188 protein-coding genes, 1 tRNA gene and 2 pseudogenes are annotated in these 230,686 nt (G+C 71.4%); 90 read left to right on the top strand and 101 right to left on the bottom strand.

Translation table 11 applies throughout. The features are described 5' to 3' along the window. Positions 1-395 precede the first annotated feature (395 nt). From AHOG_RS05930 to AHOG_RS05915, 4 genes are all read left to right on the top strand, one after another. Positions 396-974 carry an isochorismatase family protein gene (locus AHOG_RS05930; protein ID WP_093944196.1) on the top strand — a complete coding sequence of 193 codons (579 nt, stop codon included), beginning with the start codon at positions 396-398 and terminating at the stop codon, positions 972-974. Between the two features lie 414 nt (positions 975-1,388). Beyond that, entirely contained in the window at positions 1,389-1,925 is a 537-nt protein-coding gene (locus AHOG_RS05925; RefSeq protein WP_245856581.1) for a biotin transporter BioY, read from the top strand. A gap of 640 nt (positions 1,926-2,565) precedes the next feature. After that, complete coding sequence (locus AHOG_RS05920; RefSeq protein WP_093940452.1) at positions 2,566-3,345, top strand: hypothetical protein; 780 nt, start codon at positions 2,566-2,568, stop codon at positions 3,343-3,345. Between the two features lie 170 nt (positions 3,346-3,515). Further along, positions 3,516-5,564: an ATP-dependent DNA helicase gene (locus AHOG_RS05915; RefSeq protein WP_376700033.1), complete on the top strand. Its 2,049-nt coding sequence runs from the start codon at positions 3,516-3,518 to the stop codon at positions 5,562-5,564. 210 nt (positions 5,565-5,774) lie between these two features. Here the strand turns inward: AHOG_RS05915 and serB are convergent, their stop codons facing one another. Together serB and ctaD are read right to left on the bottom strand one after the other, a co-directional pair. Then, positions 5,775-6,980, bottom strand: coding sequence for a phosphoserine phosphatase SerB (gene serB, locus AHOG_RS05910; RefSeq protein WP_245856849.1), 1,206 nt, complete (start codon positions 6,978-6,980; stop codon positions 5,775-5,777). Between the two features lie 163 nt (positions 6,981-7,143). Beyond that, complete coding sequence (ctaD, locus tag AHOG_RS05905) at positions 7,144-8,928, bottom strand: aa3-type cytochrome oxidase subunit I (protein WP_093940450.1); 1,785 nt, start codon at positions 8,926-8,928, stop codon at positions 7,144-7,146. 528 nt (positions 8,929-9,456) lie between these two features. Between ctaD and AHOG_RS05900 the strand changes: the two genes are divergently transcribed. Together AHOG_RS05900 and AHOG_RS05895 are read left to right on the top strand one after the other, a co-directional pair. Beyond that, entirely contained in the window at positions 9,457-10,266 is an 810-nt protein-coding gene (locus AHOG_RS05900; RefSeq protein WP_093940449.1) for an SAM-dependent methyltransferase, read from the top strand. A 77-nt stretch (positions 10,267-10,343) separates the two neighbouring features. Next, a complete protein-coding gene (locus AHOG_RS05895) occupies positions 10,344-12,473 on the top strand; it encodes a putative bifunctional diguanylate cyclase/phosphodiesterase (RefSeq protein ID WP_157736667.1) in 2,130 nt (709 codons plus the stop codon). A 1,022-nt stretch (positions 12,474-13,495) separates the two neighbouring features. On the opposite strand, the gene AHOG_RS05885 is transcribed toward AHOG_RS05895, so the two are convergent. Next, a tRNA-Met gene (locus tag AHOG_RS05885) sits at positions 13,496-13,572 on the bottom strand. A gap of 321 nt (positions 13,573-13,893) precedes the next feature. On the opposite strand from AHOG_RS05885, the gene AHOG_RS05880 reads away from it, so the two are divergent. Next, a complete protein-coding gene (locus tag AHOG_RS05880; protein WP_093940446.1) occupies positions 13,894-14,289 on the top strand; it encodes a hypothetical protein in 396 nt (131 codons plus the stop codon). A 647-nt stretch (positions 14,290-14,936) separates the two neighbouring features. Here the strand turns inward: AHOG_RS05880 and lpdA are convergent. Beyond that, positions 14,937-16,337, bottom strand: a complete 1,401-nt coding sequence (lpdA, locus tag AHOG_RS05875; protein ID WP_093940445.1) for a dihydrolipoyl dehydrogenase — start codon at positions 16,335-16,337, stop codon at positions 14,937-14,939. Positions 16,338-16,920: 583 nt separating this feature from the next. On the opposite strand from lpdA, the gene AHOG_RS05870 reads away from it, so the two are divergent. Beyond that, a complete protein-coding gene (locus AHOG_RS05870; RefSeq protein ID WP_169725816.1) occupies positions 16,921-18,942 on the top strand; it encodes a CocE/NonD family hydrolase in 2,022 nt (673 codons plus the stop codon). Positions 18,943-19,146: 204 nt separating this feature from the next. Here the strand turns inward: AHOG_RS05870 and AHOG_RS05865 are convergent, their stop codons facing one another. From AHOG_RS05865 to AHOG_RS05830, 7 genes are all read right to left on the bottom strand, one after another. Beyond that, positions 19,147-20,007 (bottom strand): esterase-like activity of phytase family protein, encoded by an 861-nt coding sequence (locus tag AHOG_RS05865; protein WP_093944194.1) that lies wholly within the window; start codon positions 20,005-20,007, stop codon positions 19,147-19,149. An 89-nt stretch (positions 20,008-20,096) separates the two neighbouring features. Beyond that, complete coding sequence (locus AHOG_RS05860; RefSeq protein ID WP_093940443.1) at positions 20,097-20,606, bottom strand: winged helix-turn-helix transcriptional regulator; 510 nt, start codon at positions 20,604-20,606, stop codon at positions 20,097-20,099. Positions 20,607-21,285: 679 nt separating this feature from the next. Further along, the gene (locus AHOG_RS05850; protein WP_093940441.1) at positions 21,286-21,690 is read right to left on the bottom strand and encodes a hypothetical protein; all 405 of its coding nucleotides are present in this window, start codon (positions 21,688-21,690) and stop codon (positions 21,286-21,288) included. 52 nt (positions 21,691-21,742) lie between these two features. Continuing rightward, positions 21,743-24,259 carry an ABC transporter permease gene (locus AHOG_RS05845; protein WP_093940440.1) on the bottom strand — a complete coding sequence of 839 codons (2,517 nt, stop codon included), beginning with the start codon at positions 24,257-24,259 and terminating at the stop codon, positions 21,743-21,745. A gap of 5 nt (positions 24,260-24,264) precedes the next feature. Next, a complete protein-coding gene (locus tag AHOG_RS05840; protein ID WP_169725815.1) occupies positions 24,265-25,011 on the bottom strand; it encodes an ABC transporter ATP-binding protein in 747 nt (248 codons plus the stop codon). A 58-nt stretch (positions 25,012-25,069) separates the two neighbouring features. Further along, positions 25,070-25,375, bottom strand: coding sequence for a hypothetical protein (locus tag AHOG_RS05835; RefSeq protein ID WP_093940439.1), 306 nt, complete (start codon positions 25,373-25,375; stop codon positions 25,070-25,072). A 378-nt stretch (positions 25,376-25,753) separates the two neighbouring features. Beyond that, positions 25,754-26,161 (bottom strand): hypothetical protein, encoded by a 408-nt coding sequence (locus AHOG_RS05830; protein ID WP_093940438.1) that lies wholly within the window; start codon positions 26,159-26,161, stop codon positions 25,754-25,756. Between the two features lie 362 nt (positions 26,162-26,523). Here AHOG_RS05830 and AHOG_RS05825 point away from each other — a divergent pair, with 362 nt between their 5' ends. Continuing rightward, positions 26,524-27,684, top strand: a complete 1,161-nt coding sequence (locus tag AHOG_RS05825) for a sensor histidine kinase (protein WP_093940437.1) — start codon at positions 26,524-26,526, stop codon at positions 27,682-27,684. Beyond that, the gene (locus tag AHOG_RS05820; protein WP_093940436.1) at positions 27,681-28,331 is read left to right on the top strand and encodes a response regulator; all 651 of its coding nucleotides are present in this window, start codon (positions 27,681-27,683) and stop codon (positions 28,329-28,331) included. The genes AHOG_RS05825 and AHOG_RS05820 overlap by 4 nt, the downstream gene beginning before the upstream one ends. A gap of 551 nt (positions 28,332-28,882) precedes the next feature. Here AHOG_RS05820 and AHOG_RS05815 read toward each other — a convergent pair. Beyond that, entirely contained in the window at positions 28,883-30,064 is a 1,182-nt protein-coding gene (locus AHOG_RS05815; RefSeq protein ID WP_311770136.1) for a J domain-containing protein, read from the bottom strand. Positions 30,065-30,333: 269 nt separating this feature from the next. Here AHOG_RS05815 and AHOG_RS05810 point away from each other — a divergent pair, with 269 nt between their 5' ends. Beyond that, positions 30,334-30,852, top strand: a complete 519-nt coding sequence (locus AHOG_RS05810) for a type II toxin-antitoxin system Phd/YefM family antitoxin (protein ID WP_093940434.1) — start codon at positions 30,334-30,336, stop codon at positions 30,850-30,852. Then, the gene (locus tag AHOG_RS05805) at positions 30,849-31,250 is read left to right on the top strand and encodes a PIN domain-containing protein (RefSeq protein WP_093940433.1); all 402 of its coding nucleotides are present in this window, start codon (positions 30,849-30,851) and stop codon (positions 31,248-31,250) included. Before AHOG_RS05810 ends, AHOG_RS05805 begins: the two co-directional genes overlap by 4 nt. A gap of 177 nt (positions 31,251-31,427) precedes the next feature. Here the strand turns inward: AHOG_RS05805 and add are convergent, their stop codons facing one another. Next, positions 31,428-32,465, bottom strand: a complete 1,038-nt coding sequence (add, locus tag AHOG_RS05800) for an adenosine deaminase (RefSeq protein WP_245856580.1) — start codon at positions 32,463-32,465, stop codon at positions 31,428-31,430. Between the two features lie 423 nt (positions 32,466-32,888). On the opposite strand from add, the gene AHOG_RS05795 reads away from it, so the two are divergent. From AHOG_RS05795 to AHOG_RS05765, 7 genes are all read left to right on the top strand, one after another. Next, the gene (locus AHOG_RS05795) at positions 32,889-33,293 is read left to right on the top strand and encodes a helix-turn-helix transcriptional regulator (RefSeq protein WP_093940432.1); all 405 of its coding nucleotides are present in this window, start codon (positions 32,889-32,891) and stop codon (positions 33,291-33,293) included. Between the two features lie 73 nt (positions 33,294-33,366). After that, positions 33,367-33,795, top strand: coding sequence for a VOC family protein (locus AHOG_RS05790; RefSeq protein WP_093940431.1), 429 nt, complete (start codon positions 33,367-33,369; stop codon positions 33,793-33,795). A 119-nt stretch (positions 33,796-33,914) separates the two neighbouring features. Next, positions 33,915-35,003, top strand: a complete 1,089-nt coding sequence (locus tag AHOG_RS05785) for a hypothetical protein (RefSeq protein ID WP_093940430.1) — start codon at positions 33,915-33,917, stop codon at positions 35,001-35,003. 1 nt (position 35,004) lies between these two features. Then, positions 35,005-36,177 (top strand): toxic anion resistance protein, encoded by a 1,173-nt coding sequence (locus AHOG_RS05780; RefSeq protein WP_093940429.1) that lies wholly within the window; start codon positions 35,005-35,007, stop codon positions 36,175-36,177. Then, on the top strand, positions 36,174-37,790 hold the full coding sequence (locus tag AHOG_RS05775; RefSeq protein ID WP_093940428.1) for a vWA domain-containing protein: 1,617 nt from the start codon (positions 36,174-36,176) through the stop codon (positions 37,788-37,790). The genes AHOG_RS05780 and AHOG_RS05775 overlap by 4 nt, the downstream gene beginning before the upstream one ends. Further along, positions 37,787-38,416, top strand: coding sequence for a hypothetical protein (locus AHOG_RS05770; protein ID WP_245856579.1), 630 nt, complete (start codon positions 37,787-37,789; stop codon positions 38,414-38,416). The genes AHOG_RS05775 and AHOG_RS05770 overlap by 4 nt, the downstream gene beginning before the upstream one ends. Before the next feature lie 88 nt (positions 38,417-38,504). After that, positions 38,505-39,518 carry a DUF5753 domain-containing protein gene (locus AHOG_RS05765; protein ID WP_093940427.1) on the top strand — a complete coding sequence of 338 codons (1,014 nt, stop codon included), beginning with the start codon at positions 38,505-38,507 and terminating at the stop codon, positions 39,516-39,518. Between the two features lie 75 nt (positions 39,519-39,593). Here the strand turns inward: AHOG_RS05765 and AHOG_RS28340 are convergent, their stop codons facing one another. Further along, complete coding sequence (locus AHOG_RS28340; RefSeq protein ID WP_157736666.1) at positions 39,594-40,484, bottom strand: CPBP family intramembrane glutamic endopeptidase; 891 nt, start codon at positions 40,482-40,484, stop codon at positions 39,594-39,596. Between the two features lie 745 nt (positions 40,485-41,229). Between AHOG_RS28340 and AHOG_RS05755 the strand changes: the two genes are divergently transcribed. Next, positions 41,230-42,294, top strand: coding sequence for a lytic polysaccharide monooxygenase auxiliary activity family 9 protein (locus AHOG_RS05755; RefSeq protein WP_157736665.1), 1,065 nt, complete (start codon positions 41,230-41,232; stop codon positions 42,292-42,294). Positions 42,295-42,919: 625 nt separating this feature from the next. Here AHOG_RS05755 and AHOG_RS05750 read toward each other — a convergent pair. Then, entirely contained in the window at positions 42,920-43,672 is a 753-nt protein-coding gene (locus AHOG_RS05750) for an ABC transporter permease (RefSeq protein ID WP_093940425.1), read from the bottom strand. Further along, complete coding sequence (locus AHOG_RS05745) at positions 43,669-44,670, bottom strand: ABC transporter ATP-binding protein (RefSeq protein ID WP_093944190.1); 1,002 nt, start codon at positions 44,668-44,670, stop codon at positions 43,669-43,671. Before AHOG_RS05745 ends, AHOG_RS05750 begins: the two co-directional genes overlap by 4 nt. 445 nt (positions 44,671-45,115) lie before the next feature. Here AHOG_RS05745 and AHOG_RS05735 point away from each other — a divergent pair, with 445 nt between their 5' ends. Then, entirely contained in the window at positions 45,116-46,057 is a 942-nt protein-coding gene (locus tag AHOG_RS05735) for a phosphotransferase (protein ID WP_093940423.1), read from the top strand. A gap of 218 nt (positions 46,058-46,275) precedes the next feature. Next, the gene (locus tag AHOG_RS05730; protein WP_211290536.1) at positions 46,276-47,067 is read left to right on the top strand and encodes a class I SAM-dependent methyltransferase; all 792 of its coding nucleotides are present in this window, start codon (positions 46,276-46,278) and stop codon (positions 47,065-47,067) included. Positions 47,068-47,863: 796 nt separating this feature from the next. Here AHOG_RS05730 and AHOG_RS05725 read toward each other — a convergent pair. Continuing rightward, entirely contained in the window at positions 47,864-48,364 is a 501-nt protein-coding gene (locus tag AHOG_RS05725; RefSeq protein ID WP_093944188.1) for an FBP domain-containing protein, read from the bottom strand. A 300-nt stretch (positions 48,365-48,664) separates the two neighbouring features. Further along, complete coding sequence (locus AHOG_RS28335) at positions 48,665-48,808, bottom strand: hypothetical protein (RefSeq protein WP_157736664.1); 144 nt, start codon at positions 48,806-48,808, stop codon at positions 48,665-48,667. Between the two features lie 566 nt (positions 48,809-49,374). On the opposite strand from AHOG_RS28335, the gene AHOG_RS05720 reads away from it, so the two are divergent. Continuing rightward, positions 49,375-50,553, top strand: a complete 1,179-nt coding sequence (locus tag AHOG_RS05720) for a glycoside hydrolase family 64 protein (RefSeq protein ID WP_093940422.1) — start codon at positions 49,375-49,377, stop codon at positions 50,551-50,553. A 199-nt stretch (positions 50,554-50,752) separates the two neighbouring features. Here the strand turns inward: AHOG_RS05720 and AHOG_RS28330 are convergent, their stop codons facing one another. The 4 genes and pseudogenes from AHOG_RS28330 to AHOG_RS30445 all read right to left on the bottom strand — a co-directional run. After that, positions 50,753-50,926, bottom strand: coding sequence for a hypothetical protein (locus AHOG_RS28330; protein ID WP_157736663.1), 174 nt, complete (start codon positions 50,924-50,926; stop codon positions 50,753-50,755). Positions 50,927-51,332: 406 nt separating this feature from the next. After that, on the bottom strand, positions 51,333-51,770 hold the full coding sequence (locus tag AHOG_RS28325) for a hypothetical protein (protein WP_157736662.1): 438 nt from the start codon (positions 51,768-51,770) through the stop codon (positions 51,333-51,335). 38 nt (positions 51,771-51,808) lie between these two features. Continuing rightward, entirely contained in the window at positions 51,809-52,786 is a 978-nt protein-coding gene (locus AHOG_RS29790) for a polymorphic toxin-type HINT domain-containing protein (RefSeq protein WP_245856578.1), read from the bottom strand. A 549-nt stretch (positions 52,787-53,335) separates the two neighbouring features. Further along, positions 53,336-53,566: pseudogene (locus AHOG_RS30445) on the bottom strand (RHS repeat-associated core domain-containing protein); the annotation flags it as partial. A 151-nt stretch (positions 53,567-53,717) separates the two neighbouring features. Between AHOG_RS30445 and AHOG_RS05710 the strand changes: the two are divergent. From AHOG_RS05710 to AHOG_RS05690, 4 genes are all read left to right on the top strand, one after another. Continuing rightward, on the top strand, positions 53,718-55,121 hold the full coding sequence (locus AHOG_RS05710) for an aminopeptidase P family protein (protein ID WP_093940420.1): 1,404 nt from the start codon (positions 53,718-53,720) through the stop codon (positions 55,119-55,121). Positions 55,122-55,973: 852 nt separating this feature from the next. Further along, the gene (locus AHOG_RS05705; RefSeq protein WP_093940419.1) at positions 55,974-57,965 is read left to right on the top strand and encodes a LamG-like jellyroll fold domain-containing protein; all 1,992 of its coding nucleotides are present in this window, start codon (positions 55,974-55,976) and stop codon (positions 57,963-57,965) included. A 210-nt stretch (positions 57,966-58,175) separates the two neighbouring features. After that, entirely contained in the window at positions 58,176-58,745 is a 570-nt protein-coding gene (locus AHOG_RS05695; protein WP_093940417.1) for a sugar O-acetyltransferase, read from the top strand. A gap of 674 nt (positions 58,746-59,419) precedes the next feature. After that, the gene (locus AHOG_RS05690) at positions 59,420-61,345 is read left to right on the top strand and encodes a M48 family metallopeptidase (RefSeq protein WP_157736661.1); all 1,926 of its coding nucleotides are present in this window, start codon (positions 59,420-59,422) and stop codon (positions 61,343-61,345) included. Positions 61,346-61,439: 94 nt separating this feature from the next. On the opposite strand, the gene AHOG_RS05685 is transcribed toward AHOG_RS05690, so the two are convergent. The 6 genes from AHOG_RS05685 to AHOG_RS05655 form a co-directional block, all read right to left on the bottom strand. Beyond that, the gene (locus AHOG_RS05685; protein WP_157736660.1) at positions 61,440-62,024 is read right to left on the bottom strand and encodes a hypothetical protein; all 585 of its coding nucleotides are present in this window, start codon (positions 62,022-62,024) and stop codon (positions 61,440-61,442) included. 347 nt (positions 62,025-62,371) lie between these two features. Beyond that, positions 62,372-64,564, bottom strand: a complete 2,193-nt coding sequence (locus AHOG_RS05680; RefSeq protein WP_093940414.1) for a heavy metal translocating P-type ATPase — start codon at positions 64,562-64,564, stop codon at positions 62,372-62,374. A 778-nt stretch (positions 64,565-65,342) separates the two neighbouring features. Then, a complete protein-coding gene (locus tag AHOG_RS05670) occupies positions 65,343-65,624 on the bottom strand; it encodes a metal-sensitive transcriptional regulator (protein ID WP_093944187.1) in 282 nt (93 codons plus the stop codon). Positions 65,625-65,771: 147 nt separating this feature from the next. After that, complete coding sequence (locus tag AHOG_RS05665; RefSeq protein ID WP_093940412.1) at positions 65,772-66,368, bottom strand: TetR/AcrR family transcriptional regulator; 597 nt, start codon at positions 66,366-66,368, stop codon at positions 65,772-65,774. Positions 66,369-66,674: 306 nt separating this feature from the next. Further along, positions 66,675-67,874: a cytochrome P450 gene (locus AHOG_RS05660; RefSeq protein ID WP_211290535.1), complete on the bottom strand. Its 1,200-nt coding sequence runs from the start codon at positions 67,872-67,874 to the stop codon at positions 66,675-66,677. A gap of 144 nt (positions 67,875-68,018) precedes the next feature. Continuing rightward, on the bottom strand, positions 68,019-68,882 hold the full coding sequence (locus tag AHOG_RS05655; RefSeq protein WP_093940410.1) for an NAD(P)H-binding protein: 864 nt from the start codon (positions 68,880-68,882) through the stop codon (positions 68,019-68,021). Between the two features lie 103 nt (positions 68,883-68,985). Here AHOG_RS05655 and AHOG_RS28320 point away from each other — a divergent pair, with 103 nt between their 5' ends. Continuing rightward, positions 68,986-70,053, top strand: coding sequence for a helix-turn-helix domain-containing protein (locus tag AHOG_RS28320; RefSeq protein WP_211290534.1), 1,068 nt, complete (start codon positions 68,986-68,988; stop codon positions 70,051-70,053). A gap of 385 nt (positions 70,054-70,438) precedes the next feature. On the opposite strand, the gene AHOG_RS05645 is transcribed toward AHOG_RS28320, so the two are convergent. The 4 genes from AHOG_RS05645 to AHOG_RS05630 all read right to left on the bottom strand — a co-directional run bounded on the left by AHOG_RS05645 (position 70,439) and on the right by AHOG_RS05630 (position 74,534). Further along, a complete protein-coding gene (locus AHOG_RS05645) occupies positions 70,439-71,431 on the bottom strand; it encodes a LacI family DNA-binding transcriptional regulator (RefSeq protein WP_093940408.1) in 993 nt (330 codons plus the stop codon). A 355-nt stretch (positions 71,432-71,786) separates the two neighbouring features. Next, a complete protein-coding gene (locus AHOG_RS05640; RefSeq protein ID WP_093940407.1) occupies positions 71,787-72,752 on the bottom strand; it encodes an ABC transporter permease in 966 nt (321 codons plus the stop codon). Continuing rightward, a complete protein-coding gene (locus tag AHOG_RS05635) occupies positions 72,745-73,524 on the bottom strand; it encodes an ABC transporter permease (protein WP_093940406.1) in 780 nt (259 codons plus the stop codon). Before AHOG_RS05635 ends, AHOG_RS05640 begins: the two co-directional genes overlap by 8 nt. After that, on the bottom strand, positions 73,524-74,534 hold the full coding sequence (locus AHOG_RS05630) for an ABC transporter ATP-binding protein (RefSeq protein WP_211290533.1): 1,011 nt from the start codon (positions 74,532-74,534) through the stop codon (positions 73,524-73,526). The genes AHOG_RS05635 and AHOG_RS05630 overlap by 1 nt, the downstream gene beginning before the upstream one ends. Before the next feature lie 73 nt (positions 74,535-74,607). Between AHOG_RS05630 and AHOG_RS05625 the strand changes: the two genes are divergently transcribed. Next, a complete protein-coding gene (locus AHOG_RS05625; RefSeq protein ID WP_093940405.1) occupies positions 74,608-76,140 on the top strand; it encodes a LuxR C-terminal-related transcriptional regulator in 1,533 nt (510 codons plus the stop codon). A gap of 1,037 nt (positions 76,141-77,177) precedes the next feature. On the opposite strand, the gene AHOG_RS05615 is transcribed toward AHOG_RS05625, so the two are convergent. Both AHOG_RS05615 and AHOG_RS05610 read right to left on the bottom strand, forming a co-directional pair. Continuing rightward, a complete protein-coding gene (locus tag AHOG_RS05615) occupies positions 77,178-78,830 on the bottom strand; it encodes an FAD-dependent monooxygenase (protein ID WP_093940403.1) in 1,653 nt (550 codons plus the stop codon). 168 nt (positions 78,831-78,998) lie between these two features. Continuing rightward, on the bottom strand, positions 78,999-79,622 hold the full coding sequence (locus AHOG_RS05610; protein ID WP_093940402.1) for a TetR/AcrR family transcriptional regulator: 624 nt from the start codon (positions 79,620-79,622) through the stop codon (positions 78,999-79,001). 585 nt (positions 79,623-80,207) lie between these two features. On the opposite strand from AHOG_RS05610, the gene AHOG_RS05605 reads away from it, so the two are divergent. Next, on the top strand, positions 80,208-80,414 hold the full coding sequence (locus AHOG_RS05605) for a hypothetical protein (RefSeq protein WP_093940401.1): 207 nt from the start codon (positions 80,208-80,210) through the stop codon (positions 80,412-80,414). Positions 80,415-80,603: 189 nt separating this feature from the next. Here the strand turns inward: AHOG_RS05605 and AHOG_RS29785 are convergent, their stop codons facing one another. The 3 genes from AHOG_RS29785 to AHOG_RS05595 all read right to left on the bottom strand — a co-directional run bounded on the left by AHOG_RS29785 (position 80,604) and on the right by AHOG_RS05595 (position 82,296). Further along, entirely contained in the window at positions 80,604-80,972 is a 369-nt protein-coding gene (locus AHOG_RS29785; protein ID WP_093944185.1) for a ComF family protein, read from the bottom strand. 98 nt (positions 80,973-81,070) lie between these two features. Next, positions 81,071-81,349, bottom strand: a complete 279-nt coding sequence (locus AHOG_RS29780) for a hypothetical protein (RefSeq protein WP_157736657.1) — start codon at positions 81,347-81,349, stop codon at positions 81,071-81,073. A gap of 2 nt (positions 81,350-81,351) precedes the next feature. Further along, the gene (locus tag AHOG_RS05595) at positions 81,352-82,296 is read right to left on the bottom strand and encodes a DNA-processing protein DprA (protein WP_093940400.1); all 945 of its coding nucleotides are present in this window, start codon (positions 82,294-82,296) and stop codon (positions 81,352-81,354) included. A gap of 240 nt (positions 82,297-82,536) precedes the next feature. Between AHOG_RS05595 and AHOG_RS05590 the strand changes: the two genes are divergently transcribed. Beyond that, the gene (locus tag AHOG_RS05590; RefSeq protein WP_157736656.1) at positions 82,537-83,685 is read left to right on the top strand and encodes a DUF371 domain-containing protein; all 1,149 of its coding nucleotides are present in this window, start codon (positions 82,537-82,539) and stop codon (positions 83,683-83,685) included. On the opposite strand, the gene kamB is transcribed toward AHOG_RS05590, so the two are convergent. Beyond that, a complete protein-coding gene (gene kamB / locus AHOG_RS05585; protein WP_093940398.1) occupies positions 83,663-84,325 on the bottom strand; it encodes a 16S rRNA (adenine(1408)-N(1))-methyltransferase KamB in 663 nt (220 codons plus the stop codon). The genes AHOG_RS05590 and kamB overlap by 23 nt on opposite strands. Positions 84,326-85,371: 1,046 nt before the next feature. Between kamB and AHOG_RS05580 the strand changes: the two genes are divergently transcribed. The 3 genes from AHOG_RS05580 (at position 85,372) to AHOG_RS05570 (ending at position 90,644) form a co-directional block, all read left to right on the top strand. Next, a complete protein-coding gene (locus AHOG_RS05580) occupies positions 85,372-88,119 on the top strand; it encodes a helix-turn-helix transcriptional regulator (protein ID WP_093940397.1) in 2,748 nt (915 codons plus the stop codon). A 226-nt stretch (positions 88,120-88,345) separates the two neighbouring features. After that, positions 88,346-89,572 (top strand): class I SAM-dependent methyltransferase, encoded by a 1,227-nt coding sequence (locus AHOG_RS05575; RefSeq protein ID WP_093940396.1) that lies wholly within the window; start codon positions 88,346-88,348, stop codon positions 89,570-89,572. Positions 89,573-89,579: 7 nt separating this feature from the next. After that, positions 89,580-90,644: an NAD-dependent epimerase/dehydratase family protein gene (locus AHOG_RS05570; RefSeq protein ID WP_093940395.1), complete on the top strand. Its 1,065-nt coding sequence runs from the start codon at positions 89,580-89,582 to the stop codon at positions 90,642-90,644. Positions 90,645-91,095: 451 nt separating this feature from the next. On the opposite strand, the gene AHOG_RS05565 is transcribed toward AHOG_RS05570, so the two are convergent. The 17 genes from AHOG_RS05565 to fabG are packed head-to-tail and all read right to left on the bottom strand — an operon-like array spanning position 91,096 to position 107,091. Beyond that, positions 91,096-92,241, bottom strand: a complete 1,146-nt coding sequence (locus tag AHOG_RS05565; protein ID WP_093940394.1) for an ABC transporter permease — start codon at positions 92,239-92,241, stop codon at positions 91,096-91,098. Next, positions 92,238-93,416, bottom strand: coding sequence for an ABC transporter permease (locus tag AHOG_RS05560; protein ID WP_093940393.1), 1,179 nt, complete (start codon positions 93,414-93,416; stop codon positions 92,238-92,240). The genes AHOG_RS05565 and AHOG_RS05560 overlap by 4 nt, the downstream gene beginning before the upstream one ends. Before the next feature lie 2 nt (positions 93,417-93,418). Next, positions 93,419-94,357 carry an ABC transporter ATP-binding protein gene (locus AHOG_RS05555; RefSeq protein ID WP_093940392.1) on the bottom strand — a complete coding sequence of 313 codons (939 nt, stop codon included), beginning with the start codon at positions 94,355-94,357 and terminating at the stop codon, positions 93,419-93,421. Beyond that, the gene (locus AHOG_RS05550) at positions 94,354-95,397 is read right to left on the bottom strand and encodes a right-handed parallel beta-helix repeat-containing protein (RefSeq protein WP_093940391.1); all 1,044 of its coding nucleotides are present in this window, start codon (positions 95,395-95,397) and stop codon (positions 94,354-94,356) included. The genes AHOG_RS05555 and AHOG_RS05550 overlap by 4 nt, the downstream gene beginning before the upstream one ends. Further along, on the bottom strand, positions 95,388-95,879 hold the full coding sequence (locus AHOG_RS05545; protein WP_245856577.1) for a holo-ACP synthase: 492 nt from the start codon (positions 95,877-95,879) through the stop codon (positions 95,388-95,390). Before AHOG_RS05545 ends, AHOG_RS05550 begins: the two co-directional genes overlap by 10 nt. Positions 95,880-95,935: 56 nt before the next feature. Then, entirely contained in the window at positions 95,936-96,718 is a 783-nt protein-coding gene (locus AHOG_RS05540) for an alpha/beta fold hydrolase (RefSeq protein WP_093940389.1), read from the bottom strand. A 12-nt stretch (positions 96,719-96,730) separates the two neighbouring features. Continuing rightward, entirely contained in the window at positions 96,731-97,597 is an 867-nt protein-coding gene (locus AHOG_RS05535) for an ester cyclase (RefSeq protein WP_245856576.1), read from the bottom strand. Next, the gene (locus AHOG_RS05530; protein ID WP_093940388.1) at positions 97,594-98,289 is read right to left on the bottom strand and encodes a holo-ACP synthase; all 696 of its coding nucleotides are present in this window, start codon (positions 98,287-98,289) and stop codon (positions 97,594-97,596) included. The genes AHOG_RS05535 and AHOG_RS05530 overlap by 4 nt, the downstream gene beginning before the upstream one ends. Next, a complete protein-coding gene (locus tag AHOG_RS05525) occupies positions 98,286-99,188 on the bottom strand; it encodes an ACP S-malonyltransferase (RefSeq protein WP_093940387.1) in 903 nt (300 codons plus the stop codon). The genes AHOG_RS05530 and AHOG_RS05525 overlap by 4 nt, the downstream gene beginning before the upstream one ends. 13 nt (positions 99,189-99,201) lie before the next feature. Further along, complete coding sequence (locus tag AHOG_RS05520; RefSeq protein WP_093940386.1) at positions 99,202-100,065, bottom strand: alpha/beta fold hydrolase; 864 nt, start codon at positions 100,063-100,065, stop codon at positions 99,202-99,204. Then, the gene (locus tag AHOG_RS05515) at positions 100,062-101,303 is read right to left on the bottom strand and encodes an NAD(P)/FAD-dependent oxidoreductase (protein WP_093940385.1); all 1,242 of its coding nucleotides are present in this window, start codon (positions 101,301-101,303) and stop codon (positions 100,062-100,064) included. Before AHOG_RS05515 ends, AHOG_RS05520 begins: the two co-directional genes overlap by 4 nt. After that, a complete protein-coding gene (locus tag AHOG_RS05510; protein WP_093940384.1) occupies positions 101,300-102,028 on the bottom strand; it encodes a nitroreductase family protein in 729 nt (242 codons plus the stop codon). Before AHOG_RS05510 ends, AHOG_RS05515 begins: the two co-directional genes overlap by 4 nt. Then, positions 102,025-104,364 carry a beta-ketoacyl-[acyl-carrier-protein] synthase family protein gene (locus AHOG_RS05505; protein WP_093940383.1) on the bottom strand — a complete coding sequence of 780 codons (2,340 nt, stop codon included), beginning with the start codon at positions 104,362-104,364 and terminating at the stop codon, positions 102,025-102,027. Before AHOG_RS05505 ends, AHOG_RS05510 begins: the two co-directional genes overlap by 4 nt. A 27-nt stretch (positions 104,365-104,391) precedes the next feature. Beyond that, positions 104,392-105,456, bottom strand: a complete 1,065-nt coding sequence (locus AHOG_RS05500) for an aminomethyl transferase family protein (protein WP_093940382.1) — start codon at positions 105,454-105,456, stop codon at positions 104,392-104,394. Between the two features lie 3 nt (positions 105,457-105,459). Then, positions 105,460-106,008 carry a 3-hydroxyacyl-ACP dehydratase FabZ gene (gene fabZ / locus AHOG_RS05495; RefSeq protein ID WP_093940381.1) on the bottom strand — a complete coding sequence of 183 codons (549 nt, stop codon included), beginning with the start codon at positions 106,006-106,008 and terminating at the stop codon, positions 105,460-105,462. Beyond that, a complete protein-coding gene (locus AHOG_RS05490; protein WP_093940380.1) occupies positions 106,005-106,307 on the bottom strand; it encodes an acyl carrier protein in 303 nt (100 codons plus the stop codon). Before AHOG_RS05490 ends, fabZ begins: the two co-directional genes overlap by 4 nt. A 34-nt stretch (positions 106,308-106,341) precedes the next feature. Beyond that, positions 106,342-107,091, bottom strand: a complete 750-nt coding sequence (gene fabG, locus AHOG_RS05485) for a 3-oxoacyl-ACP reductase FabG (protein WP_093944183.1) — start codon at positions 107,089-107,091, stop codon at positions 106,342-106,344. A 304-nt stretch (positions 107,092-107,395) separates the two neighbouring features. On the opposite strand from fabG, the gene AHOG_RS05480 reads away from it, so the two are divergent. Beyond that, positions 107,396-109,009: an FAD-dependent monooxygenase gene (locus tag AHOG_RS05480; protein ID WP_093944182.1), complete on the top strand. Its 1,614-nt coding sequence runs from the start codon at positions 107,396-107,398 to the stop codon at positions 109,007-109,009. 24 nt (positions 109,010-109,033) lie between these two features. On the opposite strand, the gene AHOG_RS05475 is transcribed toward AHOG_RS05480, so the two are convergent. The 3 genes from AHOG_RS05475 to AHOG_RS05465 all read right to left on the bottom strand — a co-directional run bounded on the left by AHOG_RS05475 (position 109,034) and on the right by AHOG_RS05465 (position 112,902). Beyond that, a complete protein-coding gene (locus AHOG_RS05475; RefSeq protein ID WP_093940379.1) occupies positions 109,034-109,909 on the bottom strand; it encodes an HD domain-containing protein in 876 nt (291 codons plus the stop codon). A gap of 216 nt (positions 109,910-110,125) precedes the next feature. Continuing rightward, positions 110,126-111,709: an AfsR/SARP family transcriptional regulator gene (locus tag AHOG_RS05470; protein WP_093940378.1), complete on the bottom strand. Its 1,584-nt coding sequence runs from the start codon at positions 111,707-111,709 to the stop codon at positions 110,126-110,128. After that, entirely contained in the window at positions 111,706-112,902 is a 1,197-nt protein-coding gene (locus tag AHOG_RS05465; RefSeq protein ID WP_093944181.1) for a macrolide family glycosyltransferase, read from the bottom strand. The genes AHOG_RS05470 and AHOG_RS05465 overlap by 4 nt, the downstream gene beginning before the upstream one ends. A 539-nt stretch (positions 112,903-113,441) precedes the next feature. Here AHOG_RS05465 and AHOG_RS05460 point away from each other — a divergent pair. After that, positions 113,442-114,551, top strand: a complete 1,110-nt coding sequence (locus AHOG_RS05460) for a DegT/DnrJ/EryC1/StrS family aminotransferase (RefSeq protein WP_093940377.1) — start codon at positions 113,442-113,444, stop codon at positions 114,549-114,551. On the opposite strand, the gene AHOG_RS05455 is transcribed toward AHOG_RS05460, so the two are convergent. The 5 genes from AHOG_RS05455 to AHOG_RS05435 form a co-directional block, all read right to left on the bottom strand. Next, positions 114,517-115,995 (bottom strand): NDP-hexose 2,3-dehydratase family protein, encoded by a 1,479-nt coding sequence (locus tag AHOG_RS05455; protein ID WP_093940376.1) that lies wholly within the window; start codon positions 115,993-115,995, stop codon positions 114,517-114,519. The two genes, AHOG_RS05460 and AHOG_RS05455, sit on opposite strands and share 35 nt — an antisense overlap. Positions 115,996-116,194: 199 nt before the next feature. Next, entirely contained in the window at positions 116,195-116,800 is a 606-nt protein-coding gene (locus tag AHOG_RS05450) for a dTDP-4-dehydrorhamnose 3,5-epimerase family protein (protein WP_093940375.1), read from the bottom strand. 416 nt (positions 116,801-117,216) lie between these two features. Further along, entirely contained in the window at positions 117,217-118,263 is a 1,047-nt protein-coding gene (locus AHOG_RS05445; protein WP_093940374.1) for a radical SAM protein, read from the bottom strand. A 512-nt stretch (positions 118,264-118,775) separates the two neighbouring features. Next, on the bottom strand, positions 118,776-120,050 hold the full coding sequence (locus AHOG_RS05440; protein ID WP_093940373.1) for a DegT/DnrJ/EryC1/StrS family aminotransferase: 1,275 nt from the start codon (positions 120,048-120,050) through the stop codon (positions 118,776-118,778). Positions 120,051-120,119: 69 nt separating this feature from the next. After that, the gene (locus AHOG_RS05435) at positions 120,120-120,968 is read right to left on the bottom strand and encodes a class I SAM-dependent methyltransferase (protein ID WP_211290532.1); all 849 of its coding nucleotides are present in this window, start codon (positions 120,966-120,968) and stop codon (positions 120,120-120,122) included. An 824-nt stretch (positions 120,969-121,792) separates the two neighbouring features. Between AHOG_RS05435 and AHOG_RS05430 the strand changes: the two genes are divergently transcribed. Further along, on the top strand, positions 121,793-123,061 hold the full coding sequence (locus AHOG_RS05430; RefSeq protein ID WP_093940371.1) for a glycosyltransferase family 4 protein: 1,269 nt from the start codon (positions 121,793-121,795) through the stop codon (positions 123,059-123,061). 116 nt (positions 123,062-123,177) lie between these two features. Here the strand turns inward: AHOG_RS05430 and AHOG_RS05425 are convergent, their stop codons facing one another. The 3 genes from AHOG_RS05425 to AHOG_RS05415 are packed head-to-tail and all read right to left on the bottom strand — an operon-like array spanning position 123,178 to position 126,058. Beyond that, positions 123,178-124,179 carry a zinc-dependent alcohol dehydrogenase gene (locus AHOG_RS05425; protein ID WP_093940370.1) on the bottom strand — a complete coding sequence of 334 codons (1,002 nt, stop codon included), beginning with the start codon at positions 124,177-124,179 and terminating at the stop codon, positions 123,178-123,180. Beyond that, complete coding sequence (locus AHOG_RS05420) at positions 124,176-124,931, bottom strand: TylF/MycF/NovP-related O-methyltransferase (protein ID WP_093940369.1); 756 nt, start codon at positions 124,929-124,931, stop codon at positions 124,176-124,178. Before AHOG_RS05420 ends, AHOG_RS05425 begins: the two co-directional genes overlap by 4 nt. Continuing rightward, positions 124,928-126,058, bottom strand: a complete 1,131-nt coding sequence (locus AHOG_RS05415; RefSeq protein WP_093940368.1) for a radical SAM protein — start codon at positions 126,056-126,058, stop codon at positions 124,928-124,930. Before AHOG_RS05415 ends, AHOG_RS05420 begins: the two co-directional genes overlap by 4 nt. 816 nt (positions 126,059-126,874) lie before the next feature. On the opposite strand from AHOG_RS05415, the gene AHOG_RS05410 reads away from it, so the two are divergent. Together AHOG_RS05410 and AHOG_RS05405 are read left to right on the top strand one after the other, a co-directional pair. Beyond that, positions 126,875-128,089 (top strand): 2-deoxy-scyllo-inosose synthase, encoded by a 1,215-nt coding sequence (locus tag AHOG_RS05410; protein WP_093940367.1) that lies wholly within the window; start codon positions 126,875-126,877, stop codon positions 128,087-128,089. Then, positions 128,086-129,756: an FAD-dependent oxidoreductase gene (locus tag AHOG_RS05405; protein ID WP_093940366.1), complete on the top strand. Its 1,671-nt coding sequence runs from the start codon at positions 128,086-128,088 to the stop codon at positions 129,754-129,756. The genes AHOG_RS05410 and AHOG_RS05405 overlap by 4 nt, the downstream gene beginning before the upstream one ends. Positions 129,757-129,785: 29 nt before the next feature. On the opposite strand, the gene AHOG_RS05400 is transcribed toward AHOG_RS05405, so the two are convergent. Continuing rightward, complete coding sequence (locus tag AHOG_RS05400; RefSeq protein WP_157736654.1) at positions 129,786-130,691, bottom strand: hypothetical protein; 906 nt, start codon at positions 130,689-130,691, stop codon at positions 129,786-129,788. A 1,494-nt stretch (positions 130,692-132,185) separates the two neighbouring features. Between AHOG_RS05400 and AHOG_RS05395 the strand changes: the two genes are divergently transcribed. The 6 genes from AHOG_RS05395 (at position 132,186) to AHOG_RS05370 (ending at position 138,787) form a co-directional block, all read left to right on the top strand. Further along, complete coding sequence (locus AHOG_RS05395) at positions 132,186-133,532, top strand: aminotransferase class III-fold pyridoxal phosphate-dependent enzyme (protein ID WP_093940364.1); 1,347 nt, start codon at positions 132,186-132,188, stop codon at positions 133,530-133,532. Position 133,533: 1 nt separating this feature from the next. Continuing rightward, positions 133,534-134,352 carry an APH(3') family aminoglycoside O-phosphotransferase gene (locus AHOG_RS05390; RefSeq protein WP_093940363.1) on the top strand — a complete coding sequence of 273 codons (819 nt, stop codon included), beginning with the start codon at positions 133,534-133,536 and terminating at the stop codon, positions 134,350-134,352. Between the two features lie 17 nt (positions 134,353-134,369). Further along, positions 134,370-135,356: a PIG-L family deacetylase gene (locus AHOG_RS05385; protein ID WP_093940362.1), complete on the top strand. Its 987-nt coding sequence runs from the start codon at positions 134,370-134,372 to the stop codon at positions 135,354-135,356. Then, positions 135,353-136,567, top strand: a complete 1,215-nt coding sequence (locus AHOG_RS05380) for an epoxide hydrolase family protein (protein ID WP_093940361.1) — start codon at positions 135,353-135,355, stop codon at positions 136,565-136,567. The genes AHOG_RS05385 and AHOG_RS05380 overlap by 4 nt, the downstream gene beginning before the upstream one ends. A gap of 128 nt (positions 136,568-136,695) precedes the next feature. Further along, positions 136,696-138,147 (top strand): NAD(P)/FAD-dependent oxidoreductase, encoded by a 1,452-nt coding sequence (locus AHOG_RS05375; RefSeq protein WP_093940360.1) that lies wholly within the window; start codon positions 136,696-136,698, stop codon positions 138,145-138,147. A gap of 121 nt (positions 138,148-138,268) precedes the next feature. Beyond that, positions 138,269-138,787, top strand: coding sequence for a mycothiol transferase (locus tag AHOG_RS05370; RefSeq protein ID WP_093940359.1), 519 nt, complete (start codon positions 138,269-138,271; stop codon positions 138,785-138,787). A gap of 136 nt (positions 138,788-138,923) precedes the next feature. Here the strand turns inward: AHOG_RS05370 and AHOG_RS05365 are convergent, their stop codons facing one another. Both AHOG_RS05365 and AHOG_RS05360 read right to left on the bottom strand, forming a co-directional pair. Further along, positions 138,924-142,433, bottom strand: coding sequence for an MFS transporter (locus tag AHOG_RS05365; RefSeq protein WP_211290531.1), 3,510 nt, complete (start codon positions 142,431-142,433; stop codon positions 138,924-138,926). Further along, entirely contained in the window at positions 142,430-144,358 is a 1,929-nt protein-coding gene (locus tag AHOG_RS05360; protein ID WP_184450895.1) for an FHA domain-containing protein, read from the bottom strand. Before AHOG_RS05360 ends, AHOG_RS05365 begins: the two co-directional genes overlap by 4 nt. 711 nt (positions 144,359-145,069) lie before the next feature. Here AHOG_RS05360 and AHOG_RS05355 point away from each other — a divergent pair. Next, a complete protein-coding gene (locus tag AHOG_RS05355; protein ID WP_093940358.1) occupies positions 145,070-146,644 on the top strand; it encodes a hypothetical protein in 1,575 nt (524 codons plus the stop codon). Beyond that, a complete protein-coding gene (locus AHOG_RS05350) occupies positions 146,626-147,828 on the top strand; it encodes a diaminopimelate decarboxylase family protein (RefSeq protein WP_093940357.1) in 1,203 nt (400 codons plus the stop codon). The genes AHOG_RS05355 and AHOG_RS05350 overlap by 19 nt, the downstream gene beginning before the upstream one ends. Before the next feature lie 411 nt (positions 147,829-148,239). Here the strand turns inward: AHOG_RS05350 and AHOG_RS05345 are convergent, their stop codons facing one another. After that, positions 148,240-148,587, bottom strand: coding sequence for a hypothetical protein (locus AHOG_RS05345; RefSeq protein ID WP_093940356.1), 348 nt, complete (start codon positions 148,585-148,587; stop codon positions 148,240-148,242). 388 nt (positions 148,588-148,975) lie between these two features. Beyond that, on the bottom strand, positions 148,976-149,551 hold the full coding sequence (locus AHOG_RS05340; RefSeq protein ID WP_157736653.1) for a TetR/AcrR family transcriptional regulator: 576 nt from the start codon (positions 149,549-149,551) through the stop codon (positions 148,976-148,978). Positions 149,552-149,756: 205 nt separating this feature from the next. Here AHOG_RS05340 and AHOG_RS05335 point away from each other — a divergent pair, with 205 nt between their 5' ends. After that, positions 149,757-151,226: a hypothetical protein gene (locus tag AHOG_RS05335; RefSeq protein WP_093940354.1), complete on the top strand. Its 1,470-nt coding sequence runs from the start codon at positions 149,757-149,759 to the stop codon at positions 151,224-151,226. Between the two features lie 136 nt (positions 151,227-151,362). Here AHOG_RS05335 and AHOG_RS05330 read toward each other — a convergent pair whose 3' ends face one another. The 6 genes from AHOG_RS05330 to AHOG_RS05300 all read right to left on the bottom strand — a co-directional run bounded on the left by AHOG_RS05330 (position 151,363) and on the right by AHOG_RS05300 (position 156,530). Further along, the gene (locus tag AHOG_RS05330; protein ID WP_157736652.1) at positions 151,363-152,460 is read right to left on the bottom strand and encodes a WXG100 family type VII secretion target; all 1,098 of its coding nucleotides are present in this window, start codon (positions 152,458-152,460) and stop codon (positions 151,363-151,365) included. A gap of 16 nt (positions 152,461-152,476) precedes the next feature. Further along, the gene (locus tag AHOG_RS05325; protein WP_157736651.1) at positions 152,477-152,806 is read right to left on the bottom strand and encodes a WXG100 family type VII secretion target; all 330 of its coding nucleotides are present in this window, start codon (positions 152,804-152,806) and stop codon (positions 152,477-152,479) included. Next, positions 152,803-153,513, bottom strand: a complete 711-nt coding sequence (locus AHOG_RS05320; protein ID WP_157736650.1) for a YbaB/EbfC family nucleoid-associated protein — start codon at positions 153,511-153,513, stop codon at positions 152,803-152,805. The genes AHOG_RS05325 and AHOG_RS05320 overlap by 4 nt, the downstream gene beginning before the upstream one ends. Before the next feature lie 612 nt (positions 153,514-154,125). Then, on the bottom strand, positions 154,126-155,037 hold the full coding sequence (locus AHOG_RS05310; RefSeq protein WP_245856575.1) for an NAD(P)-dependent oxidoreductase: 912 nt from the start codon (positions 155,035-155,037) through the stop codon (positions 154,126-154,128). After that, a complete protein-coding gene (locus AHOG_RS05305) occupies positions 155,030-155,620 on the bottom strand; it encodes an RraA family protein (RefSeq protein WP_245856574.1) in 591 nt (196 codons plus the stop codon). The genes AHOG_RS05310 and AHOG_RS05305 overlap by 8 nt, the downstream gene beginning before the upstream one ends. A 103-nt stretch (positions 155,621-155,723) precedes the next feature. After that, a complete protein-coding gene (locus AHOG_RS05300) occupies positions 155,724-156,530 on the bottom strand; it encodes an IclR family transcriptional regulator (protein ID WP_093940349.1) in 807 nt (268 codons plus the stop codon). Between the two features lie 130 nt (positions 156,531-156,660). Between AHOG_RS05300 and AHOG_RS05295 the strand changes: the two genes are divergently transcribed. From AHOG_RS05295 to AHOG_RS05265, 6 genes are all read left to right on the top strand, one after another. Next, complete coding sequence (locus tag AHOG_RS05295) at positions 156,661-157,647, top strand: Bug family tripartite tricarboxylate transporter substrate binding protein (protein ID WP_093944177.1); 987 nt, start codon at positions 156,661-156,663, stop codon at positions 157,645-157,647. After that, positions 157,644-158,222 carry a tripartite tricarboxylate transporter TctB family protein gene (locus AHOG_RS05290; RefSeq protein ID WP_093940348.1) on the top strand — a complete coding sequence of 193 codons (579 nt, stop codon included), beginning with the start codon at positions 157,644-157,646 and terminating at the stop codon, positions 158,220-158,222. The genes AHOG_RS05295 and AHOG_RS05290 overlap by 4 nt, the downstream gene beginning before the upstream one ends. After that, positions 158,222-159,733 (top strand): tripartite tricarboxylate transporter permease, encoded by a 1,512-nt coding sequence (locus AHOG_RS05285; RefSeq protein WP_093940347.1) that lies wholly within the window; start codon positions 158,222-158,224, stop codon positions 159,731-159,733. The genes AHOG_RS05290 and AHOG_RS05285 overlap by 1 nt, the downstream gene beginning before the upstream one ends. Then, positions 159,730-161,010, top strand: a complete 1,281-nt coding sequence (locus AHOG_RS05280; protein WP_093940346.1) for a CaiB/BaiF CoA transferase family protein — start codon at positions 159,730-159,732, stop codon at positions 161,008-161,010. The genes AHOG_RS05285 and AHOG_RS05280 overlap by 4 nt, the downstream gene beginning before the upstream one ends. Then, complete coding sequence (locus AHOG_RS05275) at positions 161,007-161,912, top strand: citryl-CoA lyase (protein ID WP_093940345.1); 906 nt, start codon at positions 161,007-161,009, stop codon at positions 161,910-161,912. The genes AHOG_RS05280 and AHOG_RS05275 overlap by 4 nt, the downstream gene beginning before the upstream one ends. 802 nt (positions 161,913-162,714) lie before the next feature. Then, entirely contained in the window at positions 162,715-163,515 is an 801-nt protein-coding gene (locus tag AHOG_RS05265; protein WP_093940343.1) for a S1 family peptidase, read from the top strand. Here AHOG_RS05265 and AHOG_RS30440 read toward each other — a convergent pair. After that, positions 163,493-164,077 (bottom strand): tripartite tricarboxylate transporter permease, encoded by a 585-nt coding sequence (locus AHOG_RS30440; protein WP_376700045.1) that lies wholly within the window; start codon positions 164,075-164,077, stop codon positions 163,493-163,495. The two genes, AHOG_RS05265 and AHOG_RS30440, sit on opposite strands and share 23 nt — an antisense overlap. Here AHOG_RS30440 and AHOG_RS05255 point away from each other — a divergent pair. Both AHOG_RS05255 and AHOG_RS05250 read left to right on the top strand, forming a co-directional pair. After that, positions 163,965-164,393: a hypothetical protein gene (locus tag AHOG_RS05255; protein ID WP_245856572.1), complete on the top strand. Its 429-nt coding sequence runs from the start codon at positions 163,965-163,967 to the stop codon at positions 164,391-164,393. The genes AHOG_RS30440 and AHOG_RS05255 overlap by 113 nt on opposite strands. Continuing rightward, positions 164,327-164,821 (top strand): FAD-binding oxidoreductase, encoded by a 495-nt coding sequence (locus AHOG_RS05250; RefSeq protein ID WP_093940341.1) that lies wholly within the window; start codon positions 164,327-164,329, stop codon positions 164,819-164,821. The genes AHOG_RS05255 and AHOG_RS05250 overlap by 67 nt, the downstream gene beginning before the upstream one ends. Before the next feature lie 91 nt (positions 164,822-164,912). On the opposite strand, the pseudogene AHOG_RS05245 reads toward AHOG_RS05250, so the two are convergent. The 4 genes and pseudogenes from AHOG_RS05245 to AHOG_RS05230 all read right to left on the bottom strand — a co-directional run. Beyond that, positions 164,913-165,068, bottom strand: a pseudogene (locus AHOG_RS05245) (DUF397 domain-containing protein); the annotation flags it as partial. 210 nt (positions 165,069-165,278) lie between these two features. Beyond that, on the bottom strand, positions 165,279-165,467 hold the full coding sequence (locus tag AHOG_RS05240; RefSeq protein ID WP_093944175.1) for a DUF397 domain-containing protein: 189 nt from the start codon (positions 165,465-165,467) through the stop codon (positions 165,279-165,281). 178 nt (positions 165,468-165,645) lie between these two features. Continuing rightward, positions 165,646-165,840 carry a DUF397 domain-containing protein gene (locus AHOG_RS05235; protein WP_093940340.1) on the bottom strand — a complete coding sequence of 65 codons (195 nt, stop codon included), beginning with the start codon at positions 165,838-165,840 and terminating at the stop codon, positions 165,646-165,648. After that, positions 165,840-166,727 (bottom strand): helix-turn-helix domain-containing protein, encoded by an 888-nt coding sequence (locus tag AHOG_RS05230; RefSeq protein WP_157736649.1) that lies wholly within the window; start codon positions 166,725-166,727, stop codon positions 165,840-165,842. Before AHOG_RS05230 ends, AHOG_RS05235 begins: the two co-directional genes overlap by 1 nt. 630 nt (positions 166,728-167,357) lie before the next feature. Here AHOG_RS05230 and AHOG_RS05225 point away from each other — a divergent pair. From AHOG_RS05225 to AHOG_RS05170, 12 genes are all read left to right on the top strand, one after another. Next, the gene (locus tag AHOG_RS05225; protein WP_093940338.1) at positions 167,358-167,618 is read left to right on the top strand and encodes a hypothetical protein; all 261 of its coding nucleotides are present in this window, start codon (positions 167,358-167,360) and stop codon (positions 167,616-167,618) included. A 32-nt stretch (positions 167,619-167,650) separates the two neighbouring features. Next, positions 167,651-167,845, top strand: coding sequence for a hypothetical protein (locus AHOG_RS05220; protein ID WP_157736647.1), 195 nt, complete (start codon positions 167,651-167,653; stop codon positions 167,843-167,845). 184 nt (positions 167,846-168,029) lie between these two features. Then, positions 168,030-168,398, top strand: a complete 369-nt coding sequence (locus tag AHOG_RS05215; protein WP_093940336.1) for a hypothetical protein — start codon at positions 168,030-168,032, stop codon at positions 168,396-168,398. Positions 168,399-168,493: 95 nt separating this feature from the next. Then, the gene (locus AHOG_RS05210) at positions 168,494-169,039 is read left to right on the top strand and encodes a hypothetical protein (protein ID WP_093940335.1); all 546 of its coding nucleotides are present in this window, start codon (positions 168,494-168,496) and stop codon (positions 169,037-169,039) included. Between the two features lie 219 nt (positions 169,040-169,258). After that, positions 169,259-169,714 carry a hypothetical protein gene (locus tag AHOG_RS05205; protein ID WP_093940334.1) on the top strand — a complete coding sequence of 152 codons (456 nt, stop codon included), beginning with the start codon at positions 169,259-169,261 and terminating at the stop codon, positions 169,712-169,714. Between the two features lie 428 nt (positions 169,715-170,142). Further along, positions 170,143-170,358: a hypothetical protein gene (locus AHOG_RS05200; RefSeq protein ID WP_093940333.1), complete on the top strand. Its 216-nt coding sequence runs from the start codon at positions 170,143-170,145 to the stop codon at positions 170,356-170,358. 14 nt (positions 170,359-170,372) lie between these two features. After that, positions 170,373-171,341, top strand: coding sequence for an ATP-grasp ribosomal peptide maturase (tgmB, locus tag AHOG_RS05195; RefSeq protein ID WP_157736646.1), 969 nt, complete (start codon positions 170,373-170,375; stop codon positions 171,339-171,341). Further along, positions 171,338-172,426 (top strand): methyltransferase domain-containing protein, encoded by a 1,089-nt coding sequence (locus tag AHOG_RS05190; RefSeq protein ID WP_169725811.1) that lies wholly within the window; start codon positions 171,338-171,340, stop codon positions 172,424-172,426. The genes tgmB and AHOG_RS05190 overlap by 4 nt, the downstream gene beginning before the upstream one ends. Before the next feature lie 264 nt (positions 172,427-172,690). Then, positions 172,691-173,524: a hypothetical protein gene (locus AHOG_RS05185; RefSeq protein WP_093940330.1), complete on the top strand. Its 834-nt coding sequence runs from the start codon at positions 172,691-172,693 to the stop codon at positions 173,522-173,524. A gap of 89 nt (positions 173,525-173,613) precedes the next feature. Beyond that, a complete protein-coding gene (locus AHOG_RS05180) occupies positions 173,614-174,387 on the top strand; it encodes a hypothetical protein (RefSeq protein WP_093940329.1) in 774 nt (257 codons plus the stop codon). 6 nt (positions 174,388-174,393) lie between these two features. Continuing rightward, positions 174,394-174,738, top strand: a complete 345-nt coding sequence (locus AHOG_RS05175; RefSeq protein WP_093940328.1) for a hypothetical protein — start codon at positions 174,394-174,396, stop codon at positions 174,736-174,738. 59 nt (positions 174,739-174,797) lie between these two features. Continuing rightward, positions 174,798-175,142 (top strand): hypothetical protein, encoded by a 345-nt coding sequence (locus AHOG_RS05170; RefSeq protein WP_157736645.1) that lies wholly within the window; start codon positions 174,798-174,800, stop codon positions 175,140-175,142. 91 nt (positions 175,143-175,233) lie between these two features. Here AHOG_RS05170 and AHOG_RS05165 read toward each other — a convergent pair whose 3' ends face one another. Beyond that, positions 175,234-176,391: a LysR family transcriptional regulator gene (locus AHOG_RS05165; protein WP_157737093.1), complete on the bottom strand. Its 1,158-nt coding sequence runs from the start codon at positions 176,389-176,391 to the stop codon at positions 175,234-175,236. A gap of 91 nt (positions 176,392-176,482) precedes the next feature. On the opposite strand from AHOG_RS05165, the gene AHOG_RS05160 reads away from it, so the two are divergent. Continuing rightward, positions 176,483-178,174, top strand: a complete 1,692-nt coding sequence (locus tag AHOG_RS05160; RefSeq protein WP_245856570.1) for an MFS transporter — start codon at positions 176,483-176,485, stop codon at positions 178,172-178,174. 126 nt (positions 178,175-178,300) lie between these two features. Further along, on the top strand, positions 178,301-178,471 hold the full coding sequence (locus AHOG_RS28305; RefSeq protein WP_157736644.1) for a hypothetical protein: 171 nt from the start codon (positions 178,301-178,303) through the stop codon (positions 178,469-178,471). Between the two features lie 214 nt (positions 178,472-178,685). Here AHOG_RS28305 and AHOG_RS05150 read toward each other — a convergent pair whose 3' ends face one another. Both AHOG_RS05150 and AHOG_RS05145 read right to left on the bottom strand, forming a co-directional pair. Further along, positions 178,686-180,428 (bottom strand): WXG100 family type VII secretion target, encoded by a 1,743-nt coding sequence (locus AHOG_RS05150; protein ID WP_157736643.1) that lies wholly within the window; start codon positions 180,426-180,428, stop codon positions 178,686-178,688. A 46-nt stretch (positions 180,429-180,474) separates the two neighbouring features. Further along, positions 180,475-181,059 carry a type VII secretion system-associated protein gene (locus tag AHOG_RS05145; protein WP_093940324.1) on the bottom strand — a complete coding sequence of 195 codons (585 nt, stop codon included), beginning with the start codon at positions 181,057-181,059 and terminating at the stop codon, positions 180,475-180,477. Positions 181,060-181,919: 860 nt separating this feature from the next. Between AHOG_RS05145 and AHOG_RS05140 the strand changes: the two genes are divergently transcribed. From AHOG_RS05140 to AHOG_RS05120, 4 genes are all read left to right on the top strand, one after another. Further along, positions 181,920-182,507, top strand: coding sequence for a GNAT family N-acetyltransferase (locus tag AHOG_RS05140; protein WP_093940323.1), 588 nt, complete (start codon positions 181,920-181,922; stop codon positions 182,505-182,507). Between the two features lie 111 nt (positions 182,508-182,618). Next, positions 182,619-183,389, top strand: a complete 771-nt coding sequence (locus tag AHOG_RS05135; RefSeq protein ID WP_093940322.1) for an SDR family NAD(P)-dependent oxidoreductase — start codon at positions 182,619-182,621, stop codon at positions 183,387-183,389. 604 nt (positions 183,390-183,993) lie between these two features. Continuing rightward, the gene (locus AHOG_RS05125) at positions 183,994-185,208 is read left to right on the top strand and encodes a sensor histidine kinase (protein ID WP_211290528.1); all 1,215 of its coding nucleotides are present in this window, start codon (positions 183,994-183,996) and stop codon (positions 185,206-185,208) included. 11 nt (positions 185,209-185,219) lie between these two features. Then, the gene (locus AHOG_RS05120) at positions 185,220-185,840 is read left to right on the top strand and encodes a response regulator (RefSeq protein ID WP_245856569.1); all 621 of its coding nucleotides are present in this window, start codon (positions 185,220-185,222) and stop codon (positions 185,838-185,840) included. A gap of 244 nt (positions 185,841-186,084) precedes the next feature. Here the strand turns inward: AHOG_RS05120 and AHOG_RS05115 are convergent, their stop codons facing one another. Continuing rightward, a complete protein-coding gene (locus AHOG_RS05115) occupies positions 186,085-187,020 on the bottom strand; it encodes a LysR family transcriptional regulator (protein WP_211290527.1) in 936 nt (311 codons plus the stop codon). Between the two features lie 85 nt (positions 187,021-187,105). On the opposite strand from AHOG_RS05115, the gene AHOG_RS05110 reads away from it, so the two are divergent. After that, the gene (locus AHOG_RS05110; protein ID WP_093940318.1) at positions 187,106-188,419 is read left to right on the top strand and encodes an aspartate aminotransferase family protein; all 1,314 of its coding nucleotides are present in this window, start codon (positions 187,106-187,108) and stop codon (positions 188,417-188,419) included. Between the two features lie 109 nt (positions 188,420-188,528). Here AHOG_RS05110 and AHOG_RS05105 read toward each other — a convergent pair whose 3' ends face one another. The 5 genes from AHOG_RS05105 to AHOG_RS05085 all read right to left on the bottom strand — a co-directional run bounded on the left by AHOG_RS05105 (position 188,529) and on the right by AHOG_RS05085 (position 193,309). Beyond that, a complete protein-coding gene (locus AHOG_RS05105; protein WP_093940317.1) occupies positions 188,529-190,283 on the bottom strand; it encodes a WXG100-like domain-containing protein in 1,755 nt (584 codons plus the stop codon). Further along, positions 190,280-190,603, bottom strand: a complete 324-nt coding sequence (locus tag AHOG_RS05100; RefSeq protein WP_093940316.1) for a type VII secretion target — start codon at positions 190,601-190,603, stop codon at positions 190,280-190,282. The genes AHOG_RS05105 and AHOG_RS05100 overlap by 4 nt, the downstream gene beginning before the upstream one ends. After that, positions 190,603-191,154: a YbaB/EbfC family nucleoid-associated protein gene (locus AHOG_RS05095; protein ID WP_093940315.1), complete on the bottom strand. Its 552-nt coding sequence runs from the start codon at positions 191,152-191,154 to the stop codon at positions 190,603-190,605. The genes AHOG_RS05100 and AHOG_RS05095 overlap by 1 nt, the downstream gene beginning before the upstream one ends. 537 nt (positions 191,155-191,691) lie before the next feature. Beyond that, positions 191,692-192,396, bottom strand: a complete 705-nt coding sequence (locus AHOG_RS05090; protein ID WP_245856568.1) for an MBL fold metallo-hydrolase — start codon at positions 192,394-192,396, stop codon at positions 191,692-191,694. Between the two features lie 148 nt (positions 192,397-192,544). After that, positions 192,545-193,309: a TetR/AcrR family transcriptional regulator gene (locus AHOG_RS05085; protein ID WP_093940313.1), complete on the bottom strand. Its 765-nt coding sequence runs from the start codon at positions 193,307-193,309 to the stop codon at positions 192,545-192,547. A gap of 235 nt (positions 193,310-193,544) precedes the next feature. Between AHOG_RS05085 and AHOG_RS05080 the strand changes: the two genes are divergently transcribed. After that, entirely contained in the window at positions 193,545-195,104 is a 1,560-nt protein-coding gene (locus AHOG_RS05080; RefSeq protein ID WP_093940312.1) for an MFS transporter, read from the top strand. A 364-nt stretch (positions 195,105-195,468) separates the two neighbouring features. Here AHOG_RS05080 and AHOG_RS05075 read toward each other — a convergent pair whose 3' ends face one another. Together AHOG_RS05075 and AHOG_RS05070 are read right to left on the bottom strand one after the other, a co-directional pair. Next, a complete protein-coding gene (locus AHOG_RS05075) occupies positions 195,469-196,071 on the bottom strand; it encodes a response regulator transcription factor (RefSeq protein WP_093940311.1) in 603 nt (200 codons plus the stop codon). Beyond that, a complete protein-coding gene (locus AHOG_RS05070; protein WP_093940310.1) occupies positions 196,068-197,276 on the bottom strand; it encodes a sensor histidine kinase in 1,209 nt (402 codons plus the stop codon). Before AHOG_RS05070 ends, AHOG_RS05075 begins: the two co-directional genes overlap by 4 nt. Positions 197,277-197,665: 389 nt before the next feature. Here AHOG_RS05070 and AHOG_RS05065 point away from each other — a divergent pair, with 389 nt between their 5' ends. Both AHOG_RS05065 and AHOG_RS05060 read left to right on the top strand, forming a co-directional pair. Then, entirely contained in the window at positions 197,666-198,556 is an 891-nt protein-coding gene (locus tag AHOG_RS05065) for an ABC transporter ATP-binding protein (protein ID WP_093940309.1), read from the top strand. 45 nt (positions 198,557-198,601) lie between these two features. Continuing rightward, positions 198,602-199,324 carry an ABC transporter permease gene (locus AHOG_RS05060; RefSeq protein ID WP_093940308.1) on the top strand — a complete coding sequence of 241 codons (723 nt, stop codon included), beginning with the start codon at positions 198,602-198,604 and terminating at the stop codon, positions 199,322-199,324. Positions 199,325-199,545: 221 nt separating this feature from the next. On the opposite strand, the gene AHOG_RS05055 is transcribed toward AHOG_RS05060, so the two are convergent. Further along, positions 199,546-202,512, bottom strand: a complete 2,967-nt coding sequence (locus tag AHOG_RS05055; protein ID WP_093940307.1) for a 3-keto-alpha-glucoside-1,2-lyase-like domain-containing protein — start codon at positions 202,510-202,512, stop codon at positions 199,546-199,548. A gap of 647 nt (positions 202,513-203,159) precedes the next feature. Between AHOG_RS05055 and AHOG_RS05050 the strand changes: the two genes are divergently transcribed. The 4 genes from AHOG_RS05050 (at position 203,160) to AHOG_RS05025 (ending at position 210,350) form a co-directional block, all read left to right on the top strand. Beyond that, on the top strand, positions 203,160-204,050 hold the full coding sequence (locus AHOG_RS05050) for an NmrA/HSCARG family protein (protein ID WP_093940306.1): 891 nt from the start codon (positions 203,160-203,162) through the stop codon (positions 204,048-204,050). Between the two features lie 1,122 nt (positions 204,051-205,172). Beyond that, on the top strand, positions 205,173-206,717 hold the full coding sequence (locus tag AHOG_RS05040) for a GMC family oxidoreductase (RefSeq protein WP_169725810.1): 1,545 nt from the start codon (positions 205,173-205,175) through the stop codon (positions 206,715-206,717). Further along, positions 206,714-208,144: an aldehyde dehydrogenase family protein gene (locus tag AHOG_RS05035; protein WP_093940303.1), complete on the top strand. Its 1,431-nt coding sequence runs from the start codon at positions 206,714-206,716 to the stop codon at positions 208,142-208,144. The genes AHOG_RS05040 and AHOG_RS05035 overlap by 4 nt, the downstream gene beginning before the upstream one ends. An 811-nt stretch (positions 208,145-208,955) precedes the next feature. Then, the gene (locus AHOG_RS05025) at positions 208,956-210,350 is read left to right on the top strand and encodes a glycoside hydrolase family 10 protein (protein ID WP_281258075.1); all 1,395 of its coding nucleotides are present in this window, start codon (positions 208,956-208,958) and stop codon (positions 210,348-210,350) included. Positions 210,351-210,722: 372 nt separating this feature from the next. Here AHOG_RS05025 and AHOG_RS05020 read toward each other — a convergent pair whose 3' ends face one another. The 3 genes from AHOG_RS05020 to AHOG_RS05010 all read right to left on the bottom strand — a co-directional run bounded on the left by AHOG_RS05020 (position 210,723) and on the right by AHOG_RS05010 (position 215,082). Next, complete coding sequence (locus AHOG_RS05020) at positions 210,723-213,317, bottom strand: excinuclease ABC subunit UvrA (RefSeq protein ID WP_093940300.1); 2,595 nt, start codon at positions 213,315-213,317, stop codon at positions 210,723-210,725. Further along, entirely contained in the window at positions 213,314-213,850 is a 537-nt protein-coding gene (locus AHOG_RS05015; RefSeq protein ID WP_093940299.1) for a pyridoxamine 5'-phosphate oxidase family protein, read from the bottom strand. Before AHOG_RS05015 ends, AHOG_RS05020 begins: the two co-directional genes overlap by 4 nt. A 290-nt stretch (positions 213,851-214,140) precedes the next feature. After that, the gene (locus AHOG_RS05010; RefSeq protein ID WP_093940298.1) at positions 214,141-215,082 is read right to left on the bottom strand and encodes a LysR family transcriptional regulator; all 942 of its coding nucleotides are present in this window, start codon (positions 215,080-215,082) and stop codon (positions 214,141-214,143) included. Positions 215,083-215,198: 116 nt separating this feature from the next. Between AHOG_RS05010 and AHOG_RS05005 the strand changes: the two genes are divergently transcribed. Continuing rightward, on the top strand, positions 215,199-215,645 hold the full coding sequence (locus AHOG_RS05005) for an ester cyclase (protein ID WP_093940297.1): 447 nt from the start codon (positions 215,199-215,201) through the stop codon (positions 215,643-215,645). Positions 215,646-216,051: 406 nt separating this feature from the next. Here the strand turns inward: AHOG_RS05005 and AHOG_RS05000 are convergent, their stop codons facing one another. Together AHOG_RS05000 and AHOG_RS04995 are read right to left on the bottom strand one after the other, a co-directional pair. Beyond that, a complete protein-coding gene (locus AHOG_RS05000) occupies positions 216,052-216,729 on the bottom strand; it encodes a response regulator transcription factor (RefSeq protein ID WP_093940296.1) in 678 nt (225 codons plus the stop codon). Then, on the bottom strand, positions 216,683-217,912 hold the full coding sequence (locus AHOG_RS04995) for a sensor histidine kinase (protein WP_093940295.1): 1,230 nt from the start codon (positions 217,910-217,912) through the stop codon (positions 216,683-216,685). The genes AHOG_RS05000 and AHOG_RS04995 overlap by 47 nt, the downstream gene beginning before the upstream one ends. A 294-nt stretch (positions 217,913-218,206) precedes the next feature. Here AHOG_RS04995 and AHOG_RS04990 point away from each other — a divergent pair, with 294 nt between their 5' ends. The 3 genes from AHOG_RS04990 to AHOG_RS04980 all read left to right on the top strand — a co-directional run bounded on the left by AHOG_RS04990 (position 218,207) and on the right by AHOG_RS04980 (position 223,547). After that, positions 218,207-219,733 carry an alpha/beta hydrolase gene (locus tag AHOG_RS04990; protein ID WP_245856567.1) on the top strand — a complete coding sequence of 509 codons (1,527 nt, stop codon included), beginning with the start codon at positions 218,207-218,209 and terminating at the stop codon, positions 219,731-219,733. 827 nt (positions 219,734-220,560) lie between these two features. Beyond that, positions 220,561-221,517 carry an alpha/beta hydrolase gene (locus AHOG_RS28300; RefSeq protein ID WP_157736642.1) on the top strand — a complete coding sequence of 319 codons (957 nt, stop codon included), beginning with the start codon at positions 220,561-220,563 and terminating at the stop codon, positions 221,515-221,517. A gap of 596 nt (positions 221,518-222,113) precedes the next feature. Further along, complete coding sequence (locus tag AHOG_RS04980) at positions 222,114-223,547, top strand: collagen-binding domain-containing protein (protein WP_169725809.1); 1,434 nt, start codon at positions 222,114-222,116, stop codon at positions 223,545-223,547. A 224-nt stretch (positions 223,548-223,771) separates the two neighbouring features. Here AHOG_RS04980 and AHOG_RS04975 read toward each other — a convergent pair whose 3' ends face one another. Next, positions 223,772-224,749, bottom strand: a complete 978-nt coding sequence (locus AHOG_RS04975) for a helix-turn-helix transcriptional regulator (protein WP_093940292.1) — start codon at positions 224,747-224,749, stop codon at positions 223,772-223,774. A gap of 80 nt (positions 224,750-224,829) precedes the next feature. On the opposite strand from AHOG_RS04975, the gene AHOG_RS04970 reads away from it, so the two are divergent. Next, positions 224,830-225,231: a RidA family protein gene (locus tag AHOG_RS04970; protein WP_093940291.1), complete on the top strand. Its 402-nt coding sequence runs from the start codon at positions 224,830-224,832 to the stop codon at positions 225,229-225,231. A gap of 370 nt (positions 225,232-225,601) precedes the next feature. Here AHOG_RS04970 and AHOG_RS04965 read toward each other — a convergent pair whose 3' ends face one another. Then, the gene (locus AHOG_RS04965; RefSeq protein ID WP_157737092.1) at positions 225,602-226,441 is read right to left on the bottom strand and encodes an aldo/keto reductase family oxidoreductase; all 840 of its coding nucleotides are present in this window, start codon (positions 226,439-226,441) and stop codon (positions 225,602-225,604) included. Between the two features lie 165 nt (positions 226,442-226,606). Between AHOG_RS04965 and AHOG_RS04960 the strand changes: the two genes are divergently transcribed. The 3 genes from AHOG_RS04960 (at position 226,607) to AHOG_RS04950 (ending at position 230,425) form a co-directional block, all read left to right on the top strand. Then, positions 226,607-227,032 (top strand): winged helix-turn-helix transcriptional regulator, encoded by a 426-nt coding sequence (locus AHOG_RS04960; RefSeq protein ID WP_093940289.1) that lies wholly within the window; start codon positions 226,607-226,609, stop codon positions 227,030-227,032. A 293-nt stretch (positions 227,033-227,325) separates the two neighbouring features. Then, on the top strand, positions 227,326-229,248 hold the full coding sequence (locus tag AHOG_RS04955; RefSeq protein ID WP_093940288.1) for a S9 family peptidase: 1,923 nt from the start codon (positions 227,326-227,328) through the stop codon (positions 229,246-229,248). A gap of 265 nt (positions 229,249-229,513) precedes the next feature. After that, a complete protein-coding gene (locus AHOG_RS04950; RefSeq protein ID WP_093940287.1) occupies positions 229,514-230,425 on the top strand; it encodes an alpha/beta fold hydrolase in 912 nt (303 codons plus the stop codon). Positions 230,426-230,686: the final 261 nt, after the last annotated feature.

Here is a 230,686-nt window from a genome sequence, read left to right as displayed (position 1 = left end):
GCGGGCAGGGCCGCCGAGGCTCGGACCTCACGAGGCGCGGGCGGGACGGCTCCCGCCGGGGTCTCCCACACCTCGGTGCTCGCCGCCGATCGGACCGGCTCGGAGTCGCCGCGGTCCACCCCGTCGTGTGCGGCGGCAGGCCCGGCGGCCTCCCGTGACCGACCGTCGAGGTGATGCGCCGCCACAGGTCGGGGCGACGCGAGACGGGGCGTCGCTCGCCCGACAAGCCGTGTCGTGCTCGCGGACGGAGGCAGCGGCGGGCGGCGCCCATCCGGGTGGCAGGGCATCCCCTACTCCCGTGACAGCTCTCGGACGGAGGGCTGAATGGATACAGGAGACGACCCGGACCCTCGATGGTGCGACTACTCTGCTGACGTATCGACTCGGGGGTGGACATGACCAGAGCACTGATCGTGGTGGACGTGCAGAACGACTTCTGCGAGGGAGGATCGCTCGGCGTACCCGGCGGGGCCGCGGTGGCGGCGGCCATCTCCCGGCACATCGCGGGTTCGGAGTACGACCACGTGATCGCCACGCGGGACTATCACGTCGACCCCGGCGACCACTTCTCCGACGAGCCGGACTTCGTCGACTCCTGGCCGGTGCACTGCGTCGCGGGCACTCCCGGCGCCTCCTTCCATCCCTCGCTCGACATCGCCGCCGTGGAGGCCGTGTTCTCCAAGGGCGCCCATGCGGCGGCGTACTCCGGCTTCGAGGGCTTCGACCCCGACGGCCGGACACTGGCGGCCTGGCTGCGAGAACGCTCGGTGGACACCGTCGAGGTGGTGGGGCTGGCCACCGACCACTGCGTTCGGGCCACCGCGTTGGACGCCCACGACGAGGGTCTGCACACCACGGTCCTGCTCGACCTCACGGCCGGGGTCTCCTCGACGAGCGTGCAGCGTGCCGTCGAACAGCTGCGCGGCGCGGGAGTCGGCCTCGTCGGCACGCCCGCGGGTCCGGCGGCGTCCTGACCGTCGGACGCCCGGCAGGCCGCGGCCTCGCCGTCGGCGACCGCGGCGGCTCCGGCGACCCGCCGTTCTGCTGACCGGTTGACGAGCTGATCGGCTGACGATCGACCCGAGGTCGAGTCCGGCCGCGCCCCAGCGGACCGCCCCGTGTTCGACGGTCGGTCGACCGCATCCGATCGTCTGGTCGCGACGATCACCAGCGAAGATCGAAACGGCCGCCGACGCGCTCGAAGGTCGGTCGAGTCGGCACGTGTCCCCGAACACAGGGCTATGGCGTGAAAGGCCTGCCCGATTAGGGTCGGCAGTCGATCTGTCCAATGCCTGGTCAGTCGTCGGGAGGTCCACGTGTCCGCTGTCGCTACGTCCGCTGTCGCCACGTCCGCATCGATCGCTCGGCCGCGAGTACTCGCTGATCTGGTGCCCGGTGCACTGGTCCGCGATCTCGCCCTCGTCGCCGCGGGTGCCGCGCTGATCGGGCTCAGCGCGCAGGTGGTGCTGCCGATTCCGGGCACTCCGGTTCCGTTCACCGGCCAGACCTTCGGCGCGCTGCTGGTGGGCTCGGCGCTCGGCTGGCAGCGCGGCGCCGTGACGATGCTGCTGTACCTGGTGGTCGGCGCGATGGGCGTCCCGTGGTTCGAGGGCGGCTCGTCCGGGCTCAGCGGCGTGACGGTGGGCTACCTGTTCGGCATGCTGCTGGCCGCGACGGTCGTCGGCGCGCTGGCCGGACGGGGCGGCGACCGCACGGTGCTGCGGACGGCCGGGACGATGGCGCTGGGCAATCTCCTCATCTACGCCGTCGGCGTGCCGGGATTGATGATCATCGCGGGCATGAGTCTGCCCGCCGCTCTGGCCGCGGGCGTGGTGCCCTTCCTGATCGGCGACGCGATCAAGATCGCCTTGGCCGCGGGTGTGCTGCCCGCGAGCTGGGCCCTGGTGAAGCGCTTCCAGCGCTGAGCAGACCCCGACCACGGGTCTCGGAACCCGTCCCGCTGCCGGGAGTCGCCGCCGCGCTCTCGGCACGCCGCGGGGCGGGCCCGAGTCGTCCGTCGGCCGAGCCGCCGGGTCGGCCGACGACCATCGCTGCCGCCCGGACGTCAAGGAGCCGTGGTGGTGCCGAGGAAGAAGCGGTTCGGGTTGGGAACCGGCACGATGCGGATCGGCGGACCGCGCCGCGTGCGGGACAGTCGATCGGCTCGACCGCCGGGCGCCGCCGAGGGCAGAGCGAGGTCGCAGCGTCATCTGAGTCCGTAGGCGGCGACGAAGGCCGCCGTGCGCCCGACTAACCGCGCAGCCATGCCACCGCGCGCCGACCGGATCGCGGCATCGGTCCGTCCCCGGGCACCGCGCTGCGTGTGGGGCGGTGCGATCGCCGCGGCGGCTGCGACCGACGGCGCCCCGGACGACGCGGCCGGCTCCCGTCACGGCGGCCCCGATAGGGACGCCACCCCACCGTGCTCCGCAGGTCGGCCCGCGCCGTCACGCGACGACGCCGTGTATCGCCTCCCGGCGCCGTCGGCGGCGGATCCACACCATTGAGGACAATGTGCCGGGCGCCTTCGCGAGTTCATGATCACGGCGAGTACCTTCCGGTGACATGTCCACCCTGTCGCCGGACGACCGGTCGATTGTCACCACCGCCCATGAAGCGGCCCTCGCCCACCTCGCCCGTCTCGACGCCGCCGACGGCCTCCTGGTGGCCGCCCACGTGACCGGTTCCGCCGTCCTCGCCGACTACTTCCCCGGCCGGTCCGATCTCGATCTCCTCGTCGAGGTGTCCCGCACGCCCACCGAGGCCGACCTCGACGTCATCAACGCCGCGCACCAGGGTCTCGGCCAGTCCGTGCAGGCCGCCTACCTGCCCGCGGGCGGACTGAACGGCACGCCCGACGCTGCGGGCGACGGTCCGTGGGCCGCCGAGGGCGAACTGCACACCGACGAACGAAGTCGCGCTCTCAACCCCGTGACCTGGCTCGAACTCGCCCGCTACAGCGTCACCGTGCACGGCGAGGCACCGACGCCGACCGCCGACGTCCCCGCCGCCGCCGAGTTCTGCCGGACGAACCTCCGGGAGTACTGGGCTCCGCTGCTGGACCAGGCCGAGGCGCTGATCGAAGGCCGGGAGCCCGGTGAGCCTGCCGTGCCGGAGGCCGTCATCTGGCTCGCCTTCGGACCACCCCGGCTGCTGCACACCATCCGCACCGGTGAGGTGATCAGCAAGACCGAGGCGGGCACCACGGCCGCCGCCGAGTGGCCGGACCTCGCCGAACCACTGCTCGAACTGGTCGCCGCCCGGGCCGGAACGCCCATCGCGGTCGCCGTGGCGCACGGCCGAGCGGTCGTCGAGTCCGGCAGGCGAGTGCTCGCCGAGATCTGATCCCGACGTCCGACCACGATCACCGGCGGTCCGCCCCGGCGCTCCTGGACCGGCACCGACCCGACGCGGCGCGACCGTGCGACGGACCCGGCGGAGGTCCGCGACGATCACGGCGGACAACCCTCACCTGCGCCCGGCCGCACCGGTGCCGCCGGGTACCGTCCTGATCCGTGCCAGACGCCGCGACCACCACCGCACTCCCCGATGTCGCCACCCTCTTGGCCGAGGCCGTCGGCTCGCTCGGCGGCAGCGAACGCCCAGGTCAGGTACGGATGGCCGAGGCGGTCGCGGAGAGCATCCGCGGCGGTGCGCACCTGGCGGTGCAGGCGGGCACCGGCACCGGGAAGTCACTGGCCTACCTGGTCCCCGCGATCAGGCACGCCATCGAGAACGAGTCGACGGTGGTGATCTCCACCGCGACGATCGCCCTGCAACGGCAGCTCGTGGACCGCGACCTGCCCCGGCTGGCGAAGGTCCTGACGCCGCTGGTCGGTCGCGAGCCGAGCTTCGCGATCCTCAAGGGACGCCGCAACTACCTGTGTCTGCATCGCGTCCACACCGGTGCGCCCGAGGACCCGCAGGACACCGCCCTCTTCGACCCCTTCGAGGTCTCCGCGATGGGCAGGCAGGTCAAGCGCCTGCACGAGTGGTCGTCGGACACCGAGACCGGCGACCGGGACGAACTGGTGCCCGGCGTCACCGATCAGGCCTGGCGGCAGGTCTCGGTGACGGCCAGGGAGTGTCTCGGGATGTCCCGCTGCCCGGTCGGCGTCGACTGCTTCGCCGAACGGGCCAGGGCGCAGGCGGGCCGGGCGGACGTCGTGGTCACCAATCACGCGTTGCTGGCCATCGACGCCATGGGCGACGCGCCGGTGCTGCCGGAACACGAGGTCGTGATCGTCGACGAGGCGCACGACCTGGTAGACCGGGTGACCTCCGCGGCCACCGCCGAGATCACCTCCGCCTCGGTGGCCGCCGCCGCCCGCCGCTGCGGCAGGCAGGTCGACCAGCAGGTCGTCGATCGACTCGTCGAGGCGGGCGAAGGTCTCGCGCTGGTGTTCGAGGACTCGCGGCACGGACGTCTGGAGGAGCTGCCGCCCGCGCTCGGCGCCGCGCTGCGCACCGTGCGGGACTCGGCACACGGGTGCATCACCGCGCTGGGCACCGAACGCCGCGAGGACGTCGACGGCGCCACCGAACGCCGCCTTGCCATGGCCCTGCTCGACGACGTCCACGACACCGCGGAGCGCCTGCTGGAGGCCTTCGACGGCGACGAGGCCGAACGCCGCGACGTCGTCTGGCTCACCGGGATGCCACGCGATCCGCACGACGCGCCGCCCACCGCCGTCCGGGTGGCGCCGCTCGGCGTCGGCGGGCTGCTGCGCGAACGGCTCTTCGGCCCGCGCACCGTGGTGCTGACCTCGGCGACCCTCGCCCTGGGCGGCTCCTTCGACACCCTGGCGCGGCAGTGGGGCCTGCCGCCCGCCGCGCCGCAGGCGGGCCGCGCCGCAGGTACGGCGACGTCGAGCCCGCCGCCGTCGGACGGTGCCGAGGTCGCCTGGCAGGGCATGGACGTCGGTTCGCCGTTCCAGCACTCCAAGAGCGGCATCCTCTACATCGCGCGGCATCTGCCGCCGCCGGGACGGACCGGCCTCCACGAGGACTACCTGACCGAGCTCGCCGAACTGGTGGAGGCCGCGGGCGGCCGCACCCTCGGGCTGTTCTCCTCGATGCGCGCAGCCAAGCAGGCCACCGAGGCTCTCCGGGAACGGCTCGACGTGCCGCTGCTGTGCCAGGGCGACGACAGCACCTCGTTGCTCGTGTCGAAGTTCGCCGAGGACCCGAGCACCTGCCTCTTCGGCACGCTCTCACTCTGGCAGGGCGTCGACGTGCCCGGCTCGGCTCTCCAGTTGGTCGTGATGGACCGGATTCCCTTTCCCCGGCCGGACGATCCACTGGCCTCGGCCCGCCAGCGCGCCGTCGCGGCGAGCGGCGGCAACGGCTTCATCACCGTCGCGGGCACCCACGCGGCCCTGCTGCTCGCCCAGGGCGCGGGCAGGCTGCTGCGTTCGGCGAACGACCGAGGAGTGATCGCGATCCTGGACCCTCGGCTGATGACGGCCCGCTACGGCGGCTTCCTGCGGGCCTCCCTGCCGCCGTTCTGGACGACCACCGACCCCGAGATCGCCCGCGCCGCCCTGCGCCGCATCGACGTGTGACGCGGTCCCGGAGACGATCGTGACGACGAGCGGACGGGGGCTCGTCGCGATGAGACTCCCGTCCGCCCGTCAGGACCGGAACGACCAGGGCCCGCATCGACCACGACCGGAGGAACGGACCGCCGGACGACAGGGGCTCGGACGACGAGCGCGGCTCGATGGGTCGCGGGCGGCTCGGTGTTCAGGGCGCCGCTCGGTGTTCAGGGCGGCTCAGTCGTCGAGCGGGACCCGCCGCAGCATGCCCTCGGCCGCGTCGGCCTCCTCGACCTCCGCCCTCGTGACGCCGAGGACGAACAGCACGGCGTCCAGGAACGGCGCGGACAGTGCCGTGTCGGCCACCGCCCGCAGCGCGGGCTTGGCGTTGAACGCGATACCGAGCCCGGCAGCGGTGAGCATGTCGATGTCGTTGGCCCCGTCGCCGACGGCGACGCACTGCGCCAGCGGGATCCCGAAGGAATCGGAGAACCGGCGCAGCGCCGTCTCCTTCCCCGCCCGATCCACCACGTCGCCCAGCACCCGACCGGTGAGCCGCCCGTCGACGATCTCCAGTTCGTTGGCGGCATGGAAGTCGAGTCCGAGATCGTCGACGAGGTACCGCACCACCTGGGAGAAGCCGCCCGAGACCACGCCGCAGCGGTAGCCCAGCCGCTTGAGGGTGCGCACGGTGGTGCGCGCGCCGGGCGTCAGCTCCAAGAGCTCGGCCACCTCGGCGAGCACCGTGGCAGGCAGCCCCTCGAGCGCGGCGACCCGACGATGCAGCGACTCGGTGAAGTCGACCTCGCCGCGCATGGCCGCCTCGGTGACCGCGCGGACCTCGGCCTCACGACCCGCCTTGGCCGCGAGCATCTCGATGACCTCGCCCTGGATCAGCGTCGAGTCGACGTCGAAGACCACCAGCCGCTTGGCCCGTCGAGCCAGGCCCGCGCGCTCCACGGCGATGTCCACGCCCGCCTTCGTCGCGACCCCGGTCATCGCCGAGACCAGCCGGGCGTCGGACTGCGTGTCGCCGCCGTCCGCGGAGACGAGCAGTTCCAGGCCGGTGACCGGGTAGTCGGCGACGCGGCGGATCGAGTCGATGTTGACGCCCTCCGCGGCCAGTCCGCGCGCCACCATGGTGAACGCACGGGCGCTCAGCGGGCTGCCCAGGACGACGAGGGCGTGGGTGGGCGCCTGCCGGGCGTGCTCGGCCTGTGTGTTGCCGATCACCACCTCGACCTGCATCCCGACGCTCGCCATCGCCTGCTCGACGGACTCCTGAAGCCCTTCCGGATCGTGCTGGGTGTCCACCAGCACGCCCAGCACCAGCCTGCCCCGGATGACGACCTGGTCGACGTCCAGGACGTCCACGCCGTGCCGGGTCAACGCGGCGAAGAGCACCGAGGTGACCCCCGGCTTGTCCAGGCCGGTCACCGTCATCAGCACCGAGGTCGATCCTGTCGCTGTCACTGTCGTTCCCGCTCCTTCCGGCCGACCTGAACCGGCCGCTGACATCGGTCGAGCCCCGTATCCGGCGGGAAGGCCGGACACGGGGCTCGACGATGAGACTGCTCGACGCGGATCGCGAGAGCCGCCGGGACTACTACTTGTCCCGGGGATCCTCGGTCTTCTGCTCGTCCGGCTCCAGAGCGTGCGTGAGCCGTTCGGAAGGCGCGGGCGGACCGTCGATCTCCCCGGAGGAGCCGTGCTTGCCGCCGGTGTGCGCCTCGATGCGCATCCGCTCCACCATATGCGGATAGTGCAGTTCGAAGGCAGGCCGTTCGGAACGGATCCTCGGCAGCTCGGTGAAGTTGTGCCGAGGCGGCGGGCAGCTCGTCGCCCACTCCAGCGAGTTGCCGTAACCCCAGGGGTCGTCGACGGTGACGATCTCGCCGTAGCGGTAGCTCTTGAAGACGTTCCACAGGAACGGCAGGGTCGAGGCGCCCAGGACGAACGCGGCCACCGTCGAGATGATGTTCAGCGTGGTGAAGCCGTCCTCGGGCAGGTAGTCGCCGTACCGGCGGACCATGCCCTCGTTGCCCAGCCAGTGCTGCACGAGGAACGTGCCGTGGAAGCCGATGAAGGTCAGCCAGAAGTGCAGCTTGCCCAGCGGCTCGTCCATCATCCGGCCCACCATCTTCGGGAACCAGAAGTAGATGCCCGCGAAGACGGCGAACACGATCGTGCCGTAGAGGACGTAGTGGAAGTGGGCCACCACGAAGTAGGTGTCCGAGACGTGGAAGTCGATCGGCGGGGAGGCGAGCAGCACGCCGGAGAGACCGCCGAAGAGGAACGTCACCAGGAAGCCGATGCTGAACAGCATCGGGGTCTCGAAGGTGAGCTGGCCTCGCCACATCGTGCCGATCCAGTTGAAGAACTTCACGCCGGTCGGCACCGCGATCAGGAACGTGGTGAACGCGAAGAACGGCAGCAGCACCGCGCCGGTGGCGTACATGTGGTGCGCCCACACCGTCACCGACAGGGCGGCGATGGCCAGCGTCGCGAAGACCAGGCTCTTGTAGCCGAACAGCGGCTTACGGCTGAACACCGGGAAGATCTCGGAGACGATGCCGAAGAAGGGCAGCGCCACGATGTAGACCTCTGGATGGCCGAAGAACCAGAAGAGGTGCTGCCACAGGATCACACCGCCGTTGGCGGGATCGAACACGTGGGAGCCCAGATGCCGGTCCGCCATCAGCCCCAGCAGAGCCGCGGTCAGGATCGGGAAGGCCATCAGGATCAGCAGGCTCGTGATCAGGATGTTCCACGTGAAGATGGACATCCGGAACATCGTCATGCCGGGCGCACGCAGACAGACGATCGTGGTGATCATGTTGACCGCGCCGAGGATGGTGCCCAGACCGCTCACCAGCAGGCCGGCGATCCACAGGTCGGCGCCGAGGCCGGGCGAGTGGATGGCGCTGGACAGCGGCGTGTAGGCGAACCAGCCGAAGTCGGCGGCGCCGCCGGGGGTCAGGAACCCGCCGATCACGATCAATCCGCCGAACAGGTACAGCCAGTACGAGAAGGCGTTGAGTCGGGGGAACGCCACGTCCGGCGAACCGATCTGCAGCGGCAGGATGAAGTTCGCGAAACCGAAGAGGATCGGAGTGGCGAACAGCAGCAGCATGATCGTGCCGTGCATGGTGAACAGCTGGTTGTACTGCTCCAACGAGAGGAACTGCATACCGGGTACCGCAAGCTCGGTACGCATCAACATCGCCATCGCGCCGCCGATCATGAAGAAGGCGAACGAGGTGACGAGATAGTAGATGCCGATCTGCTTGTGGTCGGTGGTACGCAACGACCTCAGCAGGAAGGAGCCCTTGGGCGCCTTGCGCGCCGGATACGGGCGTGTCGCAATCGGCTGGGGAGCGACGGCCGTCACGGTGCCTCCTGCACTGGCCTGGTAGACCTGTCTTCACCTGCGTCAGCGGACCGGACGGACCGCACACGCTCGTGTCGGATCGTAAACCGCCGCCTCACGGCGGGCGCACTCGGGCCGTAGCCGGCCTAGTCATCGTCGCCCGTTCCCGCCCGGATCACCCGTCGCGCCCCGCGTGCGCACGGCCGCCGCCCGGTGTCGATCGTGCAGGCCCCGACCCGTGCGACACGGCCTCGGCCGGCGGCGGCGCGTCCAACGAGCCGGGGCCTTCGCGCGGTGCGCGACGCCCGCGGGCGGCCGGCGCCGCGAGACTCGGCACCGGTCGAACGACCGACTCCGGCTCGGCGCGGCGGATGCGCCGCAGCCGGTCGACAGCGAGAACCGAGGACTCCGGGTACGCGTCGAACAGCGGCCGAATGCCGGCACAATACCGACGAACGGGTGATTCAGCCCCCATAGTGCGGACCCTCGACACGACGTTCACGATCGGTATGCTGATCAATCGCATTTCATCGAGAATCGGGGTGTTCGATGACTTCCTTACCTGCCGAGCTGTCGAAAGTCGTGGATGTGGAGAAGCCCAGCGCGGCCCGGGTCTATGACTACTACCTGGGCGGAAACTGCAATTTCGCGGCCGACCGCGAGCTGGCCAAGAAGGTCGCCGTCGCGCTGCCCGGCGTCAACGAGGTGGCCAGAATCAACCGGGCGTTCCTGGGCCGCGCCGTGCGGTACTGCGTCAAGGCGGGCATCCGCCAGTTCCTCGACATCGGCTCCGGGGTGCCGACGGTCGGCAACGTCCACGAGGTCGCACAGCAGCTGGAGCCGAGCAGCCGGGTCGTCTACGTCGACAACGAGCCGGTCGCGGTCGCCCACAGCGAGTTGATCCTGGAGGACAACGACCTCGCCGAGGTGGTGCACGCCGACCTCCGCGATCCGCGCAGCGTGCTGGAGTCACCGCACACGCGGGCGCTCATCGACTTCGATCAGCCGGTGGCGGTGCTGATGGTCGCGCTGCTGCACTTCATCCCCGACTCGGACCGGCCGCTGGACGTCATCGCGACGTATCGAGACCGGCTGGCCCCCGGCAGCATGCTCGCGATCTCGCATGTCACGGACGAGTCACTCACCGAGGGAATGCACCGCCTGGTCGAATACTATGCGAGCAGTGCGAATCCGGTCACGATGCGAAAGCGACCCGAGGTGGAATCGCTGTTCTCGGGCTTGGATCTCGTGGAGCCGGGCGTCGTCTGGGCTCCGGAGTGGCAGCCGGAAGCCCCTGAATCCGTCGGCCCCGCCCCGGAGAACTCCGGTATATACGCTGGTGTCGGATTGAAGTCCTGACGCACGGCGACGACAGCATCCCCTCGGTCGCCGACGAGTCGGCATCACACACGAGTTCACGGTGGAGAAGCAACCAGGTGGATTCCCCACAGGATCTTGACTTCGTGCAGCGGTGGGCGTCCGCCATGACGCGGACGACCTATGTCCCCTTGGAGCGCCCGGACATCGAGCACAGGCTGCACGAGTTCGTGCGGCGACTCGTCGCGGCGCTGGTCGAAGAGCCTGTCCGCCTGACCGTGGCGACCGAGGTGGGCCGCCTCCTGGTGGAGGGGCACTTCACCGGTCCGGACAGTCTCGGGAGCACCACCGCGTTGCTCGGGCCGCATCTGCTCGAACATCCGGAGGTCCGCGGGATCGACAGTCCCGCGCACAAGGTGGTGGCGGTGCTCGGCGAGCTCGCCGCCGGTTACTCCGTCGCCATGCGCGAGCAGGTGCTCGACCGGCAGGAGCAGCTCAACCGCGCACTGCTCAGCGCGAAGAACAAGGCCGAGCGTGATCTGCGGGCCAGCGAGGCACGGCTGCGCGAGATCTTCGCGGGCTCGGCCCTGGGGATCGTCATCACCGATGTGCGCAACGAGATCGAGGAGGTCAACGAGGCCTTCGCGACCATGCTCGGTGCTCCGCCCGAGGAGCTGACCGCACTGAACCTCCTCGACCTGGTCCATCCGGAGGAGACCGACACGCTCCGTGAGTGCTATGCGCGGCTGCTCGCGGGCGAGATTCCGCGAATCCAGGAGTACGCCCGGTTCGTCGACCTCACGGGCGAGCCGGTGTGGGGCCGTATCTCGGCGTCGCTCCTGGACCTCCAGGGCGGGCCGCGCAGCCTGGTGACGATGGTCGAGGACGTGACCGACCAGAACCTCCTCCAGGAGGAGTTCAGTCGTCAGACGCTGCATGATGTGCTGACCGCGCTGCCCAACCGTCAGTTCCTGATCAGCCACCTGGAACGGGTCCTGGCGCGGGCCGAGCCCGACGCGCTGATCACGTTGTGCCATGTCGGGCTGGACGGGCTCACGGTGATCAACCACGGCCTCGGGCACACGGCAGGCGACTTTCTGCTCCGGGAGGTCGGCAGGCGCCTGACGGCGGCGGTCGACGGCGAACGCGCGATGGTGGCCCGGCTGGGCGGGGACGAGTTCGCGATACTGATCGAGAACGGCGACGAGACGCCGGACCCGGGCGCGCTCAGCACGGCGATCTCCGCCGAACTGACCGAACCCGCCTACTACCGCGAGAACGGCCTGGCCGTGTCGGCGTGCATCGGCATCGTTCAGCGGATCGCCAGACACATCGTCGTCACGGAGCTGCTGCGGGACGCTGACATCACCCTGCACCGCACCAAGTCCACCGGCAACGGGCAGTGGAGTCTGTTCGACTCCCGACAGGACGAGGTGCATCGCGAGCACTACCGGCTCGCCGCGTCGATGCCGGGCGCGTTGGAGATGGGCGAGATCCGCGTCGAGTATCAGCCGATGGCGCGGGTCGCCGACGGCGAGGTGGTCGGCGTCGAGGCCCTGCTCACCTGGGAGCATCCCGAGGTGGGCGCGCTGGACCACGCCCAATGCCTGAGTCTGGCCAACGAGACGGGGTTGATCGGCCAGCTCGGCGGCTGGCTGCTCGACGAGGCCTGTCGCCAGGCGCTGCTCTGGCAGGAGGAGTTCGAGGACGCACCGCCGCTGGTGATCAACCTCACCACCGATCAGGCCTGCGATCCCGACCTGCCGCGTCGGGTTCGTCGGCTGCTCGACGAGACGCGGTACGACCCGAGGAAGCTCTGGATCGGCTTCCCGGCGGGCGCGCTCGTACGGAGCGACCGGGAGGGCGGCGAGAACGCCGCGCTGCTGCGCGAACTGGGCATCGTGATCCTGATCAGCGACTTCGGCGCGAGCTATCTCGACCTGCACTGTCTGAGACTGCTGCCCGACGCTCCGGTTCGGATCTCCAACCGGCTGCTCGCCGAGCTGACCGCCGTTCCGTGTGACGACACCGTGACCAGTGAGGCCGTCACCGGCGTGGTCAAGCTGGTGCATCGCGCAGGCCGCACGGCCATGGTCGGCGAGATCCGCACCGCGGAGCAGGCCGAGTGGATCGTCGAACTCAAGGCGGACGTCGTACAGGGCCCGTACCTGGTGCCCTGCACCGACGCCCAGGCGATCACGAAGGCCCTGCGCGACCAGCGACGCGGCCGAGCAGGCGAAAGCGACTGACGAGATCACCGGCCCCGTCCACCGCGGTCGCCGAGGTGCGCCGCCGATCCGGCGTCGCGGCCGCGTCCCGACGCGGGATCATGGTCGGGCCGCCATTCCGCGGGGTGGCCGACTCCCTTCGGAGCGACCCGCCATGCTCGAAGAGGTGACCTCCTTGTCCGAGGCGATCTGGCAGCGCTCCTACGCCGACACCGTCCGGCGTCTGGGCCGCGTGCTTCGGGCGCGGGGCAGGGCCCGGTGGTCGCCTACTCGGGGGATCCGGAGTGGGCGGCGGCGGTCGAGGCGGAGCGGCCTTCCTCGCCGCGACGACTCGTCGAGGACTGCCACGCTCCGCGCGAGCGGCTGCCCTTTCCGACCGGCCCCCGGCAGCGATTGGTCCTCGCCCTCGGCTGCACGCCGTGGAGACCCTCGCGCGATGCCTCGGCGGCGAACGGCTCGGCTTCTCCGACGTCGCCCGACACTGTCCGGGGGTCGGCGGCGCCCGCACCGAGGAAGCGTGGTTCGAGGCGGCGCACGCCGGCAGGACGACACGCTGCCCGGCAGCGGTGGACCCTCCGAGCGGTTGCACGCCTGGCAGACCGCCCACGCCCTGCCGGTCGGGCGGCTCGACAGACTGCCTGAGCCGGCGGCCCTGGCGCAGGCGGAGATCCGCGACCGGGTCCGGCCCGGGGTCCCGTTCCCGTCGAGGCGACGATCGACGTCGTGCTCGCGCCGGGATCGCATCGAGGCCACCATCACTCGGGGCCGACGGGAACCGTCTTCCTCGACGACACCATGCCGTCCACGCTCGCCGATCTCATCGACGTCGTCGCGCACGAGGCCGTTCGTCGATGCTCGAGGAGCGGCGTCTGGCGGCGGAACAGGGCATGGCACCGGGCACCGTGATGCCCGTCGTCGAACGGCCTCGGGGACCCGACACGTGCGACACCCGCGCCACCAGACGGCGGCACCGGTCCGGCCGTCGGCCCATACACGCAGACGACGCAGGCCCCCAGGAAGATCTCCTGAGGGCCTGCGTTCCGTGGTAGCGGGGACAGGATTCGAACCTGCGACCTCTGGGTTATGAGCCCAGCGAGCTACCGAGCTGCTCCACCCCGCGCCGTGTCGGCTCCGGTTTCGATTTCTCGACCCCGTCTTGCTGACAGGAGATAAGTTAGCACGCCGGGAGATCACCGAGATCAGGGGGTCCCCAATTCAATCCTCGCGACCACGATGATGTCCTGACCTGCGACGATCCCGTGTCAGCGCCGCAGACACCGGGTGCGCCGCCCGGCGGAGATCCGCGCCGAGGACGCAGGGCGGGGCGGCACGCGGCTGCGGTGATCGGCCTCCCTGCCGCCATCCTCCAGTCCGGCACGTCGTAGCGTGCGAGTGACCGAGTCCGCGGGAACGCGGATCAATCACGAGCCGGAGGCCACAGATGCCCGCATCCCACCTCGATCGACTGACGACCGGCGTCGGCGTGATCACGCTGGCACTCGGCACGGCGCTCACCGTCGCTCCGGAGCGGGCCGCCACCGCCCTGCGACTCGGCGGCGACCGCACGGCGGCACGCACCATCGGCGTAGCCGACCTGGTGATCGGGATCGGCCTGCTGCGTGGGAGGCGCACCGCGGCGTGGATGACGGCCCGGACCGCGCTCAACCTCGTGCTCGCGTCCCGTTACCGCGCCGAGGCGCGACGGCCGGACGGCCTCGCCGGGGCCCGGCTCGGCGCCGCGGCGATGATCGGGCTCACCGTGGTCGACGGCACGCTGGCCGCCCTGACGGCGGCACGACGGACGGCACCGGAGCGCGGGATGTCCGCCACGTCCTGAGCGGGTGGTCGGACGGACAGACCGGTCGGAGGAGCCGACGTTCGAGCCGCGGCAGGCGCCGGGTTTCGAGGAGCTCTCGTGGGCCGGAGCAGTCGGCGACGGCTCGGGCGCGGCGGCTCGGGCGCGGCGGTGCGGACGCCTGCGGGCGCGTGGGCCGTCGGGGCGCCGTGTGATCGTGCGGGCGGGCGCCGAAGCGGGCGGCCGGGTCCGCCTCACATCGGGGGCGGGCGCCGTCAGATTCGGCGCGCGGTGAAGTCGGAACCGCCGTTCGGCGACGGCGCAGGCCCATGCTGAGTCGCGGCCCGTCGAGCGAAGCGGGCGTGTCGGCCGGAGTCGACGTGGGACGCGGAGCGACATCGACCTGGACGGCGTCGACGGCGCCGAGCCGAGCGACTACCGGGTGGAGCGGTGACCGGGTGGAGCGGCGCCGGGGCGGCATCCAGCGAAGCGGCGCCGAGCGGACACACCGGATCCGACGAGATCGGGCAGGACGTGGCGGGAACAGGACGTCGGCGAGGCAGGACGACGCCCTGCGGGCGATCCGCCCAAGCCGGCATGCCACGCGACGGACGGCACGGTCGGCGACCGGCCGTCACCGGTGCCACGGGGCGACGACGGAGGTCCGCCGCCCCGTGGCACCGGAGCGATCACATGTTGATCATGTGTCCTGCCAGGCCGTGGACGGCCTCCTTGACCGCCTCGCCGAGCGTCGGGTGCGCGTGCACGTTCCGGGAGATCTCGTGCACGGTGAGGTCCCACTGCTGGGCCAGGGTCAGCTCCGGCAGCAGTTCGGTGGCCTCCGGGCCGATGATGTGCGCGCCCAGCAGCTCGCCGTGGGTCGCGTCGCTGAGGATCTTGACGAAGCCCGCTGTCTCACCGAGGCCGTGGGACTTGCCGTTGGCGGTGAAGGGGAACTTCGCCACCTGCACGTCGAAGCCCTTCTCCCGGGCCTGTGCCTCGGTCCAGCCGAAGCTGGCGATCTGCGGCTGGCAGTAGGTGGCCCTCGGAATCATGACGAAGTCGAGTTCCATCGTCTCGGCACCGCCGATGGTCTCCGCCGCGATGACGCCCATCGACTCGGCGGCGTGCGCCAGCATCAGCTTCGCGGTGACGTCGCCGATGGCGAAGATGTGCCCGACGTTGGTTCGGCCCCGGCCGTCGATGTCGATGGCACCGCGCTCCGTCAGCGCCACACCGGTGTTCTCCAGGCCGTAGCCGGTCACCCTCGGCTGGAACCCGATGGCCTGCATGACCTTGTCGGCCTCCAGGGTGCGCTGCTCCCCGTTGGTGGACACGACCACCTTGACCGAGTCGCCGGAGTCGTCGATCGACTCCACCCGCGTGGAGGTCAGCACCTCGATGCCGAGCCGCTTGTAGCGCTTGCCCAGCTCGGTGGAGACCTCGACGTCCTCCAGCGGGACCACTCGGTCGAGGAACTCGACGATCGTGACCTTGACGCCGTAGTTGTGCAGCACATACGCGAACTCGACGCCGATGGCGCCCGCGCCCGCGATGATGATGCTCTCCGGCAGCGTGTCGCTGAGGATCTGCTCCTCGTAGGTCACGACCCGCTCGCTCAGCGAGGTGCCGGGCAGCAGTCGGGTGGTGGCGCCCGCCGCGATGATGCAGTTGTCGAAGGTCACCGTCTCGGAGCCGCCGTCGGTCAGGGCGACCTCGATGGTGTTCGCGTCGGTGAAGCTTCCCCGCCCCTTGAACTGGGTGATCGAGTTCTTCTTCATCAGGAAGTGGACGCCCTTGACGCGGCCGTCCGCGACCTTGCGGCTGCGGGTGAAGGCGGCGCCGTAGTCGAAGTCGACCTCGCCGGTCGTGCTGATGCCGAAGGTCTTGGCCTCGTGCTTGAAGATGTGCGCGAGCTCCGCGTTGCGCAGCAGGGCCTTCGACGGGATGCAGCCGACGTTGAGGCAGACGCCGCCCCAGTAGCGCTCCTCGATGATCGCCGTCTTGAGTCCCAGCTGAGCGGCCCGGATCGCGGCGACGTAACCACCTGGCCCCGCGCCCAGGACCACAACGTCAAAGTGCGTGCTCATGCCTACGACCCTCTCCTGTTCACCGATTCGCCGGCTGCTCTGGCACCCTCGTCGACTCCTTCGACGCTCGGCTCAGCCGGAGACGACGGGTCACGACGGCCTCGGACTTCTCCTCGCACCCCGCGCCCTCTCGTCTTCTTATCCCTACCGCCGAGTCGGCCGAAGTGGAGTCCCCGGCCGTCCTTCCGGCTGAGTCCACCCTATGAAGCCGCCGTCGGGCACGCCGGGCCGGGTGGACTCACGATCGGCGGCCCGGCCGAACTCGCGGCCGCGCCTCGGTCCGTGCCGAGCCGTTGCCTGCTCAACGCACACGGGGCCCGCCGTCATCCCCGGCGACGCGGGCCGTCCCGGGATCTCGGCGACGTCGTGGGGCGCTCGACGCGGCCTGCCCGCACGCCGTTCGACGCCAGGGCCGGACGCGGGCGGGTGCGGCGGCCGGTCCGACGTGGGCGCACGCCGACTCCGCAGGCCCCTCATCAGGTGCGACGCGAATCGATCGACCGTCAGGCCACGATGCGCACGGCATCGATCGTCCACCCGAATGGACGTAGGAGCGCCCGGCGCCGCCGTCGATACTGACTCGATGAAGAGACCGAAGACACAATCCGGGCGCAGACTCCCGGCGGCGGTGCTCGCCGCGGCCATCGCGACCTCCGCCGCCCTGAGTTCGACCCTGTTCGGCCCCGAGGCGCTCGCCGCCGACTCGGCGGATCCGGTGCGGACGTCGGAGCCGTCCCACTCCCTCGGACTCGACGACGCGCCGACCCGCACGGCTGTCGCCGCCGACTCGGCGGGTCTGCCGGGAGCGGGACCGCATCTCGACCCCGTGCTGATCGACGGGGTCACGGCCCCGGTGTACTCCTACGCCGAGGCGATCCGCGAGACCGTCTGGGTGGACTTCGGGACGGACCTCGATCGCGACGGCGTGCGCGACCGGGTCGCCGCCGACGTCATCCGCCCCGCCGAGCCCGCCGCTCTCGGCGAGCAGATCCCGGCGATCGTCAACGTCAGCCCGTACTTCGCCTGTTGCGGCCGGGGCAACGAGGCACAGCTCAAGACCTACGACGCCGACGGCGTGCCCACCGGCTTCCCGCTCTACTACGACAACTACTTCGTGCCGCGCGGCTACGCCGTCGTGCTGGTCGACGACGTGGGCAGCAATCGCTCCACCGGCTGCCCGGACACCGGCGGGCCCGCCTCGATCTCGGCGGGCGCGTCCGTCGTCGACTGGTTGAACGGCCGGGCGGCGGGCTTCACGACGCCCTTCGGCGGCGCCGAGGTCGTCGCGGACTGGTCCGGCGGCGCGGTGGGGATGATCGGCAAGTCCGCCGACGGGGCGGCCGCCAACGGCGCGGCCACGACCGGAGTCGACGGACTGCGCACCGTCGTGCCGATCGGCGGGGTCAGCTCGTACTACCCGATCTGGAACTCCCACGGCATCTGGTCCGGCTATCCGCAGTCCAGCGGCCCGCCGGACCGGCTCAACGCTCGTGCCCAGGTGTTGTGCGCACCGCTGACCGAGCGGCTCGAGGAGCTCGGCGGCACCGACGGCGACTGGAACGACTTCTGGGCACAGCGTGACTACACGCTCGCCGCCGACCAGGTGCGGGCCAGCGTGTTCGCGGTGCACGGCTTCCACGACGTCAACGTGGCACCCAGCCAGTTCGGCCGCTGGTGGGACGCGCTCGCCGAGGCGGGCGTCGAGCGGAAGGCCTGGCTCAACCAGGCGGGGCACGTCGACGCGTTCGATCTGGATCGCGCCGAGTTCGTGGCGACCCTGCACCGCTGGTTCGACCACTACCTGTTCGACGTGGACAACGGCATCGACGCCGAGCCGAGGATCCGGATCGAGCACGCCCCCGACGAGTGGGTGGACGAGGCCGACTGGCCGCCCGCGAGCACGCGGCAGCACACGCTGTGGCCCGCGCCCGGCGACGGCGGCGGCGCCGACTCGCTGGTGTCCACCGGGCCGGCCGAGGCGACGCGGACCTTCGTCGACGACCCCGACCGCAGCAGGCACGATCGCGCGCTCGACCCCGAGGAGCCCGCGTCCGACCGGCTGGTGTTCCTCGGCGAGCCGCTGGACGAGGAGGTCCGGCTGTCCGGGCAGGCCTCGGTGACGGTCTCCGTGCGCTCGTCCACGCCGCTGGCCAGGGTGAGCGCCGCGCTGGTCGACTACGGACCCGCGACGATCCGGGATCACGCGGGCCCGGGCCAGGGCGTCCGCGATCTGGAGACCCGGTCGTGCTGGGGCGAGAGCACCGAGGCCGACAGCGCCTGCTACCTCGACACCGAGACCACGACGACGCAGGTCGATCATCAGATCATCGCGTCGGCCGCCGCCGACGTCGGCCGCTTCGCGAGCCCCCGCTACCGCGTGCCGCTGCGTCCGGATCGGTTCTACTCACGCACCGTCGAGCTGTCCACCACCGATCACGTGATTCCGGCGGGCCATCGCCTCGCGCTGATCATCGCGGGCACCGATGCCGCCGACACGATCCTGCCCGGCGAACGGCCGGAGACGACGCTGAAGCTGTCGGGCACGTCGGTGTCGATTCCCGTGGTCGAGGACTGGCGATCCGAGGAGGCCGACCCCGCGCGGTGACGGCCACGACGTCGAGCTCCGACGCACCGGAGGCGGCGTTCGCTCGCGGCGCTCCGCGACGGCGGCGCGCAACCGCCGCGCGCGACGCCCTGATGCGGCATGCCTGATGTGTCGGGCGTGACGTCGGCGCCCCGAATGCACCGACGTCACGCCCGACGTGCCGCCCGGGTTCGTCCGTCGAACCCGTTCGCAGGTGATCGACGATCAGCCGACCGCCAGGGCGGTGATACGGGTGGACTGTGCGGAGGAGAAGTCGTCGCCGCCTACCAGCAGCAGCGTCCGCTCCCCCGACGGCAGGGCAGGCCCCCAGGTGATCCCCTCGATGTCGTCGATCGTCGCTCCCGGTTCGCCGAGGTCGACCAGCGGACGTTTCGACACGGGTCGGAAGTCGCCGTCGGCGAGGGAGTGTCGATCCAGCACGTCGGCGGCCCGGGACGTGGAGACCTCGACGATGCGGATGCTGGTGCCCGCGTCGCCGACGTAGTCGCGCTCCAGCACCAGGAACGGGGTGGTGTCGGCGGTGGACGGCCGGATCGTCGGATCGAGCAGTACCGGCTCCGCATCGGCGGGCGAGCCGCCGGACAGCACGTTGCGCTGTCCCTCCGAGGTCCAGGCGAGGTCGCCGGTCAACGGGTCGATGCGCAGCTCCTCCGGGTCGACGGTGCCGAAGGCGTTGCGGACGCCCTCGGGGTACCCGTGCTGCTCGACGCGCCAGTCCTGGATCGTCGGGTAGGTCTGACCGTCGGGGCGGCGCAGCAGCGTGACGTCGGTCAGTGCGACGTCGTGCAGGCCGTCGGCGTCCAGCTCGATCGCGGCGGTGTAGTAGCGCGCCGGGCTGTAGTCCGACCAGTCGTCGCTGAGCAGGGCGTACCGCCCGGTCTCGGGATCATGGTCGATGGAGGAGAGCCCGCCGACGACGGTGTCCTGGAAGTTCGTTCGGTGGGGGATCGTCTGCTCACCGAGCAGCCGGACCGTCGGCACCTGGGCGACCGCGGCGGGCTGCGGAACGAGCATGCTCGCCGCGACGATCGCCGCGAGGATCGCGGCCGACACACGAGAGGACATGGCGAGCATAGGACTCGATCACCGTTGACCTCGTCCAGTCCCGCAGCCGATCTTGACCCGTTCGAGGGACGCCTATCGCCCGATCGATGCTATTCGGCGGGCGAGGCCCGGCGAGCCAGGAAGTCGCCGACGAGCCGGGTTCCCGGCCCGACGTGGGCACCGTCGCCGGGGAGCGGATCGACGTCCTCCGCCGTGATCGCCCCGTCGCACTCCGAGCACGAGACGGTGGGGACGAAGTCGTGGCCGCAGGTGCGGTGGCGGAAGGTGATCGGCGGGTCCGGCAGTCCCGCCCACCGATCGCCCCAGGCGGTCAGCGCCAGCAGGATCGGCACCAGGTCCCGGCCCGCCTCGGTGAGGCTGTAGCCGTGTCGCACCGGACGCTGCTGGTACGGCGTGCGCTCGACGACGCCCGCGGCCATGAGCGTGGCCAGCCGGGTGGTCAGCAGGTTGCGTGAGATCCCGAGATCCCGGACCAGCTCGTCGAAGCGACGGGCGCCCAGGTAGAGATCACGCAGGATCAGCGGCGACCACCAGTCGCCGACGAGATCCAGTGACCGGGCCAGTGAACAGTGCATCTCGGCGAAGCTCGTCTGCCGCATCCTCGACATCCTCGTGAGTCGTTCCATCGAACCTGCGTGTCTGCTGTGGACCCTCCGTGGAGGCAGGGCCGAGGGCGGCCTGCCGTGCCCAGGGCCTCGCCGCGCGTCGCGGACGCGACCTCCCGGCCCGCGGCGGCGTCGACCGACGGCGGACGACGTTCGCCGACGACGGTCCGCTTCATCCCGCCGCCACGGCGACCGCGCCGTCGGTGGGCGTCATCGACCCGCCCGCCGACGACGGTCGACCGGTTCGGGCGCCCCGAGCGGAGGAGGCCCCGGCCGGCCGCGCTCTCACCTCGGCCTCGCGTCCCTGCGGTGCCCGCCGTCCCGGCCGACGATCACGCGGTGGGAACCCCGTCGACTCGCCGGCCCCGGCGTCGGTACCGCCGCACCGAGGTCCCGGCCCGCGAAAGGGCGACTTCCCCTGAGCCCATGCCCGGCCGGCCGCCGACTGTCCCCGTCGAAGGACGCTCGACGCCGGCCGACCTTCGACCGCCGCGGGCCGTGCACCGGAGCGGTCGAGGGCCTCCGCACGAGCCCTCACCCGCCCGAGCCGCGCGGTGGGCGGGACGGATCGGAAGCCGCATGGCATCGACCGGCTACTCCCGCCGTCCATGACGGCGTCACGCCCGATCCCTGCCCCCGACTCGGCCTCCGATCCGTGTCTCCCCCCGTCCCCTCACCGCCGGACGGCGTGTCCGCCCGGTGTTCGTGCCCCCTGCTCGGTGCCGACCGTCCGCACCGACTCGTCGTCGGCCGCCTCCATCGCCAGCACGATGAGCACGGCGTCGAGGAGCACCACCACCTCGTCGCCGACCCGGCGGCCCCGTTCCTCCACCGCCAGGCCGATCAGCGCCAGCGTCCCCGCCCGATGGCGCTGCCGCCGCTGCTCACGGTCCTCGTCGCCCAGCGGACCCTCGTGCCGGTCGAGCGACCGCCAGGCCGCGACCGCCCGATCCGCCGAGTGACGCGGCAGTCGGACCTCGATTCTGGGCAGTGCGGTTCCGACCAGGCCCGCCCCGAGCTCGGCGAGAGCGAGCGACTCCCGGCGATACCGCCTACGACGTGGTGTGTCGTCCTCCACCGTCGTCTCCCTTCTCGTCCGCCGGGCCCGACGCGGGCCCGATCCGTCTCGGTCAGTCGTCGGCGAGGGCCTGCATGGGCGAGCTCTTCGCCGCCTTCGACGCCGGGATCAGTGCCGACAGCAGCGCCATCGCGAGCATGGCCACCAGCACGAGCCCGAGCTGGTCGAACGGGATGCTCGGCGTGGCACCGAGCTGCGGGTCGGAGAGCGTGATCAGCATCGCGTAGCCGGTGCCGAGCAGGATGCCCAGGACGGTGGCGTAGCCGCCGAGGATCGCGGCCTCCCAGCTGAGCATCGACCGCAGGCCGCCGCCTCGGAGGCCGAGCGCGCGAAGCAGTCCGTGCTCCTGGGTTCGTTCCACCACGGACAACGACAGCGTGGTGGCGACGCCGACCATCGCGACCAGGACCGTGATGCCCACCAGGCCCAGCGCGACCATCCGCAGCGTGTCGATCATCTCCTGGAACAACGCCCGCTCGTCGCCGGGGAAGGAGACGTCGATCAGCGGACTTATCGGGACCAGGGAGTCGACGGCGTCCCGGAAGGCGTCCTGATCGATCCCGGGCGCCGGGTTCGCCAACAGCATCTCCAGATGGGCGCCCTGATCGATCGCGGCGATGTCGTCGGGGTGCAGCACGGTGGTGCCCATGGTGCCCGTGTTCTCGTAGAGCGCGACCACCTCGACGGTGACCTCTCCGGAGCCGGCGGCGACGGTCATGCTGTCCCCGACGGCGAGCCCGAGATCCGCGGCCGTCTCCGTGTAGAGACCTGCCTGGCCGGGGCCCCAGCCGTCGAAGCCGCCCTCGGCGGGATCACGGGTCACGTCGTGCAGGCCCGACAGGTCCACGCCGCGAATCCACAGGTCCGGCGTCGTCGTGCCCCCGACCGTGACGTCGCCTTCCGTGTGGGTGACCTCGGCGAGGTCGCCGACCGCCGGATCGGCGCGCAAGGACTCGACCACCTCGGGTGTCAGGGCGGACGGCTCCTCGTAGGAGGTGTAGCTGGAGATGGTCACGTCGGCCGGGCGTGCCGCCGCCAGGCTGTCCTCCGCGCCCGTCTGCAGGTTCGACAGCGAGACGAGGACCGCGGTGACGAGCGTGACGCCCAGGGCGAACACCGCCGCCGTGGTCGCCGAGCGGCGCGGGGCCCGCAGCGTGTTGCGCACCGCCAGCCGACCCGAGATGCCGCCGATCCTGGTCAGCGGCTTCTCCAGCAGGCCGACCACACCGCGCAGCACCACCGGACCGCAGGCGAGGAAGCCCACGAACAGGATGCAGCCGGACCCGGCCGCCGCGAGGATGCCCACCTGCCCGGAGTCGGGCATCACGATGGGCACGGCCGCCAGCACGGCGGCACCGAGGACGGCCAGGACGGCGAAGACCGCGCGAAGCCTGCCGATGCCGCTGCCGCTGTCACTGAGCGCGGCCACGTTCATCGCCGCGACCGGCGAGATGCGGGAACCGCGCACCGCGGGCACCGCGGCGGCCACGACCGCGACCGCGACGGCCAGCACCACGCACCACACCAGGCCGACCGGCGAGACCGCCAGCGAGATGTCGCTGTCGGTGAGCGCACCCGCGACGGCCAGGCCGCCGTATCCGAGTCCGACCGCGGCCAGGACGCCGAGGACCCCCGCCAGCAGGCCGGACAGCGCGGCCTCCACCAACAGGGCCCGCAGGATGTGACCGGGCTGCGCGCCGACGCAGCGCAACAACGCGGTGCGGCGTCTGTTGCGGACCAGCAGGATGCGGAACGTCGACGCGACGATGATCGCCGCGGCGAACAAGGCGATGAACAGGAACACCGACAGCAGCAGGAACACCTGGTCGGCACCCGCGTCGGCCGCCGCCAGGTCGTTCGCGCGACGCTCCTCACCGGTCTCGACGATGGCGTCCGTTCCGAGCACCTCGCTCATCGCCGCCGCGGTGGTCTCCGGATCCACGCCGACGACGCGGATCCCGTTCCAGTACTCCGACCAGAGCCATTCGCGCACCGACTCCGGCTCGCCGACCACGACGGAGGTGACCGAGTTGGCGTGTTCGGTGATGCCGCTGACACGCAGGGTCCGCTCTTCGACGGACTCGTTGCCGTCGAGGGTCTGCAGGCTGAAGGTCAGCGTGACCTCGTCGCCGACCCCGGCCGCCATCGACTCCGCGCCCGTCGACGACAGGACGACCTCGCCGGGCCCCTCGGGAGCCGCTCCCTCCAGCAGCTCGGTGTCGGCGAGCGGACCGTCGAACGTGCCGCCGGTCACGATGACCATCTCGCGGTTCGCGTCTATGGCGATCCCGGAGATCTCCGGTACGGCCTCGGTGACCTCGGACAGGGCTTGGACCTGCTGAAGATGGTCGTTCGTCAGTCCGTCCACGTACTGGAAGTCGGGTTCGGCGATCGCGTCGACGTCCTCGGACACCGAGGTGAATCCCGCGGTGAACTCGGTGCGCAGCGTGTCGGTGAACAACACGGTCCCGGCGGTGAACAGCGTCGCCACGCCGATCGCGACCCCGGTGAGCAGGATGCGCGAGGGCCGATGGCGGATCTGGGCGACGGAGGCCTTGATCAGTCCCATCCCCCTCACCTGCTCACGTCGTCGAGAGCGGCGAGGACCTGCTGGCGGTTGGGCTCACGCAGCTCGCCCGCGATCCGGCCGTCGGCGAGCAGCACGACGCGATCGGCCTCGGCGGCGGCGGCCGGGTCGTGTGTGACCATCACCACGGTCTGACCGAAGTCCCTGGTGGAGCGGCGCAGGAAGGCCAGCACCTCGCGCCCGGTGGAGGTGTCCAGGTTGCCCGTCGGCTCGTCGGCGAAGACGACGTCGGGGCGGTTGGCCAGCGCGCGGGCGATCGCCACGCGCTGCTGCTGGCCGCCGGACAGCTCGGAGGGATGGTGGCGCAGCCGGTCCTGGATGCCCAGGACCTCGATCACCGTGTTGACCCAGTCCCGGTCGGGTCTGCGACCGGCGATGCTCAGGGGCAGCAGGATGTTGTCGTGCGCCGACAGCTCGCTGAGCAGGTTGAACTTCTGGAACACGAATCCGATGCGATCGCGGCGAAGGTCGGTGAGCTGACGCTCGGACAGGGCGGTGATGTCGGTGCCGCCGAGGACGATCGTGCCCGAGGTGGGCCGGTCGAGACCCGCCATGCAGTGCATGAGGGTCGACTTGCCCGAACCGGACGGCCCCATCACAGCGGTGAACTCGCCCTGGTTGATGCCGGTGTTGACCGCGCGCAGCGCATGCACCTGGTTGTCCTGGGTGCCGTAGACCTTGCTGACGGCATGGGTCGTCACGATGGTCGATGTCGCGGTCGTCGTGGTCGACATGTCGGTGTGCCTGTGTCCTCTCTCGTTCCGGGTGCGGATCACGTGGTGGTCCATGGCGTCAGTCGCCCTGGTCGTCCGCGAGGCGTCGACGCTGCCGTCGTCGCCCGCGGTCTGCTGATCGATCAGCTCGTCGCCGACGAGGATCCGGCAGCCGACGGACTCCGTCGCGGACCAGAGAGGTCCTCCGTCCGAGGGCTGCGAGATCGTCGCCGCCCGCGAAGCCATGGCTGATCAGCGCCGTGCCGGAGCCGTCGACCTCCATTCGGACGTCGTAGGTCTCGCCGAACAGCCCGCGGCTCGCGGGCAGCAGCCCGGTCGAGGCGAGCGCGGCGCCCGACGCGTCCGTGGTGAGGCGACTCCGCACGTGTGCTCCTTGCTCAGACGTGATCCGGCTGTGAAAGAGCATGCGGTGCGGGCCCCGGTACGGTGATCGGCCGAACGGCCGGGATACGGCCCTCGACTCAGCCGAAAGTCCTAGCCGATCGGCCGGACGGGTGCCCGACGACGGCCGGTGGAGGGACGGCGACAACGACGATGCGGCCTGGCGTGGCGATGAAGTCGCAGGTCGTCACGAATACCGCCGGGGCGGGGCCGTCGGGCCGACGGCGGTGATCCGGCCGACGGCGGCCGCGGTCGCTCGGTCGCGAGGTTCGGACGACATCCGTCCGCCTGGGCTCACCGCGGCCGCGTGGGCCGGGCGTCCCGGTCCGCCTGCCCGTCGAGGCCGAGCCGGGTTCAACGGTCAGTCCCGGCTCTGGGCGTTGGCCGAGCACCAGAGCTCCTCGTCCCCGCCGGCGGCCACGATCCTCTCGTACTCGACGCCGTCCACCGAGATCGTGCACGTCGTGCCCTCGGCGGGCTCGACCACCCGTACGTCGCTCTGACCGAAGCCGACGTTGCCCGCCTTCCGCCACGGAAGGGCCGGACGGTAGTCGTAGGCCGTCTCGGTGCCCGCGAAGTGGTAGGAGATCGACTTCGGGCCGGCGGGTCCGTCCACGCGCATCTCGATGGTGAAGACCGGTCCGGAGAGTCCGCAGCCGCTCGACAACCCGAGAGCGATCGCCGCTACTCCCAGCGCGACGCGCGCCGACGGCGTCGACGCGGACCGCGGACCGTCGCGGCGGTCGACGCGCGGGGAGGGTGCGGGCATGGCGCTCCAGGGTTCGATCGCGGACGACGGACGGTCACGATGCCGGCAGCCCGCGGGCCCGGACAAGCCCGGTGCCTCGGCGGCACACAGGCACACAGGCACACAGGCACACAGGCACACAGGCACACAGGCACACAGGCACACAGGCACACAGGCACACAGGCACACAGGCACACAGGCACACAGGCACACACCGATCAGGGTCGACGTCCTTCGCTCGCCGCCGCCCCGGCCCCGCCACCACGCCGAACCCACGGCCGCACCACGTCTCCCGAGCCGCCGTCGGCCCGGAGAGACGAGGCGCGTCGCCTCGGCCGAAGGTCTGATCCCGCGGAGCCGATCCGGCGTTAGGGTCGGCGCCCATGAGGCTCCCACGCCCACAGGGCAGGTGGTGGCGCCGCCGCACGATCGCGGTGTCAGTGTTCGCCGCCGCGGCTTACGCGATCGAGATCTCCCTGCTGGCCCCGGATCTGTCCAGCGTGGTGCTGGCCGGGATGCCGGTGGCGCTGCTCGGCCTGATCGTCGTCGCGGTGCGCACCGGACGGCACCCGCAGGCGGCCCTCGTCGGCACGGCCCTGTCGCTGGCGGCCACCGCGTTGATCCACTCAACGATCCTGCAACGCACCTTCGGAGCCGTGGAGCTGCTCCTGCTGCTCGTCCTCGTCGTCGGCGCGGCCCGCCACGGTCCGCGGCGCTGGGCGACCGCGGTGACGTTCGCGGCCGCCGTCGCCGCCGCCGTACTGCTGCTCAGATCGGTGGCGATGTGGTGGAACACCCCCGAACTCGGCCTGCTGCTCATCCTGACGACGGTGGCCGCGTTGTTCCTCGGCCTGCATCTGCGGGAGGAGGACCTGCGACGAGCGGCCGCCGCCGAGCAGGTCCGCCGCGCGGAACGACTCGACCTCGCCGGTGACCTGCACGATCACGTCGCGCACTACGTGACCGCGATGGTGGTGCAGGCGCAGGCGGGTCACGAGATCGTGACAGGCGACCCGGCGACCGGCAGACGACTCTTCGCCAACATCGAGTCCATCGGGCAGGAGGGGCTGGCCGCGATGAGCCGGATGGTGGGCCTGCTACGCGAGGGCACGGCGGCCGGCGAGGCCCGCACGGTGCCGCGCGGCCTGACCGCGGTGCAGGAACTCGCCGCCCGGAACTCGGCCACCGGTCCGCGGACGAGCGTGGACGTCCGCCCCGGCGTCGACCCGGAGAACTGGTCCACGGAGCTGAGCCGCTCGGTGCACCGGCTGGTCCAGGAGGGCCTGACCAACGTCCGCAAGCACGCGCAGCAGGCCACCTCCGTCCGGGTGGTCATCGACGCGGAGGGAGACCACGTCGTCGTCCGCGTACGCGACGACGGGACGAAGTCCGGCCGCGCGCGATTTCGACCGAGCGGCTTCGGGCTGATCGGACTCGAGGAACGGGTCTCGATGCTCGGCGGGACGCTGTCCAGCGCGGCCCGACCAGAAGGCGGCTGGGAACTGCGAGCGACCCTGCCCCTGACATCCGAGGCGGTCCGATGAGCATCCGGGTGGTGATCGCCGACGACCAGGCCATGATCCGCACCGGCTTCCGGCTCATCATGGAGGCGCAGCCGGACATCACGGTGGTCGGGGAGGCCGCCGACGGGGTGGCGGCGCTGAATCTGGTCGGCGAGCTGCGGCCCGACGTGTGTCTGATGGACGTGCGCATGCCCGGCGTCGACGGCATCGAGGCGACTCGGCGCATCGCCGCCCGAGCGGACACGTCGGACACGAAGGTCGTCGTGGTGACGACCTTCGACCTGGACGAATACGTGTACGGGGCGCTGCGGGCGGGCGCCGTGGGATTCGTGCTGAAGAAGTCCGGGCCTCGGGTCCTGGTGGACGCGGTGCGCGCGGCGGTGGACGGCGGGGCGCTGCTCTCCCCCGCGGTGACGGTGCGACTGCTGGACGCCTTCGCGCGGACGGTGCCCGCGCGGCCGCCGGAGCTGGTCGAGCCGCTGACGCCTCGGGAGCGGGAAGTGGTGCTGCTGGTGGCGCGCGGCGCGACCAACACCGAGATCGCCGAGGGACTGTACGTCTCGATGGGGACGGTGAAGAGCCACCTGACGCGCATTCAGCAGAAGCTGCCCGCCCGGAATCGGGTGGAGGTCGCGGCGTGGGCCTGGGAGCACGGTCTGGTGTCGTGAGGTGGCGGCAGCCGCCGGATCAACGTCGCAGTGGTGGTGGCAGCCGCCGGGCCAGGGTCGCAGCGGCAGCCGCGGCTCCCCGGCCCGGACCACAACGACGGCAGCACCCGGACCGAGGCCACAGCCGCGGCGGCCCGAACCGAGGAAGAGACAGCGGCGGCGGCCCGCAGCGGAACCGCGGAGGCGGTGCACCCGAACCAAGGCCACCGCGTCGGCGGGCGACGACGAGCCGGGCGCGACGACGACTGCCCTGGGGCGCCCAGGACAGCAGCCGAGCCATCCGGGCACCGGGACACCGGGACGAGGTCGGCCGCCCATCGGACGTCGACGCCACCGATCATGAGGGACCACACCGGATCGGCGCGGCGGCGCGGGCGCGGCCGTCTACGGGCAGCCGCGGCGGCGCGGGCGGCGATCCGCTCGCCGTGGACGGCGCCGTTGCCGCCGCGGCCGGGGATGTTCACCGGGCGGCAGCGCTCACCGGGCACGCCCCGATCAACCCGGAAGGGGCGCCCCGACCATCCCCCGTCGCGGTCGCGCGGGCGGGCGTCTCAGGCCGCGCCGGACGCGCCGCCCGCGCCGACGACCTGAGCCAGGATGGTGCGGAACAGCTCGCGGTCCACCGTCGCGCCGTCCTCGGCGAGCCAGCCGCCGATCTCTTCCAGGAACCACTCGGGATTCATCGGCGCGGCGGTGTCGTCCAGCGGCTCGTCGGTGGTGATGCGGCCGGACCGGCTGGGGTACAGCAGCAGCGCCCCGCGCACCTCGACGTCGGAGAGCATCGTGCGGTACGCCGCCACCGCATCGGGTAACCGGATCGAGCCGCCCCGGAAGACGTGGCCGTTGCGCCACAACGTGCCGTCCTCATCCGCCTCGTAGTGGCCGGGCAGCCACTTCTTCGACTCGATGAGCACCAGCCTGCGTCCGCAGAGGACGGCGTGGTCGACGTCGGCGAACACCGAGCCCGGCCAGGCGAGGCCGTGGAAGATCCGGACGCCGGGCAGGCGGGTCAGGTAGCGGTCGAGCAGGTCCGCGGTGAGCTGCCTGGCGATGTCGTCGCGGTCGTCGCCCGTCGTGCCGAACACGCGCTCGGCCCCGAACTCCGCCACGAAGTCCTCGTCGACGCGGCCCGCGGCGACCTGCCTGCGCACCGCGCGGATCGTCATGGTCACCGCTCCCGACACCAGCAGCAGCCACGCCACCAGCGTCACCGGGGCGCCGAGCAGCAGCGGGGCCACCGCCACCAGGGCCAGCACGCAGGAGAGCGGCAGCAGCAGCGGCGCGTGGCCGAGCCCGGTGGACGGCAGGTACCGCACGGCTCGGCGGACGTCGAGCGTGTCCCACCAGGGGATGCCGCGCGGGTCGATCCTCGGCGACGGCGGCACGTAGTCGGGGTCCTCGCCCAGATCCCATCGCCGGGTGCTGCGATTGCGGCCCAGCCACGGGGTCCGCCGCAGCGGTGCGGCCTGTTCCATGGTCCTGTCGACGGCGGGCGACCGACGCAGCGTGAAGGTCCGGTCGTACTCGGCGCGCAGCACGGGATCGTGCAGGGTCTCGTAGGCCTCGGTCAGCAGCCGAAAGGCCCCGGAGGTGCCGCCCGCGTCGGGATGCATGGTCTTGGCCAGCTGCCGATACGCCGCCTTGATGTCCGCAGTCGACGCGCTGCGGCGCACGCCGAGCAGCTCGTAGTGGTCGACCATGTACCCGACTCCGATCGCCGTCGATACCCGCACGAACGCACCCCGCGCCGCGGACCCCCGCCGAGGATGCCGCCGACGAGACGCCGAGGGCCGTCCGTGCCCCGATGATGATCACATCATCGCCGCCGGGACGACGAGCGCGGTGCGCGCGGTTCGGCGCGGATCCGCCGTCGGCAAGGCCGCGTCGGGCCGCCCGGCCCGACCGCAGTCAAGCGAACGCTGCGTGACGATCCAGGTACCGATTCTCCCGTACCGGGGAGGAATTCTGTCACTTTCGCGACTGCCCCGACTACGGTAGGCGCATGAGTCAGCGGATCGGTTCGCGCGAGCTGCGCCGAGACGAGGCCGAGGTCGTCCGTCGCGTCGAAGCGGGCGAGCGCTTCACCGTCACCCGGGCGGGCAGGCCGGTGGCCGATCTCGTCCCGCATCGTCCCGGCGACCCGCCCTCGGCAGCCGACCGGACGCTGGGCGCGGTGCAGGCCGAGTTCCGCGGTCTGCCCTCGGTGGACGCGGCCCGCTGGGAACGGGATCGACGCCGCGCCGACTCCCGATTCGGGCCGGACGATCCGTCGGAGAACCCCTGGAACCGGGGGACACGACACGGGTCCGCCGTCGCGGGCCACCCCGACTCGGGCCCCGTCGCCTCGAACCCCCTCAGCTCGCGCTTCATCGCCTCCGAGGACGAGCCGACCGACCCGCGCCCGGCGGCACGAGCCGATGCCGCACCGCCCGCCGCCGTCATGGCCGAGCAGGCACCGCCGTATCCGCCGACGAGCCGGGGCGGCCGACCCGATCGACCGGGCGGCCCGCCGACCCGATGACGACGCCCACACGAGTGCTGCTCGACACCTCGGTGATCATCGAGCTGGACCGGCTCGACCTCGGCGAGCTGGCCTCGGCACGCCCGCTGGTCAGTTCGGTCAGCGTCGCGGAGCTGGCCTACGCGCTGGGGACCACCGACTTGGTGGAACGGCACGCCCGGATGGAGCGCTATCACGCCGCGCTGCGACGGATCGACGTCCTGCCCTTCGACACCGCCGCCGCGAAGCTGTACGGGGTGCTGGCCGCGCTGGTGCGGGAGACCGGCCGCCGATCCGTCCCCCGTCGGGTCGACCTCCAGATCGCGGCGACCGCGGCGGCCCGGTCGCTGCCGCTGCTCACCCGCAATCCGAAGGACCTCGCGGCGGTGCAGCGACTGGTCCAGGTCATCCCGATCTGACCGACCCGGTTCGTCGCGCCCTCCGGAGCGGGCCGCAGTCGTGCGAGCGTGCGGCCCTGGGCGAGACGCCGTTGGGCGGCGGGGCCGGACAGACGGTCGCCCGGTGGGAACCTCAGCCCCGCACACGTCGGCCCCGCACCCGCCACACCGGCCCACGCCGCCGGAGGCGGCCCGCGCTCAGCTCGCCGGAACGGCCTGCCACGCGTCGATCTCCCGATGCAGGCGGGCTTTCGTCGCCGCCGGCGCGAAGGAGGCGTCCACCCCCGCCCGCGCGAACTCGGCCATCGTCGCGTCGTCGTAGTCGAACGTGTCCCGCACCCGGCGGTACTCCCCGGCCAGGTCCGCCCCGGTGACGTCGGGGATGTCGGTGTTCAGGGTGACGACCAGGCCCGCGTCCCGCAGCAGCGGCAGCGGATGCGCGGCGAGGGAGTCGACGAGGCCGAGCGTCACGTTCGACGAGGGACACACCTCCAACGGCAGGCCGCGATCGCGAACCTCGGCGAGGAGGTCGGCGTCCTCCGCCACCCGGAAGCCGTGGCCGAGGCGTTCCGTGCGGCCGGGGTCGATCGCCTCGCGGATGCTCGCCGCGCCGCAGCACTCCCCGGCGTGGTGCACCACGTGCAGGCCTGCCTCGACCGCCGCGTCGACGATCGACACGAAAGGCGTCAACGAATACGTCTCGTCCCCCGCCATGCCGATGCCGATCACACCGGCCGAGGCGTGTCGCACCGCCAGCTCCAGGGTGTGCCGCGCCCGCTCGACGGATCGGCGGCGGGAGTGGTCGAGGAGCACCCGACACTCGACGCCGTAGCTCTGCCGTCCCTCCGCCAGTCCGTCCAGCACCGCGGCCAGCGGCATCCCCAGGTCGCCGAGTCGCTCGCCGTGCGAGGCGGCCGTGAAGGTCACCTCGACGTAGCGGGTGCCCGCGGCGGCCTCGTCGGCGCAGAACTCGACGGCGATGCGGCGGAAGTCCGCCGGGCGGCGCAGGCAGTCCCGCACCAGCGCGTTCCGATCGGCGAACTCGCGGAATCCCGCGAACGCGGCGCCGCAGGACCGCACCGCCGCGGCAGGCACGGCGACGCCGTCGGCCGCGCCGAACTCCCGCAACGTGTCGGGCCGGACCGTGCTCTCCAGATGGACGTGCAGGTGGGCCTTGGGCAACGCGGTCAGCCTGTCGGCGGCACCGGAGCCCGGCTTGTCGTGGGGGTCGCGCACCGCGTCGAGGCTAGGTCGCCCTCGGCCCGCCCGGCAACGGATTTCCCCGGCGCCGACGACCCGCGGCGACCCGGCCCGCCCCGACGTTTCCGGCGGGCGCACAGCGGCCGCCGCCGTGAGCCCGTCGGGATGGCACACAGCAGGTACGGGGCCCGCGCCGCCGCACGACCACGGAGATCGGGCGGCACACGGCGAGGCGCGTGGACCTCGTCCCGATCCTCCGGCGGCCCGGTACGCACGGCCCCGCCCGAGCACCGCGATCCCCCGCGCGGCGCGACGACCGACCGTGTGTCCCGCCGCGGGCCGACCACGACGCCGCACCGATCGCCTGTGGCCCGACGTCGAGATCAGCCCTGCTCCCCCGGCTGCCGGACGCGCGACGGACCGGCGAAGCGACCGATTCGTCGTTCCTACACTGGGCCGATGACGGCGTGGGAGACGACAAGGGCGGTGCGGCGGGCCAAGGACGTCATCGACCGGGACTTCGCCGCGCCGCTGGACCTGAATCGGCTCGCGGCGGTGGCAGGCTACTCCCGACACCACCTCTCCCGTCGGTTCCGGGCGATCTTCGGGGAGACGCCGATCGCCTATCTGACACGCAGGCGCATCGAGCGCGCCGCGTACCTGCTGCGGGCGGCGAACCTGACCGTCACCGAGGTGTGCTTCCACGTCGGATTCGCGAGCCTCGGCTCGTTCAGCACCCGCTTCCACCAGCTCATGGGCCGATCGCCGAGCGAGTACCAGCGGCATCACCGGGCTCGATCGACGGACGTGATCATCCCCGGCTGTTTCGTCCTGGCCTGGTCGCGCCCCGGCCCGACGGGCTGATCACTCTGGGAGAAGCACGCCGAAGCCGTGCCCTCCTACGGTGAGGCGACATCGACCGACCCAAGGAGCGACCATGCCGCGACGTCTCACCCACACCTGTGTCTACGTGCTCGATCAGGAGTCCGCGAAGGACTTCTACACCCGGCGGCTCGGCTTCGAGGTGCGTTCTGACGTCATGATGGGAGGCGAGTTCGAGGGCGCGGGGCGGGGCTTCCGGTGGCTGACCGTCGGACCGGCCGACCAGCCCGACGTCGAACTCATCCTGGCCGACGTCGCCATGGGCCACGACGCGCGGACCAGCGATCAGCTGCGCGACCTCATCGCCAAGGGCACGTTCTCGGCGGGCTCGCTGGCGACCGACGACTGCCGAGGTGACTTCGAGCGGCTCCGTGCCGACGGCGTCGAGTTCCTCCAGGAGCCGATGGAACGCCCCTACGGCATCGAGGCGGTGTTCCGCGACGACTCCGGAAACTGGTTCAGCCTCAACCAGATGTACGGCTGAGTCCACCCCCCGGCATTCACCCAGTGTTCACCGGATCACACCCGTGCCGCGAGTAAGCCGAGTCCGCGGCGGTCGAGGATCGTCCTCAGGCGACACGTGGACATCTGGGGGGCGACGGGGTGAAGCGGAGCCTGTCCATCGCGCTGGCGGTGGTCCTGCTCGTGGCGGTGGGCGTGGCGATCGTGCTGGGCCGGAGCGATGACGAAGCGGATCGTGAGCTGACCACGGTTCGCGGCGTCATCGGCTCCGAGAAGCTCGCCTTCTTCCACGATTCTCGCGTTCAGGAGGCCTTCGCCCGGCATGGCCTGGCCGTGGAGGTCGACGCGGCGGGCTCCCGACAGATCGCCACCACCGTCGCACTGGACGACTACGGGTTCGCCTTCCCGTCCAGCACGCCCGCCGCCGAGCGCATCCAGCGGGACCGGCAGGTCGACAGGGTGTACGAGCCGTTCGAGTCCCCGATGGCCGTGGCGACGTTCACGCCGATCGTCGACCTGCTCGCCGCCGAGGGCGTCATCCGCTCCGAAGGCGACGACGGACACCAGGTGCTCGACATCGCCGCGTACCTGGAACTCACCCGCCACGACGTCCGCTGGGACGAGCTGCCCGACAACACGACCTTCCCGGCTCGCAAGAACGTGCTGATCACCACGACGGATCCGCGCGAGTCGAACTCGGCGGCGATGTATCTGTCCATCGTGTCCTTCGTGGCCAACGACGACGCCGTGGTGTCCTCGACCGAGGACGAGGCGGAGGTGGTCGCCGAGGTCGGCGAGCTGTTCCTCGATCAGGGCTACACCCAGAACACCACCGAGGGGCCGTTCGAGGACTATCTGGGCTCGGGCGGCATGGGGCGCACGCCGTTGACGCTGATCTACGAGTCGCAGTTCCTCGACCGACAGATCCGCGACGACGGGTCGATCACCGACGACATGCGGCTGGTCTACACCGCGCCCACGGTGTTCTCCACCCACACCCTGGTCCCGTTGACCCCCGACGGCGATCGCGTCGGCGAGCTGCTCGGCAGCGACGCGGAACTGACCAGGCTCGCGGCGACCTTCGGCTTCCGCACCGGCAGCCCGGCTCAGCTCGCCGAGGTCGTCGCCGAGCACGACGTCCCGGAGCCGCCCGCGTTGATCGACGTCGTCGAGCCGCCGTCCTTCGAGACGCTGGAGCGGCTGCTCGACGAGATCGCCGAGCAGTACTGACATGGCGGCGGAGCACGATCACGTCCTGAGCCCGCCCGACGCGGTCGGGGCGGTTCCACCGGAACGGGTCGCGGGCCTGATCCCCGTCGACGAGGAGGCTCGCGGCGACGCGGCCCGCCGCGCCGAGGAGCTGGCCGAGCGGCTGACCGGGCTCGACGTGCACTCCCCCGACTTCGCCGCCGAGCTGGAGTCGCTGCTGACGGTCGGGGAGGCGGACATGCGGGTCGCCGCCGCCGTGGCCGGGGCGCTGCTGGACCGCACGACGCGGGCGGCGTCCTCGGGCGCCGAGTCCACCACCTCGGCCCTGCTCACCGCCGACCTGGCGACGCTCCGACGCACCGTCGGCGAGTTGACGCCGACCGAGTCGGTGCGGCCTCGACGCGGACTGTTCGGGCTGTTCGCCGCAGGCCGGGGCGCCCGCGACCTGCTGGAGCGTTATCGCGCGGCGAACGAGCCGGTGAACGCGCTCGTCCTCGCCTTACGTGAGCGGCAGGACGTCCTGCGGCGGGACACGGCGTCGATCCAGGGCGAGCGACTGCGGCTGTGGGCGGCCATGGAGCGGCTGTCGGCGTCCGCCGTGTTCGCCGAGGCGGTGGACGAGGCGGTCGCCCGGCAGGCCTCGATCCTCGACCTGGTCGACCCGGAACGGGCCACCGCGCTGCGCTCCGACGTGCTGCATCCCATCCGCCAGCGGCGCCAGGACATCCTCACCCAGTTGGCCGTGTTCGCCCAGGGCTACCTCGCGTTGGACCTCCTTCGCCGCACCAACGACGAGCTGATCCGCGGCGTGGATCGCGCGGTCACCACGACCGTCGCCGCGCTGCGCATCGCGCTGGTGGTCAGCGCGGCGTTGGCGAATCAGCGCGAAGTGCTCGACGAGGTCGCCTCGCTGACCTCGGTCACCGACGACCTGGTCCGTGCCAACGGCGAACTGCTGGCCCGGCACGCGGGCGAGGTCCGACGGGCGAGCGACGATCCGGCGGTCGGCGTGGCGGCGATCCGCGAGTCCTTCGACCGGATTCACGCGGCCATCGACGCCGTGGACGGCTTCCGCGCCGCCGCGGTGGACGCCATGGCGAGCACCGCGGAATCGCTGTCGACGGAGATCCGGCGGTCCGAGCGGTATCTGCGCCGTGCCCGCGACACCGAGAGAGCGGACGAGGAGAGCCGATGAGGACGTCGAGAGCCGTCGCCGTCGCACTGGTGGCGGCCACCGCCCTGACCGGCTGTGTCGGGACGCCCGGCGGCACCGCGCCCGACGGCACCACGCTTCGGGTGCTCGCGGGCAGCGAGCTGGGCGACATGCGACCGATCCTCGACGCGGCGGCGGACGCCACCGGGGTCACGGTGGAGTTCGACTTCACCGGCACCCTGGAGGGCGCGCAGGCCTTGGCCGACGGGGAGATCGACGGCCGCTACGACGCGATCTGGTTCTCCTCGAACCGGTATCTCCGGGCCATGCCGGACGCCGCGAGCAGACTCGGCGAATCCGTGCGGATCATGAGCTCCCCGGTGCTGCTGGGGCTGTCCACCCCGGTGGCCGAGCGGCTGGGCTGGACGACCGATCCGGTCGGCTGGCGGGAGATCGGCGAGGCCGCGAGCCGGGACGAGTTCACCTACGGGATGACCGATCCCTCCGCGTCGAACTCGGGCTTCTCGGCGCTGGTCGGCGTGTCCTCGGCGCTGGCCGACACCGGCAGCGCGGTCGACGCCGCGCGGATCGAGTCGATCACGCCGGAGTTGATCGAGTTCTTCAGCGGCCAGACGCTGTCGGCGGGCTCGTCGCGCTGGCTGTCCGGGGCCTTCGTCGCCCGTGCCACCGGCGACGACCCCGGCGACCCGGTCGACGGGCTGATCAACTACGAGTCGGAGCTGTTGTCGCTCGGCGCGGACGGCACGCTGCCGGAGCCGATGACCGTGATCTACCCGGTCGACGGGGTCGTCACCGCCGACTATCCGCTGACGTTGCTGGCCGACGCCGACGACGAGGCCCGGACGGCACACGACGCCCTCGCCGCGCACCTGCGCACGCCGGAGGTGCAGCGCGAGATCACGGCGACCACCCATCGGCGTCCGGTGGTGCCGGGTGTGGAGCCGGGCGAGCAGTTCACCGAACGGAACCTCCTGGAGCTGCCGTTCCCGGCGACCGCCGACGCGATGGACGCCCTGCTGCTGGCCTACTTCAACACGATCCGCCGACCGTCCAGGACGCTGTACGTGCTGGACACCTCCGGCTCGATGGCCGGGGACCGCATCGCGGACCTGCGGACGGCGTTGACCGCGTTGACCGGCGCCGACGAGTCCGCGCTCGGCCGCTATCGCGGTTTCCGCAATCGCGAGGAGATCACCCTGCTGCCGTTCCAGACGGCGCCGGGCGAGCCGGAGACGTTCACCGTCCCCGAGACCGACCGGGAGGCCGAACTCGCCCGGATCGCCGACGCGGCCGCGGAGCTGCGCGCGGCAGGCGGCACGGCGATCTACGACAGTCTGCTCACGGCGTTCTCCCTGGCGGGCGCCTCCGTGACGGCCGACCCGGAGCGGTTCACCTCGATCGTGCTGATGACCGACGGGGAGAACGCCGAAGGGCGCGACCTCGCCGAGTTCCGCACCGCCCACGCGGAGCTTCCCGAGCAGTGGCGCGGGATTCCGGTGTTCACCGTCCCGCTGGGGGAGGGCAGCCGTGAGGAGATGCGGGCGATCGCGACGCTGACCGGCGGCGAGATGTTCGAGCCCGGCGAGGGCGAGGCGCTGGCCGAGGTGTTCCACGAGATCCGCGGGTACCAGTGAGTCGCCGCGCGGCCGGGCGGCTGTGGCGTTATCTGGGGTCGACCAAGAACCTGGTCGGCTCCTCGGCCGGCCTTCTCGGGGTGCTGCTGCACCTCGCGGGTGTCGCGGGCTCGTACTGGCTGCTCGTGGTGGCGGGTCTGTACACCGTCGGGGCCCTGGCCGCGCCGCCCGAGCGCGTGCGACTCGTGCGGCGGGACCCGACGGCGGAGGCGGCCGAACTCGTCACCGGTCTGCGGGAGCTGATCGAGGAGGTCGATGCGCGACAGGATCGACTGCCCGCGACCACGGCGGATCGGGTGCGCGAGATCGGGGAGGTCCTCGGCGGCGTCCTGGACCGACCCGGCGCGCTGGCGACCGACCCCGAGACCTTCCATCAGGTCGCCAGGATCGTCCGGCTGGACCTGCCGCAGTCGGTGCAGACCTACCTGAACCTGCCGCGCTGGTTCGCCGTCACCGTCCGACCCGGCGGCGAACGGTCGGCCGCCGGTGAGCTGTCCGCCCAGTTGGAGCTGCTGCTCAAGGAGTCGCGTCGGATCGCCTCGGACTTCTTCGCGGCCGATCTGACCAGGCAGGCCGACCACACCCGGTATCTCCACGACCGCACCGAGGGCCGTCACGACTCGTGACGAGCCGTGCTGTGGCGGCACGGCGGGCACCACGACGGGGCACGCCGAGGCGACGCGGCCGAGGCATGAACGGGAATACGCTCTCATCGTGGCGGCATCTCGATCGCGCGAAGCGACGACCACCCCCGGCGCGGCGGCGGTCGGGGGACCGGAGTCGACGTCGAGCGGCGACCTGGGCGGGACGGGCGGCCGGCGGGGCGGCGGTCCGGGCTCGCGTTCGGCGGACTTCACCCCAGCCACCGGCATCGCCTCGGCCGACGGCGTGCCGACCGCCGCGCGGACGAAAGCGGCGGCGGTGGGCGGCGAGTCTCGTCCGGCGGGGGAGCCGCGTCCCGCCCGCGCCGCGCTCGACGTGTCGCGGAGGCTCCCTCCCGCGGAGGGCGACTCGGCCCAGACCGCCGTGGAACGCTGGGAACGCCATCTCGCGACGCTGCCGGTCCGCCGCTCACGGCAGGACGCGCTGCGTGCGCGGCGGCGTCGAGGCTACGAACGCGCCGCCCGAGGCTGGGGGCTCGGCCCCGTCCCACGACAGTCGGTCGGTCCCGTCGCCTTCGAGGACGAGGCCGTCCGCATCGTGGAGATCGCCCTGGCCCTGACTCCCGTCCTGCTTCAGACCGACGCCTACGCGCGGGAGCTGTTCATCGCGGACGGGGTGCGCGATCCGGCGGAACTCGATCGGCGGGTCGCGCTGCGGATCGCCCGGCAGGCGGCGTTGACCAGAACGGCGGCGCCCGTCCGCTTCGAGGCCTACATCGACGAGCCGGTGCTGCTGCGCCCGGTGGGCGGCCTGCGGGTCATGGCCGAGCAGTTACGGCATCTGGCGGCGATGGCCAGGCTGCCCCACGTCTGTGTGCGGATCATCCCCGCCTCGGCGGGCGGGCCGATCCGGCTGGACGGCGGCCTGCTCATCCTGGACTTCCCGGCGCGCTCCACCGTCGTCCAGCTGGAACACGGCAGGCTGCGGGGGACGCTGGACCGGGCTGAGGACGCCGCCGTCTTCACCGCGATGCTGCCCGCCCTGGCTGCGGCGGCGTTCAGCGCGGCGGAGTCGCTGGCGCTGCTGACCCGCGTCGCCGAGGAGCTGGAGGACCGATCGTCCTGACTGCTCGGCCTTCCACGGGCCGTCAGGCGCACCGGGGCTTCGGCGTCGGTCGAGACGGCCCCGCCGCGCCGCCGCTCAGGGTGCGAGCGCGGAGCCGATGTCGACGCCGAGTTCCGGTGCGCAGTGCGCGAGGAAGGCGGGCCAGAGGCTGCCGGTGCGGGCCCGCACCCACGCCATGAGCACCCCGGCGATGCCGGTGGCGAGCACGGCGGCCACGTCGACCGTGACGCCCGCCGCCGGATCGAGGAAGACGCCGTGTCCGAGGCCGAAGCCGAGGCTGGTCAACACGAGTCCCCAGCCGACCGGCGCGCCGAAGAACCGCCACGGCGTGCCGAGGACTCGATCGAGGACGGCGAGCATCGCGCCGCGCCAGATCAGCTCCTCGGTCAGGTTCGGCACGCTCGCGTCGAACAGCACGCGCTCCACACTCGGGCTCGGCACCGACCCCGGTTCGAGGACGCCGGCGAGCACCATCGACCCCGCGGGCACCAGGAAGGCCGCCAGGATGAAGATGAACACCGGGCGCAGCGAGCCCGGCTCGCACCGCCACCGCAGTCCCGCCTCGGCCGTGGCCCAGTGGCGCAGCACCAGGAACAGCAGGCCGACCCATGCCAGGTCGAGCAGTTTGCCCTGCCAGTTCCACTCCAGGTCGGCGAAGACGCCGAATCTCGGCAGGGCGGTCGACAGCACCGTCAGCACCAGGAAGGCACCCGCGACGGCCGAGGCGAGCAGCGCGCCGGGTGCCTTCCTGCCCGCGAGGTAGGCCACCGGGGCCAGCAGGCCCAGCAGGAGGGCCGCCCACAGCACGGCGGCCGACAACTCCGCCCAGACCGCTCCCGGCCCGACCAGGGCGGCCGCCGCCACCGCCACGAGAACGATCGGGGCGAGTACGGGGAGTACCCAGCGGGCCGTCTCGGTCGGTCGAGGCAGCGAGTCCTCGACGGACATCGGCCGGGGGGTGGTCATCCCGGCATCCAAGCAGGTGGGGCGACACGTCCGGCGGTGGCGGCTCTTCGGCCGCCGCCCCGGCGACGTCTCGTCGTGGGGGCGGCGAAGGGCGCGGCCCCGGCACCGCCGACGGGCCGGGCCGCCGACGTGCGGACCGGCGGACCGTGTGATCGGCGGGTCGCCCCGCGAGGCAGGCACGGTGTCGGCGGCGGACCGGTGAGTCTTTCGGTCGACCTGGACGAAGCCACGGGCGCCCCGAGGGCGAGCCGGTGAGCGGTTCGGGCCGGCTCGACTGTCTCGAGGTGATGAGGACGGTGGACGCGCGAGCCTGCGGTGCCGATCCCCGCGCCACGCCGGGCCGCGCCGCAAGGCGGGCACGGGTCCGCCAGGCCGGGTCGATCGCCGTCGGCGTCTCCCTCGAATCGTCGTGCTCCCCCCGACGAGCTCGCGTCGGCCGCGCCGCCGTGCCCTCGGCGCGTCTCGGGCCCCGCGTATCTCGGGCCCCGCGCAGGTCGACCCCGCGGAGATCGGCGCCGCGCGGCTCGTGCCGATGAGGTCGGCTCGACTTCGACTTCTGCGGCGACCGGGCAGGCCGAGAGACACGGATCGGGTCCCCGTCCCACCACGGCGTTCACACGATGGAGTCGGAAAACGACCAGCCCGCGCCGCCTGCGACCTCGCGGCCGATCGGCCCACGAAGATCATCACCGTCATCGACACGCGGCACGCCTCGTCGGCGTGCCCAGCAGAGAGGAGGCAGGCTGTGAACCCCCGCATTCGCGATCTCGCGGTGCCCCGTTCGTTGACGGCCGCCGCGGCGGCTCGTCCGGACGGCGATCTCGTCCTGACGGGAATCCACCTGGAGTGGACGGTCGGCGGGAACGGCGGCGACGCCGGTCCGCCCGTCGACTGGAACGACGGCCGGGCGCCGTACCCCCACTTCTATGAGGTGTGGCTCAACGGCGGCGAGATCAGGCAGACCGCGGCCCTGTTCTGGGGCACCGAGGCGCCGAGCTGGCAGGCCGCCCGCACGCACTGGGTCTGCCTCGGCACCGACCCGGACCCGGAGTACCGGGTGACGATCCGGGCCCGGCTGGCCGACGGCACCTGGAGCCCGTTCACCGAGGAGGTCCTCGTCGGCACGGAGGACGCCCGCGCCTACTCCGCCGTGGCGCCCGCCGTGCATCCGGTGCCGCATCCGGAACCGGCGGCCCGGCACGGCAGGCTGGATCACCCGGTGAGCCGCGCCGTCCTGATCTGCGAGGACGAGGAGACCGAGGCCTGTCGGCGGGCACGGCGGCTGACCGGCGGCCTCGACGTCTCGTCGGCGGGCACGGTGCCTGCGGTGACGCCACCGGTGGCGGCGATGCGGGCGGACCCGCCGTGGAACGGGTCCTATCTGGAGTATCGGAAGTTCTTCCGGGGCGGCGACGTCGCCTCGGCGGGCAACCCGTCCTTCGCGGGCCTGGATCTGGCGGGCGAGTGGCCGACGACGGTGCTGTCCGCCGCCGACCGCGCACACTCCTTCACCCATCGAGCCACCGCACATCGCGGCGACGCGACCTGGACACACCAGTGGTTCGTCACCAGGGACGACTGGGATCCGACGAGGGCGGTGTCCTGGGACGATCTGGAGCCGGTGCCGTTCATGACCGAGGTCCACGGGGCGCCGGGCGTCACCCATCACACCACCGAGGCGCTGCCCCCGAAGAAGTCCGGCAGGCATGTGATCGTCGACGTCTGGGGCGGTCACGGCGGCCCCGCACTCCACGACGGCGGATTCGCGGGCGAGTTCTTCGTGTCCTGCTCCGACGTCGAGTTCGTCTAGTCCGAGGAGGAGGCCTCGGCCCGTCAGGACGCGATCGGCCCAGCGTGGTGCCGGTCGCAGCGGACCGACGGGCGGCGAACGCGAGGCGGCACGCCTCTCGACGCCGCAACCCCGTTTCGCGTCGAGGGTGCCGACCGTCCGAGGTGCCCAGCCGTTCGGCGTACGCGATCGCGTGCTCGGCGCCGTCCTCGCCGGTGATGCCGTCGCGAGCAGGCGGGCTCAGGCCGGGCCGTGCCGGCGGCCGACGGGCGGCCGACTCGTCGCCCGCGCGCGATGTCGACCTCGTCGACGGCTCCGGGGCTCGAAGCAGGCGACGCCGACGGCCGGCGGGTCGGCGGTCGAGGCACCCGAGCACCACCGAGCCGAGTTGGTTGAACTGACAATTAGTTTCGATCGAGACTGACACGATCGCGTCGACAAGATCATCTTAGTCGTCCGCAGGCCCGAGACCGCGCGCCCGCCGACGGACCACGGCGCTCTGCCCGGAGCGGCGTGGCACCGCCCCGGACAGACATCGCGGCCGCACAGACGTCGCCGCCGGACAGAGGGTCGCCGCCGGCCAGACATCACGGCCGGCCAGACTTCGCCGCTGAGCGACGTCACCGCCGGACAGACGCCGCCGCGATCAGGCCTGCCGCATCCCCCGCACACCGATGAGCAGGCCGACTGCGGCCACCGACACGGCCGCGAGGGCCCCCGCCCCGACCGTCGCGGAGAGGATCTCGCCGTCGAACAGGGCACGCTGCGCCTCGACGACATAGGACAACGGATTGAACGCGGCGACCGTCCGTAGCCAGCCGGGGCCGTCGTCCACCGGCAGCAGCATCCCGCCGAGCAGCATCAACGGGAACAACAACGTCTGCTGGACGGTCCAGAACATCCACTCCTGGTTCCGCGCGGCCAACGCGAGCGCGAACGACAGCGCCCCCAGCCCGACGCAGAACACCGCGAGGATCACCAGGCCCGCCACCACGCCGAGCGGGTCCGGCCGCAGACCCAGCGGCACCGCGACGATCAGGATGATCACGGCCTGCGCGACGACCGGCACGATCTCCTTCAACGACCGGCCGATGATCAGGGCAGGCCTGCGCAGCGGCGAGACGAGCAGGCGTTCATGCGACCCGGTCTGCATCTCGAACTGAAGGTTCGACCCCGTCGTCGACGTGCCGAACAGACAGGACATCACGATGACACCGGGGACGAACCACGCCAGTGCCGCCGTGTCGCCGCCGACGTCCGCAGGCAACAGCGGCATGAACAGCGCCAGGAAGAACAGCGGTTGCACGAGCGAGACCAGAATCGAGAACGGGCTGCGCAGCACCGGCCGCAGCTCACGGCTGAAGACGGTGACGACGTCACCGAGCAGCGAGGTCCTCATGCCACACCCGCCTGCCGTGCCGGGACGTCGGTCGCCTCGACGGACGAGCCGTCCTCCCGCAGGCTGCGTCCGGTCAGAGTGAGGAACACGTCGTCGAGCGTCGGCCGGGCGACCTCCACCGACGACACGCTCAACCCCGCCTCGTCCATGCCGCGCAACAGCAGCGGGGCCAGCCCCGTCCCGCCGACGGCCTCGACGATCAGCAGCGGACCGAGACACTCGACGCGTCCCCGACTCAACAGCCCCCTGGCCCGCGTCGCGGCCCGCTCGGCCGACGAGACGTCGGCGAACTCCAGGGTGATCCGGTCCCCGGCGTGCTCGCTCTTGAGCCGCGCGGGCGTGTCGTCGGCGATGACCCGGCCGTGGTCGATGACGACGATCCGATCCGCCAACTGATCGGCCTCCGCCAGATAGTGGGTGGTGAGCACGACGGTGGTGCCGTGCCGGGCCCGCAGGTCCAGGATGTGCTGCTGGAGATTCGCCCGGTTCTGCGGGTCCAGTCCGGTGGAGGGCTCGTCGAGGAACAGCAGCGCGGGCGAGTGGATCAGCCCCATGGCGATGTCCAGTCGTCTGCGTTGACCGCCGGAGAGCGTCGACACCACCCGGTCGGCCACGGCCGAGAGATCCAGCGAGTCGATCAGCTCGGCGGCGCGACGGCGGGCCGCCGGAATGGTCAGGCCGTAGGCCCGCCCCTGACTGATCAGCTCGTCCCGGCCCCACTGGCTGTGCGCGGCGCCGTTGCCCTGCCCGATGTAACCGATCCGACGACGCACCGCGCGAGGGTCGGCGACCACGTCGTACCCGGCCACCTCGGCGGCCCCGGACGTGGGCGGCAACAGGGAGGTGAGCATCCGCAACGTGGTCGACTTGCCCGCGCCGTTGGGCCCGAGCAGCGCCACCGTCTCCCCCGCCTCGATATGCAGATCGAGGCCTCGCACCGCCTCCACGGTCTGTTTGTCGACGGTGAAATGCCTGGTCAGGCCCCGTGTTCGGACCATCGTCCTGTTCATGCGGCCAGGTTAGGAACCATCGAGGTCAGATTCCGGCCTAAGTTCGCCCGCCCGCGCCGAATCGGTTCGGACCCGACCGGGTGGATCGCGCCACGGGTGACTCTCGGGCGGGGCCGGGGTCGCCGCGCCTGGGGTCGCTGAACCTCTCGGTGCTGTGTCCGGGGTTGCCGTGTCCGGGGTTGCCGTGTCCGGGGTTGCCGTGTCCGGGGTTGCCGTGTCCGGGGTTGCCGTGTGTCGGGTCGCCGTGTGTCCCGGGTGGCTGTGTTTCGGGTGGTCGCTTCTCGGACCGGTCGCGTCTCGACCCGGGCCGTTTCCTGCGGCCTGCGTCGCCCCGGCCGTCGAGTCGTCCGACACCATGAGACATCGGCCGTGCACCACCTGGCCGACGCCTTCGCCCCGGCCGCCCACCGAGCCAGAATCGGAGACCACACCGGTGTCTCGTCTCCCGCCGCGCACTTCCGGACGTCCGGCGACGGCGCATGAGCGCATCGCGATCTCGGCCTTCGACCGGCCGGAGCGGGCGACGCTGATCGCGGCGATCCGCGAGCGCTGTACCAGGCTGCTCGGCGCGCACGAGCTCGTCGCCGACCGGTCCATGTCCCACGGCGAGGCGGTCGTCGTCGAGCTGGCGATCGGCGACGGGACGCGGTGGATCGCCAAGAGCGTGCTGCGGCCGTCCCGCCACCGGAAGGAGTTGGCGGGTCTGCGGCGGCTGGCGCCGGTCCTCGGTGACCGCGCGCCTCGGCTCGTCCACCACGACGACGAGCCGGGTCTGATCGTGATGACGCGGGTACCGGGCGCGCCGATGCCCGACGATCCGGCGGAACATCGCGCCGACTCCTACGAGCAGGCGGGCAGCCTCGCCAGGCTGATGCACGAGAGCATGCCGCCGGTGACCGCGCCCGCCTACGCGGACGAACTCCTCGCGAGCCTCGATCGCTGGTCGCGGGCCGGGACCAGGGCGGGCCTGCTGAGCCGCGCCGACATCGACTTCGTCGCCGACCGGCTCGCCGAGCTGAGTCGACGGCCCGCGCCGCTGACGGTGCCCTGCCACCTGGACTACCAGCCGAGGAACTGGCTGGTCGACGACGCGGGACAGGTGCACGTCATCGACTTCGGGGCCGTCGGCCCGGACCGCTGGCTCCAGGACACCAGCCGGATGCGGCATCGCCAGTGGCGCGATCGTCCCGAGCTGGGCGCCGCGTTCCACCGGGGCTACGGCAGGCTGCCCACCGACGAGGAACTGCACGTCCAACGCTGTCGGGACGCCCACGGGGCGCTGACGACCATCGTGTGGGCGCACGAGCACGGCGATCCGGCCTTCGAGGCCGAGGGCCGGACGCTGCTCGACGCACTGCGGGCCGAGGGCGGCTGAGTGACCGCGCCGGGCCGGGTGTCCCGCCGCTCTCCGATTCCGGGGCTGGTGGTCGGCTCGACGGAGCCCGCCGCGACGTCGAGCCGCCGGGGGCCGTGCGGCTTCCCGTTCACACGGCGGAACGGCCCCGTGGCCTGTCCGATCTCCGGCCGGCGGCGGCCGATCGAGCCGCTCGACGGGGTCTGTCTGTACCGGGGAGCCGTTCCGGCGGCGTCCGCGTGCTTCAGCGCTCTGACACCATCGGCGCGGTGGACTACGACGCGCTGATCTCCGAAGGCCTGACCACGCCCTTCGAGGGATGGGACTTCGGAGCGTTAGCCGGACGACTGCCCGTCGGCGAGGAGGCACTGCCCTGGCGCTACGCGGACCTCGCGCGGGAACACCTCGCCGCGGCGGGATCGCTGCTCGACCTCGGGACCGGCGGCGGCGAACTCCTCACGTCACTGGGGCCGCTGCCCGCCCGCACCGCCGCCACCGAGGGCCATCCGCCGAACGTCCCGGTGGCCCGCCGCAGGCTCGCCCCGCTGGGCGTGATGGTCGCCGACGTCTCCAAGGGAGAGCCGGACACCCTGCCGTACCCCGACGCCTCGTTCGACCTCGTCCTGAGCAGACACGAGTCCTACGAGCCCGAGGAGGTGCGCCGTGTCCTGGTGCCGGGCGGCGTGTTCCTCACCCAGCAGGTCGGCGGCCGAGATCTGGCCGAGGTCAACGCGGCCCTGGGCGCAGGCCCGCACACGTACCGCGAGTGGTGCCTGGCCGCGGCCGAGGCGGAGCTGTCCGGCTCCGGATTCGAGATCACCCGACGCGGTGAGGCCGCCGTGCCCGGCACGATCGACGACGTCGGCGCGCTGGTGCTCTTTCTGCGCATCACGCCGTGGCACGTCCCGGACTTCGACGTCGTCCGCTACGACGACCGGTTGCGCGCCCTCCATGCGCGGCTGCGGCAGGGCCGCCCCCTACGGGTCCACTCGCACCGCTTCATGCTGACCGCCCGTACGCCGGCGGCCTGACGGGGCCGACGCACCGGCGGAGAAGGCGGTTCGGCGAGGGGTGGGATTCGGTACGGGAGGGTGCGCGACGAGGGAAGGCGGTTCAGCGGGGCAAGGCGGTTCGGCGGCCTGCCCGCGGCCGGCGGCGCCGGACTCGGCCAGGGGTCGGCACTACAGCGCATCGGCCATCGGCCGCCCGTTACCGGCAGCCGTCGGTGTCAACGGCACCGTCGCGGCTCCGCGCTGCTGCGACACCGTGCACACGCCGCGCCGCGGCCGAGCCACGACGTCGGACTCGCCTCCGTGCCGGCGCCGCCCGGGCCGGGTCAGCGTCGGAACGGACACCCCGTCAGCGGACCGCCCTCCCGAGGCGCGTACTCCAGGAACGAGTTCACCGCCCATCGAGTACCTCACCGGGACCCGGCATGGCGCCACGACGTCGATCGCGACGCCGGCCCGTCGCCGGCCCGCCCTCCTGCCCGAGTCTTCGGCTCCCGCCCGAGGGCAGTCCGACGTCCCGGGCTCGCAGCCTCGGAAGAAGCCGGCGCTGCCTGCCGACTATGGCGCCGCACCGGGGCGAGGCCGAGCCGCTGATCATCGCCGTCCAACCCGCCGATGGCGCGGTCACGCACCTGGCCCGCTGCCCGGCTACGAGTACTCCGACGTCGCTCCTGCCTCGGCTCTGGCGTTCCCTGGCCGGCGGGAACGACACCGCGGTCACGGTGTTCGACGCGGTGATGCTGCCGGAGCTGCTCGACCGCGGTCCGCCCGCCGCGACGCCCCACCGGGGCACGCAACCGCAGCCGGACGGAACCGCTCAGACGTCCTCGCGCAGCGCCTGGTCGACGAAGCTCTGGACATTGCCCATCATCCGCGTCACCCGCTCGTCCTCGGTGAGCGTCTCCCGGGTCTGGCGCATCTCCGGCTTCTTCTTGCCCCGCATGTACAGCGGACAGGCCAGCTCGGCACAGAGATAGGTGCCGACGGTGTTCCCCTGTCGGCCCGCCGCGCCTGCCCGGCGTGCCGAGAACAGCGCGATGTCGGTCAGGCTGTGCACGGTCGTGCAGAAGGCGCACACGTTGGACTTCAGGCCGCTGCGCCGACCGGGCGCGGCCCGCAGTGACAGCCCGATGATCTCGTCGTCTCGCGGCACCACGAGGTAGGCGCGTTCCCTGGCCCTGGCGTCCCGCCAGCCCAGGAAGTCCTGGACCTCCCAGGTGATCTCGTCGAATCTCGCGGGCAGCGCCAGCGACTTCGCCTCGCCTTTCGAGCAGTTCACGAAAGACTTCCTGATCTCGTCCTGCGAGAGGGGCCTCATCACCACGTCCTTGATCGCCGGCAGTGCTGTGGCGACCGTGCGTGTTCGGCGAACGGCCGCGAGCGGGACGAGGCGGGATGCCCCGTCCTGACGCTGCGGACCGTAGTCCGGCGGCTGGATCCGCGCCCACCGATTTTCCGCCGCCTGCTCGATCCAGTCTCGACTCGCGCCGAGACTGTGCCGGCCTGCGGCCCCGCGGGTTCGCGCCGACGAGCCGCCGGAGCCACGCACGGAAGCTCGCCGTCGAGCCGAAGCCGCCCGGTACGGCGATGCGGTACACCGAATGGTCCGTGGTCTCCATCACGTAGCGTGCTCGCCGAGGGTGAAGGCGGCGACGTTCAGCCGGTCCGGCGAGGTGGTGCCGATCTGCCCGTGAAGCACCGGAGGGTGTGGGCGGGCGCGCAACGCGGCCTTCCCCAGCGATGACGTCGACGGTGTGGGCACGGTTCACGTTCCCGGCAGGCCGGTGCGGAGATCCGCGGTGCGGCGGCGCGAAACCCGTCGAGCAGCCCGGCGGCGGGGACGAGCATCGACCGGCCGAGAAGCAGCCGTGAGAAAGAGGCCGCCGGGGGCGGGGGAACGACGCCGTCGCTGGTCAATCGACCGTCTTTGACCCGAACGGCCGCATCGCTCCACCGGACGGCCTATTGATCGCGGGCCATGAGAGCGTTCTCATAGGTGCGCCGACAGGTTCGATGCGGTTCCGTGATCGAGGAGAGATCATGACTTGATCAGCACTGGAGGCGACTTCGCGGCGAACCCCTCCCCTCGTCGCGCGGCGCACTCGAGACGTACGACGCCACCCGAGACACCCGCGCGTCAGTACGGGCGGACCCGCCGCCAGGACCGACCTGGCGGCGACGACCCCCGCCCCGGCGTGACCACCGCGCGAGACGCCTTGCCCACGAGCCCCGGCACGTCCCGCACAGCTCCCCCGCCCGCCGTACCCCTGACATCGGCGGGCGGGGAGACCCGGCCTTCGGAAGGGCCGGAGATCAGGAGAGATTCCCATGGCGACCAGGAGACTGTTCCTCGGCGGCCTCGCCGCGTCCGCGCTCGGCGGAATCGCCCTCGCCTCCGAACTGCGACCTCGCATCACCGACGAGCCCGCGGCGGGCGTGCGCAGACTCGCCGTCGACGCGCACACGCTGCCGCTCACGATCGTCAACAACACCGGCGAGTGGGACAACGCCTCGATCCACTTCTGCATCGTCGGCGTCGACCGGATCACCGGCAGGCAGTCCCGCATCACCCCGGAAGGCGCGATCGTCCCCGTCTCCCTCGACGACAACGGCCCGGACGGCTATGCCGACTACTCGATTCCGTTGCAGAGCAGCGGAAACACGACGATCAACCTCTCCAGCATGTCCGGCCGCGTGTACTTCTCCCTCGGCGAGAAGCTGAAGTTCCGCGTCAACCCCGGCGACGCGCTCGCCTACCCGGCGGGCTGGGTGTCGACGGATCCGAACTACCAGGTCATGCACGACTGCATGGAGTTCACCTTCGACGACACCGGCATGTACTGCAACACCACCATGGTGGACATGTTCAGCGTCCCGCTGGAGATTCGACTCACCGGCGAGCAGTCCCAGACCACCGGCACGCTCGTCGACGGCGGCCGGGCCGGAATCTTCGCAGGCGTCGGCCAGAATCCGGACTTCGCGCGGCTCGTGGTCGACGACCTCCGAGTGATCGCGCCGGGACACGGCATCAACTCGGGCCTGTTCGACGCGAACTACTTCGACCCCTACATCGACCAGGTGTGGAGCAGGTACACCTCGGAGAACCTCACCGTCAACGCCAACAACCGCACCTTCACCGGCCGGGTCGACGGCGACGTGTTCGAATTCGACGGCGGCGTCACGGGCTTCCGCAGGCCGACCACCTCGGACGTGCTGTTCTGCAACGGAGCGCTCGACGCCCCCAACGACGGCGTGACCGGCCCGGTGGCCGCGGTACTCGGCTCCGGACTCAACCGCTCCACCCTGCACGACGACCCGGTGGCCCCCAGCACCGATCCGACGACCTTCTACCGCACCCCCGTGTCCAACCACTACTCCCGCGTGCTCCACGAGAACGCCGTCGACGGCCGGTCCTACGGCTTCCCGTTCGACGACGTCGCCGAGTTCGCCTCCTACATCCAGGACCACGCCCCGACCGGCATCACCGTGACGCTGACGCCGTTCTGAGTCTGCATTCCAGCCGGCTGACGGTGCTCCGTCTGGGGAGCCGCATGCTTCCCGGGCGGGGCCGCCCGGCGGAACCCGACCCCTGTTCATACCGGGCACATCATCAACCCGTCGAATCTCTCGCGAACCGGATGCATGCCTGGACTGCCTCGCCGAACGAGTGTGTCGCATGACGTGGTTGATAACACCTTGAATCTCATCACTTCTCATGCTCAATTTTAAGAAGGATTGTTCTTCCTCCACCTACCCATCCCAATACTTCGGACGATGACGAGCGAGCATTCATCCCATCCTTTTCTTGTCCGACAATACCGGCTGATTCCGAAATCATACCGCCGACTATCCCGGCTCCGGAGATCTTGAAGGCATCCACGGACACGATCAGCGCGACGGCCGAGCACCCCTTCTGGGGTCGCCGACCTCAACGCCTGGATCAATGCCGAGGACCTCAAGTCGGGCCACCGCTTAGAGGCAGCCGACCACCGGGACGCCTCGATCCCCGCCGTCGAGGCCTACGCCGCGCCGAGACAGGTACACAACCTCACCGTCGACCGGCTGGGCACGTACTATGCGCTGACAGGCGAGCCAATCCTTGCGCACAACAGTGGCTCATCGCCTCCGGTCGTGACGGTGATGTCGATTAGATGCTTGACGCCGTTGCCGATGACCCTGGTCGTTGCCAGCTGGACACTGGTCTCCCCCACCGTTCAAGGCTCGATCCTCTTACCATCGATTGGATTACTGATCGCGACCCTAAGGTGTATCCGCATAGGACAAATTCAACTGACGAAAGACGGCTTCAGCCACACTTCGACTAGCTCCCTGTTCTCAATCGCTAGCATCACACCCGTCGCCACCTCGACATATCGGGTTGAAGCACCGGCGATACCACCGAAACAGAAGACATTTTCTTTCGAATCGAATCTGGCGCGCCATTCATCCGCCTCAACAGGAATCGAAACCCCGGGAACCGGGTCGTCCGCCTCAACGAACACCACTCCAGGCGAGCCGAGAGGGAACTGCAATTCCTCGCGATCCCATCCCTCCATCGGGAAGTACCCAGATACGTAAAGGACACGTCTGGATTCGATACCGAAGACGACCATCAGCGTATCGGCGTTGAAACTTGTCATACCTTCAGAACCAGCAAGGCCCAAGACCCACGACTTGTCCGAAGGTGCGAATCGGAATCCATACTCCGAGAATTCGTACACCATCTCACCTTCGATACGATCTCCTTCCTCAACTCGGAACGTCACTTCTTCCTCCCATTAAAATTATAGTGGTAGATCATATTCGTTTCAGCATTGATAACAAGCTCCCACGTGCCTTCCCTGCCTCGATACTGGCCCGGAGTATCCCATCTCACCGTATTCTTCGTTCCTCTAGGGTCCATAACCGGATCGCTTCCATCCATCACTGCGTCGAGGACTGTTCGATAATCCATGAAAGACCGCTCTCGCTCTCCTTTCCATCGTCCGCGCGGAGCGATATCCCAAAGATGTTCTTCAACCCTGTGGGACATTGTAAGGTTGTCCCTGTCGATCAGATCGACGAGGCGAGAGACTTCACAGCTATCATTCGTGTTGTGGACAAGCACTGGCGCAGTGCCAGCAGCCACATAGTACGTACCCAGTCGGTCGACGGTGAGGTTGTGTACCTGTCTCGGCGCGGCGTAGGCCTCGATGGCGGTGACCGAGGCATCCCGGTGGTCAGCGGTCTCGAAGCGGTGGCCCGGCTCCAAGTCCTCGGCGTCGACCCAGGCGTTCAGGTCCGCGACCCAGAAGGGATGCTCCGCCGTCGCGGTGATCGTGTCCGAGCCGCCGTCCTCGGTGACGACGGTGATGTCGACCAGATGCTTGACGCCATCGCCGACGATCGTCGCCGTCACCGGCTGGACACCGGTCTCCCCCGTCGTCGGGTCCGTCGCCAGGACCTCGTCACCGACCTCGACTTCCTCGATCGGCTTCGTCGACCCGTCCGCCATCAGCACCTCGGTACCCGCAGCGAAGCTGTTCGACGTATCGCACGAACCCGCAGGTCCGACCAGGTTCGCCGGATCCGTGTAGGACACCTCCGACGGCGCCTCATCATGCAGCGAGATGTTCGTGACCACCGGGCCCGAGGAGTCCAGCAGATCCTGATGCAACCGGCTGTACGAGTCGGCGACATCCTGAACCAGGTCCAGCAGATCCCCGATCGAGTTCGCAGGCAACGACGGAGACGTCGACACCGGAGCACCCGGACCGTCACCGAACCAGGGGTCGTCCCACCCGTCCGGCATCGGACTCGGATTCTCGATCGCGTCGTCCCGGTTCTCCTCCCGAGCCCTGATCGCCGGGTCCGGCGGCGGAGGCGGCGCGATATAGCCGCCCCCACCGATCCCGCCACCGGGGCCGTACCACCAGGACGAACCGCCCGCGCCCGGACCGCCCCAGCCGCCGCCACCGCCCCGACCAGGGCCACTCCGGCGTCCACCACCCGCCGGAGGACCACCCTGCCCGAACCCGGAATGGGAGTTGCAGTCGGTCCAACAGAATCGGTTGTCCTGCCGACCCCGTGCTCGGGCGTGGCTCCTGGCCCGCGAAAGCTGATCGGCGAGGCCTTCGACGAACCCGCCGAGTTGGCTGAACGCCCCACTGCGACATCGGTGATTCGCGGCGCAGGCCCCGACGGCTCGACCGCCCCTCGCAGCTGCTCGCCCGATCAGACGACCGCCGACCGCGATCCCGCGCACGACCGCGATGCCCACCGGGATGAACCACACCGCGTGCCCGTCCGGATCGACGAAGTTCGTCGGTGCCCCGGCCCCGTAGGTATACCGGTTCGTCAGGATCGACGGGCTCATGGGGAGATCGATGTCGTCCCGAGAGAGGAACGACGCGCTGGCGGGGTCGTACCAGCGGGCGCCCGTGTTGGTCATGCCGGTGTCGGGGTCGGTCCAATACTCAGATCGGAGCGAACCGCCGGACTCCCGGACTTCCGGACCGCAGACCCCCGAACTCCCGAACAACCCCTGCCCTCACGGCGACGCACGAACACAGACACGAGACTCCGCCCCGCACCCGGTCGGACAGACTGGTGGCCGCGAAGGCCCGTCGACGCCGGGACGACGGGCGGCGGGCACCACGGAGTACCGGTATCGCAGGGCAGAAAGGTGGATCATGGCGCGGAAGCGAGTGCGTTTGAGCGAGGCGGCGGGGTTCCTCGGCGACATCAGGACGGGCTGGTCGAGCACGCCCACCCGACCCGAGCTGCCCGCGGGCACCGCGGCGGCGTCGGCCGAGCATCGGCGGCGGCTGGTCGAGGAGCTGCCGGGCAGGCGCCTGGCGCTGGCGGCGGGCCGGGCCCCGATGCGGGCCAACGACACCTACCACGAGTTCCGGCCGGACAGCGACTTCGTCTGGCTGACCGGCTGCGACGCCGAGGGCGCGGTGCTGGTGATCACCCCGACCGCCGACGGCCACGACGCGGTCCTCTACCTGAACGAACCCGCCGGTCCGGAGACGACCGACTTCTTCGCCGACCCGCACCACGGTGCGTTGTGGAACGGTCCGCAGCCCGGTCTCGCCGAGTGGAGCGAGGCATTGGGCCTGACGTGTCTGCCGCTGGACCGCCTGGCGAGCGCGCTGCGCGGTATGAGCCCGCCCACCCTCGTCGCCACCGGCGTCGATCCGCTGCTCGACGCCCTCGCCGACGGACGCGGCGGCGGTGAACTGCGCCGGGCCTGCTCGGAGCTGCGGCGCATCAAGGACGACTGGGAGATCGGACAGCTTCGCGGGGCCGTGGACGCCACCATCGCCGCATTCGGCGACGTGGCCGCCGAGCTGCCCAGGGCGATCGAGGGCGGCGGCGAACGCTGGCTGCAGGGCACCTTCGACCGCAGCGCCCGCAGCGCGGGCAACGGGCCGGGCTACGGCACCATCGTCGCCTCCGGTCCGCACGCCCCGGTGCTGCACTGGGTGCGCTGCGACGGCGTGGTCCGGCCGGACCACCTGGTGCTGGTGGACGCGGGCGTGGAGATGCGCTCCTGCTACACCGCCGACGTGACCAGGACCTTCCCGGCGGGCGGTCGCTTCACCGACGCGCAGCGCAGGGTGTACGACCTGGTCGTGGCCGCGCACCTGGCCGCGATCGAGGAGGTTCGGCCGGGGCGGGACTACCTGGCCTTCCACGACACCGCGCTGCGGGTGCTCGCCGAGGGCCTGCACGACTGGGGTCTGCTCTCGGTGTCGGTCGACGAGGCCATGGACCCGGCCGGGCAGCAGCACCGACGCTTCATCGTCTGCGGCATCGGGCACTACCTGGGCATCGACGTCCACGACTCGCCCAACGCGCGGCCGTCGGCCTACCACGACGGCACGCTGGCGGAACGCATGGTGCTCACCGTCGAGCCCGGTCTGTACTTCCACCCCGACGACACCTCCGTGCCGCCGGAGCTGCGCGGCATCGGGGTGCGGGTCGAGGACGACCTGCTGGTCACCGCAGGCGCCCCCGAGAACCTCTCGGCCGAACTGCCGGTTCACGCCGCCGACGTCGAACGGTGGGTGCTGGACCACCAGAGCTGAGAACGCGACGGCACGGCCTGCGAGTCCGGGCTCGCAGGCCGCCTGGTCGGTGTCGATCGGCATCGCGCTGCTGGGTGGGGGCACCGCGCTCGGCCTCATCGCGGGCTATCCGCGGATCCCGGCGTGACCGGTCTGGGCGGCCGTCGTGGGCAACGTGCTCTCCGGGGCGGCGATCCTGCCGCTCACGGTCGCGGGCCTGCTGCCGCTCGCCGCGCTCGGGCGTGGTCGCCGTCATGCTCGTCGGCGCGGGCTGGGTGCTGGGCTTCGCCGCCCTGGAGTATCTCGGGCTGCGGCAGCGGAGCAGACCGCGGGCGCGTGACGGGGTCGGGTGCGCCCCGGCCGGGGTGGCCAACCGGCTGTGCTCCGCGGACTTCGCCGGGGAGTCGCCCGCCCGCGCTCCGTCTTGGGGGCAGGTCGGGTCCGCGGCAGGAAGCGCCGTTCCCGTCGTCGCCGTCCCTTCGTCGTCGCCGTCCGCACACCGTCGGGTACGGACGCGGAGCCGGGGGCGGACAACCGGTCGGCAGCACGGAACGTCCGCAAGCGGAACGTCCTCAGTGGCCGGTCCGCGGTGGGACGGCCACGCCGGTGGGGTGCGCGGCGGTGCTCTCCCCGTTCGGGCCATCGCCGTATCGGTGACCGGTGTCGTCCGGGCCGCGCTTCCGAGACGTCGGCCGGGCGCGGGCGGGCAGACGGGCAGAGCAGGCAGGCGACGACCGAGTCCGCCGACGTCTCGGGCGGCGCCGTGCGCGGGACACTTCCGGCCGCGGGCATGCGGTGTTCGACGACAGGCCACCTCCACGCCACCCGGCCGAGGCAGAGTCCCGTGCGCTCGCTCGACGCTGGGAGACGGACATGAACGACCCGCAGGACACCGCAGGCCTCGGCCCCGCCGCCCCACCAGGCGACGCCGAGCGCGCCGGACACGGCCGCTCCGCCGCCGAAGAGACGGCGGACCGGCCCGGTCTCGGCCGTCGATCACTGCTTCAGGCCGCGGTGGCCGTCCCGGTCGCGGGCGCGGTCGTCGGGCTTCCCGCAGGCGCCCGACCCGCCGCGCACGCCCAGGACGACAGCGGTCCGGACGTCGCCACCGCACGCCGCGACTCCGACGACGAGAACCCGCGCTTCCGGATCGCGGTCATGCCCGACACCCAGTATCTCTTCGACGAGGACCGCTCCGATCCGAAGCCGGTGCGCGAGGCCTTCCGGTATCTGGTGAAGCGCAGGCGTGAGGACGACATCGTGTTCCTCGCTCATCTCGGCGACGTCACCGAGCACGGCAGCGAACACGAGATCGACCTGGCCGATCGGGCCTTCCGCGAGTTGGACCGAAAACTGCCCTACAGCGTGCTGGCGGGGAACCACGACGTGGACGGCGGCACCGACGACCAGCGCGGCGACACGCCCTACCTCCAGGCGTTCGGCCCGCACCGATTCCGCCGGACGTCGACCTTCCTCGGGGCCTCTCCCGACGGCTACAACGGCGCGCACGTGCTGCGGGCGGGCGGCCGGGACTGGCTGATCCTCGCGTTGGACTGGCGGGTCTCGGACGCGGGGCTGTCCTGGGCTCGCACCGTGTTGGCCGAGCATCCGACCCTGCCCACGATCCTCACCACGCACGACCTCGCCTCGGCGGGTGCGGACGGCGTCGCGCGGCTCTCCGACCACGGCTCCCGGCTGTGGGACGGGCTGATCCGCGGCCACGATCAGGTGTTCCTCACCCTCAGCGGGCACTACTGGCCGTCGGGTCGGACGGTGCTGCGCAACGACGCGGGCAACGACGTGCACGTCCACATCGCGAACTATCAGGACGTCTACTACGGCGGAGCCGGCCTGCTGCGGCTCTACACCTTCGACCTGGCCCGCGACACCATCGACGTCGAGACGTTCTCGCCGTGGTTGCGCGGCATCGACGCCGATCGGCGCACCCCGTTGGAGGCCGAGACCGTCGAGCGCACCGGCGAGGTCGACCGCTTCAGCCTGTCCGTCGACTTCGAGGCGCGGTTCGCGGGCTTCGCGCCGACGCCGCGACCCGAGCCCAGGCCCGCGGACGCCGTGATGTCCCGGAGCACCGTCGCGTACTGGCGGTTCGACGGGGCGGGCCTGGCGGGCGCGGACGCGGCGGCGGACGGCGATCCGGTCGCGGGCGACGCCGTGGCCCGTGATCTCACCGGCAACGGCAACGATCTGGTGGCCACGCGGCTGCACGACGGTCCCGCCGAGGTCCTGCGCTTCTCCGACGAGCACCATCCGAACCAGCCCGCGCACGCGAGCCTGCGCTTCGACGGCGGGAAGAACCCGGATCGCGGGGCGGTGCTGCGGGCCGTCGCGGACGCGCCGATCAACGGGATGACCTTCGAGTCCGGCTACACCATCGAGCTCTTCGCGCGGCTGCCCGACCCGTTCGAGGGCGATCACGCCTTCATGGGCCTGTTGAGCTGGGAGGGTCGCGCCGGGGACGCGGGAAAGACCAGCGGCTGGTCTCAGGACGAGCCGACGTGCAGCCTGAACCTGTCGGGTGAGCGCTTCCTCCAGTACGTCGTCTACCCGACCGACCGGGACGCCGATCCGACCTCGTGGAGCCATGCCCTTCCGATCGGGCGGTGGATGCATCTCGCCGTCGTCAACGACGGACGGCAGACGGTCGTGTACGTGGACGGCTCGCGGATCGCCCGCAATCCCACCCAGCGGTCCAAGGGCATCGCCACGCTGGGGAAGCCGTTCGCGATCGGCGGCACCCAGTTCGCCGAGCGGTACGGCCACGGCTTCTACGGGTGGATCGGCGACGTCCGCATCTCCTCGCGTGCCCTGCGCACCACGGAATTCCTCACCGCCGACGATCGGTGACGGGTGCGCCCGCCGGGTTCACGGCGACCCGGCGGGCGATGCCCCGGACGTCCGGTCTCGGGGCTCGCGCACCGGTGCACCGCCGCCGTGCTCGGCCCGGCGGCGCCGTGGCGTCTCCCGCCCCGCTGGTCACGGGCGGTGTCCGACGGGCGAGCGATCGGTGTTCGTCGGCCATGCCGTCGACGCCCGCCGCTGCCTAAGCTGAGCGACATGGCTGACTCCTCGGACACCCGCTCGAACAGGGAGCGCATGGCGGCGGGCGATCCGTACGTCTTCGATGACGAGCTGGCGGCGTTGAGCGCCCGTGCGAGCAGCCTGACGGCACGCTACGGCGAGATCGCCCCGCACGATCCCGTCGCGGGACACCGGGTCCTCGTCGAACTGCTCGGCGCGATCGGCGCGGAGACGGCGATCCGGGCACCGCTGTACTGCGATTACGGCTTCAATCTCCGCTTCGGAGCCCGCGCCTTCGCGAATTTCGGGCTCGTCGCCTTGGACGTCGCCGCGATCACCATCGGCGACGACGTCCAGATCGGTCCGAACGTGCAGCTCCTCACGCCGACGCACCCGATCGATCCGGAGCCGCGCAGGCGCAAGGTCGAGTCCGCCGAACCGATCACCATCGGCGACAACGTGTGGCTCGGCGGCGGCGTGATCGTGCTGGCCGGGGTGACGATCGGCGAGAACACCGTGGTCGGTGCGGGGGCGGTCGTCACGAAGGATCTGCCCGCGAACGTCGTCGCGGTCGGCAATCCGGCCAAGGTGGTCCGCCCGCTGTGAACCGGGCCGTCGCCTCGCTCGACCGAGGCCGTCGGCCGTACCTCCACGCCGCGCGACGGCACCGAGTGGACGGCCTGCCTCGACAGGCGGGGCGGAACAGGGCGCGATCGGCGCTCTGATCGACACTCCTCGTCGTGCTGCCCCCGCGACTGCTCGGCCACGTCGCGTTCGGACGTCGAGGCGGGCCGCGGGATTCGAGGCGTCGCCGAGCAGCCGAGGGGTCAAGCCCGGTCGCCGCAGGCGCACGGTCGTCCTCAACACACGGTCGTCCTCAACACACGGTCGTGCCGACCGCTCGGTCGTCACCGGTACGCGACGGCCACAGGACGCACGGCCGACGAGGCCCGCGGCGGGACCGGCAGGGTCGGAAAGCCTGCCACGAGACCCTACGGCCGTCTCACACAATTGTGCCGTACATGTGTATGAGTCATGTGTATCATCCTCGCGGATCGGCGTTCGTCGTCGAAGACGCCGGGGGGCGTCCCGCCGATTGCTCCGTGCAGGGCATCACCGCCCGCATCGCGGTGCCACAGAGGCGGTGTCACCGCGCCGCGCCGTGTCCGTCCGTCCCAGGCGGCCTCGGTCGTGCCAGGCCACGGGTTTCTCCGCCCGTCGGCGCGCACCCGACCGCCCGGGCGACGTCGCACTTCATCATTCTTCTTGAGGAGGCCGAGATGCGTGGTTCCGTACGCGCGTTCCTCGCCGTGCTGTTACTGGGCCTGTTTCCCGTCTTCGTCGTCGCACTCGGCGTGGTCGGCGTCGTCGCGGGCATCGTCGCAGGCGGGCGCGGCGGGATCTACCTGGCGATCGTGAGCTTCGGCCTGATGGTCGCGCTGGGCTTCGCCCTGTTCCAGGCGTTGCGGACCCGGCTGGAGCCGCCGAGGGGCCCGAAGCTCACGCGGCAGGAGCAGCCCGCGCTGTGGCAGCTGGTCGACGAGCTGGCCGCGCGGGCCCAGACCCGACCCCCGGACGAGATCACCCTGGTCCCGGAGATCAACGCCGCCGTCCGGGAGGACGCGGGCGGTCTCGGCCTGCGGGCGGGCAGGCGCTACATGATGATCGGCCTGCCGTTGCTGGCCGGGTTGAACGTCTCGGAGCTGCGTTCGGTGCTCGCCCACGAGCTCGGCCATTACGGCGGCGGACACACCAGGATGCTCGCCATCAGCTACCGCGGCGCCGAGACGCTGAGCCGCACACTGTCCCGACTCGACTCCGGCCCCGCCCGCTGGGTGCTGAACGTCTACGCGGGCCTGTACCGGGTGATCTCGCAATCGGCCCGCCGTACTCAGGAACTCCAGGCCGACGCCTACTCGGTGGCCGCGGCCGGACAGCGGACGGCGATCGACGCCCTGCGCAAGATCGCGACGATGGACCTGTTCTGGCAGAGGTACGGCGATCTGTTCCTCGAATTGGCGAGCCGCGCCAAGCGCACCCCGGACATCCTGCTCGGCTTCCGTCACTACCTGGACCATCCCGCCCAGCAGCGGACGATGGCCGAGGTGGAGCCGCGGATCCTGGACGCCGAGCCGAGTTCGCTGTTCGACAGCCACCCGACGATCCGCAGGCGGATCGCGGCGATCCAGGCGCTGCCGGACAATCCGGCGCCGCCCGACACCCGGCCCGCCTGGTCGATCATCCTGGACCCGGCGCGGGTGCTGCCCGCCGCCGAGGCCGCGCTGTACATCAAGGGAGATCTCGGGCCCCGGTCGAGCTGGGCGGACGTCGTCCGAGCCGGGGCGGCGGAGGCGACCATGGGCAACGCCGTGGCGCTCGCGCAGGCGGCCAGGGACTCCGGCGCCGCGCCCTCGGGCACGCTCGGCGAGATCCTTCAGGCGGTCGGGCGCGGTGAGACGCCCCGAGTGCTCGGGCCGCTGCTGCGGGACGACGTCGACGTGAACCAGGCAGGCGAGGCCGTGCAGCGGGCGATGACCGACCTGCTCGGCGACGTCGTGGTCGCGGCGCTGATCAGCCAGGGCCGGGCCCGCCACGAACTGGACTGGGGCAGGCCGTACCGGATCATCGGTCCGGCGGGCGAGCTGTCCAAGGCGGACCTCATCGGTCCGGCCGTCGCCAATCCCGCCCTGGTCCCGCAGCTCATGGGCATGCTGAACCAGCTGGGCGTGCCGCTGGACTTCGTTCGCGACCCGGACCCCGCCGAGGTCGCCAGGCAGGCGCAGGCGAACGGGCGACCGCAGCTGTCGGGCGTGGCCCCTGCCGTGACGGCCTTCAAGGCGAACTGGGACGCCTTCATCACGAACGCCGGCCTGCTGCTGATCCCGTTGAAGACCGGTGCGCTGGCCGGCCAGAACCTCGCCGGGGCGATGGGACAGGCGGGGCAGGCGCAGCGCAAGCGCATCACCGAGTTGCTGGCGAACGGACCGGACGGCCTGTTCGGCAGGCCGGACGCGCGGTGGGTTCTCGCCCAGCACATCGTGGGCGGCGACCGGAAGAAGTTCATGACCGGCGGCGGCAAGCTCGTGCTTCAGTTCGCCGACGGTACGAAGACCGACGTCCGAACCGAGGTCGACGAGGTGTACGAGGTGCTGACGGAGTTCCAGGACTCGCTGCCGCAGCAGGCCCGGCAGCCCGTCCCGCGCTGAGCCGAGGCCGGTCCCGCCACCCGAGGTCGGTCGCGCCACCCGAGGTCGGTCGTGGACGAGGAGCACACCGGCGTCGGGGCGGGCGCCGAGCGGGCTAGCCGGTGAGACCGAGTTCGGCGAGCGACCCGGCGGACAGGGTGATCTCGCCGTCCTCGCGGATCAGCGCGCCCGAGTCGTCGATGCGTCGATACCCCTGCGTCGTGTTGACCAGGGCGTGGTGCCCGTCGTCGAATGCGGTCAGCAGCAGGACGTACTCCTGCCCTGTCACGAGGTCGGCGGACATCGGGGTGCCATTGTCCGGCGGCAGGTACGCCACCGACACCACCTCGTCGGCGGCGGGCCTGCCCCCGACGGCGGCGCGCACGACGACCTCGGCCACCCGCTCGTCGACGCCGTCCCGGGTCAGGGCGCAACTCGTCTCGACACGGCCGCGCACGATGACCTGGGCCGCCGCCTCCAGCTCCTCGGTCGTCGGGTAGTACGGCTCGTCGGCGGCGACGAGCGCGATCCGCGAGGCCGCGTCCGCAGTGGACGTGGCGACCCCGGTGGTCGCAGTGGACGCGGCGACCGCGGCCGGAGCACAGGCGTCGAGCTCCGGGCCGCCGCAGGCGACGAGAAGACCGGCGCAGGTCGTGATCAGGAATGCGGCCGCGAGTCGGGCACCCGGTCGCCTCGGCACGCCGTCCCGGCGGATCGGGGGCGTGTCACGCGGGTGGGTTCGGGCGGCGCGGGGTGTGGTCGACTCGACGGGTCCGGCCGGATCCTCGGGCGGACCGGACTTCGATGCGGAAGCACTCGCCATGGCGGTACGACGCAGCCGGCCCGACCAGCGTTCCGCAGCCGTACCGTCGCGCCGGTCGGTCGGACGGCTGCTATCCGGACCGAGCAGCGACGCACGGGGTGCGGGCGGGTCCCACCGCCGCGACGCGGACGCGGACGATGCTGTCGCCGGCCCGCGCCGCGCCCGGCCCGCGGCGCGCCCGGATCCCGGCGGTCCCCGCTCGGCACGCGACGGCTCGCCCGCGACTACCGGCGGGCCTCCGTGAGCCGGACCCGCCGCAGGAGCTGCGCGTTCAATGCCACCACGATCGTCGAGAGGCTCATCGCCACCGCGCCGAGAGCGGGCGGCAGCACGAAGCCGATCCCCGCCAGAACGCCCGCGGCCAGCGGGACGGTCACCAGGTTGTAGGCGGTCGCCCAGCCGAGGTTCTGCCACATCTTGCGGTAGCTCGCCAGGGACAGTCTGCGCACGGCGAGCACCGCCCGCGGATCGTCGGAGGCGAGCACGACGCCCGCCGACTCGACGGCCACGTCCGTGCCCGCGCCGATGGCGATTCCGACATCGGCCCTGGCCAGCGCGGGGGCGTCGTTGACACCGTCGCCGACCATCGCCACTCGACGGCCACGGTCCTGCAACCGGGCGACGGCGCCGTCCTTGTCCGCGGGCAGCACCTCCGCGAACACCTCGTCGACGCCCAGTTCGCCCGCGACCGACTCCGCGACGCCCCGGGCGTCTCCGGTGATCAGCACGACACGGATGCCCTCGGTGTGCAGGGCGGCCACGGCCTCGCGCGACTCGGACCGGATCTCGTCGGCCACGGTCACCACGCCGATCACCGCGTCGTCCCGGAGGACGTACAGCACGCCCGCGCCCCGCCGAGCCGCGTCGTCCACGGCCGCCGCCGACTCGGCGGGCGGCTCGACGCCGTGCTCGCGCAGCAGGGCCGGGCCGCCCACCGCGATGGTCGCGCCGTCCACCACCGCCCGCACTCCTCGGCCCGTCAGCGAGCGGAAGTCCTGCGCGGCCGGGACCTCGCCCGACCGCCGAGCCGCCGCGACGACGGCTCTGGCCAGCGGGTGCTCCGAGTCCGACTCGGCGGCCGCGGCCGCCGCCAGCACCGCGGGCCGTGAGAAGCCCGCGACGGGGACGACGTCGGTGACGGCGGGCCTGCCCTTGGTCAGCGTCCCCGTCTTGTCGAACAGCACCGTGTCCACGGTCCGCATCCGCTCCAGCGCCAGCCGGTCCTTGATCAGGATGCCCGCCTTGGCCGACATCGACGTCGAGATCGCGATCACCAGCGGGATCGCCAGGCCGAGGGCGTGCGGGCAGGCGATGATCAACACTGTGACGGTGCGTTCGACGGCGGTGGTGGGCTCGCCGATCGACGACCACACGACGAAGGTGACGACGCCCGCGACGAGGGCGAACCAGAACAACGCCGCGGCGGCCCGATCGGCCAGTGCCTGGGCCCTGGACCGCGAGGACTGGGCCTGTTCGACCAGTCGGGCGATTCCGGCCAGCGCCGTGTCGGCTCCGACGGCCGAGATCCGGACGCGCAGCGCGGAGTCGGTCGCCACGGTCCCCGCGACCACCCGGTCCCCGGTCGTGCGGCGGACGGCGGCGGACTCGCCGGTGATCATCGACTCGTCGACGGCGGCGGTGCCGTCGGACACCACGCCGTCGGCGGGTACCCGCCCGCCGGAGCGGACCAGCACCAGGTCGCCGACGCCGAGCCGGGCGAGCGGGACCGGCCGTGTCGTGCCGTCGTCGTCGATGCGCTCCGCCGTGTCGGGAAGGAGTTCGGCGAGTGCGCCCAGCGCCCCGGTGGCCTGACCGAGTGCTCGCATCTCCAGCCAGTGCCCGAGCAGCATGATCACGATGAGCAGGACCAGTTCCCACCAGAAGTCGAGATCGAGTCCGCCGATGCCGAGGGTCGTCAGGGCGCTGGCGGCGAAGGCGACGGTGATCGCCAGGGCGACGAGCGTCATCATGCCGGGCTGTCGACGGCGTAGCTCGGACACGGCTCCGGTGAGGAAGGGGCTGCCGCCGTACAGGAAGACGAAGGTGCCGAGCACCGGGGGCATCCAGCTCGCGCCCGGTGTGACCTCGTAGCCGAGCAGGTCGGCGACCAGGTGACTGGCGAAGACGACCGGCACCGAGAGCACCAGGCTCAGCCAGAACCGGTCGCGGAAGATCACGGCGTGGTCGCCGTGGTCGCCATGGCCGCGGTCTGGGTGATCGCCGCGGTCGGAACGAGCGTCGTGGTCGCGATGGTCGCGGCGATCGGCGGCGGCATGGTCGTGGTCGGCCTGACGGCTCACGGAGTCGCCGTCCTCGCCCACGGGCGGCGCGGCCTCGGGTCCGCCGCTCGTCTCGACGTTCCGCCGTTCGGACGCCTCCGGCCGCGCCGCACGGCGATCGGCATGGTGCTCGGTCATGGCCGCCTCCTCACCCAGACACCACAATACCCCCTAGGGGTATATTTCCGTGTCCGATGCCGGGTTGGGCGCTTCGGCGGTGTCGTCCACCCGGCCTCGCAGGCCGGACGGACGCACGACCGGGACGAGGCACACCCGTCATCACCGCCCAGCCTGGCCGCCCGACACGATTCCCGCAGGGCGAGATCGACTTCTTCGCACCACCGCACACCGCGACCCGCGCCGAGCTTGATGTCGGCGACCGGGATGGCTCGGCGACGACGGTCGGGGCCTGCCTCGCTACCGGCCCGACGCCGGGCCGCTCTCCCAGCGAGCCGCCGCAGACATCGAGAAGGTCGCACCGCCGCCACCGATTCCACCGACGTGGCGAGACACCGGGAACGCGATGTACCGGGAACGCGGGACACCGGCCGGGCCGACTCCGGCGGGAGCGAGCCGCCTCAGCCCCGGTGTTCGCCGATCCCGCAGGCGCAGGCGGCCCCACCCCGGCGGACGGCCGGATTCGGCGACGGGTCCGTTCCAGAAGGGCTCGTCGGCCCGCTCGGCCGCGCTCCCGGTGAGGAACTACGGCCACACGCCGCCTTCGCAGACGAAAGCGGCGGCCGGGGCGGCCGGAGCGGAATCGGTCTGGGCACGACCCGACCGGTCGGACCAGCCCGCTTCGATCGGGTCGAGCGGGCGTGGGCGGGCGCCCGGGCCGAGGCCGCGCACCACGATCGAGCCGGGGGGACCGGTGAGCCCCGACACACCGGTCCTCCGAGAGGCGCGGCGCGAAGCCTCAGGAACGGACCAGCCTGGCCACGGCCTCGCTCGCCTCGCGGACCTTCTCGTTCGCCGTCTCGCCGCCCTCGGCGATCGCCTCGGCCACACAGTGCTTGAGATGCTCGTCGATCAGGCCGATGGACACCGACTGCAGCGCCTTGGTGGCCGCGGAGATCTGCGTGAGCACGTCGATGCAGTACTCGTCGGCCTCCACCATCCGCTGCAGGCCGCGGATCTGACCCTCGATCCGACGGAGCCGCTTGAGGTAGCCGTCCTTGCCTTCGGTGTATCCACGCATGTCCATCTCCTCATTCGGGGCACCTCGATCCGAGGATACCCCGTACCGGTACTTCGCCGTGGCGTCTTCCACCCCCCACGACCAGCGACGATGCACCCGAAGCCCGCAGACGCCCGCGATCGGCCCGCAGGCCGCTCGGCAGCGGGCTCAGGCCCGGCACCTGGACGGCAGCGTGGCCGCGGGCGGCAGCGCCGTCGGAGCCGGGCGCAGCCCGTCGGTGAGCAGGGCCAGATACCGTCTGCGATCCGCGCCGCCCACGTCGTCGGGACGCACCACGGCGAGCGCCATGACGACGACGGCGGCCACGTCGCGAGGCTCGAGCTCGGGACGAGTCACCCCGGCTGCCCTGGCACGGCGCAGCAGCCCGCCGACCAGATGTTCGCAGCGGTCGAGCAGTCGTACGTCGATCGAGTCGACCTCGCGTGCCAGGGCCAGAACCGCCTGTCGCCCCGCCAGCACGTCGACGGTGGCATGGAGAAAGTGCAGCAGGTCCTGCCAGGGATCGTCGGTCTCCACGGCGGCGAGCTCGATCGCGACGAAAGCGCGAGCGAAGACCGCACGCACCAGCTGGTCACGGTTGCGGAACCGGCGGTAGACCGTCGCCACCCCCACACCCGCCCGGCGGGCGACCTCCTCCAGCGTCGCGGCGGGCCCGATCTCCTCGAAGGCCCGCTCCGCCGCCACGACGATGCGTTCATAGTTCCGTGCCGCATCGGCTCGGAGTACCTGGTCAGGCGGCGGCATCCGAGCACGTTAACAGCTCGACCGGCCCGAATCGGCCTGCCGACGGCGTGCGGACCGGGTTCGTCCCCGCCCGCGTCGTCGGCATCCCCCTCACCGGCCGCAGCGAGCACGACCGGCGACAAGCCCGCTCGCCGAAGTGCCGGGGCTGCCTGCCCGTCGATTCCAGTACGGCGGTGCTGGCCTGGTGCTGCCACGCCGGGGCGACGCGCCCGCCCACGAGGACGCCCGCACCGCTGCCGGAGCCGGCCTCCTCGGCCCCGGTCGATCCCGGCGGTGCGGACGGTCGACGCGACGGGACCCGGCCTCTTACCAGGTCACGGGCAGGGAGTGCACACCGTAGATCGCATGCGCATGCCGGAACCGGACCTCCTCGGGCGGCACCGCGCACGCCAGACGGGGGAAACGGCGCAGCAGGGCGGGGAAGGCGATGCGCAGCTCCATCCGGGCCAACGGTGCGCCGAGGCAGTGGTGCAGGCCGTGCCCGAAGGCGACGTGGCCTGCCGCTCCCCTGGTGATGTCGAAGCGGTCCGGCTCGTCGATGAGCGCCGGGTCGCGGTTGGCCGAGGACAGGGCCAGGACCACCTGTTCGCCTGCCGGAATGCGCTGCCCCGCGATCGTGACCTCCTCCGTCGTCGTCCTCGGCACGCCTGCGTGCACGATCGTCAACCACCGCAGCAGCTCCTCGACCGCGGCGTCGACCACGCCCGGATCGGTGCGCACCAAGGCCGCCTGTTCGGGATTGCGCAGCAGCGCGAGCGTGCCGAGCCCCAGCATGTTCGCCGTCGTCTCATGCCCGGCGACCAGCAGGATCATGGCGATGCCGGTCAGCTCGGACGGGGTCAGCTCCGCACCGTGCTCGCGCACCAGCATGCCCAGCAGGTCCTCGCCGGGCCGCTGTCGCGCCGCGGCGCCGAGTTCCGCCAGGTACCCACGCATCTGGAGTTCGGCCGTCCTGCGGTGCTCCTCCGAGACCGACAGGTCGAGCATGAGGCTGCTCTGCCGGTGGAAGTCCGCGCGGTCGGCGTAGGGCACTCCCAGCAGTTCGCAGATGACCAGGGACGGCACCGGGAGCGCGACGTGCTCCACCAGGTCGGCCCCGCGGCCCGCCCGTTCGAGGTCGTCCAGCGCCGTGTCCACGATCTCCACGATCCGCGGCTCCAGCAGCCGTATCCGCCGCATCGTGAACTCCGGGGTGAGCATGCGCCGCAGGCGCGCATGCTCCGGCGGGTCGAGGGCCAGCAGATTGCCCGCCCGCAGGTCCGCCGCCTCCTCCTCACCGAGTCCGGAGCCGTCCGTCGACGGCGGCGTCGGTGCGACGTTGCTGAACCGGACCGGATCGGCGAGCGCCGCGCGCACGTCGTCGAACCGGGTCACCAGATACATCGGCGGCGCGAAGGACGTGATCAGCCGACGCACGCCTTCGGCCTCCCGCGATCGGCCGAGCTCCTCGACCGGGTCGAACTCCGATCGCCGCATGTGCAGTGGCATCTCCGGTGCTGTCGACATCGCCGTCCCTCTCCCGCCTCGTGATCAACGACGTCGACGCTACCAGCTAACCGATAGTCGACTATCGATTAGGCTGATCGGGGCGGTCGGCGGCTCCGATACAGCCGAGGGTCGGACGCGACGTCGCCTGCTCGGGCGCCTGCGTCAGGCCGCCCCGAGGAAGCCCGCCCGGTTGGCCCGCGCCCACGACTCGAAGTCGGTCGGCGGACGGCCGAGCACGCGGGCCACGTCGTCGGTCACCACGGCGTTGTGTCCGCGCCGCACCCAGGCGACCCCGGTCAACGCCATGTCCGCCGCGGCGGGCGACCTGCCCACCGCCAGCAGCTGTTCGCGAGCCTCCGCCAACGTCAGGTCCACGGTGGAGATCGGCCGCTCCAGGACACGGCGCAGGATCTCGGCCTGCTCGTCGAGGCTCAGCGATTCCGGGCCGGTCAGGGTGTAGGTCCGGCCCGCGTGGCCCGCACCGGTGAGTGCCTCGGCCGCCACGGCGGCCACATCGACCGGATCGATGACGCCCTGTCGTGCCCCGCCCGCCGGGTCCGGCAGCGGCCTGCCCGACTCGATCAGCGACGCGAAGGTCAGCAGGTTCGAGGCGAACGTGGAGGGACGCAGCAGCGTCCAGCTCAGGCCCGACGTCGTCACCGCCTGCTCGGCCGCCAGATGCCAGCCGCCCACCGTCGTCTCGGCGTCGAGCCGCTCGCCCGTCCCGATGGCGGACAGCTTCACGACGCGGGACACCCCCGCCTCCGCCGCCGCGGTCAGCATCGCCTGGTCGTGCTTCGGCTCCGCCGACGGGTACATGGTGACCAGGAACAGCGCCGTGATTCCGTCGACCGCCGCCGCCAGCGAGGCGGGATCGTCGAAGTCCGCCGCGACCACGTCGACGCCGTCGATCGCGGGGATCGCGTCCGGTCTCCTGCTCATGGCTCGGACGGCATGGCCCTGGGAGACCAGGATGGGCATGATTCGGGAACCGATGGTGCCGGTGGCACCGCTGATCAGGATCATGCCGACGACGATCGTCCTCGGCGGACCTCGCCCGCTAGGAGAAAACGGCGGTGCTCGCCCCGACTCGTGGCCGTGCGAACCCGACGGCGCCTACCGTGGCGTCGTGCCACAGACAGTGGTCGAGCCGCTCCGTTGGACGGCCGACATCGACATCCTGGAACCCGCGGACGGCGGCGAGGCGGTGCTGGCCGAGCCGGACCACGCCGTCCGCCTGGCGCTGCGGGCGGCGATCGAGCCGTCCGCCACGGCGGACTCGGCGCCGGCCGAACTCGTCGTGCTGGGGCCGCGCACCAAGGCCTCCCACCACCGCACGGGTCGGTGGACGCGCTGCGCCGTGGCCCGACTCCGGCCCGGTCTCGCCCGAACCGTCCTCGGCAGGCCCGCACGGGAGCTCGTGGATCGGGTCGTCCCGTTGAGCGCGCTGCGCGGTGCTTCCGCCTTCGCGCTGACCGACGCCTGGTCGGCCCTGCTCGCCGAGCCGACGTCGCCGGAGTCGGCGGACGAGGTGCACCGCAGGCTGGCCGCGGCGCTGCGAGACCACCTGACGGGCGACGCCGCCGGGATCGGTCACCGCGCCGCAGCCGCGGCGCCCCGTCGCACGGCCGAAGGGCGCCGGGACGGTTCGCGGTGGGAGGAGCGGGGCGAGTCCGGATCCGGGGCTGGGCAAGGGCCGGCCCGCCGGCCGGGAATCGGACCGCCGGGCGGATCGATCCCGCCTCGCGGCGACGACGCGAACCACCGGCTCGGCGACCATACGAGCCACCGGCTCGGCGACCATACGAGCCACCGGCTCGGCGACCCCCTCGACCTGCCCCCGCACCTCGACCTCGTCCACGCCGCGACCCGGCTCCTCGCCGCAGGCCCCGACCCGAGCGCCACCCGGGTCCGCGCCGCCGCGCTGCGCCTGCATCTGAGCGAACGGCAGCTGCGCACCGTCTTCACCGACGGCGTCGGCCTCTCGCCGAAGCACTTCGCGCGGATCGACCGGGTGCGGTCGGTGCTCGCGCGACTCCGGGAGCGGCAGCTGGCACGACTGGCGATGGAGACCGGGTACTACGACCACTCCCACCTGACCGCCGAGTTCCGCAGGCTCATGGGTGTCACCCCGAGCGCCCTTCTGGCAGGGGACCGCCCCGCGCTGCGAATCTGCCCGCTGACCCGGCATCTCTGAACCGGCATCTCCGAACCGGGGCCTCGAACGGAGAACCACTGACGCCGGGGCACGCAGGAGAGAGGAGCCCCCGCCCAGCGAGGCCGGGGTGCGGCAGGGTCGGGGCCTGCGGTTCGACCCCGGCACGGCCGAGCCCGGTAACGGGGCCGCTTCAGCCGAATCCGACTCGCGCCCGGCCTGGAAGTCGAGAGCTCCCACCGGGTCGCAGCACGGTCTTCCCGCAGAGCCCCAGCGGGGCGCCCTCCACCCCGGGCCGACGGCGAAACCGCGTGTCGAAGCAGGCACGCCGCCGGTCACACCGTCTGTCACCCACACCCGGGAACAGCAGGACCGTCCCACCGAGCACCGAGCACCGGGCACCGAGCACCGGGCGCAGCCCGCGGACTCAGCAGCCGACGGTGCTCTGCCGAACGGTGAGGGTGGTGGGCAGCCATCGCCGCCAGCTCGTCGGCGGTCCGTGTCCGAGCATCCGGCTCACCGCGGTCGCGCCCAACTCCTCCACCGGCGAGTGCACCGAGGTGAGCGGCACGGGCGCGGAGGCCGCGATGATGCTGTCGTCGAATCCGACGACGGCGACGTCCTCCGGCACCCGGCGCCCGGTCTCGGCGAGCGCCTGCACGGCGCCTGCCGCGCTGAGGTCGCACGCGGCCACGATCGCGTCGAGCTCCGGATGCTCGCTCAACAGGCGCAGGGTGGCTCGCCGCGCGGGCGCCAAGGCGAAGTCGCCCTGGGCTCCCAACGGTCGGATGCCGGCGTCCCGGACGGCGGCGGTGTATCCCGCGCGACGGTCGGCGGCGCACGGGTGCCGGCGCGGGCCGTGGATCGCGACGATCCGGCGGCGGCCCCTCTCGTAGAGATGTCGGACGGCGGCATCCGCCCCGTCGGCGTTGGTGATGTCGATGACGGGGATCCCCGGTGCCGTCCGGCCCAGCGAGACGACCCGGCCGCCCGCCGCGGCCAGGCGGGAGGCCAGGGCGGCAGGCACGTTGACCAGCACGGTCCCCGCCGAGGCGGTCAGCTCCGGGCCCACCACGTCGTCGGGGCCCGCCGAGCCGTCCACCCGGCGGATGCGCAGCTCCACGCCCGTGCCCGCCGAGGCGCGGAAGGCACCGGCCAGCAACCTGCCGTAGTAGGGATTCGTGCCCAGCGCCGTGGGGTCGTCGTCGACCACGAGGATGGTGATCACCTCGGCGCGACCGGAGGCCAGCGCGCGGGCGGAGCGGTCGAGTCGGTAGCCGAGCCGGGACACGACCTCTTCGACATGCCGTCGCAGCGAGGCCGCGACGCCGGGCTCCGCGTTGACCACTCTGGACACCGTCGAGCGGGACACCCCCGCCTCCCGCGCCACGTCCTCCAACGTCGTCCGCTTCGACCCCATGACTGCGATGGTAGCGCTCCCACGCAAGAACTCCGTTGTCCTCGCCGCCTCCGCAGCGTCGCCTGACACCGATCCTGAGCGGGAAGAACGGCGCGTGACGGCGTCTGCGGACGCGGCAAGCCCCGATCACAGACCACGAACCGCGACGACGGACCACCACGCACGCCGGCGGCAAGCCCCGACGGTCGCCACTCCGCACCGGCGCCCGTCGCCGCCCACGCCCCGAGGCTCCGCCCCGAAGGACCCTTCCAGCCGCCACGAGTCGAGCAGGCCGCCGCGGGCGCCGGGGGAGGCCGGCGAGCCACCCCCGGTTTCCCCCGGCGGCGACGCGCCCGACCGCCCCGGGCCGCCGCGGCTACTCGTCCAGCTCGATCGACCCGTCTCGACGGCCGGTCGCCGCGAATCGGGTGAACATCGCCGCCGCGACGGCGAGCCACGCCGCACCGAGCACGAACGCCAGTCCGGCACCGACGCCGACTCGTGCCCAGTCGACGGCCCCGCCTGCCGCGAGCTCCCGGATCGCCGCGAGGCCGTGGGTGAGCGGGAAGGCCTGCCCCACCGCCTGGCACCAGCCGGGGAAGAAGGAGAGCGGCACGGTCACCCCGGACAGCAGCATCATCGTGGTGTGGCCGAGGTTGCCGACGACGTTGCGCCAGCGGGGGCCGCGCAGCACGATCGCGCCGAGCACCAGAGCCGTCCCGTAGGAGCCGACGGACGTCAGCACGAGGCAGCCGAAGGCCGCCGCGGCGGTGAGCGGGCTCCACTCGACCCCGAGGAACGGGCCGAGGACGAACAGCGTCACGCTGGACGTCGCGATGCCGCTGGGCACCCAGAAGAACGACCGCCCGACGAGCACCGGCCACAGTGGACCCGGCGCGACGATCAACAGTCCCAGCGTGCCGGTGTTGCGCTCCCAGGTCGTCGAGGCGACCGAGAGGAAGGCCTCCACGGCACAGGCCATGACGGCCTGCCCGACGAAGAGGTACAGCACCGCCTCCTGGCTCTGCAGGAGCAGGCCGATGGAGGCGAAGAAGAGGACCTGCACGATGATGCGGCCGAGCCAGCCGAGGGTCCAGGTGAGCGGCGTGTAGACCGTGCGCAGGTCGGCCAGGGCGACACGCAGCCCGGCGGCGACTGCGGCTGCGACCCCGGGCGGCGCCGAGCCGACGAGACTCGCGGGCGAAGCGACGGCGGGCGATCGACGCTGCGACATGAGGTCCCCCGAGGTGATCTGGCCGGGCGGCGACGGCACGGACGGCGGACCGCCCCGATGGGTCGGGTCGGCGGGCCGCCCGTCGTGCGGCGAGACGGTGTCAGGCATGGGCGAGACTCCCGGTGGTGCGAACGCGACGGAGGATGCGATCCAGCAGGAACGAGCCCAGTAGGAAGCCCGCCGCACCGAGTGCGAGCACCACGCCGATCCGGAGTGCGGGCGCGGACACCGGCCCGGCCGTGAGCGCGTCGCGCAGCAGGTCCGAGGACCAGGACAGGAACACGAGCCGGGCAGGCGGGTGCAGCCACTGCGGCAGGAGGTCGACCGGAACGGCCACCCCGCCGAGCAGGAAGAACGGGTAGCTCAGCGCGTTCTGGAAGGTCCGGGCCGATCGGGCCAGCACGAAGACGCTCGCCATCACCGTCGCCGTGCCCGCCATGGCGATCGCGGTGCAGAGGATCGTCACGGTGAAGACGAGCGGATGCTCGACGGCGATCGGCACCCCGGTCATCAACATGCCGACGAGCCACGACTCCACGAAGGCGAGCAGCGACACCGTGGTGACCGCGAGGATGCGTCCGGTGAGCACCGTGCCGAAGGAGGCGGGCGCCGCGACGAGCAGCTCCAGCGAGCCGTTGTCCCGCTCACGACTGATCAGTTCGCCCGCCGTCTGCAGGGCCATCCCCCAGAGGGCGATGAGCGCGGGAGCCAGCACCCCGTACGGCGCCAGGTCGTCCCGGCCGCCCGCCTGGAAGATCGCGAGGAACACCACGGTCAGCAGCGGCGCCGTGAACAACGCCAGGAACCAGTCCGGATTGCCGCGCATCCGGCGCAGCTGGGAACCGAACCCGGTGGTCAGGCCCAGCGCGAGACCGCGCATCACGAGACGTCCATGCCGCGGGACCGACCGGACGTCGTGGTGCCCAGCAGCCGCACGTAGACGTCCTGCAACGAGGGCGTGCCGGTGACCAGCGAGGTGTGCCCGGCCGCGACGAGCCGGGTGAGGACGTCGGCGACGTCGGGTGTCTCGACACGCAGGACCACCGTCGTCGGGGCGGTCCCGGCCCCGGCCCGGTCGGACGGCTCGGGCAGCGGCTCGACGACCACCCCCGGCAGTCGCGCCGACTCCTCGGCCAGCCGGACCGCGGCGGCGGGTTCGAGGTCGCGCACCTCGATGCGGCGACCGGTGTCGAGCCAGGACCTCGCCTCGGCGGGCGTCCCGCTGCCGACGATCCGGCCGCCGTCGACGAAGGTGATCGAGTCGCACACCGCCTCGGCCTCGGCCATGTCGTGCGTGGTGAGCAGGATGGTCCGGCCCTCGGATCGCAGCGCACGCACCAGTTCGCGGAACTCCAGGGCGCTGATCGGGTCCATGCCCACGGTGGGTTCGTCGAGCAGCAGCAACGGCGGATCGGCGACGAGGCCTCTGGCGAGGTGAAGGCGCTGCTTCATGCCTCGGGAGAACGTCTCCACGCGGACGTCGGCGCGGTCGAGCAGCCCGACCCGGTCGAGCAGGGCAGGCACCCGGGTCCTGGCGACGCGGCCCGGCACGCCGTGGAGGGCGGCCCAGAAGCGGAGGTTCTCCGTCGCGGTCAGCCGCCCGTACAGGCCTCGGTCGCCGCCGAACACCACCCCGATGCGCTGCCGCACGGCCCGGGCGTCTCGAACGACGTCGTGGCCGAGCACCGTGGCTCGGCCGTCGGTGGGCAGCAGGACCGTCGACACGATCCGGCACAGCGTGGTCTTGCCCGCGCCGTTGGGGCCGAGCAGGCCGTGCACGCGGGCGGCGGAGAACGTGGCGCTGATCCGGTCGAGCGCGCGGCGGTCCGGTCTGCCTCGGGTGGCGTAGACCCTGGTCAAGTCGTGGATTTCCAGTGCGGGAGAGGACACGGCGGTGAGTGTGCCGCCGAGAACGGCGCCGTCATGTAGTCAGAGATGACTACATGACGGCTACCGTCGCGGGATGAACGACGGACACGGCGGCGATCCGGACGGCCGGACGGCGACGGAGCGGACGCCTCCCGATCGGGCGGCCTGTCGTCGCTGGTGCGCGGAGACCTCGGCACGCTGGCGGGCGGGCGACGCCGCGGGGGCGCGGATGGCGATCGACTCCGCCGAGCAGGCGGCGGGCGACGATCCGGGGCTGCTGGTCGAGGCCCTGGCCGCCCGATCGACGCTGCACATCCGCACCGAGGAGTACGACCGTGCGGCGGAGGCCGCGCGGCACTGCCTCCGGATCGCCGAGAGCCTGCGCAGGCTCACCCGGCGTCAGATCCTCGCCGTGCTGCACGCCAGGGTCAGTCGCGGCACCGTGCTGGCCTCCGACGGCGCACCGGTGCACAGCAGACGCGCGGCGCCCGCCCCGACCTCCGCCGCACGCCGGGCCGACGGCCTCGCCGAACTCGACGAGGTCGCCGCCCATCCCGCGGCGGACCGCGACGTCGTCGACCGCGCGGTCAACAACGCCCTGGTCGCCCGGCTCTGGACGGTGCGACGACGGGTGACCGACGGCGCCGCACAGGTCGACGCCTGGCTCTGGGTCGCCCGGGCCCGCGACGTCGCCGGTCGGCGCGGCTCCCGAGGTCTCATCGTGCGGCAGGCCGTCGACCTCGCGGTCCACACCGGACAGTGGGAACGCGGCTGGGACCATCTCACCGACCAGCTCGACCACGAGGAGCGGCGATCGGAGCAGGTGGCCCTCGCCGCGAAGGGCGCCCAGCTGGCCTGGTCTCGAGGCGATCTCGTCGCCGCCCGCCGCCTCGGGCAGCGGGCGCTGACCGCCTCCACCGGGGTCGACGTGGTGTGGTCGCGGCTGTACGGCCACCTAGGCGGCCTGATCGCGGCGGCGGCGGGCGCGGGGCCGGTCACGGCCGCGCTGACGGCCTACGCGCGCTGCGTCGATCAAGCGGGTCACGAGTCCAGGGAGAACCGTGCCTGGGAGGCGGCCCAGACGGCCCTGGAGGCGGGGCGCTCCGCAACCGAGGTACGGGCCTGGCTGGCCCGACTGCTGCCCCGAGGAATCCGAGACGACCGGCTGCGCGCGCTCGCCGACCTCGTGCTGTCCGACCACGCCGGGCACGCCCCCGACCCGGCGACCTGGGCCGCCGTGGACGTCGAGAGCCTCGGCGCGGTCGACCGGGCGCGCTGTCTGTCCGCCCGCGGCCGGGCGGCGCTGCGGGCGGGCAGGGAGACGGCGGCCATGGTCGATCTCCAGGCGGCGCGGCTGGCCCTGCGCGACTGGCCGGGCCGGGTCCGCGACGAGGTCGACGCGACGGCGGCGGCCCTCCTCGATCCGCCCGACGTCACCGCGGCCCAGGCCCGGGTGCTCGACCTGCTCGTCGAGGGCATGGGCAATCAGCGCATCGCCGAGGAACTGGGCTGCGCGGAGCGCACCGTCGCCGTCCACGTCTCCCGCCTGCTCCACGCCACGGGCGCACCGACGCGAACGCGGCTCGCCGTGCGGGAGATCCGCCGCAGGATGATGACGGCGGGGTGAGTCGGGCGACCGAGGAGCGGGCACACGCGGCGGGCGACCGGCACACAGGAGGCGACCACGCGGGCGACGACCACCGCCGAGTGTCGCCCCGCCGCCGTCACCAGACCACGTCGCGCCGTCCAGCCCCGGCATCGCCCTCCGGCGAGACACCGCCGCACGACACCGGTCGGGGGGGCGGTACCGCCGTCCACTCGGTGCCCGCTCAGGTCCCGCGCGCCGCCGTCGACCCGCGGGATCGCGCCGGTCACGAGGCAGGTTCGGTCACCCGACGGCCCACGCGGCCGCCGCCGTGATGGCCGCGACCCGCGTCGCCCGTCCCCTCGGCGACATCACGGCGAGGCGCGCCACGACGCGAGGCATGCGGCGGCCGGGGCCCGCGCTGTCTCCGTCAGCGTGGTGGCGGGTCGACGACGGTGCCGCGAATGCCTCGGGGGTGAGCCGCGGCGGCGGAGTCGGCGAGACCGTGCGCCGCGCTGCATCGCCTCGTAGGCGGGGAGGGCCGGGGGTCGCCGGGAAGGCTGCCGGCACGGGAGCCGCCGACGACGGCTCCCGTCCCCGCCCCGGCCCGGATGACGGCGGCCTCGGCCGTCGTCGACGGCCCGGCGGCGCCCTCGAGGCGGGGTGCGGGCGGGTGACCACGACCCGCCGAAGCCGGTCGCCGTGCCGAGCAGCCCCGGCTCCAGCGGGGCAGCCGAATCGCACGTCGGAGTCCCCGTCCGCTGAGACGTGCACCGGTCTCCCGGCGGCGCGTGGTCTGCTGCGGCGCCACCGCCGTCTCGCCGCGGGCGCGACGGCGACGGCGACGGCGACGGCGACGGCGACGGCGACGGCGACGGCGACGGCGACGGCGACGGCGACGGCGAAGGGAGAAGGGAGCCCGCCGGTCCTTCGGGCGCCGAGGCGCGGGGACGGCGTCGATCGACGATCAGCCCGCCTTGGTGATCTCGGTCGCCGGCGAGATCGACCGGGCCGGGTTCGTAGCGGCCGTCCAGCGGCACGATCGCCGCCCGACCGAAGGCCGGTGCGCCCGGCCGGACTCACCGCCGTGTCGGCGCGCCGAACCAGTCCGCGAGGGCTTGGCGCAGCTCGGCCGCCGTCGTGGGTCCGACGGAGTTCGCGGCCCAGACGACGTAGCCGTCCGGCCGGATCAGCATGACGCGCGCGGGCACCGCCGCGGCGTCGACGGCCGCGTCGGCGGCCGGGGCCCCGCCGCCGATCCTGGCCTGGATCAGCTGGATCCGGCCGTCCCACTCCTTCGCGGCCGCGGTGGTCGACGGATGGCCGATGAGATCGAGCAGGACCGGCCGGCCGCCGTGCAGCAGGGCGGCCACTCTCGTCGGGACACCGCCGCGCAGCAGCCGAAGATCCGGCATCCATCGCCCGGCCAGCGGGTGCGCCGGCCCGCCTCGACCCGTGTCGTAACGGATGTCGGCGCCTGCCATCAGATCGGCGATGCGCCGGACGTTCGCGGCGTCGTCGAGCAGCTCGCCGAGCAGTTCCCGCAAAGCGGTGATGTTCGGCCCCGCAGCCAGCAGCGCTGTCTGGGCGCGGGTGTGCATGACGACCCGTCGCCCCACCGGGTGTCGCTCGCTCTCATAGGTGTCGAGCAGCCCGGTCGGCGCCCAGCCGAGGATCTCGGCCGCGAGCTTCCAGCCGAGATTGAGCGCGTCCTGCATGCCCAGGTTCAGGCCGGGACCGCCTACCGAGGAGTGCACGTGTGCCGCATCCCCCACCAGCAGGACCCGGCCGCTCCGGTAGTGCGCGGCCTGTCGGGAGTTCGCTCCGGTCGTGCGTTCCAGGATGGACGGCGCCCCGTCGGCGGGCTCGCTCATCGGCACATCGCCGCCGAGCACGCGCCGCACCGCGTCCCGCAGCTCCTCGATGGACATGGCCGTGTCGGCGGGCACGGGCTCGGGCGACGATTCGTACACCGCGACGCGATACCTGCCCGGTTGGACCATGCCGTAGGCGAACATCCCCCGCTCGGTCCGGGTGAAGGTCGCGGATCGCAGCCTTCCCACCCCGTCGACCTCCAGATCCCCGGTCTCGCCGAGGGCGACCGGCGGGTGGATGACGACCTGCCCGCTGCGCTGCACGAAGCCGCTGTCGGTGACACCGGGGAACTCGATACCGCAGAGCCTGCGCACGCTGCTGCGTCCGCCGTCGGCGCCCACCAGGAAGCGGGCCGCGATCTCCTGTCGGCCCGCAGGCCCGTCGACCTGCGTGGTCACCCGGGCAGCGTCCTGGTGCAGGCCGATCAGCTCATGGCCGCGGCGGATCTCCACGCCGAGCTCCGCCGCGCGGTCGGCGAGCACCTCCTCGATTCGCTGCTGGGCAACGGGGAGGACGAAGAGTTCGTGGTTCGTCATGGCGGCGAGATCCAGTGGCAGGGCCCCGAACTGGAATCCGGGCAGTCGGAACGGCGGCCGATCATGCCCGCTGAGGCGCTCGTGGAGGCCGCGATAGTCCAAGGCCTGCACGACTCGGCCGACGAGGCCGTTGGCCTTCGGCCGGTCCGACGGCTCGGCCAGGCGCTCGACCACGATCGGGTGCACGCCTGCCTGCGCCAGTTCGCAGGCGAGCAGCAGGCCGTTGGGTCCGGCACCGACGATCAGCACATCCGTGCGGACGTCGGCGGCCGCAGGCTCACGCTCCGGATGCCGATCCGGGGTGGTTGTCGCGATGGTCATCGGTCCGCTCCTTGCGTCGAGGGGAGTCGAGTGCGGGCATGGCGAGATCGCCGCACCGGACGGCAGGCGTCGGTGCGGCGGGTGGTGGCTGTGGTGCGGTGAGTGCGCGGAATGGACGAGGGGCGAGTGCGGCGCGGCGGGGCCGAGCGCCGTCCGGTCCGGCGCGGGCTAGCGGCGCGGCTCGGGCAGGCCCGCAGTGATCTCGGCGAGGGCGGCACGCAGCAGTCCGGCCTGCGAGACAGGTGGATCGGCACGCAGCCATCGGCGTGTGGCGACGTCGATCGCCGAGCCGATCGCGGCGGACACCAGACTGGGGTACATGTCTCGGTCGGGGTCGCCGCCGGTGCGTTCGGCGACGGCCAGTGCCAGCTCCCGTTCGGCCGCGGCGCTCGCCTTCAGGTAGGCGCCCTGCAACGCGGGCTCGGCGACCATGAGCGAGACCCCGGCCGTCCACTCGGGGTCCGGCGTCTGCTGCTCGTCCCCCGTGTGCGCGAGGACGGCGTGGACGACCGCGTCCCACAGTGGTTCGTCGGCGGGCCTGCTCCGCAGGAGGTCGGCCATGCGCCGGGCCCGGTCGAAGTGCCGCCAGACGACGGCCTCGGCCTTGCCCTCGAAGTAGTTGTTGAACGTCCGAGGTGACACGCCCGCCGCTGCGGCGATGTCCTCCACCAGGACCGCGTCCAGGCCTTTCTCCACCGCCAGCCGCAGGGCGGCCCAGCTCAGTGCCTCCCGAGTCTGCTGCTTCTTGCGCTCGCGCAGCCCTGGGCCGGAGTCTCGCGACGACGGGGTCATGACGCAAGACTAGGCAGAATAGTGCGCCATGCGCAAGATTGCGGGCCACGCAACTTTCTTGACGGTCAACGCTCCACAGATCCCGCCCCGCCCTGTCGCGGCGATGGTCGGGCCCGGTCGGTTTCGCGACGCGGTCGTCCACCGGAGATCCCGGCGCGCGGCGGAGCGGAACACCACCTCCGGAAACCGCCGCGCGCCAGGCCGGACGTCCTGACGCCGACTCGTCGGGCAGGCCGCACCGCACCGGGCGCAGCAGGTCGAGTGTCCAGAGCCGCGTGCGCGCGTCGGGGAGCCCGCGAGCCCACGCATCTCGGCTCGGCGAGACCGGGCGTGCCGATCAGCGGCGCCACCCGACTCCGACCCCGGCCACGCAGCCGACCGACTCGCGTCGGCATCGGCTCACGCACCGATCTCGCCGGCGCGCGTCCTGTCAGCGCGCGTCCTGTCAGCGCGATCGGCGGCGACCGAGCCCGGGGGCACGTCGACCCGGCCGCCTACCGGTGCGGCGCGATCATGGCACGGTGGTGAGGATCGAATGGACCACGAGCCGGGCGTTCACCGCCGGTCGACGAGACAAGGGGCGACATGGGGTGTCGTGACTGCCGGTTCTGCACCGAGCCGGGCATCGTGCAGGGCGCGCGAAAACTGGCCTTAGGCCTGCTGTACCTCGTGACGCTGGGTGTGGCGTGGCTGCTGCTGGCCGTGCTGCGGCTCTTCCAGCAGCGGTGTCCACAGTGTCGACACCGGCTGAGATTCCACGCCCGTCGAGCCGACGGGTCCTTCCGCGACTAGACGACGGACGAGCCCCGGCCGGGGGCTCCCTCCGCACCGGACACTCCGCGTCGTCGCGGGCAGGCGACCGGACGGCATGCCGTGCAGATCACGGGATGGTGCCGTCCCGCTCGCCGTGCCGCCGGCCTGCACACTCAGTCAGGAACACACGCTGCGACACGACGGCTGCATCCAGCGAACGGAGCCGGATCACCGCCATCGCGTTCGCGACAAGGTCAGCCCATAGACCTCGTCCGCACCCGCCTCGCGGAGGCGACGTGCGACCACGTCGAGCGTGCTCCCAGTGGTGAAGACGTCGTCGTAGACGACGACCCGCCTCCCTCGGACGGCGCGCTCGTCGACGACGGTCAATGCGGCATAGATCGTGGCGGCGATCCTTACTCGCCGTGCGAGGCTCCCGGCACTCGCCATCGTCTCCGTAGCTGTCGTCTTGGTGATCACAGGCGGTTCGAGCCGAAACGGGTAGCCGACGTCGTCCTGTTCGATCGCGTATCTGATGGTCCGGGCCGCGTGGTCGCCGACCGAGTGACCTCCGTCTCGCGTGACGAACGCAGGCATGGGGATGCTCAGATCAGAGCGCGCCAGGTGGGGATGGTGCGGGAGGGCTCCCAGCACCACTCTGGCGAAAATCAGCCCCCAACCCCATTTTCTCCGCTCTACTCGTAGAGCTTGATCGCGGCATCCGGTTCGCCGGTCTTCATCGCGATCGCGGTGTTGGACACGAACTGTCGATCGGTACTGGAGCACAGCATGTTGACACACGCCGCCGTCGCCGAGGCAAGGCGCTGACCGCAGACCGGGCAGGGAAACGGTGCAGCAGGCTTCAGGGTCGCCGCCGCGCACTTCTGGCAGACCGACGGCGGCCCGACCGCCCGATAGGCACAGCCACCGCAGTCCCCGAATCCCGCAGGAGCAGGGTGAGCGACTGCCTCCATGATCAGACGAAGTCCAGGACGAGCTGCGCACGGCGCTCGTCAGCGGCGTGGATGCGTGCGGCAGGGGCCAGAGCCTCGGCCACCTCCGCGACACTGTCCACCTGAAGCGCGCCTCGAGTCGCGGCGTAATCGCGGGCCCAGTCCTGCTGCTCCGTCAGGCTCTTGATCAGGAACACCTTCTTGCCGTGCTCGAGGGCGATTCTTGCCTGCATCTTCGCCCCGGAGGTGCGTCCAGCCTCGATGACGACCGTGCCCTGCGCGATACCGGACATCGTGATGTTCCGACGTGGGAAGGTCCACGTGGCCCCCCGAGAATCCGGCCAGAACTGCGATACGACAGCCCCGCGGCCGTCACGTGCTATTCGGTCGGTCAACACGCGATTCTCGGCGGGGAAGTAGTGATTGATGCCGGTGCCCAGCACGGCGATGGTCCGGCCGCCCGCCGCCAGCGCAGCGGTGTGCGCGGCAGTGTCGATGCCCCGCGCCAACCCGGAGACGACTGTCACGCCACGGGCCACGAGCTCCCGTGCCATCCGTCCCGCGCGCCGGAGCCCCTCCTCGGTGGCGCTTCGAGTGCCGACCACCGCAACGCTGCGCGGATCCGAGTCATGCAGTGAGCCGCGGACGAAGAGGAACGGTGGCGGGTTGACCACCAGGCGCAACGTGGCGGGATAACCCTCGTCTTCGATCGTCACGAGACGGACGTCGTGCTGTTCGTTCTTGATCAGCTCATCCTGTGCGGCGGCCACGTAGTCGGACTCACGCTCGGCGGCCCCCGCCAACGCGGCCACGGCCTTCACCGCATCCCTGCCGGTCTCGACGGGAGCACCCTTCCAGAGACGGCTCACGCCGTCAGGCCGCTGGGCTTCGCGCGCGATGAGGTACCAGTTGACCCCTGGAACCTTGCACAGTCCCAGCAGCCTGAGCTGGCGATCAGTGACTCGCATCCTACTCCTGCCGCACATCTGTTCGAATGCGCTTGTCAAGAGTATGTCTATCGCACAGTACGTCCCCACGTCGAGAAGTCGACGGCGGATTCACCCGATCTCGACGGCCTGCATACGCCGCGACCGCCCGCGCCCCACGCGCCGACGGGACCTCCGGCGCGCGCCCGACGGTGCGGCACACGGCTATGCTCCAGACCCCGGCCAGACGGACACCGCAACGGCGTGGAAGGCGAACTGATCATGTCGATCGAGGTCCTGCGGCTGCGTTGTCGGGGACACGCCGCCGTCCGAGGAACCCACGCCAAGACGCTCGAGTTCTCCGCCGACGCCGACATCACCGCCAGGGCGACCTGTGTCATCGGCGTCGCCGCCGAACTCGTCGGTCCCGCCGAACCCGCCGTGGCCGGGCCGCTGCGGATCACCATCGCCTCGGGCGGGGTCGAGATCGTCGTGCATGCCACCGGGAACTCGCTGTGGCGGCCGGCGTCGGGGGCGGTGGTGCGGCTCAGTTCCGAGCGGCTGCCGGACACCCTGGCCACGAACGCGGATCTCGCCGCGTCGGGGCTGCCTCGGGAGCTGATACAGCGGGCGGCGGAGCCCTCGGCGGTGGTCGACGTCCTCGTGGAACGCGCGCCTGGCCCGCCGAACGGGGTGCTGGTGCGGTTTCGTGCCGGGCCGGGACGGGTGCGCCGACTCGCCGTGGAGTGCGCCGCCGCCGATCTGGTCATCGCCGAGGACGGCGGCGCGCGCGCTGCCGTCACCGCGCACGGCGGCCGGGTGGGCCGTGCGGCGGAGGCAGCGGCCTGCCTGGCGGCGGGTGGGCGGGTGCTCGCCGTCGCCACCACCGACGACACCGAGCCGACGATCGCCGCGCTCCTCGCCGCACCGGACCGCCCGACCGTCGAAGTGCTCGGGCTTCCCCCCGAGCTGGCCGTCTCGGCGGTCTCGCCGCAGGCCACCCCGGTGCTGGCGGCGGGTCGGCTCGCCCCACGTGAGGTGCCCCGTCTTGTCGGCGCCCATCCCGGTACCGCCGTCGTCTTCACCGCGCAGGCCGCGGAGCTGCCGCGAGTGCTCGCGGAGGTGGACAGACAGGCCGGTGCCCGCCGGGTGGCCGTGGCCGGTGCGACGCCCGCGGGCGCCGAACGCCCCTGGTGGGGGCCCGCGGCCGAGGTACGAGCGCCGGGCCGGGGCGACGTGGTGTGCCGGGTGGATGCCGAGGAGGAGAGCGCCCCGCTCCCCCGCGTCGATCCGACGAGCCTGGTCAGCGCGCTGCTCGCCGACTCCGTCTCGCCGAGGACCGTCGCGATGGCCCTCGCCGCGCAGCCAGGCTGGTCACGCCGCGGCGCCTACGACTTCGTTCTCGCGCTCACTCGACGTCCGTCGGGTTGACCACGCCGCGCAGGGCCAGCACGTCGAGCTGATCTCGGGAGGAGTTCAGCCGCCGGGTCCACGAGGTCGCCAGCGCGTCGATCTCCTCGGCGTCGAGATAGTCGGCCCGACCGAGGCGCCAGCCCTGGGCGGCGAGCACCGGCGCCAGGTCACGCGACGCCGAGGAGGGGGTCGGCTCCGGATGGGTGCCTACCTCGGGCACGGCGGGCCGCCAGGCGTGCAGGTTCAGGGTGATCAGGAATTCGGCGTCCGGCACGCAGACGGCCGCCAGGGCACGAAGCATCGTCGGATCGGAGCCGAGCATGCCACGCAGCAGGCTGCCCCAGGGCATCAGGACGTGTACCTCGGTGATGCCGTGCAGTTCGGCGGGCAGCCGCTCCACGCCTGCCCACACGTAGAGCAGGTTCGGCAGGCCGCCCTTCGCCGGTTTCGCCGCGGCCTTGGCGGCGATCCTGCGCAGGTTGTCCTTCGCCGCGTCGAGACCGACCACCAGGACGTCCGGCCGGTGCCGCGCGACGTGGTAGGCGTGCTTGCCATCGCCGGTTCCCACGTCCAGCACCACGCCCTGGTGCCGCGCCACCAGTTCGTCATAGCCGGCCGCGGTGATGTCGACGACCTGTTTCCCGGTGACCCGACGCATGGCCGGTGAGCCTAGTGCCGCCGCCCCCCGCCGCGCCCGCGCCCACCGTCGGTGCGTGCCCACCCTCTATTCGTGCCCAGGCATGCCCGGCGGCCACCCGTCTCGCCGGCCGCCGTGTCGACCGTGCCCGTCGACGCCCTCGAGCACCGAAGCGCGGCGAGCGCGCCCGTCGACCCTGCGGGACCCGAGAATCCGTGGCTCGGCCGAGGCAGGCGGCGTCGCGTCCGATACAGGCGCCGCGTCACGCACCGAGGTCCGGGCGGACGATCCGCGCGCCACACCGCTCGTCCCCGTCCCCGTCCCCGTCCCCGTCAGGAGTCTGATCCCGTACCCGCCGCCGCGCCGACGACACCGACGACACCGACGACACCGACACAGCGTCGGCGCGACACGCTCGCCCCAGGCTGGTGAACGCCTCACTCAGCCGACGTTAACCCTTACGCGAATACTCCGATCAAAGTATCGACGCGCGCCTCCCGAGACGACGCACGTCGCTTTCGACGACGAGTCCGACCAATCCCAGAGAAGGTTCATAACCATTCGGCAATAATCAGTACGCCTCCCGGTAATCCGTGCGCCGAGCCCCGACGAGAACACCGCCGCGACGGTCGTCGCAACGAATAAGATGCCCGTCTAGCGGTCACTCTGTCATCATGACAACCGCTTAGCACAAGAGTCCTCGACCTGTCCAGGGAACGGCCGATCAACCGACTCACACCATATCTCTGCGCGCATCGGCCGAACGTTCCCTGTCGCGAGAGTGACAGCCGCCGTGACACACGGTCAGGTGAAGGCCGCCAACCCATTCCCGGAGCCCGAGTCCGCTGCTCACAGTAACCTCAGACCTCTGGCTGAGCGCTTGACCGCAACCAATCGTGTGTTAGGCTCCCGCCGGGAACGACCGGTCAGCTGGGGGTTTCAACGGCATTCTGTGTTGTGCGCCGAATAACGTCGGCGATCCGTTCCCCGGCACCCGTCGCAGCAGCCGGTCGACAACAGCGGTTTACTTCGACGTCCCACTCGACTCGCCAGCTGGGGGTAACGGCATGGCTTATTCGGGTCACCGTGAAGCATTACGAATACTCAAGACTCTATTAGACGAGACCACCACCCATAACGGCCGGCTTGCGCTGGTCACCGGCGGCCCGGCAAGCGGCAAGACCGAATTACTGCACCGACTGTCCCGGTATGCGAGCGATTCCGGGGCCCTGGTCTTGAGTGCCACCGGCTCCCGCGCCGAATGCGTCCTGCAGATGGGCGTCGTCGAGCAGCTCTTCTACAGTTCCGACGTCCCGCCCGAGGTCACCGACCAGGTCTCCCGGCTCGTCACAGCGGAGACGCTGGCCGTCGAGGACGTCGGGCCGGACATCCGGTCGATCCAGCACACCGGGGCACGCATTCTGCAGGAGATCTGTGCCGCATTGCTGAAACTGGCGCGCGGCCGCCCCGTCGTCGTCTGCGTCGACGACGTCCAGTTCGCCGACAGCTCCTCCTTACAGCTTCTCCTCTATCTACGCCGTCGGATGCAGTCCGCGCCGATCCTGCTGGTGTTGAACGAATGGGAGTATCTGCAGACGACCCTGCCGCTGTTCTATGCCGATCTCACGCGGCGCAGGCACCACCGGATCAGACTCGGACCGCTGTCGATCGACGAGGTCACCGACCTGCTCGGCGAATCGATGCCCGCGACGAACGCCGCCCGCCTCGCTCCCGCTTACGCGGATCTCACCGGCGGCAATCCGATGCTGCTGAACGCGCTGTTGGAGGACTACGAGAACGGCGACCAGGATGCGGCACAGCCCGTGGTGGGCGCCGCCTTCGCCAGAGCCGTCCAGGCCTGTCTGCACCGCTGGGACCCCGACCTGCTCGCGGTGGCACGCGCCGTGGCGGTGCTCGGCGCCCACGCCACCCCCGCCCTCGTCGGCCGACTGGCCGGACTGGCCCCGGAGACCGCGGGCCGGATCGTCGAGATCCTCACGTCGGCGGGGCTGTTGCGGGACGGCGTCTTCCGGCATCCGGCGGCGACGAAGGCGGTGCGCGACGGGCTTCCCCCGGCGGAGCGGCCCGGCCTGCACCTGCACGCGGCCGAACTGCTGCATCAGGACGGGGTGGCGGCGCCGAAGGTCGCCGCGCACCTCATCGCGGCGGGCCGGGTCGACGCGGACTGGTCGGTCGGCGTGCTGCGGGACGCCGCCGAACAGGCGCTCGTCGGCGACGAGGTCCACGTCGCCGTCCGCTGTCTCGAACTCGCGCTGGAGAGCACCGAGCATGAGGACGATCGACTTCGAATCTCCGCCTCGCTGATCAGGGCGCTGTGGAGTGTGAATCCGTCGGCGGCGACCCTGCACCTCGCCGAGCTGCTGCCCGCGCTGGAGGACGGCAGGCTCTCGTCGCCGGACGCCGTGACGGTCGTGCGCCATGCCGTGTGGAACGGCAACCGGACGACGGCGACGAAGGCGCTGGACACGCTGCTCTCCGCGCCGGGCGGGATCGACGCGCAGACGGCCGCGGAGCTGCGCATCGCCTACGAATGGGTCTTCGGTTCGGCCCCGGAGCCGTTCGAGACGCTCGCCGTCACCTCGCCGCCCGCGGGTGAGGACCCGCTGGTCGACACGACGCGGATGCTGGCCACCGTCTGGGCGCACGGCGGCGACGGTGCCGCCGTCGCCAGCGCCGAGCACATCCTCCAGAGCTGTCGCTTCGGCGGGATGGCGTTGGAGATCACCGCGACGGCGATCCAGACGCTGGTCTACGGCGGGAAGCCCGACCGGGCGGCCTGGTGGTGCCGCCGCCTCGCCGCGGAGGCCGACCGGCGCGGCGAGGTCACCTGGCAGGCGATCCTCGGCGCCCTGCACGCGGACATCCTGCTTCGACGCGGCGACCCCGTCGCGGCGACCAGACAGGCCGAGGCCGCGCTGTCCCGGCTGCCGCCGCGCGGCTGGGGCGTGCAGATCGGCTATCCGCTGGGCACGCTGGTGTTGGCCGCGACCGCGCTGGAGCGACATGAGATCGCCGCCGAGGCGCTGCGGCATCAGGTCGGCGAGTCGACGTTCACCACGCAGTGGGGACTGCGCTACCTGCATGCCAGGGGTCACCATCACCTGGCGACCGGCCGGGTGCTCGCGGCGATCAACGACTTCCAGCGGTGCGGCAGGCTGATGAAGGAATGGGACATCGACTTCCCCATGCTGGTGCCGTGGCGCAGCGGACTGGCGGAGGCGAATCTCCAGCTCAGCAGGCCCAGGGTGGCACGTGACCTCGTCAGACAGCAGCTCGACCGCCTCGGGGCGGTCGACGAGCGGACCAGGGGCATCTCGCTGCGCACGCTGGCGGCCAGCAGCGATCCCGCGCAGCGCAGCGCGCTGCTGCGACAGGCGATCGACTGTCTGCGCAGTTCCGGTGATCGGCTGACGCTCGCCAAGGCCGTGAACGATCTGCACGAGCTGGGCCGGTCCGGCGAGGGAGAGCCGCCGCGGGCCAGATCCCGTTCGGAGCCGCACGACGTGGGCGTCGGCGGACCGTCGACCTCGGCGGGCCTCCTCGGGGGCTGCCCGGTCGACGAGACCACGGGGTCGCCGCACGAAGCGCGGGTCATCGGACTGCACTCCCTCAGCGAATCGGAGCGGCGGGTGGCGGAGTTGGCGGCGATCGGACACACCAACCGCGAGATCAGCGATCAGCTCTACGTCACGATCAGCACCGTCGAACAGCACCTGACCAGGGTCTACCGCAAGCTCGGGGTGAAGAGCAGGACCGATCTGCCCGCCGTGACCGACGCGGCCGCCATCCGGTGACGACGAGCCGTGCTCCGGCCTGCCCAACCGTTGCGGGCCTGCCCAGCAGTTCCCGGACGGCGCGGACAGGCATCGGCGGTGGAGCGCGGACCTTCCCGGCCGGGCCGCGTGCGGCTCGTCGGCGCACCGGTTCGACCTCGGCGTCCGCCACCGCAGCGCCACGCACCCGCGTACCCGGCTCGAGCTCGCCATGCCCGAGCCGTCATCAGCGACAGAGGAGTGTCACATGTCAGCCACATCGTCCTGCCGGATCTGCGACGACACGGTCCACGAGTTCATCGACTTCGGACGCCAGCCCGCGTCCGACGCCTTCGTGACACCCGGCGAGGAGGCACAGGAGTTCTTCTTCCGGCTCGCGGTAGGGATCTGCCAGACGTGCGACATGGTGCAGCTGATGGAGGAGGTGCCGCGCGAGAAGATGTTCCACGAGGACTACCCCTACCTGTCCTCGGGATCGTCGGTGATGCGGGCCCACTTCGAAGGTCTGGCGCGACGCTTCCTGAATACCGAGCTGACCGGCGACGACCCGTTCATCGTCGAACTCGGCTCCAACGACGGAACCATGCTGCACACCATCGCTCAGGCGGGCGTCCGTCACCTCGGCGTCGAGCCCTCCGGCGGGGTCGCGGAGCTGGCCGCCACCAAGGGAATCCGGGTGCGCAAGGACTTCTTCGAGGAGTCGACGGCCACCGCCATCCATTCCTCGGACGGCGCGGCGGACGTCATCTACGCCGCCAACACCCTCTGCCACATCCCGTACATGGCGTCGATCCTGCGTGGTGTGACGACGCTGCTCGCACCGAACGGCGTCTTCGTCTTCGAGGACCCGTACTTCGGTGAGATCGTCGAACGGGCTTCCTTCGACCAGGTCTACGACGAGCACTTCTACTTCTTCACCGCAGGCTCGGTCGACGAGATGGCGCGCAGGCACGGCCTCGAACTCGTCGACGTCGAGCGGCTCCCCGTCCACGGCGGCGAGGTGCGTTACACCCTGGCCAGGCCGGGTGCCCGGCAGCGGTCGGCGGCGGTGACCGCGCTGCTCGCCGAAGAAGAAGCCGCGCGGCTGACCGATCCCGCGACGCTGGCCGACTTCCGCACGCGGGTCGAGAAGAACCGGGACGACCTGATGTCGTTCCTGCGGGAGCAGCGCGAGCTGGGCCGCCGGGTCGTGGGCTACGGTGCGACGGCGAAGAGCGCGACCGTGACCAACTATCTGGGCATCGGACCCGATCTGGTCTCCTTCGTCTGCGACACGACTCCCGCCAAGCAGGGAAGGCTGACGCCGGGCGCGCACCTTCCGGTGCGGCCGCCCTCGGCCTTCCACGAGGAGTACCCGGACTACGCGCTGCTGTTCGCCTGGAACCACGCCGAGGAGATCATGGCCAAGGAACAGGCGTTCCGAGAGGCGGGCGGCAAGTGGATCCTCTACGTGCCGACCGTCCACGTTGTCTGAGCACGAGATGCCCGATCCGACCACTCGCTCCGCGTCGAACCGTCCACTCGGGCGGTTCGACGCAGCCGACCGGGCACCGCTGATCGCGGTGCTCGGCGCCTCGGGCTTCATCGGCTCGACCGTGGCGACGGCGCTGGCCCGCCGCCCGGTCCGGCTGCGGCTGGCGGCGCGGGGGCCGAGCCCGATCCCGCGGGCGGCCGCCGACGCGGAGGCGGTCGCCGCCGACCTCACCGACCGGCGGGCGCTCGCCGAGGTGGTGTCGGGGGCGGACGTCGTGCTGAACCTGCTGCTCTACACGGGCGGCGCGACGTGGCGGGCCGCCGAGGCCGATCCGCGCAGCGAGCCGACGAACGTCGGAGTGACCCGTGATCTCGTGCGGATCCTGCGGGCGGACACGCGGCCGGGACCACGCCCGATCGTCGTCGTGCCGGGTTCGACCTCACAGCTGGGCACCGGCGGTTCGGGGCTCGTCGACGGCACCGAGGTCGACGAGCCGTCGAGCGTCTACGACCGGCAGAAGTCGGCGGCCGAGAAGGCGCTGCTCGACGCCGCCGCCGAGGGCGTGCTCCGCGGCGTGTCGCCGCGGTTGCCCACGGTCTTCGGCGCGGCCGGGAACGCGGTGGACCGAGGCGTGGTGACGGCGATGGCCCGCCGGGCGTTGGCGGGCGAGCCGTTGACCGTGTGGGACGGCGGCGGGACCGAGCGGGACCTGTTACACGTGCGCGACGTCGCCGAGGCCGTCCTGGCGTGCGTCGACCATGCCGATGCGCTCTCCGGACGACGCTGGCTGATCGGCTCGGGCCGGGGTACCACCGTCCGAGCGCTGTTCACCGCGATCGCCGAGGTCGTGGCGGAGCAGACCGGCAGGCCGCCGGTGGACGTCGTGTCGGTGCCCGCCCCCGAGCATGCGACGGAGACGGACTTCCGGAGCATCGTCGCCGATCCGGCACGGTTCCGGGCGGTGACGGGCTGGCGGGCCGCTCTCGACCTGCGGACCGCGTTGACGCACACGGTGACGGCCTTGATCGCCGAGGGCTCACGAGTCGGGGCGTCCGACCCGCAGGGCGGCTGAGACGCCCCCGCGTCCGGGGTGTCGCCCGGTGACCCGCGCAGGCAGGCGGGTCGCCGGGCCGCCTCGCGCGGCGTACCCGGCGGGTCATGACGTCGGTCACCGCGGATCGCGGGGTCGGCGGCGGCCGCCGCGTCGTCTCGGCTCCCGGTCGCTGGGCGGGGCGGGGCGTACCCGGCGGCCGGTCGCCACGACACGCCCGCCCGAGGGCGGATCGGCGAGCCGATCCGTCGTGAGGCGGCCGAGGCCGCATGATCGGCCGTCGCCGACCACGGCGGCACGGTGCCGGTCGACACGGCCGAGGTTCCCGCGGCCCACCGGAAGGCCGCCCGGGGCTCGCCCGCCGCCGGTCGAGGCCGCCGCACACGAAGGAGAAGACCCCGACCGCCGCGAAGGCGGCAGCCGGGGTCTCGTCGGCGCGGGACGCGCGGGCGTCCGCGTGGTCGATCTCGTCTCAGCTCACGACCAGGTTCCGGCGGCGGAACACCACGATGGCGACGACCATCATCGCCACGGCCATACCCAGCAGGACACCGAGTTCGAGGACGACCTGACCGACCCCGGTGCCGGGGGTGGTCAGAGTGAGCAGCGCGTCCATCGCCCAGGCATGCGGGAAGACGTAACCGACCGCGTTGAGCGCGTCGGGCGCGACCTCTCTCGGCCAGAAGCAGCCGCCGAGCATGCCGAGGATGATGCCGATGGGCGGTCCGATGGCGGGCGGATGCGAACTCGACTTCGCGAGGCTGCCGACCAGCATCGCCGCGCCCGTGGCCACCAGGCAGAACGCTCCGACGATCGCGACGACCGCCAACGGGTCGCCCCAGTCGATGCCGAACATCAGGGTGCTGATCACGGTGATGAGCAGGGCCTGGGCCACCGCGACCACCAGCCTGCTGACGGCCTCGCCCAGCAGCACCGCCCGCTGGGTCACGGGGGCGGCCAGGGTCCGTCGTGTCATGCCGAGTCTGCGGCTCTCCACCAGCGCCGCCGCCACCGCCATCGAGTTGATGAAGGTGAACAGCAGCAGGTTGGCGGGGGCGGTGTAGGCGAAGCCGGTGGGTGTTCCGTCCCCCGATCCAGAGGTGCGCACCGAGACCGACACGGCCTCCTCCTGCGCGGCACGGACGTCCGCGGCGGCCTGCTCCGGGGTGGAACCCGCCGTGGTGGCCGCTCTGGTGGCCTCGAGCACCCCGGCGACCTTGCCGATCGAGGCGTCGATGGCGCTGCGGGCCGCCATCCCGGTGCCGTTCATCTGTGTCAGGATCAGGTCGAGCTCGGTGGAGCCGGTGGGAATCACCAGACCTGCGGCCACCGAGCCCTGGCGCACCGAGTCCGCGAGGGCGTCCGGGCTGTCGACCTCCTCGACGGCCAGCGACGGGTTGTTCCGCAGCTCCGCGAGGATCGCCTCGCCGGTCGAGTCCGGGTTCTGGGCGACGACGCCGACGGGGATCTGCGATCCCGAGGAGTTCCCGCCCATGGCGAGCCCGACGAAGACGATGGCGATGAAGGGCATCACCACCATGAAGAACAGACCCATCCGGTCGCGGGTCTGGCGGCGCAGGTTGGCGGCGACCAGCGCGCCGACGGCACGCAGCGTCATCCGAAGAGTCCTTTCCGAAAGCGGAGCGCGGCGAGCGCACCCGTGACCAGCGCGATCCCGCCGATCACGGCGAGAGGGATCGCGACCGCGCCGATGCCGCCGCCGGAGACGGCGAGTTCGGACAGCCCGGTGGAGGCCCACCCGTTCGGCGTGATCAGCGCCAGCGTCTGGAGGACGTCGGGCAGGTTGTACAGGGGCACCAGGCTGCCGCCGAGGACGGCGAAGACGAACGCGATTCCCAGGTTGAATCCGTCGGCCTGCGCGTCGGTCTTGGCGCCGCTGGCGATCAGCATCGTGATCGCCGTCGCCGCGAGCGCGTGTGCCGCGCACAGCGCGAACACGGCGAGCGGGTCGCCCCAACTCGTGCCGAACAGCAGCACCGACGAGCCCCAGGTGACGCACATGCTGGTGAGGGCGAGTCCGAAGCCGACGAGTCCCTTGCCCGCCACCGCCGTCCACGGCGGAACCGGGGCGGCCCTGATGCGACTCAGCGTCCCGTTCTGCCGCTCGGTGAGCAGACTCCGTGCCGAGGTGCCGACGACGAGGAAGGCGAACAACACCGCCATGCCCGAGCCGTAGTAGACGGAGGAGTCGATGCTCCCCCCGGTCATGGGATCGCTGTTCAACGTCAGCGCGGGGCCCTCCGCGCCGTTGGCCTCGACGAACTCCCCGACCTCGTCGCTGGGCACGCCCGCGTCCAGCGAGGCCCGCACGGCCAGGGTGCGTGCCTCGACGAGTGCGGAGATCCGGTCGACCATGCTCGTGGCCACCACGCCCGCCAGGGGTGCGGCCTCGGACGTCATGACGTCGACCTCGCCGCCGCGTCCGTCGCCGACGCTGTCGCTGAAGCCGGGTGGGAAGACGATCGCGGCGCCGATCCCGCCGTCGTCCAGGGCGGCGCGGGCGTCGTCCTCGGCGTCGAACGACTCGAGGGTGAGGATGTCCTGGAGTTCCTCGGACTCCATCGCCTCGCTCTGGACGCTGGCGGGGAACTGGCCGCCGTCGAGGTCGACGATGCCGATCGTGGCGCGCAACGGCGGGTCGTCGCCGCCGAGGGCGAAGCCGAACATGGAGGCCAACGCCACCGGAGCGACCAGGGCGATCAACAGCGCCGTGCCGTCGCGAAGCCGGGTGCGCAGCTCGTGGCCGCTGACCACCAGCAGTGCTCTCAGCATGATCAGTCCCTCAGCTTGCTGCCGGTCAGGTGGAGGAAGGCCGCTTCGAGGTCGGGCTCGACGACCTCGACGCCGGTCACGGCCGCCGCGCCCTCGACGGCGCCGATCAACGACGGCAGCAGATGCCTGCCGTCCCTGGCGACCAGCCGGACGGTGGAGCCGTCGACCACGACGGCCTCGGTGACGCCCTCCACGGCCCGCAGCTTCTCGGCCGCGGCGGTGAGGTCGCCGTCGAGCACCAGTTCCACGCGGTCGGCGGTGCCGAGCCGGGAGACCAGTTCCTTCCTGGTGCCCTCGGCCACCAGTCTGCCCCGGTCGATGACGCCGACCCGATCGCTGATGCGCTCGACCTCCTCCATGTAGTGGGAGATGTAGAGCAGGCTCATGCCCTGTCGGACGAGCAGTTCCACTCCGTCGAGGATCGCCTTGCGGCTCTGCGGGTCCACGCCCACCGTCGGCTCGTCGAGCACGAGGATCTTGGGCTCGTGCAGCAGCGCGGCGCCGATGTTGATCCGTCGCTTCATGCCGCCCGAATAGCCGCTGATCTTCTCGTCGGCCCGGTCGGTCAGCGTGACCAGTTCCAGGACCTCGTCGATGCGCCTGCGCAGGTCCCGCCGCGACAGGCCGTAGAGCCTGCCGAAGTACCGCAGGTTCTCCCGGCCGGTCAGCTCGGGGAACAGCGCGATCTCCTGGGGGACGTACCCGATGTTCGCCTTGGCCTTCATCGGGTCGCCCGCGAGGTCGGCACCGCAGATCCGTACCGTCCCCTTGTCGGGCCGTAACAGTCCGACCAGCATGGACACCGTCGTGCTCTTGCCCGCGCCGTTCGGGCCCAGAAGCCCGTACGCCTGCGCGGGCTCGATCTGGAAGCCCACGCCGTCGACGGCGAGGTTGTCGCCGTAGCGCTTCTCCAGCCCCTCGCACACCAGGGTGGGGGTCATCGGGCGCCTCCGGTGGAACAGCCCTCGATGCGCTCGGGGGACGTGCGGTCGACGAGGTTGTTCTCGAAGTACTGCCGGTCCAGGTTGTCGCTGATGTCGACGTCCAGCGGCTCGTTGCCGGTGATGCGGTTCCACAACACCTTGTTGTCGGCGACCTCGCCGCCGCCCCACTCCGTGGAGGAGGCCATCGCCACCGCGCCGCCGATGACCGAGGGTCCGCTGGGCCGATGGTCGACGATGCGGTTGCCCACGACCGTGGCGCGGCAGGCGCCGATCAGGCCGACGCCCACGCCTGAGATGGGCGGGCCCGCCGCGCCGAGGCCGTCCGGTTCGACGCCCGCCGAGAGGCCGTTGTCGTACAGGTCGTTGTCGGCGACGAGGTTGTCGGTCGCGCCGCCCGGCGGCTCGCCGGGGTAGGCCTGGTTGAGGACCAGGACGCCCGCGGCGTTGCCGTGGCCGCGGTTTCGCCGCACCTGGGCGAAGGAGGAGTTGTCGACGAAGATCCCGAAGGCGTTGGCGAAGGCCTCGTTGTCCTCGATCAGCGCGTCGGACCGCGAGCAGAAGCTCAGGGCGACGCCGCCGTATCGGCTGCCGGAGGCGGTGCAGCGCAGTACGCGCACGCCGCCGGACTCGCGGACGTAGACGCCCCAGAGCGCGTTGTCTCGGACCACGAGATCCTCGACGAGCAGGTCGGAGGTGGTGTGCGCGTAGACTCCCGCGCCCGTGAAGCCCTGCACGGTCAGGCCGCGCAGCGTGATGCCGGTGACGCCCTCGGCGTGGATGACGATGCCGCTGGAGACCTCCGTGGTGGCATCGGTCAGCACCGGTATGCCCGCGGGAGCCTCCCCGCCCGGCACCAGGACGGTCCGCTCGGCGCCGTCGCCGACGAGTGTCACCCCGCTGTGTCTGATCAGCAGATGTTCGGCGTAGGTTCCCTCGGTGAGTCGGACGGTGGCGCCCGCCCCCGCACTGTCGAGCGCTCGCTGGATGGATTCGCCTGGTCTCACGATCGTCTCAGCAGGGGCTTGAGCTAAGGACATCCTGATGCTCCTTTCTGGATGGTCGTCTTCGCGGAAGTCGTCACCACGGCCAGCGCGACGAGCACGTTCGCGTCGAGGCCCCATCGAGCCGCGCCGATGACGGCGGGGTCGGGCGCTTCGTGCCCGTCGCGGTCGCGAGGATCGGGTGCCAGCCGCGCCAGCGCGGCGGTACGGCTGGCACCCCGCACGGTGTAGGAGTCGACGGCGCTCAGCGCGATGCCGGTGGCGGCGCCGAGGTCCGCAGCCGCCTCGTCGAGCAGGTCGATCGCCTCGGCGGCCACGACGGCGGCGCCAGGACCGCGGCCTGCGGGCGCTCGTTCGAAGTCGTGCCAGGTGAATCCGCTCGGCCTGCCGCCGACGGCCTTGATCAGGCATTCCTTGACGGCGAAGTCGGGGGCGGCGTCGGCGGGACCCGCGTGCAGCCGCCGTTCGGCGGGGGTGGCGATCTGTCGAAGGTAGACGTCTCCGAGGTCTGAGGCCACGCGCCTCAGTCGACCTCTCTCCACTATGTCCACCCCGAGCAGTACCGCCACCGTCGTCATGCAGGCACGCTCGCGAACTGTGTCATGAATCGTGCTAAATGAGAAGAATACTCATCTCCACGTTCGAGCATGGGAATGTGACCGCAGTCCTCGATCAACACCATCTCACTCGTCGGGTGGGCCTCGACGACGTCGACCCAGGCGTCGACAGGGGTCATCCGATCATGCCTGCCCCAAAGGTACATCGACGGGCAGCGCACCTCGTCCAACGTGGCCCGCACCGGGTAGGACCGCGTCGCGCGCAGACTGCGGGCCATGCTCAGCATCGAGGTCGGCTGCTCCAGCAGCGTCCCGGTCTCGGCGAGCTGCTCGTCGCTGAAGTGGCGTCCGGAGTGGAACAGGGCGGCCATCATCCGCGCCTCGAACTCCGGCCCGCTGGGCTTCACCCCGGCGCGGCGGTCCATGCTGAGCCCCACGTCCGGGTCGGCGGTCAGGCCCGGCGCGCCGCTGACCACGATGCCGCGCACGCGATCCGGGAACCGGCGGGCCAGGTCGATGGCGACGAGGCCGCCCAGCGAGTTGGCGCAGACCACGAGCTCGCCGACGCCCGCCTCGTCACAGACCGCCAGCATCGCGTCGCCGAGTGCCTCGATCGAGCCCGCGACCCTGCTGTCCACCGCGCAGACGGGCTGTCTGGTCCGCAACACCGACCAGCCCGCGTCCGACAGGGTCCGATACGGGTGGTCCCAGATCCAGCCGCCCGCGAACAGGGCCGAGACGAACACGGCGGCGGGCCCCGTGCCGCCGTCGAGGCGGTGTTCTGCCGTGAACAACGTCATGAAGCGCTCCAGTCACAGTAGGGGTTCCGGCTCCGGGGCCCATCCGCAGTCGCATCTGGCGGCGCCGTCCTCGACGCCGTGCATCGTGACGACCGCGTCGCACTCCGGGCACCGCGCGTACTCCCGGATCGCGGTGGGTGCCCAGATGCTGGTCAACGCCCGCGTGCAGAGCCCGCTCTTGAAGAATCGGCGCATCGCCCGCTGATGCGGCCTGGCGTGCACGGACCGCACGGACTCGGGCCGGTCGAAGGCCGTCAGGGTGTACTTCCGGCTGCCGATGTCGAAGGTGGCCGCGCCCAGGAAGCCCTGCGAGGCACGCAGCGACTTCACGACCTCGACGCTCAGCAGGTCGACGTCGGCGGCCTCCGCGTCGTCGCGGATCTCCAGCCAGGTCAGGGCGAGCACTCCCGGCGGGGTCGTGCGGCCCGTCGGGGTCCGCGAACTGACGCCGAACTCCCGATCGCCGTCGGCGCCCGGTGTGAACGCGGCCTCGAAGCCCAGTGCCTCGGCCACGGCGAGTCGGTCGAAGGTCCGCACCACCTGCACCCCGTCGGCGGACGCGGTGACCACGTCGGTGCCGCGTACCGAGACGGCGCCGCCCGTGGCGGGCATGCCGAGGTAGGCCGAGCGGTGGTCGGCGGTGAGCCGCCAGGAGACCACCACGACCTCGGCGGCGGGCACCAGGTGCTCGACCTCGATCCGCAGCCCCGCGAAGCGGGCGAACACCCGCTCCGCGTGCGCGAGCAGCGCGTCACCGCCGAGCGGTCCCTCGGTGTCCGGGTCGCTGTACGAGGCGACCGCGGCGGCGACGGCCGCGGCGTCACCGGCCTGCCAGGCGCTCAGGTGTCCTCGGACGAGTTCGGTCAGTTCCACGTTCACGCCGCCTCGCAGTGCTGGTCTTCCGGTAAGGACGCGGAGGCGATGGCCACCGACAGCGCCGTGTCCCGGGTGTGGCTGATCGAGATCCTGATCTGCTCGCCGCCGCGTCGCGCCGCGCGCCGGACGAGGTCGCCGGTGAGGCGGACGCCCGGCGGATGGCCGTGCAGGCAGGCCGTGCTCGCCTCGCACATCGGCGTGCGCCGCGGAAGCACCTCCACCTGGCCGAGCCGCTCTGCCGAGGCGGGCACGGCGAGCAGCCGCAGCACCGCGAGCTTCGCGGCGAGCCTGCCCGCCCAGTGCTCCACCGTCCGGCCCGTTCCGGAGCGCAGTCGTTCGGCGCGGGTGAACACCTGCTCGATCGAGGCGGGTGCGCCGGCCGTCTCGGTGCGGTCCGCCGTGCCCGGCTGGGTGGCCGCCGTGCCCGGCAGGGTGCGCGCGCAGGCCGCCGGGTCCACCGGGTCCGAGCCGCTGGGCGCCTGCCGACCGCCCGTCGGGTCCGCCGACGCCGGGCCGTGGGACGGCAGGTCGTCGGACGCCGGGTGGTCGGACGCCGAGCCCGCCGCCCACACCGGCTCGCCGCCCTCGCCGCCGCCCGCGAACCCACCAGGACCGCCGAGCGGCAGGCCTGCGAGAAGCTGCTGCGGCCGGGAGAGCCCGGCGAACCGGACGACGGCCGAACCGGTGCGGTTCACGCGGTCGCCGCCCGCGCGAGGCGGCGCGCCGCCGAGGGGTCGGCCATGCTGACGCAGTGGGTCGGTGTGCCGCGCAGCAACGCCGTCAACGTCTTGCTGTCGCCGACCTCGACGCACGTCGCGCCCTCGATGCGTGACATCGTCTCCGCCCAGCGCACCCGTCGGGTGAGCTGCTCGATCAGGCAGTCCCGCACGACGTCGAGGTCCGTGGTCGGCTCCGCGGTCACGTTCGGGATCACCGGAATCCGGGGCGCCGCCATCGGCTCCGCCCGCACCGCCTCCGCCCACCGCCGCGCGACCGGCGCCATCAGCGGCGAGTGGAAGGCGTCGCTGACCTCCAGCGGCCGGACCCGCCCCGGGTTGTCCACGGCCGCGACGAACCGGGCGACGGCGGCTCGCGCCCCGGAGACCACCACGTTCTCCGGCGCGTTCTCCAGTCCCACGACCAGCGGCTCCGCCGCGGTGGACGCCTCGTCGACCAAGGCCTGCACCTCCGCCAGGGGCATCCCCCGAACCGAGGTCATGCCGCCGAGGCCGCCGCATTCGGCCATCAGTCGCGCCCGCGTGGAGACCAGCCGAAGCGTGCCCGCCAGGTCGAGCACGCCCGCCGCGTGCAGCGCGCTGATCTCCCCGACGCTGTGCCCGGCGACGATCTCGGGTTCGTGGCCCTCCTCCGTCAGCACCGCCAGGGCCGCCAGATTGCAGACGGTGACGGCGGGCTGGGCGTTCTCGGTGGCGATCAAGGCGCTCGTCGGTCCGGCGGCGCACAGCGCGGAGACCGGCGTGGGCAGGAGTTCGTCCGCCTCGGCGAACACGTCGGCCGCGACCTTCCTGGCCCGTAGCCGCGCCCCCATCCCCACCCGAAGCGTGCCCTGTCCGGGAAAGAGAAACGCGAGCATGATCCGACCTCCTCTAGAGCCGCCGACGGCGCCGGGTCGATCCGGCGGCCTCCTGAGTGCCGAGGAACCCGAGGAGGAGTTCGTTGACCTCGGCGGGCGCGTCCAGCGGGATCCAATGGCTCGCACCCTCGATGCGCTCGTAGCGCCACGGCCCCTTGACGTGCCTGCCGGAGTCCGCCATCTGCTCTTCCACCAGTGCCTTGTCTCCGCTGGACCAGATGCCCAGCGTCGGCGCCAGCACCGGCGGGAAGTTGCCCTGCGGCTCCAGCTCGGCGGCGGGCGATCGGTTGGCCCGATACCAGTTCAGCCCCGCGGTGAGCGCGCCCGGCTTGGCCAGCTCCCGCAGATAACGCGCGTGGTCGCCCTCGCCGCCGATGATCTGCTTGAACAGTCGCCATCCGTTGCGGCGCAGCAGCTGCTCGCTGATGCCGGGGAACTGGTAGTAGAGCATGTACCAGGACAGCTCTCGCTGCGCGATCGAGGGAGTCAGCGACGTCGCGGGATGCCCCACCGACATCACGGCGAGATGGTCGACCCGCCTGGGCATGAGGAAGGCGTACATCCACGCCACCGCGGCACCCCAGTCGTGCCCGACGACGTGGGCCTTCTGCACGTCCAGCGCCTGGGTCAGCGCGACGATGTCGTTGATGATCGTGCGCAGGGTGTAGGCCTCGATCTCCTGCGGCTTGCTCGACTCGCCGAAGCCGCGCAGATCGGGCGCGATGACCCGGTAGCCCGCCTCGACCAGCGCCGGAATCTGGTTCCGCCACAGGTACGACGAGTCGGGAAAGCCGTGCAGCAGCAGCACGGGATCGCCGTCGCCCTCGTCGACCAGGGCGATGTCGACGCCGTTGACGTGCACCTTCTTGTTGATCACACCGTCTCCCTCAGCAGCCGCTCGGCGAAGAACTCGCTGAATCCGAACTCCGGGACGTTCTCCGGGCCGACCATGTTCAGCAGGCCGGTGACCTGGAAGGCGTCGTTCTCGGTCATCAGCCTGCGGGCCCGCCTGCGCCGTTGGACGGCGTGCGGACCGAACTCCACCTGCAGCTTCGTCATGATCTTCGCGCCGTAGTGCAGCCGCTCCATTCGGGCGTCGCGCTCGGCGAGGAAGGGTTCGAACGCCTGCGGCGACCAGTCGTCGCCGCCGGTCAGCACCTCGCAGACCATCCGCGCGTCCCGCAGGCTCGTCGAGAGCCCGGTGCCGAGCACGGTGTCGCTGGTGCCCGCCTCGTCGCCGATGAGCACCACGCCCTCGGCCAGCGGCTTCTGATCCGGGACGCTCACCACCGACGGCCAGACGACGAGCGGTCCGGCGGGTCGCGCCGAGGCGACGGCCTTGCCGCCGTCGGGCAGGCTGTCGAGCTGATAGGCCGACAGGAAGCGCTCGACCCGGTCCGGACCTCGATAGCGCTCCTGGTCTCCGGTGGCGAAGTTCAGGTAGAGCCGTGCCCGGCCGTAGCCCTGCGGGAACACCATGAACATGACGTCGCCCTCGGTGCCCATCGCCTGCACGTCCGACGGCCAGTCGTCCAGGCCCTCGACGAGGAGGCCCGCGCCCCAGTGGTGCACCTCGGTGCTGGTGCTGACGCCGATCTGTCGGCCGACCGCACAGGCCCGCCCGCTGGCGCCGAGCACCATGCGGGCCCGGACCTCGTGTGTGCCCTCGCTGGTGCGGTACCGCACCGACGGCTCCGGGCCCGCCGTCACCTCGATCCGGGAGGCGCCCATCACCACCTGGGCGCCCTCCCGCACGGCCTGCTCGGTGACGGCCTCGCAGACACCCCAGTGCGGAAAGGACTGCGGGCCGCCGACCTCCGGCAGGAACCGGGTCATGTCCACGGCCATCGCGTCGTCGGGGTGCACCGTCTCGTCCCACTGGACCCACTCGCGGATCTCCCAGGCGCCGCCCGCCGCGAAGGCGTCGTCGACCCCGAGGAGCTGGGTCTCCCGGATGCCCCACGGCGCCAGCCATTCGCCGCGCACCAGATCCGTGTAGGCCTTCTGCTTCTCCAGCATCAGCACCGACAGGCCGTGCGCGGCCAGGTTGCTCGCCGAGGCCGATCCGGCGATGCCGCCGCCGATCACGACCACGTCGACGTCGTCGTGGGTCACTGTCCCCACCCCTCCCAGAACGTGCGCTGGCCGGCGTCGATGCGCTCCGCCGGTCGGAAAGTCGTGCCGAGCGTGTACGCCACGGGCACCATGCAGATCTGCGTCACCCCGGACGGGATGCCGAGCAGTTCGGCCGCCTGTCGCGCGAAGGGCAGGTGCATGCAGGTGATCGTGCTGCCCAGTCCCCTGCTGCGCAGGGCCAGCTGAAGCGACCAGATCGCCGGGAAGATCGAGCCGTAGAAGGTGCTCGCCCGCAGCTGGCCGAGCCGCACCTGGTGCGCGGGGTCGTCGGCGGGCTTGTGCGCGTTGAGACGCTCCCACTCCGCGTCGATCGACTGCGCGTCCGGCGGCCTGCCCACGACACACGGCAGGATCAACGCGGGGACTCGGGCGACGGCCTCAGGAAGCGCGGCGGCGGACTCCTCGTTCCTGCGTGCCTGCGGCGAGTTCCGTCGCCTGCCCGACTTCGTGGAGATCTCGGCCTTGTGGAAGCGCCAGGCCCGCCGGAACAGCTCGGCCAGCGACTCCTTGGTCTTCGGGTCGGTGATCACCAGCCAACGCCAGTTCTGCGCGTTGTCGGCGGTCGGCGCCTGCACCGCCAGCCGCAGCGCCTCCTCGATCAGCTCTCTCGGCACCGGGGTCTGGAGATCGAGCCTGCGCCGCACCGACCGCGTCGTGCTCAGCAGGCGGTCGGTCTCGGCGAGGTCGAACGGGGCCGGGTTCACGGCTTCCCCAGCAGCACGGTGCCGCGCACCGAGCCGGGCGCGGCGGTCAGGGCGAGCGCCGCCGTCACCTCGCCCGCCGTCTCCGGCTTGGTGACGTAGCGGTCGGTGCCGCCGACCCGAGGCGCGGCGAGCCCCACGAGCGCGGGGGCGACGCCGTCCCGGACGGCCATGGCGGCCACCGCGAGGTTCATCGCGCCGGAGGCGGCCTGACAGTCGCCGGTCTGGCCGACCGGGCTGGTGAGCAGCCCGCCGGGGACCGCGTCGAACAGCACGGTCGCCTCCTCGGCGTCGGCGCTGCCGCCGCTGCCCGCCCCGACGATCAGGCCGACGTCGGCGACGGAGAGACCGTCGAGACTGCGCCTGATCAGCTCGCCGTCGCCGTCGGCCACTCCGCCCGCCGCGTGGCGGGTGGCGAGGATCTCGGCGTAGGCGCGGCCGCCGCGCTCGCGGCAGTGGGCGGCGGACTCCACCACGAAGGCCACCGCCCCGGAGCCGGGGATCGTGCCCGCGTGGTCTCGGGCGTAGGGCGTGGTGCCGGGCTCGGCGGGCTCGGGCTCGGCCGTCTCGTCGGCGGCCACCACCAGGACGACGTCGGCCTTGCCCGACCGGATCGTCTCGACCGCGCAGTCCAGGGCGATGGAGGCCGACGCGCCGCCGTTGCAGATGGTCGTGGTGGGTCCCCGCAGGCCCAGGGTCTGGCAGACCGCGCCGCCCGTGGCGTTGAGCACGACGTTGGAGAAGCTCAGCACCGACGGCTTGTTCGGGTTGGCCGCGACGCTCTCGTCGAAGCCGCCGGTGCTCTCCACCGAGCCCGCGGCGGTCGCGAAGATGACGCCGATGTCCTCCATGGCCGCCCTCGGCAGCTTCAGCGCCGCATCCTCCCAGGCCAGCCGCGACGCGGCGATGGCGAGCCGGGACAGGTCGTTCATGTGTCGCCACAGGGAGCGGGGCGCGAAGGTCCGGCCCGCCAGCGACGGGACACGGCCCGCCGCCTGTCGGCCGGTGGCGATCGCCTCGGCGAGGTCGGCGACGCCGAAGCCCAGCCCGCTCACCGGCCCTAGCCCGCTGATGACGACGGGAACCGTCGGCAGTTCCTCGTACTCCCGCTCGCCACGCGGGGTGGTGAGCACGAGGGCGACGTTGTTGCCGCCGAAGGCGTAGTTGTTGGAGACCACCGTGTCGATCGGCAGGGAGCGTGCCGTGTTGGGCACGAAGTCCAGCGCGGGCGGACCGGGCTCGGTCTGCCGGGCGGCGTCGGCTCCGGCGACACCGTTCTCGACCTCGGCACCGTTCTCGGCCTCCGGAGCCTCGTCGAAGCCGATGGTCGGCGGCGCCGTCCTGTTCCGCAGCGCGAGCACGCTGGCCACCGCCTCCACGGCGCCCGCCGCACCGAGGGTGTGCCCGAGGAACGACTTGATGCTGCTGGTCGGGACCTGTCCGGCACGCTCGCCGAACACGGTGCGCATGACCTTGATCTCCATCGAGTCGTTGGCCGGTGTGCCGGTGCCGTGTCCGGAGACGTAGCTGACGTCGTCGGCCGTGATGCCCGCGTCCGCGAAGGCCCGGCGCATCGCGCTGACCCCGCCGCGACCGGTGGGGTCGGGCGCGGTGGCGTGGTAGGCGTCGGCCGAGAGCCCGTAGCCCGCGACCTCGGCCAGCGGGGTGCCGCCGCGCGCCAGCACCCGGTCCAACGGCTCGACCACGAGGAAGGCGGCGCCCTCGCCGAGGTTCAGGCCGTCGGAGGTGCTGTAGGGCCTGCACGGCCCGGTGCTCAGCGCCTGAAGCCCGGCGAACCCGGCGTAGGTGCCGAACAGCAGGGGGTCGACGCCGCCCGCCAGCACGACGTCGGCCTCCCCCGTGAGGATCTTGTCCCTGGCCAGGCCCACCGCGTTGCCGCCCGCCGCGCAGGCGGTCGACACGAGGATGCGGGGACCGCGAGCGCCGAGCCTGCCCGCGACCACGTCGCCGGTGCGGTGCATCGGCTGGTACCGGCCCTCGGCGTCCGGGGTGGCCTGACACTTGCCGAGCACGATGCCGAAGCGGTCGCCGTCCACGGCCTCGGGCTCGAGCCCGGCACCGTGGACGGCCTGCCGCGCCGCGACCAGGGCCAGCTGGGCGGTCCGGTCGAGGTCGGCATCGCCCTCCGGAAGTTGATCGGTGATCCACTCGGTGGGGACCTGCCCGGCGAACCGGGCGTCGAAGGCGGCGTAGGCCCCATCCGAGATCGGTGTGATGCCGCTCTCCCCGGAGGTCAGCCGCGCCCAGAACTCGACCGGATCACGGCCGATGGCACAGATGACACCGAGTCCGGTGATGACGACTGGTCGCAGCGCCATGCTCGTTCCTCCTAGACGATCAAGCGATCAGACGATCGGGATGCTCCAGCTCTTGGGCGAGACGTACGGGCTGGTCAGCGTCTCGATCTCCGCGTCGCCCGCCGTCAGTTCCAACCCGGCCGCGGCGAGGTCGGCGTCGACCCTGGCGAGTCCGAGCGCCGCGCCGAGGCCCACGCTGTACACGGCGTGCACGACCACGCCGACGTCCTGCCCGGCGGCCAGAATCCGGGTGCCCGGCTCGGGAACGGCCTCGCCGCCCCGGAAGCCGACGGTGCGGGGGCCGCTCTGCTCCTCGAAGGCCGCGAGCACGGCGTCACGGCCGACGAAGGACTCCTTGGTGATGTCCACGAGCCAGCCCGCGCCGACCTCCAGGACACCGGTCCCCTCGGGTGCCTCGTGGCGGACCACCGGCTGCCGGACCTCCAGCATCGCCAGCTCCAGCACGTCCTGCCCGGCGGGGACGGCGTGCTCACAGGCCGCCGTCCACAGCTTCCTGGCGGTCTCGTGCGCGGCGATGACCTTGTAGCCGTACTCGCCGCTGGAGCCGGTGCGACCGAAGAGGATGTCGGCACCGTCCCACTGGGTGTCCACGACGCTGTCCAGCGGCAGCGCCGCCAGCTCGCTGTCGATCAGCCTGCCGATGACGCCCCAGGAGTACGGGCCTTCGACGGCGACGACGGTCAGCTCGTCGGAGCGGTCGAGGATCTCGACCTCGTCCTGGTTCTGCGAGCGCAGGTACTCGATGAGGCGGGTGCCCGCGCCGCAGGAGCTCTCCAGGATGGCGCCGTCCTCCCGGCCCCAGACCACGACCTGGTCGACGATCGCGCCCGCGTCGTCGAGGATGAGGCTCGTCGTGGAGCGCTCGGAGGTCAGGTACTCGACGTCGCGGGCCAGCACTCGCTGGAGGAACTCGCCCGCCGACGAGCCGCGCACCTGCACGAGCCGGGAGCCGCCGAGGTCCAGCACGGCCGCCCGGCCCCGGATCGCCTCGTACTCGGCCTCGGTCGTCGAGTAGCGCAGCGGGACGGAGGCCTCCAGCACCTGGCCGTAGACGGTTCCCTCAGGATGAACCGGGGTGAGTGCGGATTCCATTCGTCACACCTTTCTCAACGGGTTGTTCGCAGCCGGGTCGGTGATGGTGATGACGCCCTCGGCGGCGACCTGGTCGTCCGTCCTGGCGACGACGCGGAACTCGCCGACGCCGCGGGCGCCCGCGGTGCGCACGGCGGAGAGCACGATCCGGTCGCCGGGCACGATCCGCTTCTTGAAACGCATGGACCGGACGCCGGTGAGGTAGCTGATCTCGCCTGCGCCTGCGAGGGAGAACACGACGCCCGCCAGCTGGGCCATCGCCTCGATGACGACGATGCCGGGCAGGATCGCCTCGTTCGGGAAGTGCCCCTGGAACCAGAACTCGGTCCCGGCGACGTTCTTGATCGCGACGCCCTCGACGCCTGCCTCGACCTTCTCGATCCGGTCCAGCAGCAGCATCGGCCAGCGGTGCGGGATCAGCTCCTTGATCTGGTCGGTGCCGAGACCGGTGAGGATCTTGGGCTTCTCCGCGCTCGGCGCCTGCGGTGTCGCCGGGCTCGCGGCGGAACCCGGCTGCGCGGTCGGGTCCGGGCCCGTGTCGGTGCTCGTCATGCCACGGCTGCCGGTGCCGTCCGCAGCGCAGGGTTGACGGAGTCGGCGAGCCGCGAGACCGAGCCGAAGACGGACATGTCGCTGTCGTAGAGCGCCACGCCGAACTCGGCCTCGATGGCGACGTACAGCTCCAGGACGTCGAGGCTGTCCAGTTCGAGTCCCCGACCGAACAGCGGCTGGTCGTCGCTGATCCACTCGGGCTCGATCGGCAGATCCAGCCGCGACACGATCATCTTCTTGATCTGGGCGCAGGTCTGCTTCCGCACGCCTGCACGCGCCCGCAGCTCGTCGATGGTCATCTTCTCTCCTTGCCGGTGGTTACGGAGGACGCCGTCAGCCGAGCCCGCCGCCGTTGGCGACGAGCACCGAACCGGTGACGTAGGAGGCGTTGTCGGAGGCCAGGAAGCTCACGAGCCGCGCGATCTCGTCGGGCCGCCCCATGCGGCCGAGGCGGATGCGCGACTCGTACTGCTTGCGGATGGGGCCCGCCAGCGCGCGGGTCATGTCCGTGGCGACGAAGCCGGGGGCGACCACGTTGGCCCGCACCCCGTGCGGGGCGGCCTCGTAGGCCAGCGCCTTGGTGAAGGAGATGATCGCCCCCTTCGACGCCACATAGTTGGTCTGTCCGGGGAACCCGCCGTCCAGGCCGCTGGAGGAGGACAGCGTCACGATCGCGCCGCTGCGCTGGTGCTGCATGATGCGCAGTCCCTCGCGGCAGGACAGGAAGGTGCCGGTGACGTTGACGTCCATCGGCTCGCGGAACTGCGCGAGACTCATGGCGACCAGGTGGCGGTCTCGAGTGATCCCGGCGCTGGTCACCAGCACGTCGAGCCTGCCGTGCTCCGAGCGGACGGTCTGGAACATCTCCCGCACGGCCGTCTCGTCGGTGACGTCGGCGCGGATCGCCGTGGCCCGCCCGCCCGCCTCCTCGATCTCGACGACGGTCTCCTTCGCGTCGCTCTCGGAGCGCGCGTAGTTCACCAGGACGTGGGCGCCCTCTCTTGCCAGGTCGAGTGCGGCGGCGCGGCCGATGCCGCGGGAACCGCCGGTCACCAAGGCCACCGAGCCTTCGGGGAAAAGCATCCTCGTCTCCAGCCGTCGGCGGTTCGTCACCTTCGCGGGCAGGGCCGGGCGTCGTCGTCCGTACCCTGGCTCCGTCGAGGGGATGCACCGCACCGGATTCGCCTCGCACGCGCGTCTGGCGGCGCGGCCCGACCGATTCGTGGGGCCGCGAAGCTCTCGACCAGCGCGTTCGCAGGCTCGTCGTACTACAAGCGTCATGTCCGTCTCGCTTGAGACCGAACGTTAATCGGGCCGGTTATCACGGCCTTCTCGTTTCGATACTCGACGATTGACCGGCGAGATCTCAGGGGCGATCCTCAGCCGCATGAGAGAGAACGAGGTCGAGGTCCTGATCGTCGGCGGCGGGCCCGTCGGCCTTGCCACCTCGATCGAACTCTCCCGGCACGGGGTCTCCTCGGTGCTCGTCGAGAAGCACGAGAGCACGTCGATCTTCCCGAAGGCGAGGCTCGTGTCCACCCGGACGATGGAGATCGTCCGATCCTGGGGTGTGCAGCCCGAGGTGGAGGCGGCCGGGCTGCCTCGGGACGACAGCCTGGCGCTGGGCATCGGACCGACGCTGACCTCGCCCGACTTCCGTCGGGAGGTCGCCCGCATTCACGAGGACGCGCCCCAGAGCCCCACCTACAACTACATCTGCGCGCAGGACGGCTTCGAGGTGATCCTGCGGGAGCTGGCCGAGTCGCTGCCCTCGGGCGACGTCCGCTTCGCCGCCCGGATGACCGCGCTGGACGTCGACGAGGACGGCGCCACCGCCACGATCGCCGCCGCGGACGGTGAGTACCAGGTTCGCGCCCGCTACGTGGTGGCCGCCGACGGCAGCCGCAGCGGCATCCGCGAGTCGCTGGGCGTCGCCGTGACCGGTCCGCCGCCGTTGAGCCACATGGTCAGCGTCCTGTTCGACGCCGACCTCGGCACCCTGCTGCACGACCGGCTGGGCGCGTTGTACTTCGTGTACGGCGAGGTGTACTGCGCGGTCGAGTCGGTGGACAACCGGCGGCGCTGGACGTTGCAGACCGGCTACGAGCCCGATCAGGGCGAGAGCGCGAGCGACTTCACGCACGAGAACTGCGTCGAGCTGGTGCGGGCCGCCGTGGGGGTCGCCGACCTCCCGGTGCGGATCGTCGGGATGCTGCCGTGGACCCAGCAGGCCGTGGTCGCCGAGGAGTTCCGCGGCGGCCGGGTGTTCCTCGTCGGCGACGCGGCACACGTGGCGACGCCGCAGGGCGGCTTCGGCATGAACTGCGGCATCCAGGACGCGCACAATCTGGCGTGGAAGCTGGCCGCCGTGCTGCGCGGCGAGGCGGGCGACGCCCTGCTGGACACCTACTCGACCGAGCGACGCCCGGTCGCGGACTGGACGGTGCAGGAGAGCCTGCGCAACGCCCTGATCACCATCGACATGATGGAGGACCGGCTGACGATGCAGGAGGCCGGCGACATCCAGGCGCACCGGCGGCGGGCCGAGGGCCTGGTGTTGGGCTTCCACTACGACTCGCCCGCCGTGGTCGCGGACGGCACCCCGGCCCCCGCGCCGGAGGACCCGTACGAGATCTACCTGCCCACCGCCCGGCCCGGGCATCGCGCACCCCACGTCTGGCTGTCCCACCAGGGCGAACAGGTGTCCACTCTGGACATGTTGGGGACTTCGCACACCCTGATGAGTCCGGCGGGCAGCGGTTGGGACGTCGCCGCGGCGGAGGCCGCCGACCGGCTTGGCGTGGCGCTCGACGTGCTGCTGATCTCGGCCGACGACCCGGCCTTCCCGATGTCGCCGAGCTGGGCGAAGGAGTACGGAGTGGGCGACACCGGGGCGGTGCTCGTCCGCCCCGACGGTCACGTCGCCTGGCGCCGTGCCGAGGGCGTCCCCGCCGCCGACGACCTGGTCACGGTCCTCGCCACGGTGCTCTGCCGGGGCTGATCGAGCGCCGCGGGCGCACGGGGATCAGGGCTTGAGCCCCTGTCGGGCGCGGGTGGTGGCCCGCAGCTCCTGATAGCTCGACGCGAAGTTCATCCACCAGCCACGCGCGTCGGAGGCGACGATCGCCTGCGCGAGCCGCTTCGCGGACTCCGTCCGCAACGCCTGGATCGACGACTCCTGCCACGGCTCGGTGGCGTAGCCCTGCGTGGCGTACTCCCGTGCCTGCAACAGGGTCTCGATCTTGTCGGCATCGTGGGCGACCTTGGATTCCAGGGACTTCGTGTCCTCATACTCCGCGGTCAGCCCCTGGAACAGGGCCGCGAGCTCATCCGGCAGGGCGGCCGTCTGATGCGCCGTCACGGCCTGGGGAACCGCGGTGGTGACATAGGCCCGGCCGACCGACGGCACGTCGCCGATCCGGGTCTCCGGCACGTCGTGCAGGAGAGAAAGGGCGGCCGTCCGACCGGGATCGGCGCCTTCCATCGCGGCGAGGGCCATTCCGATGACGCCGACGCGGAACGAGTGCTCGGCGACGCTCTCGGGCTGCCGGACACCGAGGAGCTGCCAGCCGGCGCGGGGCAGGTTCTTCAGGTGCCCGGCCTCGTGGAGGAAGGCCGCCAACCCGGTGAGCGGGTGGGTCCGATCCGCCGGAACCGGCAGACTCGCCTGCCCCGTGACGTAGACGCCGCCTCCGGGACGCCCCTGCACGAAGCCTTCGTCCCGCAGGGTACGGATCGCCGAACTGACCGTCGCCCGAGTGACACCGAACAACTTCGCCAGCTCGTCGCCGGTCGGCAGCCGCGCCTGGGGTTCGAGTTCGCCCGCGAGGATCGCGGCGCGGATGCTCGCCGCGATCTTGAGGTACGGGCTTCGGGGGTCTTCCGGGTCCAGTGGCCGCACGACATGAGCCTATCCGCCCGGACAGGCCGTGATTCTCGCTGTGAATTCCCGGGCAGGCCGTGTGGTGCGCGGATCGCGGTTCGGTTCGACGGCCTTCACCGTCGGGGCGACCGGGTGATGGACGGGTCCGACAGGCGAGGCGCGTGCCGATGACTCTGCCGCCTTTCCGTGCGTCCCGACCCGGCCGGTGAACCGACCCTGACGCACCCCCGCCCCCTACGCGAAGCTCGGCCGGGGACGCCTGCTGCCGAGATCCAGTTGCAGGTCCTCCAGCTCCTCTCGGTGCAGCGGCAGCGACGGGGCCAGTTCCTCCAGGGATCTCGGCGGGTTGGAGGACAGTCGCGCCGCCGCCATCCGCAGTGCCATCGGAAACCCGCGAGAGCCGAGGGCGAGCCGTCCCGCCGCCTGCGGCTCGGCCGCCACTCTGGCCCGGCCCACGAGCATGACCAGGAGCTCCCGGGACTCCTCCGGGCGCAGCGGCCCGACGAAGCCGCGGTGGGCGCCCTGCCGTGCCACCAGCTCGTCCAAGGGGTCGCGGCTGGTGATGATCACGCGACAGTGGACCCCGCCGGGCAGCAGCGGCAACACCTGGTCGGCGCCGCTCGCCCCGTCGAGCACCACCAGCAGCCTGCGGTGCGCGGTCATCGAGCGGAAGAGCGCGGTCTTCTCGGCCAGATCCGCCGGGATCGCCCGGTCCGGCACGCCCAGCGCGCGGAGGAAGCGGTCCAGCACGACGCCCGGGCCGGGCCCCGGCGTCGGCGTCCCGTCGCCGAGGTCGGCGAAGAGCTGGCCGTCGGGGAAGCGGTCCAGCGCGCGATGCGCCCACCGCAGCGCGAGCGCGGTCTTGCCGACGCCCGAGGGCCCCGCCAGGATCACCGGCGACGGCGAGGTCGTCTCGCCGGTCGCGGTGAGCGCGGCGTCCAACTCCCGCTCGGCGTCGGTCCGGCCGGCGAAGGGCAGGGCCTGGGGCGGCAGCTGCGACGGGACCACGAGCGGCCGATCCCCGACGGCGGCGCCCACCGGCGGCGGTGCCAGGTCGGCGGCGTCGCGCAGGATGCGCTCGTGCAGCCTGCGCAGCTCGGGTCCTGGTTCCAGTCCGATCTGCTCGACGAGCTGGCGGCGGGCGTCGTGATAGGTGCGCAGCGCCTCGGCCCGGCGGCCGGCCCGGTACTGGGCGAGCATCAGCTGCATGCGCGCCCGTTCCCGCAGCGGGTGCTCCGCCACCACCGGGGTCAGCTCCGCGATGACCTTCTGATGGGCGCCCAGCTCCAACTCCATCTCGACGCAGCTCTCCAGGGCGTCGAGATGGGCCTCCTCCACCCCGGCGGTCTCGCAGCGCATCCCGTGGACGCCCTCGAAGGCGACTCCGCGCCGCAGCGCCAGCGCCTCACGCAGGGTCGCGACGGCCTGTGCTCGGCTGCCCGCGGCGGCCTCGCGACGGGCCGCGGCCGTCAACGCCCGGAACCGCGACCAGTCGATCGTGTCGGGGTCGACGTCGAGCGTGTAGCCCGGGTTGCGGGTGGTGATCAGGTCGCCGCGGCTCGTCGTCCCGTCGGCCGCCCGGCCGCCGAGCGCGCGACGCAGTCGGGAGACGCAGGTGGCGATCTGTGCGCGGGCGCTCTTGGGCGGGGCCCCGGCCCACACCGCGTCGATGAGTCGGCCGACGCTGACGATCCGGTTGGCCTCCAGCACGAGCATCGACAGCACCGCGCGCTCGCGGGCGCCGTCGAACCGCATCGCCTCGCCGTCGCGCAGGACGGTGAGCGGCCCCATGATCCTGAACTCGATCGTGCCGGTCATCGGGCCGTCCGGGCCAGGTACTTCTCGATCTCGTCCGCGGCGCGCGGCGCCCCGCCCGCCGCGCGGATCTCCTCGCGCATCCGCCGGGTGTCGCGGCGGATCGACTCGTCGGCCGCGACGTCGAGCACGGCCGTGATGAGTCGTCCCGCGGTGACGTCCTCGGGCCGCATGGTGCGGCCCAGATTCAGCTCCGCCAGACGGTCCGCGGTGACGCCGTCGATCGAGGACGTCGGGACGACCACCATCGGGGTGCCTGCGTGCAGGGCCTCCATCACCGTGCCCATGCCGCCGTGGGTGACGGCGACCTCGGCGTGTTCCAAAACGGCGACGTGCGGCACGAAGCGATGCACCTCGACGTTGGGCGGCAGCGGTCCGAGGTCGGCCGGGTCCATGCCGCCCGCCACGGTGATCACCGCGTGCCAGGGCATGCCGGTGAACGCGCGCACGCACTCGCGGAAGAAGTCGGCGTGCTCGTTGAACACCGCGCCGAAGGAGATCAACACCACCGGCAGGCCGCTCTCGGGCGGGCTCCAGTCACCGAAGAAGCTCCGGTTGCCCAGACACGGGCCGACGAAGGCGAAGCGCTCGTCGAAGGTGTCGCCCTCGATCTGGAAGGACTGCGGGATGTTGACCACGCTGAAGTCCGGGACCTCCCACCACAGCTCCTGCGGCGAGCCCTCGATGCCGTGGGCGGCCATCAGCGTGCCGATCCTGGTGAGCTGCTCGCCGACCCAGTCCGGCATGGACTGCTCGGCGCCGTCGGAGTTGTAGATCGAATTGATGTAGGAGTAGTTGCCGTTGGAGGCGAACATCGGGATGAGCTGCACGGCCGGGACGTCCCACTTCCGGGAGAGGATGCGCCCCCCGTAGAGCATGGAGATGTCGTAGGCGATCGCGTCCGGCCGATCCTCGTTCAGCCGCTCGCCCGCCCGGTCCAGCATCGCGGCGCTCTCGCTCAACAACAGCGTCATCAGATAGAGCGGGTCGTAGGCGACGTCGGTGAAGTTCGCCTGCCGATAGCGGGAGTCGTAGACCAGCGCGGTGGCGCCCGCCTCCGTCACGAGGTCCACCATCGTCTCGCCCGTCAGGTAGGTGACGCGGTGGCCTCTCTCGACCAGCGTGCTCACCACGGCGAGGTTCGGGAGCACGTGTCCGTGGTCCGGGTGGCTCATGAACAGGAAGTGCTGCCCCATCTCGATCACTCCGTTCTCCGAATGCGTCAGGCTCCGGTTCGGCGGCGCCGGCCCCTCGGCGTCCGCGATCCGCTCCGTACGGCCTCGTCGACTCCGCGAGTCGACCCGCGACGCCCGATCGCCACGCCGACCGAATTCTGGAGCGCACCACCCGGCCGACGGCGACGAGGGCCACGCTAAATGAGGAGATCGACGGGTGGACACCCCTAGATCGGTTTCGTGAGAAGCCGTTCACGGAATCGAATGGAGAATCGCCCCAGAAATGCGTGACCGTGCTCACAACCTCGAGGAGAAGGGGTGCTTCGGCGATCACGGCACCACCGCCCGCCACCCCCGCCGCCCTACGGGCCGGTGCGACGCCCCTGGTGGCCGCCGGGGTTCGGGCCTGCGACGAAGCCCGGGACGGTAACCCGCCCACGCTGCCCGCACAAGCGGAACCGATCAGGTCTGGGGGCGATGCGCACACCACGACGACTAGGGGTTGCTCGGGTTTTCCGGCGGCCATTATGTTCCCTGCGAATAACAGGAAAGGGGCCACCATGACGACCCGAGTATGGGATTATCTGCCGGAATACGAGAGCGAGCGCGCCGAGATACTCGACGCCGTCGAGACGGTGTTCGGCTCCGGTCAGCTGGTCCTCGGCGCCAGTGTGCGCGGTTTCGAGGCGGAGTTCGCCGCCTATCACGGCGTCGAGCACTGTGTGAGTCTGGACAACGGCACCAACGCGGTCCGCCTCGCGCTGCAGGCGTTGGGCGTCGGCCCCGGCGACGAGGTCATCACCGTGTCCAACACCGCGGCGCCGACCGTGGTGGCCATCGACGCCGTCGGCGCCGTCCCGGTCTTCGTCGACGTGCGTCGCGAGGACTTCCTCATGGACGTCGACCAGGTGGCCGCCGCGATCACCCCGCGCACCCGGTGTCTGCTGCCCGTCCACCTCTATGGACAGTGCGTCGACATGGCGCCCCTGGAACGCCTCGCCGCCGAGCACGGGCTGGCGATCCTCGAGGACTGCGCGCAGGCCCACGGCGCCCGCCACCACGGCCGACTCGCCGGGACCATGGGCAGGGCGGCGGCGTTCTCCTTCTACCCCACCAAGGTCCTCGGCGCCTACGGCGACGGCGGCGCGGCCCTCACCCGCGATCCGATCGTCGACCGGAATCTCCGCCGTGCCCGCTACTACGGCATGGACGACGTCTACTACGTGGTCGAGACCCCCGGCAGCAACAGCAGGCTCGACGAGGTGCACGCCGAGATCCTGCGCCGCAAGCTGCCGAAGCTCGACGACTACGTCGCGGGCAGACGGCAGGTCGCCGAGCGCTATGCCGAGGGACTGGCCGACACCGACCTGGTGCTCCCGTCGGTCGCCGAGGGCAACGACCACGTCTACTACGTCTACGTGGTCCGGCACCCGAGGCGCGACGAGATCATCGCGCGGCTGAAGGAACGCGACATCCACCTCAACATCAGCTATCCGTGGCCGGTGCACACCATGTCCGGCTTCGCCCACCTCGGCTACCAGCGCGGCGCGCTCCCGGTCACCGAGGAGCTGGCCGGGGAGATCTTCTCGCTCCCGATGTATCCCTCGCTGCCGCCGAAGATCCAGGACGAGGTGATCAGCGTCCTTCGCGAGGTCCTGGAGACGCTGTAGCCAGGCTCCGCAGGCACACCACCAGGCTGCGTGCCTGCACGTTCAGGTAGAAGCTGTGGCGCATCAACTCGGTGAGCTGGTGCAGGGTGAGCCACCGGTAGTCACCCTGCGCCGGCAGGACGTCGAGGTCGGTCTCCACCACGAGGTAGCGGTTGCGGGCGCCGAAGAAACGGCCGCCCTCCTCCGACAGGATCGTGTCGAATCTGATCCGCTCGGGCGCCGCCTCGAGGACGGCGTCGAGGAACGGCGGCCGGGCGCCTTCGGGGAGGACCTCGTAGTTCCGGGGCACGCACTGCACCGTGGGCGCCAGTTCCGTCACGTCGGTGTAACCCGGTTCGGTGCGGGCGTGCATGAGTACGTGCAGCACGCCGTCGATAGGCCGCACCAGGAACGCGACCACACCGGTGCCGATCTGCTCGATCATCGGCTGCGTCCAACTCGCGACCTCACGCCCGCCCGCCTCGACGCCCACCCCGATGACGTCGAAGAACCGTCCCGTCTCGTGGGTGATCCTGGCGCCGTCGTGCCGCCACCCCCGCAGGTCGGCCAGCGGTCCGCGTTCGGCGTGCAGGTCGGTGCGGATGCGGGTGTCGGTGATCCAGCTCAGCACGTCGCCCGTCGTGTGCAGGCCGTGCTCGGCGACCTCGGAGCGGGCGAGCGCCGCCGTGAACGCCGTGCGCGACGCCGCCGGTGAGGTCGTCACCAAGTCGCCCGAGCCGAGTCCGTCGCCTGCGGACGGCAGACAGGCCAGCACGGTCCTGGCGTCCATGTTGACGAGGTCGGGCACGCTGAGCAGCTCGTAGACCTGGCCGAGCGTCAGCCAGCAGAAGCCCTCGGCGAGCTCGGGTTCGTCGCAGGACTCGGCCCCGGCGGACTCGATGATCATGTTGCGATTGCGCTTGCGGTAGAACCACGAGCCCTGCTCCGACTGGCGGGTGTCGGCGATGACGTCGGCCGCCGCCGGGTTCCGGAAGTGGTCCAGGTAGGGCACCGGGCGTCCCCCGTGGACCCGCGTGTAATTGCTCTTGGTCGCCTGCACCGTCGGCGACAGCTGGAGTCCGTTGTGATTTCCCGGTTCGTGCTTGGCCTGCATCAGGCAGTGCGGCACACCGTCGAACTCGCGGATCAGGATGCCGAGGATGCCGACCTCGGGCTGGTTGATGATCGGCTGCGACCATCGCGGCACCGGCCCGCTGGTGACGCGGACGTCCAGGCTCTCCACGCTGAAGAACTTCCCGCTGTGGTGGCGGATGGTGCCCGTGTCCTCGTCCTGTGCCCAGCCGATCAGCTCGTCGAGGCCGAGCCGTTCCACGGTCATGTGCGTGCGGTCGGCCACCGCGGCGAACCAGCGGTGGAACTCCGCGACGTCGGCGAACTGGACGCCGCCGGCGTGCGCGGCCTCGGCGATCCGCAGTCGCGCCGACGGACGAGAAGGGGCTGACATGAGGGCTCCTTGGCGGTTCGACAGCGGTTCGACAGCGGTTCGAGGCGGCTCGACGGCCGGGCCGCGGCGGGTGGTCACGACGCCCGGTCACGACGTCGTCCGGGCGGTCGATGAGCGCGGCGGGGCAGCCGACACCGACCGCCCCGCCACCGCCACGACGCCGAGGGGGGCGCGGACCCGGCGCCCACACGGCGCGGGGTCACGACACGCGAGGGGCCTGCTGGAGCTCTCGGCACACGGCGTGATCGGGCAGCAGTCCGGCGGCGCGGGCCTCGGACAGCGTCGGCGCCGCACGGTCTCGTTCGGACTGGATCAGCGGCAGCCCGGCGGGCAGCTTCAGCCCGATCTCGGGGTCGAACGGAGAGAGCGCGAGCTCGTCGGCAGGCGAGTAGCTCTCGGACAGCAGGTAGGAGATCAGCGTGTCGTCCCTCAACGCCACGAAGGCGTGGCCGACGCCCGGCGGGAAGTACACGCCCCGGTAGTCGGTGGCGTCGAGGGCCACGGTGTCCCAGCGGCCGAAGGTCGGGGAGCCGACACGCAGATCGACGACGAAGTCCAACGCGCTGCCCTGCGGGCAGTGGACGTACTTCGCGCAGCCCGGCGGGGTCCGCGTGAAGTGGACGCCCCGCAGCACGCCCCGCCGCGACCGGCTCTGACTCGCCTGCGCGACCGGGAACAGCGGACGACCGAGCGCCGCGATGAACGCGGCCTCCTGATAGTGCGAGACGAACTCGCCTCGCTCGTCGGGGAAGACGTCCGGGATGAACTCGAAGGCACCCTCGACGGCGAGCTCCCGTGCCTTCATACGACCGTCACCGAATCCGATGAGCCGAGCACGGATTCCTCCCTCGCAGGCACGGATCTCTCCTCTCGCCGAGACGGGCCCGAGATCCGGGCCGTCGGGCCGTCCACCACGACGTCAGGCGGTCTGGCGACGGCGGGGCCGTCGACCGGCGCGACCACGGGTGATCCCTCGTTCGAGAGTCTGGTCAGCGGGAGTGAGGCGGGTCAACGAAGTAGGGGGGCGGCGGCGCGAAGTCTGGGGTGGGGTCCGCGGCCGCCGGCGGAGGCCGATAGGGGGGCGGCGACGTCGGCTCACCGACGCCGCCGCTCCGAGTCGCCCGAATCGCCCGAGTCGGCAGGACCGCCCGAGCCGCCAGGCGCGGCGGCCCGTGCCTCGGCCGCGGGTCGCGAGCCCGGCGGACAGGCACGGTTCCGCGATCATCCCGTGCTGATCGGCTCCCGAGAAACGCCGTCGTGGGCGTCCTCCGCCGTCGACTCCGTTTCGACGGACTTCCCTTCGGCCCGGAGAATCGCCGACAGGGCGGCCACCCGGGCCGGGTCCCGCAATGCCGACAGACAGAAGTCGCAGATGTTCTGATATCGATCCTCGGTCAGCCCGCGAAACAACGGATGTTCCGCGACCATCTTCCGGAAGTAGATCGGCGAATTCGGGTCGTAGAACGCGGTGACGAGGCGTTCGCGCTCGTCCTGCTCCGCTGCGGTGCGGTCCCGAGTCCGAATGGAGCCGAGGAAGACCGGCGTGCGTTTCATGGCGTCGGTACTGATGTCGAGTTCGCAACAGGCGTAGACGTCGCCGGTCGCGTGCACCGTCGTGGTGAGGCTGTCGCAGTCCGGCAGTTCGTCGACTCTCCGGCCCACGGTGATGCGCAGCAGATCCTTGCCGCGGCCCCGATCGAGGAGTTCGTTCGTGAGGAACGGCTCGCCCGCCGCCCGCAGGGCCGCCTTGATCTCCTCGTCCACCGCGGGAGAGTTCGACGGGCAGAAGTTGATCTCGGTCAGCAGCCCCGCCTCTCGGCCCGCCCGCGCCGCGTTGATGGTCCGTTCCACGGAGAAGTACTCGACGTGATAGGCGTCCGCGCTGAGCGAGAGGCCGGCGAGCCCCGCCGCGACGAAGGGGGCGAGCTTCTGCCGGGCGAGGACGTCCGACCTGGCCCAGAAGGCGTTCGACTCGGCGTCGACCACGTAGCCGAGTCCACTGGCGTAGGAGATCACCTCGCACATCTGCTGCGGATACAGGAAGATCTCGCCGCCGCTGAAGGTGACGTGTCGCTTGCCGTTGCGCCTGCCCGCGTCCAACGCGGAGCGGACCTCGTCGAGGGTGAGTCGTTCGGTGCGCTGCGGACTCGACTCGACGATGCAGTGCGCGCAGGCGAGATTACAGGTCAAGGTGAAGTTGATCGCCAGCCGCTCGTTCGCGGCGAATCGGTCCCAGATCGCGGACGGACCATCCTGGACATCCGGCATCGCTCGACTCTCTCATTCTGCCCACAGGGGAGGGCGGAGATGCCGTGGGCGCGTCGTCGGCCTCGATCACATCGAGGAATCAGCACAGACCGTCTCGGTCCCGTTTCCTCCGGTGACGTGATGCTGTCGACGTTCCGCACATCGCATTCCGGTCCGCCTGATTCGGGCCCCGGTCGCAGACGTCGACACGACGCCCGCGGACATACATCGACGTCGTATCGGGCTCGGCCCCGCCGACGTCCTTCCCCAGTTTCAGTGCCATGCATATCACGCCTGGTCATGCACTGACCAGAATTCCACGTCCGCGCAACGGCGCCGAGAAGCCCGCGCGAATCGAAGTCGACCACCGTGATCGGCGACCGCGACCGGGGGACGGTCGGCGGGCCGCCGACCTCGCGACCCGGCCGAGCCCGCGCCACGCATGCCCGGAACCCGGCCGCGTCCGGTCCCGACGATCCGGGCCCGCGACGACTCGCGACGGTCGGCCGCCACCTCGCGACGCGGACCGCTCCTCAGCTCAGGCTCTCGTGCTGCGCCCGGACCTTCTCCACCGCCGCCACGATGTCGGCCATGTCGGCGGCGTCGCCCAGCAACGCCTGATGATGGAAGATCAGCGTCGTGTCCCGATACCGCTCGGCCCCGGGATACTCGCGTCCCAACGCGCGGGTCCGCCCCTCCGGCGTCCACACGTTCGCGAACCGGCGCTTGGTGTGCGGATGGAACATGACGCTGCGGTGCAGCGGGAGGTCCGGCGGCCACAACGCCATACCGAGTTCGGCGGCGACGGCATCGGCGACCCGCTCGACCGGTACGGAGCCGAAGGTGCCGGGCCGGAACCGGATCCCGTACTCGTAGACCGAGCGCACGTCGGCCTCGGCGGGGACCGGGATGGGGCCGAGGCCGCCGAGTTCGGCCAGCCCCGCCTCCAGCACGGCCGCCATCTTCTCGCGATGCTCGTGCTGCTGGTCCAATCGGGGAAGCTGGTCGAGCAGGACGCCCGCCGTCAACTCCGACATGCAGTAGTTCCCGCCCATCACCTCGCCGTCCTCGACGAGTTCGCTGCCGCCTGCGGGAACGTCGACGTCGGCGTAGCGACGCGAGTCGGCGCGCAGCTGTTCGGCCCGGCGGTACAGGACCGGGTCCGAGGTGATCACCGCGCCGCCCTCGCCGCCCGCGAGCACCTTGCCCATCTGGAAGCTGAACACGCCGAGAGCTCCGAAGGTGCCGACCTTGCGCCCGCGCCACTGCGCGCCGTGCGCCTGGGCGCAGTCCTCGATCAGCGAGATCCCCGCCTCGTCGACGACCTCGCGGATTCCGTCGACGTCGGCGACCGTGCAGGCCAGGTGCACCACGATCACGGCCTTGGTCCGCGCCGAGGTCGCCTCCCGGATCGCCTCCGGTGTCAGACAGCCCGTCTCGGGGTCGACGTCGACGACCACCGGCAGGGCTCCCACGCGCAGCACCGCGGTCACCGGCGCCACCCAGGTCATCACCGGCACGATGACCTCGTCGCCCGGCCCGATGTCCAGCGCCTCCAGCGCCACGACCAGCGCGCTGGAGCCGTGGTCGACGCTGACGCAGTGCGCGACGTCGTTGTACCGGGCGAACTCCTCGGCGAACCGACGCTCTCGGGACGGCGAGCCGTCGGTCGGCCAGCTGACCGCCCAGCGCCGCGAGCGCAGTGCCGCGATCAGTTCCCCTTCGGTCCGCTCGTCGTACTGCGGCCACGCGGGCCAGGGTCGCTGTCGTCTGCTCGGGGTGCCCCCCAGAAGGGCGAGATCGCTCATGGCTCTCCTCGATCCTCGATCTGCTGTCAACCGCTCGTGGGACGGCCGCCGGTCGCGCCGTCGTGGGGCTCAGGGCATCGCGGGGTCCGCACCGTGATCGGGCGTCTCCGCGCCCGCCGGTTTGCGCAGGACCATCAGGACGTCGCGAATCCCGAGTTGGGTCCGCACCCCGCGACGTCGCGACACCTCGGCGGCCAGCTCGGCCGGATCGACCTTCCGCAGCAGCGCGGCGTCGTACTCGGGCGGCGTGATCTGGTAGTCCAGCCTGCTCGTCGCCGAGACCCGGACCCAGTCGAGGCCGCTGCCGAGCGCCGCCGCCACGTAGTCCTCGAAGAACGACCGGTTGATCGTGTCGCCGTCGTGGACGTGCTCGACCAGCAGATCGGCGAGGTCGGCGGGCAGGCCGCTGCGCAGCAGGGCGCGCAGCTCCTCGCGGCCGTAGGCCAGGTGCGCCCAGGCAGGCAGCAGGGTGTCCTCCCAGAAGGCGAGGTCGCGGCCCTGGTGACGGACGTATTCCAGCTGATGGCCGTCGACGGCGCTCCAGATCGGACCGAAGTGGGCGTACAGCAGGCCGCCCGGCCGCAGTACTCGGGCGGCCTGCGCCAGCGTCGCCGTGACGTCGAGGAACTGGAAGGCGTTGCAGGAGAACACCGCGTCCACGCTCGCGTCGGGAAGCGGCATCTCCTCCGCCCGCACCGCGAGGACCTCCCGCACCCCGCCCGCGTCCTGCTCCGCCGACCGATTGGGGTCGATGCTGTACCACCGGCCCACGGCGTGCCGGGTCAGCAGCTCGACGGGGAACGCGCCGCCGATCTCGGCGACGACCGCCCCTTCGAGGTCGACCCGCGCGGCGAAGTCCGCGAAGACCTCGGCTTCGCTCATGGCCAGATCCGGCTCGACGGTCGACAATGGTGACATACCAGCTCCGGAATGAGTTGTTCGCATCTGACGAGCCGCACTCCGCAAAACCTGTTGCGGCGACGCACCAGAAAGGATATCGGGCCCGCGAGGGAACCGGATCGGGCGTTGGATTACCTGCGGCCGGAGCATACCGGCACGGTTCCCGACTTTGCCACCCCGACGCATCAATAAACCGCCACGGTTCGACCACTCACCGACATTGGAGTCGACCGGCGATGCCGATTTCCATACCTCGGCATGCGACGCGCGGGCACTCCGGCGATCGCCGAGTCGACGTCGCGCACGATCGCTCACTCTCGGCGCACGGCACCGTCCACCGCTGTGACGGGCGGGCGGTCGTTCGACGGACGACCGCGCTGTCCGTCCGGGGGTGCTCCGGCCCTGCGACGAAGATGTTAGCGTTGACCTGCGCAGACCACGCCGTAACGGGTGACGGCGGCGCGCCGTCCGCGTTGGGGGCGAGCCCGCGTGCGCCCGGCGGAGGGTCGTGGCGGGCGCCCGGCAGGACTCCGCCCCGCCGACGACGCCAGCGATCGACGCCTCGGTGTACGCATTCGTCATGGCGTCCCCCAGTCCGCCGCGATGATCAGTCGGCACCGTACCTCAGATCAGCCCCATTCCGGCCGGGATTCCTCGCACTCGGCTCGGCGAATCCGATTCCGAATGAAGGCATCCCGACAGCGGTGTCGAGATGCTAGCGTAGTAGCCACTGGGGCTCGGCTACGTTCCGTAGCGAATGGTGACACATAGATTTACACGGGTTCGACTGTGGAATTCCGCCCGGCTTCTGGTCAACCAGATACCGACTCGGAGACTTGTCAGTGAACGCTGAACCGACCGCCAAGACGCGACCGTTGCGCGTGCTTCGGCTGAGCCCGCATTTCTACTGGCCGCAGCTCGCGGCGACGTCCTGGCCGGTGAAGTTCGATGCCATCGGCGGAATGCAGTCCCAGATCTACCGGCTGACCGGCGAACTCGACGCGCATGACGTGGAGCAGACCGTCCTGACCCTGCGCATCCCGGGCGCGCCGAAGAGCTGGGCCATGTCGGATCGCACGGTGGTCCACGGCGTCCGGGTCCCGATCCTGCCGATCCGCTCCCGCATTCGCGGGATGGTGGACCTGAATCTCGCCTGGGCGCTGGGCGTGCTCGCACACCTGGTGCGGCACCGCACCCGTCCCGACGTGCTGCACGTCCACTGCAGCGGCGTGATCATCCCGCCGCTGATCGGCTGGCTGTTGTGCCGAGTGCTGCGTGTTCCGCTGGTGCTCACCGTGCACTGCTCCATCATCGTCACCTACCACCCGATGAACGCCCTCGATCGGCTGCTCCAACCGCTGGCCCGCTGGATCGAACGACGCGCCGTCAAGGCCGCGGCGTGCACGGTGACGCTGACGCCTCGGACGGTGCCGATCCTCGCGAAGGACGCCGGCGTGCCCGAGGACCGGATCACGGTGCTGCCCGACGTGATCGACGCGGACGCCTTCGCCGCCCGGGCCACCCCGGGGACCGTCGCCGAGGCCGCCCGCCGGTGGCGGCTGCCCGAGGGCACGCCGGTGGTCGGATACGTCGGCCGCATCGCACGGGAGAAGGGCTGGCCGATCCTCCTGGACATCGCCGAGGAACTGCGCGACACCGACGTGCACCTGCTGATCTGCGGCGACGGCAACGAGCGCGACCTCTTCGAGCAGGAGGTCCGCGGCAGAGGACTCGCCGAGCGGGTCACCGTCACGGGTTATCTGCCCAACGAGGACATCCCGATCGCGATGGGCACCATGGACCTCCTGCTCATGGCACCGCTGCACGAGGAGTTCGGCAGCGTGATGCTCGAGGCCATGGCCTGTGAGCTGCCGATCATCGCGGTGGGCGTCGGCGGGGTCGCCGACGTCCTCGAACAGGGCGCCCTGGGCTGGCTGGTCCCCGAGCGCACGGCCGAGGCGTTCGCCGACGGCATCCGTCGCGCGCTCGCCGATTCGGAGTGGCGGGCCACCACCGCGGAACGAGCCGCCAAGACGGTCCGGGCACGGTATGCCCTGAGCCAGGTGACCACCGCCACCGCCGAGGTCTACCGGTCGATCGTCCGCCGCTGACCCGATCCGAGGCCCTCGATTCGGGCGGCGCACCCGGACACGACGCGACACCGGGAACCGGCGAAGGGGTCGAGCCCCTTCGCCGGCCGGTCGGTGCGGACCCGGGTCCGGTCCGCTCATTCCACGCCGGTCACGAAGACGCTCCGCAGTGGCGGTTCGGCCTGTTCCTCGAGCACCGAACGGTACCGCGCCATCGGGATCGGGTCGCTCAACAACGGCCGCAGCCGAACGGCACCGGTCGCCACGACGCGCAGTGCCTCGTCGATCTGGTCGTAACCGGAGAGCACGCCGCGCACGGTCAGCTCACGGAGCATGATCGTGCTCGGGGCCGACGGCGTGGTCTCCGCGCCGGAGTACCCGACGAGCACGTAGTCCCCGCCGGGTCGGGTGGCCTCCAGGCCCTGGGGGAACACCGAGGCCACTCCGGTGGCGTCGAAGACGACGTCCGGCTGGTCGTCGGCCCAGTCCGACAGCGCACCGCAGGACGCGATGCCGAGCTCGCCCGCGACGACCCGCCGATGCGCCGAGGGCTCGGCGACGGTGACGCTGCGGGCGGCCGCTGCCACCGCGAGCTGCCCGATGAGCAGTCCCACCGTCCCCGCCCCGATGACGCCGACGTCCCGACCGGCGAGGTCCGGCGCGCGCTCCACGGCGTGCAGGGCGACGCACAGCGGCTCCAGAAGGCAGCCCTCGGCGCCGGTGAGTCCGGGGGGCAGCGGCCGCAGGTTCGCCGCGGGGACGGTGAACGCCTCCGCGAAGGCACCCGCCCTGGTGAAGCCGACCTCGTCCAGGTCGAGGCAGAGGTTGTGCCTGCCGTCGCCGCACGGGGCGCATCGCCCGCAGGGCGTGATCCCCTCGCCGACGACCGCCTGGCCGACGAGCTCCGGCCTGGCCGGTGCCGCCAGCACCCGACCCGCCCACTCGTGCCCGGGGATGACCGGGTATTCGGCGTCGTGCAGCGTGCCGCGCAGCAACCGCAGGTCGGTGCCGCACACCGCCACATGGGTCACCGCCACCAGTGCCTCGTCGGGGCCGGGAACCGGCCGAGGCATCCGCTCCAACTCGTGCTGACGCGGACCTCGCACGATCAGTGCCAGCACGTCGTCCGCCCCCGTCATACCGCACCCGCGTCCGGGTCGGGGCTGTCGCCGAGTCGGTGCACGAAGAAGGCCCGCCCGTGCCAGCCGTACCGCAGGAACTCGCTGTACTCGTAGAAGCCGTCGCTGCGCGCGAAGACCTCACGCATCGCCCGGCGCATCCCGAACCTGGGGTTGGCGCGGTTGCAGTTGTAGTCGTCCAGCAGCAGCACCGCGCCGTCCGGCAGCAGTCTGCGGCCGACCAGGTGGTCCAGCACCTCGACGGAGGACGAGTACAGGTCGCAGTCGAGATTCGCGATCGCGACCGGCTCTTCGATCGGCGAGGAGACGAGCGACTGCTCGAACATCCCGCGCACCACCGTCCACCCGGTGTCGCCGAACCGCCTGGTGAACTCGGCGCGCAGCATCTCCTCGGTGCCGGGCGGAGAGGCGTCCTCATGCTCCCGCCAGTAGCCGCTGTCCGCGACCTCGTAGGAGATGGAGTCCACCGGGTTGACGCTCTTCGGGAACCCCTCGAAGGAGTCGTAGACGTAGAGGTGCCGGGGGAAGAACGCGGTGTAGAAGTCGGTCTGCGCGTCGAACTCCCCGATCAGGTCGGCGAGCATCAGCGAGCTGAAGCCCTCGAAGCAGCCGAACTCGGCCACCGCGCCGGGGATGTGACTCCCCCAGACGTACTCGAAGGTCGCCCGGAACGCCTCGCCGTAGACCTGCCTCGCCCGGTCGATGTCCTGATAGGTCGCGTTCTCGACCTGTGCTGCCGTGCGAGCCATCATCCCTCCACGCTGACGGGCACCGGTGCGTACAGCGCCGGGTCGACGTCGATGTCCATGTTGAGTTCACAGCAGCGGTGGCAGACGGGCTGCAGGCCCTGCCTGATCGTGTTCCGCATCTGCTGGTAGGTGTCGCCGTGGAACACCTCGGCCAGCGAGGTGCCGTCCTTGATGTTGCCCATCACCGTGTCCGAGAACGTCGTGCAGCTGATCACGTCGCCGTTGGGCAGGACGGTGGTCTGCGCCCACAGCTTCATGCAGGTGCTCTCCCGGATGATCCCCCGCCATTCGTCGGTGAAGAACCTGCTCTTCTGTGCGGAGTCGTAACGGGTGGGCGCGACGAGCACCGTCACGTCGTCGGAAAGGTTCTCGGCCTCGTCCATGAGCTCGCGCAGCCGCTCCGGCTTGATGTCGGCGTGCTGATGCTCGTTGCAGTAGCCCGCCCAGGACAGGAACGGACGACCCGTCGCGCCCTCGAACGCGGCACGGCTGGCCTTGCCCTCCTCCTTGGTGAAGTAGCTGGCCAGGCCGACCGTCACCTCCGGCACGTCGAGCTCGGCGGCGAGACGGACCATGTCCGGCAGATAGGTGTAGTTCATCCCGGTGACGGTGAAGTTCAACGCGATCTTCGGCCCCCGGCCCGCCTTGCGCGTCGCCTCCTGGAGGGAACGCAGACCCTCGACCGCTCGTTCGAAGGACTTCCGTCCGCGAATGGGATTGTTGATCTCGGCGTTAGGGCCGTCGATGGAGACGTAGACGTCGTCGATGCCCGCCTCGACGAGCTGATCGGCGAAGCGGGGCAGCAGGGTGGCGTTGGTGCTCATGTCCAGGTTGCAGCTCGGCAGCCTCGTCTTGGCCTGGCGGACCAGCTCGACGAGCTGCGGGTGCATGAGCGGCTCGCCGCCCATGATGGTCAGGTAGACCTTCTCCCGCTGGTTCTCCGCCAGCTCGTCGACCACGCCGTTCCACATGTCGAGGCTGATCTGATCGCCCTTGACCTCGTTCAGCCAGAGACTTTCGCCCGAGGAATCGCCATACATCCAGCACTCGCGACAAGTCAGATTGCACGCCCAATTCACGAACACCGTGACATGCCTCGGCACGACCGGAAGTAAGGGCAGTGTAACCATTGCATTCCTCCGAATGATGATGGCGAGGTAGACGCCACGATACCGGTCGGCCCCCAGAGGCTCGACGCTTGACAAGGTCAGCCCAAGCGTCTGTACTAGATCACGCCTGGCCGCTCGGATCAACCAGTGGTCGGGCCTGACATTGGGGGTCAGCACAGGTGGGCAACACTGACGACGGCAGGGGTCCTGCCGTCCGGAAGCACAGTTCGTCGAAATCGCCGCGAACTGTCACGCCGGTCGGGTATCGTGCCGACGAAGACACTGCCGCCACCGTGCCACATCGCCCCTGATCTGGGGAAATGCCGCTGTTCACCGGACAGCGGCGCCGGGTCCAGCGTACCGGACAGACAGCCTGGAGGGCTGACCACTGCTGACATTTAAAGCGGCCCATAGGCGCCGCGCACACCCCGCCACATCGATGAGCACTCTTATGTGATCAACGGTTGCGCACGGTCACCGAACTCGATGTCAAGTCGGCTGCTCAAGTGCGAGAAATGATCTCGCACTATTAGTCGTGGACGGCATTCCATTAACTCGCTTCCGACGCCTGTTCAGGTACGGACGCGGGATTCGGCACGCCCTCCAGCGCCGTCGACATGACACCGAGAGCGCAGGCAGAATCAGACCGCAGACCGGAGTCGCCCTTCCGTCAATCGTCGCCGTACTCGACGACAGAACGGTCGGAATTCGACGCGATCCGGCTGTGCGGCGGCGCCGAACACCGGTCGGACGACCGCCCCCGATCCAGGCAGAGAAGGCATTCGCCGTCCACCCGGACGGCACAGTGCGGACACCCGGCAGGACAGGAGATGGTTGATGGCGACTCGGAACGAGATCGGCGCCGAGGAGCAGGGCCGCTTACAGGTCCGCCAGGTCAGGATCGGGGACACCGAGTACCCCTACCGCTACGGAGCGGACTGCGTCGACCTGATCCTCCAGGAACTCGCCACCATGAACGCCGACCGGTTCATCGTGGTCACCGATGACACCGTGCTCGGGCTCCACGGCGCCGCGCTCCTTTCCGGACTGGGCGGACTCGCTCCGGTGGAGGTCGTCAGCCATCCTCCGGGAGAGGGGATGAAGACGCTCGATGTCCTCGCCGGGGACATCGAGCGAGTCATCGCCTGCGGCGCCACCCGACGCTCGGTGGTGATCGCCTTCGGCGGCGGCGTGCCGGGCAACCTCGCGGGCGTCGTCGCGGCGCTGCTGTTCCGGGGTGTCCGGCTCGTGCACATCCCCACCACCACCACCGCCGCGATGGACTCCGTGCTCTCGCTGAAGCAGGCCATCAACAGCAGGCGGGGCAAGAACCACATCGGCACCTACCTGCCGCCGTACGGGGTGTTCACCGACGTCAGGATGCTGACCACCCTGCCGGAGCGGGAGCTGCGCTCCGGGCTGTGCGAGGCGGCCAAGAACTGCCTGGCCATCCGCCCCGGTGATCTGCCGATGCTGCGACGGATGCTCGACGAGGGCCGACTCGCGAGTCCGGAGGCGCTGTCGTGGCTGCTGGAGGTCAGCATCGCCGCGAAGACCGGCGTCACCGCCGCCGACTCCTTCGAACGGCGGGCGGGGCTCGTGCTGGAGTACGGCCACACCGTCGGCCATGCCGTCGAACTGGTCGATCACCGCAGGCACGGTCCCGACGGGCTCTCCCACGGCGAGTCGATCGCCTTCGGCATGCTGGTGGCGGCGCGGATCTCCCACGCCCGAGGCAGGCTGTCCGCCGAGGACGTCCGGGTGCATGACGAGATCGTCGCGGCGCTCGGAGCACCGACCCGGCTGCCCGAGGGCATGACCGTCGACGAGGTCCTCGCCGTGGTCCGCGACGACAACAAACGTGGTTATCTGCCCGACGTCCCCGGGCAGGTGCCGTTCGTCCTGCTCGACGGGCTCGGCGTCCCCGCGGGTGAACCAGAGCTGCCGCTCGTCCCGGTGGATCTCGCCGAGGTGCGGTCCGCGCTGGAGGCGCTCGTGCCGGAGGCCGCCACGGTGCGGGGCGGCTCGGCCGTCGGGATGGAGATCAGGTGATCGGCCCGACGGACCCCTCCTACGGCCCGGTGCCCACGGCGGCGGACCTGGCGGACGCCTACGACGTCTGTGTCATCGGCAGCGGCGCGTCCGGCGCGACGACGGCGTGGCTCATGGCGCGCGCCGGACTGCGCGTCGTGGTCGTCGAACAGGGCCGCCACGTCACCGACGCCGTGAGCTACGACGACCTGCTCGCGGAGTCCGAGGCCGCGTGGGTCAGGCAGGAGAACGGCACCTGGGGCAAGGTCGGGTATCCGTGGACCACGTGCAACGTGGGCGGCGGCACGGTCTTCTACGGCGGCGCGCTCTTCCGCAATCGCCCGATCGACTTCGACGCGGAGTCGGCGCTCGGCAGGGCCGACCTGCCGCTGCGCTGGCCGTGGGGGCCCGAGGAGCTGGACCCGTACTACACGGCGATCGAGACTCTCGTCGGCGTGGCGGGCGCGGCGAACCTCGATCCGACGCTGCCCCGACGCGATACGTCCTATCCGCTGCCGCCGATCGCCCGGTCCGCCGAGGGCGAACTGCTGGCGCAGGGTGCGCGCGCCCTGGGCTGGCACCCGTTTCCCACTCCGCTGGCGGTGAACAGCCGAGGCCGCCACGGCAGGCCCGCCTGCGTCGGCGACGCACCCTGCATCTGTCGTCGATGCCCGATCGGCGCGAAGGGAGACGCCGTCACCCGCTTCCTCGATCCCGCGATCCGCGCGGGTGCCACGCTCTTCGCCGGATTGAAGGCGGTGCGACTGCACTCGGAAGGTCGGGCGGCGACGGCGCTGGAATGTGTCCGGATGGACACCGGGTCACGTCATCTGATCCGGGCGGCGCGGTTCGTCGTGTGCGCCAACGCGGTCCAGACCGCGGCTCTGCTGCTGCGGTCGACCGGAGACCGCCATCCGACGGGTCTGGGCAACACTCATGACCTCGTCGGGAGGGGGCTGTGCTTCAAGCTCAGCGAGTACCTGGTGGGTTACCGCCATACCGGTGAGGTCGATCGGAACGACAGCGAGGTGATGGGACTGGGCCCGTTCTCCACCTGCGCGGTGACCGACCTCTACCAGCGGCCCGCCGCGCCGGGCGGGCTCGGCGGCATCCTGTACGAGGCACGGCCGGAACGACGTTTCCGACTGCGCCGCAGCGAACAGCTCGTCCGCATCGAGGCCCTGGTGCCCGACGAGCCGCAGCCGGGCAACCGGGTGCGCCTCGGCACCGGTGTCGACGCGCACGGCGTCACCGACGTGGTCATGGACTATCAGGCGCATCCCCGCGACCTCGCGCGACTGGAGTACATGCTGCGCCGAGGCGAGGAGGTCTTGGCGGCGGCGGGCTGCGAGGTGACCGTCCGCGAGGCGTCCGGCTGGGCGATGGGCAGCAGTCACCTGCACGGGACGTGTCGGATGGGCACCGATCCCGCTTCGAGCGTGACCGACCCGGACGGCAGGCTGCACGACACCGACAACGTCTACGTCGGGGACGGGGCCGTCCTGCCGTTCCCCGGCGGCGTCAACCCGACGCTCACCATCCAGGCGGTCGCGCTGCGCACCGCGCGGCGAATCCTGGTCGAGGACCTCGGCATCGACGTGCCGGTCCAGGAGATCGCCGGGCATCTCGGCACGCCGCGGGCGGACGCCGACGGCGCCCGCCTCGACATCGGGCCGCTCCCCCGGTGACGCGGCCCGCGGCGGTGCGCTCCGTGCGATCAGAAGTCGCCCGCGAGACGCAGCCGGTCGCCGAGATGGGCGACGACCTCGTCGAAGCCCGCGACGGCGTACGAGTGGGACGTCCCGTCCACGACGACGCGGCGCCGCGGACTGCCCAGCCGCTCCGGCAGCTCCCGATAGACGCGGTGCACGACGGTGCCGCGACGATCCTCCTCATCCGTCAGCGGGAACTGCAGCAACCCGAGCCGGGTGACGTCGCCGCGCAGGCGAGCCCAGGCGGCCGAGGCGCCGAGCAGGACGGAGATCCAGTACCGCTGGAACGTCCGACGCAGCACGGGGACGTGGTCGCCGAATCTCGCGGCGAGATCGGCCGCCGAGCCCGACACCACCTCGTCGCCTCGGCGGATGTCGGTGGTCTCGCCCCGGCCCTGGAACAGGTAGGCGTACCGCACCGCGATGTCGCTCTGCATGCCCGCGAGGTAGAGGGTGCCCTCGTAGTGCACCCCGTAGGCATAGCCGAGGAAACCCGGTCGACCCGCGTCCATGTAGTTCCAGTCGGCCGCCTCCACCATCTCCTGCGGCAGCAGCTCGGGGTCTCCGAGGTAGCACCGCAGCGTCACCGGCGAGCCGAAGAGCGGGAACCGGCCGTCGGCGATGTCGTCGCAGACTCCCTCCATCGCCACGACCGTGAACGGCACGCCCCGGTAGGCGAACGGGACGGGCGCCGACAACGGCGCGGTGTGGTTGAACGACCGCAGCAGCTCGCCGAGCGAGACGCCGGAACGCTCGGCGATCTCCTCGCGGGGCGTGGGGTCCTGAAGCCATCGCTCGAACAGCGCCCGCCGGTCGGCGAGGAACGGATTGTCGTAGACCCGGTCACGCAGCCAGTCGCCCGTCGGGGGCACGAGGACGTCGGATTCCGATTCCAGCATGGAAAGGGACATGGCCTGCCTCCCTGAAGATGAGTCGTCGACGGGTACGCCGGACGCCGTGAGCCGCGTCGACGGGTTCGTGATGAAATCGCAATGGCCGGATGATGACGGGCCCGCGCAGCTGATCTGCGAGCACCATACCCGAGGCGACCGACGCAGAGCGCCTCATCGCGAAACAGGCGCATTTCCACTCGTTCTCCCGGACTCGACAATAGCGTTGCGTGATCCCGCCGCGGATCGGTCGACCACGGTGTCCTCGGGAGCGGCCCGCCGCCGGCTCTCGCCGTTGCCTCGACCGCCATGGCGGCGGCAGGCAAGGCGAACTCGACGAGTCGGTCGACTATCCCGGATTACCCGGACTGGGGTGCCGATTCGCCGATTCCGCTGACCCATCGGCTTCGGCAGGACGCTCCGGTTCGGTGCGACGCGATTCACGTTCTGGCGGACTCGCACCGGCGTCGCATCGAGCACGCGCGCGCCGCGGCTCGCCCGGCCCCGGGGTCGGACGAGCCGCGGGCATCCCGCCGCGAGCGGCTCGGCACCGGAGCGAGACACGCCCGATCGCCCGCCGCCCTGAAGTGTCTCGGACTCACGAGTCGGCGGGTCGGAACGCTGCCGGGCGGCCGGGCCGCGGTGCGACGCCGCACCATCACAGCCTCGACATCGACCCTCTCACCAGGCATGATGCACCGGCCGCCCTGGCATCTCGACATCGGCCGTGTCCGCTCGCGCGCCGACCGCCGACCCGGCGTGACGGCCCGGCGATGCCGAGTCCGGCAGGTCCGCTACCGGTCGGCGGGGCGCGGCCTGCTCCGCCGCGGAGGCGCACCGTGCGTTCGATCCGCCGCCGTCGGTCGGGGAGCGACGACCACCGCGCCGCCGTCGCGGGGGCGGCCGGATTCCCACCGCCGACGAACCCGATCGCCGCGGCCCGCCGAATCTCGACCGAATCTCCGCACGAGGCGGCCCGCCCGGTTCGAGGCCGTTTCCGGCCGCATCCACCGTGCCACGACGGCGACACTCCCGGCGCGGGATCGGCGCGATCCGAACCCAGGTCTCTGGGAAACCAGTTACGGCCCGATGCGCTGAAAAACCCACCTTGCGATCGCTTTCCGTAGTCGAGTGATATCGACAGCGTGACGACCACCGGAGTCGAGGAGATTACTGGTCCGCAGTTTCGCCGAAGGCTGGATTCATGACGGCTCGGCCAGGTAGCGTGTCGGCAGAACTGGGGTGAAACAACGCTGACACGCGAAAAAGGTGTGCGCTGACGTCGTCACGCAATCCGACTACCGTGCTGCCCGCTTGTCGGGTCCACGTCGGCGGATCGGCGACGGGATTAGTGTGCGCATTTCTGTCGTGTGCCGACTGGGGCGAAATTCACTGGAGATATCCAGGACCGGTATTCCCGGACAGCCGAGAGCTGCCCGACCGCCGGACCCGCTCGGCCGCCGGAGGAGACCCCCTGCCCGGACTCGTCCGCAAGCGGAGATCGGAAGGAAGTAGATGACCAACACTGCCGGCCAGACCAACCTGGAGACCATCGAGCGTGCCCGGCGAGTCACCGCAGCCGAGGTCTACGACATCGGCACTCGCTTTCCCGGGGTGTTCGTCAGCGCCGAGGGCTCCTGGATGCGCGACGTGGAGGGCAACCGCGTCCTCGACGTGACGGCGGCCAGCGGCTCCCTGCTGCTGGGCAACCAGCATCCGGCAGTCGTCGAGGCGGTCGTCAAGTGCGTTCGCGACCACGGCGCCGCGTTCGCGAGCACCCTCACGCCGCAGCGCATCGAGCTGGCCGAGCGTCTCTGCGAGCGGTACCCCGCGGGTGAGAAGGCCGTCTTCTGCAAGACCGGCTCGGAGGCCACCACCACCGCGATCCGCCTCGCCCGCGCCTACACCGGCCGGGATCTGATCCTGACCTCCGGCTACCACGGCTGGCACGACTGGCAGCTCACCTACCTGCAGATGGGCTACGACCCGGCGTCGCGGGTGGCGAACTTCGGCTACAACGAGACCGGGCTGGCGCGGATGCTGGCGGAGTTCGGCGACGAGGTCGCGGGCGTCATCGTCACGCCGGAGCCCGCATGGTTCGACGCGGCCTATTACCGCAGGCTGTCCGACCTGTGCGCCCGGCACGGCGTGCCGTTCATCATCGACGAGGTCATCACCGCGCTCCGTTGGGGGCCGCGTGGGCTCAACGGCACCGGCGAGGTCCCCGCCGACCTGCTCACGGTGAGCAAGGGCCTCGCCAACGGACACGCCCTGTCGGCGGTGCTCGGCCGTCGAGACATCATCGACGCCTACGACAAGGCGGGCATCGCGGGCACCTACACCCGTGAGGTCCCGCCGATGGCGGCGGCGCTGGCCGTGCTCGACGTGCTCGAGGACGGCACCGTCCACGAGCACTGCGAGAAGATGGGCGGCCTGCTCAAGGCCGGTATGAGCGACATCCTCAAGACGATCGGCATCCCCGCCTACGTGACCGGCCCGAACATGATGTTCGACGTCGTGGTCGAGTCGGAGAAGCTGTCCTGGGATCTCTACCGCGCCGCCTTCGACTTCGGCGCCTACTTCGAGGACAGCGGCACCCACATGGTGACCGCGGCGTTCGGCGAGGCCGAGGTGGAACACGCGCTCACCGCGTTCGACCAGGGTGCCAGGAAGGTCGCGAGCAGCCTGGAGCTGGACCACGGCGACCTGCCGACCCAGCGGCGCCTGGAGTTCGCCCTGGAGGCGTTCGGCGGCTCCATCAACGACGACCCGGACGTGCTGCGGCGCATCGACGAGGTCGTCGACCAGGTCAAGAAGCGGGACCGCGACCTGCCCGGCGCGCTCGACCGGGCCTGCGGCTGAGATGACGGCAGGTTCCGGGACGCGGCGGCTGCCTGCGTCCCGGCCTGTCCTCGACGGCGAGTGGGTGCGCGTCGCCGACCGTTCGTACGGCACCGAGGTCTTCCGGGTCGAGGGCAGACACACCTACTACGTCAAGACGACCCCGCCGCGAGACCCCGACGATCCGCGTTTCCATCCGGAAGGGGAGGCGCGGCGACTCGACTGGCTTCGCGGCCGAGGCTTTCCGGTGCCCGAGGTGGTCGACGTCGGTGCCGACGACTCGTCGGCATGGCTGGTCACCACGGCGGTTCCGGGGCTGCCCGCCGCGGCCCGCTGGCCCGCCCGGCAGCGGAGCCGGGTGCTGGCGGGGGTGGCCGAACTCGTCGGCGAACTGCACTCGTCACCCGTCGAGGACTGTCCGTTCGACGGGGGTCTGAGACACACGCTGGCGTGGGCGGAACGTGCGACGCGCAGCGAGCTCGTCGACGTGGCCGACCTCGACGAAGGTCATACGGGGTGGACCGCGGCCCGGCTGCTCGCCGAACTGCGGTCCGCCGCGCCGCCCCCGGAGGACGACCTGGTCGTCTGCCACGGCGATCCCTGCCTGGACAACGTGCTCGTCGACCCGGCGACGCTGCGGCCGACCGGGTTGATCGACGTGGGCAGGCTGGGAACGGCGGATCGCTGGCGGGACCTGGCCGTCCTGGTGCGCAACCTTCAGGGCGAGAACGACGGGTGGGCGGACGGCGCCGATCACGCGAGCCGGTTCCTCGCCGTCTACGGAGCGGACCACGACGAGTACCGAGCGGCCTACTACCGGCTGCTCGACGAGTTCTTCTGACGACTGGAGGAGTCGAGGTGTTCCCACCGCCCGATCGACGCCCGGACGCGCGTCCAGAGCCGACCCGTCGCCGCGCCGCGCCCGCGTCGCAGACGGCGGCGGTGACCATGCGTCTGTTGCTGCTCTCCCCGCATCCGGACGACATCGCCTGGTCGTTGGGCGGGACGGTGGCCCGGCTGGGCGCCGCGGGCGCCGACCTGCGTGTCCTCACCTTCTTCGGTCGCTCCCGATACGCTCCCGGTCACCCCGCGCACGGCGAGGCGGAGACGACCCGGGTGCGCGCTCTGGAGGAGGAGACGTGGGCGCGGGCCGCCGGGGTGCGGCTACGCCGAGGGGATCTGCCCGATGCGAGCCTGCGCGGCTATGACGACGACACCGAGATGGGCGCGATCCCCGAGGACGCGGTGATCGGCCGGGCGGCGGCGATGCTGCGTCGCGCCGTCGACGAGATCCGCCCGGACGTCGTGCTGGCACCGCTGGCCGTCGGCGGTCACGTGGACCACGCGGCGGTACGGGCCGCGGTCACGCGCATCGGGCTCGGCGACCAGGCCCGACGCGGGCCGACGGCACACCGGCGTGCGGACCTGCCTGCCGGCGGCGAGCCCCTCCACCGTGTCCCGGTAGCCGTGGGCGGCGGCGGGGCCGCTCTCGCGGCGAGCCCGAGTGTCGGCGTGGTCGGCGAGACCGGACCGGTCCGCGTCCGCGACACGGGCGACCCGCCCGTCGACACCCGGGGACTCGGGCAGGCGGGCGAGCCTGCCCTCTTCTGGTACGAGGATCTGCCCTATGCCGCGCGGGGCGGGCCCCGGCCGCCGGGCCTTCCGCTCGTGATCGACGTCGAGGAGGTCTGGTCGGCCAAGGAACGCGGGGTGCGCTGCTTCCCCTCCCAGGAGCCGGACACGGTGCTGCCCGTCCTGCGCGGACACGCCGACGCGGTGTCGGGCGAGCGGGTCTGGGCGCCGGGACAGGCGGCGGCGGACCGGCTGCGGCGGCTCGTCGGATGAAGGGTTCCGACGAGCACGGGTTCACGGTGCGGCCCCTCGACATCGCCGTGCCCGCCGAAGAGCTCGACGACCTGCGGCAGCGCCTCCGACGGACTCGGTGGCCGTCGAACTCGCCGGGGCCTGCCTGGAGCCAGGGCACCGACGCCGACTACCTGCGCGGCCTGGTCGGCTATTGGGCCGACGGCTTCGACTGGCGCGCCCGGGAACGCGAGCTGAATCGTCTCGATCACTTCCAGGTCGATCTCGACGGGGTCCCGATCCACTTCGTGCACCAGCGTGCCGCCCGAGGCGACGGCGTGCCGTTGATCCTGACGCACGGCTGGCCGAGCACGTTCACGGAGTTCCTGCCGCTGATCCCGCTGCTCACCGATCCCGACGCACACGGCATCGACGGGCCCGCCTTCGACGTGGTGATCCCCTCGCTGCCGGGTTACGGCTTCTCCGGACGACCCGCACGCCGCCACACGATGCGAGACACGTCGCGGTGGTGGCACCGCCTGATGACCGGGCTCGGCTACTCCCGCTACGGCGCCCACGGCGGCGATCTCGGCTCCGGAGTGAGCACCTTCCTGGCGATGGACCATCCCGACTCGCTGCTGGGCCTGCACCTGAGCAACCTCGAGTTCGCGCCCGATCTCGGGCCGGGATCGCCGCCGCTGTCCGCGGCCGAGGCCGCCTACGTCGCCGCGGAACGGAACTGGGAGCAGGACGAGGGCGGATACCACCTCCTGCTGTCCACGAAGCCGCAGACGGCCGCGTTCGGTCTGGCCGACTCGCCGTCGGCGTTGGCGGCCTGGATCGTGGAGAAGTGGCGGACCTGGTCGGACAGCGGCGGCGATCTCGACAGCCGGTTCTCGCGCGACTTCCTGCTGACCATGGCGACGCTCTTCTGGATCGGTGACGCGGGGTCCCCGCTCCGGGACTATCACGACAATCGCGAGATCCACCTCGCGTTGAGTCACGAGGAGCGAATCCGAGTCCCGACCGCCGTCGGTCTGTTCGACAACGAGTTCGTCGACTGCGGGAGCCCACCGCGTACCTGGGCGGAGCGACTGTACGACGTCCGCCGGTGGACCGTGATGCCGCGCGGCGGGCACTTCGCCGCGGTGGAGGAACCGGAATCGCTGGCGCGGGACATCATCGAGTTCTTCCGCTCCCTCACTCGCCGATTCGATCCGGCGAAGGGGGCGTCTCATGACGATGCGAATTGACCGACCCCAGTTCGATCGATTCCATCACGGGCTGCCGCCTGGGGAATCCCCGGCGATCGACACAGCCACCGCTGCACCGCGTTTCACGTCCCACCCGACCCTTTCCCGACTCTTCCCGATGGAATCCCATGGCCATTGACACCGCGGATCAGAACACGACCTACGACGCCGTCATCGTCGGCAACGGCGGCCTCGGCCTCTCCCTCGGGCTGGTGCTCGCTCGGCGAGGAATGCGCGTCGCCGTCGTCGGCGAGTCCACCCGACCGTTCGCCGCATCGGTCGCCGCAGGCGCCATGAACGGCTGCTTCGGCGAGGTCACCCCCACCCTGCTGCGCAGCGAGTACGGGCGCAGGAAACTGGCCATGGACGTGCGCGCGGCAGCCAGGTGGGACGACTGGGAACGGCTACTCGTGGAGGAGTCCGACGAGAGCCGCATCCGCTCGGCGAACGGCACCGTCGTCATCCTCAACACGATCGGCGTCCCCGGCATCGACACCGCGGGCTATGCCTCGATCCGGCAGGCCCTGCACGACTACAAGGAGCCCTACGAGGACCTCGACCCCGAGGACGTCGAATGGCTCGCGCCGGAGCCGAAGTCCCGTCCGCTCAAGGCCATGTTCATCCCCGGCGAGCATGCCGTGGACACTCCCGCGCTGCTCCGCGGGCTGACCACGGCGTTCGGCAGGCAGGGCGGCACGCTGATCGACTCGCACGTGAGCGGGCTGCGGCTGGAGGGCAACCGGGTCACCGGCGTCGACCTGCGGACGGGCGGTTCGCTGTCGAGTGACACCGTCGTGCTCGCCGCGGGCGCCGCCTCACACGATCTGCTCGCCGGCGTCGACGCCGAGATCCGCGATCGGATTCCGTCGCTCGTGTCCGGCTCCGGAGTGTCGCTGCTGGTGCGCACCGAGAACGGGCTGATCCCGGATTCGGTGATCCGCACGCCGAACCGCGCCTTCGCCTGCGGTCTGCACGTGGTGCCCAGGGGCGACGGCGTGGTCTATCTCGGCGCGACCAACGAGATCCTGCCCCGACCGTGTGCGACGGCGGCGATCGGCGAGATCAACCTGTTGCTCAGCGGCATTCGGCAGCTGCGGGCCGACCTCGTCGACGGGCACATCGAGAAGATCAACGTCGGCAACCGGCCGGTGCCGCTCGACGGCTACCCGCTGCTGGGCGAGGCGGGCGTCGACGGCCTGTGGATGATGACCGGCACCTATCGCGACGGTCTGCACCAGTCGCCGATGCTCGCCGAGGAGATGGCGGCGCGCATCCTCGGCGACGCCTATGACACCGATCTGGACGTCTTCACCCCGGTGCGTCCCCCGCTGCAGTCGCTGAGTCGCGAGGAGACGCTGGAGGTCGCGGTGCTGCACACCATGGCCGTCGGCGTGGAGCACGACTGGCATCTGCCGGAGGACCTGCCGCCGCTCATCGAGGAGCAGTTCCGGCGCTCGTTCGAACAGAAGCTGGCCGAGATGGAATCGGACTTCATCCCGCCGCCGGAACTCCTGTTCTTCGTGGAACCCGAGATCGAATCGGCGCTACGCCGTTATTACGACGCATACCGGAACGGCTGACCGGGATCACGACTCGACCGGTCCGACGCGATGCGCCATCGAATCCCGATTCGGTGGCGCATCGGCGTTTCCGGGTGGATTTCGATCGCCGCGCCGCGACGTTATTCGCTAGGATGCGACGGTGACCTGGTTAGCACCGAAAATCGATCGAACGCCGTCGCCGACGCACGGAGACGAACACACCGTACTGACAGGGTGGCTCGACTATCAACGCGACACCCTCTTGGTCAAATGCGCGGAACTCGGCGCGACACAGCTGAAGACGGCCAGTGCCGAACCGTCCAACCTCACCCTGTTGGGCATCGTCCGGCATCTCACCGAGATCGAACGCTGGTTCCACGGGCTGCTCACCGGAAGCCCGGAGGACGGCCCCTATTACACCGACGAGAGCCCGGACGCGGCCTTCGACGACCTCGCCGAGGCCGACGCGGAGACCGACTACGGAGTCCTGGTCGCCGAGATCGGCAAGGCCCGGGCGGCCTTGAGCACCCGGAGCCTGGACGACCTGGTCGTCGACGAGGAGGACGAGGAGGAGATGGTCCTCCGGACGGTCGTGGTGCATCTGATCGAGGAGTACGCCCGACACAACGGCCACGCCGACCTGCTGCGGGAGCGCATCGACGGCGCCGTGGGCGACTGAACCCCGCCCGACCCGGAGGCGTTCGCATCGCTGCCGACGCGGACGTCCGGGCTCGGCACGAGACCCGAATCCCGGTGGGGGACTCGACGATCGCGGCGCCCCGCGGGACGGTGCGATCGTCGAGTCCCGGCCGACCTCACATCGAGGTGCCCCGGCCCGGCCGTTCCGCCGATCCCGCCATCTCCAGGTCCCCGTCCGTCTCGTCGCGGGGTGCCTCGCCGTCCCGATCCGGCCCGACCGTCATCCCGCCGGAGTCCATCCCACCGGATGCCATCCCCTCGGAGTCCATCCCGCCGGACGCGTTCCCCGTCGCCGCCGCGATCGACGCCAGCGCCGCCATCGACAGACCGTCGCCGTCATCCGCACGGTCGAGCGGATGCGTCGGCTTCAACGGCGGCAGGACATAGCTGTACAGCCTGCCGACGAAGACGTTGATCCGACTCCACTCGTCTCGGTGGTTGACCGGTGCGATCGCCCGCCGATGCCGACGGGTGTCCTGGAGGACCTGCTCCAGCCTGGTCCGTTCCGGGACGACGCGGCCCGCCATGCCCGGCAGACTCGGCTGCCGGAACTCCGCCGTGCTCTGCCGAAGCCATCCCTCGGTGTCGGCCTTGATCCCGTCGGCGAGCGCGCGGATGGCGGCCTCGGCGTCGACGCCCTCGTCACGCTGCTGCCAGTAGCGTCGCACCCGAGCGGCGTGCCCGATGATCCCGGTGTTGATGCCGCCGCTGGTCAAGAAGTCGCCGTTGCCGAACGAGTCCCCCGCGACCACCCCGTTCGGCGCCACGCGCGCGTCGACGCCCATCTTCGCCGTGACGGTGAACAACGTCGGGGTGGAGGCGATGCTGGTCCGCACGATGTCCCGCTTGGGGATCTCCGTGACCACCGACACCTGATCCAGCCAGTAGTCGCGGAGCAGGTGTTGATAGCCGGCGAAGTACTCGGGAGAGTCCACGGCGGTGCCCGCCGGGACGAGACCCGCCAGGATCGGGTCGAAGGTGCGGAAGTCGGGCACCTCCGCCGCGACCCAGCCGATCTCGGCGTCCTCCTCGTGGCCGATGGCGATCTGGCGAGTCCAGTACTCGTTGCCCGCGCGGTCGAACTCGGAGCTCACCCGCTTGCGGCACCGACTGTCCACGTAGATGGTCATCAGTCCGATGAGGTAGTCGCCCTGGGCCTGGACCGGGCCCCGGCCGTCCTGGTGATCGATCAGCCACGGCTCCTGCCGCAGTCCCAGCCGCGCGGCGTCCGAGCTGTTCAGTCCCTCCGCGACCATGAACAGCTCCGGCACGCCCAGGTCGACGATCATCGTCCCCGGGGCTCGCACCCGCCGATAGGTGTGCTTGCCGTCCATCTCACGGATGGCCTCGATGCGAATCCGCTTGCGCCCGTCCGGCTCGTCCACGAACCCGTCGGGCGTCGCGGGCCGCCGCCCCCGGCTCGGCGTCGGCTCGACCACGCGATGGAACCGGAAGAGTCGGCAGCGCGGGGTGACGTCGGCCGCGAGATCCATCTTCTCCAGCTCCTGGAGGTAACGCCGGAGCACGATCAGCAGCTCCTGCGCCCCCGTCTGGAACATCGACCGTTCGGCGAGCACCTCCCCCATGTCGCGGCCGAGACGAGGCTCGGCGTTCTCCGGCGGCGCGGCCACCGGCCCCAGCTCGGTGATGGTCCGCCGCGGCGCGCCGTCGACCCAGCGATCGTCGATGAACTCCACCGACTGCACCAGGCCCGCGATGTGCGAGTCGGGCGTGTAGCCGGAGACCACCTCGTCGGCGCGTGCGTCGCCCGCGCTCTCCGGGTCCCGGTTGTAGAAGCACTCACCGAGCAGGAACAACGAGCCGTCGCCGCGCCGTGGGATCCGGTCCTCGCCGTAGCGCAGCATCATGAGTCGGTCGATCTCGACGAGGTGGTGATACAGGTCCTCGCGGATGTTCCAGTGCATGACCGCGACGAACGGGTCGCCGCGCAGCTCGACGCCGACCGCCCGACGGCCGGTGGCGATGGACCACAGCATGGCCGTCATGTTCGTGCCGCTGAGACCCAGCGCGACGAAGTCCGCATCGGCGACGCCACGCAGGTCGGGCTTCTGTTCGACGGGGCTGCGGCGAGTCGGGTCCAGGTCGGTCGGCGCCGTCCTCGGGACGGCGGGTTTGATCAGGAACGTCGCCACCCCCGTCGCCACCAGGATGAGGCAGGCCGCCACGAAGAAGGCCGTGCCGTAGCCGCCGGTGAGCGCCGCGTCGTCGGAGACCCCCCGGCCGAGGGCGGCCTCGGTGCTGCCCGCCGCCACGGTGGCCAGCACCGCCAGTCCGACCGCCGCGCCGAGCTGCTGGGTCGTGTTGACGAGACCGGAACGCACCCCGCTGTCACTGCTCGTGGCGTTCGCCACCGCCACCGTCAGCGCCGACGGCGCGGCCAGGCCGGTGCCGAGGCCGATCAGCAGCAGGCCGGGCAGCACGTCGAGGACGTAGCCGCCTTCCACGGGGATGCGGGCGAGCAGCGCCAGCCCGGTCGTCATCGCGACCAGGCCCGCCAGCAACGCCGTCCTCGGGTCGACCTTCTTGGTGAGGCGCGGCGTGGCCTTGAGCGAGATCACCGCGATCATGAGCGCCACCGGCAGGAAGGCCAGCCCGACCTCGATCACGCTCAGCCGCCAGACCTGCTGGAAGTAGAGGGCACCGAGGAAGAACGTGGCCGTCGGTCCGATGGCGAGCAGCGCCAGCACCACGTTCGTCCAGGCGACGTTGCGTGCCCGCAAGACCTCCGGCGGCACGAGCGGGTCACGAGCCAGTGCCTGACGCACCACGAAGCCGGCCAGCAGCGCCAGCGCCACGCCGGCCAGGACGAGCGTGCGTGCCGACGTCCAGCCATGGTCGACGACCTGCACGATCGTGTAGACGGTCAGCATCAGCGATGCGACGATCAGCACCGCGCCGACCACGTCGACGCCCGGTACGTCCACGTCCTCCCGGACGTCGTAGAGGGTCCGCCGGGCGAAGAGGATCGTGGCCAGGCAGATGGGCACGTTGACGAAGAAGATCCAGTGCCAGCTGATCGACTCGGTGAGCAGCGCCCCCACCAGCAGGCCGATCGCCGCCCCCGCCGAGGCGACGAACGCATAGCAGGCCAGTGCCTTCGACCGCTCCCTCGGCTTCGGGAACATCGAGACGATCATGCCGAGCACGACGGAGGACGCCAGCGCCCCGCCGACGCCCTGGACGAACCGTCCGCCGATCAGCATCTCCTGAGTCGTCGCCAGCCCGCACGCCACCGAGGCGAGGGTGAACAGGACCAGCCCGCCGATGAACATCCGTCTGGCGCCGAACAGATCACCGAGCCTGCCGCCGAGCAGCAGCAGGCCGCCGAACGGGATCACGTAGGCGTTGACGACCCAGGCAAGCTCCGCCTGCGAGAACTGGAGGTCGGCCCGGATCGTCGGCAGCGCGACGTTGACCACCGAGGTGTCCAGGATGATCACCAGAGTGCCGACGCACAGCACGATGAGGGCCAGCTGCCGCTCCCGTAACGTGCGAAGCGGGACCGACCGGAGCCGCCGGCCGAGGACCGTCTCTCCCAGGGAGCCGTGGGAGTCGCCCCGGGGCCGCAGGGCGGGCGCGTCGGTCGCCATCTCTGTCGGCGTCATGAGGCCGCGCCCGCGGCGACCGGCGTCTGCTCCATCGAGCCGGTGCCCGGCTCCGAGGCCGGCGTCGTCCGCTCCGCCGTGCTGTCCGGGCAGGTCCGCAGCAGCGGGTGCGTCTCCGACAACGGCGGCAGGTCATAGGTGTGCAGCCTGCCCGCGTGGATGACCAGGCGCCGCCAGTCCGACGGGTTGAGCGGCACCAGGGAATGCCGATGGCGCCGGGTGGCGTCGATCGTGGTGGCGCGCTGCGCGCTGTCGCGGCCGGTGATCGTCTCGATCTCGTTGATCCGCTCGGCGCCGAAGTTGATCGGCACGGCCTGGCTGAACTCCTGGGCGCTGACCCGCAGCCAGCCGTCGGTGTCCTCCTTGATGGCGTCGGCCAGCTCCCGGATCGCGGTGTCGGTGTCGGTCCCCTCGTCACGCCGCTGCCAGTACCGCAGCACCCTCGATGCGTGGCCGACCATGCCGGTGATGGCTCCGCCGCTGGTGAGGAAGTGCCCGTTGCCGAAGGAGTCGCCCGCGACGACCCCGTTGGCGGCCACCCGCGCGTCGGCGCCGACGCGTTCGACGAGGCTGAACAGCTTGGGGCCGTACGGCATCTGGACCTCGTCGAGCTCGGCCACCGGGATCTCGGTGATGAGCGCGACCTGTTCCAGGTAGTACTCCCGCAGCAGATGCTGGTGTGCGCCCAGGTATTCCTTCGACTTGCGGTCGGTGCCCGGGGGCACCAGGCCGGCCAGGACCGGGTCGAAGGTCTTGAAGTCCGGCACCTGCACCAGGATCCAGCCCACCTCGGGATCGTCCTCGTGACCGACCGCGATCTGACGGACCCAGTACTCGTTGCCCTCCTTGTCGAACTCCGAGGCGATCCGGCGGCGCAGCCTGCCGTCGACGTTGACCTCCATCAGGCCCGCCAGGTAGTCGGCCTGGGCCACCACCGGGCCGCGCCCGTCATGGTGATCGACCTTGACGTCCTCCTGTTTGAAGCCGAGCCGCTCGGCGTCGTCGCTGTTGAAGCCCTGCGCGATCATGAACAGTTCCGGGGTGCCCAGGTCCATGACCTTCGTCCCCGGCACTCGCACCCGGCGGAACTTGCCCTTGTAGTCCAGCTCGCGGACGGCCTCGATGCGCAGTCGCTGGCGTCCGTCGGGCCCGCGGACGAAGCCCTCCTCGTGGCGGAACCACGTGAGGACGCCGTCGTCGCCGGGGTCCCCGGTGACCACCCGGTGCGACAGGTACAGCCGCACCCTCGGCTCCACGCCCGCCGCGAGGTCCATCTCCTCGATGAGCTCCAGGTAGCGACGCATCATGACCAGGGCCTCGGAGGCGCCGATCTGGAATGTCGACGGCCCGTCCAGCACCTCGGCGGTGGGCCTGCCGATCTTCGACGGGTCGTGCTCCGCGGGTGGGCGCGGCGGGTCGACGATGGTGAGCACCCGCTGCGGGGTGCCGTCGGCCCACCGGTCGTCGATGAACTCCGTGTGGTGGATGAGCCCCGCGACGTGCGTCTCGTCGCCGAGCGAGCTGAGGAACCCGCTGATGACCTCGTCGGTGTAGATACCGCCGGGCTCGCTGGCGGGGCTGTAGAAGCACTCGCGCAATCGGAACAGCCTGCCGTCACCACGGTGCGGCAGCCGTTCCACCGGATAACGCTCGGCCATGAGCTGATCGATGAGGCCGAGGTGGTGATAGAAGTCCTCCCGAATGTTCCAGTGCACGCCCAACGCGGGATCGCCACGCAGTTCGACGCCCACGACGCGACGCCCCATGGCGACGCTCCAGAGCATCGCCATCATGTTCGTACCGCCGAGGCCGAGCGCCACGAAGTCGGCGTCGACGGCGCCGGTGGTGTCGTCGAGACGCCGATCGACATCGCCGGTGGAATGGTCGAGGTGTTCGGCGGGCACACTACGCTCGGCGCCGCGCATCGTTCGCATCATCCGAGACATGAGTTGCGGCATTCGTGGCTTGGCCATCGTCACTCCCCACAAAGTTACGTCTGAATCGGGGCAGCACGTGCTACGCCACCCCGAAGGATGTAGCCCTCGCCCGATACCCGATCCGAAGTATCGCGGGCGCGGGTTCGCGGGAAGGGCCACGCCAGACGCCGGACGAGCCTTGCGCTCGCCCGGAGGACTGGGGCCCCCGCAGCCACGTGCCCGCTGTAATGCGGTCACGAAGGACGTCGCGGAAACCTGATTCGTGGAATAGACGAAATCAGGTCGGCACAGACGTCGACGTCGACCCTAGCAGGCCGAAGCGGGTCGCGGACCGAGTTCAGGGAAGCGCGCCGACCCCTATCGAACGTCGGCTCCCCGGGCCGCGACGCCGCGGCATCACGGCGGCGGAATCACGCGACACCGCGACCCCGACGAACTCCGATCCGCACTCTCACGACAACGGAAAGTGACGAATACTCGAGTGCCTGTCGATCTGGTGTCAATAACGATTCGAGAGTCACGAAAGAGCTTGCCGACACCGACGGTCGGGCTTAAGATCGCGCAATTATCCGGCAGCGCGCCCGGCCGTCCGCGGTCGAATTCCCACGTCATCGTGAGTGACCACGGCGGTGTTTGACGGGTCGACTCCGCCGCGCCGACTACAGGGGGTGATCGGTGTTACCGCCGACCGAATCTGGTATGCGAATCCGACCGGTGCTGCCGGCGGACGAACAACCGCAATTGCATCGCATGGCGGAGGAGGTACGGCACATCCTGGACCGGCTGCTGGCGGGCGCACCCGCGGCGACGGACACGCGCAACCGGCTGCTCGACGAGCTCTCCTGGTGGCAGGACGTCGACGACCGGCCGCTCGACGAGGCGGTCGAGCGCAGCTTCCTGCTGCGGCAGGTGATCCTGCGCAGCGCGCCCAGCGACGGAACGTGGCGTAACGCCCTCTCCTACATCGGCGACCCCGATCCCGTCGACGAGCAGGTCTGCACCTACGACTACGACCGCGCCGAGATCCGCTTCGCGCCGGACTCCCCGCTTGCCCGCCCGTACGCCTGGATGCGCGGCGACGGCTGCGCCGTCGAGACCTGGTACTCCCGGACCGGCATGTCCGCCATCACCGCATGGTTGATCGCGGTCGCCAGGATGGCCGCCGAACGGGGCATGCCGCATCTGGTGCTGACGAACCGGCTCTACCACGAGGCCGAGATCCTCTTCGACATGGCACGACTCGCCGATGTCACGGTCCGCAAGCACGACGACCTCGACAGCCTGCTCGCCGCGGCGAACGAGGCGGAGCACCCCGTGGTGATCTTCCTGGACTCCAGCAGACCCGACGGCACCGCCGCGGCGTTGACGCGGCTGCTGCGAGAGATCGACCCGACGAAGGTCGGCAGCGTGCTCTGGGACAACACCTGCGCGTCCGCCTCGGACAGTCCGTTCGAGCCTGCCGGACCGTCGTGGTCCGAGGCGTCCGAGGCGCCTGCCGCGCCGCTGCCCGTCGAACCGCTGACGCTGCTGGACCTGGACGACGACGGTGTCGGACAGGCCTCGACGACCCCGCGGCTGCGCACCGACGAGCTGACCACGACGCTCGTCGTGCTGCGCAGCCACGCCAAGCTCGATCAGCTCGGCCTGGAGCTGTGTTCGCTGGGTTCCGTGGTGATGATGACCGGCCCCGCGAACACGGGTGAGGGTCCGCACTGGCAGACCGGAATGCAGCGGTTCTTCGCCGACAGCCTCGCCGTCACGGGGGCGTGCGCGTCGCCGGCCACGCTGCGCCTGATGGCGTCGCTCGGTCTGCCCGACGAGTCGCTGTCCCGACGAGCCAATCGCCATCTCCGGCAGGCCAACGCGCTGGCCGCGCGGATCCTGATCGACGAGCTCACACCGACCGGGCGCTATCAGGTCGAGGAGAACGAGCACGGCTGCTTCGTCGAGATCCATCTGCTCGAACTGCCCGGCCCCGAGCCGATCGGCGGACCGCCGACCTGGCCGGTGTGGGACGAACTCGACCGCGAGCTGACCCGGATCGGCGAGCACGCCGCCGAACGGTCCATCCCGATCTGGAAGTCGGCGAGCTTCGGATTCCACTACACCGGCCTGAGCTGGTACTCCGCCGAGGACCCGCCGCGCCCGCAGGGCCACGCCCACACGGTCCTGCGAGTCTGCTTCGGAATGCACGACCCCGCGGTCACGGCGGAGGCCGCCGAGATCATCGCCGAGCATCTGACAAGGAAGTCCTCGTGGACACCGATCTCCTGAACACCGCCGCCCCGGCCCCGATCCGACACGCCGTGCACCTGCCCGACGACGATCGCATGTCACCGGAGTTCCGTGCTGTCGTCCGGCGGCGCGGCGAGGAGGCCGCGCTGGGACTGGTGGCCGATCTCGACGCCCTCGATCGCCGCTATTCGACGACCGTCGCCGCCGCCGCCCGTCATGACGTGCGCCTGCTGTGCGCGGTGAAGGCGTCCACCCATCCCGAGGTGCTGCGCAGGGCCGCCGAGTTCGGCCTTGGCTTCGACATCGCGAACGAACCCGAGTTCGAGGCCGCGCGCGGCGCCTCCACGCGGGCCCGGCTGAGTCTGACGTCTCCCGCGCTGCCGCGCCGCGAGCAGGCGCCGCTGTTCGCGGCCTTCGCCCGCGGCGAGATCCACCGCTGGCACTGCGACTCGCTGGCCCAGCTTGAGGAGCTGGCGAGCGCCTGTCCCGGCTCCACGGTGGGGGTCCGGGTCTGTCTCGACGGCCTCGATGTCCCCGAGGGCATGCCGCTGTTCACTCCGAGCCGCTTCGGCATCCGGCTCGATCAGCTTCCGCTGGCGCGAGACATCGCCGCGCGACACGGCTGCGCGCTGCGCTGGATCCACGCCCACAACGGGTCGGAGGAGAACGACATCGCGAGCTACGTCTTCGCCGCCGAGGCGATCGTGGCCGCCGCGCGCGCACACGAGATCGATCTGGAGGCGGTCGACCTGGGCGGCGGCCTGTTGGCGGAGGCGACGCCCGAGGCGTTGGACGAGTTCTTCGGCGCCGTCCGCGCCGCGGTCCCGGCCGAGACGGAGCTGGTGTTCGAGCCGGGCCGGTACTGGCTGATCGACTGCATGACGCTCATCACCCAGGTCCTCGACGTCAAGGAGACTCCGGACCGAGTACTGCTGGTGCTGGATCTCGGTCTGATGAGCCATCTGCAATGGGCCGATCACATCCGGATTCCGACGCTCGGTCTGCTCGTGCCGGACGACTCTCGGCCCTGGCGGCTGTGCGGCCGCAGTTGTTTCGAGGAGGACATGCTCGACGAGTGGGAGAAGGTGCCGGTCGCCGCCGACGCGCCGGTGCCCCGCCGAGGCGACGTGATCGCCCTCGGCAACATCAGCGGCTACGCGATCGAGCTGAGCTGCGACTTCAACGGGGTCCGGCGGCCCACCCTGGAACTGCTGGGCGTGTGACGGACCGCCCCGGCTCGGCGAGCATGACGGGAGCCGGGCCCAGCCGTCTCAGTCCGTCGGCTCCGTCGGCTCCGTCAGCTCCCGAAGCAGTTCCGAGGCCGTCGCCGCGGCGCGGACGAGGCAGGCAGCAGTCGGATCTCGCTGAGCCGTTGGTCGGGACTACTCGGCAGGTCACCAGGGAAGACACCCGGTTCGAGCGGCACGACGACCCGACGGCCGCCTGGTAGTCGGCGACGGCAAGGAGGGCCCGCAGCCGCCGGGCGGTCTTCTCGTCGACTCCGATGCCCCAGTCCCCGTCGTCGTCGGTGCGAAACCGAAGGTAGTCGTAGCGCGTGCGACTGTGGCTCTTGTGGTCGTGCACTCGCGCGAGCTCGGCGACGGCCTCGGCGGCGAAGGCGGGTCCCTCTCGTGTCAGCCAGACGGCGGCGAACAGGTCGAGTTCCCGCGATCGTGATGTGTCTCCTGTGCGTCGACGGTGGCGACGACGGCAGCACCCAAGGGGGTCTTCCTCCCGAGGAGGAAGACCCGGCCCGCGTCGCTCAAGGCCTCGTCGCCCCGCATCTTCTCCATCACGTCCCGGATCTCGCGCTCGTGACGCTCGATGATCTCCACGGCGTCTTCGGCGACGGTGATCGGCCTGCCCGTCACTCCGCCTCGGCGCGGTAGCACCTCCTCGCGCAGCTCCTCAGGAAGGACGAGGTCGTCCTCGTCCAGCAGGACGCCGGGCCCGGTGCTGCTCGTGGTCGACGCGACGTTCATCAGTGCTGCTCCCCCAGATGGTGGCGGCCGCCGGTGATCGGCGACCGACCTCGGGCTCGATGGGGAGAGAAGGTGACGAGGGCGACCGACAGCGTCGACCGACTCAGGCTCCGACGTCCGCCTCGGGGCGGCATCGAGCTCAGGGACGGCGCGCCTGCGGTGTGCCGACGTCGGCCGTGGCCACTCGCCACGTCGCCGCGGGTGTCCGCAGGAGTCGGTCCGCGAGGGCGAGCCTGCCGGGGCACGCGCCCGGTGCACGGCGCGGAGGCAGGCAGGCGAGCGAGGCCCGACGGGGGTGCGGGCGGGCCGAGCCCGCGCCGGAGTCGCCGCAGACCCCGCCGCCGGGGGCCTGCCGTGCCTCGGTCCGCGCGAGCCGACCGACGCGAGGTCAGTCCGATGATGCTCCGGTGAGGATGCGCATCGCCTCGATCAGTTCGGCGGCCGTCGGGGCCGACTCGGCGTCGACCAGCCATTGCGACATGACACCGTTGATCATCGTCACGGTCAGGGAGCCGACCGTGCGGGCCTGCTCGCGCGTCACGTCCTCCGCCGCCATACCCAGCACCATGGCGGCCAGCTCGCGACGGATCGTGGTGAAGGTCTTGGCGAGCTGTTCCCGTACCTCTACGGCGAACTCGGCCTGGGCGGCGGCCTGCGTGCTCGCCACCATCATCGCCCGCTGCTCCGACGCGGTCGCCAGCAGTCCGTCCAGGAAGGCTGCGAGCCGCTCCCTCGGCGTGGTGTCGGGCAGGAACGCGGCGGCGTCCTCGATGGACGTCCCCCACTCGTCGAGCGCCGCGATGACGGCGGCGTTGAGCAGTGCGTCCTTGGTGCCGAAGTGGTAGCCGATGGAGGCGAGGTTCGCCCCGGTCACGGCGACGATGTCCCGCGCGGTCGTGTGGGCGTAGCCCTTCTCGATCAGGCATTGCCGCGCACCGGCCAAGAGGTCGTCTCGCTGTCCCATGCCGAGCATGGTACCGCCAGTAGTCATACACTCGTGTTACACCGCCGTCTTACACATACGTGTTGTACAGACGTATAAGACGTGTGTATGCTTCGTCCCAGATCGCCGATCAACCGGCAGTGAGGACGGCAGCCCGCCCACGGGGTGCGCCGCCGAGCAGCCCTCGGCATCCCGACCGAACCGACCGAGAAGGACTTCAACAGCCATGACCAGCCCCGACACGTCCGTCGCGCCGACTCCCCTGGTGGAGGCGGACTGGACCAACCCGACCTCCGTGTCGAAGACCGTGCTCACCACCCACATCTGGTCCGCACCGACGTTGACCCGCGATTCGAAGATCCACGACCGGGCCTTCGAGGCCCTCCGCGACCTCGGCGCCGACTACGTGCGCTTCCTGCCCTGGTTCACCCACCCCACGCTGTCGGTGCCCGCGCTGGAGGCGCCCACCGCATCGGGCACGTCGTGGGACTTCAGCAGGCTCGACCCCTTCGTCGAGGACGTCGTCACGGCGAGCGAGGGCAGGCCGATCGTCGCGGACTTCGCGACCATTCCCGGCTGGATGCTCACGAAGCCCTCCGAGCACACGAACGACCCCGACGTCATCCACTGGGAGTACGAGAACCCGAGCGGTCTCCGAGACGAGACGCTGGCCGAGGTCGCCGACTACTTCTTCCGCATCGCCAGCTGGTACATCGCGGGCGGATTCACCGACGAGAACGGCGTCCGCCACGAGTCCGGCCACTCCTACCGGTTCGCCTACTGGGAGGTGCTCTGCGAGCCGGACTGGAACCTCAAGCTCTCGCCGGAGACCTACACCCGTCTCTACGACGCCGTCGTCGAGCGGCTGCGGCCGCTGGACCCCGAGATGCGCTTCGTCGGCCTCTCACTGAGCCACGTGCACCACGACCCGGAGTACTTCTGGTACTTCCTGGACCCGGCGAACCACAAGCCCGGCATCCCGCTCGACGCCTTCTCATACCACTTCTACGCCACGCCGGAGATCATCAATCCGTTCTCCCCCGAGGGCAACGCGGGCGAGGAGACCTGGACGACCACCTTCTTCGCCCAGACCGACGCCTTCCTCGACCAGGTCCGATTCATCGACTCGATCCGCAGGCGGCTGTCCCCGAACACCAAGACGTTCCTCAACGAGATCGGCACCTACCTCGCCGACCTGATGAACCCGAACCCGCAGATCCCCGACTGGTACTGGGCGCTCAGCGGGTCCGTGCACGCCTACCTGTGGGCGCGTTGCGTGGAGCTGGGCGTCGACCTCGTCGGAATCGCCGAGTTCATGGACTACCCGAGCATGATCCCCGGCGTCACGCTGGTCGACTGGGACACCGGCGAGCCCAACGCGCGCTACCAGGTCACCAAGCTGCTGATCGACCACTTCGGTCCCGGCGACACCCACGTCCAGGCCAGGGCCGGCTACCCGCAGTTCATCGACGCACGGGTGTTCGTGCAGGCCGTCATCACCGAGAACGGCGAGCGCAGGGTGCTGATCATCAACAAGGGCGCGCACGAGGTGTCGCTGGACCTCGGCGGGGCGACCGGGACGCTGTCCTACGTCGACGTGAACACCGGGGCGAATCCGCCGGTGTCGGAGGCGGTCGCGGGTGAGGGGATCATCCTCGGCCCGCATGCCACCGCGGTGTTCACCCACGCGAGCTGAGCCGTGGCGAGGGCGGCCACTGGGGGTGTCGCCCTCGCCGTCGTGGCGCAGCCGCGCCGACCGGCGTCGGACGCCTGCACGGTGTCCGACGCCGGGTCAGCGGAGTCGCCGGGTCGCGGGTCGCCGGAGTCGCCGGTCAGCCGGGCGACGGCAGCGAGTTCTCCACGTCGTCGTTCTGCGGCTTCTGCCTGCCCGCCTGGTCGACGGCGACGCCGCCGATGTCGCCGACGTCCTCGCGGACCCGGCTGCCGTAGGGGCTCTGGAAGCCCTCCGGGGTGTGGTTGCCCACCCGCCAGTCGAGACCGTTCTCCAGGACCTCCCGCGCGTGCGAGCGGTTGTTGGCGGGCGTGCTGTAGCCGCCCTCGCCTCGGGTCGACGCCGAGAGCGCGTCGGTGCGTCCCGCCATGCCGTCCTGGGCTCCGCCGATGCTGCCGGTGAGGGCGCCGCCGACGATGTTGCGGTAGTCCCACTGGCCCTGTGTCACGCCCTGGCCGACGAAGTCGACGGTGCCGCCGACCACCCCGCCCGCGGCTCCGGATGCCGCGCCCTGCAACGCCGCGCCGCCGAAGCTCCGGCTCGCGCCCGAGGGGATGAAGCCCGAGACGGCGCCGCCCGCGGTCTGGCCGATGCCCGCGACGACGCCGTTGACGACGTGGTTGCCGAGGTTGCCGTTGTCGAACGTGGAGCGGTCCCCCCTGGCCATCTGGAACGCCTGGATGCCGTAGTCGGTGACCAGGTTGGTGGCGACGCTGAGCAGGATGTTCTGCAACAGCTTGATGAGGATCTGCCGGATGGTGAACTGCGTGGCGAGCTGGGCGACCGGGATGCCCGCCGACGCGGTCCCGAAGCTCGCCGCCGCCGCCGCGAGCAGCGCGATGATCTGGATGGCCAGGGCGGCCAGCGCCACATAGATACTGATCTTGGCGTGCTCGACCTCCAACGCCATCTCGTCACAGCCGGTGGAGAGCTGCTCCGACAGTTCGGCGAGCTTGCCGAGGTGCTCGGCGAACTCGTCCCAGTAGGCCTGGAACTGCTCGGCGGTCTCGCCCTGCATCGTGCCTGCGGCGGAGGAGGCCGCGGCCCCCGCGTTCTCCAGCACCGAGGCCACGTCGGTGCCCGCCGCGGACCAGGCCGCCCCCATCTCCCGAAGCTTGTCCTCGTCGCTCTGCGGCCAGTCGGCGCCGAGCGCGACCGAGGCCACCCACTGCAACGACGCGGGTAGTTCCATTCCCATGACCGGCTCCTCCGGGTCAGTAGCCCAGGCCCTCGGCCTGACGGCTGAAGGCCTGTTCGGCGGCGAGGTCGTCGGCATCCCACTGCTGCGCGGCGGCGTCCAGGCTCTCCCGGATGCCGTCGAGGCCTTCGGCGAACGTGGTGAAGGCGGCCGTGCCCTCCGCCGCCGCGGGCTGGTAGGCGGTGCCGAACGCCGTGCCCGACTCGTCGCCGCCCCACGCCCCCGAGGCGGCCGACAGACTCCCGTCCAGACGCTCCAACGCCTCGCGGAGCTGGTCGGCGGCCGAGGAGAACTGCGGGGAGGCCGATCGCAGTGCCGTCGTGTCCGCCCGGTATCCGTCGCTCACCAGTTCCCCTTCTGGAAGATGGAGCCGCCCTCGTCGTCGGGCTCGTCGTCGTCGGGCCTGCGGCGCGGCGCCTGCCGTGGTGGTTCGCCGGTCGGCCGCGGTCGACCGGGGTGGGTCCCGTGTCCCGGCGGCGGGGCGGGCCTGCCGGGCGGGACATGCGGCGGCTGCGGCGGCGCGAAACCCGGCGCGGCGACGTGCGGCGGCGCGGGGTGCGGGAATCCGCCCGGCTGTCCCGGCCTGCCCTGTGGTGTGAACCCGTCCCGACCGGGCACGTCCTCGGCGGGTCGCAGCGGTCGCGTCGCCGTCTCGAAGAGGCCGCGCAGCGAGGGCATGCCCGCCACCACGTCCGGCAGATCCACCATGGGCGCCTGCGCGAGGCTGCCGAACGCCCCGCTGACCTGGGCCTGTGCCCCGGCCTTCGCGGCGGCGAAGGTGTCCGAGATGGACCGGGCGAGCCGCTCGGGGGTGCTGCGGGAGAAGGCGGTCGGCGCCAGCCGCAGCTCCGCGATCCCGCCCGCGGCGTCGACCGCGATGGTGACGAGCCCGTCCGGCGAGGTCGCCGTCCCTCGCGCCTGCGCGGCCTGCTCCTGCGCGGCCTGCAAGGCCTCCGTCTGGCCCGCCAGCTGTTCGGTCAGGACGGCGGCCTGTTCCTTGAGCGTCGACAGCCGGCCTTCCAGCTCGGCCCGTCGCTCCGACGGACTAGACATCCACACCACCAGGAATCGTCGAGGGACGCCCGCGTGGCGACTGATGACGTCCGATGCGCTCTGCCGGACCGCACCCGAGGACGACGGTCGACGACCTCGGGCGCCCGCCCGATCGGACGGTCGCCCATCACGAGGTCCGGCCGCAGGTCAGGCCTGCATACCGGGCTCCAGGCTAGTCCGCCGACGTGCGCGGGACTGCGGGCCGACCGACCGTCATCCACGGGAGGCCGGTCACATCGGACAGGCGCGCCGGGCGGGCGCATCGCGCGGGGGCGCCGGTCTGGCACATCACGCAGGCCGGCGGGTCACGCAGGCACGTCGAGCGGACACGTCGGGCGGGCGTGCCGCGCCGGCGCGTCGGGCCCGCGTCGCAGATCGCCGTGTACACGCCGCTGTCGGCCGCACCGCCGGGCGGGCCTCGACCTCGCCGACCCGCGCGGCAGCCGTCTCGATCATCCGTCCGGCCGGTTCCTGTCCGACGATGGTCGAGCGACACGCGATCGACGATCGACGGCCGACGGACGGCGACGAGGGCGGGACCACGACGAACCGCTGCCGCCGCCGGCCCGATGAGCCCGACGGGCGGCGGCGATCAGGAGCGGTGTCCGGCGATCACGCGAGGTGTTCGATGATCCGATTCGCGGCGTCGACGGCCATCCGCCGCATCGCCTCGGCCGTCTGCGCGCCGACGTGCGGCGTGATGATCACCGAGTGCTCCTGCCGCAGCGGGTGATCGGCGGGCAGCGGCTCGACCACCGTGACGTCGAGCCCGGCACCCGCCAGATGCCCCCGCCGCAGGGCGGTGAGCAGGGCGTCCTCGTCGAGGATGCCGCCGCGCGAGGTGTTGACGACCACCCCGCCCTTCGGCATGGTCAGCAGCTCGTCGAGGCCGATCAGCCGGTGGGTCTCCGGGGTGAGCGGCACGTGCAGGCTCACGGCGTCCGAGGCGGCCAGGAGCCGGTTCAGGGTCGCGGGCTCGGCGCCGTCGGCGACGATGTCGTCCGCCGAGCGCATCGGGTCGAAGGCCAGCACTCGCATGCCGAACCCGTGGCGGGCGATGCGGGCGACGGTCGACGCGATGCGACCGAAACCGACCAGCCCCAGCGTCGAGTCCGCCAGTTCGCGCCCCTGCACGGCGGCCCGGACGTCGCCGTCGCCGCGCACGGCGATCCCGATGCCGCGCCGCACGGCGAGCAGCAGCGCGATCGTGTGCTCGGCGACGGAGCGGGTGTTGGCCGTGGGCGTGGTGGTGACCGTGATCCCCCGCTCGCCCGCCGTCACGAGGTCGACCGTGTCCAGTCCGACGCCGTGTCGGGCGACGATGGACAGGGCGGGTGCGCGGCGCATCATCTCGCCGTCGACGCGGGCCGTGCGCAGGAGGATGCCGACGACGCGGTCCGCGATCTCCTCGAAGGTCACGGCCTCGTCGCCGTAGCCCAGCCGGACGTCGGCGTGCTCGCGGAGCAGCGTCAGCGCGTCCCCGTGGACGGGGCGCGGAATCCAGATCAACGGGGTCTCAGTCACGGGGCACGAGTCCCTGGTTCGCGGCGCGGCGCCGCGCCTCGCCCTCGATCAGCTCCCTGGCGATCCGGACGACCTCGGCACGCTGTTCCTCGGGCACGATCGCGACGCCGTCGTCGTCGCCGACCACCCAGTCGCCGGGGTGCACCGGAACGCCGCCGACCGCGATGGTCCCGCCGATCCGGTAGGGCCCGGTCTTCCACGGGCCTGCCGGGGTGACCGCTCGGGCGAAGACCGGCACGCCGAGTTGGGCGAGTTCGGTGACGTCGCGGGCAGCGCCGTCCAGGACGATGCCCCCGATCTCCAGGGCCCGCGCCTTCTGTACGACGAGTTCGCCGATCAACGCCCGCGTCTCGTCGCCGCCGCCGTTGACGATGAGGATCTCGCCGCGGCGGATGGTCTCGAAGGCCGCGTGCAGGCCCTTGTTGTCGCCGGGCCGGGTCCACACTGTGAAGGCCGGGCCGGACAGCGTCGCGCCGGGCCACAGCGGCCGGATGCCGTCCGCGACGCCGAAGCGCTCCATGGCGTCGGACAGGGTGGCGACCGGGAGGTCGGCCGGGGACGGATAAGCGTTGATCGAGTTCACGATTCTCCTTGTCGTCGTACGGCCGCGGCGAGTCGACGTCGATCCGGTCGGGCGCGGCCTGCCCCGCCACGATCCTCGGCGGCCCTCGGCCCTGCGGCGGTCGTCAGTGCAGGGCGGGCGGCAGTCCGGTGCGGGCGATGTCGTCGGCGCAGGCACGCACGGCGGCGACGAAGCCGGGGATCCTGTCCTCGGTGAATCGGATGGTGGGGCCGCCGAGGGCGAGCACCGCCGGGCGGACGGGTACGCCGCCGTCGGCATTCGGATCGGGAAGCATCGGGACGGCGAGTCCGGTGTTTCCCGGCTCGCGCTGTCCGTGGGAGATGTACCAGCCGTCCGCGACGGCCTGGTCGACGCTGCGCCGGATCGCGTCGGCGTCGCTGCGCGACTCCGGGAGCCGCGCCACCCGCTGGATCAGCTCCTCGCGGTCGTCCGGCGCCTCCAGTCCGAGCAGCACGAACGCCGCCGAGCCGCCCCACATCGGCAGTTCGTCACCGGTCTGCACGACATGCCGCAGCATGTTCGGGCTGGGCGCCTGGCCGACGACCACTCTGCGCAGGCCGCGGCGCACGTAGAGGCTCACCGTCTCGCCGGTCGCGGCGGCCAGCTCGCGCATCCGGGCGAGGCTCGCCGCGGGCAGCGTCCAGGCGGCCTCGGCGAAGGCGGCCAGGCCGATCATGCGGGTGCCGACCCGGACCTGTCCGTCGGCGCCGAACTCCAGCAGACCTTCGGCCTGGAGCGTCTCGATCAGCCGGAGCACGGTCGTCCTGGGCAGTCCGGTCGAGCGGACGATCTCGGCGACGCCGAGCGACATCCGGTCGACGGAGAACGCGCCCAGGACGCGGAACGCCCGGCTGACGGCGCGGATGCCGCCCCCGTCGCCCTCCGGCGTATCGGCTCCACCGGACCTCATGCGGCGGCCCCTCCTCATCGTCGAGACACGAGATGTTTGCACCCGACCGAGGGCAACTATACCATCAGGCGGTCATAAGTGTCCGTCAGGTGGACATCGAGTGTTCTACCCAGGTCACAAGGGAGTGATCATGCCGAGCAGACGACAGGTTCTCTCGGTCCTCGGGGTGGTCGGCACGCTCGTGCTGACCGGGTTCGCCGCCGTCGACGCGAGTCAGTCGACCACCGGCGCGACGCCGAGATCGAACCTCCGGGTCATGGCGCCCGCGGCTCCCGGCGGTGGCTGGGACCTCGCCTCCCGCGAGTTCCAACAGGCATTGCGCGGCGGTGCCGTCGTCAACAACGTGCAGGTCTTCAACGTGCCCGGCGCGGGAGGGACCATCGGCCTCGGGCAGTTCGTCGAACTCGGCGCCGACCCGACGCAGCTGATGATGACGGGCACCGTGATGGAAGGCGCCATCAACGTCAACGGGTCCGCGGTCGACCTGCTGGACACGACGCCGATCGCCCGCCTCGCCGAGGACTACGAGGTGATCGTCGTCCCGGCCGACTCGCCGTACGAGACGTTGGAGGACTTCCTCCAGGTGTGGCGCGAGGACACCCCCGGCCACGCCGTCGGCGGCGGCGGCCTCGGCGGCACCGACCACCTGCTGACCGGTCTCATCGCCCGCGAGGCAGGCGTCGATCCGGAGCAGGTCAACTACGTCTCCTACGCGGGCGGCGGCGAGGTGCTCACGGCCCTGCTGTCGAACACCGTCGAGATCGGTGTCTCCGGCTACAACGACTTCCGCGACCAGATCGAGGCGGGCAACGTCAGGGCGCTCGGCGTGTCGGCCGAGGAGCCCGTCGACGGCATCGACACCCCGACGTTCATCGAGCAGGGCATCGACGTCGCGCTGCCCAACTGGCGCGGCCTGGTCGCGCCGCCCGGCATCACCGACGAACAGCGCGCCGAGCTGATCGCGGTCGTCGAAGAGGCCACCGCGACCCCGGAGTGGGCCGACGCGCTCGTCCGGAACAAGTGGGAGGACAGCCTCCTCACGGGTGACGACTTCACCGAGTTCATCCGCGAAGACCAGGCCAGAGTCGATGCGATCATCGAGGAGCTGGGACTGTGAACCGAACCGCCACCGAGTTCCTGCGCCGCCGCACCGGGCTGATCATCCCGCTGCTGCTGCTGATCATCGGCGTCGTGCTCGGCGTCGGAACGGTCACCATGGACGTCCCCGCCAACACCGCCTCGCCGGGACCGCGACTGTTCCCGGTGATCATCGCCATCGCCTGCGTGGTGTTCGCCGTCCTGCTCACGGTCGACGTCCTGCGCAATCCCGAGCCCGCGAAGGTGTCCGCGCCGACGCGGGACGGCGAGGTCCCCCCTGTCGCGCACGCCGTGCACGCCGACGAGGACGCCGAGGAGCCCGCGGCGGAGGAGGAGCCGACCAGGGTGCGGAGCAATCACCGTGCCCTGGCGGGTGCCGTCGCGACCGTCGTCGTCTTCATCGCCGTCCTGAATCCGCTGGGCTGGCTGCTCTCCGGCGCACTGCTGTTCTGGGGCATCTCCCGCGCGCTGGGCAGCAGGCGCGTGGTGTTCGACGTCTTCCTGTCGCTGGCGATCTCCTCGATCGTCCAGCTCGCCTTCTCCGCGGGCCTCGGTCTCAACCTGCCCCCCGGCATCCTGGCGGGAGTCCTCTGATGGAGTCACTGGTCAACCTCGGTGAGGGCTTCCTCACCGTGCTCACCCCGATGAACATGCTCTGGGTGTTCATCGGCGCCGTCCTGGGCACCGCCGTCGGCGTGCTGCCCGGCCTCGGCTCGGCCATGGCGGTGGCACTCCTGCTGCCGGTCACGTTCTCGCTCGACCCGATCGGCGCGTTCATCATGTTCGCCGGCGTGCTCTTCGGCGGTCTCTTCGGCGACTCGATCTCGGGCATCCTGATGAACACGCCCGGCAACAGCACCGCGATCGCCGGGTCGATCGAGGGCCATCGGATGGCCAAGAGCGGGCGTGCCTCCCAGGCCCTGGCGACCTCGGCGATCGGCGCGTTCATCGGTGGCATCGTCGCCTCGATCCTGGTGGTCTTCTTCGCGCCAGGACTGGCCCGGCTGGCCACCCTCTTCGGCCCCGCCGAATACCTGGCGCTGGCGATCTTCGCGTTCGTCGCGATCTCGGCCGTCGTCAGCGAGTCCGTCGTCCGAGGCCTGTCCGCACTCGTCATCGGACTCGCCATCTCCGTGGTGGGCATCGACGGCGCCTCCGGAGCCGCCCGCTTCACCGGCGGCCTGCCGGAGCTGTTCGACGGCATCGACATCGTCGTGATCACCGTCGGCCTGCTCGCGCTCGGCGAGGTCTTCAACGTCGCGGCCCGCCGCGGCACCAAGGAGGACACCCGGCTGCTGCCCTCCCGAGGACGGCTCTGGCTGTCGCGGCGTGAGTTCCGGCTGGCGCTGCCCGCCTGGTTCCGCGGCACGGCGATCGGCGTGCCGTTCGGCATCATCCCCGTCGGCGGCTCCGAGGTGCCGACCTTCCTCTCCTACGGCACCGAGCGGAAACTGGACTCCCGGCGAAGCAAGCCCATGTTCGGCAGGGGCGCGATCCAGGGCGTCGCCGGTCCGGAGGCCGCGGGCAACGCGACGGCGGGCACCGCGATGGGTGCGCTGCTGGCACTGGGCCTGCCGACGTCGGCGACGGCGGCGATCCTGCTCGCCGCGTTCCGCCAGTACGGCCTCCAGCCGGGCCCGCTGCTGTTCGAACGGGCCAGCGAGCTGGTGTGGGCGCTGCTGGCGAGCTTCTTCATCGGCATGGTCGTGCTGCTCATCCTGAACCTGCCGTTCGCCCCGCTGTGGGCGAAACTGCTGAAGGTGCCACGGCATTACCTCTACGCCGGGATCACGGTGTTCGCGATGCTCGGCGTGTACGCGACCAGCAGCAAGATCCTGGATCTCGTGCTGGTGCTGGCCATCGGTTTGCTCGGCTTCGCCATGCGCCGGTACGGGCTGCCGGTGGCGCCGGTGCTCATCGCCGTCATCCTCGGCCCGCTCGCCGAGACCGAGTATCGGCGGGCGATGGCCGTCAGCGAGGGCGATCCCGCCGCGCTGATCGCCAGCCCGATCTCGGCGACCCTGTACGGAGTGCTCGTGCTCGTCGTCGTCGGTCTGCTCGTCCAACGATTCCGGCGTCGCCGCCAAGAGAAGGCATCGGTATGAACCACGATCCGTCCCGGACTCCGCCCGCGGCAGGCTCCGGCCTGCTCGCCGGAGTCCGGGTCCTCGACCTGACCAACGTCCTCGCCGGGCCGTACGCCTGCTACCAGCTGGCGCTGCTCGGCGCGGACGTGGTCAAGGTCGAGATTCCCGAGGGCGGCGATCTCGCCCGCAAACTGGGCGCCTCGGCGGAGCTGAACCGCCGGGAGCTCGGCGCCTCCTTCCTGGCGCAGAACGCGCAGAAGCGTTCGATCACGCTGAACCTCAAGTCCGAGTCCGGCCGGGAGGTGCTGCGCAGACTCGTCGCGAGCGCGGACGTGCTGTGCGAGAACTTCCGGCCGGGTGTGCTGGAGCGGCTGGGCTTCGGCTGGGCGGAGCTGAAGCGGATCAACCCGCGCCTGGTCTACTGCGCGATCTCCGGCTTCGGCCAGACCGGTCCGCTGCGTGGCAAGCCCGCCTACGACCAGATCATCCAGGGCGTCTCCGGGATGATGAGCGTGACCGGGACCGCCGACACCGCCCCGTTGCGCGCCGGCTATCCCATCGCCGACACGCTCGGCGGGCTGGCGGCGGCCTTCGCGATCTCCTCCGCGCTGCTGGGACGGGAGCGCACCGGCACCGGCTGCATGATCGACGTCTCCATGCTGGAGACCGCGGTCACCGCCATGGGCTGGGTGACCTCCAACCACCTGATCGCCGATCACCTGGCCCGGCCGCTGGGCAACGACAACGGCACGGCCGCCCCCTCCGGCACCTTCCGCACCGCCGACGGCGAACTCAACATCGCCGCCAACAAGCAGCAGCAGTTCGAGCTGCTGTGTCGCATCGTCGGCCGCCCCGAACTGGCGACCGATCCGCGCTTCGCCGAGCGGGAGGCACGCAAGACGCATCGGGCCGCGCTGACCGCCGAACTCGAGGCGGCCCTCACCACGCGGTCCGCCGCGCACTGGGAGGAGGAGCTCAGCACGGCAGGCGTGCCCGCCGCCGCCGTGCTGACCGTGCCGGAGATGCTGGAGAGCCCGCAGATCAAGGCACGGAAACTCGTCCACGAGCTGCCGTTCCCCGGCACGGACCCGGCGGCGGGGGCGGCGTCGGAGGCGGAGGCGGGCGAGCCGGCGTCGCCACTGCGGGTCCTCGGCCACGGCATTCACATCGACGGCAGTCCGAGCAGGCCCGTGCTGCCGCCGCCGATCCTCGGCCAGCACACCGAGGACGTCCTCGGCGAGCTCGGCTACTCCCCCGACGAGATCGCCCGGCTGCACGAGGAGGACGCCGTATGACCGAGCCCACCACCGGAGAAACGGGCACCGGCGGTGCAGGCGGGGCCGCCGCCGAGCGCTCCGCGGTCAGCCCGGCAGGGACCCAGACCACCGGCGTCGCGGAGACCACCGCGTGGTGGTCGACCGCCGTCACCCGCATCGCCCCCGGCGAGATCGAGCTGCGCGGCTACCCGATCGAACAGCTCATCGGCAGGCTCGACTTCGTGAGCACCATCTGGCTGCTGACCAAGGGGGTGCTGCCCACGTCCGCGCAGTCCCGGCTGTTGCAGGCGGCGCTGGTCGCCAGCGTCGACCACGGGCCGCAGGCTCCCTCGATCGCGAGCGCGCGGATGGCCGTGACCTGCGGCGTGGGGATCAACTCGGCCATCGCCAACGGCGTCAACGTGCTCGGCGACACCCACGGCGGCGCGGGTCAGCAGTGCGTCGCGATGCTGCACGGCATCGCCGCCACCGCGACGGAGACCGGGCGCGACGTGGACGAGGTCGCCGCCGAGGTCGTCGCGGACCATCGGGCCCGGAAGGCCTACGTCCCCGGTTTCGGCCATCGCTTCCACCCGCGTGATCCCCGCCGAGACGTGCTCCTCGGCCTGGTCGAGGAGGCCGTGACGGCCGGGGACCTGGGCGGCGAGTACCTGCGGGCCGGGATCGCCGTCGAGAAGGCGCTGGCGACCGGGAGGCGCAGGCCGCCGATGAACATCGACGGCGTCACGGCCGTCGTCTACGCCGAACTCGGCGTCGAACCCGAGCTGGCGCGCGGGTTCTTCGTGCTGGCCCGCTCGGTCGGCATCCTGGCGCATGCCTGGGAGGAGACCGGCACCGGACGCCGGGTCAAGGGCCCGCTGCCGCCCCCGCTGCTCGCCGACTACACCGGCGAGCCGACCCGCGAGTACCCGGAGTCCTGAACGGACCGACGCCCGGAGTCGACGCGGCGTGCCGCGCGGTCGTCGACCCCGCGGCGGAGGGCGTGGCGGTGCCGTGGCGGCGGCACCGCCACGCGGCGGGGAAACGTCGTGAGTCTCGCCGGGCAGTCGGGCCCTTGCCCGCCCGGGCACGGCGGGTGGACCGGTCGTCGATCGCAAGGACCTCGTAGCTGCGGTCCGCGATCTCCAGCCTGCCGGACATCTCGGTGACCACGACGAGGGACAGGTCGAGCTGGGCGACGCGGCGGGCTCACCGGCAGCGATCCGAGGCCTGCGAGTCCGTCGAGGTAGACGGTCGACAGCAAGTCGGCAGCCATTGACCGGTCAGAACAGATCGGCTCTTCCTCATAGCCTGCATCGACTGTGCCGGTGAGTCGGAGGCGGTCTACCTGGACGGTCAGAGGTCCTGGCGCGCCCGACGTCACGCGCGTGTCCACGATGGCCGAACCACGGCTTCGTGCCGGGGCCCCACCGCGAGCGCGATGCTCCGAGACTCCCGCGCCGCCGCGTTGCCGATTCACCAACTGACGTGCCGGGCGGGCCTCGCCGGGCCGTCGGCCGTCCGCACGGCCGCAGACAGGGGATCATCGCGGAGCAGCCGTCCTGACCAGCGCTGATCTCCGCCACCACCGCTGTGCGAGGGTCGGGGCACCGGCCCGTTCGGTCGAGCGGTCTCCGCCGTTCGGCGGGCGTCCATCGAGTGGTGTCCGAGTTGCCGTCCAGCCAAGAGACTGGAAGAGCAGTCGCAACCCCTGCCGCTTCCAGAACTCGAGGTGACGAGTCAATGCGTCTGAACCGCCTTGTGCCCACGATGGTCGGAGCCGCCACCGCGGTCTTATCGGTCATCGGACTGAGCACCAGCACCATCGCCGCCGAACCCGCCACCGCGGACAGTCCGGCCCCGGTCGTCGCCCCTGTCTCCGCCGTCGCGGCACCCGAGACCGACGACGCGCAGACCTTCATCATCGACGGCGAGTTCGCCACCGACGCGCCGTGGGCGGCGCGGATGTTCAGCAGCGGCTCGCCGGTCTGCTCGGCGACCATCATCGCCCCGGAGTGGATCCTCACCGCGACCCACTGCGTCAGCTCGCCCAGCGCGACGACGTTCCGGGTCGGCAGCCTGGACGCGAACGGCGGCGGGACGGTGGTCGGCGTCACCGAGACCGTCGCTCACCCGGTCGCCGACATCACGCTGGCCCGCATCGACCAGGCGGTCGACGCGACGTACGCGCCGCTGGGCTCCGTGGGCGACGTGCGGGTCGACGACACCGTGCAGCTCTACGGCTGGGGCGCGACCTGCACCGGCAACGAGTCGGGCTGCCAGTCGCAGTTCCTGAAGTACGCCGACACCCGGGTGCACACGCTGGACGGGCAGGACTGGCTGGGCGGTGACGCCGTCGGCGTCACCCGCATCAACGGCATCGCGGCGGGCGGCGACTCCGGCGGCCCGATGTTCGCGACGAGCCCGGTCGACGGCGGCTACTACCAGGTGGGCGTCGCCTCGACCAGCGACCGCGCCACCGTCTCCTTCTACACCGACATCACCCGCTACCGGGACTGGATCAGCTCCGTCGCGGGCGTCTGAGCCGCCGAGACCACCGGAACCGGAGGCCGGGCGAGCGGCCGTCAACGGCGACGCCCGCTCGCCCGCCGAGGGCCGCGCCGCGAGCAGCGTTGCTCGCGGCGCGGGGTCCGCGGGTCAGACGAGCTCGTCGTCCCGATCTCGAGCCGCCGCCTGTTCGCGGGCGGCGCGGTGCCGCTTGATCAACCCCAGAATCGCGGGCGGCAGGGCCACCACCACGAAGGCCGCGAGCGGCGTTACGGAGATCGGTCGCGTCACGAAGCCGGTCGGGTCGCCGTCGAAGATCAGCAGCGACCGACGCGACGAGTCCTCCAGCGGCGAGCCGAGGACGAACGCCGGCACGAGCGGCCGGGATCGAAGCCGCACTTCTTCGTCGGTAGCCCCACGTGCCGAAGACGATCACCAGGATGATGTCGAACGGATCGTTGCACACCGTGTAGGCGCCGACCAGGGTGATCAGCACCGTGATGGGCGCCAGGATCGTCGGCCGCACCCGCAGGATCTTCACGAACAGCCCGACCAGCGGGATGCTCGTGATCAGCAACAGGATGTCGCCGAGGTACATCGAGTTGACCACGCCTCAGAACAGCCCGGGTTCCTCGGAGACCAGCCGGGGGCCGGGCGTCATGCCCTGGATGGGAGCCCGCGACCCGTTCGCCGCCGCCCATCCCTGGTACGTCCTCGTCGAGCCGAGTGACCCGACGCCCGCCGCCCGGCTCGACGAGGTCGTGGAGACCGCGCTGGGCACGGCGTCCGACCGGGAGCTGCTGCCCGACGCCGTCGTCGCCGACGGCTCGGCGCGGATCGACGCGCTCTGGAACCTGCGGGAGAACATCTCGGAGGCGCAGAACCGGGAGGGCCGAGCACCAAGCACGATGTGACCGTGCCCATCGGCAGCATCCCGGCCTTCGTCCGCGAGACCGACCGGGCGCTGCGGGCTGCCGTGCCGGGAATCCGCAGCGTGACCTACGGGCACGTCGGCAACGGAAACCTGCACTACAACCTGAGCGGCCCCGCCGACGCGGACCCTGAGGCCTTCCGCGCCCGCGCCGACGAGCTGAGCAGCATCGTCTACGACTCGACGGCACGCTTCGCGGCCAGTATCAGCGCCGGACACGGCATCGGCCGGTCCAAACGCAACCTGCTGGCCGACCACAAGCCCACGGTGGAGATCGAGCTGGTGCGCGGAATCAAGCGGCTCCTCGACCCGGCGGGACTCATGAACCCCGGCGCGGTACTGCTCCGGGGTGAGGCGGCCGGGGGTCGGGTGGCAGGGGTGAGGCGGCCGGGGTCGGGGTGGCGGGAGTAGAGCGGGCCGGGCGCCGGACCACGCACGGTCGGTCCGCGCGCCACGACACGCGGGCCGAGGCTTCAAGCGGCCCGCTGGCCGAGGCGTTGCTTCAGCGCAGCCTGCCGCCCTTGATCGAGCCGAGCAGGGCGGCGAAGACGACCGGCGACATGATCAACGTGCCGCTGTCACGGTCCTTCGTGTCACGGATGCCGACAAGGTCAGGAGCGTGGCCGATCTCGACGCAGGAGCCGTTCGGTTGACTACGGCTTGCCTTACGTCATCGAGCCGATGGCTGAATCACCCATGCTCTCCTTTGCCTGCGTGGTCAACGAGCATGACGGACTCCTGCGCGCTAGTACCCCGCCGGAGCAAGTCCGGATCTCGCCAGCAGGAATGCCGCCTGCGACGATGGCCGACGGGTCAGACCCCAATGCAAGCGCGCCGGCGCCGGACGAGCGCCGTCATCGAGGGCCGCTCAGACGACCAACCTTGACCGAAGCGACGAGCGCGCCGAAGACATCCGGTCCCACGCGAGGGTCCCACCGTCACGGTCCTTGGTGTCACGGATGCCGACGAGATCAGGAGCGCGGCCTACCTCAACACACGCTCCCTGAGATGCGTTGCGGGTGCTGGTCCGCCAAGCGACCCTTCGCCGGGTGGGCATCAAGCTTCCCTGAGCTGTGCCGATCACCTACCCACTGTAACCGGCGACGGCGGCCGTACCGCTTCAGGCAACTGTCACCGCGCTGCCGCCAGAGAAGCCTGTAGAACGGGACGAGCCCCGACCAACACGACATGATCGTGGATCGGGGCTCCTGGAACTCGTGGTCGGACGCGCTCCTTCAGCGCAGTCTGCCTCGTTTGATCGACTCAACCAGGGCGGCGAAGACGACCGGCTCCATCACCAACGTGCCGCCGTCACGGTCCTTCGTGTCGCGGATGCCGACAAGGCCAGGAGCGCTACCGACCTCGACACAGTTGTTACCGTTCCCTTCACTGGCGACAGCCTTACGCCAGCGGGTGAACACCGGGGTCATCACGTCTCCTTCGGGGGTGGATCTTCATACTGCTTGACGGCTCGGAGCAGGAAGTCCCGAGACTTCGCCGTGTCGAGAGCTGAACCTAGGAGGCCGCTCCACAGCCCACTGTAAACGGCGATGTCCGCCGGACCATCGAGGTAATCGCCGTTGGTGAACTGCTCCAGGTAGACGATCTCCACGGCAGGTACGTTGCGGTCAGCTGGTGGTACTCGGAAGTACGCGAACGGGAAGGCCGCGACACTGGGCTGAGTTGCATCGAAGGGCAGCACGTACAGGTGGATGTGCGGCATCTCAGCAAGGGCCGCGAGCAGGCGCATCTGGTCTGCCATGGTGTGGCGGCCGCCGTGCACACGCCGGATTGCGGATTCGGACAGTACAACGTTGACCTCTGACGTGCCTCCTTCGATCACTCGCCGCCGGTCCAGCCTTGCCTTGATGCGCGCTTCCGTGGACTGATCGGCGGTCCGCACGTTCTCGAACATGGCTCGCATGTAACTCTCCGTTTGGAGAGGGCCCCAGATGACCTCGTTCTGATAGACGTTGATGACACTCGCATCAGCTTCAAGATCCACAGCGGCTCGGAAGAACCGGTCGAACGAACCTCGGTAGCCGCGCCACCGGCCCCTGCTCTCGGAGCCACGGCCCAGTTCGACGACGGCGTCCACGTCAACGGGTTCACCGTCGTCGATGTGCCTCGCGTAGTGCTCGACCAGCCTCCGCAAGTCACCGGGGCGGAGTCCCGTCAACCCGTTCTCGAGCCGAGAGACCACTGCCGAGGATCGCTCAATAGCCGGTGCGGCGTGCTCTAGCTCCATTCCTGCCCGGACTCGTAGGTGACGCAGCACCGATCCCAGTTGCAGGCGACGCACGGTCGGAGTTGCCATGCGGAGATCGTGCCATCCCGCTCGGGGCCAGCAAGAGAGCATGCAATCTCACCCTTTCAGGCGTATTTACGCTCCGCACTTACCCTGATAGCGTCCCACGTGCGTGATTGCCAAGCGAAATTGCGCCCGAAGACGGGCAGTGCTGGAGATGCCGCGACTTAGGGTCCCCTGCCCACGTGTGAATCGATCTCAGAGCGATCCGGGCGTCTCAACACCGGAACGAGAAGTAAGAGGGGCGCCGGGCCGACGGGCTGGTCGGCCCGACCCCCTCATGATGGAGAGGAGCGACGATGAGCCTCGTCGCGTCACGCTCCGTGGCGATCCTAGCCATGGAGCCGTCAGAAGTTCAGGGCAGCAGCCGACTCGCGGCGGTCCTGCTGGGTGCCTGCTTGGCCGTGGGCGCTGTCGCGGCATGGGAGTTCGCCCGTGGTTGGCGTTCCCGGCGTCCCCGGCGGCGTCGGCCGTCGCGTCGGGACTGGGTACGGATTCGCGAGGCGGAGCGGCTTTCGAGGGCTCGGGGGTCGTGGACCGTGGACTTCGCGGCGTTGACGGCCATCGGGACGCCCGCTGTCTCGCGGGCGGTGGTGCTGCCCGTGGTCGCTGGGGCGCTCCACAGCGGCCCTCGACGTCGTGTCCGCGTTGCGCGGGCCGGTGCCGGTCTGGGGGTGGCGTCGTGACGGCGGTGGTGCCGGAGTGGCCGACGGATCGCCGAGTCCGGAGGCAGGGCTGGCGGACTCGCGGTGGGCGGGCCGGTTTCGGCGGTTGGAGCATCGGCGGGACGTCGAGTACCGGTCGGTGACCGTCGCCGTGTGCGGTGCGGTGCTGGTGTCGGTGGGCGAGTGGGTGCGGCTGCCGCCGTGCGCGACGTGTGTTCCGGCGGTGCGGCGATGAACGGGCTGGCGTGGTTCGTCAGGTCGGTCCGAATGGGAGACACCCACCTGTCGGATGCCATCTGGGACGGTGGTCGGGTCCGGCCGGTGTGTGCTCCCGGTGAGCGTTTCTCGCCGCTGAATCACCTGCCGTTGCTGGATCTGGTCTATGACGATCAGCCCTGTGCCGAGTGTCGAGCGGCCGCGTCCGGGCACCCGGCTCGTCCGTCGTGGGCGGTCGTGCGGTGACGGGATGGCCGTGGTTCACCCAGGACACCGTTCCGCGGGCGGGGTTGTGTCTGGATCGGCATCTGATCGTCGGCGCGCCGCCGGTCGCCGGGCGGGTGGTGGTGGCGGTGTGCGGGCGGCCGATGCTGGTGGGGCCGCCCCCGCCGGTCGACGTCGACGGGGTCGAGTTCGCCACCGTGCGGCCGTGCTGCTCTGTCATGACGTCGTCGCCGGTCGTCGCCGTCCGCCGTCGGTGCCGGTGGCGTCCGCGCGGGTGTGGCCGGTGCGGCTGCGCGCGGCGGCCGAGGCCGAGCGGGTGGTGCACGTCTGTCCGATGTTCTCGGCGGAGGCGGCGTTGCTGCGGGCACGGTGCGGCCTGGTGCTGCCGGTGGCCGACGTCGACGTCCTCGCTGCGGCAGGCACGGCGCTGGTGTGCGGGGCGTGTCTGGGCGCGGCGCCGTCAGTCGAGCCGACGCCGGCGCCCGGCGTGCTCGTCTCCGAACTCCCGCCCGGCGCGGCGTGCTCCGCGCCGGGCGGACGGCCCGACCCTCCCCCGACGCGGGACACCGCGTAGGTCGGGCCACCAGGTGGTGCGGGCGGGGACACGACCGCCGCCCGCACCACCGCTTCGGAAAAACCGATCGATCCCAGAGAAGGGTTCACGCTGCCATGGATGTGTTCAGTGTCGGCACGTTCAACTACGAGGACGGCGGGTTGCGGCCGGACGGTCGGATCGACCTCGATCCGCTCATCGCCACGATCGCGGCGCATCCCGTGGACGTGCTGATGCTCGGCGAATGCCCGCAATACCCGCGGGACGGGCAGCGACCGTTGTGGGAGGCCGTCGGGAGGCTGAGCGATCTACTCGGCGGACGCGGCCGCTACCTGCCCTTCTACGCCCGATGGCCGGGGCATCGGCACCACCCCTGCCTGCTGGTCAACTCCGACGTGGTGGAACCGGTCGCCTGGCACGACCCTGAGGAACCGGACGTGCGGGCGGCCACGGCCGGTTTCCTCTACGCACGGGTGCTCGACGTCCCGATCCGACTGGCCGCGCTGCACTGGAGCGGCGCGCAGGGCCGCGCCGAGTTCGACATCGCGTGTCTCGGCGACGGCGACGCGGCGACCGCCGGACACCTCACCGCGCTACGCGGCCTGCTCTGGGAAGCCCGCCAACACCTCGCCGCACTACCGGCCCCGGCCTCAGCCGGCTGACCACGACCTCCGTCCCGCGGCCCACCCGGCGGGACGCTGCCGGGCCGCGGCGCCGCCGAACCCCCCGCGGCGGGCCCCGGCCCCGGTGTCGCGGGCACGTGCCGACAACCACGTGCCCGCGACACCCCCCACCACCACCGAAAGGCCCCCGTGTCCCACCCCCACCGACCCGACCGACCCCGCCGCACCCCACGACGACACCCACCACCGACACCACCCGTGGCGATCGACGAGATGGTCGCCACCGAGATCCGCGCCCTGCTGCTCCGGATGCGCATCCACATCGCCGACGCCACCGCCCAGACCCGACCCGCCCACCTCGATCAGACCGCCGACACCCTGCTACTCGCCTGCGGACGCACCGAACGAACCCTCACCGACCTCGCCACCGAGACCGGCCAGACCACCGACACAGCACTCGACGGCGCACTAGACCTGCAAGCCCACGGCCTGATCACCCTGAGCGCCGATGCCCGCCTGATCGGCACGACCCCCGCAGGCGACCGACTCCGCCACGAGCGCATCACCGCGATCACCGCCGTCCTCGCCGCCCCCTACGACGTGCCCCCCGCACTCCCCCCAGACCCACGAAGCCCGCTTCAGGAGATCGACCGCGCGCTCCACGCGATCGACCGACTACACACCCCCACCGAGAACCCGCCGGAGACCCCATGACCCGCCCCCACGCATTCACCCCGCCCGGAACACCGCCGCCACCACCGCCCAGACCGCCGCAGCCGCACTCATCCGACGACTCACCCCCGTCGCCGACGGCAGCGAACAACCCACCTCCCTCATCGGCACACCCACCCTCCGCCGCTACGAACAGGCCACCGGGGTGTTGGCCGCGCTACGGGCGCTCGGCAGCGACATCACCACGGTCGGGGAGGTCCTTCAAAAAGCGGCACTGAATTCGGAGTGAACGGAGGCGTTCCACCAGCAAACGGGGGCGCCGAATTCATGCTGCCATTCTGAAATTGCGGCATCGAATATCACTCGATTGGTTCATTTTCCCATCGGGCTTTCGCGTGACAGCCTGACATCAGGCGAATTCACTTCGCCTCGTCTCAACTCTGCATGAGATCGATCGAAATGGAGTGAACATGTCACAGACTGCTGCGCTTCCCCTGGGCCTGACTCGGGCAGGCCTGCCGACTGGTGGGGCTTCGGAGCTGCCCGAGCTGGCCTACGATCCGATCCGACAGATCAGCCTCACCCGGAACGGCATCGCGGCGATCGACGACCCGGCGGTCATGCTCGCGTCCACTCCGTGCGACACCAAGCACGATAACCAGTGGTTCGTCGACCAGGACGACTGAGGATCTTCGACGAGATGCCTGATTCCGTACTGGTGATCACCAGGGTCGGCGACATCACCGCTGATCTGGTCATCCGAGAACTCGACCAACGGGGCGTTCCAGTTCACCGATTCGATCTCGCGGACCTTCGTGCGGGATCGCTTCGCGTGACCGCCGAGCTTGCGAGCACGGGCGAACCGTGGAGCGGCGGGCTTCAGGATGAGCACCGTGACACCGATCTCTCCTCGGTGAAGGCGGCGTGGTGGCGCAAGCCGAGCGGCTACGGCAGCCGGGACGGCACGGAGCAGGCGTGGATGACCGCCGAGGCCGAGTTCGGTCTCGGCGGTCTCCTGGCCACGCTGCCCGATGTCGTCTGGGTCAACCATCCGCACCGCAACCGGCCGGCCGACCACAAGCCTCACCAACTGCGCCTGGCAGCGGCGGCAGGACTGGTGGTGCCTGCCACTCTGATCACGAACGACCCGGCCGCAGCTCGTGCGTTCGTCGCTCGACAGACCGGCGGAACCGTGTACAAGCCCCTGCGCGGCGGACCCCGTACCCCCGAGGGAGAACGTCTTCTCCTGCACACCGATCTCGTCACTACGGCACAGATCGACGAGGGGGTACGGACGACCACGCACCTGTTCCAGGAACGGGTTCGCTGCGCCTATTCGGTTCGCGTGACGTTCATCGGCGGCCGTGTCTTCGCCGTGCGCATCGACACCCCTGACGACTCCGACGTCCTGGACTGGCGTGCTGATCACGACCGCCTCACCTACGAACCGATCGAGATGCCCGCCGACGCCGCCGCAGGGCTCGCCGCGCTCAATCGCGAACTCGGCCTCGTCTATTCCGCGTCCGACTGGATCGTCACACCCGAGGGCACGTGGACGTTCCTGGAGAACAACCCCAACGGCCAATGGGCCTGGCTCGAACAGCACACCGGACTACCCCTCACCGCCGCCCTGGCCGACGTACTCACTACTCGAAGGACGACCACGTGACCCCGACCGTCACCGACCTCCACGAAGAACTCGTCACGAATCTGATCACCGCCGGGCATCTCACCGGCCCGGCGTGGCAGAGCGCCTTCCGCAGCGTTCCCCGAGACGCCTTCGTCGACGACTTCGCCGTGGCCCGCCCCGGCTCCCCCATCCTCGTCCCGATCGCGGCAGACGATCCCGACCGGCTCGCCCACATCTACAGCGACACCACCCTCGTCACCGCGCTCGACGCCGACGGCACCCCGATCTCCAGCAGCACCGCCCCCGGCCTGATGGCCCTCATGCTGGATGCGCTCGACGTCCGCGACGGTCATCGAGTCCTGGAGATCGGCACGGGAACCGGCTACAACGCCGCCCTGCTCAGCCGCCGACTCGGCGACCGAGACGTGTGCTCCGTCGACATCGACGCCGACCTCGTCACCACCGCCCGACGCCGACTCGCCGCCCTCGACCTCGCACCCGTGCTCGCCGTCGGAGACGGCGCCGGCGGCCTTCCCAATCACGCACCGTTCGACCGGCTGATCACCACCTGCGGTCTCGACCACATCCCGGCGGCCTGGCTGCGTCAAGTCCGTCCCGGCGGAATGATCCTCGTCAACCTCGGCTTCACCCTGGTCACGCTCACCGTGCGTCCCGACGGCACCGCCGAAGGCCCGATCCTGCCGCAGCAGGCCGGATTCATGGCCCGACGACCCGCGCCCGACGCCCCCGCCAACCCCACCCCGCCTGCCATCGGCGCATCGACGGCCGCCACCGACGGTCCGGCACTCTCCACCACCCTGCCTGCCGCCCTAGACCACCCCGAGGGCCGTGCACTGCTCTCCGTACCGCGCCCCGGACTACGGCGGACCTCCCGGCGCGACCAGCAGGGACGCCTCGTCCACGTGCTGACCGACACCGACGGAACACAGTGCCGGGCCGCCGAACGCGACGGCGACCGCGTGGAGGTGACCGGAGACCTCAGGCTGTGGTCCGAGATCACCGAGTTCCTCGCCCGCTGGGATCGGCGAGGACGCCCCGCCCCCGAGCAGCACCGCGTCCACGTCGGAGCCGACGGAACCCACCGACTCGTCGAACCCGGCTGACGACGAAAGCGCGCCGCCACGCCACCCTCCCACCGACACCGCCATCACCGACGGCGCCATCGCCATCGCCATCCGAGCCGGCGGCCGACGCGCTCACGTTCATCGACGACGTCGAAGAGCCTGGCTCGTCGAACCGATGCGCCTGCACAGCATCCGATCACCGATCGAGCGCCGGTTGCCGACGGCGTCGCGATCGGCGGCGGCCCACCGTCGTACCGCTACCACCGCCCACGACGACCGACCTGGCACTGACGAAGAGGCCCGATGCAACAACGGCTCGGCTGGCACGACATCCCCGCCGAGGTGCGCGCTGCGATCGGCACCCGAACCGGGCCGATCAGCCAGGTCCGCACCGCGTCCGGCGGCGCCAACTCGGCCTTGGCCGCTGTCGTCGACGGCGTCGGCGGCAGGTTCTTCGTCAAGGGGGTTCGTCACGCCACACACGCCGGTATCGCCGCGCACCGCCGAGAAGCCGCCGTCGCCCCGCACGTCGCGCGGGTCGCTCCCGCACTGCGGTGGCGGCTGCCCGAGGTCGCGGGCTGGGACGTACTGGGCTTCGACGCCGTCGACGCGCGGCACGCCGACTACCGACCGGGCTCGACAGACCTGCCCGCCGTCGTGGAACTCCTTCAGACGGTCGGCGAGATCCCCTGCCCACCGCAGGAGGTCACCATCACCGACGCCGTCCGGCGATGGGGGCCGTACCTACCCGAAGGCGCCGAGCCCGCCCAGCTGGTCGGTGATGCGTTGCTGCACACCGACTACAACCCCGAGAACGTCCTGATCACCTCGGACGGAACCGCGCGGCTGATCGACTGGGCCTGGGCCGCACGCGGGGCGCCCTGGATCGACCCGTGCTGTCTCCTGCTCCAGATGATCGCCGACGGACACAACCCGGCCTCGGCCGAACACTGGGCCAGCCGTACTCCCGCATGGCACACCGCCAGACCACGTGACCTCGACGCCTTCGCCGCCGCTTCCCTGCTGCTGTGGCAGGAGATCGCCGACCAGGACCCTCATCGGACCTGGACACGCGACATGGCCTTCGCCGCCCACGCCTGGTGCCAAGCACGCGAGGCACGTCGTCGCCACGACTGACGGCGTCTAGACGTACTGACGAGAACTCGTTCGACCACGAGACGCTCTTCCGCCACCATGGGCAGACACGAACAGTGAGGAGTCGAGCATTGTCGGTCACCGACGTGGTCGCCCAACTCCGCCACGCACACGACCTACTCACCCAAGCCCGCCACGCCACCCGCCAAGCCGACGCCGCCATCACCGACGGAGCGGCAATCTTCGCCACCGCCACCCACCACTCCACCCAACCCGAAATCGCACAAGCCAACGATCTCGCCACCCGATCCGCCGACGACGTCCGCACCGCACACGCGCTGCTCGCCGAACCCCAGGATGTGATCGACGGCTACTGCCGCGACATCGCCGGCCACGGCATCAACGACGGCGGTCACGGCGTTCCGCCACTAGACCCGCTCAGCCGCAGCGATCCTAGGCAACCCGATAGCGGTGGCACGGCCCCCGTTGCAGGAGACCGTGACCCGAAGGTCAGGTACGCCGAGGAGATCGCCGAACTCCGACGGCGAGGTGCGGCGGTCGATCCGGACGATGTCGTGCGAGCGGAACGCCTCGAAGACGGCCGGATCATCTGGATCGAGAACGGCAACGACAGAACCGGGATGGGGCACGTACTTTTGCCGGATCGTGTCGGAGACTTCGCAGGGATCCACATCGCACGCGAGGAGATCGAGGACTTCCTCTTCGCCGCTGTTCGGCACGGTACCGTGGTCGGACACTGCGGAAGAGACCGACCGGTGTACGAGGTCGAGTATCTCGGCGAGCGACGCCGCGTCGCGATCAGCACCGACTCAGATGGGAAGATCTACGGGGCAAACCCCATCTCCCGTAAACGAAAGATCCGCCGCGACCTGCACCGAAAGTGAGCCGACATGACCGTTGACGTGACCATCGTCGTCGGATGGGACGAGGAGTACTTCTATTACGACAACGGGGACGAGGAGGACACGCTCAACCACACCACCGAAGAGGCCACGGAGTTTCTTGATCTCAACGCAGACCTGGTCCGCGACCTCGAAGCCTGGGACGCGGAATACCAAGCGATCTTCGACCGGGTCAGGGGTAGGGAAATCGGCTTCGCGACGCCGGAGATCGAACATGCCTGGTTCGAGCGGGGCAAGGAACTGTCGGCGCGGCTGAAGCGGGAGTCGCCGATGGTCGCCCGAGTGAACTACCTAGCCGACGGCAGCATCCCGAAGGGCACCTGCGTGTTCTGATCGCCACAACGCATGCACAACAGAAGATCCGCCGCGACCTGCATCGAAAGTGAGCCGACATGGCCGTTGAAGTGACCATCCTCGGCGGATGGCAGGAAAACTACTTCTACTACGACAACGGGGACGAGGAGGACACCTACAACCACACTACCGAAGACGCCGTGGAATTCCTCGACCTCAACGCCGACCTCGTCCGAGACTTCGAAACCTGGGACGCGGAATACCAAGCGATCTACAACCACGTGGACTACGATAAATCCGACTTCCCCACCCCCGAGGCCGAACACGCCTGGATCGAACGAGGCAAGGAACTGTCGGCCCGACTCAAGCAGGAATCTCCGATGGTCGCGAGCGTGAACTACCTGGCCTACGGCAACATCCCGAGGGGTACCTGCGTGTTCTGACGCGGGACCCCCGCGCCGGTCGGCGGCAGGCGAACCGGCGCATCGATCACCGCCGAGCGGGCCACGCCAGACCCACTCTCGCGAGACCCGCTCACGCCGAACCTGAATCCGATCGCCCCTCCGGCGCGGCCACCGCGCAGGTCCGACGCCGCCCACCGGGACCACGACCTTCCGTCGGCCCCGCCGACGCCGCTGGAGCGGCCGGCCCGGTCGACGCCGCCCGTCCCACCGGCCCCACCGATCCGACCGACCCCGTCGGCCCCGACGCCGCCGGAGCGCCCCGCCCCGCCGACCCCGCCGCCCCCGCCGTATCCCCGTGTGTCCGACGGCCCGGTCGTGCCGGGGAGTCCGCGTCGCGACCGAACTCCTCCCGGAGGAGTCGTGCGAGCGTGGCCAGCTGTGGTCCGGCACCGTCGGTGCGCCAGACCAGGCCGAGTTGGGACGGCTCGTCCAACCCGTGGACCGGCAGGTAGCGCACGTCCTCGCGGTGCGAACGCTCGGCCAGCGGGCGGCAGACCAGCATGGCGTGCTCACCCCCCGCCACCAGCGCGAGGCCCTCCTGGATGGTGGCGATGCCGGTCGTGGACCGGATCGGCCTGCCCGCGGGCGTGGCGGGCGGTACGCGCGCGTGCCGCCAGTAGTCGGGGGCGTCGCCGCTGCGGTAGAGGACGTCCAGGCCCGCAAGATCCTCGACGTCGGCCTCATCGCGCACGGCCAGCGGATGCGCCGCGGCCACCGCGAGCAGCTGATCCTGCGGCGGGAAGCGGAAGCCGACGGTCAACGCGGGCTCGTGCACGGGCAGCTCGACGACGACCGCGTCGAGACGGCCGCCCAGCAGATCCGAGAACGGCGAGCCGAGCGGGATCTCACTCAGCATGACCGTCACCTCATGCTGCGCCCGCAACCTGCGGAACGCCAGCGTGATCTCCTCGTAGACGCTGCCATGGAAGCCGATGCGCAGTTCGCACAGCGCGCCGCGCCGCGCACGATCCCGAGCGTGGGCGAACACGGTGTCCAACGCGGTGTAGGCGGGCCGGATCTCGTCGACGAACTGGGCGCCGAACCGGGTCAGCGAGACCCGTCTGCTGGTCCGCTCGACGAGTCGCGCCCCGACGTGGGCCTCCAGTCCGGAGATCAGCTGACTCACCCGGCTCTGCGAACAGCCCAGCCTGGCCGCGGTGTTCCCGAAGTGCAGCTCTTCGGCCAGCGCGAGCAGGCACTCGACCTCCTGCAGGTGTATCTGGTTCACCGCGTCCCCCTTGCCCATCGATCATCGTGGCTGATCGATCCGTGAACGGATCGTCGTTGTTCGCCGTGATAGCCCGCTGTTGACTGAATTCATGGTTTCGTCAACATCGGTGGACGCCGCCGAGGTGCCGTCCACCCGCACCACCGTCGGACAGTGGGCGGCGGTAGCGGTGCTGAGTCTGAGCACGTTCATCGTGGTGACCTCCGAGATGCTGCCCGTCGGGGTGCTGACCCCGATGGCCGAGGGTCTGCGCATCTCGCCGGGCACGACCGGATTCAGTCTGACCATCACCGGTCTCGTCACCGCGGTCACCGCGCCGCTGGTTCCCCGGCTCCTGGGCGGACGCGATCGTCGAGGCGTGCTCGCCGCGGCGATGCTGGTGCTGGCCCTCGGCAACGTGTTGACCGCCGTCGCCTCGGGCTTCGGTCTTCTGGTCGTCTCCCGCATCATCCTCGGCGTCGGCATGGGCGTGGTGTGGGGGCTGGCCTCCGCCGTCGCGACCCGGCTCGTGGCGCCCCGCGACATCGCGCTGGCGGTGTCCTGCGCCGTCAGCGGCGTCGCGGCGGCCTCGGTCGTCGGCGTGCCACTCGGCACGATCGTGGGCAACGCCTTCGGCTGGCGGGCCGCCTTCGGCGCGTTGGCGGCGGCAGCCGTGCTCCTGGGCGTCGGGCTGCGGCTGACCCTGCCCCGGCTGTCTCGACCCGCACCGTCGGCCGGCTCGCCCTCGGCAGGCCGCGGCACGCCCCTGTCTCGCCGCGCCCCGGTGGTCGCCGGGCTGATCCTGGTCGTCTTCCTCGTCACCGCGCACTTCGCCGCCTACACCTACGTACGGCCGATTCTGGAGGAGCGGGCCGCGCTGACCCCGTCGGCGGTGGCGCTGCTCCTGCTGATCTACGGCGTCTTCGGACTGGGCGGCAACTTCGCGGCGGGCGCGCTCGCGGCCCGGCGGGCCCGGGCCACGGTGCTGACGTTGACGCTGGGCATCACCGCGTCGATCACGCTGCTGGTGTTCTTCGGCGCCGTCGCCTGGATCGCCGGTGCCGCGATCGCCCTGTGGGGCCTCGCCTACGGCGGCCTCTCGGTGAGCGCGCAGATCTGGATGACCCAGTCCGCCCCCGACCGGCTTGAACAGGTCACCGGGCTCTACGTCGGCGTCTTCACGGCCGCGATCGCCCTGGGCGCCTTCCTCGGCGGCGTCGTCGTCGAAGCGGCGGGCATCACGGCCCTGTTGTGGGGGGGCGGCCGCCTTGGCCGTGGCCGCGCTGCTCGTGGCCCTGCTCGGCCCCGGCCCGGCGACCGGGTCGTCCCACCTCGGGACGCCGTCGGACCAGGACGGCGCGGCGTGACCACGTATTCCGCCGACTCGCTCGCGGCCGCGCGGCAGTCGGACAGACCCGTCATGCCGCTCGACGCCGCCTACCTGCCGAGCAGCCATGACTGGCGCACCGAGGCCGGCCGGGCCGCATCCCCCTTCGACGTCGAGACCTGCCTGCGCGAGGCGCGGGCCGCCGCGCCTGCGACGTCGCGCTGCTGCCGGGCGCCTTCGTCGAGCTCACCGGCATCCGCGCGGAGACGGCGGCCCGGACGGCCCTCCGCAGGCGCCACGCCGCGCCCACGGACGGCGTCCGCCACGCTGCGCACCCTCGCGGCCAGGTTCCCCACGCTCGATCTGTCCGAGCTGAACCCGCCGGACCACCGCCGCCGGGCGTGTTCGCCGAGGACCCGGCCGACGTCCTCGCCACCCACGGCTCACACGCGCGCCGCCCCTCTGGGACCCTGCTGAGCCCGGTCGATCTCGGGCGGGGGCCGGGTGTCGTCGAGGCGGTGGCCAGGGGCGAACACGCCCGCTTCGTCGGCACCCCGAAGGGACGTCGCCGCCGAGCCGCGCCGCTGGTTCGACGAGGGCGGTGTGGACGGCTTCCAGATCACCCTCGACGACGGCGTCACCGCACTGTGCGACGCCGTCCGGCCTCGGCTGCTCCCCCGCCAGGGCCGAGGAGCCCGTGCCCGCACACACGGCGTCCAGTCGGACAGGCCCTGGCGGGACGCCGCGCGGCGCGGCGAACAGCACTCGCGCTGATCGGAGACGGGGCGGCGACTTGCCGGACGTCGAGAGCGACGCCCGGCGGCACGGGACCGGGTGAGCACTCCGGCTGCCGAATGCTCCCCGGGCCCGAGCGGATCGGCATCCGGCCACGAACCGCGCGGCGGGCCGCCGACGGATCCGCTCCTTCCCGACGTCGGCTACCGCGCCGAGCCGCGAGGTCGCGCCCTCGGCCGTGACGGCGGACGACCTAGTAGCGCGTGAAGGTGCCGGGCGTCGTACCGTGGTTGTCCACCGAGAGACCACTCACATTGTTGTTGGCACCCCTGCCGGGCCGCGCCTCTCCGGTGGGTGCGTAGACGGGACGTTGGTCGCCACTCTGGCGTAGGTCGTTGGCGAACCGCTGCGCCCCACTGCCCGAGGCCGCATCGCAGGAGGCGAGCAGGAGTGGACGGTCGTTTCCCGACATCGCGGCCTGATAGGTCTGATTACTGGCCATGACCTGGCGGTAACCCTCTGGGGACAGAAAGACGGTCTCCATCTGGCCGCTCGGCCCGGTCGGGGCCGTGACGGTGAACTGATTCCCGTTCGAGTGAGCCATCGCGGCGAACGGGGAGGTGCTGTGCACACCGCCGCCCCACGGAGCCGGTGCGGCCTGCAACGCCCCGGTCGACGGGTCACGTTGGAAATACGCCTGGTTCCAGTGCGGCTGTCCCTGCGCCCATGGCTGCCACACCCCCTGGTCCTGCGGTTTGCTGGGGAATCCGACGCCCACCGTGTTGCCCTGTGAGTCGGTCAGCGGGACGGAGGCCACGCTGTTGGCGGGGAACACCCGCTTCTGCGGCCCGTTAGGTCCCACGTGCACGCCGGGGACGTTCGGGACGGCAGGAGGGTTCGGAGGAGTGGGTGCGCTGGGCGGACCGCCGACTCCCGGCATGTTCCCGCCGGTGCCGGACAGGGGCGCGCCCTGGAAATGGGACGGGTTGAGGGCGGGGCCTGCGTTCCCCGGCGAGCGCGACGCACCGCCGTCGGGAAGGCCGCGGCTGCCCGACGGACCGACCGCGGGCCCGCTGTCCCCCGGCGAGCGCGACGCACCGCCGTCAGGCAGCCCGCGGGTGCCTGACGAACCGCCCGACGAGCCTGGGGAGTCGACGTCGGCCCGGACGGGCGGCGGCAGGTCGCCGCCGCCTCGGGCTCCGCTGGGTGCGACGGCGGGCGGGGCGTCGAGTGCCCGGGAGGTGTGGCTGTCTCCGGGCTTGATGGCCTTGAGGCCCTGGGTAGCGGCGCCGAAGTCGTCGCCGAGCTTCTTGAGCAGCGGCGACAGCCGGGACATGGAGGAGACGAGCTTCTGGATGAGCTGGGCGATCTTGGCGGCGGTCTGCGCGATCTTCGCGACGACCTTGGGGACGACCCAGATCAGCCCGATGCCGAGGGTGAAGACGACCTGAAGTGCCCAGGAGATGATGGAGCCGACGACGTCGGCGATGATGTCCCGGACGGCGTCGCGCACGGCCGAGACGACCTCGCCCGCGAGCTGGATGCCCTCGGCGGCCCCGTGCGCGGCGTTGCCCGCGGCGAGGATCAGGTTCGCGGTGTCGGTCGCCCGGTCCCGGTAGGCGTCGGAGGCGGCACCCGTCCAGGAGGAGATGTCGGCGCCGACCAGGCTGCTCAGTTCGGTGGAGACCTCGGAGACCTCGGTGGCGACGTTGGTCCAGGTCTCGGCGTGGGATCGGATCTCGTCGGGGCTGCCCGCCAGCGAGTCCAACGCGTCGGACAGCGGCCCGACATGCTCGATGAGCCAGCCGACGCCGTTGGCGAAGATCGCGGCGAAGGGGTCCAACGCCGTCATCACCAGATCGGCCGTGCCGAGGCCCGCCTCCAGCCAGTCGCCGGAGGCGATCGCCTCGTTCGTCGAGTTCACCGACTCGACCAGCGACAACCCCGAGGTCGACGTCGTCGAGTCCACCACATCAGCCACTAGGGGATTACTCATCGTCCGTCCCTCTCTCCAGTCTCGTCCAGCCGCCGATCGGTGCGGTTCACAGGCCGAGTCGATCGGCGATGTCGGGCCCGGCGGGGGGCGCGTCTCGCGGCGGGCCCTCTCGGAAGACCTCCGCGAGCAGACGCATGGCCGCAGGACCACCCGGGTTGATCAGCAGATCCGTCGCCTCGGGCAGCAGATCGGCCAGCTCCGCCGCCGACACCCGCCGCCACGACGGCGCCTCGATCCGAGCCCGGTTCACCGCGGCGGTGGCGACCACCACACAGGGGACGTGATCCGGCGAGGACGTCACCAACGGACGGCCGTCCTCGGACACCGGCGTCTCCAGCACGGCGGCCCACAACAGCCCGACGATCTGCCCGCTCGCCTCCACGTCCCCGCCCAACGCCAGCCGGATCGCCGCGTCGGCCGGGTCGGTCGGCACCTGCGGTCCGGCCGGCCGATACCCGGGATTCGGTTCGAACAGCCCGACGCCGCCCGTCGCGTCGAGCGGCCAGGCGCCCACGATCGCCTCGGGCGGCGGCGTCTCGCCCTCGCGGTGACGCCAGTCCCGCGAGGGCAGCATCACCCAGTTCTGTCGACCCTGGTCCGCGTCCTGCGGCGGGTGATCGGTCACCGTCACGTTCCTCCTCGTCGGCGTCTCGTCGGCAGGCGTTCCGGTGATGTCGGACGTGATTCGTCCTCGACACCGCGGAACCGACCCGAAGGTCACGAGGCCGTGTCAGGACACCGAGGTCAGGACACGAAAGGCCGATTCGTGGAGATTTCCGCCATCATCGACGGCCGGCACCCCGACGTGCTAAGACGAAGGCGACACTGTTCGGCATTCGACCGGATCGACATCCCATCCTCGATTGCCGCCGGCCGAATCCCCGCATTGGAAGCCGCCCCGCGACTCAGATCATCCTAGTCCGCCCGCAGGGTCGTGACGTCCGCCTTCGTGGCCTACCGCGGGCTCGACGAGAGGCTCCGGACCCGACAGCGTCAGATCTCCGCAGCTCAGCGGCTTCACTTTCGCCGCGGGAATCACGCCGACGAGTTCGCCACGAGAGAGAGAGAGAGAGAGAGATCTCCTCGAGTCGAGCCGCCCCGGATCAAACCCGGGATGGTGGGCTTCGCCGACAGTCGACCCGCGTATAACGGGGCCGAGTCGAATAGCAGGACTGACACGGGCGCCATCCCTCGGTTCGGTGGACCTAGTGGCAGGCCAGGGCACGAGTCGGCCGCCAGAATGCGATGTCTCGCCCGTAATGTCAGTGTCGTGACTCGTCCGGAGCGTCGACCGATGAGTGCGACGCGGACCCGGCCAGGGTCCTCGCCGGGCCACGACTCCCGAGGTCTGCCGCCATGGGATACGGCGCGGACTCCCGGCCGCCGCTGAGGAGTCAGCCGGTCCGGATGTCGCCCCCGGCCCACCGCCGTCGTCGCACGGGGAGCAAATCGAGTCGCCCCGGCGGCCCGCGGTGGGGAAGACTCACCCGAATGACCACCACCGTCCTGACGATGCCGTCCGAGGCTCCGTCGTACGGGGCCGTGCGGCTGCGTGCCTTCGACGAACGCGACGTGGACATGCTTCGCGAGCTCTCGACCGATCCGTATGTGCCGCGGACCGGGTCCCTGCCCGCGAACGCCGGGCACGCGGACGCCGTGGCCTACATCGAACGGCAGCTCGCCCGGCCGGGCAGCGGCGCGGGGCTGCCGTTCTGCGTGGCCGCGACGGACACCGACGAGGCGATCGGCACCGCCGGACTGAACTGCGGCCCGCTCGCCGCCGGTCGGGCGACGGCGGGTTACGCCGTCGCACCGCGACATCGGGGGCGCGGACTGGCGGGGCAGGCGCTCGTCGCGCTGACCCGCTTCGCCTGGTCGGTCCCCGGGCTGCACCGCGTCGAGCTCTACATCGAGCCGTGGAACCGCGCGTCCTGGCGCACGGCGGAACTCGCCGGCTACACCCGCGAGGGGCTGCTGCGCAGTCACCAGGAGATCGGCGGGCGGCGGGTCGACATGTACCTGTACGCCGCGATCGCCGAGGACGGCAGGGACGGCGGTTCCGCGCCGAGCGCGGGCTGAGGCCGGAGTCACCGGCCCACAGCGGACAGACCGGCGGCGGGCCCACCGCCGCACCGACGATCGCGACCCGGCGGCCGCCACCGGCGTCCCGGGCCGCAGAGGGAGGAAGTCGTGATCAACCCGGGCCTGGACGGCCGGACGGTCCTCGTCACCGGCGGGGCAGGCGGGATCGGCGCCGCGATCTCGCGGGCTTTCGCGGCGCAGGGCGCCCGCGTGGCGGTGCACTACTTCGACGGGCAGGCCCCGCCGGAGGACGCCCGGTGGGAGCACTACAGCCCGTCGCGGGCCGACGCGGAACGCCTCGCCACGTCGATCGGCGGCGTCGCCGTCGGCGCCGACCTGTCCGCACCCGCGGCCGCCTCGACGCTCCTCGACTCGGTCGAACGGCTGCTCGGCCCGTTGGACGTAATCGTCAACAACGCGGCTCACTGCGAGAGCCCGGACACGTTCGCGGAACTGGACGAGTCCGGACTCGCCCGGCACTACCAGGTGAACGCGGTGGCCCCGACGATGCTGATCGCGGAGCTGGCCAGGCGAAGCGCGGGCCGCGCCGTCTGCGTCGTGAACATCAGCACCGACGCCGCGCGCGCGTTCCCCGGGCAGATCGGTTACGGCTCGTCCAAAGCGGCGCTGGAGGCGGTGACCAGGGCCGCGGCGCTGGATCTCGGGCCGCAGGGCATCAGGGTCAACGCCGTCGCGCCGGGCCCGGTGCAGACCGGCTGGATGAGCGAGGAACTGATCCGCGATGGAATCGAGACGATTCCGCTGCGACGCGTCGGAGATCCGACGGACATCGCCGACGCGGTCGTCTTCCTGGCGTCGCGGCAGGCCCGCTGGATCACCGGGCAGGTGCTCCAGGTCGCGGGCGGGCACGCACTCTAGACGCACGGTGGCGGCACTCGACGAGCCGCCAGCGTGGCATCGCGGCCTGCCCGGTGCGGCCGAGCATGCTGTGGCGGAACCGAGCCGATCAGCGGGTAGCGCACCTCGATGACGTTCGACCGCGGAACGGTGCAGGCCGCCCGCCGCGAATCCGCTGCACCCCGGAACACGGATCGTGGCTCGACACCGCCGCGATCGAATTCCCCGCACTCCCGCGCCGATGACCGGATCGCCGGGCCGATGACCTGGCTGTCCTCAACCGCGAACGCGCCGCCGGACCGAACGCCGACGAACACCGACCAGTGAACGGGAGAGTCGCGATCACCGACACCTGCGGCACATTCCGCCGCCCATACCCGGCGCGGAGAAGCGACCGATTCGTAGGGCCTGCCATACCCCCAAGACGGGGTCTGCGCCCATCGCCGGGTGCACGGCCCGTTTCTAGCATGGATATGTGCACATTCAAGGAGGAGCAGCCCCTCAGACGCCGCTGAAAGCGCTACGGCAGCGACGTTTCCTCCGCACTCGGTGGCCGTGGCGAAGCCTCGCCTCGGCCGGGGCCGCTCTGGTGGTCGGTGGTGTGGCCGTCTCCGCAGTCGGGCTGATGCTTGTGCCACTGATCATGCTCAGTGAAATCGTGGTCGAGGCTCGCCAGGGCGTTGTCGAAATCGAGCTGTGGCTCGTAGTCGTCCTGCCATTGCTGAGCCTGGGACTACTCGCCGCCCTCGGTCCGCTCGTGGCGCTCCCGGTGGCAGTCGTAGAACGGTGGCGTCTGCGGCTGGTCCACCCGCCCATCCTCCCTGGCCACCGTGCACCGCGCACCGGGCCGTGGTCCTGGCTGCGCAGCCGCTACACCGAGTCCGCGACCTGGCGCGAGTTCGCCTACCTGCTGCTTCTGTGCTTCTTCATCACCCCTCTCAGCTACGTCGTGCTGTCCGCCATGGTGGTGTACGGAGCAGCCTTAGTGGGTGCGCCCGTCCTCGTCGCCGTCGGCGAATCCTTCGCCCTGAACCAGTGGCGGGTTACCCACGTGCCCACTGCGCTCCTGCTGATGCCGGTCGGTCTCGTGCTCCTGCTTGCCTCGGCCTACGCGGCGGCCATCGTGGCGCACTTCAACGCCGTGCTGGGACGTACGCTGCTGGGCGGTGAGCCCGCCGAAAGCCTGCGGGCCGAGCTGGTCGAAGTGACACGTTCCCGGGCTCGGCTGGTGGACGCCTTCGAGGCGGAGCGGCGGCGCATCGAACGTGACCTGCACGATGGCGCGCAACAGCGGCTGGTCGCTTTGGCGATGCAGCTGGGTCTCGCCCGCATGGACGCCCCGGCGGGTTCCGCGATGGAGCGCACCCTCGCCGCCGCGCACGAGCAGGCCAAGACGCTCACCAGCGCCATGCGGGAGATCATCCACGGCATCCATCCGCAACTGCTCGCGAACCACGGACTGGCTGCGGCCCTCCCCGAACTCGTCGAACGATCCGCCATCCCGGTCTCCCTGTCGATGGACCTGGCAGAACGGCCACCCTCACACGTGGAGTCCAGCGTCTACTTCGCCGTCGCCGAGGCGCTGACGAATGCTGCCAAACACACCCAGGCCCGGCGGATCACGGTCGAGATCCACCGTGAGGGAGCGACGCTGGTCCTCGAAGTCACCGACGACGGTCAGGGTGGCGCGGACCCGGACCGGGGAACTGGTCTGACCGGCCTGGCCGACCGCATCGCAGTGATCGGAGGCAGAATGTTGCTGTCCAGCCCAGCTGGCGGGCCGACCCGGATTCGAGTGGAGATTCCTTGCAACGACACTCCCCCCTCCGAGTTGTCCTAGCAGAAGACGGGGTGTTGCTCCGCGAAGGCCTGCGGAGCCTGCTGGAGCGTTTCGAGTTCACGGTCGTAGCCTCGGTTGGGGACGCGGAGGCGCTCGTCTCAGCCGTGGACCAGCACAGCCTCGATCTGGTGATCACCGACGTCAGGATGCCGCCGGGCTTCCGCGACGAGGGGCTGCGAGCGGCGGTACAGCTCCGCACCACGCGTCCTGAACTTCCCATCGTGGTGTTGAGCCACTACGTCGAGACCCGCTACGCAGAAGCGCTCCTCGATTTCCACGACGGGCGCGCCCTCGGCTATCTCCTCAAGGAACGTGTCGCAGAGATCGAGGATTTCGTGGCCTCGCTGCGTCGCGTCGCCGCAGGCGGGACCGTCGTCGACCCTACGGTGATCAAGCAGTTGGTGCAGCGGCAGCGCGACCCGCTGGACCGGCTCACCCAGCGCCAGCGTGACGTGCTGGTCCTCATGGCCGAAGGACACTCCAACGCCAGGATCGCCCGGGACCTGACCGTCAGCGAAGCCGCGGTCGGCAAGCACATCGGGAGCATCATGGCGAAGCTCGACCTCGCTTACGCGGATGTCGACGTCAACCGTCGGGTGAAAGCGGTGCTGGCGTTCCTGCGCGCCGGATAGCGTGTCGGTGCTATCGAGCGGGAATCGTGGTGCAGGACCATGCGCAGCGGGTTCTTCCCCGATTCGCCCGTAGGGAACGGGCTGTGACGGCCTCGACGACGTCACGATCGGTGCGGCGCAGTTCCGAGAACCGACGAGAGTGCCGCGGCAGAGGGTCATTTGTCGATGAAGCTCGCGGGTCCACGTCCGATTCGCCGAAGTCGGGCGCGGATGCGGGTGCGCACCGCCGCCGCTTTCGCGCCCGCTAGTGCTGCTCCCGACCGATTCGCTCACTCGGCGCGGCCAGTGCCGGGATCACGGGATGGTCCCGCAGCGCCGCCACGACCGCGTTCACCGCCGCGCGCTGCGTGGCGCCCCGCCGGACCACGATGGTGATGTTGCGGTGGACCGGCGTGCTCAGCTCCCTGGTGACGACGTCGTGGTCCGGCGTGACGGCCAGAGCGGGCAGCAGCGCGATCGAGCGGCACGACTCGACGTGCCGCAACAGCATCAGCGTGTTGCTGAACCGGCAGGCCACGCGGGGTTCGAACCCCGACTCCCGGCACAGCCGCGTCGTCAGGTCCGCCATGTACGACCGAGGTCGGTCGAGAGCCCAGGTCTCCTGCGCGCACGCCGCGAGGTGCACCGTCGTGCGGGGGGCGAGCGGATGTCCACGCGGCAGCACCAGCACGATCGTGTCGATTCCCAACGGGATGATCTCCAGGTCCGCGCCCCACGCGAGGCCGGAGTAGTCCGTGGTGGTGACGATGACGTCGGCCTCCCCGGCCCGGAGGGCGGGGCCGCTCTCGTGCGGCTCCGACTCGATCAGTTCCAGCCGAAGATGCGGATGGGTGGCGGCCAGCCGCGTCGCCGCCGGAACCGCGAGGGGGTAGACCGCGCTCTGGAACACCCCGAGGCGCACCGTGCCGATCGGCTCGTCGTGCAGCGCGCGCAGTTCGGACTCGGCCTCGGCCATCTGGTCCAGGATCTCGCGGCCTCGGCGGGCCAGCAGCAGGCCCGCCGGAGTGAGCCGGACTCGCCTGCCGGTCCGTTCCAGCAGCGTGCAGCGGGTCTCGACCTCCAACACGGCCAGCTGTTGGGAGACCGTCGAGGCGCTCAGGTGCAGGCTCTCGGCGACCGCGCGCACCGTGCCGAGGGTGTCGAGCAGGCTGAGCATCCGCAGGCGCCACGAGTTGAGCACGCCGTCGACTGTACGGTTTCGCCGAACAGAGTGATGGGATCCGTGCGATGGACGCGCGCAGCGATCCGTCCCTACCGTCGACGACATGCCTACCGAGAGAGCCCCCGCCGACCCGGCCCGCCACCTCATCCGCTACTCGGGCAGCAACCCCTTCCTGCCGGAGGTCATCGCCCGCGCCGCGGGCACCTCGGTGTTCACCGAGGACGGCCGCGAACTGCTCGACTTCACCTCAGGCCAGATGAGCGCGATCCTCGGGCACTCGCATCCGGCGATCGTGGCGACGGTCCGCGAGCAGGTCGCACATCTGGACCACCTGCACAGCAGCATGCTGAGCGGTCCGGTCGTCGAACTCGGTCGACGACTGGCCGAGAGTCTGCCCGACCCGCTGGACAAGGCCCTGCTCCTCACCACCGGGGCGGAGGCGAACGAGGCCGCGGTGCGGATGGCGAAGCTGGTCACCGGCAGGCACGAGATCGTCTCGTTCGCCCGGTCCTGGCACGGGATGACGCTGGCCGCCGCGAACGCCACCTACAGCGCGGGACGCAAGGGCTACGGACCGGCCGCGCCGGGGAACTTCGCGCTGCCCGTCCCGCACCGCTTCCACCCCGACATCGTCGACGCGAACGGCGAACTCGACTGGCACCGCCAGCTCGACCTCGGCTTCGACCTGATCGACGCCCAGTCGTGCGGCAGCCTCGCCGCCTGCCTGATCGAGCCGATCCTCAGCTCCGGCGGCGTCATCGAACTCCCGCCGGGGTACCTCGCCGCGCTCGCCGAGAAGTGTCGGGAACGCGACATGCTGCTGATCCTCGACGAGGCGCAGACGGGGCTGTGCCGCACCGGCGACTGGTACGCCTTCGAGCACGACGGCGTCGTGCCCGACATCATCACGCTCTCGAAGACACTCGGCGCGGGACTCCCGTTGGCGGCCGTGCTGACCAGCGCGGAGATCGAGCAGCGGGCGTACGACCGCGGCTTCCTGTTCTTCACCACCCACGTCAACGACCCGCTGCCCGCCGCCGTCGGCAACACCGTCCTGGACGTCCTGGTCCGCGACCGCCTCGACGAGCGGGCGCGGCAGCTCGGCGCTCGGCTGCGGGCCGATCTCGACGGCCTCGCCGCCCGGCACGAGGTCGTCGGGGACGTCCGAGGCCGAGGCCTCCTGCTGGGCATGGAGCTGGTCGGCGACGCGGTCCTGGGCGCGGGCGGCGCGGATCGGCTCGGCGCGGCCGTCACCCGCCGCTGTTTCGAGCTCGGTCTGCACATGAACATCGTGGCGCTGCCGGGAATGGGCGGCATCTTCCGGATCGCGCCCCCGTTGACGGCGAGTGACGCGGAGATCGCCCGCGGCGTCGCCGTCCTCGATCAGGCGCTCACCGACGCGGCGCGGGAGCTGTGAGCATCCGACGGACGAGCACGACCGAGGGGCGGCCCGTGTCCAGCACGGTGCCGCCCCTCGGCCGGTCGTCGTCGGACGCCGAGGGCGACCGCTTGCGTCTGTCCGAGCCTTACCGCTGCGACCAGGGCGGATCGGTCGGGTCCAGGCGGCTGGTGTCGATCTTCCGCTCCTCGGTGTCCACGCTGTAGGCGTCCTCACCGGGATTGACCATGTGGGGCGGAATCTCGTGTGCCCCCGGCTTCCAGTTGTCCCACTGCGTCCAGTCCTCCATCAGACCGGGATTGGCAGGGGGCGTGGGAGCGGGCGGCGGCGTCGGAGCGGGTGTGGGCGGCGGTGTCGGCTCCGGGTCGAGCGGCGGCGCCCCGTCCCACTCCTGCCAGGTCATACCACTGTTGCCCGGCGGGCGAGGCTCGGAGGCCCACGCGGCGGTGGAGCCGTCGAAGTCCTCCGGAATCGAGACCGGCGGTTGGGGCTTCGGTTCGGAGGCCCAGGCCGCCGTGGAGCCGTCGAAGTCCTCCGGAATCGAGACGGGTCGAGGTCCCCCCGGTCGCGGCTCCTCGGCCCACGCCGCCGCGCTGCTCTCCGCGTCGGTCGGTCCTCGCGACGGCGGCGGCGCCACCGGGTCGTCCGGGGTCAGCGGCGGTGCCGAATCCCACTCCATCCACGTGTTCGCGCCGTTTCCGGAACTGCCCGACGGCGGCGGCGCCACCGGGTCGTCCGGGGTCAGCGGCGGTGCCGAATCCCACTCCATCCACGTGTTCGCGCCGTTTCCAGAGCTGCCCGACGGCGGCGGGCCGCTCGGGTCGGGCGTCGTTCCCGATCCGCTGGTCGGCGTGGGCGTGCCGTCGCCGGGGCCAGACCCGCCGAAGCCGGGGTTCTGTCCGGGCGTGGAGTCGAAGGAACCCCCGCCCCCGGCGCCGTCGAGGCCCGACCTGTACCCCACGGCCCCGCCCAGAGCACCGCCGATCACACCGCCGGCGGCACCCGCGGCGAGCGCCTGTTCGCTGTGTTCACCGCCCTGGAGCTCGGTGTTGAACGCGGCACCGAGCACGCCGCCCACGGTGCCGCCGGCCGCCCCGCCGAGGATCGCTCCGCCCCAGTCCGCCCTGCCGGGGTTGAGGCCGGGGACCTTGTCGCCGATCGGCTTGATCAGGTTGTCGGTGATCTTGCCGCCGAAGTTCTTCGCGATCCCGCCGAAGACACCGGAGGCGAGACCGCCGCCGAGGCCGCCCGCGACACCGGACAGGGCGGCGGCACCGGTCTTGCTGGTGTCCCACTCCTTGCGGTCGCCCGCGGCGATCTGACCGACCTGGATCGCCGCGTCGACGAAGAGGTTGGCACCCAGGTTGATCACGATCTGCTTGATGATCTCGCGGATCGTCGCCATCAGGGCCTGGAGGATGGCACGCACCACGCCCTGGGTCGCCGCCTGCGCCGCGGGGATCGCCGCCGTGCTCGCGCCGAAGGTGATGACGGCCATGGCGAGCATCACGGCGATCTGCGCGAACAGCAGCGACAACGCGACGATGATGCTGATCTTGGTGTACTCGACCTCGAGGGCGACGTTGTCGCAGGCCTCGCCGAGCTTGGCGCACAGCTCTTGGAGGACGACCAGCGGCGACTCCTCGCCCTGGGTGAGCTTCTCGCCGTACTTGCGGAACTCGTCGGCGGTGGCGCCCTCCATCGAGCCGAGCACGTCGGCGACGGCGGACGCGGTGTCACCGAGCACGCCCTCGACCTCGCTCGCGCAGGTCGCCCAGGCGTTCCCGAGTCGCCGCAGCGCGTCCTCGTCGCCCTCGGGGAAGTCGGCCCCGACGACGACGGAGGCGAGTTCCTGGAGCCCGGACGGCATCGTGATCGTCATAATGTCCTTCCCGCGTTGTCCAGGTTCGCGGCGGAGATGGTGTCGTCCGACTCCCACTGGTCGGCCGTGACGTCCAACGCCTCCTTGGTCGCGTTGAGCTCCGTGTCGAGGAACTCGCGACCCTTCTGCACCTCGTCGGCGGCGGCGTTGTACTCGGTCTCGAAGGCGGCGCCGGACTCGTCGGAGCCCCAACAGGCACCCTCGGCGTCCCGAACGGACTGGAGTGCGGCGAACGCGGAGGCGAGGCGGTCGGCGGCCGCGGCGAACTTCGGCGACTTGGCACGCACGCCGTCGGGATCTACCAGCATGTCATCGCGCATCAGCTGTACCTCTCCTCCCACCGGGACGCCAGGTAATCGTCGTCGTCCTCGTCCTCGTCGTCCTTCACGGCGGCGCGGGTGCTGCTCTCGTCGTCATCGTCATCGTCGTCGTCCGCTCGCGGGGTGCGAGAGGGCACCTCGGGCGCCGCCGGGATCAGGCCCTTCAGCGAGGGCGCGCCCTCGAAGACGTCCGGCAGGTCCGGCAGTTCGGCCATGATGGGCGCGAAGGCCTCGTCGGCCTGTGATCGCGCGTCGCGCGCGGCGGCCTGCATGGTGAGCACGATGGTCTCGGAGAGCTTGATCGGCGTCGACGACTTGAAGGCCGCCGGGCTCAACTGAAGATCGGTGACGATCCCCGCGGAGTTGACCTGCACGGTGACCAGGCCGTCCCGTGAGGTCGCCCGCCCGGTCGTGGCCAGAGCCTGCTCCTGAGCCTGCTTGAGCTGTGCCGTCTGTCTGCCGATGCCTTCCAGCAGCGATGTCATGGTCTCTCGCATCGCGGCGTTACGAGCTTCGAGATCCGGGCGCTGCCGCGACGAGGGGTTGGTCATATGCCCTACTTCCACTGCGGGAGAACTTCGGTCGGCCTGTGTCGGAGGTGGCAGCAACCCGTCAACAGGGCGTGTCCTTCCGTCCGCGACCAGAGCGATGCGCGCGCCGACGGCCCCTGACAGGCAGACAGACCGTCCCACTCTGCACGCATGCACAGATCTTCGTCCGACGACAGTGCGGGATTCAAGTGTTCACCGTGCGGCGGCAGGCGAATTCTCAGGCAACGCCGCATGTCCGAGCCGGTCAGGCGCCTTTCACCGCCTACGGCGAGCTGGCTCACGTCCGCCGCGGACGGCCTCGGCCGCGACCGTCCCTAGTGGAGGGACGACGTGTCCATCGGGAGCCCGTCGAGCGCGGGCCACCCGCGGCATGGGGCGAGCGGGGTGCCGATCTCCTCGACACCGATCTCTCGACACCGGGCGGGCCGCGCCGGCCCGGCCTCACACAGCGGACGATCGGGCCGCGGGCCGCACGCTGTCGTGGTGTGTCGCCGAGGCCCACCGCCGAGGCAGGCCTCCGGACGACATGACGGGTCGTCAGGAGGGGCCGCGACGCCGAGCCAGGTCGACCATCCGCTCCGCACCGCCACGCCACGGCGGGCCGTGACCGACGAGGATCGTGCCCGCGCCCGTCTCGGCGATGACCCGCAGCGAGTCGAGCGCCCGGTCCTCATCGGCCGTCGCGGCGCCGGAGACGATCTGCGGTCCGGTGGTGCCCCGGTACGGATCGAGCGTCACCACCGCATCGCCTGCGATGACCGCGTCTCGATCCGGGAAGTGCAGCGCGCAGTGGCCGAGCGTGTGCCCCGGGGTGAACAGCACGCGCGGACTGCCCGGCACCGGAAGCACGCCCTGCTCACGAATCCGTTCGACGTGACGCACCGGCTTCGGCCACCACGCCCGACGGGCCACCAGACCGGCCACGATGGGCAGCGCGGCGAGCTGGAACAGGTAGCCGGTGAGCGGCCGAGCGTGGGTGTACTGCCGGGGACGCCGGGTCAGGGGCACGTCGTTCTCGTGGATGTACACCGGCACGCCGAGCTCGGTACGCAGCCGCTCGGCGATCCCCAGGTGGTCGAAGTGCCCGTGGGTCAGCACGAGTGCCGCGATGTCCTGCGGCCGTCTGCCCAGTTCGGTCAGGGCCGCCGTCAACGGCCGCCACGACGTGGGCAGGCCCGCGTCGACCAGCAACACCCGGTCGCCCTCCTCGACGAGGTAGAGGTTCACGTGTGACTCGGTCACGCAGTGGATTCCGGGAGCGACGTTCCTGGTGAGCATGGGAGCCGGTTACCCCGCCCGGCCGGGTCCACTCCTCGTCGCGGGACGTCGCCGCGGCGGCGCAGGATCTCCCGCGTTCTCACCGGGGGCGTCGGCGACGCCCCCGTGGTGGTCAGACGTGTTCCGCGCCCGTGTCTCGGTCCGAGCCGCGCATCGGGTCGTCGATGGACACCTGATGGGTGCCGTCGGCGGCGAGGTGTCGTCGTTCCAGCGCCTCGCTGTGGGACAGGAGGGCGGGGTAGTCGACGGCGGCGCCGCGCAGCAGGGTCTCGACGACCTGTTCGGCGCTCTCGTCGTCGAGATGGCTGCCGAAGAGCGCCCGGTAGTGGGCGAAGGACGCGATGACGTCGACCAGTTGATCGACGTCGACGTCCCGGCGCACGTCCCCCCGGTCGACGGCACGCAGGAGCGTCTCGCGCACGGCCTTCCTGGACGGCTCGATCACCGAGCCCAGATACCGCTGGTGCAGGACGGGATCGTGCAGGCACTCGGCGTACAGCGCGCTGTAGGCGTCCGGCCGGATGGTGCGGTAGGCGGCGAGGAACAGGGTGAGGCTCTCGGCGATGTCGCACAGCGTGCATCCGGTGTCCGGCGGCGCGGGCACGTCGAGCCGGGATTCGACGGCCGCCAGCACGAGCGCCGCTCGCCCCGGCCATCGCCGGTAGATCGCGGGCCGCGAGGTCCCGGCGCGGCGGGCGACCTCGCCGAGGCCGACTCCCGGATAGCCGCGCTCGGCCAGCAGCTCCAGCGTCGCCGCGGTCACGGCGGCGTCGATGTGCATGTCCCGAGGACGGCCGGCCTGCCTGACCGCGGCGCCGGTGGTCGCCTCGGCACGCTCCGCTGCCCGCTGTCGGGCCGTCGACTGCTCCTGGGCCATGGCCGACAGGCTACCTCTCGCCCATTACATATCGACCTGTAACGAATTCGCGCCTCGACCCCACCGCACTTGGGTTACATTGCGGCACGTAACGGATTACGGAGGAGCCCGCCATGTCGCCGACCCGCCAGGACTCGCCTGCCTGCCGCCGCCGGGGCCGCCCGCGCACCCGGCCGCGGACGGTCGAACCCCGTATCGACGCGCCGAGCAGCACCCGGCAGAAGGAGCCGAACCGATGACCGTGTCGAACCCGCACGCCGACGAGACGACAGCCGAGCCGCCCGCCAGGGCAGGCGGACGAGAATGGGCCGGGCTCATCCTGCTGGCCCTGCCGATGGCGGCGCTGTCCACCGACCTGACGGTGCTGTTCTTCGCCCTGCCGACCCTCAGCGCCGACCTGGACCCGACCCCCACCCAGCTGTTATGGATCACCCACGTCTACGGGTTCCTCATCGCGGGCTTCCTCGTCACCGCGGGTCGGCTCGGCGACCGGGTGGGCCCCCGGCGGCTGCTCTTGATCGGGTCGGCCGCCTTCGGCGTGCTCTCCGTGGTGGCGGCCTTCTCCACCAGCGCGACGATGCTCATCGCCGCCCGCGCCGCCCTCGGCATCGCCGGTGCCACCCTGATGCCGTCGCTGTTCTCCCTGCTCCGCACCATGTTCCGCGACGACAGGCAGCGGCGGCTGGCCATCGCCGTCATGTTCAGCACCTTCACCGTCGGCGGCGCGGTCGGGCCGGTGCTCGGCGGGGCGCTGCTGGAGGTCTTCTGGTGGGGCTCGGTCTTCCTCATCAACGTCCCGCCGATCGTCCTGCTGCTGCTCGGCGGGACGACGCTGCTGCCGGAGCGCACCGAGCGCAACCGCGATCCCATCGACCTGCTCAGCGTCGCCCTGTCGGTGAGCGGGCTGCTGGCGATCGTCTACGGCCTCCAGGAACTGGCGGCGGGCCCGGAGACCGGCGGCGTGCCGTGGTCCGCGCTGCTCAGCGTCGGCGCGGGCGTCGGCATCATGGTCCTGTTCGTCCGCAGACAACGACGGATCGCCTCGCCGCTGTTCGACATGGCTCTGCTGGCGAACCGGCGCATGGCGGCCTCGCTGACGACCCTGCTGATGATGGGCATCAGCGTGACCGGGGTCTTCTACCTCTTCACCCAGTACCTCCAGTGGGTCGGCGGGCTGTCCCCACTTCAGGCGGGCCTGTGGACGCTGCCCTACATCGTGCTCAACATCGTCGGAGCCATGACCGCACCCGGCCTCGCCGAGCGACTGCGGCCCGCCGTGGTCGCGGGGACGGGCGTGTTCATCGCCGCCGTCGGCGCCTGCTGTCTCGTCCTGACCGCCGGTTCCGACGTCTCACTCGTCCTGTCGGTCGCCTCGATCTCGATCGTCGGCCTCGGGCAGGGTGTCGCCGGGGCGCTGCTCAGCGACCTGATCGTCTCCAGCGCCGCCGTCGAGAAGACCGGCTCGGCGGTCTCCGCCCAGGAGGTCGGCGGCGAGGCGGGCGCCGCGCTGGGCATCGCCGCGGGCGGGATGGTCGCGATCCTCGCCTACCGCCACGGACTCTCGGACCTCCCGGCGGCCGTTCCCGAGTCCGCCGCCGAGGCCGCCAGGGCAGGCGTCCACGAGGGCGTGGCCGTCGCCGAGAACCTGCCCGCGGGGGGCCCGCAGCTCTTGGGCGCCGTCCACCAGGCGGTGGGCCTGGGCCTGCAGGCCTACGCGGGCCTGGCCTGCATCATCCTGATCGCCACCGGCGCGTTCCTCCTCGCCGTGCTCGGGAGGCGACGCACGCCTTCCTGAGTCCCGTACTGCTGAGTCCCGCATGCTGTCCGAGCCCCGCGCGCCGTCCCTGGGACACGGGCGCGTCGCCCTCGGGGACACGGGCGGGTCGCCCTCGAGGACACGGGCGCGTCGGCGCCGCGTCACGCCGCGGGCACCGCTCCGGCGGGCTCGGCAGCACCGTCACCACGGCCCGGCTCTCGGTGTGCGCCCGCACCGGGAGCCGCCGGTCGTGCGGCACGGGGACGCCTTGGGGCCGCGTCCGTCCGGGCACCGCGGTCCGCCCGCTCGGGCAGGCGTCTCGCGTGCTCCCCGGCGGGTCTGGCGCGTACCGGCACGAACGGAGACGCCGCACCGTCCGGGGACGGCACGACCGGGCGGCCCCTCAGAGCCAGTTGCGCTCGCGCGCGTACCGCGCCGCCTCGTGTCGGGTTCGCGTCTGCGTCTTGCGCATCGCGTTCGACAGGTAGTTGCGCACCGTGCCCTCGGCCAGGTGCAGCCTGGCGGCGATGTCCACCGCGGAGTATCCGTCCCCGGTCTCCCGAAGCACGTCGACCTCGCGGTCGGTCAGCGGACAGTCGTCGACGACGGCCAGCGCGGAGACGTCCGGGTCGATCCACCGCCTGCCCTGATGCAGGACGGCGATGACCGAGGCGATGTGCGCGGGCTCCGCCGACTTGCTGACGAAGCCCTGGACACCGAGTTTCAGCGCCTTGCGCAGCACGCCGGGCCGGGCATGCCGCGTCAGCATCAGGATCACCTGGTCCGGCCGCGCGCGGCGGATCTCGGCGACCGCGCCCAGCCCGTCCACGCCGGGCATCTCCAGATCGACGACCAGCACATCCGGGTGGTGCCGCAGTGTGGCGGCCACGGCCTCCGCCCCGTCCTGCGCCTCCGCGAGGACGGTGATCTCGCCTTCGAGGGGCAGCAGCGCCGCCATCGCCTTGCGCAGCAGCACCTCGTCATCGGCCAGCACGACGGACGTCATCGGGCATCCTTCCGGACATCGGGGACGGCGGATCGCACGGTCGAGCCGACACGCGGCGGCGGGAGACGGGCGGCCGTCGAGAACACCGCGCCGTCCTGCTCGACCGTCAGCTCGCCGCCCTCGCTCGCGAGCCGGTCCCGCAGCGTCGCCAGCCCGCGCAGCCGCGGCGGCGACTCCTCCGACGCCCCGTCGTTCACGATCGCGATCCCCGTCTCCGACAGCGTGATCCGCACCTCCCGTGCCTGCGCGTGCCGCAGGATGTTGGTGGTCGTCTCCCGAAGCACCTGGCCCAGCAGCTCGTCGACCCGCGCGTCGACGTCGGCGGACCGGACCACACGCACCCGGATGCCCGCCGCCTCGAAGAGGTTCTTCGCGTTCTCCAGCTCCGCGGCCAGGTTGAGCCGCCGCTGGGCATAGGCCAGTTCCCTGGTCTGCGTGATGGTGTCGCCGACCAGCGCGTGCACCTCGCGCAACTCCTGCTCGGCACGGTCGACGTCGGTGCGCATCAGCTTCCTGGCGAGCGCGATCTTGAGCTTCACCACGTGCAGGGTGTGGCCCTGGATGTCGTGCAGTTCGCTGGAGAAGCGGGCCCGCTCCCGAGCGACGGCGATCTCCCCCTCCCGATCCCGCGCCTCCTCCACCTCCGTGAACAGCTCGTAGAACCGCCGGTTCGCGGCCATGAGTCCGATCGTCGCCAGCACGAGGCCCGTCGGGTAGACGACGTAGCCGATGAGGTCGGCGATCAGGTCGTCCGTGGCGATCACCACCCGCGCCACGCCCACGGCGGCGACGTAGGACGCCAGGGCGACGGCGGCCCGTGCCCGGTGCCGCCGCGCCGAGACGATCAACGGCCCGACGATGGTGAGGCCGTAGAAGGCGGCGGGGGCGGCGTCGGAGAACAGCGCCCCGTAGAACCACACCGCCGCCGTGACGAGCAGGCAGGGGACGGCGACGCGGTCGAGGTCGTCCACCGACCACCGGAGGGCGCCCAGCAGGCCAGCGATCGCTCCCGCGCCGAGGATCACGACGTCCAGCCACGTCTGGGAGAAGAACGCGACGATCAGCACGCCGACGGGTCCGAAGATCACGAGCATCCCGACGATGTTCAGCCTGCGCAGTCTGAGTCGAGGCGGGTCGACGTGGTCGGCCCGCGGTCCACCGTGGCGGCCCGCGGCCGAGGGCGGCTCGGCGTTGCTCGGTGTCATCGGACCTCCTCCGGGCGGTTCGGCGGGCTGTTCGGCGCGACGAGCGGATCCGCCGCCGCGACAGCGCCGCCCGCCCGCGACCGCGCCGCCCGCCCGCGACCGCCGATCCGGCCCGGACGGCGGTGGGCGTCGCTCCGGCCGAGGCGCCTGCGGATCGGGACAGTGCCGTCGCCCGCCGGAACCGGGGCACGCGGCCCGCGACGCCCAGCACGGCGGGCGCCCGCGCGGACGGCCCCGGCATCGGCGGAGGACGGCCGCTCGCGAGTATTCACCGCCTCGCATCCACCCACCAGTGACGCCACGTCACGTGTCTACCCGCTGGAATGTCATCACGAGCGATGACACCACCACACTGCCGAGAACGCGCGCAGGCGGCTGGACTGGGATCCATGACCACCACACCCGTCATCGAGGTCGAACGACTGAATCTGAAGTACGGCGACTTCCACGCCGTCCGTGATCTCTCGTTCCAGGTGCGACGCGGCGAGCTGTACGCGCTGCTCGGCACCAACGGCGCGGGGAAGACCTCCACGCTGGAGACGATCGAAGGGCATCGGAAGGCCACGTCCGGCACCGTCCGGGTGTTCGGGCAGAGCCCGCGAGACCGTCCTGCCGTGCGGCCCAGGATGGGCGTGATGCTCCAGGAGAGCGGCTTCGCCCCCGACCTCACCGTGCGAGAGTCGGTCCGGCTGATCGGCGCCCTCACCGGCCGCGCCGACACCGTCGACCGTGTGCTCGACGTCGTGGGCCTCACGCGCAAGGCCGCCACCACGGTGTCACAGCTCTCCGGCGGGGAGAAACGGCGGCTGGACTTCGCCACCGCCGTGTACGGCTCACCCGAGCTGCTCTTCCTCGACGAGCCGACCACGGGGCTGGACATCCAGTCCCGCGACGACCTCTGGGCCGCCGTGGACCGGCTGCGAAGCGCGGGCGCCACCATCGTCCTGACCACGCACTATCTGGAAGAGGCCCAGCAGCGGGCCGACCGCGTCGGCCTCATGCACCGGGGCGCCTTCCACCAGGAGGGGACGGTCGCCGAGCTGACGCGGACGCTGCCGTCCGTCATCAGCTTCCTCCTGCCCGCCGCGACACCCGCGGTGCGACTGCCGCTGCCCGCCGCGCGGGAGGACGACGGCCGGTTCGTCATCCGCACCCCGGACCGGCAGCGGGACCTGTACCTCCTGCTCCGCTGGGCACGGGAGCACGCGGTGGAGCTCCAGGAACTCGAGGCCGGGCCGACCCGGCTCGACGACGTGTTCCGCGCCATCGGCGACGACTGACCGACCGCCGAATCGACGGCATCTCTCAAGAAAGGGACACCCCTCATGCTCGCGATCGCCCGCGGCGAACTGATCCAGATCCTCCGCAATCGCTCCGTCCTGCTCACCGTCTTCCTCGTCCCGGCGGCGATGGCCGCGTTCTTCATCTATCAACACGACGTCTTCGAGCAGCTGGGCGGCGGTCTCGGCGTCATCGCCGCGCTGCTGGTGTTCTACGTCGCAGGCTTCGGGCTCTACACCACGGCCGTGACCACGCTCGCCTCCCGACGGCAGAACCTCTTCCTCAAGCGGCTGCGCTCCACCGCGACGGGCGACGCGGGCATCCTCACCGGCCTGCTGATCCCGGTGACCGTGATCTCGCTGCTCCAGGCCGCGCTGGTGCTGATCGTGCTGGGCGTCGTCGCCGGGGCGCCCGCCGACGTCGCGCTCGTGGTCGTGGCCGTGCTCGCCGTGGTGGCCATGATGGTCGGGCTGGGCCTGGCCACGGCCGGGATCACGAACTCGCCGGAGCACGCCCAGGTGACCACGCTGCCCATCGGCGTCGGCACCATCGCCCTCGCCAGCTGGATCGGCTTCGGCGGCACCGAGGAGCTCACACTGCTCAAGCGGCTGCTGCCCGGCGGCTCGGCCGCCGAACTGGTGGTGGCGGGCTGGAACGGCGGGGCCTCCCCCGCGGACTCGCTGCTCCTGCTGGCTCCCACGGCCGCCTGGGTGGTGATCTCGGTCGTGCTCGCCGCGATGTACTTCCGCTGGGAGCCGCGGCGGTGACCTGCGGGGCTGCCCGTACGGGTCGGCACCGTCCAGATCGGCACCGGGCGGATCAGCACCGCCGGATCACCATCCGGTCCGACACCCGTCCGATCCGGCCCGATGCCTCGGCCTGCCGTCGTGTCACGCGAACGCCGCCCCTGTCGACCATCGACGCGACCGGCGATCACCGCCGGTCGCGCCGAGCGCCCGGCCGCACGCCGCGCCGGGCCGTGGGTGCGTCAGAGCCGTTCGATCCAGACGTCACGGAATCTCGGGTTCTCCCCGGGATCGCCGTGATCCTGCAACCGGATCGGGCCCTGTGCCGGGGTCTCCGGCTGTCCCGCCCCGGTGGGGCCGTCCACCGCGACGTCGTCGTGCACCAGCTCGCCGTTCCACCACAGGCTCACGCGGGCATCGGCGATCTTCTCACCATCGCTGTCGAAGCGGGCCGCCTGAAACTCGATGTCGTAGGTCTGCCACGTGCCCGGCTCCGTCGCCGCGTTCACGTCCGGGGCCTTCTTCAGATAGATCGCGCCCGCGTCGTCGGCCGCGGGCGGATCGATGCCGAAGGACTCCAGCACCTGGATCTCGTAGCGCTCCTGGATGTAGACCCCGCTGTTGCCTCGGGCCTGCCCGGTGACCTCCGGCGGGTAGTGCGGCTGGTACCACTCGGCGTGCATCCGGAAGTCGCCGAACCGCTCCCTGGTACGGATGTCGCCGCCGTAGGACTCCATGGAGCCGTCGGCCACCGGCCAGGTCGCCTCGCCGCCTCCCACGGCCTCCCAGGCGTCCAGGTCCGTCCCGTCGAAGAGGACGATCCGTTCGGAGGGCGTGACGGTGAGCTTGTCGAAGTTGACATGCCCCTCGTCGTCCTCGTCATGGACGAACGCGATGGTGTTGGCGCCCTCCCGCAGGGGCAGCGTCTCGACGTGGTCGGCCCACTGGTTCCACGCCCCGGTGTGGGGCAGCCAGACCTGCTTGTGCTTCTCACCGTTGAGGTACAGGCTGACCGACTTCGTCGTCGGGTTCGGATGATCGGGGTTGAGCCCGTTGGCGTACCGCAGGGCGACGTCGTGGCGGCCCTCCTGTCCGGCGTCCACGGCGAAGGTGACGCCCGCGCCCGGGTCCCACATGCGGTAGACGAAGCCGGAACCCGAGTAGCCGGCGTGCTCGTCGTGGTAGTCGGCGCCGCCCGACAGCGCGGCGGACTCCGCCTCGTACTCCGCCGGGGCCGTCGTGCCGTCCGGCAGCGTGTTGAGCGTGTACCACGCCTCCGTGCTCCACAGCTCCTCGCCGGACTCGTCGGCGAAGGGCCGGGGCGAGTGCACGTACACGACGCGGCCCGGCTTCAGACCGTCCACCGCCAGCGTCACCGTCCGCCGGTCGTCCGACAGCGTCGCCGAGGTGGCCTCCAGGGTCTCCTCGTCGACCTTCGGACCGCCGTACCGGGGCGCGGCCACGTACCGCCACTGCTCGACGGCGTACTTCGACGCGAGATCCTGCGCGGTCTCCTCGGACAACGGCTGGGTGTACTCGAGCTCGAAGCCGCCGTCGACGGCCCGCATCTCGAGGATGTCGAACGCGTCGTCACCGGAGAGGGTCAGCTTCTGGAGGCCGTGCCGAAGCTTGCCCGCCTGGCCCCAGTTGCCTTCCGACCCGATGCCGCCGGTGTAGATCGCGCCGTCCGGGCCCAGGCTGATGCGGCTGGTCCCCGCCTCCAGGCCCTGGGTCATGCGGAACACCGCGCCCTGGTACTCGCCGCCGATCTCTTCCAGGTAAGCCCGCTGGATGCCGCCGTAGGTGACGTCACCGAAGATCATCTGGTCCTCGAAGACGCCGTCCGGCACCAGCAGCGGATTGGTGGGCGAGTTGGAGATCTCGCCGTGCGGCAGCCAGAGGACCGGTTCGGTCGCGGGCTGGTCGTCGTAGGGCCCGTCCGGGTTCATGTGGTGGCCGAAGAATCGGTCCTGCTTGACGTGCACCAGCTTCGACGTCGGCAGGTAGTCGCCCTGGTTGTCGGTGATGAACAGGTCGCCGTCCGGGCCCCAGCCGAGGCCGTTGGGCGTGCGCAGCCCGCCCGCGAGGTAGGTCACCTCGCCGGTGTCCTTGTGGACCTTGAGGGCGGTGCCCCGGTTCTCCACGGGCTGCGGGTCGGCGGTGGAGCCGCCGGGGATCATCGCGATGCCCAGGCTGACGTAGAAGTATCCGTCCTCGTACAGCAGGCCGAAGGCGAACTCGTGGTAGTTGCCGCCGAACGGCCAGGTCGCGACCGTGCGGTACTCGTCGGTCACCTCGTCGCCGTCGTGGTCGATGAGCGCGGTCAGGCCGTTCTTCTCCGACACGTACAGCGTGCCGTCGACGTACTTGATGCCCATCGGCTCCTGGAGGTCCTCGGCGATCTTCTTGTAGGTCACCTCGGACGGGTCGGTGTCGCCGACGACGTTGTCCACCAGGTACACCTCGCCGCGGACGCTGTCGCGCGAGCCACCCCAGGTGGCGATCGCCATCCGGTCGTCCGGCAGCCACTCGATGCCGCTGACCTGCGGCTCGAAGCCCTCGGGACGAAGGTTGTGCAGCGTGTAGTTCGGGTGCACGCCGGTCAGCGGCAGCCCGTCACCGGGGGACTCGTCGACGCCCTCGCACTCCTTGCGACCGGGCGAGGTGACGCGGGTGACGTCCGCGTCGGTGCTCAGCACGGAGTTGGGCACCACCGTGAAGCCGTCCACGCCCGGCGGCTGCCACTCCAGCAGCAGCCGCTGGTCGAAGTCGCCGTCGAAGTGGTCGATGTGCAGGGCGTGGGGGCCCTCGGTCAGGTCGATCGACCCGTCCTTCGGCGTCGCACCGTGCCTGCCGGGGTGGTCGATGACCTCGGTGCCGCCTAAGAACAGTCGGGCGCCGTCGTCACTGGTGAGACGGAAGTCGTAGGTGCCGGGGGCGTCGACGTGCAGGTAGCCGGTGACCTCGGTGACGAACCGGTCGGCGATGCCGAAGTCCTCTTCGGTCGTCCAGTCGATCGTCGGCATGAGCTTGTCGATGTTGGGGGTCTGGAACGGTTTCAGGACGCAGTAGTCCTCCAGGAGGACCTGCACGTCGAAGACGCGCATCGTCACCCCCGGTTCCTGCGGCGGAATGTCGGGCTGTGCCATGGTCGGGGCTGGGAACCCGACCATCAGCACCACGGCGAGCAGGGCCACGGGCAGCCGCATGGGCCTTCCTCCTCGGGCAGGGCGCGGCCCGCGCTCCGCTGCGCAACGGCCGCGTTGCTCTCAGCTAAGGGCGACTTTCGGATCAAAGTCAACGAAAGTCGGCGGCGAATTTGCAAAAGCGGCAGCGCGGCGGAGAGGTCGGATATCGGCGTCGCGGACGCATTCCATGGGCGCGCAGCGGGTCGGCGACGGCCAGAATCCGCGGACGACATCGCGGGCGCGAGCCCCCGAGCGGCGACCCCACCGGCACGACGGAGGCGGCGGGTGCGATTCCGCGATCGGCCGATGAGTCACCGAGGTTCACCGCCGCTCACCAGGCTCTATGACCCGGCGGCGCTTCTCCACGAGGCTCTGGTCGACCGGTCGGCCCGTCGATGCCGCGACCGTCCAGGGTGGACATGGCGACGCGGACGACTCCGACGGCGTCCGCCCCGCCGCCCGCCGCCTGGAGAACACACGGACCAGCCGCGCGACCCCGCCGAGACGGCCACCGCACACCGAGCACGATCGCCCGCCGCCGCGACGACTCGCCGAGCCGGAGCGGAGGAGGTCGCCGTTTCGCCCTGGACAAAACGGGGTGGCGCCCCATATCGTGCCACAGTGAAACAGGGTGCCACCCCGTTTCCATTGTCCATCGGGAGGTCGACATGTCAGAGTCATCATTCGTCCTGGTCACCGGGGCCACCGGCCAGCAGGGCGGGGCCGCCGTCACGGCCCTGCTCCAGAGCGGACAGCAGGTGCGCGCCCTCGTCCGCGACCCCGCCGCGCCGCGGGCGGAAGCCCTGGCCGAGCGCGGCGTCACTCTCGTCACCGGCGACCTCGACGACCCGGCTTCGCTGGTCTCCGCGCTGGAGGGAGCCAGGGGCGTGTTCTCGGTGCAGATGCCGAACCTCGCCGACCTGCTCGGCGACCAGGAGGTCCGGCACGCGACCAACCTGGCGGGCGCCGCCGCGAAGGCGGGCGTCGAGCAGATCGTGCACACCTCGGTCACCGGAACGGGAACCCGCGAGCCCTTCGACGCCGAACGCTGGGGCGCCTTCGTCACGCACTACTGGCGCAGCAAGGCCGCCGCCGAGCACGCCGTGCGCGAGGCGGCCCTGCGCCGCACGACGTTCCTGCGGCCGGGCACGTTCATGGAGAACCTCCTGAGCGAGTTCTCCTTCTTCCCCGACGATCGCGACCGCGTGTTGACCGCCGTCGACCCCGAGGTGCCGCAGCCCTTCGTCGCCGTCGCCGACATCGGCTCCGCGGCCGCCGCCGCGTTCGCCGACCCGGAGCGGTTCGACGGCGTGGAGCTGGAACTGGCGAGCGACCGGCTGACCTACCGCGAGGTGGCCGTGATCCTCTCCGACGTCCTCGGTCGTTCCATCACCCTGCCCGCCGACCAGTCGGAGGCCGAGGCGGCCGGCCTTCCCCCCGAGTTCGCCCGATCGCAGCAGTACTACAGCGCGGTCACCCTGCCCGCGCATCCCGACCACGCCACGGCACTCGGCCTGCCGACGACCTCCTTCGCCGACTGGGCACGAGCCGCGTTCTGACCGACCCCGTTCGAACGGCCCCGCCCGCCGTGATCACCGGCGGCGGCGTCGACCCGAGTCGGCGACCGGCACGGCTCGGGTCGACCGGCACGGCTTGAGCCACCGGCCCGGCGCGGCCTGACTCGGGCCGGCGCGGCCTGACTCGGGCCCGCCCGGCTGCCCGCCGCGCCGCGAGCACCGCGTGCTGCTCGGTGCGGCTCGCACGCCTGATGCGGCTCGACAGCCGGGCACGGCAGGCCGCTCTGGCAGGCCGTCCCCGACGAACCGCCGGGCGACCCCGCCCTTCAGGATCTCCGGCCCGTCTAGGTTCCCGCCCGTCGAGATCAGGCGATGCCCCGGGTGCCCGTCGCTCGACGCCGGGCGACTCGACCCGGGACGGCCCCGCCCGGCAGGCCGGACCACACGGGTGACGCGTGCCCCACTGACGACCCGCCGTGCGGTCGGAAGACCACGCAGGCAGGCAGCCGTCGCACCGGTGCTCGTCATCGCCGGCCGACACCGAACCGGGACGCCCTCGGGCTCGTGCTCGGTGATCGACGTGCCCTCGCGCGCCTGTGATGTGCGCCGCACCGGGTTGAGTGTGCCGCAAGGGCACGGTTTCTCCTGTCCGTCGAGGCGCGCACCGCACGACCGGTGCGGCCCCGTCCGGGAGGAGCCGCCAGATGCACGTCACCTCGGCCGATCGGGCCGCGTCGACGAGACGGAGCCTCCACCGCCGTCCCGGCACCCTCGCGGCGGCGCGGGCCGGTCGCGACACGGCGCCCGACGGCACGGCGTCTGCGCGCCGCGAAGGCGGTCCCACGCCCGACGGCTCGTCCTCGGCGGCACCTGCCGAGACCGGATCACGCGTACTCCGCGACTTTCCCACGCAGACCGACACCGACACCGACACCGACGCGGGCTCGGGCTCGGGCTCGGGCGACGGCGCCGTCGGCACGGCGCCCCACGACGACGACGGCACCGGCGTCGCACCCGGCCCTGTCCCGACGCGTGCTCCCTGCCGACGTCGGCCGCACTGAACGCCCGCTCCCCGCACCGAATCGCCGCCATTCGAGGCCCGGCGGGCACGTCCCATCGCCTCGGACGCTCATGCCGCAGACAGACGACCGAAAGAGAGACCTCGTGTACGACACGATCATCGTCGGCGCCGGATCGGCGGGAGCGGCGGTCGCGAGCAGGCTGACCGAGGACGAGCAGCGACGGGTACTGGTCCTCGAGGCGGGCCCGGACTACCGCTCCGCCGAGACGGCCGCCGATCTCCAGAGCATCGAGCCCGGCAAGATCAAGCTGGCCCTCCATCGAGCCCAGACCCATACCTTCCCGAACCTGGTGGCCACGAGGTCGTCGGCGCAGCCGCCGCTGCCCTACATCCGGGGACGCGGTGTGGGCGGCAGCTCCGCGATCAACGGGCTCTTCGCGATCCGAGCGGACGTGGCGGACCTCGACGGCTGGGCGGCCGCCGGCTGCACCGGCTGGGGCTACGACGACGTCCTTCCGCTGCTGACCGGCATGGAGAACGACCTGGACTTCCCCGACGAGCCCTACCACGGCTCGACAGGACCGACGCCCGTCCGCAGGCCTCGCCGCGAGGACTTCGCCACGGTCGAGGCCGCCGTCGACACCGCCGCCGAGCGGCTGGGCCACCCCTGGGCACCCGATCACAACGCCCCCGGCTCCACCGGCGTGTCCCCGTATGCGTTCACCAGCCTCGGGGAGCGGCGCGTCTCCACGAACGACGCCTATCTCGAACCGGCCAGGTCGCGCCCGGGCCTCCACGTGATCGGCGGCGCCGTGGTCGACCGCGTGCTGCTGGAGAACGGGCGAGCCGTCGGGGTGCGGGCGATCGTCGACGGCGAGGTCGCCGAGTTCCGGGCGGCGGAGGTCGTCGTGTCGGCGGGCGCCGTGCACTCCCCCGCGATCCTCCAGCGCTCCGGCATCGGCCCCGCGGCGGATCTGCGGCGGCTGGGCATCGACCCCGTCGTGGACCTCCCCGTCGGACACGGCCTCCAGGACCATCCGGGGCTCGTCCTGCTCATCGCGCTGCACGGACCGCCGGACTATCGCGGGCAGCCGGAGCGCGGGCAGCTCTGCCTGCGCTTCACCACCGGAGTCGGCGACGAGGTCAACGACGCGATGATCGCCCTGCCCGGCGCCATGGGCATCGGCGTCCCGGTCTCCGGGCTGATCGGCTGGGGCAACCGGGTCACCTCGACCGGCGCCGTCCGGCTCGCCTCCACCGACCCGACGGTCGACCCGACGGTCGACTTCGACATGCTCTCGACCCAGGACGACCTGCGCCGGTTCCGCGCCGTGTTCGACGAGATGCGGGCCGTCGCCCGTCAGCCGGAACTCCAGCGGATCGCCGTCGCGATGGGCTTCGGCCCGGAGATGACGCTGCCCGAGACGGAGATGTCGGATCGGGAGTTCGCCGAGTTCGCGCTCACGCACGTCACCGACACCGTGCACGCGAGCGGCTCGTGCCGGATGGGAGATCCGAACGATCCGGAGGTCGTCGTCGACCCGGCGGGGCGGGTGCTCGGTGTCGAAGGCCTGCGAGTGGCCGACGCGAGCGTGTTCCCGTGGGCGACTCGAGCGAACACCAACCTGACCGCGATCCTCGTCGGCGAGAAGATCGCGGCCTCGATGCACGTGGGGGCCGCCGCATGACCGACTTCGACGCGGGCACCATCCGGGAGCTGATCGGCGGCACCATCGCGATTCCGGCGGGCGTCCTCACCCCGTTTCTCACCGATCCGGACTCCGGAGAGCCGCTGTATCCGCAGCGTGCCAGCACGTCGGAGAGCGTGTCGAGGGCGCTGGCGACCGCCGCCGCCGTGCACGCGGGCGGCGGATGGTCGGAGCTGCCCCGGGCGGAGCGGGCGGCGGCGATGCGCGGCCTCCAGGCCGAACTGGCCGGGCGGGTCGACGAACTCGGACACGCCGACAGCCTGGACAGCGGTGTGCCACGCACGCTGACCACCGGCCTCATCGGCGCGGTGGTCGGACTGCTGGAGCAGGCGGCGGTGCGCATCGAGGCGGGATTCGGCCACGTCGAGCAGGCCTCCTCGGTCGGCGCCTGCGATCAGTGGCAGCTGCCCTGGGGTCCCGCCGCGGTGTTCCTGCCGTGGAACGCGCCGACCGTCACGGCGATCCTGAAGACCGCCGAGGCGCTGGTCGCCGGCTGCCCGGTGGTGATCAAGCCGTCGGAATGGGCTCCGCACTTCTCCGGCGCCTTCGCGGCGGCGGTGCGGGCCGCGCTTCCCGAGGGGGTCGTGCAGATCGTGCACGGCGACCGCGCGGTGGGCGCGGCCCTCGCCGAGGACCAGCGCGTCGCGGCCGTCTCCTACACCGGGGGCGTCGAGGGCGGCCGGGCCGTCGCTCAGATCTGCGCCCGCGGCCTCAAGCCCGCCGACCTGGAGCTGTCCGGCGACAATCCGGTCGTCGTGCTGCCCGACGCCGAGCCCGCGGCCGTCGTCGAACAGCTGGTGCCGGGCGTCCTGATGCTGAACGGGCAGTGGTGCGTCGGGCCTCGGCGCCTCATCGTCCCGGCGGATCGCGTCGAGGAGTACGTCGCGGCGCTCGGCGGCGCCCTGGCGGCGGTGCCCGTCGGGGCCGCCGCCGACCCGGCCACCGGACTGGGGCCGCTCGCCAACGAGCCGCATCGCCGTCGCATCGAGGAACAGCTCGCGGAGTATGCGGCCCGAGGCGTCCCGGTGCACCGGTACGGGCGGATTCCGGAACTCGGCGGGCACTTCGTCCGGCCCGCCGTCGTCCTGACCGACGGGGCCGAGGAGCTGACGGGGGAGATCTTCGGCCCGGTGCTCCAGGTGCGGACCTACGCCGACGTCGACGACGCCGTCCGCATCGCCAACGATCACCCCTACGGCCTGAGCGGCTACGTGTTCAGTGCCGACCGGGACGCCGCACGGGCCGTCGGCAGGCGCCTGCGGGCCGGTCTCGTGACGCTGAACTCGGTGCTGGGAGCCCCGGCCGACGTCTCTCGGGTGGGCAGCATGTGGGGGTTCAGCGGGCTCGGGCAGGCCGGACTCGGACAGGGCGCGGCCTTCTTCAGCGGGTACCGGTTCGTGGGCTGAGCCGGGGATCGACGTCCGGTGTGGAGTCCCGGCGGTCCTCCTCGCGGGACGGCCGGGGCTCGGGCTTGCGGTGACACCCCGGGCGACGCCCGACGACGCCGACGACCCCGACGACGCCCGACCCGGCCTGCGGCGCGGAGCCGTCCCCGTGATCGCGTCCCGCTCCCCGGGCCGCGGACCGGTCAGGCCCGCCGCAGCACGGCTCGAAGGCTGATCGCGAGGTGCGCGAGGGACCGGGCCGGCAGCCCGGCGAGGTCTCGCAGGCCGGTGACGTAGCCGTCCGAGAGCGGCTCGGCACGGAGCGGGTCCGCAGGTGCCCGGAGGTGAAGCCGGTCGTGGACCGCCTCCAGACCACTCGGGGAGCCGGTCCGCCGGAGATCGGGCCGGCCGCGCGGCGAGCACCTGGTTCCCGCCGAGGGCGAGAGCCCTCCTTCGACGTGGACCGCCCGCGCCTGTCGGCGTCGAGGGCGGATGTCAGAACGGCGCCGCCCGCAGTCCGACCAGGCAGCCTCGAAACTTTCGAACCGATTCGCGGTGCAGTCCGAGGTCCCTCGCCCCCCGAGCACCGCCGACAGCGACCTCCGAGAGAGCAGCTCTCCGGCCGGGCGTCATTGATCCGGCGAGCCCAGCCCGAACTGACCGAGGTGGACGCACCCGACTAGTGCGTCTGCCCACTCGGGACGGCACGCACCGCCACTCGAAATTCCCCGTTGACAGTTTCCGGGATCTTCCCGAAACTTTAGACATCGTTTACGGGGTGAGGTGAGCTCCCGTCGCCGTCGCCCCGTCGATCTGCTCAAAGGAGAGCGCCATGATCAGAACGAGACGCAGGATGCGGCCGATCGCCGTCACGGCGTTGGCGGCGGCGACATTGATGCTCGGCGGAATGATGACCGCGGTGACCGGAGGCGGCGTCGCGCTCGCGGCGGACGACACGCGCATCGCGGCCGAGGCGGACGACACGATCCGGCCCATGCAGGCGGACACCCTCGGCGCGGCGGCACAGCGCACCGGGCGCTACTTCGGCGCTGCGGTGGCGGCGCACCGGATGTCGGACTCGACCTACATGGGCATCCTGAACCGCGAGTTCGACTCGGTCACGGCCGAGAACGAGATGAAGATCGACGCACTCGAACCACAGCAGGGCCAGTTCACCTACGGCAACGCCGACCAGATCGTCAACCACGCGATCCAGCAGGGCAAGGACGTCCGAGGACACACACTGGCCTGGCACTCCCAGCAGCCGCAGTGGATGCAGAACATGAGCGGCAGCGCCCTGCGCCAGGCCATGCTGAACCACGTCACACAGGTGGCGACCTACTACCGGGGCCGCATCCACTCGTGGGACGTGGTGAACGAGGCGTTCGCCGACGGCTCCTCCGGCGCCCGCCGTGACTCCAACCTGCAACGCACCGGCGACGACTGGATCGAGGCGGCGTTCCGGGCCGCACGAGCCGCCGACCCCGGCGCCAAGCTCTGCTACAACGACTACAACACCGACAACTGGTCACACGCCAAGACCCAGGCCGTCTACCGGATGGTGCAGGACTTCAAGTCACGGGGCGTCCCGATCGACTGCGTCGGCTTCCAGGCCCACTTCAACAGCGGCAATCCGGTGCCGAACAACTACCACACCACCCTCCAGAACTTCGCCGACCTCGGAGTGGACGTCCAGATCACCGAGCTGGACATCGAAGGCTCCGGCAACAGCCAGGCCGAGCAGTACCGAGGCGTCACGCAGGCGTGCATGGCGGTCACCCGCTGCACCGGCATCACCGTGTGGGGCATCCGTGACAGCGACTCCTGGCGTGCCCAGGGCACCCCGCTGCTCTTCGACAACTCGGGCAACAAGAAGGCCGCGTACCACGCCGTGCTCGACGTGCTCAACGGCGGCGACTCCGGGGGCGGCCCCGGCCCGGGTCCCGGTCCGGAGCCGGGCGGCTGCACCGCCGCCTACACCGACGGTCAACAGTGGAACGATCGGTTCAACGGGCAGGTGTCCGTGTCCGGCACGAACAACTGGGTCGTCACCGTCACGGTGACCAGGCCGCAGGAGATCATCGCGACCTGGAACATCAGCGCGTCCTGGGACTCCAGCGGCACGGTGATGACCGCCAGGCCCAACGGCAACGGCAACGTGTTCGGCTTCACCATCCGACACGGCGGCAACTGGAACCGACCCAGCGTGACCTGCCGCGCCGCCTGACCGGCACCGACCAGTCCGGCGCGGGTCGAGCGGGACGCGGACCACGCGACGGTCTTTCGAGTCTGGTGGCGAGGCGGCAGGGTCTCGCCACCAGACACCCGGACTCCCTGCACGAAGAACGGGCCTTCGGGCCTGCTCGGGGCGGCCCCGAGCCGCCGTCTCCTCGACGGGGTCCGCCCCGAGGGCCGCACGGCAGGGCAGCTTCGGCGGGCATCGCGCGGTGGGCGGCCCGGCGTCCGGGTCGGGAACCCCCGGTGTCCGGGTCGGTGGCACCCCGAACGCCCCGAGGACGGCCCAGGCGACGCACCCCACGACACGGCGTCTGCCCCGGCGAAGCCCCTGAGCGGCCCGGCCGCGCCGCTCGAGCCCCGCTCAGCGAGACGTGCCCGCCCTCGACGGCAGCAGCGGCAGCCCCGCCGCATGCCGACGAAGGAAGCCCGCCGTCGGCGTGTCCGCCGCCGCGACGACCTCGGGGGTGCCCGCCGCGACGACCGCACCGCCCGCAGGCCCCGCTCCCGGCCCCAGATCGATCAGCCAGTCCGCGGAGGCGGCGACCGGGATGTCGTGTTCGGCCACGACGACGGTGTTGCCGGAGTCCACCAGCGCGTCGAGCGCCGCCACCACCCGCCCGACGTCGGACGGATGCAGTCCTGCCGCCGGTTCGTCGAGGACGACGAGTCCCGCCGTGCGACTCGTGGCACCACGCTGGATCGCGCCGGCCAGCTTCAACCGCTGCGCCTCCCCGCCGGAGAGTTCCGTGGCGCTCTGGCCGAGCCGCAGATAGCCGAGGCCGACCCGCAGCAGGGACTCCAGGATGTCCGTGAGCTGCCGAGACTCGCGGAGCCGGTCGGCGGCGTCGGCGACGGTCAGCTCCAACACCTCGTCGACGGCCAGGCCGGCATACCTGACACGCAGCGCCTCCGGTGTGTAGCGCCGCCCGTCACACGCATCGCAGACCACCCACACGTCCGGCAGGAAATGCATGTCGACCAGCTTCCGGCCGTAGCCGGTGCAGGTCCGGCAGCGGCCGCCGTCGGCGGTGTTGAAGCTGAACCAGGAGGCGTCGAGACCGAGCGCGCGGGCCGCGTCGGTCTCGGCGAACAGCCGCCGCACGACGTCGAACGCCTTGCTGTAGGTGGCCGGATTGGACCGGGGCGTCCGGCCTAACGGCTCCTGGTCGGCGACGGCGACCCAGCCGAATCCCTCCAGGCCCGTCACCGCCCGCACGACGTCGGTCGCCGCGCCGGTCAGCGCGGCCTGCACGCCGGCCGCCAGCGCGCCGAGCAGGCTGCTCTTCCCACTGCCGCTGACCCCGGTGAGGCAGGTGAGCCGGCCGACGGGGACGCGGATGAGGTCGGCCGTCACGTTGTGCGCACGAAGGTCGTGCAGCCGCAGCCAGCCCGTGTCGTCCCCGACCTCGCGGCGGACTCGGCGTGGTCCGCGGCCCTGCCCGGCCAGCTGTCTGCCGGTCGGCGACTCCGGATGGGCCGCCACGTCGGCGGGGGTGCCGGACACCAGGACCTCGCCGCCGAGGCTGCCCGCGCCAGGACCCAGGTCGATCACCCAGTCGGCCCGGGCGATCAGCTCGGGATCGTGCTCGACCAGCAGCACCGTGTTCCCGGCGGCACGCAGCTCCAAGGCGATGTCGAGCAGGTGCGCCTTGTCGACCGGGTGCAGGCCCGCCCCCGGTTCGTCCAGGACGAACGTGAGGTCGCTGAGCTCGGTGCTGAGCTGGGCGGCGAGTCGGGTGCGTTGCAGTTCGCCGCCCGACAACGTCGCCGCGCCGCGCGACAGCTGAAGATGGGTCAGGCCGAGCCGTTCGAGGACGTCGAGTCGACGGCGAAGGTCCGCCAGCAGCGGTCCGCCGACCAGCTGGTCCCGCGCGTCCAGCTCGGCGGCCACCCGCGCGGCCCACTCCCCCACCTGCCCGACCGCCGCCGCCGACAGGTCGGGGTAGGAGAACCCGCCCAGCCGCACGGATCGGGCGGCCCGCCCGTACCCGCTGCCGCCGCAGGCGTCGCAGGGCCGCTTGCGCATGTACCGCAGATAGCGCTGCCTGGCGTTGGCGGTCTGGGCGTTGGCGAAGACCCGCTCGACCTCGGCGAGCGCACCACGCAGCGGTTGGCTGGAGGTGTAGGCCATCCGAGCCGACTCGTTGCGGTTCGGCACCTCGATGGTCGCCTCGATCTTCTCCTCGCCCGTGCCGTACAGCACGCAACGGCGGAACTCCTCGGGCAGGGACCGCCACGGATCGCTCAGCCGCACTCCCCGCTTCTCCGCGAGCACCGGGATGAACCCGTGCTCGCCGGACCGCCACTTGGCGTACCAGTGCGACGCCCCGTCGAACAGCGGCAGTTCGGGGCGGGTGATGACGAGGTCCTCCTGGGCCTGCCAGCGTCCGCCGACGCCATGACAGTCCGCGCAGCCGCCCTCCGGCGTGTCGCGGTCGAAGTGCGACGTCGTCAGCGGGCCGTCGGCGCCCGTCGCGTCGGGTGCCGCGCCGAGTCCGGGCAGACGCGAGTACAGCAGCCCCAGGTGCCCGTCGATGCCCGTCATCGTCGCGACCGTGGAGCGGGGGTTGCGGTTCACTCGGCGCTGGTCGACGGCCAGTGTCGCGCCGAGCCCGAAGATGCGGTCGACTCGGGGCCGGTTGCGCTGGGTGATGTACTGCCGCACGAACGGCGACAGTCCCTCCAGGTACCGCAGTTGCGCCTCGCTGTGCAGCGTGTCGACCGCCAGCGAGGTCTTCCCGCTGCCGCTCACCCCGGTGAAGGCCACCAGCCTCCCCTTCGGGATGCGCACCGAGACGTCACGCAGATTGTTGGTCCGCGCGCCCACGACCTCGATGAACTCACGCCTGCCGTCCTCGGCGGCCGGCAGCGGCTCCGCCCGCGCGGCCACCGGACCACCCGGGGCGGGACGCTGAAGAGACCGCGCGGCCTCGGAGCCGATGCCGAGGTCGATCATGCGCGGGCACCGCCGTCCGGGAGGATCGCGGCGAGGTCGGCGGCGTACACGGTCATCCAGTGTGGATTCAGTCGGTAATAGACGACTCCGGCCGTCCAGTCGAAGGTGTCGTCGCCGTAGAAGTCCTTGAGGTAGGCGAGGAGTTCCGACCAGCCCTCCGCGGGCTCGCCGTCCCGCGGATTGAGGACCTCCACGGTGCCGTGGGTGAACACGCCGAGTTCCTCGCCCCGCAGATGGGCGGCGCTCACGGCGGGCCGGGCGGCGAGATGTCGGGCCTTGGCCGCGGTGGGATCGGTGCCGAAATGCCATCTCCCGTGGAGGAAGTGCCCGTCCACCGCGCTGATCCTCGGCTCGCCGTGCGCCGTCACGGTGGACAGGGCCAGCGTGCACATGCCGGTGAGGACCCGGGTGAGCTGCTCGGCGGTCAGGGTGCGCTCGGTGCTGATGATCGAACGCAGATGCCGGGTGGAACGGGACAGGGAGGCGGTCAGCATCTCCTGGAGATCGCGCAGTTCTTCTGGTGTCTCACGCATTGCGGCATCCTCAGACGGTTCCGTGGTGGTCACGACGGGCGAGCGCCGTCGGCGCCGCCCGATGCACTCATCCTGACGCCCATTCCTGACACGCGCTGTCCGGATTCCCCGCCGACTTCACCGCTCCCGAGCCGCGTGCTGCCGGCGGGAACGACCGGGCGCCGCCGACCACCTCGGTCGCAGGCATCGCCCGCCGACGGCTGCTCGACGCGCGTCATGAGCCGTCGGCCGCCCGGGCCGCAGCACTCCGCACTGGAGCGCGCGAATCGCCGTCGACGCCGAGGCCTCGTTCAGTCCGGCGGCGTCCGATCCGCGCTTACCCGGACCGCGCCCAGGGAGCCGAGCTCCTCGGCCACGGCATCGACCATCGCGACCGCCGCCGGCCCGGGCTCCGGATTCGTCACGGCCCATACCGTGCGGCCGAGCCCGTCGCCGCGGTCGCGGACGGGAATCCAGTGCACGCCCTGCGGCATCGCTTGCGCCGCGAGGGCGGGCACGAGCGCGATGCCGAGGCCTGCGGCGACGAGCCCCAGGCGGGTGGACCAGTGACGGGCGGCGAACGAGATCACCGGATCGGCGATGCCCGGCCAGGTGCCGAACTCGGGTGCCTCGCCCACCCGTGCGCCGACGACCCACGGCTGTTCGGCGAGCTCCGCCGGATCGACGGACTCGCGACAGGCGAAGGGATGGGAGTCGGCGACGGCCACGCCGACACGACGTCCGCCGCGCAGCTCGGTGCGGCGCAACCCGGCCAGGTCATATTCCGGCAGGCCGTCACCGGTGGCGAGGATCGCGACCTCCAGCCTGCCGCGCCGCAGGGCGAGCAGTTGGGACGGCGTCGACTCCTCGGCGAGCCGTACCCGTAAGCCGGGATGGGCCGCCGTCAGTCTGGCGATGGCACGGGGCAGCAGCACCGCGGCAGCCGCGGGGAAGCCGCCGACGACGAGTCGCCCCGCGAGTCGATCGCGCAGGCCCGCGAGCTCCTGGGTCGCCGTCGTGACGCCGTCGAGCACCCTGCTCGCATGACGGACCAGGACCTCGCCTGCCGGGGTCGGGCGGACGCCCCGTGCATGACGCTCGAAGAGCGGGGTCTGAGCGATCTTCTCGGCGACCGCCACCTGTCGTGACACCGCCGACTGTGTGTACCCCAGCTTCCCGGCAGCCGCGCTGAACGATCCCGTTCGTGCGACCTCGACGACGACGCGCAGGCCTACCAGCGTCCATTCCACCACGACGACAGCCTAACGAGAGGTATGAGCTGAGTGCATGCCTGATGTCGAGAACATTCGCTTGTGTGATACCTCGATCGCTCGCAGGCTGGTGGAGACACCAGAGTGAAGGGAACGGCATGACCCAGCGCCACACCCGCGGCGAACTCGTCGCGCGCCTCGTCCGAGCGGGCGAGATCATGGTCTCCGGTGAGGGAACGGCCGAGGTCGACTCGTACTTCGACATCGAGAACTTCGTATTCGACGGTCCCGACGGCTTCGACACGGACTACGCAGGCCTCATGGACTACTTCCGGTCCCTGCGGTCCGCCCTCGACGACCGGAGCATCCGCCGAGGGATCGTCCTCGCCGAGGGCGATCTGATCGCCTGCCAGACATGGATCGAGGGAACATTCGTCCGCCCGTTCACCCAGTCGCCCGTGGGCAGGCTCGAGCCCACCGGAACTCGCGTGGTGATGGACCTCATCAACATCTTCCGGTTCGACGACCAGGGCAGGCTGGTCGAAGAGTTCGTCAGGTTCGACAACCGGAGCTTCCTGCGCCAACTGGGCGCGCAGGGCGCCTGAGACCCACCAGCGCCACGCCCCGCGGCGACGAGGCAGGCCTCACCTCCTCGGCGATCGCGGTGGCCGGGCGGCCGCTCGGGCCCGCAGGCGGAGCTTCGCGTCGGCGGGCACGTCGCCTGCGGCTCGTCGCCCTCCGCCGCGGAGACGAGCACACGACGTCGCCGCCCGGACCGGGGCGCGCTCCGTGAGACTCGCCAAGGCGGTCAGGCCCGCCCCCTGTCACGGGTGCCTCCGTCGTCGGCTCGCGTTGGTGGCGGCCGAGAGCTGCGACGACATCGAGACGCCGCCCGTGCGCCGCCCGGCGGAGGTCGTCGTGGCGCGTCGGCTCAGGCGGCCGCACTCGACGCGAATCGCCGCGACGGCCTTCGGCGGCGGGGCCCGAGTACCGCGCCGATCCGGCGAGGAGTCACAGCTCCGCGTCGCGGACCAGGAGCGCGATCCGCACCCGGTTCGCCAGCGCCAGTTTGGCGAACAGACTGCCCGTGTGCGCCTTCACGGTCGCGACGCTGATGTGCAGCCGTTCGGCGATCTCCGGATTGCCGAGTCCGTCCGCGATGGCCCTGGCCGTGTCCAGCTCCCGTTCGGTCAGCGCGGCCAGCCGCTTCCGCGCCGCCTCACGGGAGGCACCGCGATCCTGGCCGGAGCCCGGGCCGGTGGCCGCGGCGATGACCCTGGCCGTGGCCGCCGGGGAGAGCACCGGATTCCCCGCCGCGACGGTGCGCACCGCGTCGACGATCCGGGCGGGTGGCGTGTCCTTGAGAACGAATCCGAGTGCTCCCGCGCGCAGTGCGCCGAGCACCAGTTCGTCGGAGTCGAAGGTGGTCAGCATGAGCACCTTCGGCGGGACGGGCCTGCCGAGGAGTTCTCGGGTCGTGTCGAGACCGTCCCGACCGGGCATGCGCACGTCCATCAGGACCACATCCGGCCGCTGCTCGGCCACCATGGCGAGCGCGGCGTCGCCGTCGGCCGCCTCGCCGACGACGGTCAGATCCGGCTCGCCGTCGACGACCAGGCGCAGCGCCATCCGCGTCAGTCCGTCATCGTCGACGATGGCGACCCGCGTCGGCTTCGAGCCGCTCTCCATCGGGGTTCTCCTCTCGTGACGCCGGACCCGACCACGGCAGCCGCGCGGTGAGGAGATATCCGCCGTCCGCCGTCGGGTGGTGATCGAGGGCTCCGCCCGCGAGGGACACTCGTTCGGCGAGACCGAGCAGACCGAATCCCGAGGTCGGCGGCGGGGCTGCCTCCGTCGTCACCCGCGAGTTGCGGACGCGGACCAGGAGTTCGCCGGCGCTCTTCTCGACGACGATCCGCACGTGCGCGCCCGGAGCGTGCTTGACCGCGTTGGTCAGTCCCTCCTGGACGACCCGGAAGCCGGTCCGGCCTGCCACGTCGGACGGCGCCCCCGGCACCGTGCCGGTGAGGGTGACATCGAGTCCGGCAGCGCGGGCATCGGACACCAGCTCGGGGATCCGGTCGACGGAGAGGGGTGCGGAGTCGGGGCCGTCGGGGCCTGCGCGAAGCACGCCCAGGACGTCGCGCAGTTCCTCCAACGCCTGGTGGGCGCCGTCGGCGATGCCTCGGATCAACACGTCGTTCTCCTCCGCCGAGAGATCCCGTCGACGGCCCAGCGCGCCTGCCTGCATGGAGACCAGCGAGATCCGGTGGGCGAGGCCGTCGTGCATCTCGCGGGCGATCCGATTCCGCTCCACGGCCCGCGCCTGAGCCGCGCGGGCGGCCTGTTCCCGTTCGGCGCTCTCCGCCCGCTCCCGCAGCGACCGTACTTCGACACGGCGGGCACCGACCGCCAGGCCGAGCGCGATCGCGATACCCGCGCCGAGAGCCGGCAGCACCAGCTGAAGCCACAGCGGGGTGGGGATGGACTGGACCGGATAGAACTCGAGTGCGAACTGCGAGGCGATCACGTAGGTCACGCCCGTGAGCCCGAGCTCGACCGGGCGGCGCCGGGTGGCGACGGAGGTGAGCGCCAGCAGTGCGGCGCCGGTCGCCAGCGTGGAGGTGCTCGCGAGGATCAGAACCGGCACGGCGACGACGATCGGGAACCGGCGCCGCCACCACAGCGCGATCAGACACGCCACCGCCACCAGCGGATCACCGGTGACGAACCAGGAACAGGAGTCGGCCGTGCACCCGGCGGGCAGCTGCGTGGCGGTGGAGAACCAGAACACGACGCCCACGGCCGCGGCCGCCGTCAGCCGCCACGCCTGCTGCCACCCTCCGAGCCTCGGCGCGGCGTCCGTGTTCACCTGGTCATTATCGCGACACGGTCCGTCGACGTGGGCGCCCGGTCGGAGTCCTGCTTCGACCAGGGTCGCAGCGACCCCTCGACGTTCGTCGAAGACGACTCGAGACGTCGGGCCGATGTGCGGGCGGCACCGCCGCGACAGACTCGATCACGTACCTCAGACGACCACACACGAGATCGAGAACGCGACGTCAGGGCGGGTCTTCCGCCGCGCCCGATCGCAGGCGGTGATCACGGAGTCGTCCGGATGATCCGCTCCGGGGCGACCGCGCGTTCTCGTCGGGAGCGTGAACACATGGATCGAAAACGGAGTGTCGGCCAGGGCGCGGCCCTGCTGGTCGTGCTCGGCCTCACCGGCGCGCTGGTCGGGGCCATGCCCGCCGCCGCGGCAGGGGACGGCACAGCACGGGACGCCGCGACACCGGCGGCGACGCTGGAGTGGGGCACGTGTCCCGACGACGTCGAGGACCCGCAGGCGCTGTCACAGTGCGCCACGGTGCCGGTGCCGCTGGACTACGGCGACCCCGACGGCGAGCGGATCGAGATCATGATCTCGCGGCTGCCCAGCTTCAACCCGGAACAGCGACGCGGCATCCTGCTGCTGAACCCCGGCGGCCCGGGCGGCTCCGGACTGTCGCAGCCCGCCTTCCTCGCCGGTCAAGGCATGCCGAACAGCGTCCTGGACGCCTACGACCTGATCGGCATGGACACCAGGGGCGTCGGCCGCTCCGCGCCGATCAACTGCGGAATCACCGCCGATCAGGGGTACTACGGCGCCGTTCCGCCGTACGCGGTCGACGAGGCCGCCGTCGCCGAGCAGGCGCGGATCGCCCAGGGCGTCGCCGAGCAGTGCGCCGCCAACGACGACGAGGGGCGGCTGCGGCACCTGTCGACGGCGAACACGGCGCGTGATCTGGACTCGATCCGTGCGGCGTTGGGCGAGGAGAAGGCAAGCTTCCTGGGCTATTCCTACGGCAGCGCGTTGGGCGCCGCCTACGCCTCGATGTTCCCGGACACCGCCGACCGAGTCGTGCTCGACAGCAACATCGGCGACACCCATCTCGACTACGAGGGCATCCGCCGCTACGGCCTCGGCATGGAGGAGACGTTCCCGGACTTCGCGAACTGGGCCGCGGCCCGACACGACTCCTATGAACTCGGCAGCACCCCCGAGGAGGTGCGCGAGACCTACTTCGACATCGCCGAACGGCTCGACGAGAACCCGGTGGACGGCGTCAACGGTCACCTGTTCCGCCTGGCCACCTTCGCGACGCTCTACCGGGAGGCGACGTACGGGACGATGGCGCAGTCCTGGCAGTCGCTCTCGGCGGGTGACCCGGCACCGGAGGCCTTCCGACGGGCCGCCGCCGACGACAGCGCCCCGTTCGACAACTCCTGGTCGGCCTTCCTGGCGGTGACCTGCAACGACGCCGAGTGGCCCGAGGACGTCGAGACCTACCAGCGTGGCGTGGCCGAGGACCGTGAGGCCTACCCGCTGTTCGGCGCGGCCGCCGCCAACATCATGCCCTGCGCGTACTGGCAGGAGCCGCTGGAGGAGCCGGTGGAGATCGAGAGCGACGGGCCGACGAACGTCCTGATCGTGCAGAACCAGCGGGACCCGGCGACCCCGTCGCGCGGCGGCGAACTGCTCGACGAGAAGTTCGGCGACCGGTCCCGCCTGGTGAGCGTCGACGGCAGCGGCCACGGCGTCTACGTCCTCGGCGACAACCCCTGCGCCCTGAACGTCACCACGCGATTCCTGGTCCACGGCGACCTGCCCGAGAAGAACATCACCTGCGCGGCGGACGGCACCGTCGGGTGAGTGCCTGCGTGGGTGCCTGACGGCGTCGTGACGCCGACATGCACGGGGCGGGGCGGCCGTGGTCACCCTGCCCCGCTTCGGTGTTCGCCCGGTGGGCGTCCGGGCGCCGTGGGGGAGAACCGGCCGAGAAGCTGGTTCCGCCGCCGGGAGCGGGCCCTTCGCGTCGGCGCCCGATGCCGACACGGGAGCGCCGACGACTGCCGCCCCGCACCCGCCCCGGCAGGAGAAAAGAGCCGCCGAGGTGCCCGTCTCGACCAGGACGTCGGCAGGGCCCCGGGCCGGCCGCGCACGAACGCCCCGCGGCACGGGCGCCTCGTCGAGCCGGTGGACCGGCGGGGTCCGGCCCCGTGCTCCGCGCCGCGGCCCGCCCACGTTCGTCACGGCCCGGCCGGGCCCGGTCGTGGTGCGCCGATTCCGGGTCCGGTTCAGCGGTGCCGCCGACAGCCGCCCGCCGTCCTGGCCGCGGCCGAGGGGGCCGATACCGCCCGCGACGCACGGAACCGCGGCCCTCGCGCACCGAAAGCGCGGACTTCGGAGTGGTGATCGACCGCCGCGAGCGTGCCGAAGGGGCGGAGAACACTGCCTCAAGAGGACGACAAGCCGGACAGGCCGCCTCACACCGTCGGGTGCGGGCGGACTCGCGGCCGCGGACATCGGCGGCCGCGACCGTCTGTCCGACGGCGCCGTACCTGCGAGGACACCACCACGCTGCCGCAGTCGGCGTCGCCGGTCCCGTCACCGGCACCCGCCGCACGCACCCGGGCGCGCTCAAGCCTCGGCCGCCGCGGCGACGGGATCGCGGCGGAGACCCCACCGAGAATGGGGCCATGGTCAGCCACCGCACCACCGAGCCCGCCTCGATGTCCGACGGACACGCAGGCACCGGCGAGAGCCCGGCGTACGCCACGCGATCGTACGAGGAGGCCCTGGCGCTGCGGCCCTCGCTCGACGCCGGACTGGCCGCCGCCTTCGGCGGGATTCCGCCCGCCGACGACGTGCGCGTCACCGTCCACTCGGCACGAGCCGAGGACGGACACGAGATCGAACTCCGCCTGCACGAGCGCATGGAGACCCCTGCCCGCGGTTCGGCGGTGGTCTACGTGCACGGCGGTTCGATGGTCGCGGGCAGGCTCGACGACTACGAGCGCCTGGTGAACCACTACGTGCACCACACGGGCGTCCCCTTCCTGTCCGTCGGCTACCGCCTCGCCCCGGAGCATCAGGGCACCGTCCCCGCCGCCGACGCCTTCGCCGGGGTCCGCTGGCTGTTCGAGAACGCGCGGCGGCTGGACGTGGACAGGGCGCGTATCGCCGTGATGGGCGACAGCGCGGGCGGCGGCATCGGCGCGGGCGCGGTGCTCCTCGCGCGGGAACAGGGCCTGCGGCCTGCGGCACAGATCCTGATCTACCCGACGCTCGACGACCGCACCGTGATCCCGGACCCGACCCTGACCGAGCACGTCGTCTGGTCCTACGCGGGCAACCGCACGGCCTGGACGGCGCTGCTGGGGACCGCGCGCGGCACCGACTCGGTGCCCGCGGCAGCCGCCCCGGCACGGACGACGGACTTCGCGGGGCTGCCGCCCACCTATCTCGAGGTCGGGCAGCTCGACATCCTGCGTGACGAGGCCGTCGCCTACGCCCAGGCGTTGTATCGGGCGGGCGTGCCCTGCGAACTGCACGTCCGCCCCTCGGCCGTGCACGGCTTCGACTGGATCGACCCGGCCGCCGAGATCGCCCGGCAGGCGATGCGAGACCGAGTCCGGGTGATCGGCTCACTGTGACCGCGCAGGGCCCCGGTCCGCCGATCGCCGCCGAGACGACGGACGACTCGCCGTCGACCTGGGCACCTCCGTCGGTAGACGCTCCACTCGAGACGTTCCGCGGGTCGGCGCCGCTCGAATCGGCCTGCTCGGCTGACACGGCCGAGGGATCCACCCGGTTCGCCGGGCGTGGCGCGGGGACGGCATCCGCTCCGACGGTTATCGTCCACCACGTCCGGGAGCACTCGATACACGAGAGGCATTCGCCAACCGATTAGTTCGGATATTCGAATCGCTGGATCTTCGTCGCCGAACACCGCGAGAGCGGAAGCCTGACGTCGATGCCGAGTGGACAATTCGCTCAATTCGCACTCGATCGGCATCGCCACCGACTCCGACGACACAGCGATCCTAAACGATCAGCGTGTATCGATGCGCACAATTCCCGGGTGCGCCCCGCTCGGAGATCGACATACTCGACGGTCGATCACCCGAGAAGGCGAAACCGAATCGAATGAAGGGTGGGAGACGACGCCATGAGCGCTTTCAGACGACCATCACCGAGACGAACGGCCCGGGCCGGGATCGATCGAGGCCCCGCTCCCCGACTCGCCGCGATGACGGCGCTGGTCGGCGCCGCACTGCTCGGCTCGGCGCTGATCGTCGACCACACCGGCACCGCATCGGTCCCCGCCGCCCTCTCCGGGTCCGCACGGCAACTCGTCGATCCCCGGTTCAACGTCATGGTGGAAGGCGACGCACAGCTCTACGAGAACGAGACCGAGGGCCCGGTGGCCCTGGGCGGCGACCTCTCCTTCCGGACCTACAACGTCGCGGCGAACGACCCGGGGACCTACGTCGCTCCCGGCGACGATCGACCGGCGGGGCTCGTGGTCGGCGGAGGAATCGACTTCGACGACACTCCGACGTACGCACGACTGCGAGTGCTCCAGAACAGTTACGCCAAGATCGGCGATCTCGCGGGCGCGGAAGTGGTCGACGCGGACGACATCACCTTCGTTCAAGAGGCAGGCACCGTGATGGGCGGCCTGCCGTCGGTGAGCGTGCAGACCGATCAGCCGGTGGAATCGGTCGGAAACCCCGCCGGGCTCGACTTCGCCGGCCTGTTCGCGGGTTATCGCAGTACAGCGACCGGCCTGGCCGAATGTCCGCAGACGGTGGAACTGCTCGACCAGAATGGCGCGGGACCGTGGAACGGCATCGACCCGAATGCCACGATCGAACTGGTCGACGGACAGAACGTGCTGAATCTGACCGCCGATCAGCTCACGGTGCTCGACAACATCAACCTGGCGCCCGGCGGCCCGGCCCCTGCGGCAGGCCGCTGGCTGATCTTCAACGTCCTGGTGGAGGGCGACTACGCCTTCAGCGTGCCGAACCTCGGCTTCCAGGGCAACGAGATCTCTCGACACATGCTCTGGAACTTCACCACCAGCGGGACCATCACCCTGCCCGCGAGCACCGGGCGGACGGTGTGGGGCACCTTCTATGCACCGAATGCTCGGCTCGTCGACCTCAGCGCGGGCAACATCGAGGGCAACGTGGTGGTGCGGGAGTTCCAGCACGGTGGTGGGGACGTCGGAGTCAACGGCGGCGAGGTGCACCCCGCGTACTTCGAGGACGACGTGATCCCTTGTGGCGACGTTCCCCCTACGGACCCCACCGACCCCACCGACCCCACGGCACCCACGGACCCCACCGAGCCCACAGACCCGACCGACCCGACCGACCCCACCGAACCCCCGGCGCCCACGGACCCAACCGAGCCCACAGACCCGACCGACCCGACCGACCCCACCGAACCCCCGGCGCCCACGGATCCGACCGATCCCACCGATCCCACCGATCCCACCGAACCCACCGAACCCACCGGCCCCACCGAGTCCGGCGAGCCCACCGAGCCCGGCGAACCGACCAAGCCGAGTGGCGGCGCCGTACACGCCCCCGAGCCCCCACACGCCGTGCACAGCGGGCGCCTCGAACAGACCGGTTCCGAGCATCTCCTCACGACGGGACACGCCACGCCCTGATCATGCGTCCGCTTCCTACGGCGTCCCGGACCGCTGTCCCGACCGGTGCGCTCGCCGCCCGGCCGGGTCCCGTCGATACTCCGGCGGCGCACAGCCGGGCACGATGGGACCCGACCCCGCCCGTCTGGACGATCCGTCGCCCGGTGCGACCTCCTCGCGCCGGGCGACGTCGGCCGGAGGTCCCGTCGTCCGACCCGTCCCTCCGGAGGGTCCGGAGGCCTGGCTCATGGCGACCGGGCCTCGTACCGGGCGACGATCGCGGCGGCACGCTCCCGCAGCGACGTGCGCAGCCACTGCGGGGACACGACCTCCGCCGCCGCGCCGAGCCGCCACAGTGCCCATTCGGCGTGCCGCGTGTCCTGGAAGGTGACCTCGAGGCACAGCCTGCCGTCGGGGTCGGCCTCCTCGGCACGGACGTCCAGCACGGTCTGCGCCAGTTCCGGTCTGCGCGCCGAGTCGATCCGGACGAGGACGGTCACGACGTCGCCGCCCGACCGGAACCGCGTGCCGCGTTCCCGCCAGGTCCGTTCCAGGTCGACGCCGTCCGGCCGCCGTGCTCGCTCGTCGAGTCCCTCGGCGAGCAGGATCCGGGACAGCCGGTAGGTGCGGTCCGCGCCCGACCGCGTCGCCAGCAGATAGCCGTGGCCGCGGACCGTGACCAGTCCGATCGGGTCGACCGTGCGCCACCGCGGTTCCTGGTCCACCGCCGCGTACCGGATGCGCAGTCTGCGTCCGGCGAACACCGCGCGTCGGACCTCGGACACGACCGCGTCGGGCACCTCGTCGGTGACCACTCTGCGCGAGAGCAGATCCGCCGCCGGTTCGACGAGCACTCGTCGGGCCGCCCCCGCCGCGGCGGCCCGATGGTCTGCCGGCAGCGCGTCGACCACCTTCAGCATGGCCGACGCGAGCGCCGAGCCGAGGCCGAAGGCCTGTGCGCCTGTCTGTGATCCGGCCACCACCAGGGCAAACGCCTCGTCGTGATTCAGGCCGGTCAGTTCGGTTCGGAAGCCGGCCAACAGCGTGAATCCGCCGTGCCGACCACGCTCGGCGTAGACGGGGACGCCTGCCGAGGACAGCGCCTCGATGTCGCGCAGCACCGTGCGAGTCGACACCTCCAGCTCGCGAGCCAGGGTGGCCGCCGACAGCCGACCCCGATGACGCAGCAACAGCACCAGGGAGACCAGCCGGTCGGCACGCATCCGAGGAACCTAACGGAATACACGACAGGAGACGTCACGTATTCCACGAAGACTGGGCTCCGACACGAGAGGAGATCCAGTTGTCACTCACCATCGTCAATCCGGCAGGTCTGCACGACCCGGTCGCGCGCGGCTACAGCCACACCGCCGTCGTCCCCGCCGGGGCGGAACTGATCCTGATCGCGGGTCAGTACGGATCGACCCCGGCGGGCGAGGTCGTCTCGGCCGACTTCGCCGAGCAGGTCCGGCAGACCTTCCACAACATCGGCGTCGCGCTGGCCGCGCACGGACTCGAGCTGGGCGACGTCGTCCAGCTCAGGACGTACGTGGTGAATCACGACGTCGGCAGGCTCGGGCCCATCGCCGCGGCCGTCGGGGAGATCTGGGGTTCGACGCCTCCCACGCAGACCCTCATCGGGGTGGCGGCCTTGGCGACCCCGGACGTGCTGTTCGAGGTGGAGGCCGTCGCCGTCCGGACCTGACGTCGAGTCGCCGACGGCGGCGGCCCCGGACGCTCGCCGCGTAGCCGAGGCCCGCTCGGTGTCGGAGTATGCGGGGCCGGGCGGCGTCGACCAGCCGATCCGCGAGCCGGGATGACGCTCCACCCCGACGTGCTCCGATGAACGCCGGGCAGGCGGGCCGCCGCTCGCCTGCCCGACGTGCTCCTTCGGTCCGGTGCGCTCCAGTCGGCGAACCGCCGATGTCGGCGCCCGAGGTCCTGCGGCGGGGGCCTGCGCTCGTCTCGGCGACGTCCCGCCCGACGAAGACCGACCGGGCCGGTGGAAGCGGACGACCCGACGAACGCGGCCCGGCCCCGCCCCGAGGCCGTCCGCCCGCCGAGCCGCGCGGGCGTCAGCGGCCTGTCCCCTCCAGCTCGGCGACGTCCTCGTCCGAGAGCACGAGTCCCGCCCCCGCGACGTTCTCCCGCAGGTGTGCCGCCGACGAGGTGCCGGGAATCAACAGGATGTTCGGCGATCGTCGCAGCAGCCAGGCCAGTGCGACCGCCATCGGTGTCACGCCGAACCGGGCGGCGACCGCCGACAAGGCGGCGGACTGCAGCGGACTGAAGCCGCCGAGCGGGAAGAACGGCACGAAGGCGACGTCCTCGTCGGCGAGTCGATCGATCAGCGCGTCGTCGTGGCGTTGAGCCAGGTTGTACATGTTCTGCACGCAGACGATGGGCGCGATCGACTGTGCCTCGGCGACCTGGTCCGCCGTCGCGTTGCTGACCCCGAGATGCCGGATGAGGCCCTGCTCCCGCAGTTCGACGAGCGTCTCGAAGGCCTCCGCGATCGGTTCCGGCCGCGGGCCCTGTGCATCGCCGAGCCGGAGGTTGACCACGTCGAGCACGTCGAGACCGAGAGAGTCCAGGTTGTCGTGGACGGCGCGGCGCAGCTCATCGGGCCTGCGTGCCTGCGGCCAGCCGCCCTGTGCGTCTCGCGTCGCACCCACCTTGGTCACGAGGTGCAGCGAATCGGGATACGGATGCAGTGCCTCACGGATCAGGCGGTTGGTGATCCGCGGTCCGTAGGCGTCGGCGGTGTCGATGTGGGTGATGCCGAGTTCGACCGCCTCCCGGAGGACGGCGAGGGCGCCCTCGTGGTCCGCGGGCGGGCCCATGACCCCGGGGCCCGCCAACTGCATGGCTCCGTAGCCGAATCGGCTGATCGTCAGGTCGCCCAGGCTTCCCATGCCACCGGGAAGTGCTGTGGGGAGTGTGCTCACACCGCTGCCTTTCGCGTGTCGAAGATGCCGGGTGCCTTCGCGGCACCGTCTCGAAGTGTCGCGGCGTAACATCCCGATGGGAAGCAGGCACCTCAGAGTGCGTAAGGCACCCGTTGGTGAGAGGCAGGGGCGATGGCGACGAGGACGGCGGCCGAGAAGAGGGCTGAGGCCAAGGCCGAGTACGAGGCCTTCCTGGCGGCCTGCCCGAGTCGCAGGCTGCTCGACCGGATCTCCGACAAGTGGGTCGCGCTGATCCTCGCCGCGCTGGGCAGCGGCCCGGACTGCACCGGGGAGCCTCGGCCGATGCGTTACTCGGAGCTGGCCCGTCTGCTGGCGGGCGTCAGCCAGAAGATGCTCACCCAGACCCTGCGCTCGCTGGAACGCGACGGCCTGGTCACTCGCACCGCGACGCCGACCGTGCCGGTCACGGTCACCTACGAGCTGACCGACCTCGGTCTGTCGCTGCACCACACGATGCGCGCGCTCAAGAGCTGGGCGCAGACGCACATGGGCGAGGTGCTGGCGCACCGGGCGGAGTACGACGGCCGCTCCGGCTGAGCGGCGAGGCGGGGTCCGCCTGCGGTCCGCGCCGCCACGCCGACGCCATGCGGAGTCCACTCCCGTGCAGAGCGACTGTCCTGGTCATCGCCGTCGCGGGCGCGGGCGGCCTCGTCGAACGACCCGGCGCCTACCGCGGGGTGAGCCGCATCGGCTCGCGAGGATCGCCGGTGGGCACCGGCCACGCTCCGCGGCGGTCCGTGATCGGGGACACGGTTCTCGGGGCTTGCGTGTGACGCGACGTCAGGGACTGGACTGGGGGCCGCCCGCACCGTCGACCATGAGGAGTCGCCATGGCCGCCCCGCCGAAGCTGATCGCCGTCGAGGAGTTCTTCGGCCCGCCCGTCCGAAGCCGGGCCCTGCTGTCCCCGGACGGCACGACGGTCGCCTACCTCGCCCCTTGGCGTGGTCGGCTGAACGTGTTCCTTCGTGAGCTGGACTCGGACTGGACCGCACCCGACGACGGACCAGGCGCCGCCACGGGCGTCCGGCGCATCACCTCCGACGCTCGGCGCAGCATCGACACCTTCTTCTGGTCCGTCGACGGCCGTCACCTCCTGTTCCATCAGGACGCCGACGGCGATGAGAACTGGCATCTGCATCGCGCCGATCCGGCCCGGCCTGCGGAGCCCGCGGTCGATCTGACGCCCTTCGAGGGCGTCCGACTGCTCGGCACGCAACTCCCGCCGGACCGGCCGGGCACGGCGTTCGTGCAGCTCAATGCGCGCAGGCCCGATCTGATCGACTTCTTCGAGCTGGATCTGACGACCGGCGGTCTGACGCTGATCGCGGAGAATCCCGGCGACGTCCTCACCTGGCTGCGCACCCCCGACCGGCTACTGGCGTTCACCATGGAGGGCGGCGACCACGTCCTGTCGGAATGGGCGGCGGGCGACCTGCGGCCGATCACGCGTCTCCTCGGCGCCGATCAGCCGATGGGGGTGGCCCCGACCGTGCTCACCCCGGACGGGACCGGGTTGTGGATCGGCTCGCCGCGTGGGACGGACCGCACCCGCCTGGTGCGGGTCGACCTGGACTCCGGCGAGCAGACCGACGTGGACGACCATCCCGTCTTCGATCTGGACACCCCCCGCCCGGAGGCCGATCCGCGCTTCGGCTCCTCGCTCATCCTGCATCCGGGCACCGGGGAACTCCTCGGCGCCCGATATCTCGGGGCTCGTCAGGAGATCCACGCGCTGGATCCGCACTTCGCCGCGGTGCTGCCGAGGCTCGCCGAGCTGTCCGACGGCGACCTGGCGCACGTGTCCTGCGACAGCACCGCGCAGCGCTGGGTGGTCGACTTCACCCACGACCGCGATCCCGGCGTCACCTGGTTCTACGACCACGCCACCGGGCAGGCTCGCCTGCTGTTCCGTCCGTTTCCGCACCTCGATCCCGCCACACTGGCCCCGGTCACGCCGATCACCGTCACCGCCCGCGACGGTCTGGCGCTGCCCTGCCACCTCACCCTGCCGGTCGGGGTCGAGCCGCGCGGCCTGCCGACCGTGCTGCTGGTGCACGGCGGGCCGTGGTACCGCGACAGCTGGTGCTACGACCCGGAGGTACAGCTGCTGGCGAACCGGGGCTACGCGGTGCTGCAAGTGAACTTCCGGGGTTCGACGGGCTACGGCAAGGCCCATATGCAGGCCGCGATCGGCCAGTTCGCCGGGCGCATGCACGACGACCTGATCGACGCCCTGGACTGGGCGGTGGAGCGGGGTTACGCCGACCCGGACCGGGTCGCGATCTACGGCTGTTCCTACGGCGGTTACGCCGCGCTGGTCGGAGCCGCGTTCACTCCGGATCGGTTCGCCGCCGCGGTCAGCTATACCGGGATGTCCGACCTCGTCGACCTCGTCAGGTCGGTGGTCCCGTTCGCTCGACGCGCGGTCGCGCCCAACTTCCTGAGTTACATCGGCGATCCTGACGACCCCCGTCAGGAGGCCGACATGCTCGCCCGCTCGCCCGTCAACCGGGTCGACGACATCACCGCGCCCATGCTGCTGATCCACGGCGCCAATGACGTCCGGGTCCATCGCCGCCACTCGGACCGCGTCGTCGACGCGCTGCGCGCTCGCGGTGCCGAGGTCGAATATCTGCTCAACGAGTCCGAGGGTCACTGGTTCGTCAACCCGGACAGCAACATCGAGCTCTACCGCACCCTGGAGCGCTTCCTGGCCCGGCATCTCGGCGGGCGGTCCTCGACCGCGTCCTGATCCACGCGGGTCCGGGCACCCGACGGCCTTCCCGGACCGCTCGGCGGACGACGGCGGACTCATCAGCCGAGGATGTCAACACGAGTTGACTTCCAGCACGAGTCAACCTACATTGACTTCTCGAGGAGGTCGTCGACCGCCGAGCGCGGGAACCCGAGGGGCCGGGCGCCTGCGACACCGACACACCGGCGAAGCGCCGTCCACCACCGCTGCCGACGACCGTCCTTTCGATGACGAACCCACTTGACGAGGGACGTACTCCGAGATGACGAATGCCTGGACGACACGCTTTGACGATGCTCCCCGCCTGATCGAGCTGGACGGCGCCACCCTGTGCGTCCAGATCAGAGGCGGCGGCGGCCCCACGGTGGTGTTGGAAGCCGCGGGCAGCGGCCAGGGCGTCGGCGGCTCCTGGGGCCCGGCCGTCGAGGACCGGCTGGCCGAGGTCGCCACCGTCGTCACCTACGACCGCCGGGGCGTCGGACGCTCCTCCGGGACGCCACGGCGCACCATCACGGCCATGGCGGACGATCTGCATGAACTGATCCGCACCGTCGAGATCGGCCCGGCCGTCATCGTGAGCTGGTCCTACGGGAGCCTCGTCTCGGCCGTGCACGCCGTGCGACACCCCGAGGACGTGGCGGGTCTGGTGTTCGTGGATCCCACGCCGATCACTCCGCCGCCCACCCCGCGGGCACTGCGCATCCCGCTGCAGCACCTCGCCGTCGCGCAACTGCGCGCCCTGGGCTGGGCCTCCGCGCGCGGGTTCTTCCACACCCCGGCGGGAACCCGGATGAGCACCCGCCTCGCCGGTCCCGACGCGACGGACGACATCGTCGAGCAGTCGACCCGCTTCCACCGGACGCCCCGGGCGGTGCGCGAACTGGCCGACACGCTGTCCCGCATGGACTCGCATCTCACCGAGACGGCCCGGATTCTCGGAGCGCCCGGCGCCCGTCTCCCTCAGGTGCCGACGACCGTCATCGCCGCGGGCCGCCGCCCGGCGGGCATGCCCGCGGCCCACCGCGCCCACGTCGAGGGAAGTCACGAACAGCTGGCGGCACTGGCCCCCGGCGGTCGGGTCGTCGTCGCCGAGAACGCCACCCACCAGATTCCCTACGAGGACCCGGACGTCGTCATCCGCCACACGATCGAGTCGCTGCCCGACGCACCGTGAGATGCGAGGGCCGCGGCGCCGGACACCTCGGCGGCGGTCCGCGCGGTCTCGAACGCGACGATCCGCGGCGGGGAGACCCGGACGGATCGCCTGGTATGTCGCAGCCGCCGACCTCGCCGTCCGATACGGGATCGGGCGGGTGAGAAGCATGCCGAGGCCGAGCCGTCGCGGGGCTCGACCGTCCGCGCTCCCCCTGCTCCGGTCGCCCGGACCGGACGTCCGGTTTCCCGGTTCGCCCGCGGCAGCGCGCGGTCGACTCCG

The sequence above is a fragment of the Actinoalloteichus hoggarensis genome, assembly GCF_002234535.1.
Lineage (GTDB): Bacteria > Actinomycetota > Actinomycetes > Mycobacteriales > Pseudonocardiaceae > Actinoalloteichus_A > Actinoalloteichus_A hoggarensis.
This window is presented reverse-complemented; position numbering and strand designations above follow the sequence as displayed.

Bases quoted from the DNA above. Each gene is read 5' to 3' on its own strand.
- AHOG_RS05400 (WP_157736654.1), bottom strand. From the start codon at position 130,691: ATGTCCCTTTCCATGCTGGAATCGGAATCCGACGTCCTCGTGCCCCCG.
- AHOG_RS05470 (WP_093940378.1), bottom strand. From the start codon at position 111,709: ATGACCGGCACGATCGAGTTCAGGATCATGGGGCCGCTCACCGTCCTG.
- AHOG_RS05525 (WP_093940387.1), bottom strand. From the start codon at position 99,188: ATGCTCGCGTTTCTCTTTCCCGGACAGGGCACGCTTCGGGTGGGGATG.
- AHOG_RS29780 (WP_157736657.1), bottom strand. From the start codon at position 81,349: ATGGAGGCAGTCGCTCACCCTGCTCCTGCGGGATTCGGGGACTGCGGT.
- AHOG_RS05865 (WP_093944194.1), bottom strand. From the start codon at position 20,007: ATGTCCTCTCGTGTGTCGGCCGCGATCCTCGCGGCGATCGTCGCGGCG.
- serB (WP_245856849.1), bottom strand. From the start codon at position 6,980: ATGACGGTGACCGGCCTGGACAAGCCGGGGGTCACCTCGGTGCTCTTC.
- AHOG_RS05690 (WP_157736661.1), top strand. From the start codon at position 59,420: ATGCGTGGTTCCGTACGCGCGTTCCTCGCCGTGCTGTTACTGGGCCTG.
- AHOG_RS05900 (WP_093940449.1), top strand. From the start codon at position 9,457: ATGACTTCCTTACCTGCCGAGCTGTCGAAAGTCGTGGATGTGGAGAAG.
- AHOG_RS05100 (WP_093940316.1), bottom strand. From the start codon at position 190,603: ATGCGCGATGACATGCTGGTAGATCCCGACGGCGTGCGTGCCAAGTCG.
- AHOG_RS05280 (WP_093940346.1), top strand. From the start codon at position 159,730: ATGAACCACGATCCGTCCCGGACTCCGCCCGCGGCAGGCTCCGGCCTG.
- AHOG_RS05220 (WP_157736647.1), top strand. From the start codon at position 167,651: ATGGGAGACACCCACCTGTCGGATGCCATCTGGGACGGTGGTCGGGTC.
- AHOG_RS05085 (WP_093940313.1), bottom strand. From the start codon at position 193,309: ATGGCCCAGGAGCAGTCGACGGCCCGACAGCGGGCAGCGGAGCGTGCC.
- AHOG_RS05840 (WP_169725815.1), bottom strand. From the start codon at position 25,011: ATGTCGACCACGACGACCGCGACATCGACCATCGTGACGACCCATGCC.
- AHOG_RS05330 (WP_157736652.1), bottom strand. From the start codon at position 152,460: ATGGGAATGGAACTACCCGCGTCGTTGCAGTGGGTGGCCTCGGTCGCG.
- AHOG_RS05365 (WP_211290531.1), bottom strand. From the start codon at position 142,433: ATGACGCCGACAGAGATGGCGACCGACGCGCCCGCCCTGCGGCCCCGG.
- AHOG_RS05670 (WP_093944187.1), bottom strand. From the start codon at position 65,624: ATGCGTGGATACACCGAAGGCAAGGACGGCTACCTCAAGCGGCTCCGT.
- AHOG_RS05450 (WP_093940375.1), bottom strand. From the start codon at position 116,800: ATGAAGGCACGGGAGCTCGCCGTCGAGGGTGCCTTCGAGTTCATCCCG.
- AHOG_RS05745 (WP_093944190.1), bottom strand. From the start codon at position 44,670: ATGGTCCGAACACGGGGCCTGACCAGGCATTTCACCGTCGACAAACAG.
- AHOG_RS05500 (WP_093940382.1), bottom strand. From the start codon at position 105,456: ATGGAATCCGCACTCACCCCGGTTCATCCTGAGGGAACCGTCTACGGC.
- lpdA (WP_093940445.1), bottom strand. From the start codon at position 16,337: ATGAGCACGCACTTTGACGTTGTGGTCCTGGGCGCGGGGCCAGGTGGT.
- AHOG_RS05295 (WP_093944177.1), top strand. From the start codon at position 156,661: ATGCCGAGCAGACGACAGGTTCTCTCGGTCCTCGGGGTGGTCGGCACG.
- AHOG_RS05235 (WP_093940340.1), bottom strand. From the start codon at position 165,840: ATGACCCCGGTGTTCACCCGCTGGCGTAAGGCTGTCGCCAGTGAAGGG.
- AHOG_RS05640 (WP_093940407.1), bottom strand. From the start codon at position 72,752: ATGCCTGACACCGTCTCGCCGCACGACGGGCGGCCCGCCGACCCGACC.
- AHOG_RS05060 (WP_093940308.1), top strand. From the start codon at position 198,602: ATGCTCGCGATCGCCCGCGGCGAACTGATCCAGATCCTCCGCAATCGC.
- AHOG_RS05005 (WP_093940297.1), top strand. From the start codon at position 215,199: ATGACCCAGCGCCACACCCGCGGCGAACTCGTCGCGCGCCTCGTCCGA.
- AHOG_RS05580 (WP_093940397.1), top strand. From the start codon at position 85,372: ATGGCTTATTCGGGTCACCGTGAAGCATTACGAATACTCAAGACTCTA.
- AHOG_RS05095 (WP_093940315.1), bottom strand. From the start codon at position 191,154: ATGACCAACCCCTCGTCGCGGCAGCGCCCGGATCTCGAAGCTCGTAAC.
- AHOG_RS05540 (WP_093940389.1), bottom strand. From the start codon at position 96,718: ATGACGTTGTTCACGGCAGAACACCGCCTCGACGGCGGCACGGGGCCC.
- AHOG_RS05035 (WP_093940303.1), top strand. From the start codon at position 206,714: ATGACCGACTTCGACGCGGGCACCATCCGGGAGCTGATCGGCGGCACC.
- AHOG_RS05065 (WP_093940309.1), top strand. From the start codon at position 197,666: ATGACCACCACACCCGTCATCGAGGTCGAACGACTGAATCTGAAGTAC.
- AHOG_RS05070 (WP_093940310.1), bottom strand. From the start codon at position 197,276: ATGACACCGAGCAACGCCGAGCCGCCCTCGGCCGCGGGCCGCCACGGT.
- AHOG_RS05170 (WP_157736645.1), top strand. From the start codon at position 174,798: ATGGCCGTTGAAGTGACCATCCTCGGCGGATGGCAGGAAAACTACTTC.
- AHOG_RS05710 (WP_093940420.1), top strand. From the start codon at position 53,718: ATGGCGCGGAAGCGAGTGCGTTTGAGCGAGGCGGCGGGGTTCCTCGGC.
- AHOG_RS05655 (WP_093940410.1), bottom strand. From the start codon at position 68,882: ATGATCCTGATCAGCGGTGCCACCGGCACCATCGGTTCCCGAATCATG.
- AHOG_RS05175 (WP_093940328.1), top strand. From the start codon at position 174,394: ATGACCGTTGACGTGACCATCGTCGTCGGATGGGACGAGGAGTACTTC.
- AHOG_RS05050 (WP_093940306.1), top strand. From the start codon at position 203,160: ATGTCAGAGTCATCATTCGTCCTGGTCACCGGGGCCACCGGCCAGCAG.
- AHOG_RS05645 (WP_093940408.1), bottom strand. From the start codon at position 71,431: ATGGGGTCGAAGCGGACGACGTTGGAGGACGTGGCGCGGGAGGCGGGG.
- AHOG_RS05150 (WP_157736643.1), bottom strand. From the start codon at position 180,428: ATGAGTAATCCCCTAGTGGCTGATGTGGTGGACTCGACGACGTCGACC.
- AHOG_RS05105 (WP_093940317.1), bottom strand. From the start codon at position 190,283: ATGACGATCACGATGCCGTCCGGGCTCCAGGAACTCGCCTCCGTCGTC.
- AHOG_RS05570 (WP_093940395.1), top strand. From the start codon at position 89,580: ATGCCCGATCCGACCACTCGCTCCGCGTCGAACCGTCCACTCGGGCGG.
- AHOG_RS04960 (WP_093940289.1), top strand. From the start codon at position 226,607: ATGGCGACGAGGACGGCGGCCGAGAAGAGGGCTGAGGCCAAGGCCGAG.
- AHOG_RS05725 (WP_093944188.1), bottom strand. From the start codon at position 48,364: ATGAGGCCCCTCTCGCAGGACGAGATCAGGAAGTCTTTCGTGAACTGC.
- AHOG_RS05395 (WP_093940364.1), top strand. From the start codon at position 132,186: ATGACCAACACTGCCGGCCAGACCAACCTGGAGACCATCGAGCGTGCC.
- AHOG_RS05335 (WP_093940354.1), top strand. From the start codon at position 149,757: ATGACCAGCCCCGACACGTCCGTCGCGCCGACTCCCCTGGTGGAGGCG.
- AHOG_RS28325 (WP_157736662.1), bottom strand. From the start codon at position 51,770: ATGGTGTACGAATTCTCGGAGTATGGATTCCGATTCGCACCTTCGGAC.
- AHOG_RS05360 (WP_184450895.1), bottom strand. From the start codon at position 144,358: ATGCGCGGCGCCGAGCGTAGTGTGCCCGCCGAACACCTCGACCATTCC.
- AHOG_RS05055 (WP_093940307.1), bottom strand. From the start codon at position 202,512: ATGCGGCTGCCCGTGGCCCTGCTCGCCGTGGTGCTGATGGTCGGGTTC.
- AHOG_RS05300 (WP_093940349.1), bottom strand. From the start codon at position 156,530: ATGAGGTCCGGTGGAGCCGATACGCCGGAGGGCGACGGGGGCGGCATC.
- fabG (WP_093944183.1), bottom strand. From the start codon at position 107,091: ATGCTTTTCCCCGAAGGCTCGGTGGCCTTGGTGACCGGCGGTTCCCGC.
- AHOG_RS05505 (WP_093940383.1), bottom strand. From the start codon at position 104,364: ATGGCGCTGCGACCAGTCGTCATCACCGGACTCGGTGTCATCTGTGCC.
- AHOG_RS05820 (WP_093940436.1), top strand. From the start codon at position 27,681: ATGAGCATCCGGGTGGTGATCGCCGACGACCAGGCCATGATCCGCACC.
- AHOG_RS05340 (WP_157736653.1), bottom strand. From the start codon at position 149,551: ATGGGACAGCGAGACGACCTCTTGGCCGGTGCGCGGCAATGCCTGATC.
- AHOG_RS28340 (WP_157736666.1), bottom strand. From the start codon at position 40,484: ATGACCACCCCCCGGCCGATGTCCGTCGAGGACTCGCTGCCTCGACCG.
- AHOG_RS05720 (WP_093940422.1), top strand. From the start codon at position 49,375: ATGGCGACCAGGAGACTGTTCCTCGGCGGCCTCGCCGCGTCCGCGCTC.
- AHOG_RS05000 (WP_093940296.1), bottom strand. From the start codon at position 216,729: ATGGAGAGCGGCTCGAAGCCGACGCGGGTCGCCATCGTCGACGATGAC.
- AHOG_RS05550 (WP_093940391.1), bottom strand. From the start codon at position 95,397: ATGTCCTTAGCTCAAGCCCCTGCTGAGACGATCGTGAGACCAGGCGAA.
- AHOG_RS05555 (WP_093940392.1), bottom strand. From the start codon at position 94,357: ATGACCCCCACCCTGGTGTGCGAGGGGCTGGAGAAGCGCTACGGCGAC.
- AHOG_RS05125 (WP_211290528.1), top strand. From the start codon at position 183,994: ATGCTTGTGCCACTGATCATGCTCAGTGAAATCGTGGTCGAGGCTCGC.
- AHOG_RS05660 (WP_211290535.1), bottom strand. From the start codon at position 67,874: ATGTCGACAGCACCGGAGATGCCACTGCACATGCGGCGATCGGAGTTC.
- AHOG_RS05460 (WP_093940377.1), top strand. From the start codon at position 113,442: ATGACGACCCGAGTATGGGATTATCTGCCGGAATACGAGAGCGAGCGC.
- AHOG_RS05240 (WP_093944175.1), bottom strand. From the start codon at position 165,467: ATGCCCACCCGGCGAAGGGTCGCTTGGCGGACCAGCACCCGCAACGCA.
- AHOG_RS05780 (WP_093940429.1), top strand. From the start codon at position 35,005: ATGGCGGCGGAGCACGATCACGTCCTGAGCCCGCCCGACGCGGTCGGG.
- fabZ (WP_093940381.1), bottom strand. From the start codon at position 106,008: ATGACGAGCACCGACACGGGCCCGGACCCGACCGCGCAGCCGGGTTCC.
- AHOG_RS05595 (WP_093940400.1), bottom strand. From the start codon at position 82,296: ATGCGAGTCACTGATCGCCAGCTCAGGCTGCTGGGACTGTGCAAGGTT.
- AHOG_RS05790 (WP_093940431.1), top strand. From the start codon at position 33,367: ATGCCGCGACGTCTCACCCACACCTGTGTCTACGTGCTCGATCAGGAG.
- AHOG_RS05390 (WP_093940363.1), top strand. From the start codon at position 133,534: ATGACGGCAGGTTCCGGGACGCGGCGGCTGCCTGCGTCCCGGCCTGTC.
- AHOG_RS05490 (WP_093940380.1), bottom strand. From the start codon at position 106,307: ATGACCATCGACGAGCTGCGGGCGCGTGCAGGCGTGCGGAAGCAGACC.
- AHOG_RS05480 (WP_093944182.1), top strand. From the start codon at position 107,396: ATGAGAGAGAACGAGGTCGAGGTCCTGATCGTCGGCGGCGGGCCCGTC.
- AHOG_RS05210 (WP_093940335.1), top strand. From the start codon at position 168,494: ATGGATGTGTTCAGTGTCGGCACGTTCAACTACGAGGACGGCGGGTTG.
- AHOG_RS05140 (WP_093940323.1), top strand. From the start codon at position 181,920: ATGACCACCACCGTCCTGACGATGCCGTCCGAGGCTCCGTCGTACGGG.
- AHOG_RS05015 (WP_093940299.1), bottom strand. From the start codon at position 213,850: ATGCGTGAGACACCAGAAGAACTGCGCGATCTCCAGGAGATGCTGACC.
- AHOG_RS05375 (WP_093940360.1), top strand. From the start codon at position 136,696: ATGGCCATTGACACCGCGGATCAGAACACGACCTACGACGCCGTCATC.
- AHOG_RS05345 (WP_093940356.1), bottom strand. From the start codon at position 148,587: ATGAACGTCGCGTCGACCACGAGCAGCACCGGGCCCGGCGTCCTGCTG.
- AHOG_RS05870 (WP_169725816.1), top strand. From the start codon at position 16,921: ATGAAGAGACCGAAGACACAATCCGGGCGCAGACTCCCGGCGGCGGTG.
- AHOG_RS05440 (WP_093940373.1), bottom strand. From the start codon at position 120,050: ATGAGCGATCTCGCCCTTCTGGGGGGCACCCCGAGCAGACGACAGCGA.
- AHOG_RS05605 (WP_093940401.1), top strand. From the start codon at position 80,208: ATGGGGTGTCGTGACTGCCGGTTCTGCACCGAGCCGGGCATCGTGCAG.
- AHOG_RS05610 (WP_093940402.1), bottom strand. From the start codon at position 79,622: ATGACCCCGTCGTCGCGAGACTCCGGCCCAGGGCTGCGCGAGCGCAAG.
- AHOG_RS05445 (WP_093940374.1), bottom strand. From the start codon at position 118,263: ATGCCGGATGTCCAGGATGGTCCGTCCGCGATCTGGGACCGATTCGCC.
- AHOG_RS05860 (WP_093940443.1), bottom strand. From the start codon at position 20,606: ATGCGGCAGACGAGCTTCGCCGAGATGCACTGTTCACTGGCCCGGTCA.
- AHOG_RS05795 (WP_093940432.1), top strand. From the start codon at position 32,889: ATGACGGCGTGGGAGACGACAAGGGCGGTGCGGCGGGCCAAGGACGTC.
- AHOG_RS05355 (WP_093940358.1), top strand. From the start codon at position 145,070: ATGCGAATCCGACCGGTGCTGCCGGCGGACGAACAACCGCAATTGCAT.
- AHOG_RS05920 (WP_093940452.1), top strand. From the start codon at position 2,566: ATGTCCACCCTGTCGCCGGACGACCGGTCGATTGTCACCACCGCCCAT.
- AHOG_RS05080 (WP_093940312.1), top strand. From the start codon at position 193,545: ATGACCGTGTCGAACCCGCACGCCGACGAGACGACAGCCGAGCCGCCC.
- AHOG_RS05275 (WP_093940345.1), top strand. From the start codon at position 161,007: ATGACCGAGCCCACCACCGGAGAAACGGGCACCGGCGGTGCAGGCGGG.
- AHOG_RS05020 (WP_093940300.1), bottom strand. From the start codon at position 213,317: ATGATCGACCTCGGCATCGGCTCCGAGGCCGCGCGGTCTCTTCAGCGT.
- AHOG_RS05285 (WP_093940347.1), top strand. From the start codon at position 158,222: ATGGAGTCACTGGTCAACCTCGGTGAGGGCTTCCTCACCGTGCTCACC.
- AHOG_RS05415 (WP_093940368.1), bottom strand. From the start codon at position 126,058: ATGGTTACACTGCCCTTACTTCCGGTCGTGCCGAGGCATGTCACGGTG.
- AHOG_RS29785 (WP_093944185.1), bottom strand. From the start codon at position 80,972: ATGCCTGCGTTCGTCACGCGAGACGGAGGTCACTCGGTCGGCGACCAC.
- AHOG_RS04955 (WP_093940288.1), top strand. From the start codon at position 227,326: ATGGCCGCCCCGCCGAAGCTGATCGCCGTCGAGGAGTTCTTCGGCCCG.
- AHOG_RS05665 (WP_093940412.1), bottom strand. From the start codon at position 66,368: ATGCCGCCGCCTGACCAGGTACTCCGAGCCGATGCGGCACGGAACTAT.
- AHOG_RS05615 (WP_093940403.1), bottom strand. From the start codon at position 78,830: ATGACCATCGCGACAACCACCCCGGATCGGCATCCGGAGCGTGAGCCT.
- kamB (WP_093940398.1), bottom strand. From the start codon at position 84,325: ATGCGTCGGGTCACCGGGAAACAGGTCGTCGACATCACCGCGGCCGGC.
- AHOG_RS05425 (WP_093940370.1), bottom strand. From the start codon at position 124,179: ATGACGGGGGCGGACGACGTGCTGGCACTGATCGTGCGAGGTCCGCGT.
- AHOG_RS05025 (WP_281258075.1), top strand. From the start codon at position 208,956: ATGATCAGAACGAGACGCAGGATGCGGCCGATCGCCGTCACGGCGTTG.
- AHOG_RS04990 (WP_245856567.1), top strand. From the start codon at position 218,207: ATGGATCGAAAACGGAGTGTCGGCCAGGGCGCGGCCCTGCTGGTCGTG.
- AHOG_RS05825 (WP_093940437.1), top strand. From the start codon at position 26,524: ATGAGGCTCCCACGCCCACAGGGCAGGTGGTGGCGCCGCCGCACGATC.
- AHOG_RS05635 (WP_093940406.1), bottom strand. From the start codon at position 73,524: ATGCGCGGTCTCGCGCTGGGCCTGACCACCGGGTTCGGTTCCCAGCTG.
- AHOG_RS05265 (WP_093940343.1), top strand. From the start codon at position 162,715: ATGCGTCTGAACCGCCTTGTGCCCACGATGGTCGGAGCCGCCACCGCG.
- AHOG_RS05930 (WP_093944196.1), top strand. From the start codon at position 396: ATGACCAGAGCACTGATCGTGGTGGACGTGCAGAACGACTTCTGCGAG.
- AHOG_RS05420 (WP_093940369.1), bottom strand. From the start codon at position 124,931: ATGATGGCTCGCACGGCAGCACAGGTCGAGAACGCGACCTATCAGGAC.
- AHOG_RS05465 (WP_093944181.1), bottom strand. From the start codon at position 112,902: ATGGGGCAGCACTTCCTGTTCATGAGCCACCCGGACCACGGACACGTG.
- AHOG_RS05380 (WP_093940361.1), top strand. From the start codon at position 135,353: ATGAAGGGTTCCGACGAGCACGGGTTCACGGTGCGGCCCCTCGACATC.
- AHOG_RS05830 (WP_093940438.1), bottom strand. From the start codon at position 26,161: ATGCCCGCACCCTCCCCGCGCGTCGACCGCCGCGACGGTCCGCGGTCC.
- AHOG_RS04975 (WP_093940292.1), bottom strand. From the start codon at position 224,749: ATGCGTGCCGACCGGCTGGTCTCCCTGGTGCTGTTGCTGCGTCATCGG.
- AHOG_RS05075 (WP_093940311.1), bottom strand. From the start codon at position 196,071: ATGACGTCCGTCGTGCTGGCCGATGACGAGGTGCTGCTGCGCAAGGCG.
- AHOG_RS05705 (WP_093940419.1), top strand. From the start codon at position 55,974: ATGAACGACCCGCAGGACACCGCAGGCCTCGGCCCCGCCGCCCCACCA.
- AHOG_RS05200 (WP_093940333.1), top strand. From the start codon at position 170,143: ATGTCACAGACTGCTGCGCTTCCCCTGGGCCTGACTCGGGCAGGCCTG.
- AHOG_RS05410 (WP_093940367.1), top strand. From the start codon at position 126,875: ATGGCGACTCGGAACGAGATCGGCGCCGAGGAGCAGGGCCGCTTACAG.
- AHOG_RS28300 (WP_157736642.1), top strand. From the start codon at position 220,561: ATGGTCAGCCACCGCACCACCGAGCCCGCCTCGATGTCCGACGGACAC.
- AHOG_RS05230 (WP_157736649.1), bottom strand. From the start codon at position 166,727: ATGGCAACTCCGACCGTGCGTCGCCTGCAACTGGGATCGGTGCTGCGT.
- AHOG_RS30440 (WP_376700045.1), bottom strand. From the start codon at position 164,077: ATGTACCTCGGCGACATCCTGTTGCTGATCACGAGCATCCCGCTGGTC.
- AHOG_RS05625 (WP_093940405.1), top strand. From the start codon at position 74,608: ATGAACGACGGACACGGCGGCGATCCGGACGGCCGGACGGCGACGGAG.
- AHOG_RS05680 (WP_093940414.1), bottom strand. From the start codon at position 64,564: ATGACCGAGCACCATGCCGATCGCCGTGCGGCGCGGCCGGAGGCGTCC.
- AHOG_RS05435 (WP_211290532.1), bottom strand. From the start codon at position 120,968: ATGTCACCATTGTCGACCGTCGAGCCGGATCTGGCCATGAGCGAAGCC.
- AHOG_RS05455 (WP_093940376.1), bottom strand. From the start codon at position 115,995: ATGTCAGCCCCTTCTCGTCCGTCGGCGCGACTGCGGATCGCCGAGGCC.
- AHOG_RS05775 (WP_093940428.1), top strand. From the start codon at position 36,174: ATGAGGACGTCGAGAGCCGTCGCCGTCGCACTGGTGGCGGCCACCGCC.
- AHOG_RS05695 (WP_093940417.1), top strand. From the start codon at position 58,176: ATGGCTGACTCCTCGGACACCCGCTCGAACAGGGAGCGCATGGCGGCG.
- AHOG_RS05565 (WP_093940394.1), bottom strand. From the start codon at position 92,241: ATGACGCTGCGTGCCGTCGGCGCGCTGGTCGCCGCCAACCTGCGCCGC.
- AHOG_RS05560 (WP_093940393.1), bottom strand. From the start codon at position 93,416: ATGCTGAGAGCACTGCTGGTGGTCAGCGGCCACGAGCTGCGCACCCGG.
- AHOG_RS05160 (WP_245856570.1), top strand. From the start codon at position 176,483: ATGGTTTCGTCAACATCGGTGGACGCCGCCGAGGTGCCGTCCACCCGC.
- AHOG_RS05575 (WP_093940396.1), top strand. From the start codon at position 88,346: ATGTCAGCCACATCGTCCTGCCGGATCTGCGACGACACGGTCCACGAG.
- AHOG_RS05185 (WP_093940330.1), top strand. From the start codon at position 172,691: ATGCAACAACGGCTCGGCTGGCACGACATCCCCGCCGAGGTGCGCGCT.
- AHOG_RS05750 (WP_093940425.1), bottom strand. From the start codon at position 43,672: ATGAGGACCTCGCTGCTCGGTGACGTCGTCACCGTCTTCAGCCGTGAG.
- AHOG_RS05590 (WP_157736656.1), top strand. From the start codon at position 82,537: ATGTCGATCGAGGTCCTGCGGCTGCGTTGTCGGGGACACGCCGCCGTC.
- AHOG_RS05110 (WP_093940318.1), top strand. From the start codon at position 187,106: ATGCCTACCGAGAGAGCCCCCGCCGACCCGGCCCGCCACCTCATCCGC.
- AHOG_RS04965 (WP_157737092.1), bottom strand. From the start codon at position 226,441: ATGGGAAGCCTGGGCGACCTGACGATCAGCCGATTCGGCTACGGAGCC.
- AHOG_RS04950 (WP_093940287.1), top strand. From the start codon at position 229,514: ATGACGAATGCCTGGACGACACGCTTTGACGATGCTCCCCGCCTGATC.
- AHOG_RS05805 (WP_093940433.1), top strand. From the start codon at position 30,849: ATGACGACGCCCACACGAGTGCTGCTCGACACCTCGGTGATCATCGAG.
- AHOG_RS05320 (WP_157736650.1), bottom strand. From the start codon at position 153,513: ATGTCTAGTCCGTCGGAGCGACGGGCCGAGCTGGAAGGCCGGCTGTCG.
- AHOG_RS05845 (WP_093940440.1), bottom strand. From the start codon at position 24,259: ATGGGACTGATCAAGGCCTCCGTCGCCCAGATCCGCCATCGGCCCTCG.
- AHOG_RS05880 (WP_093940446.1), top strand. From the start codon at position 13,894: ATGCCCGCATCCCACCTCGATCGACTGACGACCGGCGTCGGCGTGATC.
- tgmB (WP_157736646.1), top strand. From the start codon at position 170,373: ATGCCTGATTCCGTACTGGTGATCACCAGGGTCGGCGACATCACCGCT.
- AHOG_RS04980 (WP_169725809.1), top strand. From the start codon at position 222,114: ATGACGGCGCTGGTCGGCGCCGCACTGCTCGGCTCGGCGCTGATCGTC.
- AHOG_RS05810 (WP_093940434.1), top strand. From the start codon at position 30,334: ATGAGTCAGCGGATCGGTTCGCGCGAGCTGCGCCGAGACGAGGCCGAG.